Consider the following 229,946-nt stretch of genomic DNA (forward strand, 5'->3'; position numbering starts at 1 on the left):
TCCCCATGAGGCTTCGCCGGTCTCCGCAACAGTTACAATCAGCCTCGGTGTCTGCACGCTGACTGATTGCACGTCCATCAGCCTCGATAACTTCATCACCCGGGCAGATGAAGCCCTCTACCGGGCCAAAGAGAACGGCCGGAATCGAATAGAAGCGCTCTGTGCCTGATTGCCTTCAGGCGAGGGAAACAGAGAGCGCCTCCCCCCCACGCCTTGACAGATAGCGACGAAACGGCATACCATTCTAGTGTTTATTGCCATTGAATGCCGGTGGTGGCAGAGCGGACTCGCCAAACCGGTGATTCAAACCTGACCTGCCTGACAACCGGAGAGAGGCAACATGAAACTGAAAGGAAAGTTACTGGCCATCAGTGCCATCGGCATCGTCATCAGTTTTACCGCCAGCGCGGCAATAACCTTCTACTATTATAATCACGAGAAACAGAAACGGATCACCGAAGCGGTGGCCATGGCCCAGCATAACTTCGACGTGGCCATGGACGCCAAGAAGGATGTCTGGCAGACCAACGCCTTGCAGATTGCCGGCAACCAGCAGATCATTTCGGCGCTGGCCTCCGGCGACCGGGATCAGGCAGACCGAGTGCTCAGTGGATTGGGTGCCGTATTCAAAGAAAATACCACGTTTCGCAACGTGGCGATTCACCTGATCGACAAAGATCTGCACTCTTTTTACAAATCGTGGGACAAAGACCGGTTTGGCGAGCAATTGTCACACTCGCAGGGCTATCCGCTGATCAAGGGCAGCGGCAAATCGCTAGTGGCGATGGAAATATCACCCAAGGGGCTGCGCCTCAAAGGACTATTTCCGATCCGTGACGGGGAAACCTTTCTCGGCATCGCCAACTTCGAGGGCGGGCTCAACTCGATCAAGATGACCCTGAAACCCTATGGCATCGACTTTCTCTATTTCATGGACGCCAAGGATGTCGCCATTGCTCCCGGTCTCAAGGACAAGCAGAAGACCGGCGCCTTCCTGCTCAACCAGGGCAATATCGACGAGGAATTCAACACCTTCATCAATCAGGAGGGCGTGTTGCCACGCATCCTCGACAACGACTACCTGATCACCGACGAATACCTCAGCTTCAAGGGTTCCTTCACCGATTTCTCCGGCCAGCCGGTCGGCCTCTACCTGCTCGGAATGAAGACCGATCTGGTAATGAAGGACATCTACGCGTTGCGCGGTCTGATGGCCAAACTGTTCGCCGGCCTGTTCGGCTGTTTCCTGGCACTGCTGCTGGTTCTCATCTTCTTCATCAACCGAACGGTCATCGCGCCACTCAACGCGATCTCGAAGAACATGGAGGACATCGCCGTCGGCGAGGGTGATCTGACCAAACGAATCCCGGTCCAGAGCAAAGACGAGATCGGTATCCTGGCGGGCTGGTTCAACCAGTTTCTCGACAAGCTCAATGCCATCGTCGTCGATATCAGCAGAAACTCGGAAACTGTTACCACCGCCTCCTACGAACTGCTCTCGGTATCCGGCCAACTGGCCGATACCGCGGAAAACCTGACCGGACGATCGAACACGGTTGCCGTTGCCTCGGAAGAGATGAGTTCCAACATGAACTCAGTGGCCGCCGCCAGCGAGCAGATCGCCACCAATGTCGGCATGGTGACCGGTTCCGCGTCCCTGATGCAAAACAGCCTGGCCGACGTGCGCCGCAATTGCGATCAGGCGAGCACTGTTTCGGATCATGCGGCAACACAGATAAACGAAACCACCCAGCGGGTAGAACTGCTCGGAAAAGCCGCCGAAGAGATCTCGCAGATCACCGAGGCCATCACCGAGATTGCCGACCAGACCAACCTGCTGGCCCTCAACGCTACCATCGAGGCGGCCCGGGCCGGAGATGCGGGGAAAGGGTTTGCCGTGGTAGCCGGGGAGATCAAGGAACTGGCCAGCCAGACGACATCTGCGACCGGCAACATCCGCCAGAAAATCTCAGAGATCCAGTCCCTGACCAATACGACGGTTGACGATGTCGACAAGGTCGCCGAGGTCTTCGGCCAGGTCAAAACCGTCATTGACGAGATCGTCGCGGCCATCGAGCAGCAATCGGCAAGCGCCGAAGAGGTTGCCGGCAATATCGAGCAGGCGGCCAAAGGATTGCAGGAAGTCAACGAAAACGTGTCACAGAGTTCCCAGGTCTCACTGGAGATCGCCAGAGACATCTCCGATGTGCGAACTTATGCCGACGATATGCACCTGAAGAGCCAGACCATGCGCGGCAGCGCCGAAAATCTCACCAGCCTGTCGGCAAAGCTGAAGGAGATGATTTCGGTCTTCAAGATCAAGCAGACCGAGGGGCCCGGCGCGAGCCCGCTCCATCATCGCCAGCGGACGCGGCAGCAGGCGACCTGATGGACTGGCTGCAAAACCACATTTTGAAAATCGACCGACAATACGTACCGCTGCTCAACGATAAAAAAGTGGTCAAATGCCCCGGGCCGGACTGCGTGTTCGCACTTGCCGACGGCCCGGGGCAACCCGCTGCCGTCAGCTGCGGAAGATACTGTTGAACCGCTCCGTCTGCTGCCGGCCGATGATCTTGTTAAAACCCTCGAACCAGCGATTGGCATCGAGTTCGATCCCGCTGGTCACCGACTCGCCCTTGCCGAGGATATTGAAGTAACGCTGCTGCGCGGCCCGCGTGGTCAAGCCGAGCCCGACGCAATAAAGACCGATGCCGAACCCCATTTCATGCAGCTCACGGGGACTTTTGTAGGGGGTCTTCGGACTGCCCTCGATCATATTGGCCACCAGCAGTGCTTCGGAACCCTTGAACGCAGCAGCCGCATCAGCAAGCTGGCGATCGTCGAGCAAGGCCTCGATGAAGATCAGCTCAGCGCCGTGCTCGGCGTAGAGCTGCCCGCGCCGCAGCCCTTCGGCAAAGCCGTCGGCGGCCACCGCGTCGGTCCGGGCCATGACCATCAGATCGTCCTGGCACCGGGCGAAATCGACCGCAGGCCTCAGCCGCAGCTCGATCATCTCTTCGGCGGAAATGGTTTGCTTGCCGCTGCCGCAGGCCCCGTCCATGTGGCCGCAGGTCTTGTTGATCGCGTACTGGTCTTCGATCTGCACGTATTGCCCGCCCATTTTGTGGACCTGGCGACAGGTCAGGACGATCGAAGACGGCTCGTTGCCGTAGCCGGTATCGATATCGACGCCGATCGGCAGGGCCGGTGAGCCGGTATCCAGGGCGGCCAGCCAGGTGGCCTGCTCGATGATATTGGTGTGCTCGACGATCTCGTGGCGCAGGATATAGTCCATGTCCGGCAGGCCGTAATTGGCCGCACAGAGATAGCCGGAGACGAAGGTGATAAAGCCGCCGATATAGTCGGGAACGGCCTTCTGCTCGTAGAGATCGTAGATACAGTGGTGCAGCTGGCGGGCCTCTATGCCGTTGGACACCCCGATGGCCAGCAGGATCCTCTCATCACGCCGGGCCACCATCTGCCGCAGGTTCAACCGCTTCACGTTCCAGTCGACGTAGGTTTTCATGCCCCCTCCCCCTGCAGAACGGCCAACGCCTGGTCGATGTCCCCGACGCGCAGCACCAGGGTCGCTTGCTGACACTGAGGGTGAACGCTGGCGTAGACGTAATTGATATTGATACCGGCCTGTGACAGACGGGTCGCCAAATCGCCGGTGGCACCCGGCTGATTGACAAGTTCGACGAGCAATACCTCCGATTCGATCGACCTGAAGCCGGCCTGATCAAGAAGCCGACCGATTTCCGAGCCCGCTTCCGGAACAATGCGCAGAATCGATTCTTCGATGGTATCGATGGCGCAGATGGCGTGCAGGTTGATCTTCCGGTCGGCAATGATAGTGCATACCTCCGCCAGGGCTCCGACCCGATTTTCCAGAAATACCGAGTATTGTCGGCACCGCTTGATGTTCATCCTGCCCTCCTGTGGCTTCGATCCGCGCCGCGACGCACTATGGGGTGAGAACTGCACACATGGATTGTGCAGAACAAGTCCTGAATATCTTGAATTATAGCAAAGGATATGCAGAATATAATTGCTTTTTATGGCTTATATTGTATATATTGAGCAATATTATTTTATTTTTATTGAAATTTAGCAATAAAATACATTAATGGACCAGACCGACCTGAAGATTCTCGACACACTGCAACACCAGGCCAGGATAACCAACGTCGCCCTGGCGGAAGCGGTCAACCTCTCGCCGGCACCGTGCCTCAGGAGGGTCCGTGAGTTGGAAGAGCGGGGGGTGATCCGCAGCTACAACACCCTGCTCGACGCCGATCAGCTCGGCTGGCCGGTCAGCGTCTTCATCGAGATCAGGCTGGAACGTCAGGTGGTCGGAGATCTGAAGATTTTCGAAGGGCAGATCGAGCGGTTTCCCGAGGTCATGGAGTGTTATCTGATGACCGGCGCGTCCGATTATCTGCTTCGCGTCGTCGCCAAAGACCTCAAATCATTGCAGGCCTTTATTACCGACAAACTGGCGAGCATCCCCAATATCGCCAACATTCAATCGAGCATCGCGCTCAAGCAGGTGAAATACAAGACCGCACTGCCGGCCCTGACCGCCGAGGATCGGGCCGAGGCCTGAGCGCACAGCGACGGCTGAACCGGAGACACGGGCACCGGCCGGCTGGACGGATCAATCGGTAAACAGCGGTACGTGACAAAAACGCGTCACATCAAAGAGACCTTGGTCGGTGAGCTTGAGTTCCGGGATAACCGGCAGAGCCAGGAAAGACAGGGCCATGAACGGATCACCGGGGACGGCACCGATGGTTCGCGCGGCGGCGGTCAGCTCCTCGATCCGTTGCCGCACCTGATCAAGCGGCAGCACCGCCATCAGCCCGGCCAGCGGCAACGCGAGTGAAGCGACCAGCCGACCGCCGGCAACTACCACCTGGCCGCCGCCAAGACCGATTACCGCATCGATGGCCTGGCGCAGATCGCGGTCACTGACGCCGACGGCGACGATATTGTGTGAATCATGGGCGACACTGGAGGCCAGTGCTCCGGTCCGCAGGCCAAAGCCGGAAACGAACCCCTTGCCGACATTGCCGGTGGCCCGGTGCCGTTCGACCACCACCAGCTTGAGCAGGTCGCGCTCCGGGTCGGCCACGGCCAGTCCGTCCCGGCACGTCAGACGGACCGTCCGTCGGCCCGTAACGACTTGGCCCGGAACCAGTTCGATCACCTGGCCGGTCGTCCCGGTTGCACCAATCGCCAGGTCGAGGGAGTCGGTACGCACCCGCATTGTCGGCGGGCACTCCATCACCGGCGGGCTCGGGATCTCCGGACGCATCTTCCCGGCCTGGGCAACCAGACGGCCACCGCTGTAGACAGCGGTCGGCACAAAACTCTCGAGATCCGGCAGCACCAGCAGATCGGCACGGCGGCCCGGCGCGATCGCCCCGAGATGCGTCAATCCGAAACGGCGGGCCGGGTGGATGGTGGCCATGCGGATGGCGGTCAACGGATCGATGCCGCCCTGCACCGCTCGCCGCACCAGGTAATTGATATGCCCCTCGCGGCAGATGTCGCCGGGATGCCGATCATCGGTACACCACATCAGAAACGACTCGGTCTGCGGGGTGATGATCGGCAGCAGATCGGCCAGGTTCTTGGCACCGGTCCCTTCCCGGATCATGATATGCATGCCCATCGCGAGCTTTTCCCGGGCCTCCGCGGCCGAGATGCACTCGTGATCGCTGGAGATACCGGCCGCGACATAGGCGGCCAGCTCCTTGCCGGCCAGTCCGGGACAATGGCCGTCCACCGGTTTGCGCCGCTCGTGGGTCGCCTCGATCTTGGCGAGCACGTCCGGGTCGCAGGCCAGCAGGCCGGGGAAATTCATCATCTCGCCCAGGGCCAGAATCCGCTCGTTGGCCAACAACGGGGCCAGCGTCGCGGCGTCGAGTACCGCACCGGCGGTTTCCATGGCCGTGGCCGGCACACAGGACGGCAGCCCGTAATAGATGTTCATCGGCTGCTGCTCCGCCGCCGCCAGCATCGCCTCAATGCCACCAAGGCCGAGCACATTGGCTATTTCATGGGGATCGGCAACCACCGTCGTCGTGCCGAGCGGTAGCACCGCCCGGACGAATTCCGAGACGGAGGTCATCGCGCTTTCGATATGGACATGGCTGTCGATAAAACCGGGAGCCAGGAACCGGCCCACCAGCGAAACGGTGTGGTGTGCCTGATAGTCACCGATACCGACAACGCACCCGTCGGCAACGGCAACCGAGCCGGCATCGATCGAACCGTTGAAAACATTGACGATCCGGGCATCGGTCAGCAGCAGGTCGACCGGGCGCTGCCCCCGGGCGGCGGTAATCAGATCAGCGATTGCCATCGGCATGTACCCCTATTTCACCAGTCCCCATTTCTGCAGCCGCCCGTAGGCATACTGCGCTGCCTGCCCACGCTGGCCGAGATTGAGATAGGCGGCATAGTGACGGGCGGCGAGCCGTTTGTCACCCGTTCCTTCCGCGGCCACGCCTTTGAGAAAAGCGATACCGGCGTCACCGGGCAGGGTTCGATCGACATCGTCGAAGGCCTGGTAAGCGGCCGCCGGCTCGCGCTGGCTAAGCGCCAGAATACCGGCCAGCTTGTGGCCCTGGGCCTCTTCCGGGTAGATTTTTCGGGCGGCGTCGGCATAACGCAGCGCCAGTTGCCCCTTGCCCTGCGCCTGAAGGCACTGAGCCATGCGAATGGTGGCGGCATAATCTCGCGGGGTTTTCGTCAACGCCGTACGAAACTGTTTTTCCGCCTCCGGTAATTGTTTCTTGGTCATGGCCAACTCGCCGTTCTGACAGGCCTCGATGGTCGGCTTGAGTCGGCGTAGACCGGCGGTTCGGTCGAGGAATCGCTCCCGGTGCGGATCGGCACCCTCGGTGGCGGCGTAGACGGTCTCGGCCCGGTGCCGGGCGATATCACGCCGTTCACTGCTCATCGGGTGCGAAGAGAACATCGTCTCGAGCAGGCCCGGCGCCTGTTTCTCCTGATCGACGAGGAGTTGCTGCAGACCGACCATGGCGTCGGCCGGATAGCCGGCCCGCACCAGATAATCCTGGCCGAGCGCATCGGCCTCCCGCTCGTTGTCCCGCGAATAGCTGGCAAGCAGCGCACTGGCGCCGAGTTGGCTGCCCATACCGAGCAGCGCCCCCCATTGGGAATCGCGGACGGCGACATTGAGGCCGACCACCGCCACCTGTGCCAGCAACGATTGGCCTTGGCGCTGTGCGGCGTGGCGGGCGTTGACATGGCCGGTCTCATGACCGAGCAAGGCTGCCAGCTGGGCCTCGTTGTCCAGTTCCGAGACGATGCCGCGGGTCACCCCCATCGCCCCACCGGGAAAGGTGTAGGCATTGACATAGTTGGCATTGAGCACCCGGTAGGAATACGGCATGTCCGGTCGGTGGCTCACCCGGCTGACGCGCCGGCCGACCTCGGTCACATAATCGTTCAGCCGGCCGTCCTGGACCGCGCCGAGATCCTGGGAGAACTGGTGCGGCGAGACCTGGGCGTCGATCGCCCGCTCCTGGGCCTCGGTCATGCCGACCAGGATACTCTCTCCAGTCACCGGCGAGGTGGCGCAGCCCTGCAGGCTGATCGTCGACGGACAGAGCGTGCCGACGCCGATCAGCCAGAGCGCCTGCCGGCGGCTGATTCGGTTGCGCCGCAGACAGCGCGCCAGATCGATACGAAAGTCGTCAAAAGATCGTGTAGTCATGGTCGGTTCCTCTCTGCTGCGAGGTCATTTGGTCGCCGGCTTCTCATACGATTGGGGGCCATTCTGATACCCCACCGCTTCAAGCCACCAGGCAGGATAGAAGACCGGCTGGGCAATCGTTTCCTTAGTGTTGATGTAGCCGTCGTTGTAGGTGATATAGAGGTGATCGGCAAGCTGCCACCAGGCTGCCAGCAATTCGTCGGCATGGGCCGCGCTGTCCTCGGTCAACAGTCGACGGGCACCCTGTTCATCGCCGCTCTGCCACAGGGCCAGGGCCCGGGCCTCAACCTCGTGCCGGCCGCCGAAGCCCCGGGCCTCAAAACGACCCCGCTCTGCTCGGATATCTTTGATCATATAGGAATACTTGAGCATCGCGTAGTTGGCGACATAGTTGAACGCGGTCCACATGCTGCCCCGGTCGACACGAAGTACATCGGCCACCTCGAGCGAGCGCGGCAGCCCGAGTCCGCCGGCATAAAACGGCAGCAACACCGACGTGGCCGGGCGATCGAGACCGATCCAGCTGACGCCGCCGATCGGGTCGGGCAACCAGGAACGGGACTGATTGACATAGACATAGGCACAGCGATAGATATTGAGCGGTCTCTCAAACGCCCCGTTGAGCGTGGTCATCCGGCCCTGCTTGTCCATCGTCGCTTCGGCGCCGCCCTCGAACCGATTCGGGTTGTCGAACGGTCCGGCGGCCAGTCCGGTGGTCAAGTCGAACTCTGTGCCTTCATAGTTGTCGCGATGAACGGCCATAACATCCTGCACGCTAAGTTTCTGGTCCGGAACCACGGCAAAGGGATAGCTGCGGGTAAACGGCCCATCCACCCAGGCAGGCAGGTCCAAGGACGAGGCGACCAGGGATTGGGCGCGCCAAACGCGGCGAAGCGAGTAATAGGGATGATGAAACTCGCCGTCGCCATAGACCCGCGCCCAGTCCAGCGGACCGTCCTCGGGCCGCCACCAGCCATTGGTCCGGGCAGCATCGAAAATATTGGCCGAGAAGATCATATCGTCGGCGCCTTCACGAATCTCGCGAATGCGAAACTGGTTCGCCGCCACGAAAAAGCCGTTGTCCGGCACCCGCTGGGCCACCCAGACGCCATCCGTACCGTTGAGATCGTAACCGGCCATTTCAAAGACCCACCCTTCGTTCGGATCGGCGACCAGCAGGGTTTCGCCGGTACCGTAATAGCCATAGGTATCGATCAACCTGCCCATCACGGCAATGGCCTCGCGGGCGGTTGTGCTGCGCTCCAGGGCCACACGCGAGAGCTCGGCGGAATAGAAGATTCGCTTGCCAGGCTCCGGCAATGGATGAACCTTGGCCTTGTCCGTGCATTCACCGATGGACACCTGGTGCTCGTTCATGATCCCATAGTTGGCGTCGATATAGGCAAAGGTATGAGACACCTGCGGAATAAAGCCGAGCGGTACGCTGGCCGGCTCATCGGGGTTCCGGTAACCGGGGCCGCGGCCGTCGGTGACCAACCGGTGGGTCTGGCTGCCGCCCCACTCGGGCAAGTAGCCCATGGCGGCGCTCTCGTAAAAGACCGGGCGGAGTGCTCCTTCCGGGTGGTCCATGGCCGGCACGAACACCACCCGGGGATCTCCGAGCCCGTCATCGGTGTGCGACACCATCACCGAGCCGTCGGCCGATGCGTCCTTGCCGGTCAACGTGGTGGTGCAATTGAAGGCGGGCGTGGACAGGGCGAGGGTCAATAGCACCACCGCCGGGAAAACAACATGCTTCTTCATGATGGCTACTCCTGTAAGTATTCGCAACCGACCGGGATGTGAGGAACGCCTCGGTCGGCCCCGTCACGCTGACAACGGGAAAAGCGTTTTTCGGGCAGTTGTAAGATATCCGAAAGAATATCGTTTTCCCGTCGATTCGGCAAGCAGTCCCGTCCTACTCAACAAGGCAGCATTCGCCTCTCATCCTCCGGCTGAACTGGATAAAACATCTTATCTTCCTGGAAAAATGATTTTTTCGGTCAACTTTTTTCTTGCAGCAAGGCGGTCCTAAGGGGTAGCACTGCAGAAAAGGGTTGAGCTACGGAACCAGCGCACCGGCTGCCGTCGATACGCGTCCGGTTGACGATCCGCCGACAGGCAGATCCACGACTGTCTCAACCAGGTGCAAAACGGAAAACCCGTTCAAGGAGAAAGCCGTCAATGATCTGGGGATACAAATGGCTGCTGGTCATGCTCGGCGGCAGTCTCGGCGCCGCCAGCCGTTACGGCATCGGCCTGCTGACCGCGCGCATCTGGGGCGCCCACTTTCCATGGGGTACACTGGTGGTCAACCTGGTCGGCTGTTTTTTCATCGGGCTGCTGTTCGCCCTGGCCGACCGTGCCCGACTGCTTACCCCTGATGTCCGACTGCTGCTGATCACGGGGTATCTCGGGGCATTGACCACGTTTTCCACCTTCTCGCTGGAAACAGTGACCGCCGGTCGCAGCGGCCTCGTCTTCCATTCATTGACCAATATCCTTCTCAACAACCTGGGCGGGCTGTCGTTGACCTATCTGGGACTGCGACTGGGCGGCCTGAGATAGGAGGAAGCCGATGTTGAACTACCGGGCAATCGAGATCTTCACCAGCGAAGAAGCGCGCTCCGATCATCAACCGGTGGCCGACGCCGTCGTGGACTATATCAAGGGCCTGAAAATCGCCGCCCGCTGCAGCGTTTTCCGGGGTATCGCCGGCTGTTACGAAAGCGGCGAGGTCGCCACCGGCCGGCTGGAGGTACTCTCCTACAACCTGCCGATCCGTATCTATATCCTGCTGCCGGCGGCGGCGGTCGATCGGGTGCTGGCCGGCCTGGACGAGTTGGTTGGCGACGGCATCATCGCCTTGCACGAGTTGACCGTCGTCAATCACAAGGCGGCCACCACCTTTTTCCCACGCCAGCTTACCGTCGGTGACGTGATGACCCCCCAGCCGCAGACGATAACTGCCGAAAGTCCGCTGATCGACGCGGCCCGGCTGCTACTCTCTTCGGTTTACACCGGGCTGCCGGTGGTCGACCGGCAGTATCGCCCCATCGGTGTCATCACCCAGGGAGATTTACTGAACCGCGGCGGTCTACCGCTTCGTCTCGGTCTACTGGCCGAATCGGAGACCAAGGTGCTCGACGCGATCACCGACTCGCTGGCCAGCAAACGGGTCGCCGAAGCAATGACCGCCCCTGCCGTCACCGTCGGCGTCGACCGCCAGCTAGGCGAAGCGGTCGACCTGATGCTGGCCAGGCGATTGAAGCGGTTGCCGGTCACCGGGTCAGAAGGAATCCTCGTCGGCATGCTTTCCCGGCTCGACATCTTCCGGACAGTGATGCGTGAGGCGCCCGACTGGCGAGCCTTCCAGGCACAGCAGATCAGTCTCAGCAACCTCCGTACCGTCGCCGACATCACCCGCCGCGACACGCTGACCGTCCGGCCCGACACACCGATCGACCAGGTGATCCGCCTCATCGACAGCAACGATCTGCAGCGGGTGGCGGTGGTCGATGACGACGGCATCCTGCTCGGCCTCATTGCCGACGAGGACCTGCTGCGCTATTTCAAACCGGATCGGGCAGGACTAGGCTACCTCTTTGCGCGGTTTGCCCGTGCGTTCGGCGGTGCTGCACCGGGCGGCGACATCCAGCAGCGTATTGCCTCGACGACTGCCGGCGACGTGATGCACACCGATCCGCCGACAGCAGGTGAAGCCATGCTGATCGAAGATGCCGTCCGGTTGATGACCAAGCAGCGGCTCAAGCGGCTGCCGGTGGTCGATGCTAACAATCGCTTTACCGGGATGATCAGCCGTGAATCCCTGCTGCGTGCCGGCTACCGACGCCTGAGTGTTTCATAACCGCCGGCTGCATCGGTTTACGGAAAATCAAAAGGGTATCCCGGATCAAGTGGAGCCGTCGCCCCTCTTCTTCCTTTCCGACCGTTTGATTCAACCGCGCTGCAGGAAGACATTGCCCGTGTGGTTCGAAACGTGCGGCGATACTGCCATCAACCGATTGCCGCCAGAAACATTGAAAACCTGAGGTCAGGGAAACGCACTGTTACGAAATGAGTGGCCCCTGGCCCACTGACGGTGACTCAATGGCATCATCTTCCAGTTTATGCAGCGGAAAATAGGTGAAAACGGGCCACCAGTCGAGGGGGCGGTGAAATGCGACGGCAATCCCGTGCGGATCTATTCTGTTCACCTTGCCAGGCACCTTGATAACCAGCTCACTCTCCTGGCCCGGGAGGGTAATCCTGACGCTGACCCGTTCGCCGATACGAAATTCCAGCCGGCAATACAGATAGATTGATTCAATGCTGATATCTCGGACAATCGCCTCGACCGTTTTCTCCTTCTTGTCCGATCGAATGATGGCGTGAGCGCCATATTCTACTCTGGTGAGTCGACGTTTCTCCCTTATTCCCAGCGAATACGCCACAACCCATCACATAGTGGGCAGGAGGTTTATCTCGGGTGATCTCATCGGGGACCGTGCGGCTTTCTCCAGCCCCTTCGCTCCACAGCTGTTCTCATTTTTTCAGGCATAACTCCCGATTAAGAAACCGGGGCCATTGTCCCTGGTCGTGGCTATCGCTCAGGGGGGATACCTTGAATCGTTTGACTCCCATCATTATCGCCCATTTTCACCGTATTTCCAAATGCTGCCCAGAAAAAAATGGTGCCTTCACTGTACTCATTTCCCGTCCCCCGCCCACTTCGACATAGTGCTCTACAGAAGTGGATATTCTCTATCCCTTAAAAGGGGAAATACGAGCGCGTCAACGGTTCTTCCTCAATGTGAGGGCCCGGTGCTCGTGTATAGTTCCAGCTCTGTGCCTGCCATCGTGCGGCAGTCAAGGCACGCCGGCTTCGAGGCGACAGCCGAAAGAGCGTGCCTTGTCGCAGTACCTGTTACCGGCGAAACTCGTCTTTCTTGTGACGCTCGACTATCAGGTCCGCCAGCCGGTCGAGTTGCGCCAGATCATCCTGCCTCGGGTGCCCCTTGACCAGGAGCGGATCGAGCACCTCGACCTTGAGGTTGGGAATCATCGCGGCCAGCTGATCGACGGTCTTGCCGCCCCAGCCGTACGAGCCGATGATGGATAGATAGCGCGCTTTGGGTTTGAGGGCATTGGCCAGAAAAGCGGCGTAGGCGGCCATCGGGTGCGGGCCGGTGAGCACAGTCGGCGTGCCGAGCACGATGGTGCCGGCATCGACGAGGCTCATGGCCAGCTTACCGATATCGGTGACCGGCAAGTTGAACAGTTCGACCCGTACCTGCCGCTCCATCAGGGCGGCGGTCAGGTGGTCGACCATGACCCTGGTGCTGCCGTGCATCGACACGAACGGCAGGCAGACCAGGTTGTGCGGCGTGCCAGCCGTCCAGTCGCGATAGGCATCGATGATCCACTCGGGATGATCGTAGACCTGGCCGTGACTCGGGGCGATCATCTCGATGGCCAGCGGTGCCAGCTTCTCGATGTTTTTACCGATCACCGTGCGAAACGGCATCATGATCTCGGCGAAATAGCGCTTCGCCGCTTCGTGAACGCGGCCTTGGTCGGTCACGAAGAGATCGCTGGTGGCGATGTGCGAGCCGAAAAAGTCGCAGGAGAAAAGAATCTTCGCCTCGGCCAGATAGGTGACCATGGTCTCCGGCCAATGCACCCACGGGGTGTGGATAAAGTTCAGGGTCGCACCACCCAGGTCAAGAGAATCGCCGTCGGCTACGGTAATGAAGCGCTGCTCATCGATCTGCAGCAGATCGATGAGAAATGTTTTGGCCTTCGCCGTGGTCACCACCTTGGCGTCCGGATAACGATCGAGCACCAGCGGTATCGTCCCGGAATGATCCTGCTCGGCATGGTGGCAGACCAGGTAATCGATACGCGGCACGTCCGCCAATTGGGCCAGAAACATCTCGGCCATCGCCGGGTCGACGGTATCGAGCAGCGCGGTCTTGTCGCTGCCCTGCACCAGGTATGCGTTATACGAGGTTCCGTCGGGAAGGGGAATCAATGAATCGAAGAGGCGCCGGTCCCAGTCGATGGCGCCCAGCCAGTATACCTTGTCATGCAGTTGTCTCTTGATCATAGCCACTCCTCAATAAAATTGCAGATTGTGGTTCTCCAGCTATCCGAACCGGCCGTGTCGCAGTACTCCGTTACTATCAACGATAGGGTTGCAAATCGACAAAGGCAAGCAAAGCATCACCGGGCGGGAGAACCTATCTATCCATCAGTCGTCTTGCCGACCCGGACAGCCAGCCCCCAGTCATCGAAGAGCACATAGAGGGCTGGGATCACCACCAGCACCAGTACGGTGGAGGTCAGCAGTCCGAATACTACCGAAATAACCACTGGTTGGATCGCCGCAGCCTGGGTGCTCGTCTCCAGCAATATCGGCAGCAGTCCGGCGATGGTGGTGCCGGTGCCGATCAGGATCGCCCGCAGCCGGTCACGGCTGGCCTGGCCGGCGGCGGCCGCCGCGGCAAGGCCCTGCTCCCGGTGCACCTTGATAAACTGGATGAGCAGGATGGCATTGTTGACGACGATGCCGGCCAGCGAGGCGGCACCGATCAGTGACGGCATCGACAGGTAGAAGCCCATCAGCACATGCCCCCAGATGGCGCCGATAAAGGCCAGCGGGATGGATAACATGACGATCAGCGGTTCGATATAACTGCGGAACTGAAATGACAAAATGATAAAAATCCCGAGCAGGCCGACAAGCAGGCCACGGCCGATCGATTTTCCGGTTTCCGCCGAGTTGGCCACCTGCCCTTCGAACACCACCGAGATACCGGGGTGGCTCTTCGAGAACTGAGCCAACCGGGTGGCCTTGATATCCTTGACGACTGCCTGGGCGCTGGTACGGCGGGCATCGACATTGGCGCTGACGACCACGGTACGGCGACCGTCGATCCGGGTGATCCGCGCCCAGTCGCGATCCTCTTCCACCCGAACGAGCACTTCCAACGGGATCTGCCGGCCGTCCGGCAACTGGATGATCTGGTCGGCCAGGTCATCGAGACTCCGGCGGTCCTGATCGGCCTGACTGACGAGAATCTCGATATCCCATTCGCCGATACGCTGGGTGGCGGCGATCTGCCCGAGCATCGCGGCGCGCAGTTGGGCAGCCACTTCCTCGGCACTCACCCCGAGCCCCCGGGCTCCTTCAGCGAGCGAGAAACGGCGCTGGGGCTTGCCGGGCCGCAGATCGTCGATGACATTGTAGACCCCGGTATAGCCGGCCACGTATGTCGCCATATCCACGGCAGCCTGCTTGAGCGCGTCAAGATCCTCGCCCTGCAACCGAATCTCGATCGGGATTCCGGCCGGTCCGAAGCCCGGTTCCTGAATGATCAGGCTGAGGATCCCCGGAATATCGCCGATCTGCTCGCGCCAAGCCGTTATCAGGTCATCCAAGGAAACGGTGCGACGCTCCGCGGTCAGCAGATCGACCATGACCGTAGCCACATGGGCGCCGGACTCCTGGGCGCTGAGATTGTGGTTAAAGCGAACCTGGATGGACTCCACCAGGGCCGCCCCGTCCGGCTGCTGCGGCGTCAATTCGCTGTCCAACCGGCGCATTGCCTCCTCGACCCGGCGGGCCACCGCTTCGGTCCGCACCAGCGGCGTTCCCTGGGGCATCAGAATACGCGCCTCCAGCACGTCTCCGTCGATATCGGGCATCGCCTCGCTGCCGATATGGCCGCCGGCCATGAAGCCGACCGAGCCGAGCAACACCGTGATGACCAGGCCGAGCACCAGGTAGCGCAGGCGAATGGCCGCATCGGCCAGGCGCCCGACCCGTTCCTGAAAAGCGGCAAAGCCCCGCTCGAATGCCGCCCGGAACCGTGATTGCCGATCCTCGGTCAGGCGCGCTACGCTGCCCTTGAGATGGTGCGGCAGGATCAGGAAGGCCTCTATCAGGCTGGCCGCCAGCGCGGCAATCAAGACTACCGGCAACACCTCGAGCACGGCGCCCATGTCACCCGCCAGAAAAGACAGCGGCAGAAAGACCGCGGCCGTGGTCAAAAACGACGACAGCACGCCGGGCAGCACCTGGCGCGTTCCCGCCACCACGGCGGCCAGCGGAGAATCATACTGCCGGGACTGGACGGCAATGTTGTCGGTGATGACGATGGCGTCATCCATGACGATACCGATGGCCATCAACAGCGCAACCAGCGTGATCATGTTGAGCGACAGCCCGGTTGCGGCCATGACCGCAAAGGCGCCCATGAACGCCGCCGGCAACCCGAGCACCGCCCACAACGCCAACCGGAGGCGGAAAAACAAGCTCATCACCAGCACCACCAGCACCAGTCCGGTCAAACCATTGCTCACCAGCATCTGCAGGCGGTCACGAACGATACTGGTCATATCCTGGGTGACGGCAAGGTGTATCCCGTCATCGAGCCGCCGCCGTTCGGCCGTCACCAGCGCTGCCAGTTCAGCCATCACATCCAGCGCGTCACCGCGCAGGGTCTTGCTGACCTCCAGCACCAGGGCTCGCTCGCCGTTGAACCAGATCTGCTCCTCGGGACGCTCACCGACTTCCCGGATCGTCGCCAGCTCGCCGAGGGACAGCTCGCCGCCGCCGGTGCCGGAGATCACCACCAGTGCTGCCAGATCCTGCAGCGTCCGACGCTGGTCGGTGAAGCGCAACAGGATGTCCCGGTCCCGCGTTTCCAGAGTGCCAAGCGGCATATCGACGCTGCCGCTCGCCACCAGCACAGCCAGGTCGCGGGCCGAAATCCCGTACTGGCGCAGGATATCGCGATCCGCCTGAACCTGCCACTGCCGCTGGGAGAGGCCGCGGATGGTAACATCGGCCACATCGGTCAGCCGCAGCACCCGTTCTTCCAGAGCCATGGCGTAGTCTTCCAGCGCGGGCAGCGCCATATCGCCGGTGACGGCAACCGCCGCCACCAGATCGCTGCGATGAAGTTCGTGCACCACCGGAGGTTCGGCCCGGACCGGCAGATCGGTCAACGCGTTTATCTCGGTATCGATATCGTTGATAAAGCGGATCGCGTCACCGCCGGCCGCCATGGTTGCCGTGGCACTGGCCAGATTGTCCTGCGCCACGCAGACCAATTCCTTGAGAAAATCGACGCCCTGGAGGGCTTCCTGGACCCGGCGGCACACGGCATCCTCGACGTCAGTAGCGCTGGCACCGCGATACTCGACCTCGATACGAACCTCGACCGGCCGGTAATCGGGAAAGGTCTCGCGCCGCAGCGACGGCGCGGCAACCAGTCCGGCGGCCAGCAGCAGGAGCAGCAGGAGATTGGCCGCGGTGGGATGGGCGGCGAACCAGCGGATCATCGCGACTCTCCGGCAGCAATGCGCTGCAGAGCTCGCCCCCGTTCCTCATCGAGATGCGGACTCACCTTCATGCTTCCGAGCGGCGGCACCGGGTCATCGACGATCACCCGTTCGCCCGGCGCCAATCCCTCAGTAATCACGGCCAGATCGCGCTGGTCGAAGGCGACCTCGACCCGGCGACGCTGCAGTCGCTGCTGGTCGTCGACGAGATACACTTCGCCGTGGTGCACCGCGGCGGTCGGAACTACCAGCAGCGGCTCCGGGCTGGCGGCCGACAGACGGACACTGACGAACATATCGCGTTGCAGAATCGGGCGCCGTGGCGGGTCCGCACTCCGATAGGGCTGCTCGACGACAATCACCACTCGGACCATGCGGGTCAGGGGATCCAGGCCGCTTGCCACCCGATCGACCCGGCCCGGCCAGGTTGCGCCGTCGACCCCCACCAATGCAACCTCTGCCCGGATCGCCGAAAAATCAAACAGTTCACCGATGTCCAGAGCTTCTTCGAAGCGCTGCGGATGAGGTACGACGCTCATTAGGCGACGCAGCATAGTGAGCGGAATCCGCGCCTCGATTTCAGCGGCCTCGATACTGTCAGCCTGAAACAGGTGCTGCCCGGCAGAGACTTGCCGGTGCAATGCCACCTCTACCTCACCGACCCGCAGGTCGTAGGGCGCTGCAAAGCGGGTATCGGCCAGGTCCCGTCGCGCCTGGCCGAGTTGGGTAGCGGCCCGGTCGATCTGCGCTTCGAGGCGTTGCCTTCGGGACGGGATGAGCCGCTGTTGGTTTTCCAGATTAACCACGGCTTGGCGCTGCACGAGGGCGGCTCGCTGCTGTTCATCAAACTGCGACTGCGACACGGCGCCGCTGCCGGCCAAAGTCTCAATGCGCGTCAGTTCCCGCTCGGCCAGCGACAGTCGTTCCCGCTCCAAGGCCAGCAGCAGCCGGGTGTTCTCTTCCTCGGTGTCGAGTTGCTCCTGTTCGGCGGCCAGGCCGGCGAGTTCGGCCTCGGCGGCGGCGATGGCCAGCTCATAGCGACTGGGATCAAGCGCCAGCAACAGCGTACCGGCCGGCAACAAGGTACCGCTCTCCAACTCCGGATGTCGCTCGATCACCGTGCCGCCGACAGTGGCGACGGCATGCCAGGTCTCGGCGGGACGGGCAACACCGTAGCCGCGGACCTCTATCAGAAACGGTACCGGCCGGGCCTCTATCACCGTCACCGGCGGGACAACCAGACTCGCCTCGTCATGGGTCGGCGTCTGGCGATTGGCCACAAACAGCGCCAATATTCCGATCCCGGCAACCAGACCGGCAAGGATCAGTGCGATGCGGCCGAAGCCGCTCTTTGTCTTCATATAATCTTTCTCCCTCGAGATTTCCTCCGCAACCGTCAGAGCCACTGTGCGCTGGCGTTCACAGCTCAGATCTACCTTAAAAGATGCAACGTTCCATCCAAGACCGAGATGAACGCAGAAATCGCGTGGGAACACCTCCTTTCGAGTAGCCGTGACAGTACGGTACTACGGTATTGTCCGCTCGCAATTGACTCAAGTCAAGGGATTACCGGTTATTAGTTATTGAGACATTCACCTGTCTGCACCGGATACCGCTTGCCAGCGACCGGAAAATCGATTTTCCTGATCTCTGACCGGGCACCGATGTGCGCATGGCCCGATGCACAACACAAGCGATCAATCTGCCCGAGAGCCGCTCTATGGAAACACGATACTCCCTTCGCCTTCTCAAAGGAGATTTTTTCGGCGGCCTGACCGCCGGCGTCGTCGCGCTGCCTCTGGCGCTGGCTTTCGGCGTGGCCAGCGGTCTCGGCGCGGTCAACGGTCTCTACGGCGCCATCGCCCTCGGCCTGCTCGCTGCGCTCTTCGGCGGAACTCCCTCACAGATCTCCGGTCCCACCGGTCCGATGACGGTTATCGTCGCCGCCGCCATCACCTCGTTTGCCGGCGACATCTCGCCCGTTTTTGCCGTTATTTTCCTTGCCGGTATGATGCAGATCGCGCTCGGTTTCCTCAAAGTCGGCGTCTTCGTGCGCTATATCCCGTACCCGGTCATCTCCGGATTTATGAGCGGTATCGGAGTGATCATCATCCTCATTCAACTGCATCCACTGCTCGGCAATCCGGCCGTCGGTTCGCCGCTGACCGCGGTACTCCAGCTACCCGCGGCCATCGCCGCCATCAACCCGGCCAGTCTGCTGCTTGCCCTGATCACCATGATCATCGTCTTTTTCACTCCGGCACCGATCTCCCGCGTCGTCCCCTCACCATTGATTGCGCTGCTAGCCGGCACCGGTCTTGCCCTGATTCTGCCCTGGCCGGTGGCGACCATCGGAGAGATCCCCTCGGGGTTACCCCATTTCGGCCTTCCCCTCGTCCCGCTGGAGCTACTGCCCAAGATCATGCCCCTGGCCGTGGCCTTGGCCATTCTCGGCACCATCGATTCGCTGCTGACCTCGGTGGTCGCCGACTCGATGACCAAGACCAGGCACGATTCCAACCGGGAACTCTTCGGCCAGGGTCTCGGCAACATGGCCGCCGGACTCATCGCCGGCCTGCCCGGGGCGGGAGCGACAATGCGCACCGTGGTCAATATCAAGACTGGGGGAACGACCAGGGTCTCCGGCGTGATTCACGCCGTTTTCCTGCTGGCCGTGCTGCTCGGCCTGGGCCCCTTCGCTTCGCTGATTCCGCTGCCGGTACTGGCCGGCATCCTGATGAAGGTCGGCGTCGACATCCTCGATTACCGGCTGCTGCGGCTGATCAAGCGCATCCCGCGCCAGGACTTGCTGGTCATGCTGACTGTGTTCTTTTTCACGGTCTTCGTCGATCTGATCGTTGCTGTCGGCGTCGGCGTTACACTGGCCTCGCTGATGATCACCTACCGACTCGCCAACCAGGCACGGATCGAGGTGATGGGAGTGCCCCACCACGAGTGGCAACGCGATCTCGAAAAAAGCCTTGAGGAAGAAACCGATTACCAGATCCGCACCATCTCGGTGATGGGCGCCTTTTTCTTCGGTTCCACCGCCAAGATGCAGAAACAGGTCAGCACGCTGATCGGCACCAGGGTGGTCATCATCAATTGTCTCGATGTCCCCTTTTTCGACCTCTCCGGCCTGTTCGCGCTGAGCGAAATGATCGATCGCCTGAAAAGCCAGCAGATCAAACCGATCCTGGTGGTCCGCGAGGCGGTGGGCATCAGGCGGCAGATGCTGGCAATGGGCTATGCCGACCTGCTCGGCACCGACGGCCTGCAGACCGACTACAACGTCGCCCTGCACCTGGCTTGGGACTATATCGACCAATATTGAGACTTGCTGGACACAGATTTCGGAACTGGCGTTTTGGCTTTATGGGTCTGCCGCGTTGGGAATGTCGTGTAGACTCAAATCAGCTACCTGAGCAGGGCGAAGGCGATCCTTCAACCCTACTCAGAGAAAATGGAATGATCAGGCGCCGGCCATCATCGCGGCGATGTCGTCCTGCACCGTGCCGATCGGCTTGATATCGAATTTTTCCACCAGTACCTTGGCCACGGCCGGTGACAGGAATCCCGGCAGTGTCGGGCCGAGCCGGAGACCCTTGACGCCGAGGGCGAGCAGGGCCAACAGCACGGCTACCGCCTTCTGCTCGTACCAGGCGATATCGTAGGATATCGGCAGTTCGTTAATATCACTGAGACCGAATACTTCTTTCAGTTTCAACGCGATCACCGCCAGCGAATAGGAATCGTTGCACTGGCCGGCGTCGAGTATCCGGGGTATGCCGCCGATATCACCGAGATTGAGCTTGTTGTAGCGATACTTGGCGCACCCGGCAGTCAGGATGACGGTGTCTTTTGGCAGATTCTCCGCCACCTCGGTGTAGTAACCACGCGATTTCTGGCGACCGTCGCAACCGGCCATGACCACAAAGCGCTTGATCGCCCCCGACTTGACCGCATCGACTACCTTGTCGGCCAGGGCCAGAACCTGATTATGGGCGAAACCGCCGACGATCTTTCCTGTCTCCAGTTCGGTGGGCGACGCGCAGCTTTTGGCCTGGGCGATCAATGCCGAGAAATCCTTGGCCCTGCCGGCCGGCCGGTCGGCGACATGCTTCGCCCCGGGATAGCTGACGATCCCTGTGGTATAGAGTCGATCCAGGTAGGTGCTGTCTTTACGCAATGGTACCAGGCAGTTGGTGGTCAACAGGATCGGGCCGTTGAACGACTCGAACTCGCTGACCTGACGCCACCAGGAGCCTCCATAGTTGCCGACGAAGTGCGGGTATTTCTTGAAGGCCGGATAGTAGTTGGCCGGTAGCATTTCACCGTGGGTATAGACATCGACGCCGCTACCTTCTGTCTGCTTGAGCAGTTCCTCCATGTCTTTGAGGTCATGCCCGCTGATCAGGATGCCGGGGTTGGTACCGACGTCGATATTGACTTCGCTGATCTCCGGGGCGCCATACGTGCTCGTGTTGGCCTCGTCGAGCAGGGCCATCGTGGTCACCGCTGTTTCTCCGGCTTTCATCACCAGCGCGATCATCTCGTCGACCGACAGATCCTTGGTGGTCGAAGCCAAGGCCTCAAACATGAACTCGTCGATTTCCGGTTTGCGATACCCGAGGACTGATGCATGTTCGGCATAAGCGGCAATACCCTTAAGGCCGATAACCAGCATTTCGCGCAAGGAGCGGACATCGTCATTGACTGTAGAAAGCACACCGACCGATTTCGCTTTTTCGACAAACGAAGAGCTGCCTTCGCTCCATATGGCCGCATCCGGCAACTCACCGGCAAAATCGCTACCATACTTCTCCTTGTAAGCACTCAAAAATGTCTGCCGCAGTTTGTCCCGGCGGCTGAGTGCCTCCTCAATACGGGCGACAAATCGCTCGTCATCCCAGGCAGCGTTGGTAATGGTGGTAAACAGGCTCTGCAGCACAAAGTCGTCATTGCTGTGGTCCGCTTTTCCCATCTCTTTGAGTTTTTCACCGTACACCGCCATGCCGCGCAGAACGAAGAGCAGCAGGTCTTGGAGATTGGCGGTCTCTTCGGGCTTGCCGCAGACGCCCTTAATGGTGCAACCGGTGTTCTTGGCCGTTTCCTGACACTGGAAACAAAACATGATCACTCCTCCTTTTCGGGTTTGTTGGGCTGACAAATACGACTCCCGGAGACCAAGTGCGATGGTCGGCACACATAATCAACGGAGAAACCGGGTCGTTTCTTGAGCCCAGTTACGTGAGCTCTTCTTTCGATGGTAATGGATAATTGTCGAACAATGATTGACGTATGTCAAGATTCCGATTTTTTCCTTTGCCGAATAAAAACCAGACAATAATGGTATTTTTTCGAAAAAAATCGGATCTATCAGAAAGATAGGCAGAGCTGCCTGCGAAATTGATTATTTTTTACAGCTGCCGGAAAGATACTTCCGGCAAAACGACCGCACCTTATCCCGAGAGATTTTGATTCAAGTCAAAGAAAAAGAGATGTTTCGAAGTATCATAGCTACTATCAACCGTCATCGTATCCACCATAACCCGAAACAGAACCAGACGATGATACCCCGTATCCTGACCGTTATCTCCCTGCTTTTGCTTGGTGCCCACGCGTTGCGTACGGGTGATATCAACGACGCCTGCTTCTGGTTGCTCGGGATCGGGCTGGCCGTTTCTCCGTGGCCCTGGACGTATTCCGCACTGGCCGGCCTGCTTGGCTTCGGGACATTTCTCTGGGTCGGCATCACCGTCGAGCTGGCACAACAGCGGCTGGCGCTCGGGCTGCCCTGGCTGCGTCTGGCGATAATCCTCGGTTCGGTAACCCTGATCTGTTTTGTCGCGGGGGGGTGGAACCTGCGCCGGGCGATGCAGCTGAAATCGGCCGACAACCTGGCGCCGGGCGGCGCGTTTCTGTTGACGGTGGGCGGCTTGTCTCTGGCCCGGCAGATGAGCTCGCTCGACATCTTGTTGGTCGACCGTTTTTTGCCGGGAGGCGGCTGGGTCGCGATCTTTCTGCTGGGCGTTTATGCCGCCTTGATCACCACCGTCATGCTCGACACCGCCCAGTCGGCACGCTGGCGTCGCATCATCTGGACCGCTTTTTCCGTGGTCTTCTTTGCCCAGTTGCTGCTCGGCCTGGCCGGCCTGGAGAAATTCCTGATGACCGGCGCCCTGCACCTGCCGGTTCCCGCCCTGATCGCCGCCGGCCCGATCTTTCGCGGCGAGGGGCTCTTTATGATCATCCTCTTCGGTGCAGCCGTCATCCTGGTCGGTCCCGCCTGGTGCAGTTATCTCTGCTATATTGGCTCCTGGGACAACCTGGCCGCCACGGCCAACAGGCGGGCGACACCGCTGCCGAGCTGGACGCGGGCGATGCGCTGGCTGATCTGCATTGCCGTTCTCGGCCTGGCGCTGATCCTTGGTCGAATCGGTATGGCGGCACCCCCTGCGGCAGTGCTGGCGGCTGGGTTCGGTCTGGTCGGTGTGGGCCTGATGGTCCTCTGGTCACGCCGGACCGGCACGATGACCCACTGCCTCACCTATTGTCCGATGGGCCTGCTCGCCGATCTGTTTGGCAGGATCAACCCGTGGCGCATCAAGATCCACGACGGCTGCAATCAATGCGGCCGGTGCTCCCGCGTCTGCCGCTACAACGCACTGACGCCGGCGGATCTTGCCGGAAGGAGGGCGGGCTTCACCTGCTCGCTATGCGGCGATTGCATCTCCGCCTGCCCGGACAACCATCTTCACTACACCTTCCCGGGCCTCGGAGATACGGCGGCCCGGGCCGTCTTTCTGGCCGTAGCGGTCAGCCTGCATGCCCTTTTTCTCGGTGTTGCCCGGCTCTAACCCCCATGATGGGAAGTCACAAAAAGCAATGGAAATCGGCGTCGCGGTTGAAAGGGCTGGCCGGCCCTGCCGCCGGCTGGTGCGCTGCGACCTGATCGGTCACCGATCACCGCCAACTAATTCGTCCGGAAATCATTAACAGACAAGTTGTGTTTGCGCAGCAGCGCGTAAAAATCGGCGCGGTGCTTGCCCGCCTCGCTCGCCGCCCGGCTGACGATGCCCCGGTGGCGTTCGAGGATCTGGATCAGGTAATCTTTCTCGAAGTCCGCCTTGGCGTGACGCAGTGGCGGGGTATCGTTTTCCGCAGACAGCGAACCGCTGACGAGTTCCGGCGTGATCGTGTCACCGTCCGCCAGCGCCACGGCATACTCGATGGTGTTCTCCAACTCTCTGATATTGCCAGGCCAATCCGCGGCCATCAATTTCCGGGCCGCAGCCGGCGCGATATGCTGCACCGATTTCCCGCTGTCCCTGCTGAACTGCTCGAGAAAATAGTGGGCCAGCGGCAGGATGTCCTCTTTTCGCTCCCGCAACGGCGGCAGAGTAATTGGGATGACGCGTACCCGGTAATAGAGATCTTCACGGAAACGCCCCTCTTTCATCTGCTGCTCCAGCCGCCGATTGGAGGCGGCGATAATCCTGACATCGACAGTTACCTTACGGTTGCTGCCGAGCGGATAGAACTCGCGTTCTTCGAGAATGCGGAGCAATTTAGCCTGCATCGACAGCGGTAACTCCGCCAGCTCATCGAGGAAAAAGGTGCCGCCGTGCGCCTGGGCAAACAAACCGTCACGCCGGCCATCGGCACCGGTGAAAGCCCCCTTCTCGTAACCCAGCAACTCGCTTTCCAGCAGGTTCTCGGGTATCGCCGCACAGTTGATGGCGATGAACGGCCCGTCTTTGCGCCGACTGGCCCCGTGGAGGCAGCGCGCCACCAATTCTTTTCCGGTACCGCTCTCCCCTTCGATATAGACATTTGCATCGGATACGGCGACCTGGCCGATCTTGGCCAATACGTCCTTCATAACATCGCTGTGAGCGATAATCCTGGCACAGGAGGGCGCCAACTCAGGCTGCGGGCTCGACGGTTTCGGTCGACCAACCGGTTCCTTTTGCCGTAATCCCAGGCACTGCTCGATCTGCCCGGCCAGCTGCGGACCGTCCACCGGCCCAACGAGGTAGTGGCAGGCACCGTGTTTCATCACCTCGACCGCCCGCTCGATGCTTCCCTGGCCGGCAACGATGATCGTCGGCAGGCCGTGCTGCGTCTCACGCAACTCGTCCATCAGCAGAAAACCGTCTTCGCCGTTGTGCTGATCGTTGATAACGGCCAGATCGAACACCTGCCGCCTGATCAGCGTCAGCGCTTTTTTCCGGTCGGCAGCCGGTACCACTTGATAGCCGGCTGACTGGAGATACTCGGAAATTTTCCGGGACCGGGCCGAATGATCGTCAAGGATCAGGATTACCTTTTCGTCGCGGTTGTGTGTTTTCGTCATCGTTTTCGATGTTGTTCTCATAATGTATCCTCGCTATCCTCGTCGCCAGGCATGGAACCGTTCCACCCAGCGCAGCAGGCCGTGCGGCACATGCTCCCGCTTCCAGGCGCCGGCTGCCATCTTGTTGGCATCGGCAAGGGTCGGGTAGATATGGATCGTCCCGAGGATCTTGTTGAGGCCGATATTATGTTTCATGGCCAGCACGTACTCGGCGATCAGGTCCCCGGCATGGGGACCGACAATGGTCACCCCGAGGATTTTATCCTTGCCCGGCTTGGTCAGGATCTTGATCCAGCCACGCTCCTCCCCGTCGGCAATCGCCCGATCGAGTTCCTCGAAACGGTAACGGATGACCTCGAAAGCGACACCCTGCCGGTGTGCTTCGGTTTCATTCAGGCCGACCCGGGCGACCTCGGGATCGATGAACGTCGACCAGGGAATAGTCCGGTAATCGACCCGAAACGACTTGATACCGGCAAACAGCGCATTAACCGCGGCATACCAGGCCTGATGGCCGGCGGTATGGGTAAACTGGTACGGTCCGGCAACATCCCCGGCACAATAGATGTTCGGGATAGAGGTGCGCAGGAAACCATCGGCCTCGACGGTCCCCGAGGAGCCGATGCGCACGCCGAGCTCTTCCAGACCAAACCCCTTCACGCTCGGTCGACGGCCGACGGCAACCAGAATCTGGTCGAAGGGGATCTCCACGCGCCGGCCCTGATGTTCACAGAGAAGGATCTTGGTGTCATCTGAAACGATAACCTCGGTGGCGGCATGATCGACCAGCACGGTTACCCCTTCGGCCGTGAAGCGCTCACGAACCAATTCGGAGACATCCGGGTCTTCCCGAGGCATAATGCGCGGTCCCTTTTCCACTTGGGTCACCTGGCAGCCGAGCCGGGCGAAGGCCTGGGTCATCTCGGAGCCGATCGGGCCGCCGCCGAGAACGACGAGCCGCTCCGGTTTTTCCCGCAACTCCCAGAGACTGTCGGAGGTCAGATAACCGGCTTCGGCCAGGCCGGGGATCGGCGGCACAAACGGTACGGCCCCGGTAGCGACGATGATCGCTCTGGTCGTCAGCACCCGCCCGTCCACTTCGACGGTATACGGAGAGGTGATCCGCGCCTCGCCGGTGATGACTTCAACGCCGAGACTCGTATAGCGTTCGATCGAATCGTGCGGCTCGACGGTGCCAATGACCTGCTGAATCCGCTGCATCACTGCCGGAAAATCGACATCGAGTTCAGCTGCCCCAAGGCCGAATTCGGTGGAACGACGGCGATAGGCGGCCATCTTCGCTGAACGAATCAGCGCCTTGCTCGGCACACAGCCGGTATTGAGACAGTCACCACCCATTTTGTGTTTTTCGATCAGCGCCACCTTGGCCTTGACGGCCGCGGCGATATAGCTGGAGACGAGGCCGGCACTGCCGGCGCCGATCACCACCAGGTTGTAGTCAAACCGTTCGGGCTTGGGATACTGCTTCAGCACGGCCCGGCTTTTGAAAAAATCCAAAGTTTTTTTGGCGATCAGCGGAAACAGGCCCAGCAGCACGAACGAGAGGAGCACCCCGGGGGACAGGATGCCGGAAAGACTGTCTATCCTGCCAAGTTGGGTACCGGCATTGACATAGACCGCGGTACCGGCCAGCATACCGATCTGGCTGACCCAGTAAAAGGTTCGGGCCGACATCCGCGTCAGGCCAAAGACCAGGTTGATCACGAAAAAGGGAAAGATCGGTACCAATCGCAAAGAGAACAGATAGAGCGCGCCTTCCCGGGCAACCCCTTCATTGACCGCTTTCAACCGATCGCCGAAACGCGCCTGCACCCAGTCCCGCAGCAAAAAGCGGCTGACCAGAAATGCCAGTGTCGCGCCGATGCTGCTGGCAAAGGAGACGATCAGAAGGGCCCACCAAAAGCCGAACAACGCGCCGCCGGCCAGGGTCATCACCGCCGCTCCGGGAAGCGACAGCGCGGCCACGGTAACATAGAGCAGGAAATAGCCGCCGAAGGTCTTCAACCAGTGTTCCATCAGGTACGACTGCAGGAGTTCCTGCTTTTCCTTCAATTCGGCCAGCGTCAGATGACGATGCAGATCGAGAGCGAAAAACAGCCCGACCAGCACGGCGATCCCAACGATAATAAGTAACTTGCTCCAACGAGCTGACATGGTTATCTCCCTCTCGAATGACGGATATCTAGCGGCACTTGGGTACGGGCATCCATGCCTTCCTGAAAATGACAAAGCGGAAGGTGTCTCTCACAATTACTACCATGCACCAGCCGGTCTCCGAGCGCCTGTCGCATGTGCCACCTCATCCTTCTTCCCCGACGGCACGCCTGCGGGCAGACGGCGAATGCCTGATTATTACCGGCGACTCAGCTACCTTCAGATCCAGCATGCGGCGCAGGGTGTCCAAAACGTGGACAAGCGGTTCTTCTCGTTTGTTCAGTCGGGACAACATAATCGCGCCTTCCAGTGCACTGACCACAAAGCCGGCCAGATCCGCCGCCGCCAGATCGCTGCGCACCTCTCCGGAAGCCTGCGCCGCTGCAATAGTTTCCTGCAGGCTTTCAATCCACTCGGTAAAAACATCGGCAACCAACGCAGCGAGCTGCGGAGCATTATCACTGGCTTCAAGCGCTGTATTGCCGAACAGGCAGCCGCCGACAAACCCTTTATCGCGATTCCGCTCGAGGGCCTGGCGAAAGAAATTTTCCAGTCTGGTGCCCGGCGTCGGGCCCTGCAACGAAGTTTCAAGAAAGTGCCTGAACCGCTCGTGGGCTTTCCTCAGCACTTCGGCGGCAACCGCTTCCTTACCCGAAAAATGGAAATAGAGATTGCCCTTGGTGGTTCCCGTCGCCGCCAGCAGATCATTGATCGTCGTCGACAGGAAACCTTTGCGATGAAAGACCTGCGTCGCCTGATCGATAATTTTTGCCCTGGTTAATTCGCCTTTATGTGCCATGATGATCTCCCAATAAACAGACCGTTCGGTTTATTATTACAATCGGCACGCTCTCGCCGGAGTCAAGTCTGTTTTCAACACTGTACCCCTGAAAAATCAAAAAAAGGAACAAGTATGCCAACCTGTTCCCCGAGGTGGGTTCGGAAAACCTCTTGCGAGCAATTAGCCTCAACAATCTCCTATTAACACTATATGTTATAGTATAGACCAGTTCCTGGGGAATATTGCTGGAACACTCTCGGACATGAAGCAAGGTCTGGACAATTTCGCGTTATCTGCTAACAATCAACATACTGCCGGTGGTTATCGCGTCAGGCACCTGTACGTTTGATCATGACATCCTTGCTATCGAGTGAGAAGAATCCTGTCGCCCTGGCGGGACCGGGAAAGCCTGCACCATCGGCTATGGAATCGCTTGCAGGAAAAACAAGGCTCGATCAGGTCCTAGAAAGGTACGCAACAGTCTTGGGGAAAAAACACCGAGGAATAACGATATGAAATCGATTCTGGCCGCCGATATTGGCGGCACCAACAGCCGGTTTGCCGTTTTCCAAAAGTCCGACGGCAAACCCCTGTCCCTGCTAACCAGCCGGTGGTTGCCGACAAAAGATGCCGACTCTTTTGCAAAGCTGCTGACACAACTGGCAGACAGCAACTTCCCGCTGACTCCGGCAACGGCCGATATAACCGTTATCGGGGTTGCCGGGCCGGTCCGGCAGGGAAGGTATTGCAACCCGCCGAATATCGACTGGGATATCGACCTCGCCCGGCCGCAGGATCGCGCCGACGCGCAGCGCGTGGAACTGATCAACGATTTTGTTGCCCAGGCCTATGCCTGCTCCTCGCCTGTTGGCCAAACCGCTCGGGTTATCATACCCGGAGAGCCGGTGAGCGGCGGCACGGTCGGCGTGCTCGGTGCCGGCACCGCACTCGGCAAGGCGATTCTGGTGCCGCAGGAGAATACTACCGCGCTGGCGCTCCCCTCCGAGGGCGGACACGCTTATTTCCCCTTTATCGGGGAACGTGAATGTGCATTTCAGCGCTTTTACCAGCAAAACAGCGGTCAGCACCACATCACCGGCAATCTGGTGGTTTCCGGACGCGGACTGCGCTATCTCCACTGGTTTCTGACGGGTGAAGATCTCTCCCCTGAGCAGGTAACGGTTCGATTTACCGGACCTTCTGAGACATTGGCCTGGGCCGCACGGTTTTATGGTCGCGTCTGTCGGGATTTTGCCCTGGAGGTTCTCGCCCAGGGCGGACTCTACATTGCCGGCGGTGTTGCGGCGAAGTCGCCAACAATCGTTACCCACGAAGAATTCCGTCGGGAATTCACCGATTCACCGACCATGGGCCAGCTGCTATCTCGATTGCCGGTCTATCTGCTGGAAAACGAGGAAAGCGGTCTGTGGGGAGCGGCCTATCTGGGCGAACTATCGCTTCGACACGGATAAAACGATACATCTGCACCTTAACGTACAGACTCATCTACCGCGATTCCTAAGGCCTGCGCTCGTTCCTTCCACAATCGCCTGGCCAGCGTCCGCATATCCTCGACCTTATCGAGCTCATCCGTTATTTCAGCGCCGATCAGCGTCTCCACCAGATCCTCGAGCGTCACGAGCCCTTCGGTCCCTCCGTATTCATTGACGACAATGGCAATATGCTGTCGCTGTTCAAGCAGACAATCAAAGAGCATCGACAGGGGCATTGTATTCGGGACGACATGGATGTTTCGTTTCAACGTTGCAAGCGCCTCATCTCCCTGCCCTTGTGAATTTTTCAGCAGAACATCATCCCGCAGTACAAATCCGGTAATATCGTCAATATCCTCTTTAAACAGCGGGATGCGTGAAAATTGCGTGTGGGTCAAAAATTCGATTGAATCGTTGATCTGCTGACCTTCGGGAAGAGCGGAGATGACGGTGCGTGGCGTCATGATATCACCGGTAAACAATACGTTGAAGCGAAACAGATTTTGAATGATTCGAGACTCTTTCGTATTGATATGGCCCGATTGTTCGCCGATTCGAGCCATGGCCAGCAACTCTTCCCGGCTGAAGATGTGGACGGTTTGGCCGTGTGCAATCACCTTGGTCAACCGCTCGGAGACCCAAACCAGCGGATAAAGAACGGCTATCAGTCCCCTGACAAAATAGGCCACCGGTCCGGCAAGCCGTGCCCAATAAACCGCGCCGATCGTTTTTGGAACGATCTCCGAGAAATATAGAATCAATAGCGTCATGACCACCGAAAACAGGCCGAACCAGGCACTGCCGAAAACCACCGCAGCCTTTGCTCCGGCACCAATCGCCCCGGCAGTATGGGCAATGGTGTTGAGGGTGAGGATCGCTGCCAGCGATTGATCGACATTATCCTGTTTCAATCTCTTGAGCAGGGCGGCGCGGATGGGATGGATGCGTCTCTCACTCTCGATATAGGACGGAGTGACGCTGAGCAACACCGCTTCGGCGATCGAACAGAGAAAAGAGACGATCAAGGCCAGGCAAATGTAAAAAACCAGTAACACGACATCTGTCGTGGCAGGCTGAACGAGTGGTAACGCCGAACCATTTGCCGTGCCGGCATAAGCGGGCACGATAATGCAGGAAGATATGGCAGTGAACATCAGTACTGGAAGAGCCCGGTTTTTCACGTGAAAAACTCCTTTTCAAAAGTCATACGAGTATAGGGCACTCTCCTGACAGGATCACGAATCGCCCTCTCACCCGCCAGTTACAGTCAGTGGGCTTTGCAAACGACTAACCCTGCAGGAGATCGAGCCAGGATAGGGCATGTCCAATCAAGCGCGGAATCCGGCGGTGATTTTATGGCCAGTATGATATTCACCCACGGCGCTTCTCAGCCAATGAAACGCATATCCGGCGAAGATGCAATCAAGATAGACGGGAGGACCGAAACGAGAAACGCTGATGCACCGGGTTTGCTCCCGGTACATCAGCGTTATGTGAATATTTGAGTTATTGAAACGATACTGGAAAGCTATGGCTTTCTATACCCCAAACCCTGAACGTTCAAAGACTGATCACCCTCAAATAGGCAAGTCGGCCTGAATAAGTACCCGGAGAGATACTGTTCCACCGGTTTCCATTCCTTTGTCACTTGGTGTTACGCAGCCTTGCGATAGGAAGGGCCAGGCTTGTTGGCCGGAGTAGTGGGCTGAAAATCGCCGATAACCACCTGGCCGCGTTTCTGCTCGACGTCATACACTGCAAGGCGGTCTTTTATCTTCAAAACTTTGAAAAAAACAACGGTTGCGGCCATCATGACAGCAGCCCCGACGAGATCAATCATGGAAACGGGGTGCAGAAACAGGCCGATGAAGCCGAACGTGAAAAGACCGGTCAACAACAGGCTTAGGGAAACCTCCATGAACTCATGTCGTTTTAAAAAGGTTTGATTCGGATTACGATACTGCAACAAGGTAAGAAAAAGCAAGACCACGGCACCGCAAAGCATAGCAGAACTCAAGAGAAACATAACACCCTCCACTTCCTGTGAGCGGACGTCCCGCTCGAAGACCGAAAGGGTCGGCTCACCCAGCTATGGGGGTGGTTAAGGCTAGCGCCGCGCCATACTTCCCATGGCACATTACAAGAAGATTATATACCACATAAGGAAGATTTCGTCAATCAGCACAATCTTCTTTCAGAACCATAACATCCAAGAATAAGCGTAAAAATGAGTGACTCTCCCGATGGATCACGTTGCGAGAAACAACCCGGAAGAAGCTGCCAGACAATTATGGATTGCCGCTTTCCTGAGGAAGCCCATCCCAGCGTCCCGATCGTCTCTTTGTGCTGGTCGCCAAACGGTTATATATTCGTCCAGGAGAGAGATAGATGGGCGCAGCAGTCAGCAAGCCTTTGTGCAGCAACGATCTGGGGCGCCGACCCTGGAAATCAATCATGAACAGAAGGTATGCTGTTGGCCAATCTTTCCGCCAACTCAAGCAATTCTGAATAGTTCTCAAGCCCACGCAGAAAACGCTTTGGAATGTGTGACAACCCGACCTGGGCACCGACCAGGCTTCCCGTCAAAATTGCTCTCGCCTGGTTTTGACCGCCGCCATTGATGGCATGAAGAACAGCGGACTCAAAATCGTTGTGGAACCGAGCCGCAAGGTAATATGCTGCCGGTAATTGATGATAAATGGCACACGGCATACCGTAGACTATCGAAACTTTCCAGGCCGGCTCTATCCGGATATCGGCATCACGTGCTGCTGCAGCCATATAAGACGGTGTCAGCAATGCGTCCGGCGAGGCAAACCGGCCTGCTCTCGGCGGATCGGGGGAACCCTGTTTGGGTGGCTGAAGGTTGTCACTGGTGACGGCGTGGAACGGTAAATTTCCATTTTTCACCAGTTCCATTAACTCGGTCGACAATGAGGCGTCAAACGGGCGTCCCCGGACAAGCGCACTCAGTACCGCCCCGAAGGCTACCGTCATTGAAAGGACCGTGTCGTCCGTTTGGGTTAGCACGGTGTTACTGACAATAGCTGCGGCCAGGTCTGAAGGGCGGGTTGCATAGCGTACTGCAATGGCCAGCGTACGTTCGATGGCTTCGGTGGTATCTGCGTTGCTGCCGGTATCCTGCCAGTCTATCCCGTGAATGGTCCTCTGCCGCCAGATTTCTCGTATCGATTGGCTGGTATACCCTCCGGGACCGCTCATCGGCGTGCCGTCCAGCTTCGGGAAAAGCTCCTCATCCAACCGTTTACAGAAATCGCTCTCATCATAACCACCACAATCATTCAAAGAGCGAATCATCATGGTCAGGATATACCCCGACTGGGAAAGCTGACCGGCCTTTAATCCATCATGGTATCGCCCCGGCATGGGATCGGCAAAGTCATCGATCCATTCCCCATAATCGGCTCGCAACTCGTCGAGGTCATAGTACCAATGGGGGCCGAGCCCCAAGGCATCACCGATGAATGCTCCAAGTATGGCCCCTTGCGCTCTGTCTTGGATTGTTGTTGTCATGCCATTCTGGTCGGAAAAACCGTCACGCGCTCAATTTTGAGGTGATCTCGGCAACATGCCTGCCTTGAAAACGTGCGCCCTCCAGTTCATTCTCACTGGGCAGTCGTTCACCTGACCCGCCGGCAATAGTCGATGCACCATAGGGAGAACAGCCGGTAATCTCATCAATACGTGTTTGCCCCTGAAACGTATAAGGCAGCCCCACGATCACAAATCCTTGATGCAATAGCGAGATATGAAAGGAGAGGATTGTCGACTCTTGCCCGCCGTGCTGCGTTGCAGTACTGGTGAAAACACTGCCCACCTTACCCACCAGCTTGCCCTGGGCCCAAAGCTGCCCTGTGGCATCCAGAAACTGACGCATCTGGCCACACATGTTGCCGAACCGGGTGGGCGTACCGAAAATCACGGCATCGGCTTCAGCCAATTCCTCAACAGTGCAAATCGGTATGTGAGAAAAAGTCTTTTGGGCCTCTTGAGCCCCCATTTTTTCAAGAACTTCAGAGGGAAGGGTTTCCGGCACCCTGCGCATAACGGCTTCGGCGCCATCGACTTGCCGAACACCTTCTGCCATTGCCTCGGCCATTTGGTGGACATGTCCATAGGTAGAGTAGTATACAATTAACACTTTCATCGCAAATACCTCCATAATTTATGGTTTTATTTCAATAACAAACGACATTTCTGGCAAAACACTAAGCATTGATTGTTAGTTATGCAATCCACCGCTGGTCATACCGGGATCAGCTTGTTTCTCTTTGTTATTGGCTGAAAAGGGGCATGGATCAGTGTTTTATCGGTCAACCGAGAACCGTGCTGATCAGGTAAGCCGTGTACCCCACCCAGCTGACCAGCAGCAAAGAGCCCTCGGTACGATTGATTCGCCCCGGGCCCCGAACCCCATAACCGATCGCGAACAGAGATACGGTGAGCGCGGCCATAAACAGCATGTCCCGGTTAAAAACCTCCGGTTCGACGGCCATCGGGTGGATCATTCCGGCGATTCCGACAACCGCCATGGTGTTGAACAGATTCGAGCCGAGAACGTTACCCAACGCAATGTCGTGCTCTCCTTTACGGGTGGCGATAACCGACGAGGCCAGTTCAGGCAAAGAAGTGCCGACGGCGATGATCGTCAAGCCGATGATCAGATCGCTGACCCCGAATCCATGTGCGATCTCAACCGCTCCCCAAACCAGGATACGTGAACTGACAATCAACAGCACCAACCCCACCACCAGCCAGAAAATTGCCCGCCTCACCGGCATGGCTCGGACAGCCAGCTCCCGTGCCATTTCGTCACCGAGGGAATCGGGCTGTTTCTGCATCCCCTGCCGGATTGTCCAGGCCATCAACCCGCCAAACACGGCAAACAGTACCCCGGCATCAATCCGGGTAACGTTACCATCCCAGATCTGCCATGCCGCCAGAACTGTCACCAGCGTGAGAATGGGCAGCTCCTTACGCAGTACCTGCGAGTGCACGGCGATGGGACTGATAAGCGCCGTGAGTCCCAGGATCAGGCCGATGTTGGCAATGTTCGAACCGTAAGCGTTACCAAGGGCGATACCCGGATTACCCTGCGAAGCAGCCAATGCTGAAACCACCATCTCCGGTGCCGAGGTACCGAAACCGACAATCACCATGCCGATCAAGAGCGGCGGCATGCCAAAGTGACGAGCGGTGGAAGCGGATCCCTCCACAAAACGGCCGGCACTCCAGACCAGGAGTGCTAGACCGAATAACACTGCGATGAATGGTACTGTCATGAATCAATCCCTTCCAGGTATAGAGGTGCCGCGTCAGAAATAAGACTGTTCACTTTAGTAATCACAGTAGCCATTGCTTGCAAACCAACCTGAAAATTCTACGGTAGCCGGCAACCCGGTCACTCCCTAAAGCTCGAGTTTGCTGCAAGGCAAAAATTTCGAACCACCAAAAACCGGTTAACCGTGCCAGCGGTTCCTCGGAAATCAGGCTGACCATGGGCGGCATTCATTGCACCCGCTGCGGGCGCATCTGCATACGCACCGCAGGTGTCCGCCAATCTTTTGTGATTGCCGTCTCCGCCGGATTCCGTCCACGCCATATCCGGCCTAATCCACCATTTGGCCGCCAGCAAAAGATTTTCCATAGCCCTATCCTTTCACTTGTGAATACTTATATTATAAGTTAAAAATATAAGCATGAAGCAGATCGAATGGAAAAATAAAGCCCTCCGGCAACTTCAAAAAATCAACAAAAAACAAGACCTTACCGATATCTATGAAGCTGTCGGCAAACTGGCTCTATTTCCCGATTACGACGACATTAAATTTATCGTGAATTCGGATAGCCTCTACCGTTTACGAGTGAAAAAATGGAGAGTGATTTTCTCCAGCCGGCTTGAAATCATCACTATAGAAGAGGCTAAAAGGCGAAATGAGCGCACATACAGATAAGGTTCAGATCATCAAACAGAACGGCGTCCCGGCCTTTGCCGTCATCCCCTATGCGGACTACCTGGTCCTAACCGGTCAGGGCGGCGCCGGCGAAGCGACAATTCCTCACGAAGTTGTCGGTTTGGCCATCAAGAACGGCTGGAATCTGGTGAAAGCCTGGCGTAAGTACTTGAGCATCAGCCAGAAGGAGCTTGCCGCTAGGGCCGGAGTGAGCCAGCCCGCCCTCTCACAGATGGAGAACAGCGACAACCCGCGCAGCGCCACTCTTGAAAAACTGGCCGAAGCGCTGGGAGTGAGCGTTTATCAACTGACGGATTGAAGCGGAATTCGGCAAAAAGTGATGGCGCTTTTCTCCCGACAAGCTTCGAGATCCTTAACCGACGTTTTTCCGACACTTACCCGACGCCTTGTCGGTTTTTGGTGAACTTTTGGGTGAACTTTCTGGTGAATTTTAAGTGAGCTTTTCGGTGCTGTAGCGCGGCACGTGATCTCAGAATTTTTAGCAAATAATCTAAGAAATTTCTTTTTCGAGGTTGGCAACTCAAAGCGGGAGTTTTTGCCACCACAGCCAGCTCCATCTCAGCCGGTCTTGCACCTCACTCTCCACCCGTTTAAAAACTCGTTTTTAGCCGTTTGAGATCAGCAATTCGGTGCGAGTTTTGCTCCTTCCAGCCGTCGACCTGGTGAGCGAATATTTCAGTTTCACCTCGTCGATCTGAAACTGCCCGAACAGCTCACGAATTTCAGGTGTGTCGTTGAACGACATCAGGAACCTCCCCTTGATGCCGACAAGCAGCTCAGCCAGGTCCTTGAAGTCCTGTTCCTCAAAATTATGGTTGTAGCCGGGTAGATCCCAATACGGCGGGTCCAGGTAAAACAGAGTATGCGGCCGATCGTATCGTTTGATCAGATCCCGAAAATCCATACACTCGATATTGACGTTCGCCAACCGTTGCCAGGCCTGCTCCAGGGAAGTCTGCAAGGTCAGCAGGTTCAGTCGCGGTTTGCCGGTCGTCGCCGTGCCATACGTCCGCCCGGTGATATGCCCACCGAAGGCCATCTTTTGCAGATAGAGATAGCGCGCTGCCCGCTGGATGTCGGTCAACGTGTCGGGGTTGACCTGCGTTTCTCGATTGAACTCGGTCCGGGCCACCAGCGAGAATTTGAACTGCCGATATAATTCTTCCGGGTGATGTTTCACCGCCCTGTACAGGGTGATCAACTCCTTGTCCAGATCGTTGAGCACCTCAGCCGGTGACGGCTCCTTGCTGAAAAAGACCGAAGCCCCGCCGGCGAACACCTCCACATAGCAGGTGTGCTCCGGGAATCGGTCGATGATTTGTTTTGCCAGCCTGGTTTTGCCTCCGAAGTACGGTATTAAGGCTCCCATAAATAACCTTTCAATTTGCAGGGAGACCTGCTAGAAATTGTCCCGTGCCACCACGCACCAGGACTATGGCAGGTGAACCCTGTGGACCGCCGTTCGTGTTTGCGCACGCTCGGCCGGTTCGGGGATGTTCTAGCATCCCCCTGTCCTGACCTCCTATCGCTTGTCGCGGTATTTGCCTTCTCTCGTGTCGATGTGGACGAACGCACCGTACTCGATCAGCCCGAGCCGATCGGGGAAGTTGGTGTCAATCAGGTGGAAGATCTCAGCCGGCTGATACTCATCGACAACGATATCCGCAGCCCGGCCAGTCAAATGTTTTGATCGTTTCGCACCTTTGACACGGATGTTGTACTTCTCGCACCGGCAGCCGGAGCTGATCCGGACCGGCTTGCCTGTTTCCCACCGCAACCACTGCAGCACGGTGAGCAATTCGGCGTCAACGGTATCAAAGCCGCAACCGCAACGGCAGGTGAATTCTTGCCGGTTAAAATGCGTACTCAATCTGGTCATCGTCTCACCTATATAAAATAGAACGCTGTCACGCCGCCCGGCGCAGCGGTTCAACGCCGACCCGCGCCAGCTTCTCCAGTACGATCGGGTCTTCCAGCGGATCTTCGTAGGTGCCGAACTGCCACTTATCGTCCCAGAAATATTTTGCTCCGATGGTATCCACCGCGTTGAAGTAGGTCACCGCCCGGTAGGCCCGCAGCTGTTTGAGCGGAAACCTGGACCGGGCATTGATGATGGCCAGGTTGTTGTGCAGGAACATCGAATTGCCTTGATGAAATCCCGCCCAGGTGGCCTCGACCACCCGCCAGCTGATATCGTGGACAAAGCAGGCCGGCGACAGAGGCAGCCCATAGCAGTTTTCCGGCACCAGCGCATCGCCGAGACCGCCGCCGGCCCCGCAAAAGGACGGAAACCGGTCCAGCGGCAGCTGGTGTGGCCACCACTGGACCAGGAAAACCGGCATAACCAGCTCAATCCCTTCAACGTTGAGCGCCTTGGTTTCCATCAGCTCACTCGCGAAGGGCCGATCGGATCTGTTCGATCTGGATGGCCATCTCCGCTTTCATCTTCTGGATCTTCAGGATCGTCCGTTTGATGCCAAACGCCACCGCCAACACCAGCGGCCCGACGGAAGTTACGTAATCCTGCATCTTGACCACCAGTACCTCGCCATGGGCTTTGACATCGGCCGCCGAGATCCCTTTATGTTCGAGATACATCATGCCCAGTGCAATCAAGGCAAACAGCCAGAATTCGCCGGACAGAAAGGATGTCTTTAACTGCATCTTCCCCTCCTTGTCAGAACAGACTTGAATCGCTCTTCGACGGCGAGTCGGTGCGCGTCTCGGTGCGCGTCCAGTTGTAATCGTAGGTATACGGGCGTGAGGCATCGACGCTGCCGTTGGTGCCCTCACCGGAGACGGTCAGATCGAGCTTCTGGTAGTCGCCCCAATAGGTCTGCTGGTTCGAGCCGTCCCCATAGTCGAATATCGAATCGTAGATGACGATGCCATCCCGGTTCTCAATGTTCGGCGAACCACTGCGCTTTCCGAGGTCGCCGTCGATCGCCTGGTAGGCTTGCAAACCGAGGGAGAGCCAGCCAGTCAGGTTGTTGTTGAAGACATCGGCCATGATGCGCGGAGTCGGCATCAACGAAACTTTTTCGACAAGCATGGCGGTGATGATGCCGCCCATTACCTTTTCGGTGTCGGTCTTGTATTCGTTGCTTTTATGCAGTCCGATCAAGGCGTCAGCCTGGTGCTGGACGGCGTCGTAATGGGCAACCAGGTTCTCCGACTCGAAAAAGCTGCCTTCCTTGATCATTCCGGTAACCCGGTCCGGCTGGTCCTTGTCGTCATAGAGATACGTCACCTTGCCGCCGCAGCCGACGAGGACAAAGGCCACTATCAGAAGCAACAGCACCATCAGAACACCACGGAACCTTGTCTCGAGAAGCATCTTCCAATTCATCCAGTTCATCATTCACCTCCCGGCGCGTCCACGCGCCTCATGATCAAATCAAACACAGCCGAACCGCTGATCCGCACCTCATCGCCCGCCGGCAGCGGGAACTGCGGGCAGAGCGGATAAGCACGACTGTACGGCCCGTTGTGGCCACCACCGAAAAAGGCCGCCATGAAATACGTATCGCAGTGCAACGCATCGGGGTCCGGCAGCTCAACCACAAACGAGCGCTGCGTCGGACCGATATCGTCGAGCACTGTTAACCGTTCATCACCGCGCCGCCGATACAGCGCGAACCCGTCCGGCGGCGCTTCCGGATCGGCCGTATACATGAACGTCACCTCATAGCTCGCCGCCTGCGCATTGACGGCCACCAACAGCACACCGGTCAAGACAAACAGCACGGCGACCGCTGCGATAGCCAGACGTAAGGTCTTTTCCATCTCACACCTCAATTTCATAATGAGTCAGGTTCGGGGCCGCCTCGATGATGGTATTGTCCCGCACGTACGCTTTGCTGCCCGCCGCCACGCCGGTCCCGAACACCCGCATGGCGCCGCCGCCCGCCGTGGTCACCATGCTCGTGCCGGTCGCGGGCTCGACCGATGCGACGGTGACGATGATCAGCGGACTGTCCGGCAACAGCCGCTTGAATTTCGCCCACAGGTTAGTTGCCACGATAGCGCTCCACGTCGATGGTCTGCCGGACCTTGAGCCCGTTTTTGCCCCAATTGGCGGTGACCGAGACCGCCGTCACCAGGCCCTTCCAGGAAATCACTCCGTCATCCACCTGGATCAGCGTGCCGGGCAGCAGTACGCCGGGCAGCAGCGGCGGGGCGAACACCGGCAGCTCAAGGCGGTACTTCTGCCACCGCCCGGAGGCAGCCAGCACGGCAATACCGCGCTGGCGGGCTGCTTCAACCGCCGTGATCAACGGATCGGTGACCATCGGAGCGATCAGGTCGCCGGCGCTGCCCTGACGGATCACCCGCGCCGAGATTGAGCCGGAGAGAAACACCGCATTGAAGAACGGCCGCTCATCCCACTCGCTGTCGAGCTTGTCGATCATCTCGGCGGGAATGACGATCGCCGCCGTCGCCGTCGGCCAGTCCCAGGGCGGCGTCTGGTAGCGCGGCTGGATCAGCAGTACCTGATCGCTCATGTGGCTTTGCACCATGGCCCCGGCCGCATCGGCAATACTCTTGATCACCGCCAGCGGCGTCTGGTCTCGGTAGCTGAGCGCCCCAGCCGGCACCAACCAGTCGGTGGCGTCCATGTCGATGCTCCAGCCGGTGCCCTGCAGCTCTTGCTCCATCAGCTGCACGGCGGTACGCTGCTGATTCTCGGTATAGGTCCTGATCTCGGCCGCCGGTGCGCCGAGCTGAGCCGACACCGAACGCCCCTCGATCGATCGACTTTTCCCGGTAAAGGCCCGGCTGGCAGTGGTCCGATCCACCTGCAGTCGCCAGGTGTGACCGTTGATCTCGGCATCCACCGCAATCGGGCCGGCCACGGTCGGCTCCAGCAGCGCCAGATGCGCATCGCTGCCGATGGCGGCGCGCAGGCTCCAGCACACCGAATCCCAATCGGTGGAGAGCGTCAGGCTGGTGGTGTCGATGGGCGCGCCGTCGGCCACCCTGGTCAGATAAGCGGTATGGATCATGACATAGACCTTTGCCGCCAGCGCCCAGGGCGCTGTCTTGGGCGGTCGATAAAAATAGGCGTCGCGCCAGCCGGACGGCTCTCGCCAGACGCAGCGCCGGTCATACGTGTATTGGTCGAAATAGAGATCGATATGGTCCCGATCGCCAACCTGGGTGATGGACAGGTGGATGTCGTGTCTGATCTGGTCGCCGTCCGGAGGCTCATAATGCCGCCAGCAGATCTCGTAATAGAATTTCGGCCCCCAGGTCGTCCGGTGATCGATATCCTTGACGGGCAGTCTGCCGATCCACGGGGCGCCCTTGATGATGTCGTTGATCGTATCGTCTTCCCAGGCCAACCGGTAGCGCCGGTCCATGGGCGGCGGGTAGGCGTAATAAATCGGTTTGACACGATCGGGACGGTGATCAGTGTCATCCCATAGCTGCCTCGCGCCGTGATCTTTGCGCACCACCCGTCGCCAGCCGTAACGCCCTTCATAGTTGAGCGTGCGCTGGGCTTTCCGCCAGCTTGATCCGGCTGTGCAGTCCTTGCCGCCAATCCGCTCCCAGACGCTATCCAGGCGCCGTTCTTTGGCCGGCAGGTCGCGGTAGATCGGAGAGAATGACCTGGCGACAAAACGCCGTCGCTGCCAGCCGGCTCCCAAGAGCCGGTTAAGCCGCGCCATCTCGTCCCACGGAATAGCCGTGTCGGGCGACAGAGTGCGCGGCTCAGGCTCTTCCGGAGCGCCGCCCAGCACAATCTCGTCTCCCAGCGGCGGCATCCATAGGCCGCTGAGGGCAAGCAGTATCGAATCGCCGGCGACAGGCTCATAGGTCATGACTCAACAGTTGCCACCTGGGTGATATAATCGGCCACTTCGGCGTTGTAGTAGCCGGTGGTGTCAAAAGCGACGACAAGCAAGGTGCGCTCAGGAAATTCATTCAAGTTTGTGATGTCCCACTTACCGGTTTCTGCGTCGCTGATTGTGCTGCCAGCATAATCAAGATTCCTTCTGTCAAAAGCAACTATAGTCCGTCTTGCCGGCAGTCCATCGACGGTCACCGTGCCAGCCAGTTTATGCCGGTGAGCTATTGGTGAACGCTCTCCTATCTGCAACATCATTGGAATTATTGACATGTCTGTTACTCTTCAAACTCAAAGGCGAAATTTATCTGGTTGTAAGTGGTGCGAAAAGAGAAAGGAAAGAGCATGTAAGACTTTTGTCCGTCTTGAATGACCTGCTGCCATGAAAGCGATTCAGGATGATGACAAGGGATATATACGCCTTCAACGCGCCCTCTGAGCTTTTCATAGGTAGGGCTGGCATCAAAAAACCACACTGGACAAAGCAATAAATTGCCATTGTATGGCACTGCGTTCTTTTGCAATTCGTGCCATTTCAAATTTATTGGACCCGCTATCACCGAGTAAATGAGCTGAGGCGTATTGGCCTCAAGTGAATAATTCCTGGGCGTCTGCGCATTGGAATAATTGTAATTTGTGGGCAAAAGACCGTAGGTGTATGCTGAATAAGGATATGACGTGCAAGAAAACGCCGGGAACGGCTCTGCCCTGTAGGAGGCGAAGTCGCCAAACGAATAAATCCTAAAATCGGTTGACAAAGACATATTCGGAATTACGTCAATCCCTGCTGCGGGGAGAATAAAAAGGTGTAGCATTTTGTTGTTTGCGAAAAGATGCCACTGCCTCGAATCGGCGTTACTAAAATTGCTTTTGTTTTGGTAGGTGGATGCTCCGGCTTCGTAAAATAAGCCTGATCCATTGTCTATATCGGTCATTATCTCATAGCCTTTCGCGATATAACTTTTGGCATCTGGCGTGGCCTCATCTATGCGCAGAAACGCCCCCGTCCCGTCAACAGGATCATTCCTAAACACAGCTATGTCTTCGGTGGCGTTGATGAACTCAAGGGTCCACCCTTGGACTGGCGCTACATCGCCATATCCGTCGATCAGGCACGCCCTAAGCAGACTTATCAGCGCCCCCCTGGTGCCACTAAGAACCGGAGCATTGCCGTCGGTGCATTGAAATTTTTTGAAGACAGCCATTATTCAGCATCTCCTCTATTTGTATGGTGAATTGATCGCTCGGCTCCTTGGCCGGTCCTTGCAGGGTGGTGCGGGCGACCCATAACGGGGGATTGGCCCCGTCGGTGTTAAACCTGAGCACGTTGCCGGTCGCCCAGCCGGCGCCAAAGCCGCGCTAGTCGATGAAGAAAAACGGTTGGTTGGTCGCCGGGTTGATCGGGATCATTCGGCATCTCCTCTGATCTGCAGGGTAAACTGATCACTCGGCTCCTCGGCCGGTCCTTGCAGGGTGGTGCGGGCGACCCATAACGGGGGATTGGCCCCGTCGGTGTTAAACCTGAGCACGTTGCCGGTCGCCCAGCCGGCGCCAAAGCCGCGATAGTCGATGAAGAAAAACGGTTGGTTGGTCGCCGGGTTGATCGGGTTGCAGTCGTTGGTGATGTAGCCTTCGCCGACCACGCCGTACTTCTCGCCAATGACCTGGAAGTGATCTTCGGCATCGAACACCAGCGCCCAGCGCTCTTTCACCGCGCCGGCGTTGGTCACCGCAATCGGGTAGTTGATCTCGTTATAGTTGGCGCTCGTGGCGTCGCCGATCAGATCGTCGGACCAAACGCCGCTCCAGGTCTTCTGGTCGAACAGGTTAAAAGCCCGCGCCTGGAGATCTCCGAACAGCAATGCTGAGCTGACATAGGTGCCGGCCACCGGATAGCTGTTTTGCAGACCGGAGGCCACGGTCAGCTGCCCGTTGATCTGCACCCCGGAGACGAGCGCCATATCCTCGATCCGGTGCGAGCAAATGATGGGATAGGTGAACCCGGACAGATCGAGTGGATCGGCCATGGTCAGCAGCTGCGCGTCCTTGTCGAAACTGTATGCTGTGGACGGCACCCGCAGCGGCGGGCTGCTCGAGTCGTACAGCTCGACGCTGGCGACACCGGACCTGCTCAGGATGATCTCCTGGCCGGCGGAAAGCGGGTTGGGCAGCTCGTCGTTCTGCGTGTTGTGCACGACAATCACATCGCCGGCTTTGACGATCGGTACCCGGCCGTCGGACGGCAGCCGAACCGGGTCGACGCCGATCAAATCGGCATCGAGCGGGATATATGAATAGGCAACGCAGGTGTAGCTGATGGAATCGGCGAACACCTCCACCGGCTTGAAGACATAGCCGTCCTCGTCAATATCGTCCGGGTGGTACCATGGCTCCTCGATATAACTGCCGTCATCAAACACGTTGACGCCAAAATCCAGACAGACCACTCCGGTTTCATAATCAACGGCGCCGCGCACAAAGTCGCCGACGATGGTGCCGGAGAACCCGGCGGTGGCGCTCACCGTCTCGCCGTCAATGGTGGCCCCGATCAGACTGACCGATCCGGGCCGCAGCGGCGCACCCGGCGTGCGGAAGGTGACGCTGTTGACCAACTGGTTGCCGAGCCGCCCGGTCAGCGACTGCACTTCAATAGTGTTGTCGCCGCCGTCAAGCACATCCAGCGTGATCAGCCCGGTGGAATAATCCATCTGGCCGGCCAGAGCGCCCAAACCGGTGGCCGGGTCCGGGTTGCGGTAGAGTTTGCCGAGCCGGTCGATGTAGCGGTCGCCGGCCCACTCGAACAACACCGATCCGGGCTGGATGGTGTAGCCGACATCGTTTTGCAGCAGCTTGAGCTGGTACGATTGGGCGGCGATCAGCTCGTTTGCCGTTTCCTGGGCGGACGCGGCGAGCGCATAGGACGCCGCGATGTTGCCCGTTATCGAGCCGGCCAACTCACGAGAGAGCGATCCTTGTTGATACCTGGTGACGGTCGTTGCCGTCCGCTGCACGGTCGGTTGGGCCGTCGTGGCGTTGGCATAACTCCGATACGCCGTGGCGGCGTTGCGCGAAGCACCCCAACTCGCTGCTGTCGTTGTCCTGAAAGATCCTCTGCCCATGCGGTTTGCCTCGTTACGCTGACGGGATAGTGGTGCTGTAGCTTGTCTCGGTGTACGGCCGTGACCAGCTTTCGCTCACCTGCAGGGTCAGGTTGAGACTGCCGTTGCCGGTGACGTAATCGATCGTCCCGGTGACTGCCGCCACCGTCGTACTACCCGGCCATCGGGGATGGCTGGCCGATACCTTCTCCGACCACTCCGGAGCGGAGAGGTTGCCACTGCCGTCGTCAACCACCGTCACCAGTTGGGCCAGGCCGGCGATGGCCAAATTGAAGGTCAGTCTGAGCGAGCCGGGTTTGATCGGCGCCGACGGTAGGGTGAATGGCACGGTGCCGGAGCCGCCGGCAAGGCTTGCATCCACAAAGGGATACTTCTCATAATCGATCTCGTACGAGCCTCCGGAAACGATCAGCTGGGTCGGCCGAAACACCAGCTCACCGGTGGCGTAGTTGATATGCCCGGCCGCATCGCCGGTGATGACGCCGCTGCCGTTATCGGCGGCGGTAGCGGTCGTATCCACACCGACCGGCCAGGAGATGGACACACTGCCCGGCTCGATCGGAGCGTTGGCCAGCTGGTGCACGACCTCCGGGACGTCAATGGTAACAACGCCGCTCAGATCCACCGTTTCGATGGGATTGGCCCAATTGAAAATGATCGGCGTCTCCGCGTCGGGCAGCGCCCCGCAGGTGAGAATGATCGAGCCGGTGGCGTAGTTGACCGTGCCGCTGCCGGTACCGATAATGTCGGGGACCAACTGGCCGGTACCGTTGTCCCGGACCCGATACCATTTGCCCTGGGCCATGAAATCGACCCACACCGAGCCGGGGATCGGCAGCGGATCAAGGATGGCCGTATAGTTATAGCCGGGCTGCACGCCGGTGAGCCGCTCGGTGGTGGTCGGCACCCGCAACACCTCAACACCGACGACGGCGATCATGGTCAGGGTGACGGTTGTCGAGCCGGCTAGCTCCCTGAACGTGACGGTCCCGGTCGAGTAATCGACCAATCCCCGCTGATCCTCGCCTTCGTAGAGCACCCCGTCGCCGTCGTCGGCGAAACTTCTGCCGTTGCTTGTCTGGATGGTCAATGAGCCGGGTTTGATGCCGGCGCCGAAGTACGCCTGCGCATCGGTCTGCAGGGTGAAACCCGAAGCGGTGATGGTCTGCGGCTGCCCGCTGCCGATCACCGGACCGGCCTCGCCGACCGACAGGTCGACCATCGGCGACTCGCCCTGGGCGGACGGCACCAGGTGGGCATAGATCGAATCGACCAGCAGCGAGATCGCGCCCTGGCTGATCTCCTGGGTGGGCAGCATCACCCCGTAATACTTGGCGGCATCCGACACCATGGTGGTATAGACGGTGGTCGCCAGGGCGTCGTTGCGGCTCACCTCGACGCCTTTGAAGGTGTAACGCAGCGGGTCGCCGATCTCCAGCTTGAGCACTTCGCGGTTAAAGCTCAGCGCCTGGGTGTATTCGGAGGTGGAGAACTCGCCGGTGGTCAGCTCCACTTTGGTGATCCGGACGAACTGCGACTGCTCGCCTGCCAGTCCCTTGTCGTTGAACAGCACCAAGACGTCGCCGACACCGGGCGAGCCGGAGCCCTTGATCTGGAACAGCAGCAGCTGCCGCGCGCCCGCCGGCTGATCGCCCCATAGCCAGCCCGGATAGCGCGGACCGATGGTCACATAGGATTCAAGGCGGTCGCGGGCCGCCGTGCGCTCGTCATGCGGGTCGCCGGTGGTGAACAGACAGACCGATACCTTCGGGTCCGCCGCCGGTTTGGACAAAATGACATGGGCGCCGGAGTAGACTTCGGTATCCGGTGTGTTGACGTGCACGAATCCCTTACGCAGGCTGACCCGGCCATAGACCCGGTCGAGGCGGGAGATATCGGGAAAGAGATTGTTGACGTTGCCGTCGACGATCTCAATGCCGGTCATCCGGCCGCCGCCGTCGTCGTTGTCGGTGAGGCGCTGGGAGGCCATCAATTTGACGTCTTCGGTTACAATCGGCATAGCATCATCCTTGCGTCGTTTCCTCTTTTGCCAGCAGCCGCAGCGCGTGCAGCAGGTAGATGTCGGTATCAGCCGGCGGGGTCATCTTAGTCAGCGATTCGGCCTCGATCGGCTTGCCGTCGCCGTGGCGAAACAGCACCGTGAACGTCCTGCCGCGCAGGCTCAAGCTCATTTCCAGCCCCGGATGCGCCGCCTTGGCCTGCAGGGCCAGCACCGTTGCCCGCGTCGTCCAGGCCCAGCCCTCGTCGCCCACCAGGGTGATTGGCCGGCCGGCCAGCTTTGTCGAGATATCGAGCAGCAAGGCCCCGGCGATTGAGAACCCTTCTTCCTGCTGCACCGGCGTCCAGTCCGTTTCGTCCTGCCACCACAGATCATCCGGCAGGGTGATGTCGTCGAGCATGATCATGCCGTAGTCATCCCCGCCTTGGCCAACACCTGGAGCAGCGCCTCCACATCCTGCTCGCCGCCGCGCAGGCTGCCGCCGGCAAAGCGCAGCTCATGCACCTTGGCCGCACCGCCGGTTCCGGTCGTCCCGCCCCCGGCCCCGCCTTGCCCATCGGCGATCGCCGCCAGCCGGCCGCGCACCGTCGCCCCCAGGTCGCCCAGCCCGGCGTCGGCCGGCAGCGCCTGCAGGGCGTTCTTGGCGGCGGTCTGCTGCAGCGCCTTGGAGATCGCCAGTCCCAACTCGCCGGCTGACTTCACTCCCATAAACGCGGCTCGGTCACCCTGAGCGGCGCCGACCTTTCCGGCGCCGCCGGCCAGTCCCCGATAGGCGTCTTTCGCCTGATCGGCCAGCGCCTGGGCCTCTTCCAGATTGCCCGCTTTCATCGCCTCTTCGGCGGCCTTCTGATATTCCTTGGCCGCCTTGGCCTTGGCCCGCCAGCCCTGTTCCTCAGAGCGATGGCGGCCGCCCAACTGGTTCAGTTCGTCGGCCAGGCTTTTTTCCCGGCCGGCAATGTCGTCCTGGATGCGCTTGACGTTATCGGCATAGGTCTGCCAGCCGGTCTTGGATTGATCCAAGGCGTCGGTCTCGGCCGCCGCCCGCGCATCGGCGGTACTGTCGGCCAGCATGGCCTCCTGGCTGTCCCGGTAGGCCCGTTCGGACTGCTCGGCGGCTTGCTCCACCGCCTGACTCGTCTCGTCGGCGGCTTTGCCAATCGGCTCGAACTGCTTTTTCTCAATAGGTTCTTGCGCTGCATCAGCCTTCGGGGCATAACCGTGCCCGGTTTTTTTCTTCCGGGCCGCCCGCTCCTGGGCCGTGGCTTCATCTTCGAGCGCTTCTTTCTCGCGACGTTGTTCCTCTTCACGCTTTTTCTGCTCGGCGAGCCGGTATTTTTCTTCCTCGGCGGCCTTCATGCGCCGTTCCAACTCGGCCTCGTCGTTGGCTGCCTTTTCACTGGCAGCAGCCTTCTTCCGGTCGCTCTCTTCTTTTTTGCGAGCTTTTTCGCGCGCTGCTTCTGCCGCCTCGGCTTCGGCCTGGGCCTTGGTTTCCGGGTCAGCGGCGGCTTTTTCCTCGGCCCGAGAAGGCAGGCCTTGTTTTTTGCGCCAGACGTCGTCGGCCTCCTGTTTCTTCCGGGCTGCCTCCTTGTCGGTCAGGTACGTGGCAAACGGGTCTTTCTTCTTCTCCGCCGCCTCGGTATCGAGCACCGGAGCTTCCGTCACGGGTTCGGTTTCGGGCTTCGCCTCGGCTTCCTTTTTGGCGCGATCGGCCGTCGTCTCTTCCTCTTCTTTGTCCTTCGCTTCCTTTCGCTCCCGGTCCTTGCGGTCGATCTCTTCATACGATTTGTCAAGCGCGTCCTTGGCGATTTCGATCTTGCGGTTAACGGCCTCCACGTCGCCACCGGTAAGGATCGCCCACATTTTCTGGGCAGCCAGGCCGATCCGATCGAGGGAATAAGCCATGCCCACGCCGGCCTTCTGCACAATGGCGAACTCTTTATTGGCCCATGTCCCGACAGCCCAGCCGGCAGTGGCCGCGCCCAGCACGCCGAACGCCTTGGAGAGCAGCCCGACGCTACCGACGGATGAAGTGAGGACGCCCTTGAGCTTGCCGAGCTGGCCCATGGCCGCCGACGCCCAGCCGGACAGCTTCGCTTTAGACAGAAGGTTCGCCTTGCTCGCCAACGCAGCCATATCAACGCCGAGCAATTTCAGCACCGGCGACAGCGCCTTCAGCGGACCTTTGACGCCGCCGATAGCCAGCATCGCCAACCGGGCCGCCAGCGCCGCGCCCTTGAGCGTCACCAGCGCCGCGACCAGCAGGACCACGACCTTGGTGATACCCGGATAAGCGGTGGCCAGATCCGTGATCATGTTGAGCATACCGGTCAGCCCGTCCAACACCCCGGCAAGCACCGGCAGCAGATGGGTGCCGAGGGCGATGGCCAGCCCCGAGACGGCCGACTGAAAATTCAGCCAGGAACCGGTCAGGTTGTCGTTGATCAGCTTAGCCATTTCCCGCGCTTTACCGGCGGCATCCTCGTTGGCCTTGGCGAGCCGCTCGACGCTGTCAATCTGCCGACTCATGACGATCGCCGCCGTGCCCGCCTCGGTGCCGAAGATCTTGTTGGCCTCGGCCAGGCCCATATTGGCGTCGCGCAGCCGCTGCATGGTCGCCACGAAATCGACGCTGCCGTCGTTGTTGCGGGCCACCTGCACCCCCATTCGCCGCAGCGTCTCTTCCGCCTCGCCGGTCTGACTGGCGAGCTTGGCGAGCATGGTCCGCATCGAAGTGCCGGCCATGGTGCCCTTGATGCCGTTGTCGTGCAGCACGCCCATCGCCGCCGCCGCTGTCTCAAGCGGAACGCCCAGCGCCGCCGCGGCCGGGGCGGCGTACTTCATCGCCTCGGCCAGCTCGGTGACGGTGGAGTTGGACCGGGTGCTGGTATTGGCCAGCACATCGGTGATCCGGGACAGATCGCCGATCGAAAGACCCATCCCGCCCATGATATTGGTGATGTAATCGGCCGATGCGCCCAGTTCGATACCGCCGACCAGGGCCAGATCAAGGGCCGGCCCGATGGCAGCGATCGACTGTTCGGCAGTGAGTCCGGCCATGGACAGCATTTTCATGCCCTCGGCCGCCTGGACGGCGGAGAACTCGGTCTGCCGTCCCAACTCCTGCGCCCGCTTGGACATCTTATCCAGCGTATCCGTAGCGGCGCCGGTGATCGCGCCGATCTCGGCCATCTTCCGCTCGAACCCGGCCGCTTCCAGAACCGGTTTGCCGATAGCCGCCAAACCGGCAAGAAACTTGGTTAGCTTGGCGGTCACCGTCTCGGCTGTCCGGCCCAGCACGGAGGTATCGACCTCGGCCTTGCGCGCCTTCTCGCCCAGCTTCTCCACCTTTTTGCCGCCGGTGGCGGCGGAGTCGCCCAGCCGCTTGACGCTTTTTCCCGCCCCTTCCGCACCGCTGCTCATGCCGCCGAGCGCCGTGCCGGCCTTGCCGGACATGGCGCCGACGGCCGCACCGGTGTCACCGAGCGCTTTCTTGAACGCTTCGGTGTTCAGGGTGAGAAACAACTCCAGGTGTTCGTTGGCGTTCATGCGTTACCGGGCGCGCGTGCTCAAGGCGTTGAGGGCGGTGAGGAAACAGCTCCAGCCGTAGTGCCAAGCGCCGACTCCATGACCTGCCTGTATGACTCGGCAAACAGCTTCGGCAAGTTCTGCGTGACCATTGCCGACAGGCCGACGAGCATTCCTTTGAGGCCGAGCTTGTCGGCGATCCCTAAAAAAGCGCTGTTCACCTCGACAAAACTCTCAACGATCTGCTCGATCTCGGACGGCCACAAGTCCTGCAACCGCTTTCCCTCGGGCAGATCCACGCAGTCGGTGAGCAGCGAGATCATTTCGCCCGCCTTGTCGGCTGAGTTCAAGGCCCGGTACAGCGCAAACGGGCTGACCTCCTTGACGGTCACCTCGCCGACGTCCTTGACGGTGATGATCAGTGATTTACGCATGGCGTTACTCCTGATTTAAAGCCCCGTTAACGGCTCTTATTAGCTGAGCCAGATATGCTGCATCGGATGATCCTTGCCGGCCGGCGTCTCCAGCGCCCCCTCGAAGGTGACGTTGACAAAGTCCTCGCCGATCAGGCTGAAGTTGGAGGTCGGGGCCAGACGCATCTGATAGATTTCGGAGATGAAGCTGCGGCCGTCGTCGAAGTTCTGGCCGTCCAGCTTGACCCGGATGCGCACGTTGGCCTTGGTCATCCCCTTCATGATCGTGCCGGATACCGCCGCCTTGGTCAGGGTCACATGCACCGTCTCCCCGGCGGCAATGGCTCCGTCAGACTTGGCCATGATCATGCCCAGACGCGGGTTGATCTCATAGTCGTCGCCGACGGTATAGGTCGTGGTGTCGGTTTCGTCTTTGACCACCACGGCGCTGATCATGTAATGGCCGATATCCACCCACTTGTCGGCGATGGTCACCACCGCAATCGCCTCGGTGACGTCGCCGGCATCCTGTGTCAGCACGCTATTGGTGCCGAAGAAAGCGGCGGCGAACAACGCCTGGTCGAGCTGGGCAAACGTGATGGTCGCCGTCATCGGTTTGGGCAGGGTCACGCTGGCCAATACCTGGCCGTAATTGCTACGTCCGTGCGCCGTCTGCTCCTTACGTTCCGAGTCCGGCTTGGGCGTGAATTCCGAGCAGTCGCCTTTCAGCTCCAGGCCGGTCGCTTCGCCGGTATCACTGAGAATGTCGACGTAGGCGTCGGCCGCGCCGAGAAATGAAAACGGTGTGTTCATGTGCTCCTCCTTAGATGATCGTCATGGTCACGAAACGGACCTCGTAGACGACCCGCGTTTTATCGAATTTATCCACAAACCGGGTGCCGGCCGCCGCCAGGTGTTTCACGCCCCGGCATGGCTGCCAGCCGACCCCGGCGGCGTTCACCTGCTCAACCAGATTGAGCGCCTCGGCAGGCGTTCGGGTCAGCTCCAGGATGACGATCACCGACCAGTAGCGGCTCAGCTTCTGGCCGATATGCTGCTGCAGGCTGCCGGTCGAGCGCTCCGGGTAATCCCCGGAGAAGACCACCACCGCCGCCGGCAGGAGGGCATCGGTGGCCATCGCCTCGTCGAGATCCTCCATGCCGACCACCGAGCGCAGCGCCGGCACCTGCTCCTTGATCTGCTTGATCAACGCGTCGAGCTGCTCGGCCAGGCTCAGCACCGCCGCCATCTAAAAGCCCTCCAGCAGGCCGCCCGGCCCGCCATATACCTTGCCGCTCGAGGCGGCGAGCGTCTGGCCGGGCGGCGACTCTGTTTTCTCGGTCGCCCCGAAGCCGATCTGGCCGGTGCTGATCTTCACCAGCACCGCCAGATCCGCCTGATACTGCTTCTCCCACACCTCCGGCACCTGATTGCGCCGCCGGTAGAGAAAGAAGACGGCCAGGTTGGCGGCAATGGTCCGGATCAAACCCGGTACCGGATCAAGCGGCACCGTGCGTTGCAGGCCGACATAGCCGTCGATCACCCGGCCCGCCTGGTCGATCGCCGCGGCGATGGTAGCATCGTCAACGGCTTCTGCTCCAGCCTGATCGTTGGACAACTTGATCAGGGTCTCTTCCGGCAGCAGGGCCACCAGGTCGGTCAGCTGTGCGTAGGCCATGAGTTCCTCTCAGTTTAGGCCGCGGTCGCCACGCCTTTGCAGATCGCCTTGACCACCGGTACCGGTACCGGCTTGCTCATGCCGATGATCTCGTAGCCGGACGGGTTATCCTTCTTCACCGGCTTGGAGTAGAACGGCATCGGCAGCAGGTTGGCGTCGAGATCGTCCAGGGCGCAGTAGAACAGCCGCCACGGCGCGTCGGCGGCCACCGCCAGCACGTGGTGGTCGGTCACCGCCGGCACCCAGGCGCTGTTGGTCAGGTTGGTGTAGCCGCCCTGGGCCAGCTTGATTTCAAAGCCGGCGATGTTGATCCCCTGCTCGGTGACCTTGGCGGCGACCTTGCTGTCGCCCGGCAGGGCCAGCACCTTGTTGGCCACGGCCACATAGGTCTTCTGTCCGGCCAGATAGTGGATGGTCGACCCGTAGCCGCTGGTCTGCTTGATCTTATTACCTATGTTGATCAGATCGAGCAGGATGTCGGCGACAGTGGTGTCGGCATGATCCCACTTCTTGACGATGGTGAACTCGAGGACCGAGCCGAAATCCACCTCGTAGAGCTTCAGGCCGGTATCGGTCTTCATCGGGTAGCTGATCTTGCCGGTCAGCGATTGGCAGGCCAGGGCCTCGGTGGTGGCCCGCACCACCCGGCGCTGGGCGTCCACCTTGTTGCGCACCCATTGTTCGGTGCCGGTGGTCCCGAGCAGCTTCAGGTTGTTCAGGTCCGCCGCCGTGACAAAGGACGAAATGTCCACCGGCTGCGGCTCCAGATAGGTGATCTTCTGACCCTCGCCGCCGAGCGCATAGGCGGCCGTGCCCCGGCGAACCACCGGCACGTTGCCGTTGATCGCGGTCAGCTCGTCGAAGCCGAGCACCGGGAAGGGGTGCGTCGGCCGGTTCGGGTAGATCAGGTCCATGATAAAGGTCTGCAGCACCGGCAGGGCGAGCAAATGGTTGGCCACCGCCACCGGCGAAAAAAATGATCTCAGGTTGATCTGCATGTCAGCCTCCTTGGCTATGATGATCAGGGGTATGGTTCTCGTTTACGCTCGCCGGCTCAGAGGGGGTAGATGCCGATCCCTTCCAATGCCTCGATGTCCGCTGCCACCGGCGCCGCCCCGGCCACGCTCAGGTTGGCCGCCACCGCCGTGCCGTGCACCAGCACCGCGCCGGCCTGCTCCTCGGCGGTATCGATGCGTTCCGTCAGCACGCCGCCGCCGGCCAAATCGTCCACGCCGAGCAGCCCGGCCTGCTGCCAGACCACGGTGCCGTCGGCAACGTTTGCCGCAGCCGTCTCCGGCCAGGTCGGTTCCGCTGCGGCGGTGGTGCCGCCGCTGGTGGCCCGGTAGTAATGACCGTTGGGGGTGGTTGGCACGGCCAGGGCGCCGGCGGCGACGACCGTTTCAGCCTCCCAGGCGGCCGCGTCGGCCAGCTCCGGTTCATAGGCCGCCATCTCGCTATTCGCGTCCTTGGCGACCACGGCGCCCGCTTCCAATACCCGACCGTCCTGGCGAAAGGCCTTGGCCAGCACCACCGCCGGATGGGTCCGGTCGATGATTTGTTTTTCCGTGAGCTGCTGGCTGCCCAGCACTGCGTTATGTGCCATGTCGTTTCTCCTCGTTTGTGGTTAGCGCGCTCGTCGTCGGCACCCGCCGTTCTTAAACGTGCTTGCTCAGATCGGCCAGCTGCCCCTTGTCGTTTCGGGCAAAGTCCTGGCCGTGCCGGCCCTGTTGGTCCGGACAGTCCGGCAACTGCTGAGTAAACTCGGCTGCCGGCAGCGCCCGGACAAAGCCCTTGAACCAGTCGGCCTGGCTGATGGTACGTTTCGTCCCGTCGGTCTCGAAGCTGAAATCGGCCTGCTCGCCGTCCGGCAACGACTCCATGAAGGCCACCACTTCATCCTTCCGGTCGACGGCGATCTTGCCGGTGGCCACCATCTCGCTGTCGACGAAGCGGGCAAAATCGTCCTTGCGCGCCGCCGCCCTGGTCTTCGCGGAACTCTCCCGGTCGGCCTGGCGGGCCGCTTTCTCGGCGGCCAGATCCGCCTCCAGCTGTTTGATCTTCTCGTCTTTCTCCATCTCGTCTTCCTCCTGATCGGTGTCGCGCCGCCCGTCATCGGCCGGCAGCGCAAATTCATGGTCGGTGCACTCGCCGTCCCCGGCGAACTGCGCCGCTTGTTTGAGGCCCGCCACCTGCGGCAGGGCCGCCCCGAGAAAACCCAGGTGCAGCAGCTTCGCCCCGGCCCCGGTGCGCACGATGCGCACTGACCGGTTCTTGAACTTCTTCTGCGCCAGCGCCTCGGCGAAATCCTTGTGCAGCTCGCCGATCCGGCCGAGCAGCACGCCGCCCTTCCGCTTGACCTCGGCAATCCAGCCCCAGGCCGGACTGTCGGTGGCCGGATGGCCGACCACGATCGGCACCTGGTCCTCGGCGTTGAAGTTGCTCACCATCGCTTCCAGGTCGGCCTCGCTATAGACGCCCTTGTCCCCGTAGTCGCCGGCCTTGAAGATCTCCGTCCATGCTCCGCTTTTCATGATCAGCTCCTCTGCATCAGTCGTTGAAGGTTGGCGCTCACCAGCTCCTCGATATCGCCCCAGTCATCGTCCTGAATCATCATGAACGGCCGGGCCGGCAGTTTCAGGTGCCGCGATCGCTGGTGCGCGCTGACCTGCACCTCGGTGAGCGGGATCGGTTTGCCGAACGCTTGGGTGATACGCCGCACATGCGCCCGCACCTGCTGGCTGATCTGCTTGTCCACCCCGAAATGATGGGCGGCGGCATACTCCACGTTGGTGCCCACCCGGACCGCCTCGCTGCTGCCCATGGAGGTGATCGAGTTCATCAGCCGGCCGGTGTCGATCAGGGTCTGGCCGGAAGCCTGCCCGTAACCGGCCTGGCTGTCGGCCCGGCTGCTCGCCGGCCATTTCTGGGGCCGGCCGCCGACCCGGAAGTTCCAGCGCACCGATTCTTCCAGCAGCAGCCCCAAATCGCCGGCGATCGGCAGCAGGTCATCCACCTCCCGGAGCAGCAGCCGCACGGTCCGGTCGAAACCGGCCCGCTCGAGGCGGTAGGTGAGACCGGAATCGCTCATCGTCTCCCTCCGGGTACCGGTGCCGGGCAGCCGGCAGCGGGATGTATGTTTAAACCCCGTTTAATTTTTCGCCTGCTGGCCGCACCGGGCACCGCCCGAGTGTCGGGGCGGGCACTACCGTGCGTGCGAATTTGGGCCGTTCTGAGCGTTTCTTGCGCTTTCACTGATCGCATGTTATTTTTTCATCATGTCGCAGCGACATGCCCGTCGTGCCGGTCGGGGGGGCCACCCTGCCAGACAGGCCTGCACGAGTCGGTCGGTGGCCCGGCCGATCATCGCGGGTACAGCAGCAAACCCCGCCGCTGCCGCTCCGCGTAGTCAAGATCCGGCTCCCCGCTCTTCAGCGGCAGAAAAGCCGTCACCCCCTGAAACTCTCCGTCGGCCACTTCGAACACCGCCAGCCCGGCAAGCCGCTGCTTATCCTCGGTCTTCCACAGCCCCACATAGCGTTTGGCCAGCCGCACCGCGCCGGACTTCTCGTCTTTCTGCGGGGTCAACCAGATCTCCAGCGGCCGCTCGATCATCTCCGCCAGCAGGCCGATCGACTCGCCGTGTCCGGCCTTGCCGAACTTCCAGCGCGGCTCCGTCCCCGGCGTCTTGTCGATGAGGAAGCTGCGCAGCGACAGCACCACCGGCTCGCCGGCGCCGTCGGTGAGGATGCTCTGCTCGCCGAACCGCTCGATAAACGCCTGCCGGTAAAACTCGTCACCGCGCCCGGCCGGCAGCAGGGCGCTTTCATCCAGATCAGCGATCGCCGCCGGCCGGATGTTGCGCAGCGCCGGGCGGCGAAAATCGTCCGGACCGCGCAGGTCGGGCAGCGGTTCGAATTGTTTCCTGGCGGCGCGGCCGATCCCGCCGAAGGCCGCCTTACCGGGATGGTAGTTAAAGCCGGGATCAGGCAGCAGCTGCTGCATGGCGATCTGTTCACCGGTCGCCGGATGGGGAATGAGCACCGCCGTGTTGGTCGGGTCCTCGGTCTCGACGCTCAGCCCGCGCCGTTTGACCTGGCCGGCGGTGAGCGAAATGGTCGAGCAGCGGCAGCGAAAGCCGTTCGGCGGATACCAGGTGTCCCAGAACGGATGATCGGCCGGGAAGACCTTGCCGTCCATGGCCCGGTGGGTGGGCCGGGTGCGCCGGTCGTTGACCGCGTTGTACATCAGATACGGAAACGTCCCGGTCCGCTCCTTCTGCCGCTGCCAGCGGCCGGCGTTGTAGGCCGTCTGGATGTTGGTGCGAAAGATGTTCTGCACCCGCCATTCCCGCTTGCCGCTCCAGCCGCGCCGGGCAAATATCTCGGCGCACTGCTTCTTGAACTCGCCGTAGCTGATGCCGTCCTCGATCGCCCGCTGCAGCGCCTGATAGACACTGCTCAGCTCGTCACCCTTGGCGATGCCGGAGACGGCAAAAGCCTTGAGCCGGGTCTCGTTGTCCAATTTGGCAAAGGCCGCCGGGCCGAGCTGGATCTTATCCTTCCAGAAGGCGATCGCCTCTTGCATCGGCAGCGCTTCAAGCGTCAGGGTCATCGCCGCCCTCCGCCGTTTCTTGCTTGGCCGTATAGCTGCCGTAGAGCGATGCCGCCGTCAGCGTCCTGGTGAGCAGATCGCCCAGGGCCTCGGTTTCCAGATCCGGATACAATTCGAGCAGGCGCTCCATCGCCTCTTCATAGGACTCGGCCGACTCCACCACACCGAGCAGCTTGGCTTCGTTGGCCGCAAGGATGCCCGTCGCCGTGGCGGCGCTGCGCTCGGCCAGCTCTTCCAGGGCCTGCTGCTCGGCGGTAAACGGCTCGTCGCTGCGGGCAAAGTCGGCGCCGGTCTCACCGCCGCCGGCCGGACGCACCGCCGGAGCGGCCACCATCTCATCGTCATCACGGTACTCCTCGCCGATGCCGAACTTGTCGTAGGCCCAGCGCAGCGGCACCCGGCCGGGCATCGCTTTGATCGCCAGATTGGCCACCGCCGCCCAGCCTTTGGGCGGCTCCTGTTCCTCGAGCCAGACAAACTTCGGCGGCGCCGCCTTGTCGCCCAGGTTCAGCTCGGTGATCCAGGCAAACAGCCGGTTCATCACCCGGCCGACCAGCTTGCCGTCGGCCTCGACGATCTCGTCGCGCAGGCCGCTGTGCGTCTCCGCCGCCGCCCGCGAACCGGAGCTGCCGTCCATCTCGGTGGACAGCGTCTGGCCGACCAGCACCTTGCTGATCTCACCGTTGCAGGTCCGGATCAGCCGCTCGTGGATCTCCGGATTGGCGCCCTCGGTCAGGTGAAAATCCACCTTCGCCCCTTCCGGCACCACCGCTACCGGATCGACGACCATCGCCACCAGCGCGCCGAGCAGCTCGCGCCGTTGAGGCTCTTCAGCCTTGCCGCCGAGCTGGGCGATAATCCACGGCAGGCCGTACTTCTCTGCCAGCGTCACCCACCATTTCCAGCCAGAATGCTTGAACAGGTACGGCCAGTAGCAGCGCGACAGCAGCGCCTCGCCGTAGGGGTTGTCGGTGCTTGCCATGTGGGAGGCAACCAGCGCCTTGTAGGGCGGCAGCTCCATGCCGTAGCTCGGCTCGGTCAGCGTCTGCAGCCGCCACTGCACCCCGGTATGGATCAGCCGCCGGTTGGGGATGTCGCGCAGAAACGCCGGCAGCCAGACCCCACTCTCAAAACGCCACACCACCTCCAGGGCCCGGTGGCCGCGCAGCGCCGCCTCCTGCAGAATGCCGAGGCTGTTCTCCAGCGGATACTCCTCATGCTCTTCGAGCTGTGCCAGCGCCTGCTGGCACAGCTCGGCGGCCCGCACATCGGCGCTCTGTTCGCCGCCGGCCTTGACCTGCCATTCCCGGCGCAGCATGCCGGAGCGGCGGTCGATTACTTTGGCGATGACATGCGAATCGGACATCACCTGGTCGTAAATCTGGTGGCTCAGTCCGGCCTTGCGCAGCACCTCGTCGGGGTTGGGCAGGGCCGACAGCCCGCGCACGAAGCTCGGGTCGCTCGTATGATCGGCGATCTGCCGCAGCAGCTCTTCGTTGTTCATTTCAGAACCCCCTCACCATGCGGGACGCTTGACGCGGAGCGGTCAGCGGAACAAAATATGCCGGCGGCATCTTATTCAGCGCTGCATACTCCGCCAGGGCCAGCGATATGGCAAAGTCGCCATGGCGCACCAGGTCCGGGTCTTTGAAGTCTTTGCGTTCGACCCGCGCCACCATGGGGATACCGTCGATTTCCTCGACCGTCCGCAGATCCTGTTCAAGCGACGCGTCCCGGGGCAGATCGTAGTTGTCATCCTCGAAGCACGTGATCATCTTCGGCATCCACGCCCCGTACCATTTGCGCGACAGGTCGATCTGATGGATACAGTCGCGGCCGAAGTCGGCAGCAAATTCGTCGGCGGTATACTCGGCCATCTGCTGTCCCGGGCCGGTCGCATCCATGGCCGCGCCCGCAAACCTGGGCAACCCCCTGAGCACCGCCCACCAGATCTGCTCCTGCTGCCGGTTCGGGACGTTGTTCAACTCCACGACGAACGGGGCCTTCCGGTCGAGGTTATGCTGGATGGTCAGCGGGGTGATGACCGAAAAATGGCGATGCCTGGCAAAGTCCATCCCCGCCACATGCTCGAGCGATGGATCAAGCGCCACCAACAGCGGGGCGATGGACCGCTTGATGAAATCGTCGGCCCAGGATCTTCGTTCGCTATCAGGCCGACGGACAAAATCATCATCGAGCGTTGCCCGCAGGACGGGCCGTTCTTCTTTCATGGCCCGCTCGATCCAGACACCGGGTATCGAGACGCCGCCACTGTCCCGGGGTATCGCGTCAAGCTCTTCGCGCATGGCCGCCTTGCGCGGGCCGTATGCCGCCCGGATGCGTTTGTACCACTCCTCTTTGCCGGTCGGGGTCGGCGTCCAACCCTTCATCAGGCAGACCCGCTCGTACAGGCCGTTCTCCACCGCCTGATCGAAGGTGACCGCGAAGACTACGGCGTCGCTTTTTTCTCCGTACCGGCCGGCCTCGATATCCTTGATAAGCTGGTTGAAGGGGTTGCCCTTGCCGTTATGCGAGGAGATAATGACAATCTCGCCGCCCCAGATGAGCAGTGCCGTGGCCGCATCGAGCACGCCTTGGACATCGGCATGAAACGCCGCCTCGTCGATGCGGACCTTGCCCTGCAGACCGCGGATGTTGGCGGGGCGGCTGGAGAGCGCCACGATCTGATACCCGGAGGCAAACCGGATGCGATAGGCATTGATATGCCGGGAATACCCCTTGTCGTCCTGGTCATCGAACAGGAATTCTTCAATCCCGGACACGCCCTGGCCCTGGGCCTCGGCGATCACTCGGGCGAACTTGGCGCAGTAGCCGACAAACTCCAGACCTTTTTCTTTGGTGTCGCCGATATAGTAGATATTGTCGCCGCCGGCGCTTTTCCTGCTGCCGGCGGTAATGGTGTCGTCCAGGGCCTGGCAGAAGGTGATGCCGGTCCGCCTTCCCTTCGGGCACACCTTGATCCCGGCCTTGATGGCCAGCCAGGCAGCCTGGTGCGCCATCAGCACACCCTCGGCCAACGGGTCGAACCCTTCGGGGATCTCCCGGGCCTGCGGCGGCAGCTCGTCCCATTCGACCACCCGGATCGTGCTTTTCAGTGGAGTCAAAGCGCCCATCTACGCGACTCCCAGCACTTTGCGCCGCCAGAAATCCGCCTGTTCGGCATCCATACCCTGTGCGCGGGCTTCATCTTCCACGGCCGCGGCCGCCTGTTCGAGGGCCTGTTTGCGGATCTCCGCCTCGCGTTTGACGTTCAGCGTCGCCGAGGCCTCGAGACGCTGCGCAGCCAGCGCCAGGGCCTTGAGGTTGTGAATCACGTCCGGGATCGTCTCTTCGTTTAACTCGGCATCCTGCAGCTTCAGGCTGAGGTCGAAGGCCAGCGTCCGCAGCACCTCGTTGACCAGGTTGCCCACCTGTCCCTGGGGGGCGGCGCCCAGTTTGCCGATCCACATCTTGGCGATCTCTCGGGACTGCTGCAGCTTCTCGCCGGCCTGCCGCATGGACAGGCTGTAGCGGTTGACCGCCGACTTGCTCAGCCGCTCATCGCGGCCGTCCGCCTCGAGGATCTCGTTGATCCTGGCGGTGGCGTCAAGTTGCGTGACGCGCGGATCGCGCAGCAGCTCCTGCAACCGCTCGAGGATATCTTCGGGCAATCTGTCGATGGTCGAGGGTTTGCCCATGTGCTACAGCTCCGGCACCGGGCGCTTGACGCCGGGCACGACGGTGGCGCCGCCGGCGACATCGAGGCCCCGCGTTGTCAGTCGGGCGACCTGTACGCCGATGCTATCGTCGATGGCGATCAGTCCCTGTTCGGCCAGCCAGGCCAGCTCGGTGCGCAGCCGGTCCAGGCTGATATTGTGGCCTACGGCCCCGAGCGCCGCCCGCAACACGTGCTCGTTGTGGCTGTAGTCGGCATCTTCGGCAAGCACCCGCAGCACGACGAGCCGCAGATCTTCCTGTACAAGTTTGGCAAAGCTCATCACGGCTCGATCCTCAAGTGGTGTTGGTTGAGCAGGTCCACAGCTCGGTTGATGCCGCTCAGGCGGCCGTCAAGCGTCCCGAGCTTTTCCGTCAGCGAGCCGATCTGGTCGGAGAGCTTACCGATCTCCGCCCGGCTCGGCAGATGGTGCACGTCCCGCTCGATGTCGGTGATCCGCCGCAACCGTTCGTCGCAGTCGCGGTCGCGCTTTTCACGCGCCGCGGCCAGGCCGGTGATCGACACACCATGATCGTTCACCGTCTCCTCCAGGGCGACGAAGCGCTTGTCGGTGGCCTTCTTCCGCCGGTCCCACCAGACATAGCCGCCGATGGCCATGGTGCCGGCGAGCTGGGCGACGTCGAACCAGAAGCGCCACACCGTGTAGTCCTCAATCACGCGTCCCTCCCGTCCGTTCAAGCCGCTCGGCGCAGTGCACGCAGTGCACGCAGCCGGGCACAGCCAGCCGCCGGGCCTCGGGAATCGGCTCGCCGCACTCGCGGCAGACCAGCGCCGACGGCCCGCGCCGGCGGCGGCAGGCATGCAGCGCCAGGGCCTGGCGGCGGTCGCGTTCCTCGAACTCCTGGGCTCGGTCGAATTGGTCCATGCTCCTCGCTCTCTGTAAACGGTAACGTCCGGGGCAGGGCTGGTAAGACCCTGCCCCGGCGCAGGCCGGTGACCGAAGGCTGGCGGTTTTTCGCTCTGGGGGGGGGGGCGAAGCGGCCTCTGGGGTTACTACTACTCGGATGGGTAGTTGTTTGTTAGCGAAGCGCTTCGGTATGTGGGGAAAAAGGAAGGACCGGGCCGGAGAACATCCGGCCCGGTGTGGCGGTCTCTAGTGCAGCCCGGTAATCGCCAGGTCGATGGTGTTCCGCTCTGGGTTAATGATCGTCTCGTTGCGACGCCCACCAATTACAGCCTCAGTCGTTATCTCGCCTGTCTCGCCATCAATGATCTGTTCCGGCTTATATGATCGGCGCAATGAGCCATAATCGATCAATTTGGATTTTGCGCCAACAACAGCAACGTGGACAACTGAGGCGGCACGGTTTTTTGTGGTCATGTTCAACTCCTGTGGGCCGCTTCGGGCGGCCAGTTATGCTGGTCATTATGATTCACGATCCTTATACCACGAAAGAAAATCGTCAAGAGCGTCAGTAGGGATTATCAACCATCTTCTCTCTGATCACGATTCCTTACCTCAAAGACATTCCCACATTTTGGGCAGATTGCTGTGTCGGTATTAGAGATTTTAACAGAACCGAAAAATAGCAAAACAAAGAGTGCTAAAAGTATGGCGGGTCCGGCGCTTCCATTCACCGCCACCCATGCGCAGAACCCAATAGATGCTAGAAAAGATAAGAAAAATGCAATTCCGACTATCGTGGTATTCATTGCTTTACCTCAAGTTTACCCCAACCAGGCACTACACCGGTCAAGCCGGTGAGCGCCGCTATTAGCGGCCGAGGTGCCGACCGAGGTGCTTATCAATGATGTCCGCCAGGTGCAGATCATCGCTCCAGGAGTTGTCGCCGCAGTCACGGCAGATATCACGTAGGACGCTTATTGCCTCTTCACGCTCGGCAACAAGCTGGACAATTTTTTTCTCCAGTTTCTCAGCATCCGTTTCAATATCAAGTTCGCGCAGGCAGTGGAGCATCATAAATCTGTACGCATTCCTCGACCCTCTGATGTAATCTTGCTCGCCCATTGCAACCTCCAATTAAATGTTTTCGCTAACCAGCCGTTCGAGATGGATTGCGCGAACAGCCGCGCAACCCCTCAACTCAACGATGTCCCCGCTGTGCGGGAACATCGCTCAGGATCAAGAGCACGTAGCAGCTTCATAATCCTGGGTAATCGGCAACGCAAGGACATCAAACGGATTCAGCCAGACGCACAATACGCGCTCCTGATCCTGGGCGTTCAGCGCGTCCGGCTAATACCGCGCCAGCCGGGTGAATGCGCCGTATACCACCAGCCCCACGCCCAGCGCCAGACTGGCCAGGGTGGGGGCGGTGGCGGCGAAAAAACTGCCGCTGAGCATCGCCAGCCACGGCCATGCCCGGTACAACGGCTCGGGTATCCAGATCGTTCTCATGGCGTCACCTCGCTCAAAAGAGTTTCAACTGCCGGTCAGCCGACTCCGCCGGACTCGGCGGTTCGGCCAGAATCTGTTCGATGCGCCGGGTCGAGAGCCGGTTTTTCAACGCCAGCTCCTTGACCCGTGCGCCGGCATCATAATCCCGCCGGATGGCCCGGTCCCTGATTCGCCGGAAAAAATCATCGGCGTTGCGAATATAGACACCGATACCGGCAAAGACCTGGGACAAAAACAGCGCCATCGCCACACCCTGACCCGGCCGGTACGCCTCGATGCCGCGCGCCAGCAGGACCAGATCGCCGGGCAGCTCGTCGATCGACGGCAGGTGCTCCGGCGGGATGTGGATGATCTCACGCTTCATGTTTCACCTCTGTCCGTTTGCACCACTCCACCAGGCTCTGGCAGACCCGGTTGGTCAGCTCGGCATCGCACCACTGGAGCCGGTCGACCCCGGTCATCCGCTTGACGTAACGGTTCAACCCGCGCTCTCCCGGCTCACGCACCACGCCGGCGTCGGCCAAATTGCGCCACAGGGCGGCGATCTTGCGTTTCTGCGCCTCGGTATACGACGGGCGCGCCGCCTTCTTGCCCGGCTTCGGCTGCCACCCGAGCCGTTTCAGATGCGCCAGCAGATCCCACGTCTGCCTCCGGCTCAGGTCTTTCGACGTGGTCAGCCCGTAGCGGTCCAGCAGCAGCTGCTGCTTATCAATCCCCAGCTTCTTGCAGGCGATGTTGATCTTGGCGTACTCGGCCCTGGTCGGCATGTCACCACCCCAGCGTCGCTTTCAAAATCCGTGCGCCGAGCCCGACCACATAGCCGGCCGCGACAAAGCAAAAGATCACGAACATAACCGACGGCAAATGAACATCGAGTCGCCACCCATGGATCATCGCCCACAAAAACGCAACCGCCATCAGACCGATAAACACCCATCCCCAGATATTCATGATTGCCCCTCACCTGAATTGACACCGGCATCGTCCAGCCCTCGCACGATGTCGATCTTCTTGTTTGCCGTAACGCAAATTTGCCTGTACCGTTTCATCAACCGTTGATGTTCCTCTCGGGGAATGCGCTTCCGCTTAAAGCGTTTTTCGAGCGCATCGAGTTGTTTTTCTGCTGCGAGGATCTGTTTGACCAAATCTTGCCGATAAAATCTTTTGACGAGATGATCGGGAATAATCTTTGCCTCCCTGACTGTCTCGACGATAAGGGTCAACGCTTCCTTGGACAGGTCTTTCGTTTTGATCTCCACAGCTGTCACCTCCTGTCAGCAGAAACCAGCCGGTACCGGCTGTAACGTACTTGGTCGCCGAATCGGTTGACTCCCTTGACCAGTGTTGCCTCGATCAGATACTCCTCGGCCAGCTCGGAGATCCGCGCCGCCAGTCGGTAGATCCCGTATTCCCGGATCGCCTCCACCGGTGTGATCGAGCCGAATTGTTGCAGATGCCGCAAAATCTTCTCTCGCTGGGTCATGGCAATCCTCCTCTACTCACGGTCATCGTCGATCTTGCCGATCCGCTCCAGCATGCTTTTGAAGCCGGGGCTGACCTGTCCGCTGGCCACTTTTTCGTCAAACTCCCGCCGGGCTTTTTCCAGCGGGTCATAGGTCTTCACCGCCTGTCGGGGCGGACCCTTGCGGATGGCAGCTTCCTGCCGCCGGTCGACCTCGTCGGCCAGCTCCCAGGCCACCGTACGCAGGTAGTTATGGCTTTTCATCGGCAGGGTGAGCCGGACCCGCTGCTCGACCATCTGCTCCATGGCCCGCGCCCAGACCGCCGGGCCGCAGGTCCGGTCGACCTTGCCTGGCGAAGAGACCCAGCCGGCGCCGATCAGCGTCACCAATTCACCGACGATGCGCTGTGCCTTCGGCCATGACAGGCCGCGCTCGGCCGGTCGAAACAACCCGAGATACCCGAGCGCCGCCTTCGGCAGCGGTGCGGGCAGGGCGGCGATCGCCGCCAAAACATCGCGGCACACCGCATCGTTAAGCCACGTCTCGGCACTGGCAATCGCCCCGCAGGTCGGGCAGATCAGCTTCATTCGGGGTCACTCTCCAGAACGTCTTCCACCTCTTCGCCAAGCTCGCCAGCCAAAGCAAGGCCGCACTGCTGCGCCATGGTCAATCGCTGACCCCTTTCCAATCCGGGCTCAAACGTGATCTTGACCGAAAAACCGCCTTCATCCTTATCGTCTTCAAAGATAACGATCGCTCTGGCCATGCTATCCTCTGTCTTTTGGTTTCTGTCTTCTGTAACTGGCATCGTCAGGCCGGAGGCATCACCCTCCGACGACGCCGGGTCACCCCGGCGTTTCGCCTGTTTTTTTTCAGTTGTTATCGGCTTGTTCGGCCGGTTCCAAGTTCACCAGCGCCCGGACCGCCATCGCCCCGGTGCGGGCCAGCATCCGCCGCAACCGCTCAACGTCGCCGTCAGAGTAGATACAGTCGATGGCAGCCTGGGTGGCTTTGCCGGCCTCCTCGACCATGATTGCGGTGCCGTGGATCGGGTCTGACGGCCAGCCCGGATGCTTTTCCTCGGCCGCCTGTAACTCGTCGACAATAAGCTCCATCGCGCCGTAGGTTGCCTCTGCCATTTTGTCAGCTAAACTCATGATGTTCTCCTTTTTGATAGGTGCAGGTGACGGTCGCCCCGCCCACCTGATCGTAGCGGACCCCGCCATACCAGCCGCAGGAAATCCACCGTTTCATCTGCTCGTCGCGGTAGACGCAGGTGGCCTCGATCGGGCAGTCGGCCTCCAGTGACAGCGTCTTTCTGATCGCCCGGCGTATGGTCTTTCTCATGGTCACCCCGCTCAAACGGTGGAAAAATCTAAGGGAATCTGCCGGTAGTTGCCGCCTTCGTCCCGCTCGTACAGCCTGAAATACGTTCGTGAACCGGTCACGGTCAGGCTGTCGCTGATCGCCTCCATGGCCCGCCGCCACTTCTCGTCGTTGATATTGAGCTTGCGCAGCCCCAGGATGCGCTTGGCGTTGATCTTCCCTTTCTTGTCCACCTGGAAGGCATCCTCTATCAGGGCGCGCACCTCGGGCCGCGAGTCGCTGGTCCATTCCCGCAGGCAGGTGTCGATAAGCGCCTTGGCCGCCTGCAGGGTTTCGTTGAAATCAAGCAGGTCGGAAACCGCCCGCATCAGCTGGTACCTGCCGTCAAAGGAAGTCAGGGTGACATTGCCGCGCGCCCCGCCCAGGGTGGCCCCGTACTTCTCGGCGGCAAGGTCGAGAAACGCCTGCATGTCGTCGGCGAGCTGCAGTTTGAAGGTGGTGACCACGTGGCTGATGTTTCGGGCCTTGGCAACCGCCTCCAGCACAAATTCATCCCGGGCGAGGTCCTCCTCCTTGATGGTCTCGATCGGCACCAGGTGCCCGAGACTGTTTTTCTTATAGCCGTCTGGTATGTTCTCGTTCATGGTGGTGCTCCCGTAGATTTCTTTGACCTTGGCAGCTACCGCGCCGGTGTCGGCCGAGTAGGTGCCGGCCATGATTCTGCTGATGGTCGACGTGGAATAGCCGAGCTTGCGGGCCGCAGCCGCCATGCTGCCCTCGGCCGCCACCGCCTGGTGGAGGAGTCGTGTCCAGCTCATGACGCCTCCACGCCCTGCCCGAAGTCCGGCAGACAGTGCGCCGCTCGCATGTGGTTCCTGATCTTCGCGACGGCAAATTCGAGCGCCGCCAGGGTGCAGGCCAAATCCTTTGGCGTTCGGCGCTCGCCGGCCTCCAACCCGGACACATACGCAACCAGACCGGCAAGCGGACCAGACGCCCGGGACCCGTCGTCGATCGGGGCAAGCAGCTGGCGGGCGCTGCGCTGAATCCTGCAGAGGTGGACATCCGACCGTACATAATCGCTTCGGGTCGCGGCCGTTGTCTGTTGCATGGACACCACGTCGTCAATGATGGCCCGGGCGATCGCCCGCACGCCATCACCGGTCAATGCCTGGTGTTTTCCCGTAACCTGTGCTTTCATTGGTCATCCCCCAAGGTTTGTATGAGTTTTCGAACCGTGCCCAGCCCGTCGCTGATCCGGTCGAGGGCTTGCTGCAGTTCTGTTTTTCGTTTACGGCGCAGGGCCCGAAGGCGTTTTGCCTTGGCCGTGTCGAGAGGCATCTCGACCAGGTCGGACCTGATCAGCCGCCACGAGCACTCCTGATCGCTGCCCGCTGGCTCGGCACGCCGGACAACCCCGCGCCGGGCAAGCATCTGCAGCCATTCCTCGGCATACGACGCGGCCACGCCGGCAAATTCCTGCAGGTCGGCGACGGTGACGCTCTTGCGCATCCGCAGCGTCCGCCACATCACCTCCCGCCGGTCCGGCTCCCGCTCCCGGGAGGCAACCGCGTAGACACCTTGCCGTACCCGGCCGGCCCGGCCGCTCTTGACCAGGTCGGACAGCGCGTTGGTCATCCGTTTGTGCTCCGCCCGGGTCTGCAGCAAGAGCGCGCAGGACAGTTCGTCAACGCTCACCTCGCCGCCCCGTTTGCGGGCCTCTGCGGTCAATGTTTCAAGGACGGTCTTGGCAAAGGATTGCTGCGCCATCGCCTACCCCCTCAGTCCTTGCTTGATCGCCGACCGTGCCATGTCCAGGTCCGGCTCCTGTTTCTGCTTGGCGTTCATGATATTGATCAACGTGACCAGGTCCCGTTTGATCACCCGGAAACAACCGGCCGATTCCCGATGGATGACCTCCGCGACCTCGGCGGGCAGATCGATGCCGGCCGCCTCCCGGGCGAACATCACCACGTCGCCCAGGCCGAGCGGCTCGAACTCCAGCTGCTGGAAGGTGCGGTTCCAGATCCTGGTCACCTGCCGCATGTGATACTGCAGCTCGTCCTCGCCGATCAGCACGAACGGCGCCGCGGACAAATCGGAAAGATCGCGCACCAGTTCGAGGTGCAGCCGCGGCAGCTTCTCGATCTCCTCGACGAACACCGGCCGGCCGCCCTGCATGTTCAAGGCGTCGAGTACCGCCAGAAAGGCGGGGTCTTTGCGGTGCGGTACCGTCTTGACATCCAGCTCCCGGCACAACGCTTGGAGAAAGCCAAGCTCGGTCTGCCGCCAGATGGAGAGGCAACGGACGAAGGCGCAGCGGTTGTTTGCCGCGTACCACTGGGCCGTCCTGGTCTTGCCCCGGCCGGCCGACCCGATCACCGCCGCCAGCCGGCCCTCGCCGGCGGACAGCATCAAGGCGTCGAGCATGGCCTGGAAGTTGCGGACATTCTTTACGTTGACAAACGTTGGTTTGAGCCGTATTTCTTTCATCACACCTCCGGCGGATGTTGAGGTTATCCGGCGGCCGCCTCACCGGCCGTCGGATGTTTTTGTTTATAGAGCACCGCCAGCGCCGCCCGCTGGCCGTCCCAATAGTCCTTGTCCCGCTCGAATTCCGACATCTGCTCGTACACCCGCATGAAACGGCGCCACTGGCTGGTCATCTTATGCCCCTGCATTTCCATTTCCAGCAGCTTGCCGTAACGGTTGAACTCGTCCATCCGCTCAAGCTCCGCGCAGAGTTGCGCCTCTTCAAGTTCCCGTTGGAACTGCTGGGCCTCGTCGGCCTCCTTGATTGCCTGCAGCTGCTCGGCCTTGCTCAGTTTCTTTGGCTTGCTGGGCAACTGCCTGACCGCGCCGTTCCTGCCGCCGCCCAGCCGCTGCCCGCCGTCCTGGGCCTCGGAGCGAAAACCGGTATCATCGATCAGCCGCTGCGCCTCCGGGATGACCACCTGGTCGGCGATCGCTCGGGCGTGCGCGATCGTCTTCTTCCGCAGGTTCCCCTGTAATTCGAGCTGCGCCTCGAGCACGGCTACGTCCTTTTCCGAACCGAGGATGCGCGCGGCCGGATGGGTCTTCTCGATCCGGGATGCCTCGCAGATGAACTCGTCGGTCCGCTGGTCGTAGACCAGCACCGAATTCCGGTGCTGCAGGTCGAAGCGCACGTATACCTTATGGTTCCGGCCATACAGGGCCGGGTGATAATAGTAGTCGCCCTTGTCGAAGACCTTGACGCCGCGCCCGTAGATGGTGCGTTCCTCCCGTTTCATCATCAGGATGCGCAACGCCGTTTCGTCCACGCCGGGGCCGCGGCCGGCGGCGAACACCTCGATAGGCCGCTGCCCCGCCATGTGACTGCTCGGACCCTGGTGGCGCGAGGCGTACAGGTCGAACCAGGCGGCGATCGCCCGGTGACTGTCGATCAGCGTTGGCACATACCCCTGGCAGATCTTGTCGTTGATGCGCCGATGCAGCTTTTCGCCACGGTTCAGGTGGGCCGGCTTGGTGTCGATCGCGGTGCCGACGAAGGAGGGAGACAGGCGTTCAAGCTCGCCGAACGTCTTGAAGAAACGTTCGATCGTTTTCGACTGGCCGTGATACGGCTTGGCGACGATCAACTGAATGCCGAGCCGCTGATAAAGCCCCGGCAGCTCGGTCTGTTCGAAGTCGGTGCCGGTAAAGAACATACCCTTGAACGCCCGGCCGTTATCCAGGTAGACGATCCTCGGGATCTTACCCAGGCTGATGATGGAGCGCCGCAGCGCCGCTGAGATGGAAGCGGTGTTCTCGGTGGGCATGATCTCCCAGCCCAGCGGCATGTTGCTCTTCATGTCGAAGAACAGCACCAGCATCATCCGCTGGTCCTTGCCGGTCCAGGGATTGACGATGCGGAAGTTCAGCACGTGGCCGTCGGCGACAACGATGTCGCCCACCTCGATACGATCGTAATCGCGCTCGACCCAGAACAAACACTTGTCGTTCAGACCCTTGTCGCCTTCGCGCCACCAGACCCATTCGTCGTAATTGATGGCGATCCAGTCATCAAGGAACCGGCGGTAGGTAGCCTCGGACAGACTGTCTATCCCCTTGTGGCGCATGATGTCCCGGGAGATCCTGATGATTTCGCTCTTCGGCCGGCTCTTGCCCTTCGGCTGGCGGACGATGGCCAGGATAATCTGGGCCTGCAGCGGGGTGATGGTCCGCGCCCCCTTCTTCTTGCCCCGGCGGTCGGCCAGGGGCAGGCGGTTGCCGTCGCTCTTCTTCAGCTTGGTTTTCCACCCTTCGATGGTCTTCCAGGAGACCCCACCCAGTTCCTTGTACAGCTCGGGATAGGCGGCCCCGCTGTTGTAGCCGACCATGAAGGTTTCCCGCGCCCGGTCCTTTTTTCCCCAGGGGACGGCCGACAGGGCCTGCAGATAGAGCTTCACCAGGGCCGCCTTGTAGTGCGCCGACCGCTCCCGGGAGGCGTCCACGCCTTCAACAGCGGCCGGCAGCAGACACGCCGGCCCGGCCGGTACCAGGGCCTCGATCTTCTCTTTGTCCAGGATGGCGGTGCGGATCTCGTCCGGCAGCATGTAAGACCGATACATTTTCCGTGATCCGCCGCGCACCGTTTCCCAATAGAAAGACCAGTTCTCGCGGTCGGCTTTTCGTGCTATGCTGCGTTCTGTTTTTGGCAGAACCGGCAGATCAAGGGCCTGTAGCTCTTTGGCTGAATAGGCAGGTTTCATGACCTAGCCTCGCAGGTGCCGATCGTCCAGCAGGAGTTCTTTGAACGCGGCCTCCATCGCCTTGAGCGTGTCGAACGGGCCGATCTCCTTGCTCCACCCGCCGTTCTCGCTGCGCCGCCGGATGGTCATGGTGCCGCGGTCCATGCGGAACAGGGAGAAGCCGGCCGCTTCGAGCTTGTTCATGTCGTCGCTGCCGCCCTGCAGCACCGGGTCTTTGATAACGTCGCCGTCCTTGGCGATATCGGCCCGAAGCTGGTCGAGCGCCTGGACGATCGCGCCCCGGGACGTGTACTTGTAGCCGGAATTGCGTTCCTTGATGATCTGCTGCGAGAGCAGCTCGAAGGCCTGCGCAAAGTCGGCGCTGCATGTCCGCTCGACTTTTCTGAGTGCCACGCGGACGGTGTGCTGAATGTTCTCGCCGAGGTATTCCTTGACCGCCCGCTTGACATGACTGGCGGTCACCTTGCCTCTCGGTGCGCGCTTCCGGGCTTCGTCCCAGACGAGCCTGACCTTCTCCGGGTATTCCTTGAGCCGTGTCAGCGGCCTGACCTGGGCCTCGTTCAGGGGCAAGGCGGTGTCGATCGGATCGTCGGGAGAATGTCTACAATTTGTAGACATTTCTCCTTCGCCCTGGATTTGCAGCTGATCATACACGGCTGACGCGTCGATGAGCTGGTGCGCCCGGCCCTTTGACATATCCCACAGTTCTTTGCAGTACTGCTCGAAGGTGCGCCCGCTTTCGGTTCGGTACAGTCGTAGCCGGTTAATCTCCGCCAGCGCTCGACCGACCCGGTAGAATGCGGCGAAATCCCTGACGATCGTACGCTCGTGTTCGGCCAGCACCATTTGTTCCCTGGCGGTTAATGGTTTCTCGGGCGCTTCACGTGGAATGATGTGGTCTGTCATTGTGCCGTTCTCTCCGTTGGTTGTTTCATGTCTTCAGGCAGATGCAGGTAATCGGCGGGGCAACCCGCGTCGAGCAGATACTGCAGAACCGCCCTGTTGTTCCTGATCCCTCTGAGCGTCTCGGTAACCTGGGTGTCGTGTGTGAAATCGAGCGCTTTCTGGATATCCACCTGGCGTATCCGGTTCAGCACCATCCAAGCCTTAGCCTTTATCCGCTCTCTGGTTTTTCCCGTACCGCTCACAAATCCGCCTCCAGCTTCCGCATCTTCGCTCGTGATTCCCGAATCCGGTGGTACTCTTTGGCCCACAACAGCAGCTTGATATCCTTTTCGTCTATCACCCGGCAGCCGATCGGCGCGGCCAGAACCTGCAGCGGCAGGGACGACGCCCCGATCTCAGAGAAAATCGCAAGGGCGCTGGGCGAAGGGATGTGCTCGTGATCGTTCGGGTTCAGCCACTTTTCAAAGGTCGCCATCCGCAGGTGGTTTCCGTTTCCCTTCACCAACCGGACGCCGAACCGATCGGCCAGCCGGTTCATCAGATCCAGGAACTCCGCCCGCGATCGGCCGCTGTCGGCCACCACTTGGGCCATGCACTCTTTCAGCTCCCGGGTGATGTTGAAGCTCTTTCTGTCAAAAAGGTTGAGCTGCTTAACCATGCGACGCCCTCGTCGGTTTGCGCACCACCCTTTGGTTATGGGAATGGTTTGAAAAGACTGCCTGCCCCCTGTATATTTCGCGAAGGTCAATTGCACGAAACATCAAAGAGAAAACCTCACCAGGGAGCAGGCACATGGACAAAGACAGAATGAGAGAGCTGCTGCAGAAGATCGCCAACAGCCGAGCCGTGCCGATGTTCGACAGGGACTTCGGCGTGCCGGCAGAAGACGAGCAGCAGCTGAGAAACGATCTGTACGAGCTCGAGCAACGAGGATTCATCACAGCCCAGGTGATTTCTTCACGCATGCGCGAGACGTTCGGCCTGCCCTTAGACGTTGGCGAGATAAAGCTATCCAAGGAAGGCTGGGCCTTCCTTGAGGGAAAGCCGGAGAGCCAGACCGGCTCCGTTTCTACGGTGTTTAACATCAACACCAACGGCAACTCGACCCCGGCCTTTTCCTTCTCCAATGTCGGCAACCTCAACAACATAACCAACGCCGACGCCGACAAGATGCTGCAATCGATTCTGTCGGCAATCGCGCAATCGAACCTTCCCGAAAAAGAACAGAACGGCTTGTCCTCTTCGGTGACCGCTCTCTTCAAAGCGGCGGCGCCGAACGTGGTCGCTTCCCTGTTGATAGGTGCGGTGCAGGCCATGGTTGCTTAGCCCCGTGCCGAGCCCTGGGGTTCGTCCGCCCTGGTTGCGAGCAGCTCTCTGACGAGTAGCTGCAGGTTGACGCCGGGAGCAGAGAGCATGTTCTCGGCTTCTCGGAACAGCTGCTCGAAAAAGCCCCAGTTGGGACCGTCCTTCGGCATGAGCGCGCAGCAGAGAATAACGCGCTGATTCCGTTCGATCCTGTCGAGCTGCTTGCGCATGTTGTCCAGGCAGCTCTCCGGCGTGCCGGTGCTCTCGTCGCCGCCGGCCGCCTGCAGGAGATGGTAGACCTGTGCGATATCGAGACCGCGTTGCAGGCCGGTGCGAAACGCAGTGTCGCTTTCGGTTCCCGGAATAAAAGGGGAGGCCAGAAAGGGCGACTCTTTCAGCCCGAACCGAAGTCCGACCATGAGCCCGTCCCAGTAGTGTGCGGTGTTGCCTGAATCCCTGTCGTACACGGCCCTGAACAGCTCACGTGCCGATTTCGTTTTCATCGTCCGAACCTCCTCTCGCTAACCATCCGATTAACGATGTAATTCTCACGTTGTTTTGGCTGCTAATTATTGATATTCTGCAAACAGTCAGCATGTTTGATTTCTGACATTGCGTAAGTATAAGCGTATAATATGGTCTTTGTAAAGCGTGAAGTTGCGTCTAGCTTAACAAAAGCGCATCTTTTTGCTTTCTGTTTTTTATAATACTGTAATTGCAGTACAAATGATCAGTCTTACAAAAAGAAAATAGTGTCCTGCTTAGCGTCCAGCTTCCGGACCGCCAGGATGGACGCAACATGATGCGCACATGGCCATAAATGAAAAGCTAAAAAAAGCGCGCGAGCACTTGGGCAAAAACCAAAAAGAGATGGCTGCGCTTATTGGTGGAGGGTACCGCTCTTGGCAAGGTTACGAGCAGGGGACGAGCATCCCAGGTGGGAAGGTTTTTGAAGCTCTGGCAAAACTGGGATTCAATACTAACTGGTTCTTTATGGATAGCGTCCCAATGCTCCAAGGAACAGAGAACCAAGATGCGCCGGTGTTCATTGAGCAAGTGTTAGTTGACGTCATAGTCGCGGTTGAAACATACTTTACTCAAGAAAAACGCTACCTCCCACCGGAGAAGAAGGCGCAGCTCATATCTGCGCTTTATGAGATGTTTTCACGGTCGGAAGAAAAGAAAGTGAACCGGGCGGTCGTGATCCGCCTTGCAAAGCTTGCGTCATAATGAGGAATGCTCATGACTTCTGATATAAAAGACAAAGTTGTCAGTTTACTGAAGGAATCAAGGTCAGACCGCGAAAAACACAACGATCACCGTATTACTATAAATGGCAATGCGAATGCTGTGGGAAATGGGAATACAATTATCCTAACCGAGAAGCACATCACAAAAACAAAAGCAGAGCCCAAGCCAGGAAAAGAACACATAAACGAATCACAAGTCAGAAAACTACACGACTTAAAAGATAAAATCATAGAGCTTGAGAGAATTACCAAGAAAAATCCAGCGAGCCATCAGAAGGTGTGGTCAGTTTTTAATAAAAAAATGGGCATAGGCAGTATGCGAATGTTGCCATCCGCTAAGTTCAAAGCTGGTGAAAAATTCTTGAATGGATGGATAGGCAGGTTAACCAGTAGTAGAATGGCAGAAAAGAAGGCCCGTGATACTGTTGAAAAGACAAAACTAAAGTATATCAGGACTAACATGCGAAAACTGAACTGTGAGGAGAGGGTCCGTGACTATATGGATAAAAATTTTGGCGTTAGGTCAACCACCGATCTGCCCGACCTCGGAGCAATTAAGCAAGTTTACAGTTTTGTTGCATCAATCAAAGCTTCTTTCGAACAAAGAAAAAAATAATCCTTAACATTATCTCGGACAACAAAGAAGAGTACGAAACCTACCAGGCAAAAAGAAGCGACCTATATATAATAGGCCAGATCATTTTCTTCTCCCGAGATTTGGTTGCCTATTAAGCAGGCTCCGTAAAACAAATCGTGGAATCGACTGTAGCTAAAGAAATCTAAAAAGCAAAGACCTTAACATCAATGAATAATGCGATGGAAAAACAAAAATGGAGGGTATGCGAATGGCCGATACCGATCATGATTACAAAGGCTATATATTAACTGGACTTCCTCCTGGCTTGTTTGGTGAAACATATATCGTGATCGCAATCAGCGACTCCCGCTATAGTCGGGGCTTTTTTGTAGAATATTACATCATTTCGAGTAGGCCGCAGGAATCTTCAAGAAAGGGAGAGTTTCATGTTTTCGCGAATAATTTACCTGAAGAACTTGGCGTAATTAATGCCGATTTTGCTATCAGCGAAGGTTTGCGTCAGGCCCAGGTTGACATCATTCAAATGCAGGAAGAGCGCTCTGTTAAGTTAAATCGACCAGATGTTGCAGTTCTACCATTCGAGATACAAGAATATAATATCCCTTTCTTAGGCTTCAGAATGCGAGGACAATTTCTATCTCAATTGAATGACATGCTAATAAATACGAAGTGCCGTCGTCTAGCAAATTATTTAACTTTACTGCAGCAAGTGAACCCTGTTCCAAAAACACTTTCTTAAAACAACATATCAAGTAACGAGATCTTGCGCCCTAACGATTAAACCAAAACAACGATTAGCCTCGGGGACCACGGAAATGTCCAAAGAAAAAAAGCATGAGAAAGATCGCAACTCAGAGAGTACTATTGTCAGGGATGGTTGTTTTAAAAAATCTGGTAATTTCAATGAAAGTGTAAAAGATACTTCAGTTGTGAATACTGCTCCTCCACCACCGCCGAGGAAACCATCAGATACGCAGAAGCATGATGAGTGAGCAAGCGAAATCTAGTATAGACCAAACAAAGCTGCACGATCTACTTTTTGATGTTCGTCGCTCGGTGAGGTATCACAACCGGCGACGTCTCTTCTATGATCGTATATGCAAAGGATCTGATGCGCTGACTGCTATTTTCGGATCTGCAACTATTATAACCCTGCTTGGCAGCACCAAGGTTGTGCCGCCAGAGACTCCAATGTATATGGCAGGAATAACGGCAATTCTATCTGTGATCAACCTTGTCTTTGACACAAAAGAAAATGCTCGGTTGCATCACGATCTGGCCCGAGACTTCATAACGATTGAAAAAAATCTGATAGCCCCTCATCTCACGCCGGAGAAGTTTGCGGAAGCCGAAGCAAGACGACTTGATATAGAAGCGGAAGAACCTCCAGTCTTAAAGGTTCTCGACCTGACTTGTCACAACGATCTTCTAAAAGCTATGGGGTACGAAGAAGAACATTATTATAAAATCGGATTTTGGAGATCAGCCTTCGCAAACTTTTTCGATCTCTTTCCCGGTTCAATTAAAAAAGCCGGATAACGAAACAACCAATTAATTATTCTGTGTTCATCTGCAAAAATTTACGTTCCCAGGTGGATATGATGTTCTTTTTCTGAGTAATAAAAATACGATCTAACCAAGCAAAAGACCCGTCCAGAAATCCCACAACATATCGTTAATTCCCGGTAATTCCCGTCGTATTCAAACCAAAATTACCTTATAATCTTTTTCTCTGTTCATCTGTCCCTCTATAGGTGCAATAGCTTCCATGGCTTATCCATGCTGGGGCGGTTTTTAAGGCACCCTAACGCAAGAGGGGTGACCAAATCGACCAAAAACGAAAAAGAGACTACAGCGAGAAGCGGTAACCGTATGATATTCATGGCGCGCCCGGCAGGATTCGAACCTGCGGCCTACGGATTAGAAGTCCGTTGCTCTATCCAGCTGAGCTACGGGCGCTGGTGGTGAAATTATAGGAACAGCGTGCGCGAAACGCAATTGCCGGTTTCGGGCGGCGATATATTACTTGACGGCGGATAAAACGCAACCTGATTCTGGCTCAAATTAGCGTGTATCAGTCCTCTTCCGTATCGGTTACCCGTTTCCAAACCGGGCCGTTGGCCGTATCGATCACGGCGATGCCGCGTTCGGCCAACTCGTTGCGGGCGCGGTCGGCCACCTGCCAGTCTTTCTCCACCCGGGCCTTCTCGCGGAGCTGGATCAATGCGTCGATCTCCGGTTCGAGCGGGCAGCCCTTGAGTTTAAAGATTTTGAGGACCTGGTTGAGCCGGTCGAGCTTTTCGATGATGTAGGTCTTCTGGTCCCGGTCGAGGTGGTTGATCTGCAGGATTGGATTGACCTTTTTGATGAAGTTGTAGATCGCCGCCATGGCCAGTGAGACGTTGAGGTCGTCGTCCATGGCCGCAAAAAACTGCTCTTCCATTGCCGACACGTAGGCGGTCACCTCCGGATGCGGACGGCCCGGCGGCAGGCAGAGCAGCTTGCAGGTGAAATCGTCGAGCCGCTTCAGCGCGGTGCGCACGTTTTCCAACCGCTTCAGGGAGAAGTGGATCGGTTTGCGGTAGTGTACCGAGATCAGCATGAAGCGGACTTCCCGGCCGGTGAAGCCGCGAGCCAGCAGGTCCTTGAGGGTGACCACGTTATGGTTTTCCGACGACATCTTTTTGCCGTCCACCAGCAGCAATTCCGAGTGCAGCCAATAGCGGGCCAACGGCTTGTCGGTCAGGGCCTCGGCGATGGCGATCTCGTTCTCGTGATGCGGGAACATCAGATCGCGACTCGAGGTATGGATATCGAGGGTCTCGCCGAGATAGCCGGTGGACATGGCGGAACATTCGATATGCCAGCTCGGCCGGACATTACCCCAGTCGGTCTCGAAGAAGATGCCCTTTTTCAACTCGGACAGGGTCGAGCGCTTGAGCAACGTGAAGTCCCGGGGGTTGTCCTTTTCGTAATTGTCCAGATCGACGGTACGTCCGACCTGGATCTTGGAGAGATCGATACCGGAGAGCCGGCCGTAACGGGGAAACTTGGAGATATCGAAATAAATCGAGCCGTGTTTCTCGTAGGCAAATCCTTTGTGAATCAGCTTGTGGCTGATATCGATCATGTCCTGGACATGCTCGGAGGCCTTCGGATAGCCGGTTGCACGATGCACGCCAAGAGTGTCGATGTCGGAGAGGAACCCATCGATATACTGGCCGGTAAACTCCTTGAGCGGCAGGCCGGCCTTTTCCGCCCCGGCGATGGTGTTGTCGTCGAGGTCGGTGAGGTTCATGTAGGACGACACCGTATGGCCGCGGGCCTCGAGATAGCGAACGATCAGGTCGCTGACCAGGAAGCGGCGGCAGAGTGACAGACTGGCCGGCTCATAAGCAGTCGGGCCGCAGGAATAGAACGTAACCCGGTCTTTGTTTGCCGGTAGAAACGGCTCCTTTTTCTTGCTCATCGTGTTGAAAAAACGCAGGCGCGGCTTCTTGCCCTCGGCCGCGGTCTCTTTCGGGGTGAACAGCGGCGTGCTGAGATAGCGCTCGCCCCCGTCCGGCAGCAGAGCAACAACCAACCCCTCCCGCAGGTTCCCCGCCAACTCCAGGGCCGCATGCATGGCCGCACCGCTGCTCATGCCGACGAACATCCCTTCCTGCCTGGCCAGTTTACGGGCCATTGTAAAGGCATCATCGTCGTCGATGGAGACGATCTCGCTGGGCACGGATTTATCGAAGATACCAGGCCGGTACGACTCCTTCATGTTCTTCAGGCCTTGGATCTTGTGCCCCAGGTGCGGCTCGACGGCGACGACCCGCACATGGGGCTGAAACTCGCCGAACCAGGCGCACAGTCCCATGACCGTGCCCGTGGTACCGAGGGTGGCAACCAGGTGGGTGACCGCGCCGTCAGTCTGTTGCCAGATCTCCGGGGCGGTGCGGTTATAGTGGGAACGCCAGTTGGCCTCGTTGTTATACTGGTCGGTCAGGAAATAGCGCTGGGGAAACTCGCGGGCCAGCGCGTAGGCCTTTTCGATGGCGCCGTCGGTGGCCCGCGCGGCGGGGGTAAGCAGGATCTCAGCGCCGTAGGCCTGCATGATCCGGCGTCGCTCCACTGAGGCCGACTCGGGCATTATCAGCATGCAGCGATATCCCTTTGCGGCGCAGACCATGGCCAGGCCGATACCGGTGTTGCCGCTGGTGGCCTCGAGGACGATCTTGTCTCTGGTCAGATCGCCGCTGAACTCGCCTGCCTCGATCATCGACAGAGAAATTCGTTCTTTGATCGATCCCCCGGGGTTGCGCGACTCAAGTTTGGCGGCGACGGTGACCGCAGTGTTCGGGTTGAGCCGGTTGATCCTGATCAGCGGGGTGTTGCCGATTGATTCGAGAATGGAGTTGTAAATCATTTCCGTACCGCGTTGCCAGTCATCATCTGCAAAATCGGCCGGACATGCCGCCGATCACGCCACGAGCAGAGGTTACTCCCTTTTGCCGGTCGGTCAAGCACTTTCTCGGCAGCAATCCGGCAACCGCGCATCATTCGCGCCGGCAGGCGTGGGCCAGGTACCAGAAGCGCAGCAGTGATTCGCGGGCCGCCTCATCTTCGATAACCTCGATCTGCTTTTTGAAGGCCGCCACCTGCTCGGCGGGCGGCGGTTCGAACCGAACCGAGGCGGGCGGCGGCCGGTTTTGCGGTTCCGGTTCACTGCCGCGCAGGGTGAAACGGATATCGCTGAAGCGGGCGATGCTCAGCCGGCTATTGAGCAGCTCGAGCAGTTGCAATTTCTGGAAACGCAGCTGCTGCATCCAGGCCGAATTATCGACCTCAAGGACGAGAACGTCCTTGACCACTTTCAGGGGGCGGGCATGGGCGGCGGTATCCGGATCTACCAGATCGTGCCAGTCGGGGAAAATCCGGTGCTGGTCGAATTTGTAATCCCATTGACGGTCCCGGATAATGCCGGAGAGCGTGCCACCCAACTGCTCCGATCCCTGATAGCTGCTTTTCCTGCTCATGTTCTCCCCGATCGCACCTCGTTTTATCGCCACATGTCGCCTTCCTTTTACCGTGTCGCTCCGGCTTGATCAAGCGCCAATGAAAAAGGCCCGTATGCCGCAATCGGCATACGGGCCTTTCCGCCGAGAGAGGTCGGCGTGGCAGATGCGGGATCAATAGACGCGCAGGTAGTTATCAAGCTCCCACTCGGAAATGGCGCAGCGGTATTCGTCCCATTCCTTTTCCTTGGCCTCGATATATTTCTCGAAAATATGCGGACCGAGGGTCTCTTTGGCGATGGGATTGTTTTTCAACTCGACGATGGCCTCTTCGAGACTGCCGGGCAGCACGGTGATGCCTTCATCGGTCATCTCCGCCCGGGTCATCTCAAAGATGTCCTTGTTGACCGGGGGCGGCGGGTCGATATTATTTTTGACACCGTCGAGACCGGAGTTGAGCATCATCGCCAGGGCCAGGTAGGGATTGGTGCTCGGATCCGGACAGCGTACCTCGGTCCGCGTCGACATACCGCGAGCCGCCGGTATTCGCACCATAGCCGACCGGTTGGAGGCGGACCAGGCGGCATAAACCGGCGCCTCGTAGCCCGGAACCAGCCGTTTATAGGAATTGACGAGCGGATTGGTAACGCCGACAAAGCCGCGGGCGTTTTTCAGGATGCCGGCGATGTACTGATAAGCGACCTTGGAAAGCTGCAATTTGTCCTTCTCGTCGAAAAAGGCGTTGGTCCCGTCCAGGTTGAACAGCGACTGGTTGGTGTGCATGCCGGAACCGTTGATACCGTAAATCGGTTTCGGCATAAAGGTGGCATGCAAACCGTACCTGGCGGCGATGGTCTTGACCACCCACTTGAAGGTAATGGTATTGTCGGCGCAGGTGAGCGCATCGGCGTACTTGAAGTTGATCTCGTGCTGGCCTTCTGCTACCTCGTGGTGCGATGCCTCGATCTCAAACCCCATGTTTTCCAGCACTTCGATGATCTCGCGGCGGCAGTCGTTGGCCTTGTCCTCCGGATCGAGCGAGAAGTAGCCGGCAACATCCTGACAGACCGTGGTCGGCATGCCGTCCTCGTCATACTCGAACAGGAAAAATTCGCACTCGGTGCCGACGTTCATGGTGAAACCGAGCTCACGGGCTTCGGCGAGCACCCGCTTCAGGTTCACCCGGGGACAACCTTCAAAGGGGGTAACCCCGTCCGATTTGTAGACGTCGCAAATAACCCGGGCCGCGGCCCTTCCTTCCTTGTTTCGCCACGGCAGCACAACGAAGGTATCGTAATCGGGCTTGAGATACATATCGGATTCGTTGATGCGGACGAAACCGTCGATGGACGAGCCATCGAACATCATCTTACCGTCCAGCGCTTTTTCGATCTGGCTGCGCGGGATGGCAACGTTCTTCATGAATCCGAAAATGTCTACGAACTGCAGGCGAAAGAAGTGAATATTCTTTTCCTCGATTACTCTCATTATTTCATCTCTTGTCATCGCTAACGTCTCCTATGGTGTTCAATGTGGAATGGTGAGCTGATGCCGGTGCAATCAGTTATCCGTCGTTTACCAATTTGTTACAATATGCGCAACAGAAAAATTACAAAATAAATATTTATTACATTATTGTAAATATGACTATCCCCGTTCAGGGCCTCCCGAGGGCCTGTAGCACCGTGTCACTCAACGATTCGCGCCGCTGCGGGTCTTCGATCCGGTGACCACGCTTGTCGAGCACATAGAAAACGTCGATCAGCTGCCCGACTTCGGTGGCAATGAAGGCCTTATGGATATTTATGCCCAGGTCGGCGAGGGTCTGGGTGATCCGGTAGAGCTGTCCGGGCAGGTCGGCAGCATGGACTTCGACTATGGTAAAGTCGTCGGAACTTTCGTTTTCCACCTCGACACGGTATTCGTGGCTGCCGGCCAGTTCGAGCCGCCGGCCGGTGGTGGTGCTGAGCTTCTTAGAGAGCCGTCCGCTCAAACCGAGCCGATGATTGACCGCGAGATCAAGTTGCCGATTGATGTCCTGCCAGTCGCATTCGGCAAAGGTGAAATCATCGGTGGGCCGGACATCGATCATATCGACCACCGTGCCATCGGGCCAGGTAAAGATCTGGGCATTGACCACACTGAGATTGTTCAGGGTCATCACCCCGCAGATCTTGGCCAGAAGACCCGGCTGATCAAACGACATGACCAGCACCGACCAGTGATCCCCCGCCTCCTCGGCGAGCAGCAGCGACTTCTGCCTGATAATCTGATAACGGTCACGATGCAGACAGAGGTGGGACAGCACGGTACCCGGCGTAAAGCTGCACAGATAATCGGCCGCCAGATCGCCTACTGCCATCTGCAGCCCTGTTTCGGCGGCGGCCAGCTGGTCGACCTGCTGGCGCAGCCAGACCACGCCTTCCTCATACTGCTGGTCGACCATCGCCGTTACATCAATCTCCTCATCGCTATGGGCCAGGTAGGTTGCCACCTTGCGATACAGATCGTGCATCAGGGTCGCCTTCCAATCACTCCAGGCCGACGGTCCGGTGGCCCGGGAGTCGGCCACCGACAGCAGATACAACATGGCCAGCCGCTCACCATCACGGATGGTCTCGGCGCACCGCTTGATGAAATTTCGGTCTTCCAGATCCCGGCGAAGGGCATTCTCCGGAATGAACAGGTGATATCGGACGAGAAAAACAAGCAGGTCGATCTCCTTGTCAGACAGGCCGAGTCGCCCGCCGATGGTCGCGGCCAGCTCGGCCCCGTATTCCGAATGGTCGCGACCGCTATTCTTGCCGATGTCGTGGAGCAGCGCGGCCAGATAGAAGGGGCTCCGGCAACCGATCAGGGCGGCGATGTCCGGCTGCTCTTCGACCACCCGGTGCAACTCGTCCAGGGCCTGCAACGAGTGGTGATCGACGGTATAGATATGATAGACATCGTGCTGGGCGAGCGAATCGATCCGGGCAAATTCCGGCAGATACATGCCGAGCAGCCCGGTATCGAGCATCACTTCCAGAATCGGCAACGCATCGGGAGTCGACAAGATCGTCAGAAACGGCCGGGCCATTCGTGGCGAGCCGCGCAGTTTCGGGGTAATCAGGCCGAGATGCCGGGTGATCGTCATCTTCGAACGATGATGCAACGGCACCCCGAAACGCGCCGCCGCGAGGAAGACGCGCATCAGCAGGTGGGGCTTGCCGGCCAACTCCGCATCGCGGGCTACCAGGTGAACCCTTTTGCCGCGAATCTCGATACCTTTCTCCACCACTCGGTCGGCGGGGCCGTCATGCCGATCGTCAAGACCGAGGACCTCGCCGACATGGTCGAAAAAACGATCGCTGAAGACGGTGACGACGCGCAGGTGACCGTAGACATCGCGCATGAAGCGCTCTACGCTGACCTTCACCTGGTCTGCCTGGTAGCCAAAGGCGTCGGCCATCGCCTCCTGCTGTTCGAAATAGAGCTGATCGTTCTTGCGGCCGCTGAGATAGTGCAGCCGATTCCTGATCCGCACCAGCATGTCATAGGCCGCCAGGAATCGCTCCGCCTCCGATTGCAGCAGAAAGCCGGCATCGACAATGCCGGCAAAGGAGGTGATGCCGAAAACCACCTTGGCCGCCCAGAGCAGCGACTGGACGTCACGCAGGCCGCCCTTGCTCTCCTTGATATTTGGTTCGAGCAGGTAGCCGTGGCTACCGAAACGACTCCTCCGCTCATCGTTAAAGCGATTGAGGTTGCGAATAAAATCGTGCCTCCGGCCGTCGACGAAGTCGTGCTGGTAGGCCTCGGTCAGCTCACCGAACACTTCCTCGCTGCCGGCGAGCAGGCGGGCATCGAGCAGCGCTACCCGAAAGATGAAATCATCGCCGGCCTGCTGCAGCGACTCTTCGACCGTCCTGACTCCATGGCCGATTTCATAGCCGGTATCCCAAAGCGGGTACAATATAGCGTCGGCGAGCCCGGCAATCCTGTCACGCACGGCCGGACGAAAGAGGATCATCAGATCGATATCGGAAAACGGAAACAACTCCTCCCGCCCGTACCCACCTAGGGCCACCACCGCCACCTGAGAGATCATCTGCCCGTCGGCAAAACCGGTAAAGCAGTCGGCAATGAACCGGTCCGCCAGCCGACTGTGCTGACGCAGCAGCGATGCCCCACTCAACCCTCTCGCCCAGAGCTCATCGAGGGCCTGACGCTGCCTGTTGAGCTGCTGCTCCATGAGACTCATCAAACCGCGTCGTTGTTTTCTTCGCCGGTCCGCACCCTGACGACACGCTCGATCGGCATGACAAAGATCTTGCCGTCACCGATCTTGCCGGTATTGGCCGCCTCGCGGATCTTATCGACCACCTGGTCGGCACTGTCCGCGGGGACAACCACCTCGAGCTTTATCTTCGGTATAAAATCGACGACATACTCGGCACCCCGATAGATCTCGGTATGCCCTTTCTGTCGCCCGTACCCCTTGACCTCGGTAATGGTCATGCCCTTGATACCGATTTCATTCAAGGCGTCCTTAACGTCATCGAGCTTGAACGGTTTGATTATCGCCTCTATCTTTTTCATAGCATTCCCCTCTTCGGCAGTAAACGATTTCGCTTGGCGTGCCAATTCTCACGGCGCGGTCCCAACAATTTCCACCTCCGCCATACCGGCAGTACCCCTGGCAATCGGCGATCGTCAGTTATTATAGGCTGTCTCCGAATGTTCAGTGGAGTCCAGACCGGCCACCTCCGCTTCATCGGTCAAACGCAGGCCGATAGTCGCATCGAGCACTTTGAATATAACCCAACTGATGCCAAAGGCATACCCACTTACCACGACGGCACCGAACACCTGCCGCAAAAACTGCCCCGGGTTGCCGGCCAACAAACCGTCTACACCACCCGGGTTGACCGCGGTACTGGCAAAAATGCCGAGACAGAGGGTGCCGAGCAGGCCGCCGACACCGTGGATGCCGACCACATCGAGCGAATCGTCCAAGTTTAACCGAACCTTGAAATTCACCGCAGCAAAACAGAGCGCGCCACCGAGAAAACCGATCAGGATCGCACTGTTCGGCCCGACAAAACCGGCCGCCGGCGTAACCGTGGCCAACCCGGCGATAGCCCCCGAAGCGGCCCCGAGGGTGGTCGGCTTGCCCCGCGTCAGCCACTCCACTGCAACCCACATGGCCATACCGGCCATACCGGCCAGATGAGTGGCGACAAACGCAGTCCCGGCCACTTCATTGGCGGCCAGGGCCGAACCACCGTTGAAACCGAACCAGCCGAACCAGAGCAGGGCGGTGCCGATAACGGTCATCGGCAGACTGTGCGGCATAAAACTGGTTCTGCCATACCCCTTGCGCGGCCCAATCACCAAGACCCCGGCCAACGCCGCCATGCCACAGGTGGCGTGAACCACCAGCCCGCCGGCAAAATCCATCACCCCCATGGCCCCGAGCCAGCCGCCCGCCCCCCAGATCCAATGGCATACCGGATTATAAACAAACACAGCCCAGAGCAGAGAAAAGGCGATAAACGGGACGAACCGGACCCGCTCGGCAAACGCACCGGTAATCAATGCCGGCGTTATGATGGCGAACATGCATTGATAGATCATGAAAACGATCTGCGGAATCGTGGTTGCGTAATCGGGACTCGGAGCAGTAGAGACGCCCCTGAGACCGAACCAGGACAAATCACCGACAATACCGCCGAGCGTCGGGCCAAAAGACATGGAATACCCAAGATAGACCCATTCGATGGTAATGAGCGAAATCATGAACAGGCTCTGCATAATCGTCCCCAACACGTTCTTGCCCCGAACCATGCCTCCATAAAACAGGGCGAGCCCCGGTGTCATCAACAAAACCAGGCCGGCAGCGGCAAGAATAAAGGCGGTATCCGCGTTATTCATGGAACTCCTCCGTTGGATGTCGTTTGTTTGGTAAAATTACATTTATGTATCGTTTTTGTATTTTCAGAACATTTAAATAACATGTTTGGAATGATTATCAAAACAAAAATTGTACGGGACGGTCAATTAAGCTATCGCCCAGAGAACACCGTCTTATTGACGAACGGGGTCCGTCCGGCTACCATTGTTCATCAACGCATCCAGATCTGAACCCCATGACGGGACGTCACAACGAACAATGAAAATCGGCGTCATGTCGGAAGGACTGACCGGTCCCCATTTCATCCACTGATCATTTATGAATGTCAACGGCACCCATTACCGAACCATCTGGCCCGACCCCGACAACCAGCAATCAATCAAGATCATCGACCAGCGGTATCTGCCGCACCAATTCGTCACCCGGACACTCTCCTCACCGGACGATGCGTTCCGGGCCATTAATCAGATGCTCGTCCGCGGTGCCGGGCTGATCGGGGCGACAGCCGGATACGGCATGTATCTGGCGGCCCTAACCGCAGACCCAAAGCGGATTCATGAGGACCTGCAGGCTGCCGCCGAGCTGCTCATCTCGGCTCGACCCACTGCCGTCAACCTGGCTTGGGCGGTGCACCGGGTGCTCACCGCTGTTAGCAGCCTCGCCTCGGCGACCGAGATCAGGTCTACCGCCCGTTTCGCCGCCGAGGAAATCGCCGACGAAGACGCTCGTTACTGCAGGCAGATCGGGCAGCACGGCAAAGAAGTGATCGATACCATCTGGCACCGGAAGGGGAAACAATGCGTCAACATCCTGACGCATTGTAATGCCGGCTGGCTCGCCTTTGTCGACTACGGCAGTGCCACCGCACCGATCTATGCGGCCCGTGATGACGGTATCAATCTCCATGTCTGGGTCGACGAAACCCGCCCCTGGAACCAGGGCGCCCGGCTCACCTGCTGGGAGTTGGAGCAGGAGGGAATCGCCCATACTCTGATTACCGACAACGCCGGCGGACATCTGATGCAATGCGGTGAAGTGGACCTGATCCTGGTCGGATCCGACCGGACCACGCACACCGGAGATGTGGCCAACAAAATCGGCACCTACCTTAAAGCACTGGCCGCCCGCGATAACGACATTCCGTTTTATGTCGCTCTGCCGAGCTCCACATTCGACTGGACGCTTGACAAAGGTACTGAAATTTCGATAGAACAGAGATCAGGGGAGGAAATCACCCAGATTTCCGGACTGACGGAAGACGGCAGACGCGAAACGATCAGCATAACATCGGCATCCACCAGGGCGAAAAATTACGGTTTCGACATCACCCCGGCACGGCTGGTGACCGGTTTGATTACCGAGCGCGGCGTGGTTCCGGCGGAGCGGTCCGCCATCCATGCTCTGTTTCCCGACCTCTGTTCGTCCCCAGGACACTCCAACAGGTAAGGAGCTTGCATGGCACACGGTGAGAAACGGAAGTTCATCAGATTGGAGTCCCTGCATCTGCTTGACTATACCGTCCTGGACAAGGACCGATCCAAGGGCCGTTATTCGATGGGCAGAACGCTCGACGTCAGTGTCAACGGAATCAAGATGGAGACGACGGAGCTGCTGTCCACCGATGACACACTGGAGATCACGATTGGTATCGAGGAAGACCTGGTCGATCTGGAGGGCCGGATCACCTATTCGAACCCGGAGGGCAAACGGTTTGTCTCCGGCATCGAATTCGTCAAGATGTCAGGCGAGGGACGCCGGGTATTTCGTCGTTATACCGAAGCATTTAAGCAGATGCAGAAGACCGGCGAGTCGGCTCGCTGAGATCCGCCCGCCGCACCCGGCCGGCTGAACCGTTCGCGCCCGGCCCCCCGGAAACGGTTCTGCTGTCGGCACCGTTCAGGAGCCGTGACGCCCATAAATATCGTCGAACCTGACGATATCGTCCTCGCCGAGATAACTGCCGATCTGCACTTCAATCAACTCCAGCGGTATCACGCCCGGGTTTTCCAGCCGATGTCGGTTGCCGGCGGGAATATAAACCGACTGATTTTCATAGAGCAGGATCTCCGCATCCCCGTTGACTACTTTTGCCGTTCCTTTGACCACCACCCAATGTTCATAACGGTGGTGATGCATCTGCAGTGACAATTTCTCCCCGGGATTAACCGTTATCCGCTTGATCTGATAGCGCTGGTCGACCTCCAGGACCGAATAGCTCCCCCAGGGACGATGAACGGTTTGGTGGGTCTTGAACTCGGGGCGCTGTTCTTTTTTCAGCCGGGCGACAATTTTCTTCACGTCCTGGGAGCGGGACAACGGTGCGACCAACACTGCATCGGCGGTCTCGACCACCAGGGTGTCCTCCAGACCGACGGCGGCCACCATCACGTCCTCGGCCCGGATCAGGGAGTTTCTCGTATCTTCGAGTAAGACATCACCCTGGCTGACGTTGCCCTGCTCATCCTTTTCCAGCACGTCATAGAGCGCCTGCCAACTGCCGATGTCACTCCAGCTGAGGTCAGCGGTAACGACTACCGCCCGATCGGTCTTTTCCATCAACGCATAATCGATGGAATCGTCCCGGCACTGCTCCATTTCGGCCAGGTTGAGCCGGAAAAACCGACCGTCACGGGCCCCACCGGCCACCGCTTTGTCCATGCTGACCAGGATATCCGGAGCATGGACATCCAGCTGCTGTCGAAAAGTGGCAATGGAAAAGGCGAACATGCCGCTGTTCCAGTAATAATTGCCCGCAGCCAGGTATTGTTCGGCCACGCTCCGTGTCGGTTTTTCCTTGAAAGAAACAACAGTGTCGTCCGTGCCGCGCTCAATGTAACCGTAACCCGTTTCCGGCCGCTGCGGAGGGATACCGAAGGTGACGATAACGCCGGAGGCCGCTCTTCGTGCCGCCTTTTCCACTGCCTCGGCAAACGCTGTCTCGTCCCGGATCAGGTGATCGGCCGGCAGTACCAGGATGACAACGTCTTCGGCAGCACCCTGGCTGCGGACAAACTCGACGGCGCCGCTGATCGCCGGTGCTGTATTGCGGCCGATCGGCTCAAGCAGAATCGCATAGTCCCCGTTGATGCCGACTTCCTCTGCCTGGCTGCGGGTGACGAAACGATGCTCCTCCCCGACGACGATCACCGGCGCCAGAACGCCGGGCAAGGCCTGAACCCGCTTCAGGGTAGTCTGCAGCAATGAATGCTGACCAGTCAGGCAAAGCAGTTGTTTCGGGTAAATTTCCCGGGACAGCGGCCAGAGCCGGGACCCGGTTCCACCTGCCAGAATAACCGGCTGGATTGCGAGCATGGTTTCTCCTCTTGCGCTGAAACAATCGCGGCATTTCTTTTCCTTCAGCCGCGGATCAGGGTCAACAATTCATTCGTCTTTTCCTCGAGCAGCGCGCGGTCAGCCCGCGTCTCGACGTTGAGCCTGAGCAGCGGCTCGGTATTGGATTTTCTCACATTAAAACGAAAATCAACAAAGGCAACACTCAGGCCATCAATTGTGTCCACCTCGCCGCCGGGGAAATGCTCCCTGATTCGCTCGATGGCCAGATCGGGATCATCGACCAGCGAATTGATCTCACCTGATATCGGGTACCGTTCCATCCGCTCGCCAACCAGCGCGGACAGCGTCTTCCCGGTCCTGCTGAGCAGGGCGCAGACGAGCAGCCAGGGAATCATTCCGGAGTCGCAGCAGCCGAACGAACGGAAATAATGATGGGCCGACATCTCGCCGCCGTAAACGCTGCCCTCCCGCCACATCCGCTCTTTGATCAGGGCGTGCCCGGTCTCGGTGACGAGCGGCCGGCCGCCCGCATCTTCCACCAGTTCCCTGGTATTCCAGACCAGGCGCGGATCGTGCAGGATGGTGCCACCCGGTTCCTGGTGCAGCATCTCCAGGGCCAACAGTCCGACCAGGTAATAGCCGTCAACGAAACGGCCCTTTTCGTCCCAGAAGAAACAGCGGTCGAAATCACCGTCCCAGGCAATGCCAAGATCGGCCCGGTGTTCGCGCACCGCCACCGCCGTTTCCTCGCGATTGTCCGGCAGCAGTGGGTTCGGCACGCCATTGGGGAAACTGCCGTCCGGCTGGTGATGGAGACGGATGAAGGAAAAGGGCAGGTGCGGTTCGAGCAGATCGATGATCGGACCGGCACAGCCATTACCGCTGTTCACCACCAGTTTCAGCGGACGCAACCGGGCCTCCGCGACATAACCGAGCAAATGGTCCAAATAGGCCGTTTTGTCCGGCTGCCGCCGCTGGCCGCCGCGCCGGTCGACCGGTTCGGGGACCCGGTCGCTGCCGATCAGCTGGCCCATCCGGAACAATCCATTGGCACCGGTCACCGGGCGGGCGCCACGGGTTACAAACTTCATACCGTTGTAGTCGGCCGGATTGTGACTGGCCGTCACCATAATACCGCCGTCAATTCCCTGGTCGACCATACTGAAAGCGGCATGATACACCTCTTCGGTGCCGCAGAGTCCAAGGTGCAGGACATCGACCCCCATCTCGCAGAGACCCTGTGCCACCGCGCCGGTCAGTTCCGGACTGGACAGCCGTATGTCATGACCGAGGGCCACCGCCGCGGGACGGTAGGTTTGAGCGAAGACCCGGCCGATCTTCAGGGCCAGGTCAGCAGACAGTTGATCGGGCACCTTGCCCCGGATATCGTACGCCTTGAAACAGGAGGGGATTGTCGAAGCGGCCATTTTTCGTTTTCTTTTTCGTCCAGGCTGTTATATTCGTCAGCGATGTGCTTCCCGCGGGGCGTAATCTACCCCTATCACGACCGATCAGTAAAGCTTTTCCGACAGGTTATCCCATATCATGAAAGGAATCATCCTCGCCGGCGGCTCCGGCACCCGCCTCTATCCATTGACGAAAGTCATCAGCAAGCAGCTCATTCCGGTATACGACAAACCGATGATCTACTATCCGTTATCGGTGTTGATGCTCGCCGGCATCAGGGACATCCTGATCATCTCCACCCCGCACGATTTACCCATTTTCCGCGAACTCTTCGGCGACGGCTCTTATCTCGGCCTGTCGATCAGTTACGAGGTGCAGCCGAGCCCGGACGGACTGGCCCAGGCCTTCCTGATCGGCAAGTCCTTTATCGGTGCCGATTCGGTCTGCCTGATCCTGGGCGACAATATCTTCTTCGGACCCGGCTTTACCGGTCTCGTGCAACAATCAGCGCAATTGAAGAGCGGCGGGCTGATCTTCGGCTACCTGGTCAGGGATCCGGAACGCTACGGGGTGGTCGAGTTCGACGAGCAGAAACGGGTGGTCAGTATCGAGGAAAAACCGGCCCGGCCGAAATCGAAATACGCGGTGCCAGGTCTTTACTTCTACGATAACGACGTCATCAGCATCGCCGAACAGGTCAAACCCTCCCCGCGAGGCGAACTGGAGATCACCGACGTCAACCTGGCCTACCTGCGCCGCGGCGACCTCCATGTCCAACCGCTCGGCCGGGGCTTCTGCTGGCTCGATACCGGCACCCACGAATCCTTGCAGCAGGCCTCGAGCTACGTCCAGGCCGTCCAGGACCGGCAGGGGTTGAAGATCGCCTGTATCGAGGAGATCGCTTACCAGCTCGGTTATATCAGCGTCGACCAACTGGCGGCCCTGGCCCGGGAAACCATGAAAAACCAGTATGGTCGCTATATCATGGACATCATCGGTGAACGCGATGAAACCAACAACAACCACCATCTGAACTGACAATGAAAATACTGATTATCGGCAGCGGCGGCCAACTCGGCACCGACTGCATCTCGGTGCTGCAGGACCGCCATCAGCTGACGGCCGTCGATTACCCGGCGTTCGATATCGGCGACCCCGACAGCCTGAAAACAATTTTTGCCGACAGCCGGCCGGACATCGCCATCAACTGCGCCGCCTTCACCGCAGTGGATCGCTGCGAGAGCGAAGCGCAGGCCGCATGGCGCATCAATGCCGACGGCCCCCGGTTCCTCGCCGACTGCGCGACGCAGGCCGGTTGCCGGCTGGTACACATCTCGACGGACTACGTCTTCGACGGCCGCAAAACGCCACCGGAGCCATACCGGGAAAGCGATCCGGTCAACCCCCTGTCAGAGTACGGGCGGGGTAAGCTGGCCGGCGAACAGGCGGTCCTGGAGCGGGCCCCGGACGCACTGGTGCTGAGGACCGCCTGGCTCTATTCGGCCCACGGACCCAATTTCCTGAAAACCATGCTGCGCCTGGCACTGTCCGACCCGCACCGTGCCTTTACCATCGTCAACGATCAGTTCGGCTCACTGACCTGGTCGCACACGCTGGCCCGCCAGATCGGCGTGCTGCTCGAGACCCCGCTGTCCGGCATCGTCCACGCCACCGCCGACGGCTACAGTACCTGGTACGAAGGGGCCTGTTATTTCCTGGAAAAGATGGCGCTGCCGCACTCCTTTCAACCCTGCACCACCGCCGATTACCCGACCCCTGCCCATCGCCCGGCCAACTCCATCCTGAAAAACGGGGTTCTCGATGAACGGGAGTTGTCGCTGTTCGGGTCCTGGCAACGCGATGTGGACCGATACGTGGAATTGTTCAGGGATTCGCTGATCGCCGAAGCGAGCGCCCAGCTTGCCCGGTAATCCTCAGACCGGTGTGCCGCTCGTGTGGGTCAGGCTGCAGGCCGGACATTCCGAGCCGACAGTCTTCAGGCTCTCCTCGATACTGAACTCGCCGACCAGCTGCCGCAGGTTCTCGCTGATATCATCGGGCACCGCGGCAAGCTTGAAGCCGGCGATATAGAAATCCGGGTTGCTATCCTGGCGGCACCAGCGACAAACCGCGTCAAACAGGATCTCCTGGCGGCCGGCCAGTTCCTTCGGCAGTTTCATGCGCAGCGTCAAGGCCCGCCCCCTTTCGACCGGCTTGTCGCAGACGAGCATCAGCCCGCGACTGGAGATGTCGACCAGGTGCCCGACGATGGTTTGGCTCTGCCCATCGAAGACCCGCAGGTAAAATACAAGGTGCCAGCGCTGCACCTTCCGCTTGTCGGCTTTCTTGGTTTTCTTCGCTTTTCTCATGGTCTCCTGCGCCTCAGCTCAAGGGTACCAGCTCGATCGCACCAACCGCGCCCATCACATCCCCGCAGATCACGAGCACCCCGTCGATCGCCGGCAGCCGATCGGCTGCCGCCAAAACCCGCCTGACCATCTCATGCGGATCGGTGGAAGTACCAGCCTCGTTACCGAGTCGGGTGGCGGCGGCGTCGGCCGTCGTCGCCGAATCGGCGACGACGGTCACCGAATCGGCTCGGCCCAGGCTGAGTGAATGACCGATGGTGCCCGATGACGTGCATACGCCCAGCGGCTGCTGCCGGGCCGAAAGGCGGAGACCGACCCGATTGCTCAGCGGCGACCGGCCGGCAAAAACGGCAATCGTGCAGGGCCGGGAACGCAGCAGAAAAATGTCCCCGCCGTTTTCAACGATAACCTCTTTGCAGCCAGCTGCAACCAGTCCGTTACCTAAGTATTCGGCGACCGCTCCGGCGACGGCCGCCATCGGCCCGACACCGTATTGTTGAGCCGCGGCCAGCATGCGGCGGACGATCGGCGGCGCCAGCTCGTCGTCGGGCAGCGGCGTCAACGAGCCGGCAAAGTCCTCATGGTGCTCGATGTAGCGTTCAAGCTGCAGGCGACAGCCGGCGACGAGCTCCCCAGCCGGCCGCGTCACATCTCGATCAGCCAGGATCTGCAGATCTGTCTCCCGCAGCCGCACCTGGGTGGCAACCAATTCCGCCCGGTCAACCAGACCGCGATACGTCCGTTGGCGGTAGGATTGCGGATCTTTGCTGCTGCGGCCGGAACGGATCTTCATAGTGGTGCTGTCCGCAGACCACAACGGCGCACGGACAGCCGGCATACGCACGACGTTCGAGGATGGCAAACCGTCATGGCCGGAGGTGCTCAGTCGGCCGGGGCGGCTTCCGGACCAGCCTGCCCCGCGGTGACTTCAGGAGCCAGCAGTGAGTTGATATAGTCCATTGAGATCGCCGGGGCATTCTGTCGCAGTGCTTCGCGGATATCCTCATCTCGAATTACCTGCCGGGTCACATCCGCCAAGCGGTTCAGGGTCGGACAACTCTGGCATGAACGCAGCATATCGTTTTCCGGCGCCAACAGCGTTCCCAGCACGATATGGAGCAAAATCACGACAATAAGGGCCTTGGCGCAGCCGAGCACGAGGCCGAGCAGACGATCGAACCAGGGGGTGATGGTTACCTGGATCACCAGTGCCAGGCCCTTACCGAGCAGGGTCGCCAGGAGGAACGTGGCGATAAAAAGAATGGCATAGGCGCTGAGGAAAACCACCCGGGGACTATCCGAGACATCCTGCAAAAATGGCAGCAACTGCTCATGATAGCGGCTGGCGGCAAAATATCCGAGGTAGAGGGCAAGCAACGGCACCACCTGCCCGAGAAAACCAATCCACAACCCTCTGAGTGCCAGCAGCACGACGATGCTGAGAACGACGAAATCATAAGGGCTCAGATGCATACTTTCCATTGTCTCCTCTTGCACAACAGCGCAACAATCCATATCATGTGCTCGACACACGAAGCCTCCCATCTCATTATCAAGACGGTTTGAAATTGCAATCTCTTTTTCCTTCACAGCCATGACCGACACCTCCGCCGAACTGAACGGCAAGCTCCTTTCCGACGACTTCCGCCTATTGCTGAGCTCACGGGCTCCCGGCAACAATCTGGCCACTGTTTTGAGCGACAGCCCGGCGGTAGGCGAACAGCAACTGACGCAACTCGTCGCTGCCTGGTTGACCGATCAAGAGCAGGATTATCTCGATCGTTTTTCCTTTGCCAAGCGCCGCAGCGAATGGCTCGCCGGCCGAATCTGCGCCAAACGCGCCGTCCTCGACCTGCTCGCCCGGCAAGCGACAGATCCGCTCGGCCCTCTGGATATCTCCATCCACAACGGCCCGAAAGGACGACCGTCCGTCGTTCTGGCCGAAACGCCCACCGAGATCGGCAAATTGGATATCTCCATCTCGCACTCTCACGGCAAGGCGATCGGGATCGCCGGTTACGGCCTCTGCGGTGTCGACATCCAACACTTGAGCGACACTCTTTTTCGTGTTAAATCGCGTTTTTGCGACGAGTTCGAGACCGCACTGCTGGAAACCATTCTGGAGAATGATCTCGTGCAACTCGGCCTGCTCTGGGTCAGCAAGGAGGCGATCCGGAAAAGTTTCAGCGATATTGCCCTGCTCGGTTTTCTCGAAATTCATCTGGAACGGATCACTGTCGACCGGGGTTATCGTCTGCTCAACTTCCGCCTCGGCGGACCGATGAGCCGGCTCGGCACCGTTTCGACCACCACCCATGTCCATAGCGCCTATGCCCTGGCAGTCTGCACCGTCGATGCAACGCGCCTGAAACATGCCGGAATTGCCTGAAGTAGAAGTCGTTCGGCGCGGCCTCACACACCACCTGCCCGGTCGCACGATCACCGGATACCAGAGCAGCACCAAACCGCTGCGCCGCAAAAGCCCCGACGAAAAGCTACGGCAGCTGCTGGTCGGGGCGCGTATCGAGGCGATCCGGCGGCGGGCCAAATACCTGCTGATCGATTTCGATAACCGGGCACTGCTCGTTCTGCATCTCGGCATGACCGGCCGACTCGGGATGTTCCCCGCAACCGATCCGGTGCTGCCCCACGATCATCTCCGCTGGCGCCTTGACAACGGTCTGGAACTGCGCTTCAACGACACCCGACGCTTTGGTTCCGTCATGCTCTTCTCCCGGCAGGAAGACGGTGACCCGGAAGATATCCTGTTCGCCGATACCGGACCGGAACCGCTCGGCCCACACTTAACGGTGAGTTACCTGCTGTCCAGAGCACACGGCCGGTCCATGCCGGTCAAACAATTCCTGATGGATGGTCGCATCGTTGCCGGAATCGGCAATATCTACGCCAACGAAAGCTTGTTCGCGGCGGGTATCAGGCCGACCCGGCCGGTTGGCACGATCGGCCGTCGCCGCTGGCAGAGACTGCTCGACCGGATCAGGGCCACTCTCAACCGGGCCATTGCCTGCGGCGGCTCGACAATCAGTGATTTCTTCGGTACGACCGGGGAAGGTGGCTATTTCCAGGTCCATTTTTCCGTGTACGGCAAGGCAGACCAGCCTTGCCCCCGCTGTCAGTCCCCGATTCAATCGCTCAGGCTGGGCGGCAGGTCGACCTTTTTCTGCCGCCACTGTCAGCGCTGAACAAACGACCGCTCTTCGGACCGACCAAGCCTCTTGGCGCCCCGGACTGTTACAGCCGTTCACTTTTGCCTGCTTGCCAGCGGCCGCAATCTTTGGTTTATTGCACTATCATCCGGAGGATGAATACGTCCGGCTCACTTCATTCCCATTTTCAGACAGGTTTCAGGCCACCATACCAAAGGAGGGAGGTCATGAGTTCACGAATCGCCGCCATCGATGCTCTGGAGATTCTCGATTCACGGGGCAACCCCACCGTTCGGGTCTTTGTCGAACTGGAAAACGGCATCCGTTCCTGCGCTTCGGTTCCTTCCGGCGCAAGCACCGGAGAAAACGAGGCCATCGAACTGCGGGACAATAATTCCACCCGTTATAACGGCAAAGGGGTCCGCACCGCCGTCGATAACGTCACCAAGATTATCGCCCCGGAGATTATCGGCATCAAAGCCGAGGACCAGGCCGTGATCGATCGGCTGATGATCGAACTGGACGGCTCGGAAAACAAGGCAAACCTTGGCGCCAACGCCATTCTCGGAGTATCCATGGCCGTTACCCGGGCCGCCGCGGAATCACTTGGCATGCCGCTGTATCGGTATCTCGGGGGCAGCGGTGCCTGTCGCCTGCCGGTACCGATGATGAATATTCTCAACGGCGGTGCCCATGCCGACAACAGCGTCGACTTCCAGGAATACATGGCCGTACCCATCGGTTTCGACACCTTCAGCGAGGGGCTACGCGCCATCGCCGAGACGTTTCATGCACTGAAAAAACTGCTCAACAGTCGAGGCCTGGCGACCGGCGTCGGCGACGAGGGCGGCTTCGCACCCAATCTCGGCAGCAACGAAGAAGCGATGGAAGTGATCCTCGAGGCAATCGCCAAGGCCGGCTATCAACCCGGCAGTGACATCGCGATGTCCCTGGACAGTGCTGCCAGCTCATTTTCTCCCGACCTCAAGTCGACATACGACCTGCAATGGTCCAAAGGCGGCGCCCTGACCAGCCAACAGATGGTCGATCTGGTCTGCAAATGGGTCGCCGACTATCCCATCGTCTCCTGGGAAGACCCGCTGGCCGAGGGGGATTGGGACGGCTTCGCCCAGATCACCGAGCGGATCGGAAATACGGTGCAGATCGTCGGCGATGATATCTTCGTGACCAATCCCCGCTATATCAAACAGGGTGTCGATTGGCTGACCGCCAATTCGGTCCTGATCAAGCTCAACCAGATCGGTACCGTCACCGAGACCATTGAGGCGATCCGGCTCTGCCGCGACGCCGGCTGGACATATGTAATTTCCCATCGCAGCGGAGAGACCGAAGACACTTTCATCGCCGACTTCGCGGTCGCCATGGACGGTGGACAAATCAAGACCGGTTCCGCGTCACGAAGCGATCGGGTCGCCAAATACAATCGTCTGCTGGAGATCGAACACCACCTCGGCCAGGATGCCAGATACTACTGGAAACGCTGATACGCTGTCAGGGAGAATCACCGATGACGAACCAACAGGAAAGACCCCCGCTCGACAAGGACAAAATAATTCCGGAACGCATGGCCGCGCTGCGTTCGCTGCCGGTAGAGATCAAGCAGCAGCTGACCGGCGAGGAGGCCCGGATCTTCCTTTACGGTGAACCGTTGCCGAAGGAACTGGCAAACAAACTCAAGGACTATCTCGAAGAAGCATAACCCGGACACCACTGCCCGAAAGAGCGGCATCTATCACCATGCCGGAGGATCTATGTCACGAGTAATGAGATACATTCTGGTGTTGTCGTGTACGCTGCTGTTTACCGGATGCGGCTACAACACCCTGCAGATGAAGGAAGAACAGGTATTCAAGGCCTGGGCCGATGTCGAATCGACGCTGCAGCGCCGGGCAGATCTGGTACCGAACCTGGTAGCAACGGTGAAAGGGTATGCCGCCCACGAGAAGGAAACCCTCGAAGCGGTCGTCAACGCCCGCGCCCGTGCCACGTCGGTGCAGATCTCTCCGGCCGACCTCAGCAACCCGGCGGCGATGGAACAACTGACCGCCGCCCAGGGCAGCCTGAGCTCGGCATTATCACGACTGTTACTGGTCGTCGAGCAGTATCCTGACCTGAAGGCCAACCAGAACTTTCTCGACCTGCAGAACCAGCTGGAGGGAACCGAGAATCGGATCAACGTCGCCCGGCAGCGCTATAATGCGGCCGTAGAAGACTTCAACGGCTCAATCCGCCGATTTCCGGAACGCTTGACCAATTCTCTTCTGCTCCATCTCGACCGCAAAGAATACTATAAGGCGGACGAAGGCGCCCAGCAGGTGCCGCAGGTCAATTTCAATTGAAGCGGAGTCAGGGCTGGTGCGACTGCGCATGAACACGCCTCGTTGGATCCGGCTGACGACCGCGCTGCTGGTCATCCTGTTCATCCCGCTGACGCTTGGCGCCCGGCCGGTCCCCAAACTGACCGGTCGGGTCAACGATTATGCGGGGATGCTCGCTCCGGCCACGGTCAAACAGCTTGAAACGGTGTTGGTCGACCTGGAAAAGAGCGATTCCACCCAGATCGTCGTACTGACGATCACCTCGCTCGACGGCGACAGCCTGGAAGACTTTTCCCTGCGCGTCGTCGAGGACTGGCAGATCGGCCGGCAAGATCTGGATAATGGCGCCCTGCTGCTGATCGCCCGCGATGATCGCAAGCTGCGCATCGAAGTCGGTTACGGTCTGGAAGGAAGCCTGACTGACCTGGTTGCCGGGCAGATCATTCGCAACGTGATCACGCCGCAGTTTCGTCTCGGCAATTTCGACCAGGGCGTCATCGACGGCGCCGGCGCCATGATCGCCGCAGTGCGCGGCGAATTCCAAGCACCGACCAGTGGGCAGCGCCGCCAGGGGGCCGGACAAGACCCCGGTGGCCTGATCACGGCCCTGCTCTTTCTCTTTTTCATTTTCGGCTCGATGTTTCGCCGCAACAAACCGCTGGCCGCCGGTGCCGGCGCCATTGCCGCGCCACTGATCGCCCTGCTGCTGTTCGGCATCACCGGCCTGCTGCTCCTTCTGCTCATCCCGGCAGGCGCACTCGGGGGGCTGGTCGCCGCCTCGCTCAACGCCGGTTCTCATGTCGTCCGAAGCGGCGGACTCGGGGGCTGGCATCGTTCCGGCGGCGGTCTGGGAGGTGGCGGATTCGGCGGGTTCAGCGGCGGTGGCGGCGGTTTCGGCGGCGGCGGGGCATCGGGCAGCTGGTAGGTACGATGCATACCCTGGCAGAAAAATTCCTTTCTCCCGACGAGCGGCAGCGTATTACGCACTGCGTGCAACAGGCGGAAAAACAGACCTCTGGAGAAATCGTGCCGATGGTCGTCTCAGCCAGTCACGACTACCCGCTGGCACCGGTGACCGGCGCGGCCCTGGTGGCGCTGCCGACAGCCGTGCTGCTCACCCGCCTGATCGGCGACACCTTCTGGGTCGATTTTAACCGGATGTGGCTGTTCATCACCGGTTTCTGCGTCGTTTTTCTGCTCTGTCAGCAGATCATCAAACGATTCCCCGCTCTACTGCGCCTGTTTCTTTCCCAGCGCCAGGCGGAAGAGGAAGTGCGGCGAGCCGCGACGATGGCCTTTTTTACCGAACAGCTCTACAAAACCAAGGCGGATAACGGCATTCTGCTCTACATCTCCGTTCTCGAGCAACGGGTGTGGGTCCTCGGTGACCGCGGCATCAATGAAAAAATCGACCGGCAGCGCTGGCAGGAAATCGTCTCACTGGTCACCGACGGGGTCAAAACCGGGCACCAATGCGAGGCCATCTGCGCAGCCATCGCACGGATCGGTGAGATCCTCGAACAGGAATTCCCGATCGAGGCCGACGATAAGAACGAGTTGCACAACCTGATCGTCCGCTGACCTATCCCGCCATCTGCTTGCCGAAGAAAAAGAAAGAGAGTAAAGTGGCTGAGTTATTGTCTTAACCTGGGCGTTCAGGCGGACGCCCCCGCTCACGAAAAACGAGGAGAGGCGCGGTGCCGCACTCTTTTTTTGCCGGGAAACATATCCTCATCACCGGTGCCACCGGGGGACTCGGTTCGGCCTTGGTGAAACAACTGAGCGAGCCGGCCGGTCTGCTGGTCCTGCACGCTCGATCATCCAGTCGCCTCGAACAATTGGCAGACTCCTTGCCGAACGGCACCAGGGTTATCACCATCACCGCCGATCTCTCGGTACCGGGCGAAGCCGCCAGGCTGGCCGATCAGGCCCTCGTGGAGGCCGGACACCTCGATCTGGTCTTCAATAACGCCGGCCTCGGCTATTTTGCCCTGATCGAAGAAGCCGAAGAGGCGAAAATCCGCTATCTCTTTGAAGTCAATACGTTTGCACCGCTCCTGCTGATGCAGACGCTGCTGCCGACAATGATCATCAGGGGAACGGGACGCATCGTCAATATCGTCTCCAGCGCCGGCCGGGTGCCGATACCGACGGTCGGTGTCTATGGCGGCAGCAAATCGGCGCTGGCTGTCATGGCCAATACCATGCGGTTGGAGCTTGAGCCGAAAGGAATCGAAGTTGTCAATATCTACCCGGGAACGGTCAACAGCTCATTTGAACGGAATGCCATGCGCGAAGCGGCTCGTCCGGGGCTCTGCCCAACGGTCGATTGCGGCGCTGCCGAGGAGGAAATCGCCAACCAAATCATCCATGCCGCCGCCGGCCCGGCCGGTGAGGTGTGGCTGGAGCGCACCGGTCGTCTGCTGGCGCTGGCAGCGATCGCCTGGCCCACGGTCGTGGACAATCGTTTAAAACACCTCCGAGACAAGACGCTCAGCCAGACAAATCGGCTCAAGCCTCAAGAATTCAGACGCTGGCGGCTCTGGCAGCTGGAGTCGACCATTGCCTGCAATCTCAGGTGTATCATGTGTCCCTGGGAAGGTGTGCGCCGGTGCGCTCCAAATGGTGGGCACATGGGCGAGGAAGTCTGGCAGGCGTTGCTGCCGTACCTGGGAGATGTAAAATCAATCGATTTTACCGGCGGCGGCGAACCGCTCCTCCAGCCGAACCTGTTGACCTGGATCAGGCAAGCCAAGGCCGCCGGCTGCGACGCCGGTTTTCTGACCAACGGTCTGCTGCTCAACGACGCGATGATCGACGCCCTGCTCGACACCGGGATGAACTGGATCGGTTTTTCCATCGACGGGGCGGACAAAACCACCTATGAAGCGATCCGGAAAGGCGCAGATTTCGATCGGGTCTGCGCCAACATCAAAACACTCACCTCGCGACGAATCGATCGCCGCCCGCTGGTAATGATCAATTTTGTCATCATGAGTATGAACCAGCACCAGCTGGAAACGATCATCGAATGTGCCGCGCAGCTCGGGGCCGATCAGGTAAACTTTAAACAATGCGACGTTATCCGCGGCGAACATGGCGCCGCATTCGGATTGTTTGCCGACAAGGAGACAAAACAGATTCGGCACCTCGAGAAGGCATTGAAAAAGGCAACACGACTGGCCCGCAAACGCGGTATTCGCACAACCTCCTTTTCATTTACGCCCGAAGAATTACCGGTTTGCGATCAGGATCCACGGGACTCGCTGTTTATTCGGCATGACGGTTCCGTCGCACCGTGCATTAACCTGGCGATCGGCGGTCCCTCTCGATTTTTCGGCAAGAAGATCACCTTCCCCACCGTGCATTACGGCAGACTTCCCGAAACGGATCTGGAATCCTTGTGGCACAGTGAAACCTGCACTTTTTATCGACGCCGGTTCGAGCAGCGAGTCAACGCGCACGACCAGACACTGAGCAACGCCGATATCGGCCGCGACCTGATCAAGATGAAGGAGGCCTTTCAGGCGGCAATCGAGGCAATGCCCCAGGCACCGGAAGGGTGTCGCCACTGTCATTATCTCTATGATGTGTAACCCGCCAGTGTAGAGATGAGCAGATCGAATGGCGGTTACAAAATGATTGCGGCGAACAGCAGCGCAGCCCCGGCCGGTAGAACCGACTGGTCGGCACAACCGGACTTTCAATCATGGCAACCATCTTCCTAATCCGTCATGGGGAAATTCCCCAATCAACACCGCAGCGGTTCATCGGCCAGCGCGACCTGCCGCTGACCGATCGGGGCAAGGAGCAGATCGCCCGGCTGGCGCCGATGCTCGCCGCGCGCTCCGTCGAGCGGGTCTTCTGCAGTCCGCTGACCCGCTGCCTGAACAGCGCTCGCATCATCTGTCTGCGCTTGGGATACCGGCCGGACATTGAGCCGGCCCTGAAGGAAATTAGTCTCGGCAGCTGGGAGGGATTGCGGGTCGGTGATGTCCGGGCCCGGTACCCGGGAGAATATGAGGCTCGCGGACTCGATGTCGCCGGCTTTCGTCCGGCAGGCGGCGAAAGTTTCAGCGATCTGCAGAAGCGGGTCTGGCCGGCTTTCGAAGCTATCGTCGCCAAGACGGATACGGTTTCCGCCGTGGTGGCCCATGCCGGAGTTAACCGGGTGATTCTCTGCACCGCCCTCGGTATGCCGTTGGCCAATCTCTTTCGAATCGAGCAGACCTACGGCTGTCTCAATATCATCGAAACCGGCCGCCAGGGCTTTCGGGTTAAGGGCTTAAACCGCCTGACAATTCCGTGAGCCACCTGCCGCCGTCCGGAACCAGGAACCGCTCAAAAGGACAAGGACAGACCGGAGTGGCCGTGGATCACCTGACAGGTCAGGTGCTGCGCCAGATAATCGACTGCCGATGCCCCTGAACAGTGGCAGGCAACCAATCGCTTGATGTCCAGGCCGTTGAGCGCCTGCACGGTCTGCTGTAGCCGCTCAGGTCCGGCATGCAACAGGTGCAGCCCACCGATAATGGTATCAATGCGCCTCTCACCGGTTATCCTGACAATCTCATTGACGATATTGACAATACCGGCATGGGCGCAGCCGACACAAATCACCAGGCCCGTCTCGGTGCGAAGCCACATTGAGACATCGTCCTCAATCAGGTCCGGCCGCTGTCCCAACTGATCGAAGAAAAACGGTGCACCGGGGTCTTCGTAGCTGGTGAGCCGCGGAATCGGGCCGGTAACACCGATGCGATCGGTGATTTGCGTGGGCCGGGTCAACCAATGGATGGCTTCTCCCGGCAGGTGATCGAGCGCCTGCATTGATCGCTCCGGCATGCGCACCGGCTCGATGGTCGTTCCGTTGCGCAGCACATAACGCGGTTGCAGCGCCGCCTGATGCAGATAGACCTGAGGCCTGCCGGCCTCGGCCAGAACCAGCGCGATACCGCCGGTATGATCATAGTGACCGTGGCTCAGGACCAGATCGGTGACCCGGGAAAGATCCAGACCAAGGGTCCGGCAGTTGGGCTGCAGACATTTACTCTCGGCAGTGTCAAACAGGATTATCCGGTCATCCGCCTCAATCCAGAGCGAATAACCATGCTCGGCAATCAGGCCGTCACCGGCCTGATTATCAACCACCACGGTCAACCGTGTCGTCGTCATTGTACTGTTCCCCTACTATTCATCGGTTTTGTTTCTTCCGGTCAGCCGAACCATTGTCAGCCTCGGCCCTGCGCTGCCGGGCTTGATAGTCGCCCAGCGCCTGCTGCAGTGTCGCCTCGGCGAGTTGGGCGCAGTGGAGATGGGTTTCGGGTACACTGCCGACCTCATCGACGATGTCCATCATCGTCAGCTTCGCAAGTGCCGCCGTGCCCTTTCCGGACGCCAGTCGTGCCGCCGCATCGATACAACTCCTGCTCATCGTGCAGCCATCCGTCCAGGTATGGGTCTCTATCACCTGTCCCTGCCGGATCTTGAAGGCGAGTTCCATCGTATCTCCGCAATTACCTGTCACCTTGGCGTAACCGTCGGGATCCGGCAAATGCGGCGTCCAAAGGTAACTCAAGCCATACCAGGCAGCAACAAAGGCAACCAGGACACCGACCAACAGCAGAAAACCGCTCAACGTCATATGCTGCCGCCCTTTTCTCCGTTAATGGTGTCAGGCAATGGAAGCCGCAGCATAGGCCTCGTCGATGCGCCGCCGGACATAATCGAGAACCGACGGATCGGCTTCATCGATGTCAAAACACAATCCGTCTTCACCCAACAGTCCGCCTGGTACCAGATCACCCCGTTGCTCGGGATCAGTGACATCCTCGCCGTAAAAACAGACCGACAGCCAACGTGGATCGTCATCGATCACGTCAACCATGACGAACAAGGGACGGCTTGCCCGGTCCCGGCAGATGCCGCGCAGAGAATAGCTGACTCCCGGGCGGGCATGAAACTCTAAAGTGGCATCAGAGAGTCCCTGCACTTGCTGCCACAAGGCGATAAAACCCTCCTTACCGGCCGTAGACGAAGCCGGCCAGTCCCGTACAAACGATTCGACCTGTTGCTGCTCCATAATATTCTCCCTGAACCACTTGAAATGATTTTCAATTCACAGATGGTCCCCTTCTGAACATATGCCCATTTGGGCGGCTGCTATAGTACTTCTCACCCTTCTCGCTGTCAACGCCTTATGGGCATCGATCAGGAAAAGCATCCCTCGAGTTTGGGAATGAATATCTTTCGCAAACCTTCATCTTGGTTTGACGATCCGACTCACACGATGTATTCTTGCATATGCACGATTAGCCGTCGGCATGCCGCCCGACTGAGAAGGGATGCACGCACCCTCGCCGGCGCAGGAGCGCAACCGATCCGTCTTGCGCACGTAGGATAACGGCAATCGTGTCGTCCCCCCTCCGCGGGGCAACCATTGTCAAGGAGACATTTATGGCACAAGAAGAACAAGTAGGCTGTGCCCGACCAACCGGAGGTCTGGTCGGCGAAACGGCGCCGGAAGAACCGATGTCGGATACCATTAAACCAGTCAAGGAGAAAACCATGCTTACCGTTGGACAAAAGGTTCCCGATTTTTCCGCCCCCGGCTACCACAAGGGAGCTTTCGTCAATGTCACGCTCTCTGAATATCTGGGTAAATGGGTGGTACTCTGCTTCTACCCGGGCGATTTCACCTTCGTCTGAGCTACCGAGATCTCGGCGGTCGCCGCGAAATATTCTGAATTTCAAAAACTTGGCGTAGAAGTCCTATCGATGTCAATCGATTCGATGTTTGTCCACAAAATGTGGGACGACGACGAGTTGAGCAAGATGGTTGATGGCGGAGTCCCCTTCCCGATGCTCTCCGACGCGGGCGGCAATGTCGGCAAGGCCTACGGCGTTTTCGACGAAGCTGCCGGGGTTGAGACCCGGGGGCGGTTTTTGATCGACCCGGACGGAATCCTTCAGGGTTTTGAGGTCCTGACCCCGCCGGTCGGCCGCAATGTCAGCGAAACCATCCGCCAGATCCAGGCCTTCCAGCTGATCCGCGAGACAAAGGGCGGCGAGGCGACGCCGTCCGGCTGGCGCCCCGGCAAGAAAACGCTGAAGCCGGGTATTGACTTGGTTGGCAAGGTCTGGCAGGAATGGAAAACCGATATGGCCTTTGATTAGCTCTTCCTCCCTGCAACGGCGCGGGGACCGGTCGCCGCACTACGGGCACCGCCCCGCGCCGTTCAGGTTTCCCCTCCGGGCCAGGAGCTCAGTCATCTCCTCTCCATGGGGAACCGCCCCGCGCCGTTCAGGTTTCCCCTCCGGGCCAGGAGCTCAGTCATCTCCTCTCCATGGGGAAGGTGACAAGCTCGGCCAGTGCGTTACCGGTCGACGCGGGACAGGTTCACTGCCTGTCCCGCTGTTGATCGAGATGGTCGAAGATAAAAAAGATCGTGACGCAGCGTTCGCTAAATGTCGGCAAATGCTGCGTCATCGGCACCGCAACGGTTATTGCTGGAGGAGGACGAACCGTCCGTCTTTGACGATCAGCATGGCAAAGGCATCGATCCCGAGCCCGTTGTGGTCATTGGCGGAAAAATTGAACTCGCCGGCAGTGCCGTAATAGCCCTGCAGGTTTTCGATGGCCGTCCGCACCTTTTCCCGGTCGAGCCCGGCTGCAGTAATCGCCTTGGTCAGGATCATCAAGGCGTCGTAGGTATGGCCGCCGAACGTCGATACATCTTCGCCGTAACGCGATTCATAATCATTTTTGAATTTCAGCAAAAAGTCCTTTTGCGGTCCCTCCGGCAGCGACTCCGCGACAATCAGGCGACTCGCCGGAAAGATAATTCCCTCGGCGGCAGCACCGGCCGCTTCGATATACTTGGCGTTGGCAAAACCGTGACTTTGAAAGATCGGCACATCCCAGCCCGCCTGACGGATATTTTTGGCGATGATCGACTGGGCCGGGACAACCGACCAATTGATCACGGCCTGGATCTCGGGTTGTGCTTTGATCTTGGCCACCAGAGCGCTGAGATCGTTGGCCGCCTTGTCATAAACCTCGCTGGCGACGATCTCGATACCGTATTCCGGCGCGATATCGGTCATCTGCATCTTTCCGGCATTACCGAATCCGGTGTTACCGGTCAGGATGGCGATTCGCGTGATCCCCATGGTGTTCATGGTCCTGAAGATCTGGTGCGCAGCAAAGGAGTCACTCGGCGCCGTCTTGAAGACGTAGGGTGCAACCGGGTTGACGATCAGCTCCGCCGACGCACAGGAGATCAGGATCATCTTGGCATCATCGCACATTTTCTTGATTTTCAGCGTCTCGCCGCTCGTCGACGGGCCGATGATGGCAAAGACCTGTTCCTCCTCGATAAGCTGCCTGGCAAAGGAGATGGCTTTTTCCGGACTGCCGCCACTGTCCTTGATGATCAGCTTGATCTGATCGCCGTTGATGCCGCCACGCTCGTTGATCTGCTCGGCCAACATCTGCAGGGAGCGCGTCTCCGGCCCACCGAGAAAGGAAACCGGCCCGGTCTCCGCCAGGATGGCCCCAATTTTGATCTCTGCCGACCAGCCGGGTAACGCCGGACAGATCATCATGGTCAGCATTGCCATCGCTATTATCCAGGTTTTCAATCCGTTGCGTTTCATCACTCCCCTCTCGTCAAAATAGTTCTGCCTGCGGTAAAATTTTCGTGCGCGCCTCGATCTTGAACGAAATTTCGAATTTTTCAAGCTCCCCTAGATATCACCCCGGAAGCGCAGTCGACCGGAGGCTTCCTTCTTGTCGATGTACTTACCGCATCATCGACGCTTGTCAAGCAGATTCACCGATTCCGTCACGCCTCGATGCCCCGTACAGCCTCGGCGTCGCCGCGGAGAAGATTGCAATGATCGGCCGAATACGCTAGGGTGCAATGCGTTTCAGCAGGCGGCGACAACGCCGCCATGCCGTCATCCGGTTCTTTGGTCCGCGTTCACGAAAACCTCAACTCATCGCCGCTGGACTCATGCCGTATCTGCTGCTCACATTAGCCGCCTTGTTCTGGTCCGGAAACTTCGTGATCAGCCGGGGCATGCACACCGATATCCCGCCGCTCGGCCTGTCATTCTGGCGCTGGCTGGTGGCCCTGCTGATCCTGCTGCTGTTCGCCTCTCACCACCTGATCAGACAACACCACCTGGTTCGCCGTCACCTCCGTTTCATCATCGTACAGGGTCTGCTCGGTGTTGCCGGTTTCAACACCATGATCTACCTTGCCATGCAGACGACCACGGCAATCAATGCGGTCCTGGTCAACTCCTGTATTCCGGTGCTGATCGCCGTCTGCTCCTGGATCATGTTCCGCGAGGCCCTGACCGTTCGGCAAGGATGCGGAGTTCTGCTTTCGTTGTGCGGCGTCGTCTCGATCATCGCCAAGGGACGCTGGGAATTTCTGCTCTCGGTCTCCTTCAACCCGGGCGATCTGCTTGTGCTGTTGGCCGCGCTGTTGTGGGCGCTCTACTCAACCAACCTGAAGAACTATCCGCGGGAGCTGCACCCATTCGCCTATCAGTCAGGTATCGTGGTCAGCGGCCTGATCGTCATCTTCCCCTGCTACCTGGTCGAGTTATCAATGGGCAAAACCATGACCATGGGGATACCTACCCTGCTGTCTATCGGCTATGTCGCCGTGTTCGCTTCCATCCTTGCCTTTATCTTCTGGAATAAGGCGGTGCGCACCGTCGGGCCGAATAAATCCGGCCCGTTTATTCACCTGATGCCGGTCTTCAGCACCATCCTTGCGGTCCTCTTTCTCGGCGAGACAATCGAGGCCTACCACCTGCTTGGCATCGCGCTGATCTTCAGCGGCATCATGCTGACCACCTTTCGTGTCAGACCGTCGTCCAAACTCTGAGCGAAAACCACTTTTTGTTGCAATTCCAGTTACATTTTGGTACCGATTGAGCATCATTACGCCATGACTGACCAGCCTGCTCACCCAGCAAATGAGGACACGCCTATGAACTATTGGTATGTAGCCGTTGCCGGCCAGCAACAGGGGCCCTTCGATCAGAACCACATCATCCAGGGGATCGCCTCGGGACAATACAATCAATCCACCATGGTCTGGACGGAAGGATATCAGAACTGGATTCCTATCGCGCAGGCCCGGGAACTGCAACAACCCGTGATCCAACAACCGCCGCCGGCGGTCTATGGACAGAGCGCCCACGAGATCGATTTCGAAATCCACGGCAACGAGATGCAATTCGTGGAGATCGAACTGGATCCCGGGGAAAGTGCGGTGGCGGAAGCGGGCGCGATGATGTACATGACCGACGGTATCGCCATGGAGACCGTTTTCGGCGACGGCAGCCATCAATCTCAACAGGGCGGTTTCTTCGACAAGATGCTCGGGGCCGGCAAGCGCCTGATCACCGGGGAAAGCCTGTTTACCACGGTCTTTACGCACAACGGTTCCGGCAAGGGCCGGGTCGCCTTTGCCTCGCCGTATCCGGGTAAAATCATCCCGCTCGATCTGGCCCAGTACGAAGGCCAGCTGGTCTGCCAGAAAGACGCCTTCCTCTGTGCCGCAAAAGGGGTGGCTATCGGCATCGCCTTCCAGAAAAAGATCGGCGTTGCGTTGTTTGGCGGCGAGGGTTTTATCATGCAAAAACTTGAAGGCGATGGGCTGACCTTCATCCATGCCGGCGGCACCATCGTCGAAAAAGACCTGCAGCCCGGCGAAACACTGCGCGTCGATACCGGGTGTCTCGTCGCTCTGACCAGAACGGTCCAGTACGATATCGAATTCGTCGGCGGCATCAAATCGGCGATCTTCGGCGGTGAAGGCTTCTTTTTTGCGACCCTGCGCGGGCCGGGCCACGTCTGGCTGCAATCACTGCCGTTCTCGCGGCTGGCCGGAAAGATCCATGAAGCAACGCCACAGAACGTCGGCTCCTCCGGGGTCGGAGAAGGCTCGGTTCTCGGCGGGATCGGCAACCTCTTTCAACGCTGACGGCAGAGCCGGTCGACCGGAATTACCTGCCGACCGGCTTTCGCTCAGGCTGCGTCCTGCTCGATAAACTGCTGCATGGCCGGAGACAATGACAGCGCCGCGGCCAGTTGATCAAGCCACTGCCGCTCTTCCGGCGTGTCGACGACAATGGTGGACACGGCCAGGCTGTACATGGTCTGGGCGATCATTGGGCCGTTTATGTCGGCCGTCAATTCGGCAATCTCTTTCGGCCCATGCAGTTCCTGCAGCAGAAACAACCGTTCCTCCCGGCTCAATCCCTGCTCCTGCAGTTTTTCCAGGATCCGTTGCTCTTCCTGCTCGTCCAGTCGCCCGTCGGCATGGGCCGCCGCCACCATGACCCTGATCAGACGCATCGCCAGTTCCTGCTCCCGGTTGTGATGCCCATCGGCCGAATCCGCGGCGGCAACCGGTTCCACCGCAGGAGGGACCGGTGCTCCGTGCTGAGGCGGCAGCGGTGGCGGCACCGGCGCTGCCGGTGGGACGCCCGGGCGAGGCGGCACGGCCGTTGCCGGCCGGGACGTGGTGGCTGCGGCCCCGCTCCCAGCCGACGCCGAGGACTGTCTGAGAATCTCGTAGGCGCCCACACCGAGGCCGATGGCAGTAATCAGCCCTTTGCCTGAAGCAAGGCCGCCGACCAGCGAGCCGACCAGATTATCACTCGAGCGCCTTCTTTTTTTCCCTTTTTTCACCTTGCCCTGCATCGCTCCGGCAAGCACTTTACCGAGCAATTTTTCCGCATCGATCATAGGATTTCCTTTTGTTGGTTTTATGAAAATAAATCTCCCGGGATGGTCGGGTCTAGCAAGGCTTCGCTACCGTTCCGCCGTCAAGGATTTCCCGCACTTTTCCTGCCAGTGTATGCAGATTGTACGGTTTCTGAATAAAACCGTTGCAGCCGCGGTCAAGGATCGCCCGGGCACGTTGATCGGCACTGTAGCCGCTGGCCAACAGCACCTTGACCCGGGGCTCGAGCTGGCGCAGCCGATCGAAGATAGCACTGCCGTCCATATCGGGCAATATCATGTCCAGGATCACCAGGTCGACGACCGAATCCGGCGCGGTGAACTGCTGCAACGCCTGATCGCCGCTGATCGCCGTCAAGACACGATAACCGAGCTCTGTCAGCAGATCCCGGCTGACCGCAAGAATCATCTCCTCGTCGTCAACGACCAGAATGGTCTCCTGCCGGCTCTCCCCAACCATCACCTGTGATGCCTCAGATTCCGTGCCCTCAACCGGCGGGCTGCAGGTCGGCAGGAAAATGATAAAGCTGCTGCCCGCCCCGGGGCGGCTGACCACCTGGATGGCACCACCGTGATTTTTCACGATCCCGTAAGCCGAAGCGAGCCCCAGCCCGGTTCCCTTACCGACCGGCTTGGTAGTAAAAAACGGATCGAAGACCCGCTGCATGGTCTCCGGGTCCATGCCATGCCCGCTATCGGTAATGGTGATCCGGCCATACTGGCCGGGAGCCACTTCTCCGAGAAAACGTTCGCCGGATTTGACGGTCACGGTCTCGGAATATACCTCGAGCCTGCCCCCGCCGGGCATCGCATGGGCGGCATTGATATAGATGTTGAGCAATACCTGATGAATCTGCCCGCGATCGATCTCCACCGTCAACGGTCCGTCGGCAAACTCGGTGGCAATGGAGATCTCCCGATGCGTCCTGCCGAACATGTCGAGACTCTCCCGAAGCAGTGCGTTCAGGTCGACCGGCCGCACTTCATATTTTCCTCCCTTGGCGAAACCGAGCAGTTGTCGGGTCAGGTCGGCACCGCGCTGCACCATCTCCTCGATGATCCGGATCCTCTCCTGCACCGACGGCTCGAGCGTGTGTTTGTGTCGGATCAGGGCGACATTGCCCATGATGGTGGTCAACAGGTTATTAAAATCATGGGCGATACCGCCGGCCAAGGTGCCGATTGCCTCCATCTTCTGCGCCTGCCGCACATGCTCTTCGAGCCGGAGTCGCTCCTCTTCGGCGCGCTGCTGGGCGGTCATATCATGCAACAAAGACAGCATTACCTGGCGGCCGCCGAGGGTGATGATTTCCGCGGACCAGAGGACAAAGCGTATCTCGCCCGTCTTGGTGCGAAATTCAGTTTTCAAATCGCGGAAAGACCCGTGCCGCTTCAACTCGGCAATCGCTCGATCGCGATGATTCGGGTCATTCCAGAGACCGATTTCCCAGGAGGTATGTCCGACGGTTTCCTCGCTGGAATGACCGAGCATGGTCAGCCAGCTCTCATTGGCATCGATGAATCGACCGGTGTCGATATCGGAAATGACCATCGGCCCGGGGTTGGCCCGGAAGGCCTTGGCGAAACGCTCCTCACTGGCACGAAAGGCATCTTCCGCGCGCCTGCGATCGGTAACATCACGACAAATCCCTTCATGATAGATGATGGCACCGCTGGGGTCATAGATATAACGGGCGTTATCCTCAATGTCGATGATCCTTCCGTCTTTGGTCTTCAACCGGTAAGTTTCACCGTGACTCCCCTCCAGGAACTCCCGGTTGTGACGGTTTTTCAGCGTCTTGCCCCGCTCCTCCGGATGAACATAGAGTGCCTCGGCAATATCGACCGCCAATAATTCTTCTCTACTTTCATAACCGAGCATTTTGACATACGCGCTATTGACATCAACAAAGCGGCCGGTCGACGTTGAGCGGTAGTAACCATTGGGCATGGTCTCGAAGAGGTTTTTCAGTCGAGCCTCACTCTCCCGAAGATGCTGTTCCACACGCTTTCGATCGGAAATATCGTGGTAGATCCCGAACGCACCACTTAGTTGACCATCGATCATTATCGGAAAACCGATAACCGTAACCTCGACCAGACTGCCATCTTTTCGTCGCCGCCGGCACTCCAGCTGAACAATCTGCCCATCCTTGATGACCGCCGACGAGATCTGCAGGGCATCTGCACACTCTTCACCAACAGCCACCATTTCGTTGATCGAACGGCCCAGTGCTTCTGAGCGCTGGTAACCGAACACCGCGGTAAACGACGTGTTGATATCGACAACCCGATCATCCCGATCGACGATGACAATCGCTTCCGGCGAGCCGGCAAACAGACTTTCAAACAACGCTTTCTGTCGTTTGATGTCGGTTTCGGCCCGTTTTCGCTCGGTGATATCACGAAAGACCCCTTCGATCCCGAGAACACCACCGGTATCGTCGTAATAGAACCGGCTGCTCGTGGAAACCGGCACGTCGGAGCCATCCCGGCGAACCAAGGTGACCTCGTAGTCATGGACGTGACCGTCGGCATGCAGTTTTTTCAGGAGCGCCGCCCGCTGGGCGGAATCCTTCCAGAACTCGGCATTGGGCCGGCCAAGCATTTCTTCAACGCTGTGATAGCCGAGCATCCGGACGCCGGCCGGACTGAGCATGATCAATCGCCCCTCGACGTCGGAGCGATAAAAAACGTCCTGGATATGCTCCAGCACCGTGAGATACGAGGCCTCGCTCTGCCGCAACGCCTCCTCGGCCTCTTTTCGGGCCGAGATATCCTGGACCACGCCGATACAGAACCGTGGCGGTTCGTCGGCGGCCCACATCGGCGATACGGTAATATTCACCCAGACCGGCTGACCGCCTTTATGGACGTATCGTTTTTCATGGGAAAATTCACCGATAGCACCGGCAATCAATTGGTCGAAGAAGGCACGCTCGCGTATCAAATCATCGGGGTGGGTCAACTCGCCGATGGTCAGTCGCCCGATCTCTTCCGGAAGATACCCGACGATCTGACAGAACCGCCGGTTGGCCTGAACGATGGCGCCACTGATAGTATCCGCCTGGACCACGCCGACCCCGGCTTGTTCGAAAACCGCACGAAACTGCTGCTCGCTCCGGCGCAACGCCTCTTCGTAAGCGACTCGCTCGGAGATATCGCGAGCGGCGGCATAGACTGCCTCCCCCGAGGAGGCCGATCGCCATTCGATCCAGCGATACTCGCCGTCTCTGGTGCGATACCGGTTGACAAAGTTATGGACCTGCCGGCCATCGTAGAGCTGGGACACTGCCGCCACGGTCGACGCCACATCGTCGGGATGAACCAAATCGAGATAGTGCTGGCCGATCAAGTCCCGCACCGGATAACCGAGTACCCGTTCCCACTCCGGATTGAGCCGTACAAACCGGCCATCGGTATCGGCGATGCAGAGCAGATCGAGGCTCTGGCTGAAATAGTTCTGCAACTCCTCCGACGTTTGCCGAAGTTGCCGTTCGATCCGCTTTCTTTCGGTGATATCAATGACGGCTATCATCACCTCGCCGGTGGCTGCATCGGTAGCAATCGAAGCCGAGGTCAGCAGGACGTCGCGCCGCGTTCCGTCATGGCAGACAAGTGTCGTCTCCGTCTCGCTGCCGTCAGCGGCAGCGAGACGGAGACGATGATCGAGAATCCCCTCCAAACGAGCCGCAAAAATCCGCTGGGCGTCGCTGCCGATCAGTTGTTCCCGGCCATAGCCGGTGATCTCGCACATTCGCTCGTTAACCTGCAGGATGGAACCGCGATCGATCACGGCCACTCCGGCAGGAATCGCTCTCAGCAGGCTATCGAGCCAGACCTCGCCGCACCGCCCGTCCACAGGGAAGGCACCGGCACAAGCGATGCCGGTGCCGCTCGCGAAAACGGCGCCGATTGTGTCTGGATTGACCAGCGTTGTTTTCTTTTCCGATGCCATCAGCCCGCCTTCTGTTTATATACCCCCCCAAGACGGGGCGTAATGGGGGTTAGACGTTCAGTTCCGGCCGATACGACGATCAGCTCAAAAAAATCATAGCCCAAGAACACGGCTTGCGCAATGTTCAACGCCGCAGGGAATAACCGGAAACACGAGACCCGACACTGCACCGGAAGATCGATCGGCCAGCGGTGATGCTCGTGGCGATTGCTTACACGAGCGGATCGATGAAAGAAAAACCCCGGCAGTACTGCCGTTTCCGGCAACACTGTCGGGGTTCAAGACAGTCCGTCGGCCCCATTAGCCGGGCTGAACGGACGAGAGGGAAGCGACACTTCGTATCGGGTATCAGACCACGCCCTGATCGATCATCGCATTGACCACTTTGACGAACCCGGCGATATTGGCCCCGGCCACATAATTGCCGGCCATGCCGTATTGCTCCGCGGTATCGGCGCACATCCGGTGAATCCGTTTCATGATCTCCTGCAGACGGCCGTCGACTTCACTGCGGGACCAGTTGAGTCGCATGCTGTTTTGCGCCATCTCCAGGCCGGACACCGACACGCCGCCGGCATTGGCCGCCTTGCCGGGACCATAGAGAATCTTTTTCTCCATGAACAGATCAACGCCTTCCGGCGTCGTCGGCATGTTAGCTCCTTCTGATACTACCGAAACACCGTTATCCAGCAGATTGCGGGCGTCCTGCTCGTTGATCTCGTTCTGCGTGGCACTGGGGAAGGCGCAATCGGCCGGATAGTTCCACAACGGATTATACGACAGGGCCGTGTCGAGCGGAGCATAGATAGCGTCCGGATAGGTCTCGACATATTCCCTGACCCGGCCGCGATTGATGTTTTTGATCTGCATCAACCGCTGCAGTTTTTCCGTATCGATGCCCTGCTCGTCGTAAATACAGCCGGAGGAGTCGGAAAAGCTCACCGGCCGGGCACCAAGTTCGATCAGTTTCTGGATCGTGAATTGAGCGACATTGCCGGATCCGGAGACCAGACACCGTTTGCCCTCCAGACTGTCGCCCCGTGTCTTCAGCATCTCCGCGGCAAAATAGACACTGCCGTAGCCGGTCGCCTCAGGGCGGATCAGGCTACCGCCCCAATTCAGGCTCTTGCCGGTCAGCACGCCGGTAAACTCGTTGGCGAGTTTTTTGTACATGCCGAACAGGTAGCCGATCTCTCTCGCGCCGACGCCGATATCGCCGGCCGGCACGTCGGTATTGGGACCGATATGGCGAAACAGCTCAGCCATGAAACTTTGACAGAAACGCATGACTTCACCGTCCGATTTACCCTTCGGATCGAAATCGGACCCCCCTTTTCCACCGCCCATCGGCAGTGAGGTGAGAGCATTCTTGAAGACCTGCTCAAAAGCGAGAAACTTCAAAATCGACAGGTTGACCGACGGATGAAATCGCAAACCGCCTTTGTACGGGCCGATAGCGCTGTTCATCTCGATACGGTAACCACGGTTCACCCGTACCTGGCCCTGGTCGTCAACCCAAGGAACGCGAAACATGATGATTCGTTCCGGCTCGACAAGCCGTTCCAGGATGCCCTGGCGACGGTATTCCGGATTGCGGTCCAATACCGGACGAATCGAGGCAATCACTTCGGCGACGGCTTGGTGAAATTCAATCTCATGCGGATCTCGTTCCCTGACAAATGGTATCTCGTCCACGTCTCTGCTCCTTGAATGATGGTTGATACGTGTTCCGCCCGGTCGTTATCGCAGTCACTGATCTGCGCGACCTCTAACCGATATTCAGTCCACCGGCGGGGCACCTGCTGTGGACCAGCCCCGACAGTGATAGTAATCGTCGAGCAGCCGGTCCATCTCCGCCGCACTGATCGCACTGCCGTCGGGCAAAGCCTCGCTCGTGAGTCGTCGCGGCAGGCGATCCATATCCGGCAACAATCCTTCCCGGATGTTGAAGCGCCTGGTCATATCGACGATTCGACCGGCAATGGTGCGCAGCCGATCGACAGTCATCTGCCGACCGGTGACCATAGTAACCGTTTTTTCCAATTCTTCCCAGCTATACAGATCACGATAAAAGCGGCAGAGGATCAGCGTATCGAAAATCGTAAGACGATCTTCATAATCAACCAGCAGGGCGGCTTTGTCATCGATTTGCTCGGGGGGAATGACGCCGGACAGTTCCGGTTTATAAAAAGTGGTACGCAGATGGCAAGCGCCGCGCGGCGATGTACCATAGGTCAACCCCATCCCCTTGAGTTTGCGCGGATCGTAACCGGCCGGTTCCAATCCCTTGACGTGCACGGCCAAATCCTCGACTCCCCAGGCCCGGGCCACGGCGACGATACCGTCGGCCAGCAGATCACCGGGGCCCTGACGACCGGCAATCTGACGGAGCAGCGCCGCAGTCCCCTCGACGTCGCCGTAGCTGATATCGATATCGACCAGCCCTCGCTCACGCGCCTCCATGGCCAAGGCACACAAGTTGCCGGCAGTGATGGTGTCTATACCGAGTCGATCGCAGAGATCGTTGAGATGGGCGATCTCCGCGATATCCTCGATCATACACAAGCCGCCGAAGGCATAGATCGTTTCGTACTCCGGTCCCTCGATCTGCAGCCCCTGATGCCGCCCCCGGCTGAGCCGGGTCAGGCGGCCGCAGGCCATGAAGCATTTGGCACAGGCGTGGGCCTTGACCTCGTGCAATTCATGATAGGTTTCACCGCTGATCTGCTGCCAATGCGCGCACGAGCCCTGCCGCCAATACCGGGCCGGAAACGCGCCGACCTTGTTCATCAGCTCAACCATCATCGTTGTGCCCATGGCCCGATAGGCCTTGACTCCGGGATGCTGCATGTTCTCCGTGGAAAAGGCCTTGGCATAGGCGGCAATCCCATCGGGATCGGCAAGGCTGCGGCGCCGATCTCCCTGGAAGACTATTGCCTTGACCCGCTTGGAACCGAGCACCGCACCGACCCCGGTGCGGCCGGCGCAGCGCCAGGTGTCGTTGGCAATCAGAGCGAAACGGACCAGCCGCTCTCCGGCCGGTCCGATGGTCACCGCTCCGGGTCTGCCATAACCATCCCGATTCGGGGCGAAACGGGCTACCGCCGCCGTCTCTGCGGCAAAGGTCTCCATACCCCACAGCTCACCGGCATCATGAAAATCGACACCGTCCGGGTGGATCGCCAGTATACACGGTTGCTCTGATCGTCCATGCAGCACAATGGCATCAAAACCGGCGGCATCGATGGCCTCCGGCACTTTTCCGCCGGAATAGGACTCGGCATAGAGGCCGGTCAACGGGGATTTGGTGTAGACCCCGTAACGGCTGCCGCCCCAGAGACGGCCACCGCAGAATGGACCGGTAGCGATAATCAGGTTGTTTTCCGGAGCCAGCGGGTCGACCCCGACCGGGTTGCGCTTCAGCAACAGGCGGGTCGCCAGACCTCTGCCGCCGAGATAGTCACCGACCACGTCATCATCGAGTTGTTCAACGGTGCCGACTTTTTCAGTCAGATCGACCACCAGGATGCGTTGATAAAAACCGTTCATAGTACCCTCTCCCTGCCGGCCGGTTGCCGGCCGGCATGTCACCGGGTGCTGAGCGCGGCCAGTCCCTTGTCGATGATGGCCAGCCCCTGCTCCACCTGCTCGTCGGTGATCACTAGCGGCATCAAAAAGCGCAGCACATTGCCGTAGGTTCCGCAGGCCAAAACCATGAGCCGGTGCTGGAAACAATAGCCGACCAACTCACGGGTCTCATCCGGTGCCGGCTGCTTGGTCGTCCGATCACGGACCAATTCCATCGCGATCATCGGACCGAGGCCGCGAACATCACCAATCACGTCGTATTTTTCCTGAAAACCGCAAAATGCTTCCTGCAGCCTCTCTCCGAGACGCTTGGCCCGCTTCAGCAGGCCTTCCGTTTCGATCACCTCGAAGACCGCCAGCGCCGCCCGGCAGGCCAGCGGGTTGCCGCCATAAGTACCGCCGATGCCGCCCGGATGAACCGCATCCATGATCTCCTTCTTACCGACTACGGCACTGAGCGGCAGGCCGGCCGCCAGACTCTTGGCAGTTGTGGTGATATCGGCCTCGACGCCGAAATACTCCATCGCAAACAGGTGTCCTGTTCTACCGATACCGGTCTGGATCTCGTCGGCAATCAGCAGAATACCATGCCGGTCGCAGATGCTTTTCAGCCGGGTGAAATACTCCCGGGGCGGGACGATGAAGCCACCCTCGCCCTGGATCGGCTCGAAGATGATCGCCGCAGTCTGGTCGGCCGCCACCTGGTTGATGAAGAAATACTCGAGATGATCGGCGCAATGCAGATCGCACTCGGGATAGGTGCGATTGAACGGACACCGATAGCAATTGGCGTACGGCATCCGGTAGACTTCCGGAGCAAAGGGACCGAGGCCGTACTTGTAGGGCATCATTTTCGAAGTCAACGTCATGCCCATCAGGGTCCGGCCGTGGAAGGCATTGTCAAAGGTGATGATGGCCGGGCGCTTGGTGTGGTAACGGGCGATCTTCACCGCGTTTTCCACCGCTTCGGCGCCGCTGTTGGCAAACATTACCGCCTTCGGGGAATCACCCGGCACCGCCGCGCAGAGGGTGTCGGCCAGCGTAACCGCCGCCTCATACGGGACCACCATGAAGCAGGTGTGCGTGAATTTCTCGGCCTGATCCTTGATGGCCTGGACCACTGTGGGGTGGGAGTGGCCGACATTCATCACGGCGATGCCGCCGGCAAAATCGAGATAATCGTTCCCCTCCACATCGGTAATGACCGCGCCACGGGCGTGATCGACATAGCAGCTGTTGGCACTGCTGGTTCCTTTGGCGATACAGCGGCTGCGCAGGTCTTGCAGCTGTTTGTTGGTGTGTTGTGCTTCCATGATCGTTTCCTAGTTAAGGTGAACAACTATGTTTGCGGTCTGGTTCGCTTAGTTAGCGGAGGACAGGTTGAAACCTGTCCCGCCGTTAGTTTAGATTAACCGCTCGATAATGAGCGCAACACCTTGACCGCCGCCGACGCAGGCGGTGGCGCAGCCGTAACGACCGCCCTGCTCGTCGAGCACCCGGGCCAGCGTCCCGGCCAGCCGTATCCCGGTAGCCCCGAGCGGATGACCGAGCGCGAGCGCGCCGCCGTGGATATTGACCCGCTCGGGATCGATGCCGAAGTGGTTGATGCAGTGCAGCACCACGACACTGAAGGCCTCGTTGATCTCCCAGAAATCTATAGCGTCGGCCGGCAGTCCCGCCTTTTCCAGGGCCATCGTCGTTGCCGGCACCGGGCCGATGCCCATCAGCGTCGGATCGACACCCGCCATGCCGAAGGAACGAACACCAAAGCGCGCTTCGATCCCCCGCCGCTCCGCCTTCTCTCTGGAGAGTAGCAACATCGCCGCCGCACCACTGCTCAGCGGCGATGAATTCCCGGCGGTGATCACTCCGTCGGCGCGAAAGACCGGTTTGAGTTGCGTCGTGCCGGCCGGATCGATATCCGGCCGGACGGCCTGATCGCGATCCACGTCACGCACCGTACCGTCCGCCTGCTCGGCACTGATCGACAGAATCTCGCCGGCAAGAAAGCCATCTGCTTGCGCTGCGGCGGCACGACGATGGGAGCGAACGGCCCAGTCATCCATAGCGCCCCGTGCGATACCACTGTGCGTCGCCAGTTTTTCGGCAGTCAACCCCATATTCATTGTGGTTTCCATATCCCACCGGCGATAGCGCTCATCGCTGTAGAGCGCCGGGTTAATCGACATCGCACCGCTTTTGAACAGGCTCGGCCCGATCGGTACTCGGGTCATGTGCTCCATACCGCAGGCCAGGACGACATCGGCACAACCGGCGGCAATCTGGACATAACCGAGTTGAACGGCGGCCATGCCGGAGCCGCATTGCTGATCGATAAAACGAGCCGGTACCCGGGCGTCCAGATCCGCCAGCAGCACCGGGGTGCGGCCGCCGAATGTCCACTGTTCCGAGACGCCGAGGGCCGAACCGACCAGAAAATCATCGAGTTCACCGGACTCGATCCCGGTCCGGGCAAGCAGCTCCGGAATAAGCCGGGCAAGCAGGTCGTCCGCCCGCAGTTGAGAAAACCAGTCTCGCGATGGGTCGCCGGGCCTGGCCCGGGTCTGGGCGGTTCTCAGATAGCCGCCGATTACCACTTCCTTCATAGCCGACACGCTCCTCAGGGATGTACCAAATTACTCGGCCAACAGGCACCAGCGGGCCAGGAACAGGGCATAGGTCCTGGCCACCTGGATGATGCTGTCGATAGCGACCCGCTCGTCGACGCCGTGGATGTTTTCGGCGACGGGTCCGTAGCAGGTCGGTTGTCCCGTTCCAAAATGATGAAAGGCCCGCAGGTCGGTGGTGCACGTCGAGATATACGACTCCGCCGACCGGCCGGTCAGACTGCGATGACAGCCATCGAGCAGGGAAAAGGCGGGCAGATCCCGTGGCAGACTGTGGCCTTCCGAGCGAAATCCGTAGAACGTCACCACCGGCGGGTTGTCCCGCAACCATTCATCCTCTGCCGCAGCCTGGCGCACCGTCTCTTCGATGCGACGACTGATTCGCTCATACCGGACCCCGGGATAGAACGAGAGCCGGCCGTGGAAGGCCGCCTCGGCCGGAACGGTAGACGGCCAGTCGCCCCCTTCGATAATCCCGACATTGAGATTAATCGGATGAACCAGTCCGGCATAAGCCGGTGGCGGCGCTTCTTCATTGAGCTCCGCCTCGAGTCCGCGCAGCGCAGCGATCAGCGGAAAACATTTCTCGATGGCATTGACACCGCTGCGCGCCTGGAGGACGTGGGTCGATCGGCCGCTCAGGCCGACCTTGAACCAGAGCACACCGAGCTGATCGGTCAGGATGGTCGGCCCGAACGGTTCCGGGATCAGGACAGCCTCACCGTCGTATCCCTCGGCCAGGCAGGCGACGGCGCCGTTGCCGCTGCACTCCTCCTCGATAACCGCCTCGATAGTTACCGGTGCGGCCAGGCCGAAACCGGCCTTATCTACCGCATGGACAGCATAGGTCATCGCCGCCACCCCCGCCTTCATGTCGCCGGCGCCGCGGCCGTAGAGCCAGCCGTCGATGATGGTCGGGACGTATGGGTCCCGAGTCCATCGCTCGGGATTGCCGGCATGCACCACATCGAGGTGGCCGTTGAACAGCGCACTGCGCCCGCCGCACCGGTCAGCTGCGCGGGTGGTGACGACGTTGAACCGGTCATCGAGGGACCACGGGACCGGGGCAAACCCGGGATGGCTACGTGCCGTATCGCCGGCCAGAGGAATCTTCACCACCGAAAAACCGAGCCGTTCCAGTTCCACTGCCATGATCGCAGTGGCTCCGGCCTCGCTGCTCAGCGTGCTCGGCTCGGCGACCAGACGCATGGTAAAATCGACAATCTGATCACCGAGCCGGTCGACGGTGTCGATCAATTTTGTCTCTCGACGATCCATCTCTTCCTCCTCGGCCGGTTGTAACTAGAAGCGCTTGAGGGCCGCCCCGACAACGAGCGGCGCTTCGGTCAGTTGCAGGACGATTTCCAGTTCGGTCTCCGCAGCGATCTCTTCGAGTACCAGGCCGTCGGGTTGCACGCTGATCACCGCCAATTCGGTAATAATCAGATCCACGCAGGCCCGCGCGGTCAACGGCAGCGTGCAGGAGCGCAGAATTTTCGGCTCGCCCTTCCTGGTGGCATGGGTGGTGGTAATGATCAACCGCCGTGCCTTCTGGGCGAGTTCCATGGCACCGCCGATTCCGGGGGCAAATTTCCCGGGAATGATCCAATTGGCCAAATCGCCCTGCTGCGAGACCTCCAGGGCCCCGAGAAAGCTCACGTCCAACCGGCCGCCCCGGACCAGCGAGAAACTGAGCGCCGAATCGCAGAATGACGCGCCCGGCACCACGGTGATGTAGGTGCCGCCGGCATCGATCAGGTTCCGGTCGGCCTTGCCGGGAGCACTGATGGTGCCGGCCCCGACGATGCCATTTTCCGAGTGCATGGTCAACGGCAGATCGGGCGGCAGGAAGGACGGGATCAGGGTCGGAATACCGATACCCAGGTTGATCACCTGGCCGGCCTGGATTTCACGGGCTGCCCGGCGGGCAATTTTCGTTTTGGCGTCAACGGACATGATGGTGCAACACTCCGTAGGCAGGCAGAAGTTCCTCAATGGCAACCACCCGGTCGACAAACGCGCCGGGAGTATGGATCTCGTCAGGCGCCAACTCGCCGATCTCGACCACCTGTTCCGCCTCGGCAATCACCAGATCGGCGGCGGTAGCCATCAACGGGTTGAAGTTGCGGGCGCTCTTCTCGTAGACCAGGTTGCCGGCTCGATCGGCTTTGGCCGCATGGACCAGGGCGATATCGGCACGCAGGGCCGGCTCGACAATTCCGTCTCGATCGCCGCAGCGTAGTAGCTGCTTGTCGTTACGCAAGATGGTATCGATACCGATATCGGAGACGATGGCCAGCAGGCCGGCGCCACCGGCCCTGATCTTTTCGGCCAGGATGCCCTGGGGGAAGAATTCGACACCGATCGCCCCACTGTTCATCAGACCGATGACCGTTGCGTTCAGCCCGAGGTGTGAGGTGATCAACCGTCTGACCCGGCCGGCCTCGATCAGTTTCGAGACGCCGAGCCCAGCCTCGTTGGCCTCGTTCTTGATCAGGGTCAACTCACTCACCCCCTTGGCAAGCAGCGCTTCGATCAGCAAAAACGGTGTGCCGGGCACGCCGAAGCCGCCGACCATGACGCTCTGGCCATCGGTCACCGGCGCGATCGCCTGCTGGGCAGAGATCGTCTTGTCGATCATTTCAGGACCTCGGCAAGAAACTGTCTGGTGCGCGCCTCCTTCGGGGCGCTGAATATCTCCTGGGGTGGCGCATCCTCGACCACCAGTCCGTCGGCCATAAAGATGACTCTGTCACCGACCTTCTCGGCAAACCCCATCTCATGGGTAACCACCAGCATCGTCATGCCGTCACGCGCCAGTCCTTCCATGACCCGCAGCACGTCGCCAACCAGCTCCGGGTCGAGCGCCGAGGTAACCTCGTCAAAGAGCATCACCTTCGGTTTCATGGCCAGGGCCCGGGCTATGGCCACCCGCTGCTGCTGGCCGCCGGAGAGCATGCACGGATAATTATCCATCTTGTCGGCCAACCCGACCCGATCGAGCAAGGAAATGGCAGCCTGGCGAGCCTCTTCGCGCCTTACCCCGAGCACCTGAATCGGTGCCTCCATGATGTTCTCCAGCACGGTCATGTGCGGGAACAGGTTGAATTGCTGGAAGACCATGCCGACTTCGCAGCGAATCCGGTTGAGATGACTCTCGAAGGCCCGGCGGCTCTTGGTGGTGTCATTGATCAACACACCCTCCAGGTAGATTTCGCCGCCGGTTGGTGGTTCCAGGTGATTGACGCAACGGAGCAGCGTCGATTTACCCGACCCGCTCGGCCCGATGATGACCAGCACTTCCTGTTGGGCCACCTCCAGGTTGACACCGTTGAGCACGGCCAGTTCGCCAAAGCTCTTCTGAAGGTTGTTGATATGCAGCATGGTTGACTGGGTCCGGTCCGGTGAATGCGATGTCATGATCTTCGAGCCTCCGTGCGGGTACGCTTCTCCACCCAAGTGAGCAGCAGACTGGCTGAAGAAGTCAAAACGGCATACAGGACCGCCGCCATCACGTACATCTCGAACGGTTTATACGTGGAACCGATGAGACGTTGAGCGGTCAGGGTAAGTTCGACGACGGTGATGGTTGAGACGAGCGAGGTGTCCTTGATCAGGATAACGAAATTGTTGCCCAACGGCGGGATGATGATGCGCAGGGCCTGTGGCAGGATGATCCGGCGCATCGCCAGTGCTCCGTTCATGCCGAGCGACCGGGCCGCCTCCGTCTGGCCGTAGGGCACCGAAATGATGCCGCCGCGGATGGTTTCCGCATTATAGGCACCGACGTTCAAGGCCAGACCGAGAACCCCGGAAAAAAACGGCCCCAGGTCTATCCCGATCTGCGGCAGGCCGAAATAGATGATGAACAACTGCACCAGCAACGGTGTGGAACGAATCAGCCAGACGTAGAAGACCGCCGGCCAACGGAGCAATGGATTGATCGACAGCTTGCACAATGCCGCGATCAGACCGAATATTAGTCCGAATAACAGGGACAAAATGGAGATTTTCAGGGTCAACAGCGCCCCGGTGACAAAAAACGGGAAATAGTGAATGATGATATTCCAATCGAACATACGCGGTTCCTGTTTTAACGGCCTCGTACAAACCGGAACGATCGTTACCTCTAAGGTTCTCGCCACACGAGACAAGACGGTAACGGAACAGCCGGTTCAGAATACTTCCACCTGCGGCCCGGTGCGAGAACCTGTCACCCGGGAAGAACCTGCTCTTCCCGGGTACGCAATCCTCAAGGCGGAGAGACTACCCCGCATCGCACCCTTAACGGACGGCGATCAATGCCGGGCAACGCCGCCGAGATCAGCCGGATCCCGGCGGTCCAGAGCGAATGATCGGGACTTAGCGGACATCGATACCAAGCCATTTCATCGAGATTTCTTTGTAGGTTCCGTCGTCTTTCATGGCCTGCAACGCTTCGTTGATGGCCTGCTTGAGTTCTGGATTGTCCTGGCGCATCGCTATGCCCATTTTTTCTTCATAGAGCAGATCCCCAACCATCTGGATCGGCGCACCTTTGTCCTTGATGGCCAGGGCGCCGACGATCCGGTCGGTGACAAACCCGTCAAGACGACCGTTGGTCACCTCCAAGATAATATCCGGGTCACCCTTGTAGGTGCGGATATCTACATCCTTGATATGTTCCCTGATCCATGTTTCGAAGGTGGTGCCCAACGTCACCCCGATCTTTTTGCCGGCCAGATCGTCCACCGAGGTAATCGGCGACCCCTTCTTGACAAACATCTGCGCGCCGGATCGATAGTAATGGTCGGAAAAATCAATCGACTTGAGCCGCTCTTCGGTGATGGCCATGCTGCCGCAGATCAGATCGTGTTTTTTCGCCAACAGACCGGCAATGATACCGTCCCAGGCAGTGCTGATCGGGACACCGGTCACCCCGATCCGACGGGCAATCTCTTTGCCGATCTCGACATCGAAGCCAGCCAGTTCATTCTTGTCGTTGACGAAATTGAAAGGCGGGTACTGGCCGCTCATGGCCATGGTCAATTCGCCCTTCGCCTTGATTCGCTGAAGGTCATCGGCACAGGCCGGTTGCAGAAACAGAAAAGCGGCCACCAGAAAGGTCATTACAACGGTCATTGTTCGCTTCATGAGACTCTCTCCTCTTGTTGTCGGTTGCACTGTTCACATTGAGTCCGCCCGGCGGATTCAATGCCTTGTGGAACGGCCAGCACCAGAACAGCCTCAGGCACCGGCCAACCGGGTCGATGCCTCATCCAGACTACGACCCAGCCTGTCGAGCAGCTCGTCCACCTCCGTTTCCTTGATGATCAGCGGAGGGGCAACCAGGATGTGGTCGCCGGAAAGCCCGTTGATCGATCGCCGGGGATAGACTATCAACCCGTTGGCAAAGGCCCGGGCGGTGACCAAGTTGCCCACCTGCAGGTGATCGGCAAACGGGGTGCGCGTGTCCCGGTCGCTGACGAACTCCAGGGCCGTCAACAGCCCTTTGCCGCGCACCTCGCCGATAATCGGATATTTGACTGCCAGGCGCCGGAGGCCCTGCAGGAGTCGCTCGCCCATTGCTGCAGCCCGGTCGGCCAGACCGTCATCGACAATCCGCTTGAGCACTGCCCGACCGACCGCACAGGCCATCGGATTGCCGGCATACGTGTGGCCGTGCGGAAAACCGCCGGTCGCCAGGACGCTGTCAACGATATCACCACGGCACATCACCGCTCCGAGCGGGAAATAGCCTGAGGCCATGCCTTTGGACAGGGCCACGATATCGGCCTGAAGATCCCAATGTTGATAAGCAAACAGCTTTCCCGTTCGGCCGAATCCGGTCATAACCTCGTCAAGTATCAGTAAGATCGAGTATTTGTCACATATCTTCCGGATGACCGCAAAGTAATCGTCGGGCGGTGGCAGGGCGCCGGTACTCGCTCCGCCAATCGGCTCGGCCACGAACCCGGCCACATTTTCCGGACCGAGTTGTTTAATCATCGTTTCCAAGGCATGGGCGCAGGACAGTGAACAGGTCGGATACGACTGCCCGTAATGACAGCGATAACAATACGGCGCCGGAATTTTCGGAGCCGATTTGATCATCGGCCGGTAATGGATTTCCAGCGGGGCATAACTGGTGAGCGCCAGTGCCCCGAGCGTCGAACCGTGATAGGAAGGGAACCGGCTGATGAACAGGTATCGGCCGCCGTCACCGCGGCTCAGGTGATAGGTCCGGCATAGCTTGATGGCCGATTCGACGGCCTCTGACCCGCCGGAAACATAAAAAACCCGGCTCAGGCTGGAGGCCGCATGATGTACCAGTTGCTGTGCCAGTTCAACTGCCGGTCCGTTTTCAAACTGGGTGCGATAGGTGAAGAACGTCGATTGGGCCTGCTGCGTGATCGCATCGAGAACCGCCGGATCGCCATGACCGATATTGCAGATGATCGCCCCGGAGCTGCCGTCCATGTAACGCTTACCGTCCTCGTCCCAGATATAGATCCCCTCCGCGCGCGACACGAGCGGAATGTGCGACGAGGTTTGATAGAAAAGAGGGTTTTGTGTCGTTGAAGCGTTCATCGCAAATCACCTCGCATCAGCAATGGAGGAGCGACCGAAGGGAGCTCGATCGCCGGGAAAACTATTAGCCGCGCTGCCGATCATCGAGCGGAATGGCGGCTGACAGCCGGGCCGCCAGATCAATGACCAGAGGGGCGTACTGTTCGACGATCTCGTCGGGACGACGCTGCAGAACCGAAAAATCAAACGACACTCCGCCGACGCCGCGGCCGGTAAAGGGATGAATGAGTGGCGCCGCTATGGCGATCAGACCGGGCAAGTATTCCTCGACGTTCATCGCATACCCGTTACGCTTGGCCTCGAGCAGTTCTTCGAGCAGAGCACTGCGCTCGGTAACCGTGCGGTTCGTCCGGGGAGAAAGATCAAGTGTTGCAACTCTGGCACGCAATTCCGGGTCCGGTAATGAAGCGAGATAGGCTTTCCCGAGGGCGGTCGTATGCAGACAATTTCTCGTAAAGTCGGGCAACGTGTACGTCAGCGTATCCGCCGCTTCCCGGTGGTAAATGCGCATCATGTCGTCATCCACGGAAAGCGCGACATCGATGGTAATATTGAAACGCGCGTGGATATCGTCGACAATGGTCTTGATCAGACGCCGATGGTCTGAAGCCCGCATCAGATTATTGCAGAAAGCCAGGCAAAAGATCGACGGCCTGATCAGTTTGGTCGACTCTTCTTTCTCCAGATAACCCATCTCCACCAGCGTATTGATATAGCGGTAGGTCGAAGTCATATTCAGTCCGAGTTTTTTGGCGATCTCGGTCTGGTTGAGCGCGGGCGTCTCCCGATTGAACAGGGCAAGGATTTTCAGTCCTTTCTCGAGTGACTTGGAAAAATAGGATTCGTTGGCTGGCATCATTTTTTTACTATAATAGTAATTAGGTTCCGATTATAGTTAATTACCGTGCGCCTCCATGCTTGTCAACAAAAAATCAGAGATCTGGTCATTTTATTGCTCCAGAAGCCATCAATCATTTGAATTAAAAAATATTTTAATAGATTTGCGGTTGCCGGCACCCGACAAAAAAAGCCATTGTTCCTCCTGACGAGGAACAATGGCTTGGTTGCTGCAAGTCAGATAGGTATTATTCGGTCTTGTGCTTCAGATCTTCTATCTGTCGATTGATCGTTTGCAGATGTTGCTCGAGCCGCTGCGCTTCCGAAGTCAGATACTCGAGTTCGTCTTCCGGAGCGGCCATCCGTGCCCCGGGGACCGCGACGGGTACGTTTCGGCCGAAGCCGCGGCCGAAACCGCGACCGCGACCAAAGCCGCAACCATAATACATGCCGGCCCGATCTCCGCCGGCACACCTGCCGAATCCGCCGCCGGTCATCGGTCCGCCGCCCATGGGTCCTGTTCTGTCAAATCCTGGCATATCGTACCTCCATTATTGTATATGGCTCTCTTGCGGGCAATCGGGGTCAGCCGTTTTGCCCGCGCCGACCGCCGCGACCGCCACCGCCGCGGCCCTTGCCGCCGCCGGTGCCGTCTCGCCGTCCCTGACCGCCGCCACGGCCAAGACCACGACCGGGGCGCTGCGTTCCGAGATTGTCCGGGCGATCATTCGACCGTTTATCCACCTGATCTCTCTGGTCCGGGTCCAGCGGCCCGTTACCATCTTTTTGCGGCATCATGTCTCCTCCTGTGATGGTGTCCACCGTCTCCGCCGGTCGATTCCGTCTGGAATCGCATCGGCGCGAATCGGTGAACCGGTGATTCGTAAAAACCGAAGCTTCTTATCATCAGTCTACTTCCAGCCCCGGTGCCGGCGACGTTGCCTGCCGTGCCCGGGGGACCCCAGGCAATAGGCACCGCCGTCGATACGCAGCCTCTGCCTCGTTACCAGTGCCGTGGCGACTGCCTGCCGGGCCTGGGCCAAAACTCTGCCATAGGTCTGACGAGAGACGCCCATACGCTGTGCGGCTGTTTCCTGGTCGAGTTTTTCATAATCGGTGAGCCTGATGGCCTCCAACCCTTCCATGGACAAATCGATCACTCCGGTCGGTTCAACATTCTCCGGGATATAACTGCCCACCTCGGTACTGCCGGAGATAAATCTGAGTTTTTTGGGTCGCGGCATCGCTCCTCCGTATTGATCATTTGCTCATAACATAACCACCTCAGAGATTGCCCGCAAGGACTATTGTGAGCGCAAGACCAAAATAATGATCAACCTCGGTGGTGACGATCACCCTGCGACACAACCACTAACCCCGGCCGCCTTTCCGCTAGTTTTTGTTGACAAACGGCCGGCCGGCAGCTATTCCTCAGATATCAGGGTGTCCTTGAGACCGAAGAGGGAATCCCGTGCGAATCGGGAACGGGCCCGCCGCTGTAACCGGGGACGCGCAACGCACATGCCACTGAATATTATCGGGAAGGCGCGGTGCAGCGGACGATCCGAGAGTCAGAAGACCTGCCTTGATGATGATCGGACCAATCCCCGCGGAATAGGGATTACCGGAACGGTATCTGTGGGACAGGGCCCCCGGATCGAAAATCGATCCCGGGGGTTTTTATTTTCCGGGATCTCGCCTGCAACTCTCTACCTTTCCACAGGAGGAAGCCATGCACCGTCACGAGATCGCCTTTGCCAAACAGGGCGCCCTGGCCACCAGCGACTGGGACACCTACCAGACCATTATCAGGACCTGCCTGACTGATCGGCGCCGATCCCTGCCGACCGGAACAGTTCCCCTCACCACGCCACCGGCAACACAAGCGGCGCCGGGCGCCGCCCCGCCGACCAGGATACGCAGGTAGCGAGCCACACGATCCGGAGCAGGCCGCCCGCAAAAGCAACGGAGTGTCATGGAGATTGTCGACGACGCTCCGTCGCCCGGGCGGCAAGCAACTCGATAGCCAATTGTTTTTCTGACGAATATGCTCTAAACTGAAGCAAGTCGTCGGTCTCATCGTCACCGATGGGCCAGGAGCCAACCATCCGGACCGGGCAATGATCACCAAAAAAGACATCATCGACAACGAACTGATCAAGGAAATCATCGCTATCCGCTTTGATACCTTGTGGCGCATGCTGGAACGTGACCGGATGGGTTTTCTTCCCGGCGTCGACGACGAAGGCGCCACCGGCCGCTTCGACAACAAGGGCGCCATCTTCATTCCCGGTGGCCTGATTTACCAGGACGTCGATGAGCGATTTATCCGCTACGAACCGTATGGTTCCATAACCGGAACAGAGTTCCGCCGCAAGATCAGGGATGCGATGCGCAACGACAACGCGACCCTGCTCTACCCGGACGGCATCGCCACCAGCGTCAACCTGGACAGCGGCTTCTTCTCCAAGGCCGCCCGGAGAATATTCACCTATAAAAAAGCCGCTCATCGCCGTTCAAAGAAAGTGGGCACAGGTCCGGTTATCGAAATCAGCTCCGACGACATCATCAAAAGCCATTGTCCGACCTACATGAAACCACCATACGGCGCCCGTACCCGGATCAGTTCATGCATATCGGTAGGCTTGATCGAACCGCCGATGTTTTTTGCTTATTATAAAACCGAACTCAACTTCTCAATCAAACAAACCGAACGTTTCACCGTCGATCTCGACCGAACCCGCGACAGGGTGTTGAGCTCCGACGGCAACGTCCTCTTCCCGCCCTATGTGGTAGTCTGCCACGACACCAGATACAAAGACAATAACTACACCGGTCTGACTCGGATCCTCGGTATCGGCAGGTTTGGTGAATTCGCCACCTTTACGTTCGAATCGGTAACGAAACAACTGCTTGGCGAATTGAAGCGCCGCCACATAACCTTTTCTCCCGACGATATCTTCGCCGAGGTCCAGGATCTGCCGATTATCGGCGTCGTTCGGATTTACAAGCAAACCAATCCGGGCAAACGGCTGCTGAAATATCAATTGTGCATCGTCTCACCCAAAGACGATGTCGGCATCGATGTCCAGCAAGTCGGAACGCTGGCACGCAAACATTATCAGGGAAAGAAAACCGGCAAAAAGACGAAAAGCGGCGATGCGGCGGCAACAACCTGACAAGTCCTGACAGTCAGCAAAGGATCGGCCGAAACCTTTCCCACAACTGGTTGCACTCTCCCACCGGGAACGGCTCGTCTCTAGCTGCGAAGTTTTGCTCTTTGATCGCCTTTTGGCTACTATGAAGTATGACAAGCTCCTGACCCTGGGCGGCTGTCGAACAACTGCCTGGTGGTGAATGATCCCGAACTGAAGAGAAAAGGGAAAAGCATGCGATTAACGAAAAGGTCGACTTTTCTCATCGTGCTTGCCGCGGCGCTGTTCGTACCGGCAGCTGTCTTATTGATCAACCGCCAGCCCGCCCCATTGACGATCGGGTTCATCGGCGGCCTGACCGGCAAAGCGGCCGATCTTGGAGTCGATTGCCGGAGAGGGGCCGAGTTGGCCGTCGCCCGGATCAACGAGCAGGGAGGAATCAACGGCCGTCCTGTCGAGCTGCTGGTCAAGGATGACGGCCATAACGAAGCGCTGGCCAGGGCTGCTGTTGCCGAGCTGCTGGCCGCCGAGGTTCCGGTTATCATCGGGCACACCACCAGTGCCATGACCATGGCTACCCTGCCGATAATCAACAAGAGCTCGACGCTGCTGGTCAGTCCGACCACCTCGACACCGCTGCTCAGCGATATCGACGACAATCTCATTCGCTCCTGCACCGTTTCGACTACCGCCGCAACCACGATGGCCCGCTACCTGAGAGAGCGGACCGATGCCCGGCGGGCCGGGGTCATCTACGATCTCGGCAATCAAGCCTATACCGAACAATGGTATCAATCCTTCCGGGAAACCTTCCTCGGGGCCGGCGGCGACATCATCCAGCCCTTTTCGTTCACCAGCGGTCCTGGAGCGCAATTGCTGCCGCTGGTAGAGCAGATGCGCAGGCGTGATTTCGATGTGCTCGTCGTGGTCGCCAATTCGGTGGATGCAGCCATGATCTGCCAGCAGGTTCACAAAATCGACTGGCACATTCAACTGGCCCTGTCCGACTGGTCGGCCACCGAACAATTGCTCAGCCTGGGCGGTCAATCGGTGGAAGGTGCGGTCATCTCCCAATTCTTCAACCGCAAGAGCAGTTCCGCCTCCTATCGCGACTTCAAGCTCCGCTTTGAACAGGTCTACCAGGGCGATCTGGGGTTCGGCGCCCTGCACGCCTTCAACGCGGTCATGCTCGTCGGAGAATCGATAAACGGTCGCGGGCCGGATGAATCGCTCAAAGAGGCTATCCTGCGCCGTTCCACTTTCCCCGGGCTACAGGGCGACATTGTCATCAACAGATACGGCGACGCGTCACATCCCACCTATATGGGCGTTATCAACAACGGCGATTTTGTCATCCTCGAGGATTTCCGGTGAGCGACAGTAAAACACTCAGGCAGAGCCTGCTGCTCTCGCATATCCTCACCGGTCTGCTGCCTCTTGCTCTCATCGCGCTTTTTACGTTGCTGTTTGTCATCAAGACCGTCAGGGACGATTTCTTCGTGCGCATCGACACACTGTCGCAAGGAACCAGGGGCCAGATTCAGCTCTTTATGGGCCAACCGCTCTCCGTGCTGCGCACCATTGCCAGGATGCTGCCGGACGCCTGGCAGCATGAGGCCGTAGAAGCGATGCTCAACAGCCACCTGCGCGACTCGACGTATTTCGATTCCATTTATCTGCTCAATGATCGGGGACGCATCGTCAGCGCCGGCCTGCCGGCTGACCGTGAATCCCAACGGATCGATCTGCTCGGGATCAACTTGAGTCACAAGCAAGAATTCACCGCCGTCCGGGCCTCCGGCGAACCGCAATGGTCGGACACCTTCTTGTCGCTCTCCAGCGGCAAGACCAGTCTTACCCTCTACGTTCCGGCCGGCGAAGCGGTGCTGGCCGCCGACATCAACCTCAGCCTGCTGGCACAACTCATCACCCGGCTCAGCCGGAACAACGTGGTCACCGCGGTTATCGACCGGAACGGAGCAATCATCATCCATCCTGATCCCTCCCTGATCGGCGACAGTATCATGATGAACAATATCGCCCTCGTGTCATCAGCCCTGGCCGGTGACGAGCGTGCCGGCGAATTTATCTTCCAGGGAAGGCGTTATCTCGGCGCCACCAGCATTATCGAGCCGACCAAATGGGTCTGCCTGTTCGCCGAACCGCTCGATCACCTGGGCAGGCGGCTGCTCATCGTATTGCTCATCTTTGCTGCCGGCATCTGCGGCGCCGCCGCTTTGTCACTCGTCTTCTCACTGTACCGAGCCCGCAGTCTTGCTGCCCCGATCTTCGAAATCACCGATCGTACCGCAATCATCGCCCGGGGAGATTACGGCGACGTTCTGCCGCCCGGATCCTTTGTCGAGCTCGACCAGTTGGCCGAAAACATCAACTCCATGGCCGATGCAATCAGGACACGGGAATCACAATTGAGGGAAAGCGAACTCCATTACCGTGAATTGATCGAGCAGACGAGCAATCTGGTCCTTCGCCTGGAACACGACCTGTCGATTTCCTATGCCAACCATACCATCGTCAGGCTGACCGGCTTCGAGGTCGACGAGGTTATCGGCCGACCGTTACCCGACTTTGTCTATCCCGAGGACCTTCACCTGCTCCAGGATGCCGCCAAGCACTGGCCGCAGGAAGAAACGACGAGCGCCTCCCTGGAAGTTCGCCTCAGGCATCAGGACGACACCATTCGTCATTTACTGATCACCGCCAATATTCACTTCGATGATAACCACCACCTCATCGATATCAGCATCATCGGCCACGACATCACCGCGCGCCTCGAGATGGACCGTCAACGCCGGGAACTGGAGCGGCAACGCCAGCAATCTCAAAGAATGGAAATGCTCGGTCTGATGGCCGGCGGGGTGGCCCACGATTTGAACAATATCCTGGCCGGTATCATCAATTACCCGGAGCTGCTGCTTTTAAAACTCGAGCAAAACGATCCGCTGCGACCGACCATCGAAGCGATCCGGCGATCCGGCGAGCGGGCTGCGGCCGTCGTTGCCGACCTGCTGACGGTGGCCCGGGACTCGGCCGCCGTGCATGAGACCGTCGAAATCAACGATCTGGTCGGTGCCTTTGCTGCCTCTCCCGAACTCAGCACGATCCGCCGCCACCATCCGGACGTCGACTTCCATTATACCCCCTACCCAGAGCCGATTTTTTGCCGCTGTTCGCCGATTCATATAGAAAAAGCGGTGATGAACCTGGTGATCAACGCCTTCGAAGCGGTTGAGCGAGCCGGCCGGGTAGAGATCCGTTGCGATCGGCTCGACGAGACCGACACCCGACTGCCTCACGATCTGGCGCCGGGGTCCTACCTTAGACTTGAGGTCTGCGACACCGGAAAAGGAATCGATGCGGAGCATCTGGGAAAAATCTTCGAGCCATTCTTTTCCAAAAAACGGCTGGGGCGCAGCGGCACCGGACTGGGGCTCACTGTCGCCTGGAGTACGGTCAGGGAGCACGGCGGCACGATCGTGGTGACCAGTTCCGAGAGCGGCTCCGCATTCACCGTCTACCTGCCGGATGCCGAGGCCCCCGCAGCCACCGTCGTCGAGGAGGAGGACATCGTTCACCTGATGGGCCGCGGCGAGAGAGTATTGGTCATCGATGACGAGCAGCACCTGCGGGAAATCGCCGTCCATATGCTCACCACGCTGAACTACCAGGCAACGGCGGTCGACAGCGGCGAGGCAGCGCTCGTTTATCTGGAAAACGCTTCGGCAGACCTGTTGCTGCTCGACATGCAGATGGCCCCCGGCATCAACGGCCGCGAGACCTATGTCCGAATCTGCTCCCGATCCCCGGGCCAGAAGGCGGTGGTTGTCAGCGGCTATTCCACCAACGAGGATGTCGAGGCAACCCTGCGTTGCGGGGCCGGCGCCTTCCTGAAAAAGCCCTATTCATTGCGCGAACTCGGCCGGGCGGTGCAGCGTGTGCTCAACGGCTGACCGGCCGCGTTGCACAGACTGCTTGCCGGCTTGTTCAACCGTGCAGCGGTGCCGGCGGCGGTACCATTTCCCAGAGCAGGCAGGCCCGGACCTCGAAGATATCGGCCCGCCGCGGTTTCAGCGAAATCGTTTCGGTCTCGACCCGGGCCGGGTCGTAGGTGTCGGCAAGAGCAGCAATCGCCTCTTGCTGCTCGGCGTCAAGCTCATTGATCTGCTGCTCGATCAGAGCTGCCGCTTCTTCCGCTCGGCGGACATCCTGTTTCTCCTTGGCCACCCGGCCGACGCTTCTGATGGTGCCGGCAGTCCTGGTCATGGTCGTCGTGGACAATGCCTTGCGGCCCAGAACCGCCCCGAGGATGGCTGTGCCGAAAGAGATCAAGCTGTCCGTCTTGCGAGCACTGACATCGCCGCGCTCTTTGTCCACCTTGAGATACGCCGCTTCCAGACGCTTTGCCAGTTGTTCCCGTTTACGGGCAAAGCCGGTCAGCACCTTCTCCGCCGCCTCATCTTTCTGCTCCCGAAGCACATCACCAATACGCACACGAAAATCGGCCGCGCGCTCACCCGGTCGCGATTCCAGCTTCACCGCCGGCGCCCGGAGCAACTCGAGTCGCTGCATCTGGTAGAGATAATCGGCAAATTCGCGTTCAACTGCCCGCAGGTCCCTCATCGCCGTTATTTCCGCCGGCAGGCCACGAAAAAGACTGTTCGACGGCGGCGCGTCAGCACAGCTGTCGAGATCGATCGCCAGCGGCTCGGCCGCCTGCCAGTCGATCCGGGCAAACGATTCATCGAGCGGCACGCGCAGCGAGCAATGCCTGACCTCGTCGATGGCGCGGCTGGCCTGATAGAACCGCACCGACGCCGCTACCGCCAGCCAAGGCTGGAAGACCGGCTGCTCGACCAGCAGCGGCGGCTGGCAATAGCGCTGGTCGATACCATTGCTGAGCAGCGGAGTCTGGTCGGACAGCTGTCCGGACCAGTGGTCGCGGTCGGCCGGCACCATCGAAGCAGCGCCACCGCTGCCGCGCCGTCCTTTCATCAGTGTGGCGATCTCGGGAAGCCCGATTGGACCTTTCAAATATGACATCACCCAACGGGTCTCAAACAGTAACGGCTCGTCACGATGCGCGGAGGCGAGAATGAACCGGCGCCCCTTCATATCGGCCAGCAGCGTGCGCACCTCATTTCGGGAAAAGCCGCTGCCGGCGCCGACGATACCGTCCAGTACCCGGTCCTGATCCTGGGCCGTCTGCAGCCGGCCGATGAACCAGCTGCCGATATTGGCCAACCCCTTGTAATCGAGATCGACCGGGTTCTGGGTGGCCAACACGACCCCGAGGCCGTAGGCCCGGGCCTGTTTGAGCAGCAGTAACATCGGTCGTTTCGACGGGGGATTGGCAGTCGGCGGGAAATAACCGAAGATCTCATCCATGTAAAACAGTGCCTTGAGCGACGAGGTACCCTGCTGCCGCCGCATCCAGGAGATCACCGCATTGAGGAGCAGGGTCACGAAAAACATCCGTTCCGCCTCGCTCAAGTGAGCGATCGAAAAAATTGCGGTTCGCGGACGCCCCTCATCGCCATAGAGCAGCTGCTGAACATCGAGCGGATCGCCCTGCAGCCAGGAGGCAAATGACGGACTGGCAATGACGTTATTGAGTTTCATTGCCAGCGTCATCCGGTCGTTCTGGGGGAAAAACTGGGCCAGTGAAAAAACACCGACCGTCTCGAACGGCGGGTTGACCAAGGCGCCGATCAGCGACTCCATTGTCAGATCCTGACCGTTGCGCCAGTAATGGAGCAAGATGGAAGATACGAGAATGTGTTCCCGGCTGGTCAGCGGGTCACCTTCGACGCGCACCAGGGACAACAGGCTGGTAACGGTGGATCCGACCAGTGCCTGGAGCCCGTCCTGATCGCGCAACAACTGCTCGTCAGGCGCCGCAAACCCGGACAAGATAGAAACCGGGGCCCCGCTGCCGCTGCCCGGGGTATAGACCGTCATCTCGGTCTTACCATGCAGCGCCTCAATCCGCTCACTGCCCTGATCCCAGGAAGCCAGGCCGTCCCGCCATGTGCGGGCGGTCTGATCGGCCAGTTCGTCGATCGTCATGTTTTTTCGCGAGGCCTCGGCCGGGTCGATCCACTGCGTGAAGTCCTCTCCCTGCAGCTGGGGGAAGGTCAGCAGCAGATTGGCCATATCTCCTTTCGGGTCGACGATGATCGACGGGATATCGTCCATGATCGCCTCTTCGATCAGGCCGACGCCAAGACCGGTCTTGCCGCTGCCGGTCATGCCGATGATCACGCCATGGGTGGTCAGGTCCTTGCTCTTGAGAAGGAACGGCAACTCGGAGGGGGTCCCGTCACCGACCGCAACCTCCCTGCCCAGATAAAACAAGCCCAGTTTCTCATAGACACGGCTGGTATCCATCAAACACCTCGCTTTGCAGTGGCCCCGGTCATCGACCGGATCGCTTGTCTGGTTTCCCTGCCCTCATCTTCCGCTCAGGCGCTCTCTGCGCAGCACCACGCGGGCCTGATCGGTCCCGACGGCGACATCTTAACACACCCGACAGGGGCACTGCCAGCAAACGTTTCTTTTGCCCAGTGGCACCACAGTGGTTATAGTGAGGTGGCTCTTGTGAATCGAACCAGACAACCGACCCAGCAGACGCCGGCACCGACGAAACCGCTGCCGGCCGTCTCAGACGAAGCGCGCCATGACCACGACACCTCCGTCACCAGCAAACAATGCCGCACCAACGGGCTCTCCCGGCCTGACCAGGCGCCGTCTGCTGCAGCTTGGCGCCGTCGCTGGTGTTGTCGGCTCCGTGCTTTACCTCTCCTTCGGCAGGTCTCCCTCGCCGACTGCCGTCCGTTACAGCCAGCCGCTCATGGGTACCACGGTCAACCTGACCGTCTGTGGCGCCGACGACCAATTCTGTCGGACGGCAATCACCGCCTGCATCCACCGGATGGAGACACTATCCTCGATGCTGAGCACCTATGTGACGGATAGTCCGCTGTCGAACTTGAATCGGCGCGGCGTCGTCCACAACGCCCCGCCGGAGCTGCTGGAAGTTCTGAGAATGTCCCGGGAACTGAGTGAATTGACCGGCGGCGCCTTCGACCCCACCGTCCTGCCGCTGCTCGGCCTGTATCGCAGGTTCAAGCAGAGCGGGACACTGCCGGACCAGTCGGTCATCGAAGAGACGTTGCAACTGGTCGATTATCGGTATATCCTCATTGAAGACCCGGCCACGATACGCCTCGCCCGCCATGGTACCGGCATCACGCTGGACGGTATCGCCAAGGGCTATATCGTTGACCAGGGGGTCGCCGCTCTGCAGGCCAGCGGTGTTACCGATGCCTACGTCGAGGCCGGCGGCGATCTGATGGTGATCGGCCGACGTCAGGATGGCCAGGCCTGGCATATCGGCATCAGGAACCCGCGCAGCGACAATCTTCAGCATATGGACGCCATTGATCTGAGCGACCGGGCCATCGCCACCTCCGGTGATTATCTGCAATATTTCACCGACGATCGAACGGTCCATCATATCATCGACCCGCGCACCGGTTTTTCGCCGCTGCAGATCGCCAGCAGTTCGATTCTGGCACCGACGGTGGCCAGAGCCGACGGTCTGGCGACCGCGACCATGGTGCTCGGTGCCGAGCGTTCGCTGGCGCTACTGGCAACACTGCCGGATTGTGAAGGCTATTTTTTTGACAAAGAGCTCAACAAATACTCGACCAAGGGATTTTTCAGCTGACATGAGACAGATACGCATCGCCAAGGGGCTCGACATCCCGATCAGCGGCAGACCCGCCGAAGAGCTTACCCAGGGACCGCCGGTCCGGCAGGTGGCGCTGCTCGGCGACGACTACCCGGGCATGAAGCCGACCATGCTGGTCGAGGTCGGCGACCATGTTCGCTGCGGGCAACCACTCTTTTCAGACAAGAAAAACGACGGAGTGCAGTTCACCGCACCGGGCAGCGGCGAAGTGGTGGCTATCCATCGCGGCGCCAAGCGACGATTCGAATCGCTGATCATCGAGCTGTCTGACAAAGAGGGCTTGTCGTTCTGTAACCCGGACAGCCCCCCCGACACATTTTCCCCGGAGGAGCTGCGCCGGCTGCTGATCGATTCCGGTCTCTGGTGCGCGCTACGCACCCGCCCCTACGGCAAGATTCCGGCCATCGACAGCACCCCCGTATCGTTGTTCGTCACCGCTATCGATACGGCGCCCCTGGCGCCGGCTATGGAGGTCGTCCTGTCCGGCCGCCAGGATGATTTCCTGGCCGGCCTGGCGGCTCTGCAACGATTGCTCGACCGGCCGATTTACCTCTGTCTGCCGGCCGACTGGCGGGTCTTTGCGATCGATCTGCCGGGGGTCGAAACGATCGGTTTCGCTGGCCCGCACCCGGCCGGCCTGCCGTCGACCCATATCCATTTTCTCGACCCGGTCAACGAACACCGCACCGTCTGGCAGATCGGCGGCCAGGATGTGGCTGCGATCGGCGCCCTGCTGCGCACCGGACAGCCGGCCGTCGACCGGATCGTGTCGCTGGCCGGACCGTCGGTCAAGAAACCGCGCCACCTGGCCACCCGGCTCGGTGCCGCGATCGGTGAACTCTGCGCCGGCGAGATTGCCGATGGCGACGCAACCCGCCTGCTGTCCGGCTCGGTACTTGACGGACGCCGGGCCGACGAACGGGTTGCTTTCCTCGGCCGCTATCACCAGCAGATCAGCTGTCTGCCGGAGGGTACCGGCCGGTCCTTCTTCGGCTGGCTGCGACCCGGCGGGGACCGGTTCTCGGTGACCCGGGCCTTCTGGTCGGCCTTTCGCAAGCCGGGATCGCTGCCGCTGGACACCGCGGTCTGGGGTGGACACCGGGCCATTTTCCCGCTTGGCACCTACGAGAAGGTGATGCCGCTGGACATGATCCCGACATACCTGCTCAAAAGTATCGCTTCAGGCAATACCGAGAAGGCCAAGCAACTCGGTTGCCTCGAGTTGATAGAGGAGGATCTGGCACTGTGCTCCTACGTCTGCCCGGGCAAAAACGACTTTGGACCGATGCTGCGTGAAACGCTGACCTCAATCGAAATAGAAGGCTAACCCTTGCCGGTCGATCCCATGAATTATCTGAACAAACGCTTTCTCGAACTCAAGCCGCTCTTCGACAAGGGCGGCAAATTCGAGCGCTGGTACCCCCTCTACGAGGCCACCGACTCTTTTCTCTTCTCGACCACCAAATCTACGACGACAGCCCCGCATATCCGTGATGCCATCGACCTGAAACGCATCATGATCACGGTCATCATCGCGCTGATACCCTGCACCTTCATGGCGCTGTGGAATACCGGCTACCAGGCCAACCTGGTACTGGCCGAGTTGGGCAATCTGCCCGACGGCTGGCGCGGCGGGGTGATGGGATTGGTCGGAATCGACCCGCACTCGCTGCTATCCAACCTGGTACACGGAGCGCTCTACTTCCTGCCGATCTACCTAGTAACGGTGGTTGTCGGCTCGATTTGGGAGGCGTTGTTCAACCTGATCCGCGGTCACGAGTTCTCTGAGGCCTTCCTGGTCACCAGCCTGCTGCTGCCGCTGACCTTGCCACCGACCATCCCGCTCTGGCAGGTCGCTGTCGGCGTCAGCTTCGGCGTCATCTTCGCCAAGGAGGTATTCGGCGGAGTGGGCAAAAATTTTATGAACCCGGCGCTGGCTTCCCGGGCTTTCATCTATTTCGCCTACCCTGCCCAGATGACGGGGGATCAAATCTGGACCGCGGTTGACGGATTGAGCAGCGCCACACCGCTCGCCTCCCTCGCCCAGGCATCCCCGACCGACCCGCTCGCCGCCCTCGACATCACCTGGTTGCAGGCCTTTCTCGGCACCATCCCCGGTTCTCTCGGCGAGACCTCGACTTTGGCCTGTTTGCTCGGCGCCGCGTTGCTGCTCGTCACCGGAATCGGCTCCTGGCGGGTCATGCTGTCGATGCTGATCGGCGCCGTGGTCACCGCCCTGCTCTTCGGTCTGGTCCCGGACCCGAGCAATCCGCTCTATGCCGTGCCGGTCCACTGGCATCTGGTTCTCGGAGGCTTTGCCTTCGGCCTCGTCTTCATGGCGACCGACCCGGTATCCGCCGCTCAAACCCATACCGGCCAATGGTATTATGGGCTCCTCATCGGCTTTTTGTCGATCCTGATCAGGGTGGCCAATCCCGCGTACATTGAGGGCGTTATGCTGGCCATCTTGATGGGCAACGTCTTCGCCCCGCTGATCGACCATATCGTGCTGCGCGCCAACGTTAACAGAAGGATGCTCCGTCATGGCTGAAGAACATCCCCTCAAACCATTCTATTCCGTGCTCGTGCTCGCGTTTGCCTGCTCGACCCTGGTGGCACTGGCAGCCGTCGGCCTGCAGCCCTACCAGCAGATCAACCGTACGCTCGACCAGAAGAAGAATATCCTGGCCGCCGCCGGTATCTATCGCGAAGGCGTGCCGGTACTCGAGCAGTTCGACGTGATCGAAACGCGGGTGATCGATTTGGCCAGCGGCCGTTTTGTCGATGATAGCGATATTGATCCGGAAGTATACGACCAACCGGCAGCGGCCCTGGCGGACGAGACCGGCCGACCGCTGCCGCGAGAGGTGGACGACGCCGGCATCAGGCGGCTGGAAACCTACTCCCTGGTCCACCTGGTCCGGCAGGACGGCGCTGTCAGCCAGGTGGTGCTGCCGGTCCGCGGCAAAGGACTGTGGTCGACCATGTATGCCTATGTTGCCATCGACGCTGACCTGAACACTATCACCGGCGTATCGTTTTACGAGCACGGCGAGACCCCGGGACTCGGCGGTGAGATCGAAAATCCTCGCTGGCAGGCTACCTGGGAGGGGAAAAAACTCTACGACGACGGGGGCGACCTCGCTTTTACCGTGCAGAAACCCGGTAGCCAGGTTGATCCGGAAAAGCAGCGCTTCCGCGTCGACGGACTCTCCGGCGCCACCCTTACGTCGGACGGAGTCGACCGGTTGATGGAATTCTGGTTTGGCGAGCACGGTTTCAAATCGTTTTTCGAACAGATAAGAAAACAGGGAGGCTTCAATGGCTGAAACCCGCAAAGAGCTGCTGCTCCGCTCGATATTCAGACGCAATCCGATTGCCCTGCTGGTTCTCGGCATCTGTTCGGCACTGGCGGTCACCGGCCAGATGTCCACCGCTTTCGTGATGTCGATCTGCGTGATATTGGTCACTGCCTTTTCCAACCTGACCATCTCCATCGTTCGCTTCCAGATCCCCAACACGGTGCGGATCGGGATTCAGATTATGGTTATCGCGACGCTGGTCATTATCGTCGATCAGGTCCTCAAGGCCTTTTTCTTCGAGTTGTCCAAACAGCTGTCCATCTTCGTCGGCCTGATCATCACCAATTGCATCATCATGGGCCGCGCCGAAGGGTTTGCCATGTCCAACCCGCCGATCGCCAGTTTCATAGACGGCATCGGCAACGGACTGGGCTACGGCTTTATCCTAATGAGCGTTGCCTTCGTCCGGGAACTATTCGGTTCCGGTTCACTGTTCGGTTTTGAGATCCTTAAACTGACGACCAACGGCGGCTGGTACGTAGCCAACGGCATGTTGGTCCTGCCGGCCAGCGGTTTTTTCCTGATCGCGCTGATCATCTGGATACTCAGGAGCGTCGATCCAGCCCAGCAGGAGAAGAGCTGATGCATTACGTCGATATTATCTTCCGGGCGATTTTCATCGAGAACCTGCCGCTCAGTTTTTTCCTCGGGATGTGCACTTTTCTGGCCATCTCGAAGCAGGTCAAACCGGCGCTCGGCCTCGGACTCGCCGTGCTAGTCCTAACTGCAATCACTGTACCGCTGAACAACCTGGTGCTCGGTTACCTGCTCAAACCGGGGGCACTGAGCTGGCTCGGCCAACCGGACGTCGATCTGACCTTTCTCGGCCTGCTCATCTACATCGGCATGATCGCAGCGGTGGTCCAGATCCTGGAAATGGTGCTCGACCGTTTCGTGCCAACCCTGTACAACACGCTCGGCATTTTTTTGCCGCTCTTGACGGTGAACTGCGCGATACTCGGAGCATCGCTGTTCATGGTTGAGCGGGACTACAGCTTTGCCGAAAGCGCTGCCTACGGCTTCGGCGCCGGCGCCGGCTTCCTGCTGGCGGTGGTGGCGCTGGCCGGCATTCGCGAAAAATGCGAGTACGCCAATCCACCGGGGGGGCTGCGCGGCCTCGGCATGACTTTTATCACTGCCGGCCTGATGGCGCTCTCCTTTATGGGACTGGCCGGCATGGGAGGATGATGATGACACCGGCACACACTATCTGTCGTCAACTGTATAAACGGGAGGCGCAGCAATGCAGGAAATCCTAGTCGCGGTGGCCGTTTTTGTGACCATCCAGTTCATCCTGGTCAGCCTGATTGTGCTGGCCAAGAAGTCCCTGCTGCCGGGAGGCGACCTGCACATCGTCGTCAACGAGAAAAAAGAGTTGAAAACCAAACCGGGCGGCAAACTGCTCACCGTCCTGGCCGACCAGGGCATTTATCTCTCCTCGGCTTGCGGCGGCGGTGGCAGCTGCGGGCAATGTCGTTGCATCGTCAAGGAAGGAGGCGGTGCCATCCTGCCCACCGAAGAGTCGGCGATCAGTCGTCGTGAAGCCCGCGAGGGCTACCGATTGGCCTGCCAGGTCCCGGTCAAACGCGATCTGGAGATCGAGGTGCCACCGGAGATGCTCGAGACGAAGAAATGGCACTGCGTCGTCAAGTCAAATGAGAATGTGGCCACCTTCATCAAGGAACTGGTGCTCGAACTGCCACCCGACGACCAGGTCGATTTCAAGGCCGGCGGCTTTATCCAGATCGAGATACCGCCCCACGAACTCGAATACCAGAGCTTCGACATCGATGAACGCTTTCTTGCCGACTGGCGTAAATTCAAGATGTTCCAATACAAATCACATGTCTACATCCCGGTTACCCGTGCCTACTCGATGGCCAACTATCCCGGTGAAAAAGGTATCATCAAGCTCAACGTCCGCATTGCCAGTCCGCCTCCAGGTGAACCCGTGGCCCCTCCCGGCCAGGCATCATCGTACATTTTCAACCTCAAGCCCGGTGATGAAGTCACCATCTCCGGACCATACGGCGACTTCCTGATCGAAGACGGCGACGAAGAGATGATCTATATCGGCGGCGGCGCCGGCATGGCCCCGTTGCGCAGCCATATTTTCGAGCTGTTCAAGAAGCGCAAGACCAGCCGGAAGGTCTCGTTCTGGTATGGCGGCCGTTCAATGAAAGAAGTCTTCTACCAGGAAGAGTTCGAAGAACTGGCCCGTGAACATGAGAATTTCTCGTTTCACCTGGCCCTGTCACAACCGCAACCGGAAGACAATTGGGAAGGCCATGTCGGTTTTATCCACCTGGTCCTCTATCATAACTACCTCAAGGACCACCCCGCTCCGGAAGACGTCCATTATTATATCTGCGGACCACCGATGATGCTCTCTTCGGTCCTGGAAATGCTCGACAACCTCGGTGTCGAGCCGGAAAACATTCACTTCGATGACTTCGGGGGATAAGACCATGACCCTGTTTTTTACCACCCTGCTGCTGACGATACCGCTGCTGGTCGGTGCGGCATTGCTGATCAATTTCTGCCGGCGCCGGGTCGGCCGGACCCGGCATGGCCTGACCGGTATGTGCCACCAGAGCGGTGGCCAGATGTGCGGCAGCTGCTCGACCGCACTGCAATCCCGGATCGATCGTCAGAAAACCTGACTGTGTCGAGGCACGAACAGAGAACGAGCCCCGCTTGCGGATTTAGCAATAAACCGCTGCACATTTTCTCTTTTCCGGAGATTATTTTGAAATATTTGACATAATCGTCAGACAGAGGTAGACAAAATTGTCGGTTGCCAACGGACGAAAGTGGCCGGCAAGAAGACCCTTGATGCTACCGGTGGCAGCAGGCCTGTCGTGAAAATCGCGAAATCAAACTCAGTGTGAATAGGCATCGAGGAATATCACCTACGACCAGGTCGCCCAGGCCTTTGGCTTGGCTTCGTGCGATATCGACACGCTGCTCAGCTGACCCCGATGTCCACCTCGCTACTTCCTGCCTGGAACGCGGAGCGGCTGTATCAGTCGCTCCGCGTGACGGCACCCGCCAGTCGCTGTTTCACCAGTTTCGCCAGATGAACAACCGGCACGTCGCTGCCGGCCGCCGCCATCGCAGTCTTTAATTGCATCAGGCACCCCGAGCAGGTGGTGGTGATTACGTCCGGCTGAAGAGCCAGGATCTTGCCACCCAGATCATCCCGAATCGCGGCCGAAAGCTCCGGCGCTCCGAGGTGAAAGAGTCCGCCCTGACCACAGCATTGTGGCCCGTCGGGTAATTCCAGAAGTTCGACTCCGGGCAGGCTGCGCAGAATTGATCGTGGCTCACCGGTAATCCCTGCCCCGTGCCGCAGATGACAGGGATCATGATAAAAGACGCGTAGATTGGTCGCCTCACCGGAGCCGGCAACGGGCCTGCGGGTCAGCAGATCATCAACAAAACGACTGATCTCGACAACCCGTTCGCTGATCGTTTCGGCCCGCTGCCGCCACTCATCATCGTTGGCAAAAAGGTGGCGGTAGGAGGCCAAGTGAGCGTAGCAGGAGCCGCAGGAGACGAGGATCGGACCACCGGTCTGCTCCAGGGCACCAATATTCTTACGGGCCGCCCGGCGCGCTTCATCCGCTTTGCCGGCAGCCTGCATGGCCAGTCCGCAACAGCCCTGACCACCAGGTATACGGAGTCGATAACCGAATCCGGCCAGCACACTCTCGATCTCGGTCACAATTTCCGGATAGAGAAAGCGGGCGGCACAACCGGGGAAATAAGCAAGCTCCGTCAAGTCGCCCGCCTGTGGCGACGCGACTTCCGACGCGGCATGATCACCGGCCAGTCCAGAAGCCTCGTTAAACAGCGCCAACCGCAGACGCAGGCCGCTGTCAGCCGGTAGCCGGCGGCCAAGCAACTCGGCGGCCGGCCGGCCGAGCAGACGCGCCGCACCAAGCAAAACGGGATGGCCGAGCACTTTTCTGGCCAAAAATTTCTGGTAGCCATGCTCGCCGTACAGAGCTGAAAAGGTGCTTCGGGCGGCGGCCACCTCCTCGGGGATATCGAGTTTCCGTGGACAGACCGTTGAACAGGCGCCGCACAACAGACATTTACTGTAGATATCCTCAAAGACGGGACTCGGTTGCCGGTCGGCAAACACTTCGGCCAGATGTTGCTTGCCGCGCGCACTGTAGATTTCGTTGCCGCTCGCCCGGTAAACCGGACAGACGGCGGTACAGGCCCCGCACTTGGCACATTTGTTTTCCTTGAACGGCGGCGGGCCGCCGCCATCGCTGTCACTCATAGCACTCACTTACTTGGCCCAGAGCAGATAGGCCTTGATAAACGAATCGAGACGACCGTCGAGTACCGCGTCAACATTGCCCATCTCATGGTCGGTGCGGTGATCCTTGATCAAGCGATACGGCTGCAGGACATAGGAACGAATCTGGCTGCCCCAGGCAATTTCCTTCTTTTCGCCATGCAGGCTCTGCTGCTCCTCGGCCTGCTTTTCCCGCTCCCGCTCGTAGAGGTGGGCGGTCAGCATCTTCATGGCCATATCCTTGTTGCGATGCTGAGAACGTTCGTTCTGACATTGCACGACGATGCCGGTGGGCAGATGGGTGATGCGGATCGCCGAATCGGTCTTGTTGACATGCTGTCCGCCCGATCCGCTGGAACGATAGGTGTCGATCCGCAGCTCTTTTTCGTCGATATCGACGTGCACCGTGTCGTCAAGCTCCGGCATGACCATGACCGAAGCGAAGGACGTGTGCCGTCTGCCACTCGCATCAAAAGGTGAGATGCGTACCAAACGGTGGATGCCCAGCTCGGAACGCAGATAACCATAGGCGTACTTGCCGTTGAAAAAAATCGACACGCTCTTGACCCCTGCCTCGTCGCCGGCCAGGTAATCGAGAATCGTTGTCTTGAAGCCCTTGTCTTCAGCCCAGCGCAGGTACATGCGCATCAGCATGTCGACCCAGTCCTGGGCCTCGGTGCCGCCGGCGCCGGCATGGATGGAAACGATCGCATTATTGGCGTCATGCTCGCCGCTGAACATGCACTCCAGCTCTGTAGTGTCGATGTCCTTTTCAATCGCGGCAAGACTCCGGGCAACATCTTGTTCGGCTTCCTCGTCGCGCTCCTCCACCGCCATCTCAAGCAGCAGTTCGGCCTCCTCGATCTCCTGCCAGGATCCCTCCCAACTCTTGATGATGTCCTGCATCTGACCGAGCTGTTTCTGGATCCGCTGGGCCCGATCCTTGTCCGACCAGAAACCGGGCGCCAGCGTCTGCCGCTCGAGTTGTTCGACTTCCTCTTTCTTCGCAGCTAAGTCAAAGATGCTCCTTCAGGGCAAGCATTCTCTCTTTCATGTCATTGAGCCGCTGATACGATACTGCCGATCCTGTTTCTTGTGCCATACGTTTACTCACGTCTTCAGGGAACCTTGAAAAATTGTCATTTCGTCCCATCTCATCGTTGCGCAATCAAATTTTATCATCGGAATATCATCTATGCCTGCGGTAAAATTTTCTTGCGCGCCTCGATCTTGGACGAAATTCCGATTTTTTCAAGTTCCCCTTCAATTATGGTTGGTACCGCTCCGCCGCGAACGGGCGAAGCACAAATCATCACGACCGCTGCCGTTCTCTCCCACTATACAACCAATCAATCGCTTCGTTGAGTCCTTTTCACACCAGGCAGGAGAATCAACACTGCCGCCAGCGCACAAAGCGGTGCAAAAAGATAGCCGCCACGAACGAACGGACTGCGCTCCTCGAGCAATGCTACCGGTACGGCGACGGACCAGGGGACAAACAGATCGGATTGGCGCACGACCCGCCCGAGCGGATCGACGATACCGGAAATTCCGGTGTTCGCGGATCGAACCAGGCTGCGCCTGGTCTCGACCGAACGGAAAACCGTCATCGCCCAACTCTGATACGGCGCGCTCGATCGGCCGTACCAGGCGTCATTGGTGACGTTGACCAACACATTGGCACCCGACTCCACCCAGCGCCGACCGAGGTCGCCAAAAATCGATTCGAAGCAGATCAACACCCCGGCCCGGATCGACCCGGTTACCAGCGGCTCCTCGATCCGTCCCGGCGTGAAATGACCGGCCGCCTCGACCAGTGGCTGGATAAACGGCAGGTAACGCCGCAGCGGCACATATTCACCGAACGGTACCAGATGTGATTTAAAATACTTCGCCTCGGCGCGTTCTCCCGGCTGCAGTAGCAACGCGCTATTATAATAGTAAATCAGCCGGCTGCCACGTTCCTCGAAAACCTCGTACCAGGGCGCCCCGGTCAACAACGGCTGCCGGCCCCAGCTGACAAAATCGGTAACAGGCAGCAGCAACTCGCTGTTCCGCGGATAGAAGGGCAGTGCCGTTTCCGGCCAGACGATCAGGTCTGGAGCAGCAGCGGTGCGCAGTGCCTCGCTGAGGTCGAGGTAATTTCGCACGGTCCGCTGGCGTTCGGCCGGCGACCATTTCCGATCCTGTTCAACGTTGCCCTGTACAATGCCGATTACCGGTGTCTCCGCCTGGACCAGCCGTCCCTCGATCCGCTGCCAGCGGATTTGCGCGTAGCCATAGAGCAGCAGACAGACCGCAGCTACGGCAGTCAGTCCGACAGCATTCCGGCGAAGTGAGAAGCGGGTAACAAGCACCTGGTAGAGCGCAATGTTGATAACCACCACGCTAAAGGTATAGCCATAATGCCCGAACAGATCGGCGGCCTGGATGAGGCGAGGAGACGCCCAGAATCCGTAGCCCAGATCCATCCAGGGAAAACCGGAAAACAACCAGGAACGCAGCCAGTCCAAACCGACCCAAAGGGCGGCCGCTCCGAAAAGACAGGACAGGGCACCTCTGCCCTGCGCCAACCGCCGGAAGCCGACACAAAAAACGCCGAGATAGAGCCCCATATAGCCGGCCAGCAACAGCAGCGCCGGCACCGCCAGGTACCAGGGCAGATGACCATAGTCCATCAGGACCGGGACAATCCAATAGATCTGCAGCAGATAAAACAGAATCCCGGCAGCGAGACCGCGCCCAAAGGCCTGCCGGGCGGTTTGGGCCGCACCGACTGAAAGCAGCAGCGGAACCAGACAGATCAACAGCAGCGGCCACCAGGAGAAACGCCCGGGCAGGGCCAGCCAGGTCAGCAGCGGCATCGCCAGGAAACCGGCAACTTGTAGCGACAGCCGGCGCCGATCCATCAGGCGGTGTCCGGTTGACCGGGCAGAACGATCTTGACCTTCTTGATTCGGCGCCGGCCGGCCGACTGAACGATGAGCCGCACTTCGCCGACCGTTACCAGATCGCCTTCGGTGCCGATCCTGCCGAGCAGATGAATGATCAGGCCACCGATCGATTCATAGGGCCCTTCCGGCAGTTTGATCTGCAGTCGTTCCTCGACGTCTTCGATATCGACCCGGGCCCGAACCAGATAGGTATAGTCGTCGATGGTCTCGAAATCGTCATTGTCAACATCGTATTCGTCATCGATTTCCCCGACGATTTCCTCAAGGATATCCTCCAGCGTGACAAGGCCGCGCACCGCGCCGAACTCGTCCATGACGATGGCCATGTGGTTCTTCTTCTTCTGGAATTCCTTGAGCAGATCGACAATCGGCTTACTTTCCGGCACGAAATAAGGCTCGTTGAGAAACGCCTGCAGACCGGCCGGTTGCTGCACTGTTCCGGTACAGAGTTGCAACAGGTCCTTGACATGCAGGATGCCGATAATCTGATCCCCGTTGTCACGATAGATAGGAATCCTCGTGTACCCTTCTTCGATGACCCGCTTGATGATCTCCGACAGCGGGGTCGACGCTTCGAGGCTGAAAATTTCCGCCGCCGGGGTCATCACCTCGGAGGCGCTGGTCTCTCTGAATTCGAAGATCGAGGAAATCATTCGCTCTTCAAGACTGGAAATCAAGCCTTGCTCCTCGCCTTCCTCGAGCAGTTCCTGAATTTCGTGTTCGAGCGCCTCGGTGGTGTCCGGCGATCGGCCAAAGGGAATGAGTTCGCGCAGCCTTCTGATAAGGGAATAAGGCTCCGCCTCCTCCGCAGGGGGGTCAGCGTCTTTGCTCTTGTCCATAGTCCTGGTTTTCTCTGATAGAAATCAGGCGGGCCTCGTCTAAAGACGGGCTTGTCAAAAGGCCTGAAAGTGAGACAATCAGGCTAATCTCTAGGAATTTTTCGGCCAAAAGTCAAGGCGCTCGGCTAAAATTGCCCCGTTGGTCCGCAGCCGCACCTGCCAATCGGCGAACCGCGTTGGCATTTTTGCTTTCAATAATTTCTGATGCAGACTATATTGTATGGTTTATCACTAACGATTCTGCCGCTCCCAGGAGCATAGCCATCACCGCCTCATCGGCTCCTGCACGTATCAAACAGCCAATATTCATCAGCATAAACGAGGATCTGCGTGGAAGGAAAGGTGCTCATCGCCAACCGGGGTGAAATAGCCATCCGCATCATGACGGCCTGTCAGGATCTGGGTCTCGACTATGTCGTGGTTTATACCGATGCCGACAAAGACTCCGAGCATGTCAGGCGCAACCGGACCAACGGACAGGACCAGAACGCCTGGCGTATTACCAGCTATACCGAGCCCAACGACATCCTGGCCGTCGCCGATCATGCCGGCTGTACGGCGATCCATCCCGGCTACGGTTTCTTTTCCGAAGATTTCCGTTTTGCCCGCCGAACGGCAACGCGAAATCGGGCCATCACCTTCATCGGCCCGGACTGGAAAGTCATCAAGCATCTCGGCGACAAGATCAATACCAAACGAGTTGCCAACCAGCTCGGCATCCCGACCATTCCGGGAACCGACGCCCCGATCTACAACGAGATGGAAGCCGAGGAGATCGCCCTCGACCTGTTGGCCGATCAGCGCGATCAGGGAATCGATGACCCGTCCATCCTGGTCAAGGCGGCGGCCGGCGGTGGCGGTATGGGAATCGAGGAGGTCAAAGAGATCGAGCAGTTCCGGCGAATTTATCGACAGCTGCAAAACTATGCCAAGCGCCAGTTCGGCGACGGCGGCGTGCTCATCGAGCAATGTCTGCGCGACTACAATCACCTGGAAGTACAGCTTGTCTGTTCACGTTACAACGAGCGGGTCCATTTCAGCTCACGGAATTGCACCATCCAGTCGACCGGCCGCCAGAAGCGGGTCGAGGCCGCCCCGGGTTTCCATAGCTCCTGCTTCGCCTACGACTTTGACGAGCAGAACGTGCTCGATCAGATCGTTGCCTATTCGCTGAAACTTGCCGATCACGTTAACTATGACAATGTAGGCACCTGGGAGTGGATCGTCTCCAGGAGCGGCCAGCCGTATCTGCTTGAAGTGAACACCAGAATTCAGGTGGAAAATGATGTCTCGGCCCGAATCAGCTATCTCAACGACCGACAACCCAGCCTCATTCGCGAACAGATCCGCCTGGCCCTTGGCGAGCGGATCGGCTTTACGCAAAAAGACATCACGTTTCGGGGCGCGGCTATCGAGCTACGCATCGTCGCCGAGGATACCCGGCGCGGTTTCACGCCCTGGATCGGTACCATCACCGACCTGAGGTTCCCGACCCATGACTGGTCGGCGGTCTATACTCATGTGCCGACGGATCGCCCCTACACCATACCCAGCGACTTCGATCCCAACCTTGCCCTGGCCCTGGTCTGGGGAAATTCCATGGACGAGACCAAACAACGGGCCGCACGCTTTCTCGACGAAACGGTTATCAGGGGCAAAGACTCGGCCGGCAAACCGATCATAACCAATCTCAACTATCTGAAAGACAACCTGGCTCGTCTGTTGACATTCTAGCCAGGTCGTCCGGACCAGTACTCATATATGAAGGAACAGCTCAAACAGCTTCTCAAGATCGAAGAGCGGATCAATTACCTGATCCAGATCAAGGATTACTCGAACTGGGGCAATCTCGACGGTTTCAAGGCCGGCTGCGAACGGCTGAAACAAACCGTTTACGATCTTCCCGACGACCAGTTCTGGGGCGAGGTCAAAAAACTGCATGACTCGATCGCCTTTCTCGAAGAGCGCGCTGAAGAACAGCTCACCCCGATGGAGCGGGTCCGCATCGTCCGCAGCATCCAGCGCTTCAGTCTCAAGGACATTTTGGAAAATGTCTACGACGACTACACCGAACTGGGCGGCCAGGACGATGCCAATATCGACCCGGCAATGATCTGCGCCAAAGCGACGCTGACCCGGAAAAGCAAGAAAAAAACGTATACGGTTACCGTCATGGTCATCGGCCAGGAAAGCGGCCACGGTGAGGAATTCCGCAATGGCGGGTCCTGCCGGCCGGAGGGCAACCAGAAGGCGCAACGCTATATGCGGGTAGCTGAGACAGAAGGCATCCCGATCCATTTCTACATCTTTACGCCCGGCTCGTATCCGGTCGAGGAGTATCCCGGCGCCGCCCAACAGATCGCCCGGAATATCTACACGATGACCAAACTGCAGGTGCCCATCGTCTCTTTTATTTCCGAAGGCGGCTCCGGCGGCGCGGAGGCCATCGGCCTGACCGATTATCGCCTCATGGCCAGCCACGGCTATTACTCGGTCATCTCCCCGGAAGGGGCCGCCGCCATTGAAGGGCGGGTTCGCGAAGGCAACAAGGCGCCCCGGGAACTCATCGAACTCTGTGCTGAGCGCCTACGCCTGACCGCTCTTGATAATCTCAATCACGGCATTATCGATCGGATCGTTCAGGAGCCGCCGTTGGGAGCCCGCCGCGACGACTTCGCTTTTTTTGCCAAACTGCGCTCAGAGATGGTCAGCGCCACCGATCGGGTGATTCTGTCGACCAAGAGTTTCAAATCTTTTCGCACCTGGGAAATTCACCGGAAACGGTTACGGAAGGAGAGCCAGGAGCTGAGCATCGAACTGTCCTGGGATCTGAGTCGTGAAGAGGTGGCGCGCCTGCTGCGACAGCGCTCGAAAAAATATCTCGGCATGGCCACCCACGGCTTCATCGGCCAGCCGGAAGCACAGCAGGGACTGCTTCGTCAGGCCCTGGTGTCCACCGAACATTTCTACTACACGCTGCGCTACGATATTCTCAAAAATCACAAACGGCAGGTTCGTAAGGTCCTCACCGACGTCTCCGGAGAGGGCTCGGTGATGCTCAAACGGATCACGGAACCGCTGCGCAACGCGGTCGCTTTCCTCAGAGAACGCAACCAAAAGAAACCGGCCCGGCTCATCACCTACTCCGGCAATGGACAGAACGGCAGCCCCCGTCCCGACCCGCTGGAACTGACGGATACCTACACCAGCCCGCTGGCCAACGAAGATCGCACCGTCACCTGCCCCAACGCCGCCCGGCACGGCTGCAAGGATCTCTGGATTCCCGACCTGTACGGTGAATTCGCCGGGGTCTGCGAGACGTGCGGACACCATTTCCCGCTCGAATACCGCTGGTACCTGAAAAATATCTTCGATCCCGGCTCGATCCGGTTCTTCAATGCCCATCTCACCGCCCAGAATCCGCTCGGCTACACCGGCTTTTCCGAGCGACTGCAGACCGCCAAGGACAAAACGGGCCGTTCGAGCAGTAATATGACCTTTACCGCCGCCATCGACGGTATCGAAATCGTGGCCACCGTCCTCTATTCCGAATTCAGGAACGGTACGGTCGGTTCCACCGAGGGTGAAAAATTCGTCCAGGCCTGCAAACTGGCACAACGCAAAAAACGCCCGCTGCTCGCCTACGTCCACACTACCGGTGGCATCAGAATCCAGGAAGGCACACTCGGCGTCATTCAGATGCCGAAATGCACGATGGCCATTCGTGAATACATTGACAGCGGCGGGCTTTACATCGTCGTCTACGACAACAACTCCTACGCCGGGCCGGTGGCCTCGTTCCTCGGCTGCAGTCCTTACCAGTTCGCCATCAGATCATCCCGGATCGGTTTTGCCGGTCCCCGGGTAATCAGGGAGACTACCGGTATCAATATCCCGCCCGATTACCATTCGGCCCGCAACGCTCTGAAACGCGGCCACATCCAGGGCATCTGGGATCGCCGGGAATTTCGACGAAATCTCTATAAAGCCCTGTTGACCATGGGTAGTCCAAGCCTCTACTATCGCTGACAACGTCCCCATCTTTCCTGACCACCGACGAGCGGCACTCCGGCGAAAGCCGTGTGCCGACGAACGGCGGGTAGCCGCTACTTCTCATCGGCAACAGGCTGATCCGGGACATCGATCAGATAGCGCCCCCTCATCGGGGCACAGAGCCGGCAAGCTGCGTCATACAAGCACGCGCCTGCCTGGCGGGACCAGCGACCGGTCCGGCTACCGAACAGGTGCGGGACCTAAAATGTAATAAGCTGATACCCTTGGTTGAGATACGCCTCGATCGACGGATGCCCCATCAGATCACCGTGCACCCTGAGCCCCTGGGCCTCGGCATCCTCGAGGCTGCCCAATTTCGCCGAGCAGGCCCGGCAGACGCAGTCGATCAGACCGTTCTGTTTCACTTTTTCGTAGAGAGAATAAAAGGGTGCCTCGGCGTCCTTGAGGACGGACACGAGTTTCACGGCCCCTCCCTCGATGACCACTTTGGTATCGTATCCTTTTTCGTGAAAATCAATGGCGTACAACAAAACGTGGGCAAAGCACATCATTTCCGGGTTATAGGTTACCAGTACCACCTTTTTCATGACTTCCTCCTGTTTCCTGCATATCGGTTCGGTTTCAAGAAGACTGACCAGCATTCCTCAGCTGGTGTCCGCCAGGGCGGTTCGTCGTAGCCTCTCACCGGTCTATTCAACCGCAGATGGTCTCGGCCGGCAACGGCTTTTCAGAATTCGCCGCTTTTCTTCGGTGCCCGGAAAGACGACGGAACTTTTCCCCTTTTTCTTTTGACTCACCGGATCAGTATCGGTATAACCAACCGGTATCTGATTGATCGTCTCAAAACGATAGGGAACCTTGAAAAATTGTCAGTTCGTCCAATCTCATCGTTGCGCAATCAAATTTTATCCTCTGAATATCATGTATATGCCTGCGGTAAAATTTTCTTGCGCGCCTCGATTTTGAACGAAATTCTGAATTTTCCAAGCTCCCCGATACAGGAGCCGCTATGTCAAGTCACTTCGGCACATTATTTCGCATTGCAACGTTTGGCGAATCCCACTGCAAGGCGGTCGGGGTGGTCATCGACGGCTGCCCGCCGGGACTCCACCTGAACGAAGCGGATATTCAGCGCCAACTCGACCGGCGGCGACCGGGACAATCGAAACTGACCACCGATCGGCAGGAAGGCGACCTGGTGACGATCCTGTCGGGCACCGAGAACGGTATTACCCTGGGCAGCCCGATCGCGCTGAAAGTAGACAACCTCGATCAACGGCCCGGCGATTACGGCGACATGACGAGCATCCCGCGCCCTTCCCACGCCGATTACACGTATCTCGCCAAATACGGGATCAAGGCGTCCTCCGGCGGCGGCCGTTCAAGCGCCCGGGAGACCATAGGCACGGTGGCCTCAGGCGCCGTGGCGGCCAAGCTCCTCCGTGAAAAATTCGGAGTCGAGATTATCGCCTGGGTCAGCGGAGTTGGTCCCTATGAGGCCGGTCCGGTCGACCAGGCCACGATCACCAGCGCGCAGGTCGACCAAAACGACCTGCGCTGTCCGGACCCGGCGGTTGCCGAACAGATGCGATCTCTGGTCGTCTCCCTGAAAGAAGCGGGCAATTCCACCGGCGGCGTCGTCTCCTGCATCATCAGAGGGGTTCCCGCCGGGCTGGGCGAGCCGGTCTACGAAAAGCTCGAAGCCAAACTCGCCCAGGCAATGCTGGCCATCCCGGCAACCAAAGGATTCGAAATCGGTTCGGGTTTCGCCGGCGCGAAAATGACGGGCTCCGAACACAACGATCCGTTCGTTATGAAAGACGGCCATCTCGGTACGGCGACCAATCATTCCGGCGGTATTCAGGGCGGCATCTCCAATGGTGAAATAGTTCACTTCCGGGTCGCGTTCAAACCGCCCGCCACCATTTCCCAGCCGCAACAGACCGTGAACTACAAGGGAGACTCGATTACCCTGGAAGCCAAAGGGCGGCATGACCCCTGCGTGGTGCCACGCGCCGTACCGATCGTTGAGGCGATGGCGGCGTTGGTAATCATCGACATGGTCATGCGCCAGGAAGCACGCCGGGCGTTTTGTTCCTGAGCATTTCGGTTTTCTGCAACACGAGTATTCCCGATGGCCCAGACACGCACTCTTTTCAGCACCCTGCTCGATCGCTTTTCTCCGCCGGTCGGATTGCTGCTGCTGGTGCTGTCGGCCATCGTCGGTGCCGGCACCGGCCTGGCTGCAGTGATTTTCATCAAGTTGATCAAGATCATTGAAACCTTTTGCTACATCACCATCCCCGATCTCTTCCCAAGCCTCGGCCTGAGCATCTTCCTGCTGGCGCCGGTCGGCGGCGCGCTCCTCGTCGGCCCGCTGATCATCTTCGCCCGTGAAACGAAAAGCAGCGGCGTTCCGGAAGTCATGCAAGCTCTGATCCTGCACGGTGGCCGAATCAGGGCGCGGGTTGTCGGCACGAAAATCGTCGGCTCCGCCCTCTGCCTGGGTAGCGGCGGTTCAGCCGGTCGCGAGGGACCGATCGTACAGATCGGCGCCTCGCTCGGTTCAGCCTTAGGCCAGCTTTTTCGGCTCTCCGACGACCGTATCAAGAACCTGCTCGGCTGCGGCACGGCGGCCGGGATTGCCGCGGCTTTCAATACCCCGATCGCCGGTGTCGTATTCTCCATCGAAGTGTTGATGGGCAACCTCCAGGTCCGTTCATTCGGCAATGTGGTCGTCGCCGCCGTCGCCGGCTCCATCGTCAGCAGGCATTTTCTCGGTAGCCGGCCGGCCCTTTCTATTCCCATCCACTCCTTCGGCTCGCCATTGTCGGTCTTTTTCTACCTGATCCTCGGTTTGCTATCCGCTCTGGTCGGCATCATGTTCATCAAGATGCTCAGTAAGACAGAGAACCTGTTCGACCGAGTGCAGGCACCGCAAATGCTGAAACCGGCGATGGGTGCCGTGCTGCTTGGCCTGATCGGCGTGCTGTTCATGGTTTTTGTCGGCACAGAAACGGGCCTGAAACCACACATCTACGGCCAGGGCTTTCGCTTCATCGAATCAGTTCTGCACGGCGGCACTCCCTTCTGGCTGCTGCTCCTGCTCGTTTTTCTCAAGCCCCTGGCCACCGCGCTGACCCTTGGTTCGGGCAGTCCCGGCGGGGTCTTCGGCCCGTCACTGTTTATCGGAGCGATGGTCGGTGGCTGTCTCGGCATTATCTTCAAGCATTTCTTCCCGGAGATATCCGGTGAGCCCGGCGCTTACGTGCTGGTCGGCATGGCCGCCATGTTCGCCGCAACCGCCCGGGCGCCACTGACCGGAATGCTCACCGTTTTCGAACTGAGCAACGATTATCTGATGATCCTGCCGATGATGTTTGCGACCATCACCGCCAGTTATTTCGCCCACTGGCTGCACCCGGAATCGATCTTCACGATCAAACTGGCCAAACGCGGCATCCGCTTCTACGAGGGGCGGGACATGGATATCATGCAGGGGGTGACCGTCGAGGAGGTGATGCGCACGCAGGTGGTGACCGTGGACAAAGACCAGCCGCTGCCGGAATTGATGGCCTTGTTCCAGGAAACCAACCTGCTCGGCTTTCCGGTGGTCACGCAGGGGAAGAAACTATGGGGCATCATTACCCTGCAGGATGTCCACCGCATCCAGTCCGATAGCAGCAGCAACCTGCGCGAGATGAAGGTGGCCGACGTCGCCGTGGAAGGCCCGATCGCCGTCTATCCCGACGAACCGATCTGGGTCGCCATCCAGAAGATGTCGCCGCGGGATCTGGCCCGTCTGCCGGTGGTCTCCCGGGACGGTTCATTGCGTCTGGTCGGCTCGATCAGCCGCAGCGACATCCTGCGCGCCTACGATGTCGGCGTCGTCAGGAAACAACGTGGCCAGATCCTGGAACAGCAGACGACGCTGCGCTCCTCGACGGAGACCGGATTCGTCGAATTTGTCCTCAACGAGGACGATACTTGCTGCAACGTCAGCGTCAAGGACCTGCCACTTCCCCAGCATGTCAATCTGGTATCGATCAGACGAGAAGGCAAGACCATCGTACCGCGCGGCAATCATCACCTGCAGGCCGGGGATGTGCTCACCGTTTTCGGCCGACTCGAGGAAATCAACCATTTGAAGGATTTTCTCAATTCCTGCCCGATGCCATCGCCCCGGTAACCGATCCAGACGGAAGCTTTTCGCCTCACCGTCAGGACGGGACCGGATCAGATGTCGAGAAACTCGATGATACCAACGGCGGCCTGCCGGCCCTCGGCAATCGCCGTGACCACCAAGTCGGAGCCACGCACGGCGTCGCCGCCGGCAAAGATCTGGCGGTGATCGGTCTGCCCGGCAAACCTGCCGCCGGTTTTGATTCGTCCCCGCTCGTCAACGCCCACCCCCAGGGTCTCCAGCCAGGGGATCGGCTCCGGGCTGAAGCCGAAGGCAACAATGACCGCGTCGGCCTCGAGCAGCTGCTCGGAACCGGCGAGAGGTACCGGCCGCCGCCGCCCGCTGGCGTCCGGCGGCCCCAGCTCGGTATGGACGACGCGGACGCCGATGACCCGGCCATCACCATCGATCTCGATACCCAGCGGCTGGAGGTTGAAGAGAAATTCGACCCCCTCGTCCCGGGCATTGTTCACTTCCCGCGCCGATCCGGGCATATTGCGCTCGTCCCGGCGATAGGCGCAGCGAACCCTGGTCGCTCCCTGCCGAATCGCCGTGCGCAGACAGTCCATCGCCGTATCGCCACCGCCGAGAACCAGCACCCGCTTGCCTTGCATCGATACGAAACGGGCCTGTTCGTAGGGATACCCGCGTTCATGGCAGATAGAGCCGACCAGGTAAGGCAACGCCTCATGGACCCCGTCCGCACTCTCGTTGGTTAAACCGCCACGAATAGGACGATAGCAGCCGGTTCCGATAAACAGTGCGTCATGCTCGGCCAGCAGATCAGCGATACCGATATCGTGCCCGACTTCGACTCCGAGACGAAACTCAATGCCCATCGCGGTGAAGATCTGTCGCCGCAGCTTCATAATCCCTTTGTCGAGCTTGAAATCGGGGATGCCGAAGGTCAGCAGTCCACCGATCTCCGGATAACGATCGTAGACCACCGGCCGGATCCCGTTGCGCACCAGCACGTCGGCACAGCCAAGACCGGCGGGACCGGCTCCGATCACCGCCACGCTGCGTCCGCTGGTCACCACGCCGGACAGGTCGGGACGCCAGCCCATCGCAAAAGCGGTGTCGACCAGGTATTTTTCCACGGCGCCGATGGTAACCGCGCCGAATTCGTCATGGAGCGTGCATGCCCCTTCGCAAAGCCGGTCCTGGGGACAGACCCGGCCGCACACTTCCGGCAGGCTGTTGGTCAGGTGACAGAGCTCCGCCGCCTCGAAGATCCGGCCCTCTCCAGCCAGCTTCAGCCAGTCCGGGATATAATTGTGCACCGGGCATCGCCATTCGCAATAGGGATTGCCACAGCCCAGGCAGCGATTGGCCTGCATCTGCATCTGCTGGTCTTGAAACGACCGGTAGATTTCGGCAAAGCTGCTGCGTCGCACCTCCAGGGACCGTTTCTGCGGGTCGACGCGCTCTACTTCAAGGAATTGAAAGACATTTTGATCCATGATGTCCGTCCAGCCACGCGCGGGCTCTCTATTGCGTGGTCAGTAGCAACTCGGTGGCCGATCGGCCGCGTTTGCCGAGCAACTCCTCGACCCGCAGCCCTTTCGGTTTGACCAGTTTGAAACGGCTAACAAACCCTTCGAATTCATTGAGAATCTGCTCAGCCCGCCGACTGCCGGTCTCCGACAGGTGAGCACCGATAATGGCGTGCAGGTGTTCGGCAAGATCCAACACTCCATCAAGCGCCAGTACGTCCACCAATTCCCGGTTGACCCGCAGCCCGAATCGGTCGAACTCATCGAGCACGTAGGCAAAACCTCCGGTCATGCCGGCCCCGAAATTGATCCCGGTCTCGCCGAGAATGGTCACCACCCCGCCAGTCATGTATTCGCAGCCGTTGTCACCGATCCCTTCGACCACCGCCCGGGCCCCGGAGTTTCTCACCGCAAACCGCTCGCCGGCCCGGCCGGCTGCAAAGAGACGGCCGCCGGTGGCGCCGTACAGACAGGTATTGCCGATGATGACCGACTCGTGCGACCGGTAGGAAACCCCGGCCGGCGGTTTGATGACCAACAGGCCACCGGCCATCCCCTTACCGACATAATCGTTGGCGTCGCCGGTCAACACCAGGTGCAGGCCACCGGCGTTCCAGACGCCGAAACTCTGGCCGGCCGTGCCGCGCAACTCCACCGTGATCGGATTACCGGTCATCCCCTGGTTGCCATGTCGCTGAGCAATCATCCCGGAGAGACGGGCACCGATGGAGCGATCGGTATTGCGCACCGGGAAAAAACCTCGATCACCGCCGGCAGCCTCTACCGCCGGCGCAAATCGGTCGACCAACTCGAGATTCAGCCGTCCGGGATCGTGCGGCCGATTTTCGTCACGCTGATAGGGTACCGAACCTGGCGGCACCTGCGGCACGGCAAGCAGCTTGTCGAGAAACAGCCGTTTTTGCCGCTCCGTCCGGCCGTCGACGACGGCCAGCAGATCGGTCCGGCCGATCAAATCGATCAGTCGCGGTACCCCGAGCCGGGCCAGCCACTCTCTCGTCTCACGGACGAGAAAGCGAAAATAGTTCATCACCAACTCCGCCGTGCCGCTGAAATGATCACGCCGCAGGGTCTCGTCCTGCGTGGCCACGCCGGTGGCGCAATTATTGAGATGGCAGATGCGCAGATACTTGCAGCCCATCGCGATCAACGGTGCGGTGCCGAAACCGAAACTCTCGGCCCCGAGAATAGCGGCCTTGACGATATCGAGCCCGGTCTTCAAGCCGCCGTCGACCTGCAGCCTGATCTTGGTGCGCAACCCGTTTTCCACCAGTGCGGCATGGGTCTCGACCAGGCCGATCTCCCATGGGCTGCCGGCATACTTGATCGAGGTCAGTGGACTGGCGCCGGTACCGCCGTCATAGCCGGAGATGGTGATCATGTCGGCATAGCCCTTGGCCACGCCGGCGGCAATGGTGCCGACCCCCGGCTCGGAGACCAGCTTCACCGAAACAAGCGCCCGCGGGTTGATCTGCTTGAGATCGAAAATCAACTGGGCCAGGTCTTCGATAGAATAGATGTCGTGATGCGGCGGCGGCGAGATCAGCGTTACCCCGGGCAGTGAGTGGCGCAGCTTGGCGATCATCGCCGTCACCTTGTGACCAGGCAGTTGACCGCCTTCCCCGGGTTTGGCACCCTGGGCGATCTTGATCTGAATGACCTCGGCGCTCATCAGATATTCCGGGGTCACCCCGAAGCGGCCGGAGGCCACCTGCTTGATCCGAGAAACCCGCTCGGTGCCGAACCGCGCGGCATCCTCACCGCCTTCACCGCTGTTCGAAAAACCGCCGAGCCGGTTCATCGCAATCGCCAGGGCCTCGTGGGCCTCGGGACTGAGCGCGCCGATGGACATCGCAGCGGAATCGAATCGGCGGTAGAAGTGCTCTTCCCCCTCCACCTCGTCCACCGCCAGCGGCGACGCTGCGCTGTCCAGTCGGAGCAGGTCGCGCAGGCTGGAAACCGGCCGCTCATTGACCAGCTCGGCATAGCGGCAATAATCCTGCCAGTCGTTGCTGCGCACCGCTTTCTGCAAGGCCTGCACAACGTCGGGATTATAGGCGTGGTACTCGCCGCCGTGCATGTACTTGAAAAATCCGGCCGCCGGTAGCGGCTTGAACGATTTCCAGCCACGTTTCGCCCTCCGGGCGCTGTCCTGCTGGATATCGGAGAAATCGGCACCGCCGATGCGGCTGGCCACCCCGTGAAAACAGCGCTCAACGATCGTCGGACCAAGCCCGACCGCCTCGAAGAGTTGGGCACAGCGGTAGGAGGAGATGGTGGAGATGCCCATCTTGGAGATGATCTTCAGCAGGCCCTTGTTGATTCCCGCCCGATAATTGGTCATTACCGTCCGTAGCGGCAGCCGGATCGTACCGTCAGCCACCAGCCGGGCCAGGGTTTCGTAGGCGAGATAGGGATAAATCGCGGTCGCACCGAATCCGACCAGCACCGCCATGTGATGCGAATCGCGCACCTCCCCGCTCTCGACGATGATATTGGCATCACAGCGCAGGTCGCCCTCGGCCAGTCCCTTCTGCAACGCACCAACCGCCATCGCCGACGGGATCATCAAACGGTCCGGGGCAATCGCTCGATCAGATAGAATGAGCAGCACCGTCCCGGCCCGCGTCTGCTCGAGAGCGTTGTCCACCATCTGCCGCACCGCCTGCTCCAGCCCTTCCTCCGGCCGATAACTCAGATCGATGACAGCATGCCGGTAGAACTGATCATCGAGTCTTTTGAGCTGCTGTAAATCACTGGAGACCAGGACCGGTGAGGCGAATTGATAGCGGTGTGCCTGACCGATCGTCTCGTCGAAGACGTTATGCTCCCGGCCAATGCAAGTGGCAAGTGACATCACATGCTGCTCGCGCAGCGGATCGATCGGTGGATTGGTGACCTGGGCGAACTTTTGCCGAAAATAGTCGAACAGCAGTCGCGGCTGCTCGGACAGTACCGCCATCGGCGCATCGTCGCCCATCGAGGCCACCGCTTCATGCCCGGTTTCCCCAAGAACCCTGATCACCTGATCGATTTCATCGAAAGAATAGCCGAACACTTTCTGGTAGGCAAGCAGCTGCTCTTCCGACAATGACGGCTGTCCGGTCTGGTCGTCATCGAGTTGTTCGGTCGGAATCAGACAGTGACAATTTCGCTGCATCCACTCCCGGTAAGGGTGCCTGGCCTTCAACTCGTTGTCGATGTCCCAGGAACTCCAGATACGCCCGTTCATCGTATCGATGACCAGCAGCTCGCCGGGACCGACCCGTCCTTTTTCGACCACCTCGTCGGCGGTATAGTCCCAAATACCGACCTCCGAAGCGAGCGTGATCAGGCGATCTCTGGTCACCACGTAGCGGGCCGGCCGCAGACCGTTGCGGTCCAGACCGCAGGCGGCAAACCGGCCGTCACTCATGACAATGCCCGCCGGTCCGTCCCACGGTTCCATATGCATCGAGTTGAAATCGTAAAAGGCCCGCAGATCCTCGTCCATTTCAGGATGGTTTTGCCAGGCCGGCGGGACCAGCAGCCGAAAGGCGCGAAACAGATCCATACCGCCGGCCAGCAAGACTTCGAGCATATTGTCCAGCGATGCCGAATCAGATCCGTCGCTGCCGACGAACGGCGCTGCCTCCTGCATGTCCGGCAGCAGCGGCGAGCGCAACTTGTCGGAACGATTCCTGACCCATTGCCGATTACCCGAGATGGTATTGATTTCACCGTTGTGAGCAAGGTACCTGAACGGCTGGGCGAGTTGCCAGCGCGGCAGTGTGTTGGTGGAAAATCGCTGATGGAAGAGACAACTCGCCGCCTGCAGTCGCAGGTCACCGAGATCGGGGTAAAACTGCGGCAAATCGCCGGGGCGGCATAATCCCTTGTAAACGACTACCAGATTGGACAGACTGCAGATATAGAAATCGGGGTCGTCGGTGAGGCGCTTTTCAATGCGCCGACGCACCATGTAGAGCCGCCGTTCGAAATCGCGTGGCCCCCAGCCATACGGTCCATTGACAAAGACCTGGATCATCGCCGGCATCGATTCGCGGGCGATGCTTCCGAGAACTCCCGGATCCCTCGGCACATCCCGCCAGCCCATCAGCGTCAGGGTCTCACGTTCAAGCTCCTCGGCGAAGACCCGCTGGACGGCGGCCAGTCGCTCGGGGCCATGGCCGAAAAACACGACGCCGACACCGTATCGGTTGGCCAGCCGAAAGCCGTGTTCCCGAGCGACGGCCTGGAAAAAAGCATCGGGCTTTTGCAGCAGCAGGCCGCAGCCGTCACCGGTTTTGCCGTCCGCACCGATGGCGCCACGATGATCCATCCGGTCGAGGGCGCCGATAGCAATGCGTACCAGCCGATGACTCGGCTCACCATCGAGATGGGCGATCAGCCCGAACCCGCAATTGTCCCGCTGCTCTTCCCGCTGATAAATCGGCATGATCTTTCTCCTCTGCCTTGCACCCGGCCGCGTCCCAGGCCGGATTGCAGACTCTGAAGATACGGTATTGGCCTGAGAAAATCCAGGAAAACGATTCTCATTCCCGGCTGGACTACTCGTCCTTCGATCAGTCGGTGCGGCCGGTTGTCAGCAGCCACCAACTGTTGCTTGCGTCGAGGAAAAAGATGCGGACTTCTTGCCGGGAAGAAACCCAGATGATAAGATCAAGTATGAAATCGTCACCGATCAACCTGCTTACGATGTCGTTTCTTTTCCTCGCTCTTTCCGGCATCGTCTTGATCAGCCTGAGTTTTTTTTCATCTCTTCAGGCAAGCGGCAGGATCATGCGCGCCGCCGGTTTTGCCGTGCTCTTTTTCGGGATCGGCGAATATCTTAACCACCCTCCTCTCGTCGACACTCGTCCCCCCGGGTCGCAGGAAGCGCCGATCCAGCCGGACGGAAAACGGAAAAGAAATCCCTGCGGTCTCGGAAATTTTTTCGATATTCTGGCGATCATCAGCGTCTTCATCGTCGCTTCATACGTGTTGTTTCCCGAAAAATCATAGCCGCATACCCGTGCCGCTCGCAGCTCCTGCTCTGACGACCGTGGCGGCAGGCTCGATTGACTTCCGCGAATCCATGCGTATAATGGGAGACAGGGCTGTGATCTCTTTTCGAAAGAGGTGACAAAGGGGTGTACCTGCCCAGCCTGACTTCAAAAGGCCCTCAGGGCATACTCTTCAGGTGAGGTTATGGAAAAACGTAAACACCCGCGCATGGTCATGTCCAATCTCGAGGCTGACATCTCCGACGGGAAGGGATTCTTCAGCGGCGTGGTCAACGACATCTCGCGTTTCGGCCTGTCGATAACCGATGTTCCGAAGCGACTGGATCGGTCGGCCGATATCTACTCGATCATCGTCGACGGACCGGGTACCCATTTCAAACTGCTGGCTCGGCCGATCTGGGAAGAAGACGACGGATCCCACAAGGTCATCGGTGCCCAGATAGAGAACAGCCCGTGGACCTGGACCGAATTCGTCATGCGCCATGAACCGGAAGTCGAGGATGATTTCCGCAACAAGGCGAATTAACCCGAATCCCACGAAGTCACTCGGCACCTTGATTTAACTCAACATCGCGGTTCTAGCAGGTTCCAGTTGAGCGAGGGGAACAAAAGGTCGATTCGAGACGGATCACCTCATTGGAGAGTTGCGGGCGTCGCCATCGCATCCGATACTATTGCAGTATCGGCCATCTGTCAGATTCTGCCGAAGGTATACCGAAAATAAGAGGCGCAGATCCCTTCCTGGGCGACCATGCAGGGCCCGATCGGATGTTGCGAGGTACAGGAAATACCAAATGCCGGACACTCATTCGGCGTGCTCCGTCCGGAAATTATTTCCGCACATTGGCATTGAATCTGCTCCTGCCCCTTTTGAAAATGAATGTTGAACCGCTTAACCGCATCATACAGTGACAATTCATCGCGAATCACGAACCCGCTGCCCTCAATACTTCCCAGACCGCGCCAATCCGTCTCCACGGCAAAAAACACTTCCGACAGCATCTTCTGCACCCGGGCAGTCTCTTCACTGGGGGTGATGCCGGCAAACGGATTTTCATTGATCGGCGTGCCGGACTTGACTTGCCTGACAATTGATATAAGCCCCCGGAGGATCTCCCTTGTCCCGAAACCGGCCACGGCACAGGCAAGATGATGCTGCCGGGCCAGGTCTGAATAGGCATTGCTGTCGGTAATCGATTCGATATGGGTGGAAAACAACAGCCCGCGGATGTTCAGCTCCGGATCGCGCAACAGGTTGGCCAGCGACGGCGGGAGCAGGCGGATGGAGGGAATCACACAAAAATTACCGACTCCCTCGGACGCGGCCTCAAGGATGGTTTCCGCCACGTCCGGCGCCGCTCCTTCAAAGCCGACGGCGGTAAAGACGACAATTTTCGACGGAAATTTTCTGGCCAGGTCGAGCGCCTCCATCGGCGAATCGACCACCTCAACCTGAGCTCCTTTGCGCTTGATCGACTCCAGTGATTCCCTGCTGCCGCTGACCCTGAGCAGGTCCTCGCAGGTGGCGGTGACCACATCGGGCTGCACACCGATCTTGATGAAGGCATCGATGTGCCCGGCCGGCATGACGCATACCGAACAACCGGGGCCGGAGACGACATCGAGTTTGTCCGGCAGAACCTCGTCGAGTCCGTATTTCAGCAACGTCCGGTTTTGCGTGCCGCAGACCACCATCACCCGCAGGGGGCGATCCATCTCCGCCTGCAGTTCCTGAACCAGGTCTGCGGGAATATGTAATTCGCTCTGTTCGTCTCGACTATTCATCTCCGCGATGATCTCACTGCCCGCCGCCGGTTATTCGGCTCCTTGCCGAAACCGGGACCGGCATGGTATCTTGTCGTCACTCCGGTCGATCAGTGCTGTTCCGCCTCGTTGACAATGTCGGCATAATAATCGGTATCGCTGATCTTTTCCGCTTCGACGGCCTCTATATCGGCCCGGGTCAGATGAAACATACCGCAGGCGGGACAGCTGCCGTCAAAATTATCGCCGACTGCTCGTGCCTTGAGTTCATCGATCGTCATGTGATCGATATTGCCGCAGGCACCGCTGGGATTTTCAGCTCGAACCTGAATCCGTCCGGTTTTCTGTTCTTGCTCTGGCATCTCAACGCTCCTTGATGGGGGGATACGAAGCCGTTCCCTATGACGAATGAGCTTCGTCATGATGTTTGATAACGAAAATAGACTGTTCCGTCAAGCACATCCGGCAACCGGTGAGGAGACCGGTTGCCGGATGTGGTTAATCCTCGTTCTCGCTCAGTTTTTCAACGTTTCAACCAAGTTGCCGTTGGCATCGACGATGTCCAGGGCCATCGGAATACCGCCATCCAGGCGGTGGGTGGCACAGGACATTCACGGGTCGTAGGCCCTGACGGCCATCTCCACCTTGTTCAGGATGCCCTGGTCGTAATGACCATCTTTGATCAGCGAGGTCGCCGCTTGCTTGACGCTCATGTTCATCGGGCCGATATTGTGCGTCGTGCCGACGATCAGATTGGCCGACGCGATACAACCGTCGGCATCGGTATGGTAATCATGGATCAGGGTGCCGCGCGGCGCCTCGACGATGCCGACCCCGCGGCCAGCCTTGGGCTCCACCTTGGCCCGGACGTCGGTATCGGTGATGCCGTCCCAGTTGAGCAGTTCCATGGTTCGCTCGCAGGCATAGATCAACTCGATCAGTCGGGCATAGTGATAGAGCAACGTCGCCTGAGCCGGCCGCCCGAAGGCGGCCCGGAACTCCTCGAGCGCGGCCTGGGCATGCGGCGTGGAGATCTTGTCGCAGACATTGATCCTGGCCAGGGTGTTGGCGCGATAGATGCCTTTCGGGGCGTCGAGATCGAGTGAAAAGCCTTCGTTCCAGGAGCGGGCATAGGGCATCTTGCCATAGCCCCAGGGCTCCACATGTTCACCGAGATAATCGAGATAGTCCGCACCGTCGAAATCGACGTAGCTGCCGTCAGCTTTCATCAGCCGCTGACGACCGTCAAAGAGCCGCAGAGAACCGTCTGCCGGATCGACGGTACCGAGAAAGCCGGTGGTGATAACGCCCAGCTGGTTGATTGCGCCAAGATATTTGCTGAACACGTTGTTTTTCGCAAAATCAAGTGCATAGAGCGAAAAATCGAGCAGCGTCCGGGTATCCCTGAGCATCGCCTGCCGCTCAGCTTCCGGCAGGGGCTTGGAAAAACCGCCGACCACGGCGGCAACCGGGTGAATCGCCTTGCCGGCGAACCGGTCGATCATCATCTGCCCGAGTTGACGCATCTTGACGACCTGGGTGGCCAGTTCCGGCGCCGCCTTGACCACGCCGATGACATTGCGCACCGAATAATCGGCATCCGGGCCAAGCACGAAATCCGGAGCGGCCAGGAAAAAGAAATGCAGGATCTTGTCATTGATATGGGCCATTACCTGCAACAGTTCACGCAATTTCTGGCCGGTCTCCGTCGGGGTGACGCCGAAGCAGCCGTCAACCGCCTTGTTGCCGGCTGTGTGATGCATCCATGGGCAAATGCCGCAGATCCGGTTGACGATGCGCGGCACTTCTTCGGCCGGCCGTCCCTCGATGAATTTTTCAAACCCGCGCAGGGACATCAAGCTCATATAGGCGTTTTCGACGTTACCGGCATCGTCGAGATGAACGGCAATTCGGGCATGTCCCTCGATGCGGGTAACAGGCTGAATATTTAGTACCTTACCCATGTTATGCTTCCTCCTTCACGGCAGCCTTTTTCTTCGGACGCAGATTCCCATGAGCGCCGCTGAAGCGCAGAATGGAACGACGGTCGACCACCGATTTAGTGTCTATGCCATTGCTGGCCAGCGCATTCATCATGTCGAGCAATTGATTACCGTCCGGACGAACCGGTCCGAAACAGCCGCGGCACGGCACCCGGGCCTCAATGCAACTCGGCGCGCCGTATTTGGCACAGCCGGCGGCAGTCACCGGGCCCATGCACATGAAACCCTGCTCGAGCAGACAGCGCATTTCACTGATCGGCTTGTCCGGGTCAAACTCGACATTTTCCACGTAGCGCTTCACCTTACTGACGCTGCCCTTGCCTTCCCGACGCGTCGGGCAGGTGTCGCAGACGCTCTTGGTGGGCAACACCGGTTCACGGTTCTCGAGCAGCGAGATGATCACCTCGGCGATATGCGCCGGGTTCGGCGGACAGCCCGGTAGCTGCAGGTCGATCTTGACTTTTTCGTCCAAGGCGTAGGTTCGCTCGAGCAGTTTCGGTACACTTTGGTCCGGCCGCGATGCGCCGGGGTCGGTGGACGAGGTGCGATAAATAGCATCGAAACTCTCACCGCTGTCCTGACCGTTCATCAGGGCGGGAATGCCGCCCTGCGTGGCGCAGGAACCAAGGGCAATCAGGATTTTGCATTTTTTGCGCATCTCTTCGAGTACCTCGAGATGCTCCTCGTTGGCCACTCCGCCGGTGACGATACCGACGACGGCCTCGGGAATCTGAAGATGCTCCCCTTCGTCACCGCATTGCCCGTAATATTTATGATCCATGATCACCGGGGCATGCACGATATCGAGATGCTCGGTGAGCAGCGGGACCAAAGCCTCGCCGATGTTCAGGACGGCAATCTCACACCCTGAACACGAGCTCAGCCATTCCAAAGCAGTTGTAACACCCATCGTATCCTCCCTTACGCTGCCTGAGCATCTGTGTTGACGGGCCCCAGCTTTCTGACCCGGGCCGTCATCTCAGTGACCGCCTTGACGAACTTGTCGGGTTCAGCCGAAGATACCCACGTAATCGAAAACCGTTCGGGCTCGTACCCACAGTCGTCAAGAATTTCTGTGATCATATCGGCTCGGGCCATCGTTTTATAATTACCATCCAGGTAATGACATTCACCGAGGTGTCAGCCGAGCACCATCACCCCGTCGGCCCCCTGTCCGAGGGCCTTGGTGATGAATTCTGGATGGACCATGCCCGAACACATGACCCTGATGATCCGGACATTGGCCGGATACTGCATCCTGGCGGTGCCGGCGAGATCAGCCGCTGCATAGGAGCACCAGTTGCAGCAGAATGCTATGATTTTCGGTTCAAAACTCATTGCGCTACTCCTTTGAGATAGTCGTGCATGTATCTGTTCAACCGGCCGATCAGATGGCAAGCGCTGCCTCGATCTGACTGCTGATCTGCTCCATGGTAAAGCCCTGGACGACAACGCCGCGCTTCGGACAGGTGCCCTGGCAGAGACCGCACCCCTTGCACTGTGCCTTGTTTACCTTGATATACCGGTGCGGCTGTCCAGCTTCATCCGCTTCAACTTCCACCAACTCGATGGCGTGATACGGGCAGACATCGATGCACAGGGCACAGCCGTCGCAATAGCGCAGATCGGGCTCGGCCTTCACCGCATCGAGGCTGACCGCCGAGCGTGACAGCAGGGTAGCCGCCCGGCCGGAAGCGGCCAGGGCCTGGGCCACCGATTCCTCGACGGGTTTCGGGTAATGGGCCAGGCCGGCAACGAACAGGCCGTCGGTGGCAAAATCGACCGGCCGCAACTTAGCGTGAGCTTCCTGGAAAAAACCGTCGCCGTCAATCGATACCTTGTAGATCTTGTTGAGTTTCTCGGCATCGGGATTGGCAACGATCGCCGTGGCGAGCACGACCATGTCGGCCTTGATGCGGAGCGGTCGATGGAGGACGTGATCCCAGACGCCGACATTGACCTGCTTATGCTCCACCTCTACCGTCGGCTTGCCGTGCGTCTCGTAATTGATGAAGATAACGCCGAGTTCACGTGCCTTTTTGTAGAGCGTTTCCCGCTGACCATAGGTCCGCATGTCGCGATAGAGAATGTAGACCATTCGCGAGGCATCTTCCTGCTTGAGATCGATGGCCGACTGCACGGAATGGGTGCAGCAGACCTTGGAGCAGTACATCCGGTCACCCTCACGTGATCCGACGCACTGGATGAAAACCACGGTCTTGGCCTTGACCGCGTGCTGCTCCTTGAGCTTGAAGAGCCGGTCAAACTCGAGCGCGGTGAGCACGTTCGGGATCCTGCCATAGCCGTATTCCTTGGGCCGCAGAGCGCGACCGCCGGTGGCCACAACACCGACACCGTGCTCGATGGTCTTGGTCAGACCGTCGCGGGTGGCGATGGTCGTCGAGAAATTGCCGACGAATCCCTCCGCCTGGCGAACTTCAAATCCTTTATGGATGATGATCCGCTCGTTCTTCTGGACCTGGTCAATCAGTTTTTTGGCCCGATCCTGGATCGACTCGCCGGACCAGGTGTGCCCGAGATAGACGGCGTTACCGCCGAGGGATTCTGTCTTCTCTACCAGATGTACCTCGAAGCCCTGTTCGGCCATGTTCAGGGCCGCCGCCATCCCGGCGATACCGCCGCCGATGACCAGCCCTTTCTGGATAATCGGCACCGAGATTGGCTGCAGGGAGATCTGCCGTGCGACCTTGGCAACGGCCATCCGCACCAGGTCCTTGGCCTTGGCGGTAGCGGACTTGGGGTCGGCGGAGTGGACCCAGGAATTCTGATTCCTGATGTTGGCCATTTCCACCAGGTACTCGTTCAAGCCGGCAGCCTTCAGAGTCTCCCGGAACAACGGTTCGTGGGTCCGTGGCGTACAGGCGGCGACCACCACCCGGTTGAGTCCCTTGGACTTGATGGTCTGCACCATCTGCTCCTGGGTGTCCTGGGAGCAACTGAACAGGTTGCGTTCGGTATGAACCACGCCAGGCAGGGTCTGGGCATAGTCGGCAACCGCCTCGACATCGACGACTCCGGCTATATTGGAGCCGCAATGACAGACGAAAACACCGATCTTCTCTTCCTCGTTTACCACGTCCCGTTCCTGTGGGAACGTCTTTTCCTGACTCAGCTGTCCGCGAGCCGGAGCAAGTACGTCGGCAACTGCCGCAGCCGCCGCCGAACCTTCCATCACCGACTGCGGGATATCCTTCGGCCCGGCAAAGGCGCCGCAGGTGAAAATCCCCTTTTTCGAGGTCGAAACCGGCGAAAAATCAGAAGTTGCGGCAAACCGGTCGTTGGTCAGTCTAACCCCGGTCAGATCGGCAAGTGCTTTGATATGATCAGGGATCTGCAGGCCCACGGAGAGTACCACCAGATCGAAATACTCCTCGACCTGCCGTCCTTCCTCGTTGATGTAGTGGAGTCGCAGATCGCCGCTTTCGCCTTCCGGCTCAACCCCATGTACCCGGCAGCGGACAAAACGGACACCCGATTCATCTTTAGCCCGCTGGTAATAGCGATCGAAATCCTTGCCATGGGTCCGCATGTCCATCATAAAGATGGAGGTACGCAGTCCCGGCACGTGATCTTTCGCCATCACCGCTTCCTTGATGGCATACATGCAGCAGACCGACGAACAATAGGCATTCCCGCATTTATTCTCATCGCGACTGCCGACGCATTGCAAAAATGCGACCTTGGTGATCTCTTTGCCGTCCGACGGCCTGACCAGATGCCCTTCGGTCGGCCCGGAGGCAGACAGGTACCGCTCGAACTGCATCGCAGTGACCACATTGGGATATCGGCCATAGCCCCAGACACCGGCTGCCGACGGATCAAAACTCTCGAAACCCGGTGACAGGATGACGGCACCGACATTGATCTGATGGATCTTCTCGGTATCGTCGAAATTTATCGCCCCGGCCGGACAAACCTTCTCACAGAAACCGCAGGCGCCGGCTTTCTTGAAGCGGATACAGTTGTCGGCATCGATCTGGTACTTCAGCGGCACCGCCTGGGCATATTTTACATAGATTGCTTTGCGTTTGCCGGTAGCCGCATCATACTCGCTGTCCACCTTCTTCGGACATTTCGCCGCACATTCGCCGCAGGCGATACACTTGTCCATATCCACGTAGCGTGGATGTTCTTTCACCGTAACCTGAAAGTCACCGACATCGCCTGAAATACCGGCGAGTTCACTGAGCGTCATCAACTTGATATTTAAGTGCCGACCGCACTCAACCAGTTTTGGCGCGATAATTCACATCGAACAGTCGTTGGTCGGGAAGGTCTTGTCCAATTGGGCCATGGCGCCGCCGATGGCGCCGGATCGTTCCACCAGGTAGACGTAGTAACCGGAATCGGCAAGATCCAGTGCTGCCTGCATACCGGTGATTCCGCCACCGACGATCATCACCGAGCCGACTTTTTGCGTGTCCAGCATGATAGATGTCTCCTTTTCAGAAAGTGCATGTGTGCCCTAGGTAATGGACCGCCACATGCGTGTTAAATCAATTTCTCGCGAACGGCCAGATCACTTGTAGCCGTCTACTGCGCCTCGGTTTCAGAGGACTGCTCAGCAGCCTCGGCTCCCTCGCCCGGCTGGACCAGGGAATCGGCAACCAGTTCCCACAGGTACTTGACCTCGATGCCGAGATCGTACTCGTTATTGAGCGACTTGAGCAGCTGGTCGCGGCAGTTATGGCACGGTGCAATAACCAGGTGCGCCTCCGTCTCTCGGATCTGGCGCGCCTTGATGCGGCCGTAGAAGACCCGTTCCGGGGCAAACGGCATGGCCCAGGCGCCGCCGCCGGCACCGCAGCAGTAGTTGGATTCGCGATTGGGCTCCATATCCTTGAAGTCGGGACAACAGAGCTTGGTGATGATGCGGCCTTCCTCGTAATACGCCTTGCCGAAGGCCTTCTCGGATTTTCGCCCGTAATTGCAGGGATCGTGATAAGTCGCCCGCATCGGGTGTTTGCTGTTGTCGAGCTTGATCTTGCCCTCGTTGATATATTCAAGCAGCAGATCGAAGACCGACATGATCTTGAATTCTTTCAGTGCTTCCGGAAACCATTTGTTCAACCCGGACCGGGTTGCAAAGTAGGCGTGGCCTCACTCGGGGAGCAGGAGCACCTCGCATTTGAGGCGCCTCATATTGTCGACGATCCGACCGACAACGGTCTTCATCGCCTCGTCGTCGCCGGAAAAGAGCCCCCAGTTGACCCCCTCCCAGTTTTCCGCCGGAATGGTCCAGGATTCGCCGGCGGCATGGAAAATGCGCCACCAATACTTCATGTCGTCCGGCTCGGCGAAGGGTTCTTTGGAGTTGACGGTGACCATGACCCGGGCCCCGACCACATCGATAGGCGTCTTGAAGCCGGTCAAGCCCTCTTCGTCCAGTTCCTCTCCCAACTCCTCCAAGAGAAAAAGAAAGTCATCCTTCGGGATACCAAGGTTGTTGCCGCGCTCCAAACAGGTAGCCACACCTTTGTGGATCGGGCCGGGAACGAGATTGCGATCGCGCATGGAGCGCAGTCGCCTGATCAAGGATAGGATCTGCACGCCTGCCGGACAGACGTTTTCACACTTGCCGCACATGGTGCATTTCCACGGCCAGTTACTGTCCAGCAGTTCCTTTTCCAGACCAAGTACCGCCATGCGAACGAGCTTTCGTGGATCGAGCCCGTCAACACCGGCGATCGGACAGGCGCTGGCACAGCTGCCACAGGTGAGGCAGATATCAGCCCATTGGGCATCGGCATACACCGCCTTTTCAGCATACCCGATATCGAGGGGCTCCAGTTGTTTCCGACGCCTCTCGTATTTTTGGATCTTCTCCTCGTCGACGTTGCTGGTCGGCTTGATTTGCGGCTTACGACCAAACTTGGCGCACAGGGTCTGGTAGTCCTCGAACTTCATCAGATACTTGCGGCCGGGGCCCTCCTTGGCGCGGAGGGTCCCGGAATTAATCCAGTTCCTGATGGTGTTACGATGAACACCGAACTCCTCCGCCATTTCGCTGACTCTGAATTCATACATCATCTAGGGTCACCTCATTGAGCTGGTTTAATAGAATTCGTTTGAGCATCTCACATGTTTTAACAACGGCACCAGTCATCGTCGGCGACAGTCCCGGTTCTATCTCAGCGGGAATATATTCGGCCTGGGCGGCCACAATCGTGACCGTGATGCCGGTGTGTTCTTCAAGTTCATGCAGGAGGTTGACGGTGGGGAATTGATGCAAGGAGAAATCGTGGATCTTCTTGGCCGGGATCGACCGGGAGTCGATTAAAAAAACGTCGCCGGGCTGCCGATCCGGAAAATCGACAGCGTCGAGGATGATAATGTGCTCCGGCCGCCCTTCCTCAGTGAGCAGATAGTCGAACAAATACTCCCTGATACCGGTCATCGCATCGACGGCTTCCACATTATCCGGCAGGTCACCGCCATCGTTCAGGGCGGCAACAACCGCCGGCCCGAAACCGTCGTCTCCCATCAGGAGGTTGCCACAGCCAAAAATCATTGTAGAAGACATAATTGGTCTCTTTGTGCAAATGTTGCAACAATACTTACCAGCCGGGGAAAATAACCGTGCAAAAAGGATAATTCAAGCAGATTTTAACGAAACTTTCACATTTTCTGATATGGACACCTACAGGCGCCAGAAATCATTGTGCAAACGTTTCATTTGCAAACAACAGATAAGCTGCGAGGAAATGTCAGCGACAACAAAGTCAACAACGAATGGAAGACCGGTGAGCGATGGAGGAGAAACGCCCTGTGCGAGTTGGTCAGGCGGGAGATGGCGGTCAATAGCCGGTCGGGTTCTTCAGCTGCCAGTTCCAGCTGTCCCGGCACATCTCTTTGAGTCCGAGTTGAGCTTGCCAGCCGAGTTCACGGGCGGCCTTGGACGGGTCGGCCCAGCAGGCGGCGATATCGCCGGGACGACGGGGGGCGATACGGTATGAAACCGTTTTACCGCTGACCTCTTCATAGGCCCTGATAACGTCGAGCACCGAATAGCCGCGGCCAGTGCCGAGATTATAGGTCACCAGGCCCGGGTTTTCCTGCAGTTTAGTGAGCGCCTTGACATGCCCCCGGGCCAGATCGATCACATGGATGTAATCGCGCACCCCGGTGCCGTCAGGAGTCGGGTAGTCGTTGCCGAATACCTGGAGTTCAGCCAGCTCGCCGATCAGCACTTTGGTGATATAGGGCGTCAGGTTATTCGGCAGACCGGCCGGATCTTCGCCGATCTGCCCGCTGTGATGGGCGCCCACCGGGTTGAAATAGCGCAGCAGAGCGACCTGGAACGTCGGCTCGGCTCGGTTGATGTCGCGCAGGATGTCCTCGATCATCAGCTTGGTGCGGCCATACGGGTTGGTGCATGACAGCGGGAAGTCCTCGGTGATCGGTACCGTAGCGGGGTCGCCGTAGACCGTGGCCGACGAGCTGAAAATCAGCCGCCGAATACCGAATTCGAGCATCACCTCGCACAGGGTCAGGGTGGAAGTCAGGTTGTTCTGATAGTAGAGCAGCGGTTTTTCCACCGATTCCCCGACCGCCTTGAGTCCGGCAAAATGAATGACGCTGTCGACAGGCTCGGGGCTGTCGGCCAGGAGTTGCCGCACGCCGTCACGGTCTCGCAGATCGACCACGGCCAGGCGGACCGACTGCCCGGCCAGCTGCTCGACGCGCCTGATCGCCTCTTCTTTGGCGTTGACCAGGCTGTCGATCACCGTCACCCGATAGCCCGCGGCAAGCAGTTCCAGGCAGGTGTGACTGCCGATATAACCGGCCCCGCCGGTAACCAAGATATGCATGACACCCTCAATCGCTCAAGCTATTTTCCACTGGTTGTGTCGTACCCTCATTTGCTATAGTAACGGTTTGCAGCATAGACGTAAAAGATATCTGCAGGCAACCAAAAACCTTCATCGAGGAGAGCCGTCATGCCCTATGTCAATATCCGCGTCGCCGGGACACTTACCAAAGAACAAAAAGAGAAAATCAGCAAAGGCGTCACCGACGTGATCTGCAGGGAGGCGGGCAAACCGCCGGAAGCGGTCCTGATCTTTATCGACGAGGTCGAGCGCGACAATATCGCCAAGGCCGGCACATTGCTGAGCAACGGCTGATCGGACATGGAGCAGGCCGCCCGACGCGCCCGGGAATTGCGCGAGGCGATCGACGCACACGCCTACCGCTACTACGTACTCGATGACCCGATCATCTCCGACGGAGAATACGATCGACTTTTCCAGGAACTCATCGATCTGGAAGCGGCCTATCCCGAACTGGCCGACCCCGACTCACCGACCATGCGGGTCGGCGGGCAGCCGCTGGAGCAGTTTTTCCAAGTCCGTCACCGGCTGCCGATGCTCAGCCTGGAAAACGCCTTTTCCGAAGACGATCTCCGCTCTTTTGCCGAACGGCTCGAACGTTTTCTCAACCGGCCGATCGACTCCGGTTATTCCGCCGAACCCAAACTCGACGGACTGGCCGTTGAACTGGTCTACGAAGACGGCAGGCTGGTCCTCGGTTCGACCCGGGGCGACGGCAGCGTCGGCGAGGAGATTACCGCCCAGCTGCGCACCGTCGCCTCGATTCCGCTCCATCTGCTGCAGGTCAAACCAGCACTGCTCGAGGTCCGCGGCGAGGTTTACATGGAAAAAGACGGCCTGGCCCGGCTCAACGAGCGGCAATTGACCCGTGGCCTGTCGCCGTTTGCCAATCCTCGCAACGCCGCCGCCGGCTCCCTGCGCCAACTCGATCCATCGATTACCGCGCAGCGGCCGCTGCGCTTTTTCGCCTACGGGGTGGCCGATCCCGCCCCGACCGGTTGCCGCAGACAGACCGAATTGCTGGACTACCTGCGCCGGGCCGGGTTCCCGGTCAGCCGTCAGGCGGTCTTCTGCCGCGATATCGAGGCGGTCATCGCCCATTATCGGCAGCTCAACGGTGGCCGCCACGATCTGGCTTTCGAGATCGACGGCATGGTCGTCAAGATCGATGAATTCGCATTGCAACAGCGGCTCGGCAGCAAATCGCGGGCACCACGCTGGGCCATCGCCTACAAATTCGCGGCGACCCAGGCGAGCACCAGGCTGCTCAATGTTCAATTCCAGGTCGGTCGGACCGGGGCGGTGACTCCGGTGGCGATTCTGGAGCCGGTGACCATCGATGGCGCTACCGTCAGCCGGGCCACATTGCATAACGAGGATGAACTGCGGCGCAAGGACCTGCGCATCGACGACATGGTACTGGTACAGCGGGCAGGAGACGTAATACCGGAAGTGATCAAGTCGGTTCCCGACCTGCGGGTCGGCAGCGAGACCCCGGTGATCATGCCAACCCACTGCCCGGCCTGCGGCGCCGAACTGGTCAGACCGGGCGGAGAGTCGATCACCCGCTGCATCAACTCGCTCTGCCCGGCCCAACGTCTGCGCAGCCTGGTTCATTACTGCTCCAAGGCCGGTCTCGATATCGAGGGTCTGGGGAAAAAATCCATTCAACAACTGCATCAGGCAGGGCTACTGGACTCGATCGTCGATCTCTACACCCTCGACCGTGAAGCGCTCCGGCAACTGCCCGGCTGGGGAGAAAAGTCAGCCGACAAGGTGCTGGCGGCCGTCGAGGCGGCGAAACACCCGCCGCTCTCACGGTTTCTCGCGGCACTCGGCATCCGTTATATCGGCGAGATCAACGCCGCACTGCTGGAAAGACACTTCCCGTCGCTCGACGACCTGCGCCGGGCGACAAAGGATGAACTACTGGACATCGACGGGATCGGCGAACAGGCGGCCGACAGTCTGATCGCCTACTTCACCACCGAGCAAGTCGGTGAGATGCTCAAACTCCTCGCCGACCGGGGCGTCCATCCGGCAGCGGCAGAGCGCGATCACGAAGAGATGGCGCTTGCCGACCTGGTCTTCGTGTTTACCGGCGGCCTGGAGAAACTCTCACGGGATGAGGCCAAACAACTGGTAAAAGATCGCGGCGGCCAGATTGCCTCGACAGTCACCAAGACGGTCACTCACGTGGTCGCCGGTGAAAAGGCCGGCTCCAAGTTGCGTAAAGCTGAAGAAATGGGAAAAACCGTCCTGACCGAAGAACAGTTTCTCGCGCTGATCGGCGTCTCCGTCTGATCGGCCAGGAGGACATCGCGTCCCCGCAACAGCGGTTGCCGCGGCATGATTCGGCCGATTATCGGTGTGTTTGTTGCCGCAAGTAGTCGACAATATCGTCGCTTTCATACATAGAACGGTCACCGTCGATCAGAAACGGCACCATGGCCTTGCCGCCGATCTCCAGGACCGTCTGCCGGCCCGGGGTATTAGGAGCCGCGTCGATCACCCGGTAATCCTCTCCTTCCTTCAGACCCAGCTCACGGGCTGCATCGAGCACCTTGCGACAAAACGGACAGCCGTCACGGACATAGAGTTCCAGCATTGTTTCTCCTTTTCTGCAGTTCCCCGCGCCGCCGTCAGCTGCGCACCCCCGTCCCTCTGCTCAGTAAATACAGATTGGCAGCAAAGAGCAGCGTCCCGATCAGGAGCAGCATCGAGAGCCCGGTCCAAACCCCGATGTCAGCAACACCGAGAAAACCGTAGCGAAAGCCGTCGATCATGTAAATGATCGGGTTGGCCCGGGAGAGCACCCGCCAGAAATCGGGCAGCAGAGAGATTGAATAAAAAACGCCGCCGAGATACGTCAGCGGCGTAATGACAAAGGTCGGAATGATCGAGATATCGTCGAACTTTTTGGCAAAGATTCCATTGATCAGTCCGGCCAGTGCGAAGACGAAACTGGTCAGCACGGCAAAGGCCAGGATGAAAAACAGGTTGTGCGGCACTATTCGGGAAAAACCGAGGCCGACCGCCGTCACCAGCACGCCGACACTGAGGCCGCGGACCATTGCGCCGGAAACATAGCCGAGCACGATCACCCAGTCCGGTGTCGGGCTGACCAGCAATTCTTCGATATTGCGTTGAAACTTGCTGCTGAAAAAACTCGACACGGCATTGGTATACGAATTGGTAATAATCGACATCATGATCAGACCTGGCGCGATGAAAGACATGTAATCGTAGCCGTGGACATCGCCGAGCTGGGAGCCGATGAACGTACCAAAGATCAGAAAATAGAGGGTGGCGGTCACCACCGGCGGTACCAGAGTCTGAACCCAGATGCGGAAAATACGAGTCGTTTCCCGCCGGGCGATGCTGGCCAGGGATATGAGCTGTTCACCGATCATTGCGTCATCCCCACGAAAATTTCCTCGAGCCGGTTGGCCTTGGGACGCATGGAAGCAACAATCAGTCCCTGCCGGTCGAGATGGGCGAACAGATCGTTGAGCGAGTGGTCCCGCGACAAAGTCACCTCCAGGGTCGACTCATCGACAATGGTGAACCGGTTGGCGTCAAACGGTTCGACCTCGCCGACCGGGCCGTTGAGGTCCAGGATAAATGTCTGCCGATCCAGTTTCTTCAGCAACTCCCGCTTATCGGTATGGGAAATCAGCCGACCGCCAGCGATAATGCCGATACGATTGCAGAGCTGCTCCGCTTCCTCCAGGTAATGGGTGGTCAGGATGATGGTCCGTCCTTCCCGATTCAGGTCCTCCAGAAATTCCCACATACCGCGGCGCAACTCGACATCGACTCCGGCCGTCGGTTCGTCGAGAATCAGCAACTTCGGGTCGTGGACCAGCCCCCGGGCGATCATCAGCCGTCGCTTCATGCCACCCGACAACTCTCGAGCCTGCACGTTCCGTTTTTCCCAGAGTCCCAGCTGACAGAGGTAGTGTTCAGCCCGGTCGGCCGCCCGCCGCCGCGGGATACCGTAATAGCCGGCCTGCTGACAGACAATGTCCTGCACCTTCTCGAAGATCGAGAAATTCATCTCTTGGGGCACCAGGCCGATCAGCCGCTTGGCCGCCGAAAAATCACGATCGATATCGATACCGAAAATCCTGACGGTGCCGGACGTCTTGAAGACCAGTGAGGTTATGACACCGATGGTTGTCGTCTTGCCGGCGCCGTTCGGTCCGAGTAGGCCGAAGAACTCCCCTTCACGGACCTGGAGCGAAATGCCGCTGATCGCCTCGACCCCGCCACGATAGGTCTTGCGTAGGTCGCTGATCTCCAGAGCCGGCACACTCATGAGTCGGCACGTGCACGTGCGCTGAGCACGCTCAGGTAATCGACGATCTCGGCGGCGAGATCGCGGCGATCGAGCCGGCCTATCTGCTTGATACCGGTCGGACAGGTGATGTTGATCTCGGTGAGCCGCTCACCGATAAAATCGAGGCCGGCGAAATGGATGCCGTGGTCGACCAACCAGGGACCGACCCTGTCGACAATCTGTTGCTCCGTCTGCGACAGCCCGCAAGAAATGGCCTCGCTGCGGGCAAAACTGGCATGAAATCCCTGCCGCGGCCGGCGCAGCGCCGCGCCGAGGAATTGATCACCGAGCAGCAGGACTCGTTTATCGCCGTCGTAGACATCTTCGAGGAAGCTCTGCACCATGGCCGGATACTTGCCGTCTCCGGTAAACAGCCGCAACCGATCATTATCTGGCGTCTCGATCCGTTCCACCGATCGGCCTTGGAAACTGTCCAGCGCCTTGAGCACGCAGGCGCCGTGGCCGGCGACAAACTCTGCCAGCAGCGAGGGGTCGCTGGCTACCATTGTCGGTGGCATATACTCGGCAAATCGGAGGGCGATCAGCTTTTCATTGAAATCGCGCAGCGCCGACGGCTCGTTGACGACAGCGGCACTGGTCAGCGAAAGCAACTGGGTGGCATAATGGAAGGCCAGGTCATACGGCGGCTCTTTGCGCATCAGAACCAAGGTGTGATCGTCAAGCGCGGTCCGCTCACGACGGCCATCGGCGCCAAGCGTCCAGGCCATCGCCGCACCATCGAAAAACAGCTCTTCAATGGTAGTGGTGGCAACGACAATGCCGCGCCTACGAGCGGTCTCGATAATCGCCAGCGTCGTATCCGTTTCCGGATTCAATTCCGCCAGCGGATCAAGCACCGCCAGCCACTTTTCTTCCATGTTCACATCCTCGTTGCAATGGCAACCGGCACGTCTTTTTCCCTGCCGATCACCTGATAGACAGCCTGCCTGCCGTGAGTCCCTGCGATACGATAATCAACTTTCAAAAATTTTCCAGTCGCTCGGTTTTATCAAACGTTCGCCGACAACAAAGCTTAACCCACATTTTGTATTTTTGACAAGAGTCCCCTCGGGTTGGCTGGTCCTGCCGGAGACTGCATCGTGAAGGCTCGGCGGTCAGGCCATGGCTGGCCTGTCTGCCGGCCCCGCAGGCCAGCCGATCAGGCCGCAGCGCAGCAGCCGGAGGTAGGACCGGCCAGCCCTCCGCGATGACGCCGATTTAAATTGTTCGTTGTGACGTCTTGTCATGTGGGCTAATAAAAATCATATTTGCGGGCGAGGCCAGCGCAATCGGATTATATTGCTATCCATGTTTCGCTTATCAAAATCACGCCTCTTCATGCTGCTGACCCTCGCGATAGCCCTGCTGCTGACCGTTGGGGCAGTGAGCTATCTGCGCATACTGGACGAGGAGATCCGGAACCGCTTCGAGAACAAGCGCTGGTCCCTGCCGGCAATCGTCTACGCCCGGCCACTTGAACTCTATCCGAGTTTGCAGCTGTCCCCGAAGATGCTCGAAAGCGAACTGCTCCTTGGCGGCTATCGCCGTGAAAACCGGCCGGAAGGCGCCGGCAGTTACACCCGTACCGACAACACCATCGAGTTGACCAGTCGCAGTTTTCACTTTCCTGATGGCCAGGAACCCTCGCACCGGCTGGTCATCACGTTTGCCGGCGATCAGATCGCCGCACTGAACGATGCCGCCACTTCCCAGCCGGTGTTGTCGGCTCGCCTGGATCCGATGCGGATCGGCAGTTTTCACCCGCGTGTCCATGAGGATCGGATCGTCGTCGATCGCGAATCACTGCCTGATCTGCTGGTGGAGACCCTGCTGCTCATCGAGGATCGCTCCTTCTACGACCATCACGGCGTCTCGCCGCTGGCCATCGCCAGGGCATTGGTCGCCAACATCACGGCCGGCGAGATCGTTCAGGGCGGCAGCACCCTGACACAGCAGCTGGTGAAAAACCTCTTCCTTGATCGTGAACGCTCCCTGCTTCGCAAGGCCCGTGAGGCGATCATGGCGGTGCTGCTGGAACGCCGCTACCCGAAAGACGAAATTCTGACCGCCTATGCCAACGAAATCTTCCTCGGCCAGGACGGCAACCGGGCCATTCACGGATTTGCCCTGGCAAGCACCTATTATTTCAAGCGAACGCTCGACGACCTGCGGCCCGACCAGATTGCCACGCTGGTCGGCATGATCAAAGGGCCGTCCTACTATGACCCCTATCGGCATATCGATCGCTGTCGGCAACGACGGGACCTGGTGCTCACCGCCATGGCCGACCACGACCTGATCGACACGGAACACATGGAACGCTCTCTGGCCCAGCCGTTGACCGACGTCGATCTGCAGAGAAGCGGATTGAACCGGTTCCCCGCATTTCTCGGTCTGGTTCGCCAACAACTGGCCGAGGACTACCGGGAAGAAGACCTGACCGGCGACGGTCTGCAGATCCTGACCACCCTGGACCCGCATGTCCAGTTGCAGGTGGAAGAAAACCTGCAGCGCACCATCGATGACCTGAGCACGAAAGAAGATGACGCGCTTGAAGGAGCCGTCGTCGTCACCACCCGGGAAACCGGCGAAGTACTGGCCCTGGCCGGCGGGAAGGTGCCGGCCAGGCACGGTTTCAACCGCGCCCTGCAGGCCCGGCGCCCGATCGGCTCGTTGATCAAGCCGGCAATTTATCTGGCCGCCCTGAATCATGGCTATACCCTGGCCAGCCCGCTGCTCGACGCGACGATCACCGTCAACCCCGGCTCCGCCGACCAATGGCAACCCAAAAACTACGACCACCTGGAACACGGCCGGGTCCCGCTCGTCACCGCACTGGCCAACTCCTATAACCTGGCCACGGTTCGCCTCGGTCTCGACCTCGGACTGGAGCGCGTCATCGAGGCCATTGACGCACTCGGCTACCAGGAATCGTTGCAACCGTTACCCTCGCTGCTCCTCGGTGCTGTCGAGATGACCCCGCTGGATGTCTGCACACTCTACCAGACCATCGGTGCCGGCGGTTTTTCCACAACGTTGCGGGCTATCGACAGCGTTATGACGGCCGACCACCACCTACTCACCCGGTATGGAGTTTCGATTGAACAGCGGATCTCGCCGGAGATAACCTTCCTGCTGACGCACGCCTTGCAGCGGGTCGTCAGAGAGGGCACCGGCGCCGCCCTGCTGCGTTCGCCCCGTCTGCGCGATTACGGCATCGCCGGTAAGACCGGCACCACAGACGGCCTGCGTGACAGCTGGTTCGCCGGTTTCACCGGCGACCACCTGGCCGTGGTCTGGCTCGGCAATGACGACAACACCCCGGCTGGAATTACCGGGTCGGCCGGCGCGATGCGCGTCTGGCAGCACATCATGGAATCGATACCGACAGCGCCGTTGGAACCGGTCGCGCCATCGTCCATCGAATGGCTGCGGATCAACCGGCAGACGCTGCGCCAGGCGCCGTGGTTCGACAACGACACCATGACCCTGCCGTTTATCGCCGGCAGCGGCCCGATACCGGAAAATAACCGCACGCCGGTCGGCGAAACCATCGACCGGACAATCAAAGGACTCTTCGATTCACTCAACGATCTTTTGCGCTGACCAGGCACCTCTTGCCCAACCGATGGAAACCGCCATGTCCTCATTACCGACAACCACCCGCTTTCTCCTCATTGGTGCTCTCCTGCTGCCGCTGACCGCCTGCGTGACGCACTATCCCGAACAACCGCCCTCCGTACCGCCTCGGGGACCCGAGATTCGCACGATTCCCGCACCACCGCCACCACCGAAACCGGCCCCAGTACCGGCGCCGACTCCGGCACCACCGGTTGCCGGACCTGCCGCCCCTCTCTATGCCGAGGCTGAAACCGCCCTGCAGGCCGGCAACTATCAGGCAGCGGAGATGCTGTTGCAACGGGCCCTGCGCATCGAACCGCGCAACCCCCGCTACTGGTACGCCCTGGCCCGCACCACCGCCCAGCAGGGCAACCACCGGCAGACCGTCCAGTTCTGCCTGAAAGCCGCCAGCCTGGCCGGCAACGATAGCCAGCTGACACATCGCATCCGGTCCCTGCAGGAGCGGGCGGAACGGGCGCTACAGCAGTAATCACGGCCGACTCGACAAACTGCAATCAATGATTTCCCGACGTTGCACGTTGCGTAGCAATTTCGTCCTCAGCAAAACAAAAAGCCCTGTAACCGAAAATGGTTACAGGGCTTTTTGTTGAATTTGGTGCCGAAGGCGAGACTCGAACTCGCACGACCGTGGGTCACTACCCCCTCAAGATAGCGTGTCTACCAATTCCACCACTTCGGCAACAATGATCTCTTACTGGGCCGGCGTCTCCCCCTGTTGCTCCGGCTGTGCCGCCTGCGGTTCGGCGGCGGCCGGTGCCGTTTCCGAACCTTCGGGTATAGCCAGTTGCGCTTCCTGCTCGGCGGTGGTCTCGACTGCCGGTTTCTCCAGAACCGCACCGCTCATCACCGAGCCGGTGCTGTTCTGCGAGGAAATATAGGCCAAGGCGACCGAAGTAACCATGAAGATGACCGCCGAAAGGGTGGTAATCTTATTGAGAAGCGGCAGCGGGCCTTCGGTGCCGAACAGCGACTGGCTCGAACCGCCGAAGGTGGCACCGATGTCTGCGCCTTTACCGTGCTGCAGCAGCACGATGCCGATCAAAAACAGGCAGACGACGACGTGAACGATTATCAGCAAGGTTTCCATCTGATTAACTACTCGTAAAATGAATAATCCGCCCGAACGTGTCAACGTCCAAGGCGGCTCCGCCGACCAGGGCGCCGTCGATATCGGGCTGCGCCATCAGTTCATCAATAGTGGTCGGTTTGACCGAGCCACCATACAATATTCTCGTTTGCGCGGCAATATCTTTTTCGAACAGATCGGCCAGCAACGTGCGGATAAAGGCGTGCGCTTCCTGGGCCTGGTCGTTGGAGGCCGTCTTGCCGGTACCGATCGCCCAGACCGGCTCATAGGCAATGGCAACCCGGCCCATCCGATCCGCAGCGATGTCCGCCAGCCCTTTTCTGATCTGCTCCTCCAGGACGGCAAACGTCTGGGACTTTTCCCGCTGGTACAGCGTTTCTCCAATGCAGAGGATGGCCAGCAGGCCGAAATCCAGGGCGCCCTTCAGGCGACGGTTGATCAGCTCATCGGTTTCCCCGAAAATCTGTCGCCGCTCCGAGTGACCGACCAGGGTCGCCGTCGCTCCCGCATCACGCAACATCACCGGGGATATCTCCCCGGTAAAAGCGCCCTTGCCTTCCCAGCAGACATTCTGCCCGGCCAGGATGATCGGTGCATCGCCAATGGTGTGCGCCACCTCGCTGAGCACCGTGAACGGCGGTGCCAGCAGCACGTCCCGATCGCTCACCCCGCGGCAGGCGGCAGCGATACCGGCGGCCAAGTTGCAGGCATCAATCAAGACGCCGTTCATCTTCCAGTTTCCGGCTATCAATGGTTTTCTCGACATAGCGCTCTCCTTAGCTATCTTCACTCAGCACGGCGACTCCGGGCAACTGCTTGCCTTCCATCATTTCCAGGAAAGCACCGCCACCGGTCGACATATAACCGATGTCACCGGCCACCCCTGCCTTTTTGATCGCCGCGTTGGAATCGCCGCCGCCGGTAATCGACAGGGCCGGCGAAGCAGCGATGGCCCGGGCCAGGGCCATGGTGCCGCGGGCAAACGGGTCCATTTCGAAGGCCCCCATCGGCCCGTTCCAGACGATGGTTCCGGCGTCGGCCAGCGCCTCGACAAAATAGGTGACGGTGGCCGGGCCGATATCAAGGGCCAGCCAGTTGTCCGGGATATCGAGACAGGTGACGTTTTTCACCGCCGCATCGGCGGTGAACCGTTCGGCCGCAACGACATCGACCGGCAGGTAGAGGTTGACGCCGGCAGCTTCGGCCTGGGCCATGAAATCTCTGGCCGCATCGAGCAGATCATCTTCGACCAGCGAGACGCCGACGCCAATGCCCCGGCTCTTGAGAAAGGTATTGGCCATCGCCCCGCCGATGATCATCCGGTCGACCCGGGGCAGGATGTTCTGCAGAACACCGAGCTTTGACGACACCTTGGCCCCGCCGATGATGGCGACCAGCGGCCGGATCGGATGTTCCATGGCCTGCTGAAAATAGTCGATTTCCCGGCTCAGCAGAAAACCGGCCGCCCTCTCGGCGACCCGCTGGGCAACGCCGACCACCGAGGCATGTGCTCGGTGAGAGACGGCAAAGGCGTCGTTGACATAGACATCGGCCAAGGCCGCCAGCTGCTCGCAGAATTCCGGCTCGTTTTTCGTCTCCTGCTCATGAAACCGCAGGTTCTCCAGCATCAGCACCGCGCCGGGCTCCAATCGCTCAACCAGGCCGACGACTTCTTCACCGACACAGTCGGGGGCCATTGCCACCGGGCCGTCAAGCAACCGCTCCAGGTGGGCGCCAATCGGCGCCATGCTCAGATCTTCAACCCGTTTTCCCTTCGGCCGGCCGCGATGGGAACAGATGATCAACCGGCCCTGCTGTTCCCGGATATACTGCAAGGTCGGCAGGGCCTCGCGCATGCGGATATCGTCGGTGATTTCACCGCCGTCCATCGGCACGTTGAAATCGACCCGGACAAGGACGCGTTTTCCCTGCAATGTTAGTTCACGAATTGTTTTCATATCGTCTCCCTCCCCTGTCCAATGGCTTTGCGCATCAGCAGCGCATCGTCCTGAGGATCGTGGTAATAACGGGGTCGGCGGCCGACCGACGCAAATCCCTCATGGCGATAAAAGGCAACGGCGCCAGCATTGGCCGCCCGGACTTCCAGCAGCAGCGTCGTCACCCCGCTGCCGCGCAATCGACACTCCAGTTCTGCCAACAGCAGAGCGCCGATCCCCTGGCGACGATGCGACCCGGCCACGGTTATCTTCAACACCTCGGCCTCGGCCCCGCAAAACCGGCTGCAGCACCAGCCGATAACCGCTCCCCGCTCGGCCGCCACCAGGCCGACCTGATTCGCGGCCGCCAGCTCTGCATCGATCTGTCGTTCCGACCAGGGCGAGAGACCCTGCCGTTCAAGCAGAGCAATCGAGGCCAGGTGATGGGCGGCCAGTACACTCAGTTCGATCTTCTTAGACAATCGAATCGGCCACCTTCATGGTCAAGTCACCGAGCATATTGGTATAACTGCCCAACTCGTTGTCATACCAACCGTAGATTACCGCCTGGGTAACCGGGACCTCAAGCAGTGCGTCCTTGCCGCCGGCCGTCCCGGCCTGGGTCTTGGCCAGGTTGACGAAGATGGAAGCGGTCCGGGTATGGGTTTCGGTGCTCTCGATGATGGCGGCCGCCCGCGGCACCCCGATAATGTCAGAGGAAACGTTTTGCTGCTCGCTGTATTCCAGATACGGATTATGGGCGGCGTAATCGCGGTAGAGACCGTTAATGAAATCACGCTGGGTCGGCTTGCCCGGTTCGTCCTGAATATTGATGACCAGAATAATCAACGAGCCCGTCGACGTCGGAATTCGCACCGATTCGGCGATAAAACCGATGTTTTTCATCTCCGGAATGACCAGGGAGAGCGCCTTGGCGGCACCGGTGGTGGTCAGGATGATATTGTTCAGGATGGAGCGGTTTTTCCGCAGATCGGCCGCACCGGAGCCCGGCAGCCGGTCGAGAACCTGCTGGGTCCCAGTAGCCGCATGGACGGTCACCATCGAGGCGCTCATCAGGTTTTCCGCACCGATTTTCTCGAGCAGCGGCTTGATCATATAGGACAGACAGGTCGTCGTGCAGGAGGCGGCGGAGATAACGTTGTGGCTGGCGGCCTGATAGTCGTCATCGTTGATACCCATGACCATAGTAATCGCATCACCCGGCATGTCGAGACCCTTGGCCTTGATCTTGAACGGCGCCGACAGGATCACCTTGGCCGCCCCCGCTTCCAGGTGCCCGCGCAGCGCACCTTTCGCCTCACCGGCGTCGGCGGTCGGGTCCTTGAACACACCGGTAGTGTCGACGACAAGCTTGACTCCGTTTTCTCGCCAGGGGATGTCCTGCGGATTGCGGTCCCGCCGCAGTATGCGGACCGGCACACCGTCGATACGCATCCGACCGGTTTCCTCGCTCAACTCCTCGATCACCCGGCCGGTCTGATGGCCATGGAGATAGGCCCCGAGCCGCCCGTAGGTCGAATCACGCTCGATGGCCGCCGCCAGATCGTCGAGGCTGCTACCGACATCGCGGCCGATGTTGACGACGATTTCCGAGAGCTGTTTCCGGGAGACATGCGTCCATAACGATAGCTTTCCGATACGGCCGAGACCATTTATTCCTAATTTCATGGGAACGCTCCTCCTTTGCTGGTATAAAAAAGGACGGCATCATCCCCGGCCTCTGCCGTTTGTCGATCGGTCGCAACCGACGAAAACCACGGGGACGATGGCAAGAAAAGTGAAACCGAAATGTCGCCGCATCGGCCGTAACCGAGCTGGCAACTCATCTCATTAATAGCACCAGTGATCAGAAAATTCCAGTCAGAATCATGTATTTCCCGGTCCCACTGAAACCGGCGACCCTGATTCGCCGCTACAAACGCTTCCTTGCCGATATCCGTCTCCCCAACGACACGGAACTCACCGTTCACTGTCCGAACTCCGGGTCGATGAAGACCTGCTCGGCACCCGGCAGCCCGGTTTACTATTCAACCTCGGACAACCCGACAAGGAAATATCCGCAGACGCTGGAAATGGTCCACAACGGCAACGTCTGGGTGGGCATCAACACCGCGCGCACCAACGGTATTGTCGCCGAAGGGCTGAAAAACGGGGTGATTGAAGAGCTGTGGCCGGTTGACTCACTAGTCAGGGAAGTCAAGACCTCCCCCGACTGCCGTCTCGATCTGCTGGTGGAGAGCGGCGACCAGCAGATCTTTATCGAGGTAAAAAACTGCACCTATGTCGACAGCGGCTGCGCCCTGTTCCCCGATGCGATCACCGCCCGCGGCACCAAGCACTTGCTGGAACTGGCGCGGCTGGTTCAGGAAGGCCGACGCGGCGTCATTATCTGGCTGGTACAGCGCCGGGATGCGGACCGCTTCGCCCCGGCGGCGGCAATCGATCCGCACTACGCTGACACCCTGGCCACCGTCAGTCGGCAGGGCGTCGAGATGCTTGCCTATCAAGCCGCCGTTACGCCCGAATCGATCGACATCGTCCGTTCCCTGCCGGTCATCTTGAACAACAAGCGAGAACGACAGAACCACCATGGAAAATAGACCACTATCACCCCGGGCGGTCATCCTGCTCAGCGGCGGCCTCGACTCGACCACGGTACTCGCCATCGCGTCGGCACAGGGCTACGATTGCTACTGCCTGAGTTTTCGTTACGGCCAGAAACAAGCCATCGAGCTGCAGCGCGCGGCCCGCATAGCCGAGCACTTCAACGCCCGGCGCCACCTGATCCTGCAGCTCGATCTCGGCCTGATCGGCGGTTCGGCGTTAACCGACAACATAGCTGTCCCCAAAGACCGCGACCTGGAGAGATGCACCGACATTCCGGTCACCTACGTGCCGGCCCGCAACACGATCATGCTTGCCCACGCGCTTGCCTGGGCGGAGGTGATCGGGGCGGCGGAGATTTTTATCGGCGTCAACGCCGTCGACTACTCCGGCTATCCCGACTGCCGCCCGGAATTTCTCGAAGCCTTCACGGTCATGGCCAATCTCGGCACCAAAGCGGGCAGCACCGCCGGCGACCATTTCCAGATTCGCGCGCCGCTGATGACCATGAGCAAGGCCGAAATCATCAGGACCGGCCTGTCTCTGGGGGTTGATTACTCGATGACGCACAGTTGCTACGATCCGGATGCGGACGCCGCCTGTGGTAGATGTGACGCCTGCCTGCTGCGCCTGCGCGGCTTTGCCGAGGTCGGCATCACCGATCCGGCACCGTATAGAGGGACTATCTAGAAGATAACGCTGAGATCAGTTCGGCATCAGCTCGGCATGGGTGATCCGGCCGCCGCAGACGGTCAGCACCGCTTTGCCGGTCAGCTCCCGCCCCAGGAAGGGGCTGTTCCTGCTCTTGCTGACAATCGTCTCTTCGGCAAAGACAAAGCGTTTCCGCGGGTCGATCACGGTCACATCGGCAGGGCTGCCGATTGCCAGAGAGCCGCCGGCAACACCGAGAATCCGGGCTGGATTGACCGAGAGCAGCTCGACCAGCCGGCCAACCGACAGGGAACCGTCACGGACCAGGGCCAGCGCCAGCGGCAGCGCAGTTTCCAGACCGATGATGCCGTTTGCCGCCAGGTCGAACTCGATATCCTTTTCCAGCACGGAATGTGGGGCGTGATCGGTGGCAATGGCATCAAACGTCCCGTCGCCGAGCGCCTCGATAATGACCCGACGATCGATTTCACTGCGCAACGGCGGGTTCATTTTAGCATTGGTGTTGTACCCGCGCACCGCCTCGTCGGTTAACGAAAAATAGTGGGGCGCCGTTTCCGCGGTAACGCCGATGCCGCGATCCTTGGCACGCCGGATCAGGTCGACACTGGCCGCGGTACTGATATGGGCCAGGTGCATCCTGGTGCCGGTCAACTCCGCCAGGGCGATCTCGCGATAGACCATGATCGCCTCGGCGGCGGCGGGAATGCCGCGCAACCCGAGCCGGGTGGAGACAAATCCCTCGTGCATGGAACCGTTGCGGCTCAGCGCGTCGTCTTCCGGGTGGGAAATTATCGGTAGGCCGTGGCTGCCCGCATACTCCAGGGCTCGCCGCATCAACTGGCTGTTCATCACCGGCCGGCCGTCGTCGGAGACCGCCACGATACCGGCCTCCTTCATCTCTGCATATTCGGCCAGTTCGCCGCCTGCACTGCCCTTGCTGACGGCGCCGACCGGGTAGACCCGGGCCGCCCCCTGCTCGGCAGTGCGCAGGATAAAGGTGGTAACCGAGCCGCAATCATTGACCGGCTTGGTATTGGGCATACAGGCCACACCGGTGAAACCGCCCGCAGCTGCGGCCCGGGTACCGGAAACAATGGTTTCCTTGTATTCCTCGCCGGGTTCCCGGAGATGGACATGCATGTCAATGAGGCCCGGCACCACCCAACATCCTTCGGCGTCGAAACGCTGCGCCCCATCGGCCGGCACTGACCCGGCCGCGACGATTCGGCCGTCGCAGATCCACAGTTCACCATGGCTGTCAACCCCATGCAGCGGATCGATGATCCTGCCGTTATCCACGATGATCACTACTGACATCTCATCCCTCCGTATCCTGGCTCTCTTTGACACCGCCGAGCACCAGGTAGAGCAACGCCATCCGCACCGCGACACCGTTGGTCACCTGATCGAGAATGACCGACCAGGGACCGTCGGCCACATCGGGGCTCATCTCCACCCCTCGGTTGATAGGACCGGGGTGCATGATCAACACGTCGTCACGGGCATACTGCAGCACCTCTCGGTTGATGCCATAGCGAATTGCGTATTCCCGCAGGGAGGGGATCAACGGGTCCTGCTGTCGCTCCTTCTGGATACGCAGGGCCATGACCACATCGGCGCCGGTAACCGCTTCCTTGACCGTCGCGGCGACCTCCACTTCTGCCGAGGCGATACCGTACGGGATGAAGGTTGCCGGACCGGCCAGGCAGACCCGTGCCCCGAGACGAGTAAAACCGATGATATCGGAACCGGCCACCCGGCTGTGCGAGATATCGCCGACGATGGCGATTTTCAGTCCGTCAAGACGCTCCTTGTGTTCCAGGATGGTCATGATATCGAGCAGTCCCTGGCTCGGATGTTCATGGGTGCCGTCACCGGCGTTGATCACCGGGCAGTCGACATGGCGGGCCAGCAGGTGCGGGGCCCCGGAGCTTGAATGGCGCAGCACGATGATATCGGGATTCATCGCCTCGATATTGCGCGCCGTATCGATGATCGTCTCACCCTTGGCGGCGGAACTGGTCGATGAGGCGATGTTGAAGGTATCGGCGCTCATCCGTTTGGCGGCAATTTCGAAGGAAAGCCGGGTCCTGGTGGACGGTTCGAGAAAGAGGTTGACGACGGTTTTTCCACGCAGGGTGGGAACTTTCTTGATCGAACGATTGGAGATTTCCTTGAAGGAGTGCGCCGTTGCGATGATATATTCGATATCTTCGCGCGACATCTGCTCGAGCCCGAAGATATGTTTATGCCTGAACACATGAGTCTGCTGCCCGGTCATCATGCCCTCACTGCGTTATGGTTCCCGTGAACGCCGACACCACAGCCGGCGCTCCCATCGATCGCGATACGGAAAAGCAAACGGCATACAGTGCGACAACGGAAGTCTCCGGACCCGGCAACGCGAGTCAACGAATGATATCCCCGAGGCGATCCCACCTGATCGAGGCAAAGCGGTCGACAGACAGGAGCGGCTCGTCGATATCCCAGGACCAGTAGATAATCATTGCCTTCCCGAGGATATCGGCATCGTCGACGAACCCCCAGAAGCGGCTGTCCGAACTGTTGTCCCGATTATCCCCCATGACGAAATATTTGTCGGGCGGCACGACGATCGGCCCGAGATTGTCCTTGGGACTGATGTCTCCCGGCAGCACCTGTGCCGAGGTGAAATGGGCATGCGGATCGTCGATCGGGCTATCGTTAATCAACAGGGTCTTATCCCTGATCTCGAGTTTGTCACCGGGGAGCCCGATCACTCGCTTAATATAATCCGTCGATCGGTCTCGGGGAAAGCGAAAAACGATAATATCACCGCGCTTCGGCTCTTTGATCGGCACCAGCACCGTACCGGCAAACGGCAGGCGGATGCCGTAGATAAACTTATTGACCAGCAGGTGATCGCCGATTTGCAGCGTCGGCAACATCGAACCCGATGGAATTTTAAACGCCTGAACGACAAAGGTCCTGATGAAAAGAGCCAACAGAATAGCGATTCCAATCGCTTCCGCATATTCTCTGACAACCGACTTCTTTTTTTGCTCGGTGCTCACCTGCTATCCCTCACTTTGGGTATCGACCATGCCTGAATTGAGATGATAAATCGTCCCGGCAAAGCTACTTGAAAACGGATCTTTATACAAGAACGATCACCCGATGACCAGAGATATCAAACTCTTTTTCTTTATCGGCAAGGAGTTACGCTGTATACTACATGATGAGTGCGAACGACTTACACCAACCATATATAGTAGTAATCCAGTTTCGAAATGGTTATTAAGTTGAATAACTCCCTGTTTAAAATAGAAAAAGGTTTGCATTTTTTCCTTCCTTTTTCTTGACAAACCTCACTTTTTATGTCCTTAATGTAATTTAAGTTGGAAAGTCTGTAATTTATTGGCTATTCCTTGACTCCAAACATACCAATAGAGCATTCTGCCTGCAGACATGAAACTGCCGTTTATCTCTTCTGAAGAACTCGTGGTCGGTGTCGATATCGGCTCACATGCTGTCAAGGTGTGCCAGCTCAAACGTTCCGACAAGGCCTATTCCGTCGTCTGTCTCGGCACCGCCATCCTGCCGGAAGGCGCAGTCGACGACGGAACCCTGAATGAACCCGAAGTGGTCGGCGCCGTCGTCGCCGACCTGTTCAAGAATTTGAAGATCAAAAAGAAGAAGGTGGGTTTTTCCATCTCCGGTTATTCGGTGATCGTCAAGAAGGTCAATCTGGCGGTGATGAGCGACGATCAGATGGAAGAACACATCATGAGCGAAGCGGAACAATACATCCCGTTCGACATCAAAGATGTCTATCTCGACTTCCAGGACTTGAAGACCGGCACCAACGAAAATGAGCGGACCGATGTCATGCTGGTGGCCGCCAAGAAAGAGATCGTCGACGATTATCTCGATATGCTCGAGAATATCGGCCTGCAGGCGACCGTCGTCGACGTCGACGGGTTCGCGCTGGAAAACACCTACGAATACAACACGCCGAAAACCGGCAATGTCGCCCTGGTCGATATCGGCGCCGCCAAGATGAACATCAATATCATCTCCAGGGGTATTTCCGTCGTTGCCCGTGATATCGTGGTCGGTAGCCGACAGCTGACCGAACAGATCATGAACCAGTTCGATATCGACTTCGACGAGGCGGAAGCCATCAAACTCGGACGCATGTCGGCCGAGGACAAGCAGGAAGAACTCGAGCAGATCTTTACCACGGTCTGTACCCAGTGGGTCCTGGAGATCAAAAAAGCGATCGACCTCTACCATTCGAATTACCCGGACGCCCCGCTTGAACACCTCATCCTGAGCGGCGGCGGCGCCAAGGTTGGCGGCCTGACCGATTACCTGCACAGGGAGACCGGCCTGCCCGTCGAGTTGTTCAACCCCTTTGCCAACATGATTTCCAACGACAAGAAGATCGACCCTGAGTACCTGAAAAGCGTCGGCCCGGAAATGGCCATCGCTTCGGGAATTGCCATCAGGCCATCGGTCGTATAAGGAGCTTCCCGAGCCCAGGTGAGCCATGCTGAAAATCAACCTCCTTCCCATCAGGCAGCTGAAAAAGCGGGCCAAGGCGCGCAACCAGATCCTTGCCGCCCTCGTGATCTTCTGCGGCGTACTGGTCCTGTTGACCTTTGTCGGCATGCTGCAGGCAGCGAGGATTTCTTCGCTCAACGAGGAAATCCAGGCACGAGAAAAGGAAAAAAAATCCTTTGACAAGGTCGTCCAGGAACTTGCCGAGCTCGAACAGAAACGGCTTGAACTCAACGAAAAAATCCGTATTATCAATCAGCTTAAAACCGATAGTTACCTGACGGTTCACGTCCTGGATGAAGTTGCCAAGCTGATCGACAACAACAGAATGTGGCTGACTTCGCTCAACCAGAGCGGTGGGCGACTTTCCCTGTCGGGCTATGCACTGGACAACGAAACGATCGCGCAATTCATGGACGAACTGAGGTTCAAATCACCCTATGTTAATTCGGTCGGCCTGAGCAACAGTTCGCTGGGGTCGGTCAGCGGTAAGGACCTGAAATCCTTCAGTCTGGTCTGCGATGTCAGATCGCCGGCAACGACCACCGAAACGGCCCCTGATGAAGGGAAGCAACAGTAACATATTCAGGAATATCGTCAGCCCATGAGAAAGAAAGACTCAAAATTCACAGCGTTCCTGGACAAGAAATATATCCCGCTGGATAACCGTATCAAACTCGGGATCGCCGCGCTGTTGCTCATCCTGCCCATCGTGGTGTTTTATTTCGTCTTCTATCAAGCAAACCAGGATACGATTGCCGGTCTCGAGAAGAAGAGTGCCACCTTGGCTGACGATATCAGAAAGCTCCAGCAGAAAGAGCGCAACAAACCGCAACTTGTTGCCGAGGTGGCAAAAATCGAGGAGGAATTCGAGCGAGCTGCCCAGATGCTACCGAAAGAGCAAGAGATCCCGTCTCTGCTGAAAGATATCTCTGCCCTTGGCCAGAACGCCGGTCTGGACTTTCTCTCTTTCGTGCCGCGTCCTGAAACACCCCGCGATTATTACAACGAGATTCCCGTGGACATCACCGTTCGCGGGCCTTATCACTCAGTGGGCTACTTCTTCGATCAGATCAGCAAGCTCGACCGTATCGTCAGTGTCTCCAATATCACCATGGGCTCACCACAGAAAGTTACCGGCGAGATGCTGCTGGATTCTCAATGCCAGTTGATGACCTATCGTTTTACCAATGTCAAAATTTCCGAGGACAAGAAAAAGAAATGAGACCCGGTCAACGATAATGCGTTTTAATTTCAGCCCCATGCCATGACCATGATTGCTCGAACCCAGCTCAGCACCCTTTTTCTGCTTTCTGTCGCTTTACTGCTGATTTTGTCGGCTACTGCCACAATCGCGGCAGATGAATCATCGAACGCTCAGGTCGATGAAGCCACGTCGTCGACAGGAGCGGAGCCATTGGCTATCAAATCGAGTACGGAAACCTTCGAATACCGCATTGAAGGTCGCGCTGATCCATTCATGCCTTTTATCACCGAGCGTTCCACCCGCAACGAAAATCCGGATGAAATCATCGAGGAAGACAAAATCCTGACCGGCATGCAACTCTTTGAGCCGTCTCAGTTGACGCTCGTTGCCCTGATGGCCACAGAGAACGACAAATTCGCAATGGTTCAGGATTTCACCGGCAAAGGCTACATCATCAAGGAAGGTACGAAGATCGGCAGGCGGGGCGCGGTTTCAGAAATAGCACCGGGCCGGGTTATCATCGAAGAAACAGCCAGGACCCGAAGCGGGGAAATCCTGACCAACAAAATTGCCATGGTATTAAAGAAAGAGGGAGAAGAATAGACAATGTATACACGGCTTATCAAGACCACACTGGCCATCATCTCCGTTATTTGCCTCTCTCATTCCCTCGCTCAGGTCGCTCCGGCGGCCGACCAGGCGCAAACCGGCAGTGCCTACCAGGTCAGAGCGGTCAAGACGGAGATAGGTTCAGACAACTTGTCTCTGCTGCTGATCGGTGAAAGCGCTCCGGCTTATACGGTTTCCGAACGTTTCGATCCATACCGTCTGGTTGTCGACATCGCCGAGGCGGAATTCAACAGTGAAATCAATCTTGATCAACTCCTCCCGGAAAACGATATCGCCAAGCTCCATCTCTCTATCCTGAAAGACCAAGAGCCGTCTATTGCCCGCCTAGAATTCGCCCTGGGCGAAGACAGCACGTACGATGTCCAGCGGGTGCTCAACAACCTGCGCATCGAGATCACCGCGCAGCCGGCAGTTGCCGAGACAGCCGCGGCGACACCATCGCCCCAGGACGATCCTGTTGCCGACTCCTTGTTCGACACACCGACAACTGACGTCGCTATGGCTGAGCCAGCAGAACGGCAGCAAAGTGAAGCGGAAAAAATGAAAGATAACTTTTCATTTTCCGGCTATAAGAGCGAGCGAATCAGCGTCGATTTTTACAAAATCGATATCCATAATGTCTTCCGTTTGTTCCGGGAAATTTCCGACATAAATATCATCGTTGATGAAGCCGTTAACGGCTCCATCACCATTGCCCTCAACGATGTCCCATGGGAGTTTGCCCTCGATATAGTCCTGAACCTTGCCGACCTGAAGAAAGAAGAGCGGTTCAACACAATTGTCATCTATCCGAAGGATAAACAATTCATCTGGCCGGAACGAGCCATGGACAACCTCAGCTTCGAGGCTGATGTAGAGGTCGTCCAGCAGGAAGCCCTAATCATTCAGGAATCGGCCAGTCAACCGGCTGAAATTATGCAAGCCAAGGAACTGCTCCGCCAAGCTCGCGCCGTGGAGCAAAAGGACGATTTCGAGGAAGCTGCTAAACTGTACGAAAAAGCAGCCGAACTTTGGCCGGACAACGCAAAGATTACTACAAAATTGGCCAATTTGTATCTCGGTCGCCTGAATATGAATGCCAAGGCACTGCACTACGGGAAACTGGCCCTTGAGAAAGCTCCGGACAACACCAAGGCTGCTCTCTATTGCGCCATCAGTTCAGCCAACATGGACCGACTGCCGGAAGCGGTCGATTATTTCACTCAAAGTATCAGTGATGATCCTCCTTTGGAGGAAGCCCTATTCAGCTATGCTGCCTTCAGCGAAAATAACAACCAGGAAAGGATTGCGCTGAAACTGCTCGACACGTACAGCCAGCATTATGGCGACAACCTACATTCCCTGCTGAGCAGAGCCCGTATCTATGACAAACTTGGTGAGTATGAAAAAGCTACCGCAAATTACAAAGCACTGCTCTCGTCCGGGTTTCAGATGCGACTTGACTTGAAAGAATACGTGGAGCAAAGAGTCTCAGCGGCAATCCGCTGAACACATATATTATAAAGGCATCAATCAATAACCAGTTTTGTCACCACTGCCGACGAGGTTCTCAAAGATGAAGGCTATCAAAGGACTACTAGTTTATCTGGCAATCATGCTGTTTCTGCTCGCATCGTGTAGCACTCGCCAAGATACCGTAACTGAAAGCGACGTTGAAGTCACACCACCGGCGACTGAGCAACCAGCTACTCCAGATACCCAAGCTGGGTTGAAAGGACCGGGAAACCTTCCGGTAATGTACCAGACTCCTGCCTATATCGTTGGTATCGAGGGGGATGAAGAACTGGATCTGGGCAACGATGCAACCACCGTCAAAGTCGGGGCCACCATTAAATCCACGAGAGGTCCGCAACCGCTCTGGGACATCCTCAAGCGATTGGCGGCCCTGAAAAACATGAACGTCTCCTGGGCCAGTGATGTCGATCAGCAGGTGCTTGTCGATGTCGATATCAACGCCAATGATGATTTTTATGAAGCAATCGACAACCTTCTGAGGCAAGTTGATTATTTCCACGAAATGCAGGGAAACACGATCGTCGTCAAATACAAAGAGACAAGACAGTTCCGTGTGGCCATGCCGTTCGTGAAATCAGATTACAAGACTGGAGTAGGGGGAAATCTGCTTGGTAGTGATGAACTATCCAACAACGTTGACGGAACTATCGAGCTCAAGGCGGAAGGCAATACGTTCGATATCTGGGAAAACATCCAGACAAATATGGATAAAATTATCGCCCTCTGGAGCACGACGGCAGTAACTCAAGCTGCGGAACCCGAAACCGCAGAAGAAGATGGCGGAAACTCCACTACTGCCGACGAAACGCAAGTTATGGCAACACGCCAAATCTCTTCGGGAGGTGTAACGTATCTTATCGACAAACCGGTCGGGATTGTAACCGTCACCGCTCCCCGACCCTTACTTAACGAGCTGCAAAATTATTTTGACAGTCTTACCACCGAGCTCTACAAGCAAATCGCCATCGAGGCAAAAATCATCGAGGTCAAGCTGACCGATAACTCCTCAATCGGTATCAACTGGAACAAAGTTCTTCAAAATTTCAGCGTTATGGGCACTGTCACCTTCGGTGATCCCAGCAGAGATGGACAGATTTGGCCATATGTCAGTTCAAATAACAGCAGTTTTGATGATGGCTTCGAGCATGGCAAAATCTACGATCCAACCAGATTCGTTTCCAAGCTTGCCCTCAACCCTGCCAATTTCGAAGTGCTTCTCAATGCTCTTGAGACGCAGGGAGACACGCAAGTCCTTTCAAACCCGAAAATCAGTGTCATGAACGGCCAGCCAGCCCTGCTGACGGTGGGACGAAATGTCACTTATATCGACAGCGTCGATGCTGAATACGATTCAGATACCGGGTTCATTACCTATACGACCGAAACAGAGAGAATCCTGTCCGGTCTGGGGCTGGTGCTTACCGCAACTATCCTCGACGACAAAGAGGTAATCATGAACCTGGTACCGATCACCTCCGAACTCGTTGAACCGATTGAATATAAAGAATTTGGAACACTCGGAACGATAGTCGGTCTGCCCATTGTTAATGTTCGGGAAATGAGCACAACTGTGCGCATCAAGGATAATGAGATGCTGGTCATCGGTGGACTTATTAACGAAATTAAAGATACCGACAGCAATTTCTTCCCGATGCTTGGAAAAGTTCCAATACTCCGCTATCTGTTCGGGTTCGAAGAGAAAACCAACGAAAAACGTGAACTCATTATTCTGTTAAAACCGCGGATCCTTTAATTGAAGAAACAACTGTTTCCGATTTACCATTTCATCATTCAGGCAGGGAGATTATCATGAACAGGCTGAAATATCTGATGGTCGGATTTTTGGCATTACTGTTGGCCGGATGTGGCCAGACCGTCGTCGAAACACTTAACGTTCCTCAAGGACCGGGGCTCAATGGACTGGGTCAAGGGAAAACCGCGGTCATTCTGCCATTCGCTGATTATTCCTTTGCAGACAACCTCGCATCCGCCCATCGGCGAAACCTGCAAATCTCAGAATCCTTGACCGACCGGTTGGTAGCCAACGGGTTTCGCTTACCGATTCAGGAGGATGTCTTCCGCTACATGGTCGACCAAAGCCTGATCAACCTCGTTGCCTACGAGGAAAGTCATTCCACTTCGCTGAACAATGAACTAACCGGCGATTGGTCCTCCGTTATGAAAGAGAAGATCCGGGGATATATTTTACAGCAACAGGTTGCCCGCGACAATAAAGCAGTTTCTGCACCGGGAACCCATGGGCTAACCACGGACAATATTCGTAAAATCGGACGACAATTTCAGGCCGACTATATCATTCGTGGCCGCGTCCTGGAATTCAAGACCCGTCAGGAAGCCACGTGGGAGCCATGGAAAAAGGGCGTCCTTCCCTTCGTACTTGGCGGCACCAGCAGGATAGCCTACGGTTTTGCCGGATCCGATCAATATGATCGCTGGGAACAGATGACCGCCGGTGCCGGCTGGGGCGGGCTGATTGGCTCTGAAGCGGAGTGGCCCTATGATCCTGACTCCGGCCGCACCTACTTCGGCGCAAGCAACTCCACGACCAATTCTATTTTCTGGGCCGCAACAGGAGCCGTCTTTGGAGATCAGGCATTCAACAGCGGTCGTGTCGATCAAGCAGTGGTGCAGATGAGAATCTGGGTCCAGGAAGCCGCCACGGGTAATATCGTCTGGACGAACCGCATCCGTGTCCAGGTCTCTCCGGAATCGTTCTTCTCTGACAGTCAATATGATGCGTTGTTCGACAGCGCAATTGAAAAGGCCGTGACCAGCCTCGTTGACGACTTCGTGACCTACGGCCTCTAATCCCCCACTAGCATCCCCCTGCCAAACAACAAACGCCTCTGCAATCTGAATTGACTGCAGAGGCGTTTATATTTGCGGTGCTCAGATCGATTATCGATCAATCAATTCGAGGTTGAATTCTCTTTCTGCGAATTCTGAAAAAGGGCCAGGAAATTGATCGGCTCCATCAGGAACGGCATGAATCCGCCGTCTACCGCGGCCTGACTGACAACTTGCCGGGTAAACGGAAACAGCATGGTCGGGCATTCGACACCGAGCACCATGGCGAGGTGCTTTTCCGGGATGGCTTTCATCAGGAAGATGCCGGCATGCTCCACTTCGAGCATGAATAACACCTTTTCCTCATCGCCCTTGGTCGTCACCTTGGCGGTGATTTCCATGGACACCTCCCAATGTTCGTCACCGATCTTACGGTTATTGAGCTTCAGATTCAACTCGACATTGGGTTCCGCCTTCTGCGTGTTGCGGAAAACCTCAGGCGCGTTGGGGTTCTCGAACGAGAGGTCCTTCACATACATCTTTTGCAAACGGAGGATCGGTTTTTCCGTTGATTCTGTCTCTGCTGCCTTGTCCGTCATGTCATATCCTCGATTGAAATTATCGGTAAATCAGTCGCTTTCAATGTCGCGGCCATTTAACTGTATTATGGCTGCAGGCGCAAGTTTTTTACCTGACCGGCCGGGCTAGCCGGACCGGATCTGACCTTCTCTTGACCCGGTGGAAAAGCTTGATCAGCGGCATCAACACTCATTACCGAGCTCCTCTTCCAGAATTTGCTTGAGAAACCTCCCGGTAAACGAGGCCGGTTCGGCGGCGATCTCCTCCGGTGTGCCGGTGGCAACGATCCGCCCTCCGCTGTCACCACCTTCCGGTCCGATATCGATCAGCCAGTCCGCCGTCTTGATGACATCGAGATTGTGTTCAATCACCACCACGGTGTTGCCCTGGTCGACCAGCCGCGTCAACACGGACAGCAAGTGTTTGATATCGGCGGGATGCAATCCGGTCGTCGGCTCGTCGAGGATGTAGAGTGTCCGCCCGGTGCTACGCGCCGACAGTTCCTTGGCTAGCTTGACGCGCTGCGCCTCCCCACCGGACAGCGTGACCGAAGACTGTCCAAGCTTGATATAGCCGAGGCCCACATCGGCCAGCGTCTGCAGCCGGCTGGCGATGGCCGGCACGTGCTCGAAAAAGAGAAGCGCTTCGGAGACGGTCATCGACAGGATGTCGTGAATGGAACGCTCTTTGTACAGAATTTCCAGCGTCTCCATATTGTAACGCTTGCCGTCACAGCGCTCACAGACGACATAGGCATCGGGGAGAAAGTGCATCGCAATCCGCAGCACTCCCTCTCCATCGCAGGCCTCACAGCGTCCGCCTTTGAGGTTGAAGCTGAAGCGGCCGGGCTGGTAGCCACGGGCCCGCGCTTCCGGCAATTTGGCGAACAATTCCCGAATCGGCGTAAATACACCGGTATAGGTTGCCGGGTTGGAGCGGGGGGTACGACCGATCGGACTCTGGTCGATATCGACCACTTTATCGATCAACTCAAGTCCGGTCAACACGGCGCCGTATCGCTCGATTTTCCGTTTCCTGCGGGACGTTCCCTGCCGGGCCAACGGAAACAAGGATTCCATCACCAAGCTGCTCTTGCCCGACCCCGAAACCCCGGTGACCGCGATCATCACTCCGAGCGGAAAGGAGACGGCAACTGACTTTAGATTGTTGACGCAGGCTCCGGTCAACCGCAATTCTCTGCGCTTGCTGCCCGTATGCCTTGCCTGGCGGCGATTTGCCGGCACGGCAATGCATTTCCGGCCCGCCAGGTATGCCCCGGTCTCCGATTCCGGGCAATCAAGAAGTCCGACGACCGGACCGTTGTAGACGACTGTTCCTCCGCGAACACCGGCCCCCGGTCCCATATCGAGGACATGGTCGGCTGCCAGAATGGTGTCCGTATCGTGCTCAACGACAATCACGGTATTGCCGAGATCCCGAAGTTCAAGCAAGGTATTTATCAGTTTTTGATTATCGCGCTGATGCAACCCGATACTCGGTTCATCCAGGATATAGAGGACACCGGCCAGACGGGAGCCGATCTGCGAGGCCAAGCGAATTCGCTGGGCTTCACCACCGGACAGGGTCCCCGATCGCCGGTCCAGGGTCAGATACCCAAGACCGACATCCTCGAGAAACGAGAGACGATCAACGATCTCCTTCAGGATCGGTTCGCCGATCGTCCGTTCCCGCTCAGAAAACGGTAGCAACGGCAGCTCGTGCAACAACATGCCGATGGACAGCTCCGTCAGCTCATGGATATTGTACGAACCGATCCTGACCGCCAGAGCCTCGGGTTTGAGACGGGCTCCACGGCAGGTCGGGCAGATCTGCTCGTTCATATAACGGCCGAGTTCTTCACGGATCATCGCCGACTGAGTCTCATGAAACCGACGATTTAGTTGCGGGATAACCCCTTCGAATTGCTGCACCGCCGTCATCACCCGACGCCCCTTCTGGTAATGAAACGATATTTCTTCACTGCCTGATCCATAAAGCACCGCTTCTTTCTGTTTCGCCGACAACTCGGCGAACGGTGTATGCAGGGTAAATCCATAATGCGCTGCAACATCGGCCAGCATCTGCCCGGTATAGGTTGCCTCGTTCCGCCAACCCCACGGAGCAATAGCACCAGCAGCGATGGCCAGGGTGTCGTCAGGTACGATCAGCGACTCGTCAAAGAATTGTTTGACGCCAAGGCCGCCGCACTCGGGGCAGGCACCCTGCGGATTATTGAAGGAAAACAATTGGGTGGTCACCCGCGGCAGAGAAATACCGCAGGCATGACAGGCGGCCAGTTCACTGAACAATTGTTCCCGACCGCCATCGGGAAACAAGGCCAGCAGAAAACCGGAACTAATCTTGACCGCCGTAGCAATGGAGTCCGACAAGCGCCGGCGGATCGACTGTTGGACGACGAGGCGATCGACGACGATGTCGATGGAGTGTTTTTTATTCTTCTCCAACTCCTCAACCTCGTCGGCATGGACGATCTCGCCATCGATACGGACTCGGACAAACCCTTCTTTCCTGATCCGGGCCAGCAATTGCTCGTGCCGGCCTTTACGTCCGGTAACCATTGGCGCGAGAAGAATTACTTTGGTGCCGTCGGGTTCGCCGAGAAGCGCATCGACCATATCCTCGACGGACTGGGAACGGATCTCCGAGCCGCACTGCGGACAGCAGGGTTGACCGCAGCGGGCGAAGAGCAGACGAAGGTGATCGTAAATCTCGGTCACCGTGCCGACCGTAGAACGCGGGTTCTTGCTCGTCGTCTTCTGTTCAATCGATACCGCCGGCGAGAGACCCTCCAGGGAGTCGACCTCCGGCTTGTCCATCTGGCCGAGAAATTGCCGAGCATAGGTGGACAGGGATTCGACATAGCGGCGCTGGCCTTCAGCATAGAGTGTATCAAAGGCCAGGGTCGATTTACCGGAACCGGATAACCCGGAAAAGATCACCAGGGCATTGCGCGGCAGGTCGACGTCGATGTTCTTCAGATTGTGCATCCGCGCGCCGCGGATACGGAGGATTTGTGGTTCCATGGACCTTCGAGGACCTGCTTTAACTGAGCCGCCGCGCGCCGAGCAAGCGCTGGTGATCGATCTTGATACAGCGATCCATGATGCAGAAAAGACCTGCCGCTTCCGCCTGAACAGCCGCTTCCTCGTTGACGATTCCCTGCTGTAGCCAGACGGCCCCCGCACCGATGGCCACCGCCTGAGCGACGATCGGCAGCACCTCTGCGGCCTTCCTGAAAACATCGACAATGTCGACCGGCTCGGGTATCTCGTCCAACCTGGGGTAACAGGTTTGCCCGAGAATCGTGTCCTGCCCGGGATTGACGGGAATGACCCGGTAACCCGCCGCCAGCAGGTAGCGGGCGATCTGGTTGCTTGGTCGCTGCTCTTTCGGCGACAGACCGACCACGGCGATAACCCGGGCCGAACGCAACAATGACCTGATCCGCTGGTCGTTATCGTTGACTTTCATGGTATACTCTCAACAAAGATGGCGCCCGATCCGTGCCGGACGGGTCATTATAATGCTGATGCGCTGGACAAAAGTCAAGATTGCAATTATAAACTGGACTGCAATCTGTGCATCACGCCGACGCGGTGCGTCGGCAACAGATCGGGCCCACCCACGGATAGCACAAGGTAGCAGAGACCAACGTCAACAAGGAGCAGCAATGAATTTCCAGGATATCATCTTCGCGCTCGACACGTATTGGGCCGAGCAGGGGTGCATCATTCAACAACCGTACGATATGGAAGTCGGTGCCGGCACTTTTCATCCGGCCACCCTGCTCCGCTCTCTCGGCCCGGAACCGTGGAAGGCCGCCTACCCTCAGCCCTCCCGTCGTCCGACCGACGGCCGTTACGGTGAAAATCCCAACCGCCTGCAACACTATTATCAGTATCAGGTGGTTATCAAGCCCTCACCGCTCGATATTCAGGAGTTGTACCTGGAAAGTCTGAAACGGTTCGGCCTCGATCTGCTCGAACACGATATCCGATTTGTCGAGGACGACTGGGAATCACCGACCCTGGGTGCCTGGGGACTGGGCTGGGAAGTGTGGCTCGACGGCATGGAAATCACCCAGTTTACCTATTTCCAGCAGGCCGGTTCGATCGACCTGCACCCGATCACCGCGGAGATCACCTATGGCCTCGAACGCATCGCCATGTACCTGCAGGGAGTGAACAGCGTCTACGACATCGCCTGGAACGACGAAGTCACCTACGGCGATATCTTCCACCGTGCCGAAGTGGAGTTTTCCACCTTCAACTTCGAAGAGGCTCCGGTCGAGAAAATGATCGGCTTCTTCAACAGTTTCGAGGAGGAAGCACAGAAACTGGTGGAAAAAGGGTTGGTATTACCGGCCTACGACTATTGCCTGAAATGTTCCCACACCTTCAACCTGCTCGACGCCCGCAAAGCGATCAGTGTCGCCGAACGGACCCGCTACATCGGCAGGATCAGAAATATCGCCAGAAAAGTCGCGGAAGGGTATGTGGCACAACGGGAACAGCTGGGCTTTCCACTACTGAAAAAGGCGGTCGCCTGAGAAAATGGCGGAAGTGCATGGGAATCGAATACATGCCATGACACATAGGTATCTGGAAAATCTATGTTTTTCCGTGCCCGATTCACTCCCCGGGAGGGTTTCGGGATGACCACTATGTTCCACTCATGATATACAAACAAAAACCGTCGTCCAGCTTGTGGGCATTGGCAATGCTTTTAAGACTCCCCACCTCTTCTTTTGTCTATTTCATCAAAAACTGCCCCTTGGATTACGTTTAATCTCCTTAAAAAATCTTTCAGATCAGGGACCATACTGATTTCAGTTATCACTTCTTCCAAACTGCCAAGCCGTTTATTCAGAATGTTTGGGTCTTTCCGATCGTCTGTATTATACATGGTAGTACTCTTCATTAAGAAGTTTGAGAAGATATCCAGATTTTCTGCTTACTCTGCACAACTCCTAACTGCCGTCATTGGCTAGACCAGAAGACGTGGCCGGCACATACCTACTTTGCTGCCACCCGTGGTAGAGTTAATGCTATACCTTGCTTAAATTCTTGTATTGCGATAATTTCACACAGTCCGCTATATGTCCGACAGGAAACTGCTTGATAAGCAATTGATACGATTGATTTAGACACAACCCATAGTTGTCTAAAAAATGCCACACCACCAAGCCCATGCAATAAAAAGAAAATCACCTTACACCGATAAAGTCAATGTAAAAGAAACATTTGTCGGCAGGCTATGCTCTGGTAAGACCTTTTTCCAAAAACCGGCTATCAGTGCAACAATAAGGTTTCGTGAAAATGCAAACACGAAAAAATGGCAGGAATTATCAGAATTTTAGGCAAGACGATCGTCAATTTTATTCCCGGACCTTCTTCAGTTTGACAACGTTTCCTTCCATCAACTCACGTCGTCTCGATACTTCTACTTTTGCGTATCGTTTCACAGAATCTAAGCGTGCATGATCGGTGATCAGTTGTAAATCCGAGAGAGCCATATTCTTTTCGTTCACGTATTGGCTGCAGCTCGAATGTTTCAATCCGTCATACATTGAGATTTGTTCATTTGCTTTTTTACACGCTTCCTTCCAGATCCGGTTCATAATCGAGCTGGTGTAGCGCTTTCCCTCTGACCGAGAATTGGAGCATGTGAAGAAATAAGGGCTCAGATCTTTTCTTACTTTCTTGATAAACGGCCTGAACAAACTATGGCAGGGAATGACATGCTCTACGCCGGTTTTCGTTCTGTTGACTAGTGTTCGAGCTGAAATAGAACGGCGAACGATAAACAAATCATTTACTGAATCATAATCAACCCGGTGAAGAGCCATTGCTTCACCTGGTCGACGTAGGTGGTACTTCAGCCAATAGAATATCGGCTGGTGCTCTTTTAGAATTTTCTCGAGGATTGACAATTGTCGGTCTTCCGGCAGCCAGGTGATAGTCTTCTCTTGAATTCGATAATGTTTCTTTTCAGGGAATGGAGGGGTGTCAGGTATTCGTCTTGATCGCCAGGCGTATGTGAGGCACGCATGAAGGCAATACATCACGTTCGCCCTGCCCTTTCCTTCACGGTTGATTGAGTTCAGCAGTTTGCGCAGGACGTCGTATTGGATTTCATGAAGTTGGAAGGGATGTTCCGTGAAAAACGGTTCGAGATGGTTCTTTATGCTGTTCCGGTAATCCTTATAGGTCGCTGGTGACAAATCGTTTTTAACGACATCGAGCCATTCATAGAGATAAGGGACGGTATCGGTCCAGCCATGGCCGGTAAATTTCTCGATCCTGAAAGTGCCGTTTTCGGTGTCTCCCTGCATGACAGCAAGGAGTTTCTGAGCGACGCGCTCACTGTACATGAGCTCGCCCTTATACCGATAGATTTTGTATTCTTTCCTCTCTAGCTTGTGATACCAGAGGACAAACCACACGCCCCGGTCTTTACGGAAATGCACGGAACCTTTCATACAAACACCCCCTGGTTGATTGGGGAAAATCATACTTGTGTTTGGCTGAAGGTTCAAGTTTGACGCTCTTCTTTGTTAGAAATTATATCGCTTGCTGGATAGTGATCTCTTTGCCGTGGGAAAAAAAACCGTTCATGCTGTCGTATTCGCTCGGGCCGGGAATCTCGCCGTATCCATACGGCCAGACTTCGTTGATCTTGGTTTTCATTTTCTCCTGGAGTTCGGAGCGGCCGGTTTTCGGGTTGATTTCCCTGGCCTTCGTTCGGCACCAGGTGTCTACCTCGCCCATCAGGTACATGGTGATCTGGTCGATGTTGTCGTATTTGCAGCCGTCGATCGCAGCCATGTTCATCGCGCAGCCGACCATCATATCGAGAAGCAGGTATTTGTCTTTTTGCGGGAGTGGTTTGCGGCGGGTGGTTGGTGGTGAGGTGCCCCAGCTGACCGATTGGACCAGCTGCCAGAACCCATGGAGTTTGGCCCGGTCCTGGTGGCGGTTCTTGCGGTCGATGGGATCTTTGGATAGTCTAGCCCATTCGTGGGTGCAGTATTTCCACAGGCCGTCTTGTTTATTCTTCAGGTCTTCCAGGGATCTGATCCGGAACTGTTTCAGTACGTTTTTCCTCAGTTGGAATTCAACGCGGGTGACTTGGGTTTGGTTGTATTCGGTCTTATTCCAGACCGAGGCGAACAGCGATTGTTTCGAGCCGTTGCGTTTGATCTCCAGGACCTTGTCGTAGATACGCATCATGATATCGCCTTCTCCGATGCGGATGCCGGTTTCCACTTCTTCCAGGTCATCGTTTTCGATATCAGGGTGGAGGTTCAGGGTGCCTTCGGTTTGGGTCAAGGTGATGCCGGAAAACCGGTTGCGATCACTGAATGAGTGCAGGCGGTTGGCTCTTGTTACCCAGCGGTTCCACGACTGCAGCGGCAGGGTCTCGATGTCCAGGCCGATAAAGTCCGTACATAGGTGGACTTCCGAAACGCTGTTCTTGATGATCTTACCGTCCCAGAGGTTGATCAGCTTGCTGATGAAGTAGATTACTTCGTTGTAGCCGGGACTCCAGCAGGACGCGGAGCCGATGTCTACCCAGACGTTCGGGGTAAGAAGGTAGTCTTTTCTGGTCGAGATGAAGATATCGACGTCGGCCCGGGAAAGGTGGAAGTTGTAACCGCCTTTCCGGCCGTTGCTGTGGCAGTTGTAATCATAGTTGTTATCCGGGCCGAGTCTGATCGGGATCTGGCTGCGCTGATCTTGCGCTTCTTCCTTGGCGTCGGTCAGGATATCGAAAAACCTTGTTGATTCAAATTGGACGTAGAGGCCGAACTTCAGCCGATCAAGACCCTTGGAGAGTTGAACCCCCCTTGTTAATCCGGCTTGGGAATGCGATGAAACGGGTGGATGATTCCGGGTGGTTGGGGTGGTGGTCATTGCGGGCTTACCTGGTGGCTGGGGTTAACGGGGAAGCCGCCCTGCGGGCGGGATGGAAAAGAGCGGTTTGTTTGCTGCGCAAAAGGCAACGTCATAAAGCTCCGGGCTCACACGGGGCGGCCCTTCCAGCTTTATGACGTTCGGATCAAGCAACGCTTCGCCGGAGGCGAAGCTAACAGCGGCTTGATGATTAAAAGAGCGGATGCGGGTCATATCGGGAGGCTCCTGGTTATGAGTTCTTCTCGATGACGTTGACCCGAAGCGAGACGATCAGGTGGCGCTGTTCGTGCTGGTCGGCGTCGTAGGTGAACAGCTGGCCGATGATCGGCAAGGCGCTGAGAAAGGGGATGTGGTCGGTTGCTTTGCCGGTTTCCTCGGTTCTGAGGCCGCCGAGGAAGATGGTGTCGCCGTCGGCGACGAGGACCGTGGAGCTGATTTCCTTCTTATCGAAGATTATGTCCACGGCCTGCTGGCCCAGGGCGGAGTCGCCGGTGACGTTCGATACGACCTGGTCGACGGTGAGGTGGATGAAGTCGCCGTCTGGTTCGATATAGGGTTGCACCCTGAAGGTAATGCCGACGTCCTGGCGCTCGATCGACGTGCCGGTGTCCTGGCCGTCGTTCTGGTTGAAGTTGGCCCTGGAGAGATACGGCACGTTCTGGCCGACGTGGATCCGTGCGGCTTGGCCGTTTAATACGGTGAGCATCGGAGAAGACAGGATCTCGCCGTGGGCGTTGCCGTCCTTGGCGGCAAAGCTCAGGCCGAGCACGTCGTTGAAATAGTCGATGAGCAGGCCGGTGTTGCGGGTGATCAGGGTGTCGAGGATGTTGTTGTTGATCGCGCCGAAAAACGATGAGTTTTCGTAGCTCAGCCGCAGGCCGAGTTCCTTGAACTCGCGATCGGTCAGGTAAGCGATGATCGCTTCCACCTTGACCTGCAGGCCGGTGCCGTCGATTCGGGTCAGGGTGGCCGTGGCTTTGTCGACCTGGTCCGCTGGTCCGGAGATGAGCAGCCGGTTGCTGCCGATGGTGCGGATCTCCAGCTGGTTATAGAGGCCGGTCAGGATCTCGGTTGCCTGGTCGACGCCGGTGGTATGGACAAACGCCACTTGGTCGACCCAGCCTTCTTGTGGTTGGTCGATGGCGTTGAGCGCCAGCCGGGCGACCGATCGCTGGTGAGCGGTGCCGCGTACCAGGATTGAGCTGTTCCAGTGGTCCGGGAAGAATGAGTTTGATTCGAGGACTTGCAGATCGGCAAGGGCTTTGAGGCCGGTGCGGACTGATATGTGTTTGAGCCGGATGACCTCGAGGTCATCGTCCAGGGGCCGGTCGATCTGCTGCAGCAGTTTGCTGAAGTCCTGGACCAGGCCGGTTGATCCTGAGAAGGCCACTGTCTGGTTGCCCTCGAAGAAGCCGACTGAGAGTTTTTGGCCGTAGAGGATTTCGGCGGCGTCCTTGACGGCTTCGGCGCTGATGTTTTGCAGGTGGTAGATGCCGGTGGCATGTTCTGCGCCGCCCTGGGTGAGCTGGGAGTCTTGTTTGATCAAATAGAACGGGTTCGGGCCGTCGATCAGCTGGCAGGTCAGGCCGATCGCGGTGACTGCGGCGGTGAAGGCGGTGATGACGTCGTGTTTATAGATATCCCGCTGCGTCCAGGAAATGAGCAGATCGCCGAGGTCGTTAAAGACAAACGGTGCACCGGCATAGTCGGCGATGGTGAAGATGACTTCTTTCAAGGGGGCGTTGTCGAAGTCGACGCTGATATAGTTGTCCGGGTTATGTCTCGGATCGCCGGTTTGTACGGTCTGCATGGCAGGGGTGCTCGTTGCCGTCAGCAAGAGGAGCAGCGCGGTTATGATGGTGAGCGGCAGCGGTGTTTTATGAGCTGGTTTTTTCATGGCTGGCGGTCCGGTTGGTGAACAGGGTTCTACCCGAGGAATCGGTTTGTCTGGTAATGGTCGGGGCGTGCACGGAGACGGCGTCAGGGAGCGGCGTTGTGGTGGTAGGTGCGGCTTTACTGGTCTGCTGCTGTTGTTTGGCTTGGTAATCGTCGATTATCTTCTTGTTGCCGAACAGATCGCCGGTGGCAAAGCTTGACTTGAAGAAGACGAGATACAGGGTCAGGCCGAGGACGATCGGGATGGCAAAGAAGACCGGATGTTTGAGGACGTTGACGTGTTTTTTGATGTTCATCTCTTCGATGTCATCCGACACGTAGGATTTATAGCAAAGGAAGATTTTCGGGTTGTAGGTTTTGACTTCCTTCTTCAGCGGCATGCCGTGCGCTTCGTCACCGGCAAAGGAATAACAGAGATATTTCCGCTGCACCGCGCCGCCGAAGAAGTTGACCTTGCGAAAGACGTAGTTCCATTCCCACAGTGAGCGCACGGCCGCGTCGACCCGTTCGGCGTTCTGGGTGATCAGCACCACATCGAAGCCGTGGTGGCGGTGGGTGGAGGCCCAATAGCCGAAGCGTTTGTTCTTCTCCATCTGCCAGTCGCGGCTGGAGAAGTATTTCTGCACTTCGTCGATAACGATCATCGCGCCGGGGATGACGTGCATCCAGAAGTCTTCGATTTGATCCGGCTCGAGGATCTGCAGCTGACGGGTGATAGCCAGTTCGGACAGGCCGCAGACGGCTTTGATCGCTTCGCGGCATTCCGGCTTTTCCAGGCCGTTGATGTTGGTGAAGACAACCCGGCCCTTACTCAGGTTCTGCAGGATGAGCACGACGGCTTCATAGGTCTTGCCGCTGCCCGGCGTGCCGGTGTAGCCGAAGATCATCGGATGGTCTCGCTTGGTCTTGTTACGCGGATTTGGCGGCGGGAGTCGAGGAATTCGTTGATCCGTTTACGGAACCGGGCCGGGGTGCCGGGATGGATTTCCAGCGTTTCGATGTCCTCGTTGGTTGCCAGCTGCAGGGTGATGCCCTTGAAGTCTCTGAAGTGTTTGAAGGCTGAAGACGTGCCAACGCTCAGTTTTTTACCGTCGACGATCAGGGTATAGAGTACGAGGCGTTCGGGGTGGTTGGTGTATCTCATGACGCAGTCTCCCGTTTGATCAGGCGGCGTTTGGTTCTCAGCACGCGGTTCAGGGCTGACATGAAGAGTTGTTTCTGGTCGTGGTCGTCGATGTGTCTGAGTTCGCGTTGCAGCCAGCGGTCAAAGGCCAGGGTGCGGAAGATATAGCGGATATGGAGCATGGTCAGACCCTCGTAATGGCTGCCGGCAGCAGGTTCAGCAGCATGCGGATAACGATTGCCCCGCCGAGGTAGGTGAAACCCTGCGGCAGTCCGATTTGGTTGATCAGCCAGATCAATTGGCTCGGCATGCTCGAATATTGGGCGGCGGCGTTGAACATCACGGCGCTGAAATCGATGGCCGCGGCAAAGGAATAAAGGACGGTGAGCAGGCCGTCGTAGATGGTGAAGAAGACCCAGCTGATCAGGTTGCCGACGTTCTCGAAGATCCACAGCACCGCGTCCCAGATCATGCCGGGGATCGATTTGATGAGGTTGATCAGGTTCGACATGGGTTACCTCTTCAAGGTGACGATGCGGATGGCCAGCCACATGAAGGCCAGCTGGATCGCCGCGCGGATCGCGATCAGGCCGGTGGAATAGTCGGCAAACGATAACGAGTGCACGCCGTAGGTCTCGCCGCCGTCGATGACCAGTTCAGGGCTGCCGCCACCAGGGGCGGCGTCGAGAAAATCGGTCGGCACGGCAAACAGGCCGGTGCCGCTCATATCGGTCAGAAACTGGTTGGTGCGCTCGCCCCAGCTGTGTTCACCGACACTGTAGGCGGGCGGGATGTTGTTGGGCAGTTCCTGGGTCGGCTCGTTGGTGCCGGTCAACTCACCGGTCATCGTGTCGAGTTTTTCGCCGAGGGTGGTTTCCATCTGGTTGATATCTTCGCCAAGCTGCTCGCCGACTCCTTCGATATCGTCACCAACGCCGGTGATCTTGTTGCCCAGGCCGCGCACGTCCTGGCCGAGGCCGTCGAGCTTACCGCCGACGCCGTCAATGCTATTTTCGATCTTGGCCGTGTTGTCCGTTGTCGTCTGGCTGTTCTGGCCGATCCAGTCGAGCAGCTGGTTGGTCCGGGCCTGCTCTTCGGCGATCGCTTTGGTGTTCTGTGTGGTGGCGCGGGTGTTCTCGTCGATCGAGTCGAGCAGTTCGTTGTCTCCGGCACCGTCGCCCGGCTGTTCGTTCGGGGAGCCGGTTTCTGGGGTCTCCGGGTCGTCGGTTGGCTGATCGGTGCCTTCGCTCGGGTTCTCGTCGTTGTCCGTCTGGTCGGAGTCGTTGACGCAGATACAGGTATCGGAGCCGGGTACGTACATGAATGCCCTGGGAAAGCATTTTCTCCGGCATTCGTCGGTCTTCTCGTCGGTGTCGGGCTCCGGGGTGTTCGGGTTGAGGTTGATTGTCGCGCTGTCGACCAGGTCGGTCAGCCAGTCTTCTTCGATGTCGCAGACATCGCAGTTGTCTTCCGTGCAGTTGTCGTTGACCTTGTAGGAGATGCAGGGGATCTGCGCCTGCGCCACGGATGCTTCCGAGCAGCTGCCGGGGCTGGTCTCGTAGAACACCGAACTGCTGATGTTGTTGCAGTCGCTTTTCTTATAGACAAAGGACAGGTTGCACAGTGAGCCGTCCGGTTCATATTCCTTCATCCAGATCCAGGCGACGTTGGTGATCTCTGGATCGTTTGCGTCGAGGTCGCAGGCGTTGCAGATGCCGTCGTTATCGTTGTCGTTGCACTTGCAGTCGCCTTCGCAGGTGTCTTCGTCGATATAGTAGTTGCCTACTCCGCATTGTTGTTCCAGTGCAGCACGTTCGTCCTGGCAGGGATCGATTCCACTGCAATAAACATAACCGTCAGGTTTGTTTTCGCTGTCTGCCATCCATGAATCATCCCAATTTGAAATCATTCGTGCGCCTGGCAAATTAGGCGCATTTTTTAGCATTGGCGTATAAGCGACTCGATACCACGATGAGCCTGTCCATACGTTTAGGTAATACTGATAATAATAAACGGGAGTCGTAGGATCATCGCTCTGAATCGGATCAGCAATTTTTGTGAATGATTCGGATTGCCAATCTACAGTTACATTTTCCTCTGTATAGTTATTCAGCGTATAGGCACTACATGGACTACCCATACAACTGTATGACTGACGAGTAACGTAATAGCATGATTCTGGAATCTGTGGTGGTGGAGCACAAAAGAGTTGTTTGGCCAGGCCGATCAGAAAGACGAAGACCAAGGCAATGACGATAATGATCTTCAGCCGGATCTTGAAAAATGATGGGGTCGGGATGGCCATCAGAAGTTGATTGTCTTGAGGATATTGGCGATGAGAAAGCCGCAGGCGACGATAAAGGCGATGGCCACGAACGGAGCGGCCAGCGCGAACAGGTCGGTGATCAGCTGGGCGGTGTCGAAGTCCTGGGGCATGGTGATCATGGCTTACCAGTCATCGTTATCGCTGGAGCCGGAGTCGCCGTGCACCAGTCGCTCACTCTGCTCGATCTGCAGTTCCACGAGGTGTTCGCGTTGCATCTCTTCCTGCGCTTCCCGCTGCTCGCGGGTCAGTCCACAGCTGTCGCGGGTACCGTCGTCGTAGTCGGTGTACCAGCCCATAGTTTCAGCTCCATTTGATAGTAGTGGCAGCGACAAAAGCGATGCCGGTCAGCCCGCCGAGACCAAAGGACATGATATCGGCCAGGCTCAGCGTGATCGCCTCCAGGATCTGGGTCAGTTCGGCGGCGGTCATCGGCTCAGCACGCTGTTGATGATGACAAAGACGGTGTAGATGATCGAGGCGTAGCCGAGCATGAAGATGGTTGCACCGTTCATATTGATCACCCCTTGGTCGGCATTTTGCCGATCGATTTGTTCACCGAGAAGAGGAAGCCGACCACGAGGCCGGCCACCCAGCCGCAGAGCACCAGGCCGAGCCCGGCGCCGTAGAGTGCCAGATTTATCTCCATCCCTTCACCCTGAGGCTCGTGCTTTTATTGAGCAGCTTGCGATAGACCTGGTTCTGCTGGTCCCACTCGAAGCTGCCGCGTGACCAGGTGTCGCGTGCCTGCCGGGCGTTTCTTGCCTGGTCTTCGTAGTAGTCGGCCGAGCGGTTGAAGCGGCTCGATTCCAGGGACGGAAAGAGCATTGCTTTGACCAGGTCGAAGCCGGCGACGAGCAGCATGAAGCCGACCAGGGCGGTGACGATGGTGCCGATGTCCAGTTGGATCTGGCCCACCAGCGGCAGGGCAACTTGAAAGGCTTGGTCCATGGGTTTCTTGTCTTGTTAAGAAAGGAAGGGGAGCTGCCTGCTCCCCTTCCCGGGGCCGGGTGATTAGACCGGCATTTTGGCGGTGCGGCCGATGTAGCGGCGGGCAACGAAGAACAGGCCAACGCCGATGAAGCCGAGCATCAGCGTGGAGACGTTCGTTGACAGGCCGGTGATATCGACGGCGTCAAACAGATCTTGCATGGGATTCCTCCTTATGCAGGGGTTTGGGGGTTATGGTCAGTGGAATACCTTGTAGAGTATGCCCAGGCCGACCACGATGAGAAGGCAACTGACGATGCCGGTGACGGTGGTCAGAAGGTCCGTGCGGATGCCGGTAAAGTAGGTTGCCTCGATGAGCGGTGTCCATTCCATAGCCTTCTCCTCTTGATTTTTTGGTGCGGCGGGGGGTAGAGTGAAAATGATGCGGGAAATCGGGACGATCGACAGCGCACCCGCCCGGCTGTAGCCGGAACGGCTGCGCTGTCGATCTCGTGCGGAGTCGGCTGGTCATATGCTGTTACCGTGCGGGTTGGTCCCAGAGACTGAGTTGATTGAACCAGCGGCCGTTGTTGAAACGACTGCTGGCGGACAAGAAGGCCGTGGTTTCGATTTCGGATTCTTCGCGGCCCATCGGCATGCGTGAGTTGATGACGATCTCGGTGGGCCGGTGCAGCGTATCTTTGGCCGGGATGATGATCCGGTTGGCGTAGAAGTCGCCGCGCTGGCTCTTGATCTGCTCGACGGCTTTGATGACGCCGTGGACGAAGACTTCGAGCCTGCTGTCTTTGAATTTGGTCTCGGTGCTGGGGGCGGTGGTTGTTTGGGCCATGGTCGTGTCTCCTGTCTGTGGTTGTTAGATGGTGCGTGGCTTGATGGTGATGGTCTTACCGTCTATGCGGTATTGGGCCAGTTTCAGGCCGCAGCGCTCCTGGCTGAGCAGTTTCTGGATGGCGCGGTTGGCGGTTACCGGGTTGTCGGTGCCGGTGACTTTGAAGCAGCTGATGTGGATTTCCTTGGTCTGTTTCATGGGCGTGGTCTCGTCTGGTTAGAGGCGGGTGGCGGTCCAGCTGGGCGGTTGGTTCATGAGTTCCGTGGTGCAGGGGGCGCAGAGTGAGTGGTCCGGAGTGATCTGGGTGCCGCAGGCGGCGCATAGGTGATGCGTTGGTGTCGGTGTTTTTGGATCGATGACCCAGGTGGTGCCGGCCAGGACTGCGATTTCCGGTTGCAGTTTTTTGTCAGGATTCATTTGAAATCCCTTGTTTCATAAGGAAATACAGATAAGATTAAACAAGTATTTCGTATTGCAGCGCCGAAGAAACATGTGTTTCTTTGAGCCATTATTAATGAATCTATTGTTTCATGTCAAGAAGAAAACGAAACTAATATTTCATGAATGCTAACTTTAACGACGTCTGGGAAAGACTAGTTGAGGCAACAGATATCCGGTTCAACAAAGATCTGGCTGAAATTGTTGACGTAACACCTCAATATGTCTCTCAAAAGAGAAGGAAAAACGAATTTCCATTTGGGTGGGCTTACCTGGTAGCACAAAAATATAATTTGCTTACAGAGTGGATCATTACTGGCAAGCCTCCGAAAAATATTGAAGGGAAAAAAAAGGATTCACTCCATTTTCAGATACTTAACGATCTTGATGAATGGCTGCAGGAATTAGTAGTAGGCGAACCTTACCGCAAGGAATGGTTCCGTGCGTCTATTGAGGATTCTTTTCCGATGTTTCGAGAGTGGAAGAAAAGAAAAGAGAATGAGGAAGGCAGAAGTGATATCGATCCACAGTCTAATGTAGCGTAGACACGCACAACTGGTAAACAAATATTACCAAAAAGCACCTTTCAAGGAGGTCCTTGAAAACCCTGTACTACTGAGTGTCATATTCTGAATATATGATATGCAGTTTTGCGTATTATACGAAGTTCGCCTAAGCAGTTATTTTGCACTTATTTTTCTTTTCCGCTAACTCTTGATAATATTTCGGTATGATTTGTCGATGTTATTTAACATATAATTACAGGTATTTATCGTTTATACCTATGGACAAAATCATGGTGATCTGAAAAAATGCTAGTCTTCAAATTAGCCGAAGATCTCCTACAAATAAGTACTAACAGCGAATTCGCCTAATTAACGTTATGCAATAATGGAATATTCTAAGTTTCAACAATCTGTTATTGAAGCAATTAAAGATTGCAAAAGTGAAGTAAAAAATTGTTGCGAAAATGCGCTACTCCATCTTGAAAAGGCATGGCTTATCAAAGATATAGATGCAGAGATGGCAGTTTTCAGAGGAATAACAGCAGAAGAGGAAGCCGCAATTGCATTATTTTTTTGTCTCAAGAAGCACCAATACAATAATGCTAATAAATTACCATTCAAACAACATCCTGCAAAGCTAGGTTTGTATCCGTTTCTGAGACATATTGGTAATCATCTAGCTGGCACGTTCTTTTCAGAGTCAAGCCCATTTGAAAATCATCGATTGAAATTAATTGATGTTAACGGCAGAAAAGCATTAGTAATAATATTCAAACTGAAGAATCACAATATAGACATTAGACCACTTCCTCCTCTACACTTCACTATTTCAAATGATGAAACTGGTGAAATCAAAACATTTGATATCGATTTTAAAGAGTTGTACATAGGTGATAATTATAAAAACTCTTTAAAATATATAGAAGATGTTTCAAGTAAAAGAAACAGATTGCTCTATGCAAATAGTGCTGGAAAGCCAGAAGTTAAAGGGGATATGGAGGAATACTTAAACTTCCAAAAAATGAAAGTATTTCTATTTATCTACATTGTACTTCTGATCGACCCTTGGGAAAAAGCGGAAGGTTCTTCAGGGTTTGTTCAGCAAGCCTTAGATTCATATCTGTTATTACTTAATAGAATCCAGAAAGAAGATGTAATACAGGCCCAACAAAGCGTTTGAGGCGATCTCGCTGAAACTCGCCGCTCAACTTCACGTTATATGGTGGAAAGTATAATTAAAATGAAAGACGAAGCGTATATTAAGGCTATTGGCCATATCCTATTCTCTTTTCAAATGCTTGAAGAAGGGCTGAAAATATGTGTAGGCCTTTCTTATGACATAATATCTGCAGTAGTTCCAAGTGAACTTTCATTTAAAGTCAATGCGAAGAAAATTGAAAAATCCTCATTAGGTAGCCTTATAACGTTGTTTTCAGATGTTACTAAAAATCATTCTCTAGTTACAGACTTGAAAAATATTGTCCAATGGAGAAACTTTTGTGCACATAATGCATATTTACATGAATTTCAAAACAGAAATGATCAAAGTAATTTTTCAAACCATTCTATAGAAGATTTAGTTAAAGTACTAAAGCATTTAAATGAATTAGTAAATCGTGTAGGAATAGAAGTGGCTAAGCTGAGAGAAGTTCAAAAGAAACTGGAATAATAAAGACATATAACCAGGCGTTCAAAGGGACTGCATGAGGCTCGGCGTTTAAAAACTCCGTGGCAGGTCAAAACATAAATCATATATATAAAGTAAATACTAGAGGCCCCGCAGCCCCTTAACTTCACGTTAGATTAAAATACTTCATAAAGTGAAATTGGAAGAGATATGAACACCAATATTAACAGAATCGAAAATGAAGATAAAAATGAAATAAAAGATCGAAAACAAAGCGATTGGTCACGCACTAAGTGCTTTGTTATAATCTTATTCTCGTCTGTTGTAGTATATAAAATAGCAATAACACCAGTGGAAATAGTTGTTGATTTTCCCACTTTGTTGTCTCTCTTGTTAGCTTTCTTTTCTGTAGGGTTAGCAGCTTTGTTCTATTTTAAAGCCACTGAAAGCTCTAATGTTTTTTATGATAATACAATCAAATTCACAAATGAAATTGCCTCGTTGCTTGTAAAGATTGAAAGTGGCTTTGGGGAAAAGCTACGACATCTTGATGAAGGTTATACCAGTATGCGAGACAAAATGGATGGCATCCCTCGAAATTATGAAATTGAAGACACAAAAACGGAAATCAAGAAAGGTCAAGAAGAATTACAAAAAAAGTTGGTTGAAAAAGATAAGCTAGTAGAAGAATATGCTGCAAAGGCCCAGCTAGGCGAAGAGGAAAAAAAGGCATTTAAGGATAGACTAGACAAATATATGCAAGAGTATAATTCAGCTATAAAAGAAATATCTTTTCTAAAAAATAAGTTAAAACATGCTGAATATCTTTCTTCGCATTCTGAAATAGACTTAATTGAAAATGACTTGATCGAATTCATAGTTACAAGGTTATTTTCTCTAATATCACCAGCATTAATTTTAGAAGGTAGTAGGGCAGCAATAAACAGAGAATTTCAGCAGATCAAAAATAGGTTACCAAAATCCTTTGTCACTAGCTTACAAAAACATGAGCTATTGACCCCTCAAGGTACTATATCTGGAAAGGGGGCTTTATTACTAAAACAAATTGCAGAGGATTATTCTTTATCTAACCAATCGTTTCACCGGACTCGCTGAAGCTCGCCGGTGAACTTCACGTGAAAACGAGAAACAATTACAATCACAGTGTCCCGTGTGTATCCCGGATCGATCTGTAGATCCTGATTTTACTGCATGGTCCGGGGTTCGACTCCCGCCGCCCTTAAAGATTCAGTGTTCTTCCCAAAAAGTTACCACCTCTCTGTTTTTACGCATGTTTTACATGGCTTGATAAGTATAGCACTAAGTGCTATAGTGTGTTCATGAAAAAACTGATGACGAAGAGATTTGCCAAGTGGTCTGCAAAGCAAAAGATCCATTCCAGAGCTCTGGAAGAAGCTTTGTCAGAGGTTATCAGTGGGAACTACGGGGTCAATCTCGGCGGGAATGTCTACAAGAAAAGAATCAGGTTTGAAGGCCAGGGGAAAAGCGGAAGCGGGAGAACAATAATCTGCTACAAAACGGATGATAGAGCCATTTTCGTCCATGGCTTTACGAAAAAAGAGAAATCAAATCTATCGGATAAGGAACTTGTTGCGTTCAAGGAGCTTGCCAAGATCCTGTTAAACCTATCATCTGAAGATCTGGATATGGCCATCAGCAGTGGAGCACTTAGGGAGGTACGATCATGAGAAAATCAATTTCCAAATCAGTAACGAGCACCGTTGCCGATCTGAACAACTTAGGGTTGGTAGACGATATCACGCTCAGGAATATAGAGAGCCTTTGTCTTCCTGAAATTAAGGATTATAGCCCTGAGCATATCGCAGGGATCAGGAAACGATTCAAGTTGAGCCAGGCGGCCATGGCCAGTCTGTTCAATATCAGCACTTCAACCGTGCAAAAATGGGAACAAGGGAACAAGAAGCCTACAGGGGCATCAAAAAAGCTCTTGGACATTATGGAAAGGAAAGGGTTAAAAGCACTCGTGTGAAAAAAATGTCAGTCGATCTGAAAGGTAAAGACGGTTTCGAATCGTGCCACCTGATTAAAACGAAGACCATGACTGGTGAAATCGAATCCAGCCATGGTCTTCGTTGTTGAATCAATAAGAAATCGTCACTTCTCCTGCAGCTCCTCCAGTTCCAGCAGTTCCAGGGGAATCGGTGCTACCAGGTCCACCCGTTCCGGTGCCGTTGACCCCCTGGTAGCCGTCTCCACCTTCTGCGCCATCACGCCCTTGTGAGCCTAAGCCTCCTGTGCCGCCATTGAGGCCATCAAGGCCAGGATCTCCAATACCAAAAGAATTGCTGAAACCGCCACCACCGCCACCATGTCCTCCGGTCGCAGAGGCTAGGACAACTAGGCCCCGGAGTATTTGCGAACTACCGCCCGAGCCACCACCACCGCCGGCGGCTGCTCCTGCATTATTGCCGTCAACGCCATCATCATAACCGCCATCTCCGCCTGGAATTGATGGTGCAATTGCGCCACCCTGACCGCCAGATCCACCGCCGCCTACTATAATGGTCAGGGCTTCCCCAGAGGTTACGGCAAAGGTTGTTGAGGCTGTTTGTCCTATGCTTCCCGTTCCGCCGTTACCACCCGTGGCTCCGTCCATGCCGAGTGCTCCGCCACCTCCGCCTCCTTGCCCTCCAATCACCATAACACTCAGTTGCGTTACTCCAACCGGGACAAGAAATGTCTGGGAGCCGCCCGTAAACGTGAAGGTTTCACTTCCTGTTGGCGGCGGCTCCGGTGGGTTTTCGTCCGACGAGTCACGTTCACCACTGGTCTGAGCGTGGGCAGGAACCACGATCAGGCTGGTGATCGGTTTAAACCACCTTTCAGGTAAAAACTGGGCGCCAGCAAGGACGCCAGAGGCTACTAATGTTTTCTGAAGAAGTTTTCGTCTGCCCAAATTGCTGATTTGCTTCTGCGTAGCAATAATTGATGTTTCAGCGTCATCTTGTGGTCCATCGCTCATGTTGTTGTGCTCCTTCCAAAGTTTCGAGAAAATACAAACGCATCTGTACGAAGGTGCAAATATTGCCCCCACTGTAGTTCTTTTCCCAAGACAACGGAACAAGGTTTTCCACCTGTTCCGCGAATGTCTGGATCATTACTTGAAGAAAACTGCTAACTATCTGCAATATAATGGGTCTTGTTATAATGAGAAAGGACGGAGTCGGGGATTAAGCACGATTTGACAAGAAAACCTTGTCAAATGGTCTTAGGTCGGATAAATGCCGCCTATTGAAAAACAATCTGTTAAGATTGAATCAGCCAATAAAAATCCGGGAGGGTTTCGGGAGGGAAGGACGCCCTAATAACAGACTGATATCATAGGATAAATGGCGGAAGTGCATGGGAATCGAACCCACCCGACAGGCTGTTAACCCGTCACACCGGATTTGAAGTCCGGGAGGGCCACCAGTGCCCTATCCACTTCCACACGGCTTGAATGATTACCGATAAAGCACACAGATTAATTAATATTGACCGGGAAAGCAACTTATTATAATACATCTTCTATGGGGTCCGGCACGGGCAGCCCGCTGTGGACTCCTGCCAAGAACTGAAGACCTTCCTGTTTTTTCGCTTGTTTCAGGGATTAAGCCGGGACGGACGACCGACCAACAATCAAGCAACCAAAACATCGTATGCAGTGTGAGAGACTGATCAAGCTGGTTAAAACGTGGTATTTGCACGTAAAAGAAGAGACCATGGCCCCGGCCCGGATGGTTCAGTTTATCAAACAGCACGTTGCCACCTGCCCGGTTTGCAAAGAAGACCCGAGCCTCCAGGAAGAAATCGACAGGATCACCGACATCATCCTGCCTGAATCGAAGATTCCCAAAGCGGTTCGCCTGCGCCAGGAACTCGACGAAGAACTCGATGAAGACGACGAGGAAACGGCCGACGACGACACCGACGAAGAAAGCGATGATGACAGCGATGACCTGGAAGAAGACGAATTCGCCGAAGAGGACGACGACGCAGACGACGAGTTCTGATCACCTCATACCGGTATCACCGCTGCCCAGAGCGCGGCTATCGACCATCCTGCGACCGAAACGAGTTGCACCGGCCCGGTGACGGCAGCCGAGACGCCAGCCAAACGGCAGCCAGCGCCAACAGACCGGTCGCGGCAAACCCCAGCGCAAATCCGCCGCTTACCTCGGCAAGTACCCCTGCGCCATATGGGCCGATAATCTGGCCAATACCAAAGACAAAGGTGACAAAACCAAAGATCGAGGCCGTCTTTTCGGGCCCGGCGAAATCGCCGACCAGCGCCGCCACGATCGGAGGAATGCTCCAGGCGACCAAGCCGAAACAAAGAATCGACAGATACAAGAAAGGGAGCGGCAACAGTGTCATTGCCGAAAAATAGGCGGTGGCCTGGATGGCAAAGACAAGCATCAGTCCGGCCCTCCTGCCGAATCGATCCGACAGCCAGCCGAAAATGGGACCGGAACCCAGGCTGAGCAGACCGATGATGGACCACAGCAGACCGGCATACTGTTCCGAAAATCCCCGCTCCTGAACCAGGGAGGTCACCAGAAACGTCACATAGATGACGTACGTACAGCCAAAGAGGAAATAGATGGCTGCGCAATGCAGGGTCATCCGCCGCATCTCTGTTGGCGACAGCGCTATGCCGCCGGTTCGGCCGGTCTGCCTTGCACCTCCCCCGAAACGAGTACGACCGGCAGGCCGGTTCCTGGCGAAGGTCCCGCAGATCATGGCCATGACCAGGGCCAGCCCGCCAAGGACCAGCCAACTCATGCGCCACCCGCCGCCGGTTGCATTGAGTAGCGGTACCAGGTGCCCCGCTACGACAATACCAAAGCCGTTGCCGATCACCACCATTCCCGAGGCCCGGCCTCGAACGGCAGGTTCGAACCAGGCGGCAATCAATGCCATGATCGGCACATTGGCCAGGGCACTGCCGATTCCGGTAAAGCAATAGAGCAACATGATCACGCCGAGATGATCGGTGCAGCCGATCACCACCATCGAGCCGCCAACCAGCATCAGAGCCAAAAAGATGAGCAGACGCGCGCCGAAGAGTCCGGTCAACTTTCCGCAGAACAACACTGCGCCGAGATAGCCGCAGAAGTTCAACGTACCGATGGTTCCCATCTGGGAATAACTGAGGTGCAGCGCCTCCCCCATAGCCGGCAGCATCATGCCCAGCGCGAAGCGACCGATGCCCAGGGCGGCAAACAATCCGCACATCCCGACGACAATGATCACCGGACGATACCGCCGCCAATCGTCGTCCCAGGTCTTGAGCAGTCGATTTCCCATGATTACCGACCAGGTTTGCCTTGCTTTTTTCGGTGAAGGAACGCACTAATGAAACAAAGCGCCGACCGTTTTGTCGCAGGCGCATCACCCCCGTCAACAAGATCCGTCATGGCACACCGATTCAACCCGTTTGAAGATCGGCTGAGCAGGGATATTCGCAATGACCTGTCGGCGTCGCTGCCGCAGGTGCTCGAAAACCGTTGCCTCGATGGCGCTCGCAGCGTCGCCGAGGCCTACCTGCAGAACAACCCGGCAGAGATCTATCGAGATTACATCGAGCGGCGCCTCACCGCCTATCACCTGGTCCTGGAGTCACTTGCACCATCCGGTCCACCGGCACCCCTGATGACGGCGGCAATCCTCTGGGATCTCGGTTTGTTCTTTGAGGTACATGAGGTTCTCGAGTTGCACTGGCTGCAGGCAACCGGTGATCTGAAACAACTTCTGCAGGCGCTGATTCGCGCCGCCGGCGTCTACATCTACCTCGAAGCCGGCTACCCTCAGCGATCCGCCAAGATCGCCGCCAAAGCGGTGCCGGTGCTCAGACGACTGCAAGACATGGCAGCAGAGCAGCTGCAGATCGAAGCGATGATTGCCGCCCTTGAAGAACCGCTCGATACGACACCGCCACGTCTGCGCCGAGAATAAACAGGTCAAGGCCCATTGTCGGCTCAACAGACGAAAAACACTGGGCTCTAGTCTCTCAGCGAGTCATGCCGCCTACAGCAGCTCCTCGACTTTCTGTCGAATGGCGGCGGGATCGCAGCCTTGGTAACCCACCTGCTCGCCGAGCCCACCCTGCCCTTCTCTGGTCGTTCCCAGTCGGGCATAACGCGGCGAGAAGCCGTTTTCCAGTAGCCAGGTACCATAGCGGCTCCCCAGGCCGGTTTTGAGGTTCTGGCTTTCTACGACCAGTACGAACGGGCTGGCTCCGGCCCGGGCAAGCATCTCGGTATCGACGACATTAAGGGTAGACTTGTTGATCAAACCGACCTCGATACCATCCTGGCGCAGCCGTTCAACGGCATCGAGGCAGCGATACAGCATCTCTCCGTACGAGACGATATAGCCGGCCGTGCCGCTTCGAATCAGTTCGTCCTTACCCGGTTCAAAGCGATAACCTTCGCCGAAGAGTTTCGCACCGTTTTCAGCGAGGATGAACGGAGTGGCCGAGCGGGTCGAGAAAATGAACCGCAGGCCCTGATCAGCAAAAATCAGCGGCAGCATCGCCCGCAATTGCAGGGCGTCGGCAGGGAAATAGAGCCGGGTGATGTCTCCTTCGGCCAAGCCGTTATCGGCGAAAAATGCGTTGATCCCAAAATGGCAGGTGTTATCGGCCATGTCGTCGACGCCGATATGGGAGAAATGGGCAAGGACATTGGCCCGATTGAGCCGGGCCATGGTGATTTCCGAAACGACCATCTCGAGAAACGCGGAGAAGGTGCCGAAAATTCCCTGGCGGCCGGACTCGGAGCCGAAACCGGCGGCAACGGAATAGTTGTTGCGCTCCATGATACCGCCGTTCACGTAGACGGCCGGATGGTTCTTGCGGATATGGTGAAGCCCGCAAGAGCCTTCGAGATCGGAATCGATGACGAGCACCTTGTCGGCAAGGTTTTCCATGCTGTCGAGCAGTTCGCTGATGATCTTGCCGAAATCGTCGCGGCACTTGCCAGTCTCTTCGCTGCTGCCGAGATAGACAATCTTTTCCTTGGCGACGTCGGTCTTGCGTAGCACGCTCACCGCTTCGGCCTGTCCCCGGGACTCCAGATAGTCGATGGCATACGGCACCGGGATGACGTCGTGTCCCTTTGGCAGCCCCTCGATACCCGGCACACCCGGGGCCATCTTGCGCTTGCAGATCACCGCGGCCGGCCCGGAACCGGTCAAGGCGGCGCGAACCCGATCAAACAGCGCATCGAGATCTTCGCCATCGACTTCGCAGACCGTCAGTCCGTGACCGGCCAGTGTTTTGCCAACGGAAAAACCCGGCAGATAGGTACTCGGGTGACCGGCGATGGTAACATCGTTATCGTCGATGAACAATTTGACATTGAGCCCCCGGGAGACGGCATAACGGGCTGCCTCGGCATCGTCGCCCTCCTGTTGCGAACCGTCGCTGCCGAACAGGACGACGATCTTTTCCGGGTCGGCTTCAGCCACACCGTTGACATAGCTCCAGAGATGACCGAGCCGGCCCGAGCTGAAATAGACCCCTGCCGCTTCGTCCCGCTCCGGGTGACCGTAGAGTCCTTTACCGAACTCCCGGTAGTGCAACAGATCGTTATAGGATTTCCGGCCGTTAAGGGCCGCCAGCAGATACTGGATGGCCACCCGGTGTCCGGCCTCGTCGAAATGGACAGGAAAGAGACCGTTCTCGCCTTTCATGAAGCCGTCGGTAATCAGTACTTCCGGAACGATGTCGAAAGCACCGCCGGTATGACCGCCCAATCCTTTGACATTGGCCAGTGCGGTAAAGAAAATGAGGCTGTCCCGAACCAGCGAGATATTGGTCCGCAGCTGGTTCCGCTGCTCATCGGTCAACGTGGTCTGCGCGAAACTGAACTGCAGCGGCTGATAACCGCTCATGTCTATCGGAAATGTCATATCGTCCTCCACAACGATAAGGGATGCATCGAAAAAATCAGACTGCCGTGGGTGTTTGAGAAAGAGGTCTACTTTATTCGAGATCCTTTCCAAAAACCACGCTTTTTTCCGTTTATCGAGGACGATCACCCGATCTGCCGCACCAGGTCGGGAATGGTTGCGGGCAGTTACCGCCGCGGCAAAAAATTGGCAGCGGTAACCGCACCCGTTTACGGCTTGCCAAAGCCGCCACCGCCGGGAGTCTCGATAACGAACAGGTCGCCCGGCTGCATATCGATCTCATCATTGCCGCGCAGCTCCACCCGACTGCCGTCTTTCCTGACGACGTAGTTGCGCCCACGGGCACCGTCTTCTCCTCCCGCCAATCCATACGGCGCCGTTTCCCGATGCGAGGAGAGAATCGTTGCGGTCATCGGCTCGAGAAAGCGCATCTCCCTGATCACGCCGTCGCCGCCGCTGTAACGGCCTGCGCCGCCGGAGCCCCGCCTGATGGCAAAAGACTCGAGCCGCACCGGAAACCGCCACTCCACCACCTCCGGATCGGTCATCCGGGTATTGGTCATGTGGCTATGCACCGCACTTGTCCCGGGATGATCCGGACCGGCACCGGTACCACCGCAGATGGTCTCATAGTTCTGGTAGGTTTCATTGCCGTAGACGAAATTGTTCATCGTTCCCTGCGAAGCCGCAAGAATACCGAGCGCACCGTACAGCGTGTCGGTAATCGCCTGGGAAACCTCGGTGTTTCCGGAGATCACCGCGGCCGGATAGCGCGGCGAGATCATCGTCTCCGGCGGCACGACAATCCTGAGCGGCTTAAGGCACCCTTCGTTGAGCGGGATCTCGTCGTTGACCAGGGTGCGAAAGACATAGAGCACGGCTGCCCGGCAGACGGCGGTCGGTGCATTGTAGTTACCCGGGTGCTGGGGTGAGGTACCGGTGAAGTCGATAACCGCCTCACGGCGCTCCCGATCAACCCTGATCTCGACGGCGATCTGCTGGCCGCCGTCGAGATGATTGACGAAACGGCCGTCCTTGAGTACGTCGAGGACCCGCCGCACCGATTCTTCGGCATTGTCCTGAACGTGTTTCATGTAGGCGTGCACCACGTCGAGACCGAATTGGGCGACCATTTTGCGCAACTCGTTGACGCCGGTTTCATTGGCGGCTATCTGCGCGGTCAGATCGGCCATATTCTGGTTAATATTGCGGCAGGGATAGGGACCGGAGGCAAGCAGCCGCCGGGTCTCTTCTTCGCGTAGCCGACCGTCCTCGACAAGCAGGAAATTATCGATCAATACCCCTTCCTCGTCGATATGACGGCTGTCCGGCGGCGACGATCCCGGTGTCCGGCCACCGATATCGGCATGATGGCCGCGCGAACCGACGTAGAACAGAATGTCCCGGCCAGCTTCATCGAATACCGGCGTCACGACGGTCACATCGGGCAGATGGGTGCCGCCGTTGTACGGTGCGTTGAGCATATACACCGAACCGGGCCGCATGGTCGCCTCGTTTTCACGAATAATGGTCTTGACCGAGTCGCTCATCGAACCGAGATGCACCGGTACGTGGGGTGCGTTGGCCACCAGATCGCCGTGCTCGTTGAAAACCGCACAGGAAAAATCGAGCCGCTCCTTGATGTTGACCGAATAGGAGGTATTGGCAAGCGTTGCGCCCATCTGCTCGGCAATCGACATGAAAAGATTGTTGAACACCTCGAGCATCACCGGATCGACATGGGTACCCACCGCCTCCGCGCGTGGACGTTGCAGGTAGCGGGTCAGAATCAGGTGCCGGCGGTTGTTCAGGGCGGCCCGCCAGCCCGGCTCGACGACCACCGTGCCGGTCGGCTCGATGATAATGGCCGGACCTTCGACGGCCTGCCCCGGTTCAAGGACCGCCCGATCGAACAGCGGCGTGGTCTGCCACTGCCCGGCCATGAATACGTCCGCCCGGGCAATCGGCTCAAAGGGCTGATCGTCCGGACCCTCGTCGATCATCTCGTCGTCCTGCATCTCGCCGGCCCCAACCGCCTCGATCGATACCGCCTCAACCATCAGCCTGCGCTCGCGGGCAATAAAGCCGAACCGCTGCCGATGAGCCTGTTCGAACGCCTCGCGCATTGTCTCACACTCTCCGGCTTCAACAATCAGCGACGTGTCGGTGCCGTCATAGCGGATATGGACCCGTCGCAGCACGACGATTTCTTCCGCCGCCACACCCTGACTGACCAACTCCTGCCGGGCCTCTTCTTCCAAGGGCCGGCTTTTCGACTCGATTATCGCCATGACCGGCTCATCAAGGACATGTTCGATCTGAACTTCGCGCATCGCGGTGATATCGGCCAGACCCATGCCATAGGCCGACAGGACGCCGGCAAAGGGATGGAGAAAAATCCGCGTCATGCCGAGGGCGTCGGCAACC

Annotated in this window: 228 protein-coding genes, 3 tRNA genes, 1 other RNA gene and 1 riboswitch (2 of these 233 running past the window's edge); of the genes, 72 read left to right on the plus strand and 160 right to left on the minus strand. The window is 58.2% G+C overall.

Going from position 1 to position 229,946, the window contains the following annotated elements; translation table 11 throughout:
* Positions 1–169, plus strand: the end of a protein-coding gene (locus BUC26_RS00555) for a diguanylate cyclase (RefSeq protein ID WP_073372881.1). It extends 1,565 nt beyond the left edge of the window; only the last 169 of its 1,734 coding nucleotides appear in the window; the start codon falls outside the window, past its left edge; its stop codon occupies positions 167–169.
* Positions 170–340: 171 nt separating this feature from the next.
* Complete coding sequence (locus tag BUC26_RS00560) at positions 341–2,389, plus strand: methyl-accepting chemotaxis protein (RefSeq protein WP_073372882.1); 2,049 nt, start codon at positions 341–343, stop codon at positions 2,387–2,389.
* A gap of 135 nt (positions 2,390–2,524) precedes the next feature.
* Here the strand turns inward: BUC26_RS00560 and BUC26_RS00565 are convergent, their stop codons facing one another.
* Both BUC26_RS00565 and BUC26_RS00570 read right to left on the minus strand, forming a co-directional pair.
* Complete coding sequence (locus tag BUC26_RS00565) at positions 2,525–3,529, minus strand: isocitrate lyase/PEP mutase family protein (RefSeq protein ID WP_073372883.1); 1,005 nt, start codon at positions 3,527–3,529, stop codon at positions 2,525–2,527.
* Positions 3,526–3,933 carry an ACT domain-containing protein gene (locus BUC26_RS00570; protein WP_073372884.1) on the minus strand — a complete coding sequence of 136 codons (408 nt, stop codon included), beginning with the start codon at positions 3,931–3,933 and terminating at the stop codon, positions 3,526–3,528. Before BUC26_RS00570 ends, BUC26_RS00565 begins: the two co-directional genes overlap by 4 nt.
* A gap of 199 nt (positions 3,934–4,132) precedes the next feature.
* Between BUC26_RS00570 and BUC26_RS00575 the strand changes: the two genes are divergently transcribed.
* Positions 4,133–4,612, plus strand: a complete 480-nt coding sequence (locus tag BUC26_RS00575) for an Lrp/AsnC family transcriptional regulator (RefSeq protein WP_073372885.1) — start codon at positions 4,133–4,135, stop codon at positions 4,610–4,612.
* Between the two features lie 51 nt (positions 4,613–4,663).
* Here the strand turns inward: BUC26_RS00575 and ade are convergent, their stop codons facing one another.
* The 3 genes from ade to BUC26_RS00590 are packed head-to-tail and all read right to left on the minus strand — an operon-like array spanning position 4,664 to position 9,520.
* A complete protein-coding gene (ade, locus tag BUC26_RS00580; protein ID WP_143165866.1) occupies positions 4,664–6,376 on the minus strand; it encodes an adenine deaminase in 1,713 nt (570 codons plus the stop codon).
* A 12-nt stretch (positions 6,377–6,388) separates the two neighbouring features.
* A complete protein-coding gene (locus BUC26_RS00585; RefSeq protein WP_073372887.1) occupies positions 6,389–7,756 on the minus strand; it encodes a M48 family metalloprotease in 1,368 nt (455 codons plus the stop codon).
* 24 nt (positions 7,757–7,780) lie between these two features.
* The gene (locus BUC26_RS00590) at positions 7,781–9,520 is read right to left on the minus strand and encodes a dipeptidase (RefSeq protein ID WP_073372888.1); all 1,740 of its coding nucleotides are present in this window, start codon (positions 9,518–9,520) and stop codon (positions 7,781–7,783) included.
* A 420-nt stretch (positions 9,521–9,940) separates the two neighbouring features.
* Here BUC26_RS00590 and crcB point away from each other — a divergent pair, with 420 nt between their 5' ends.
* Both crcB and BUC26_RS00600 read left to right on the plus strand, forming a co-directional pair.
* A complete protein-coding gene (crcB, locus tag BUC26_RS00595; protein WP_073372889.1) occupies positions 9,941–10,324 on the plus strand; it encodes a fluoride efflux transporter CrcB in 384 nt (127 codons plus the stop codon).
* Positions 10,325–10,334: 10 nt separating this feature from the next.
* On the plus strand, positions 10,335–11,624 hold the full coding sequence (locus BUC26_RS00600; protein ID WP_073372890.1) for a DUF190 domain-containing protein: 1,290 nt from the start codon (positions 10,335–10,337) through the stop codon (positions 11,622–11,624).
* A 202-nt stretch (positions 11,625–11,826) separates the two neighbouring features.
* On the opposite strand, the gene BUC26_RS00605 is transcribed toward BUC26_RS00600, so the two are convergent.
* The 4 genes from BUC26_RS00605 to BUC26_RS00620 all read right to left on the minus strand — a co-directional run bounded on the left by BUC26_RS00605 (position 11,827) and on the right by BUC26_RS00620 (position 18,468).
* Complete coding sequence (locus BUC26_RS00605; protein ID WP_073372891.1) at positions 11,827–12,210, minus strand: PilZ domain-containing protein; 384 nt, start codon at positions 12,208–12,210, stop codon at positions 11,827–11,829.
* Positions 12,211–12,683: 473 nt separating this feature from the next.
* Entirely contained in the window at positions 12,684–13,865 is a 1,182-nt protein-coding gene (locus BUC26_RS00610; RefSeq protein WP_073372892.1) for an FprA family A-type flavoprotein, read from the minus strand.
* 137 nt (positions 13,866–14,002) lie between these two features.
* Complete coding sequence (locus BUC26_RS00615; RefSeq protein WP_073372893.1) at positions 14,003–17,107, minus strand: efflux RND transporter permease subunit; 3,105 nt, start codon at positions 17,105–17,107, stop codon at positions 14,003–14,005.
* Entirely contained in the window at positions 17,104–18,468 is a 1,365-nt protein-coding gene (locus BUC26_RS00620; RefSeq protein ID WP_073372894.1) for an efflux RND transporter periplasmic adaptor subunit, read from the minus strand. Before BUC26_RS00620 ends, BUC26_RS00615 begins: the two co-directional genes overlap by 4 nt.
* A 359-nt stretch (positions 18,469–18,827) precedes the next feature.
* Between BUC26_RS00620 and BUC26_RS00625 the strand changes: the two genes are divergently transcribed.
* Positions 18,828–20,441: a SulP family inorganic anion transporter gene (locus BUC26_RS00625; protein ID WP_073372895.1), complete on the plus strand. Its 1,614-nt coding sequence runs from the start codon at positions 18,828–18,830 to the stop codon at positions 20,439–20,441.
* A gap of 138 nt (positions 20,442–20,579) precedes the next feature.
* Here BUC26_RS00625 and hcp read toward each other — a convergent pair whose 3' ends face one another.
* Positions 20,580–22,241, minus strand: coding sequence for a hydroxylamine reductase (gene hcp / locus BUC26_RS00630; protein ID WP_073372896.1), 1,662 nt, complete (start codon positions 22,239–22,241; stop codon positions 20,580–20,582).
* Between the two features lie 367 nt (positions 22,242–22,608).
* Between hcp and BUC26_RS00635 the strand changes: the two genes are divergently transcribed.
* Positions 22,609–23,967 carry a 4Fe-4S binding protein gene (locus tag BUC26_RS00635; RefSeq protein ID WP_208609670.1) on the plus strand — a complete coding sequence of 453 codons (1,359 nt, stop codon included), beginning with the start codon at positions 22,609–22,611 and terminating at the stop codon, positions 23,965–23,967.
* Between the two features lie 116 nt (positions 23,968–24,083).
* On the opposite strand, the gene BUC26_RS00640 is transcribed toward BUC26_RS00635, so the two are convergent.
* From BUC26_RS00640 to BUC26_RS00650, 3 genes are all read right to left on the minus strand, one after another.
* Complete coding sequence (locus BUC26_RS00640) at positions 24,084–25,487, minus strand: sigma-54-dependent transcriptional regulator (RefSeq protein ID WP_084540356.1); 1,404 nt, start codon at positions 25,485–25,487, stop codon at positions 24,084–24,086.
* A 12-nt stretch (positions 25,488–25,499) separates the two neighbouring features.
* Entirely contained in the window at positions 25,500–27,641 is a 2,142-nt protein-coding gene (locus BUC26_RS00645) for an FAD-dependent oxidoreductase (protein ID WP_073372898.1), read from the minus strand.
* 145 nt (positions 27,642–27,786) lie between these two features.
* The gene (locus BUC26_RS00650) at positions 27,787–28,440 is read right to left on the minus strand and encodes a TetR/AcrR family transcriptional regulator (protein ID WP_073372899.1); all 654 of its coding nucleotides are present in this window, start codon (positions 28,438–28,440) and stop codon (positions 27,787–27,789) included.
* Between the two features lie 494 nt (positions 28,441–28,934).
* Between BUC26_RS00650 and BUC26_RS00655 the strand changes: the two genes are divergently transcribed.
* A complete protein-coding gene (locus BUC26_RS00655) occupies positions 28,935–29,894 on the plus strand; it encodes a glucokinase (protein ID WP_073372900.1) in 960 nt (319 codons plus the stop codon).
* A gap of 17 nt (positions 29,895–29,911) precedes the next feature.
* On the opposite strand, the gene BUC26_RS00660 is transcribed toward BUC26_RS00655, so the two are convergent.
* The 6 genes from BUC26_RS00660 to BUC26_RS00685 form a co-directional block, all read right to left on the minus strand.
* Positions 29,912–31,096: a CNNM domain-containing protein gene (locus tag BUC26_RS00660; protein ID WP_244155747.1), complete on the minus strand. Its 1,185-nt coding sequence runs from the start codon at positions 31,094–31,096 to the stop codon at positions 29,912–29,914.
* A 473-nt stretch (positions 31,097–31,569) separates the two neighbouring features.
* The gene (locus tag BUC26_RS00665) at positions 31,570–31,941 is read right to left on the minus strand and encodes a hypothetical protein (protein WP_143165867.1); all 372 of its coding nucleotides are present in this window, start codon (positions 31,939–31,941) and stop codon (positions 31,570–31,572) included.
* Between the two features lie 422 nt (positions 31,942–32,363).
* Complete coding sequence (locus BUC26_RS00670; protein ID WP_073372902.1) at positions 32,364–33,449, minus strand: ADP-ribosylglycohydrolase family protein; 1,086 nt, start codon at positions 33,447–33,449, stop codon at positions 32,364–32,366.
* A gap of 22 nt (positions 33,450–33,471) precedes the next feature.
* Positions 33,472–34,083, minus strand: coding sequence for an NAD(P)H:quinone oxidoreductase (wrbA, locus tag BUC26_RS00675; protein WP_073372903.1), 612 nt, complete (start codon positions 34,081–34,083; stop codon positions 33,472–33,474).
* A gap of 166 nt (positions 34,084–34,249) precedes the next feature.
* Positions 34,250–35,218, minus strand: coding sequence for a calcium/sodium antiporter (locus tag BUC26_RS00680; RefSeq protein ID WP_073372904.1), 969 nt, complete (start codon positions 35,216–35,218; stop codon positions 34,250–34,252).
* Between the two features lie 119 nt (positions 35,219–35,337).
* The gene (locus BUC26_RS00685) at positions 35,338–35,583 is read right to left on the minus strand and encodes a hypothetical protein (protein ID WP_073372905.1); all 246 of its coding nucleotides are present in this window, start codon (positions 35,581–35,583) and stop codon (positions 35,338–35,340) included.
* 52 nt (positions 35,584–35,635) lie between these two features.
* On the opposite strand from BUC26_RS00685, the gene BUC26_RS00690 reads away from it, so the two are divergent.
* Positions 35,636–35,890 carry a type II toxin-antitoxin system RelE family toxin gene (locus BUC26_RS00690; protein WP_073372906.1) on the plus strand — a complete coding sequence of 85 codons (255 nt, stop codon included), beginning with the start codon at positions 35,636–35,638 and terminating at the stop codon, positions 35,888–35,890.
* Positions 35,871–36,209 (plus strand): helix-turn-helix domain-containing protein, encoded by a 339-nt coding sequence (locus BUC26_RS00695; RefSeq protein WP_073372907.1) that lies wholly within the window; start codon positions 35,871–35,873, stop codon positions 36,207–36,209. The genes BUC26_RS00690 and BUC26_RS00695 overlap by 20 nt, the downstream gene beginning before the upstream one ends.
* 306 nt (positions 36,210–36,515) lie before the next feature.
* Here BUC26_RS00695 and BUC26_RS00700 read toward each other — a convergent pair whose 3' ends face one another.
* The 50 genes from BUC26_RS00700 to BUC26_RS00940 all read right to left on the minus strand — a co-directional run bounded on the left by BUC26_RS00700 (position 36,516) and on the right by BUC26_RS00940 (position 72,309).
* Positions 36,516–37,280 carry a DNA adenine methylase gene (locus BUC26_RS00700; RefSeq protein WP_073372908.1) on the minus strand — a complete coding sequence of 255 codons (765 nt, stop codon included), beginning with the start codon at positions 37,278–37,280 and terminating at the stop codon, positions 36,516–36,518.
* Between the two features lie 153 nt (positions 37,281–37,433).
* Positions 37,434–37,790, minus strand: coding sequence for a D-Ala-D-Ala carboxypeptidase family metallohydrolase (locus tag BUC26_RS00705; RefSeq protein WP_073372909.1), 357 nt, complete (start codon positions 37,788–37,790; stop codon positions 37,434–37,436).
* A 28-nt stretch (positions 37,791–37,818) separates the two neighbouring features.
* Positions 37,819–38,295 carry a hypothetical protein gene (locus BUC26_RS00710; RefSeq protein ID WP_073372910.1) on the minus strand — a complete coding sequence of 159 codons (477 nt, stop codon included), beginning with the start codon at positions 38,293–38,295 and terminating at the stop codon, positions 37,819–37,821.
* Between the two features lie 4 nt (positions 38,296–38,299).
* A complete protein-coding gene (locus BUC26_RS00715; RefSeq protein WP_073372911.1) occupies positions 38,300–38,575 on the minus strand; it encodes a hypothetical protein in 276 nt (91 codons plus the stop codon).
* Positions 38,576–38,588: 13 nt separating this feature from the next.
* On the minus strand, positions 38,589–39,272 hold the full coding sequence (locus BUC26_RS00720; RefSeq protein WP_143165868.1) for a hypothetical protein: 684 nt from the start codon (positions 39,270–39,272) through the stop codon (positions 38,589–38,591).
* A complete protein-coding gene (locus BUC26_RS00725) occupies positions 39,269–39,697 on the minus strand; it encodes a hypothetical protein (RefSeq protein WP_073372913.1) in 429 nt (142 codons plus the stop codon). The genes BUC26_RS00720 and BUC26_RS00725 overlap by 4 nt, the downstream gene beginning before the upstream one ends.
* Before the next feature lies 1 nt (position 39,698).
* Entirely contained in the window at positions 39,699–39,932 is a 234-nt protein-coding gene (locus BUC26_RS00730; protein WP_073372914.1) for a hypothetical protein, read from the minus strand.
* Positions 39,922–41,736, minus strand: a complete 1,815-nt coding sequence (locus tag BUC26_RS00735) for a hypothetical protein (RefSeq protein WP_073372915.1) — start codon at positions 41,734–41,736, stop codon at positions 39,922–39,924. The genes BUC26_RS00730 and BUC26_RS00735 overlap by 11 nt, the downstream gene beginning before the upstream one ends.
* Complete coding sequence (locus BUC26_RS00740) at positions 41,733–42,035, minus strand: hypothetical protein (protein WP_073372916.1); 303 nt, start codon at positions 42,033–42,035, stop codon at positions 41,733–41,735. The genes BUC26_RS00735 and BUC26_RS00740 overlap by 4 nt, the downstream gene beginning before the upstream one ends.
* A gap of 5 nt (positions 42,036–42,040) precedes the next feature.
* A complete protein-coding gene (locus BUC26_RS00745) occupies positions 42,041–42,967 on the minus strand; it encodes a hypothetical protein (RefSeq protein ID WP_073372917.1) in 927 nt (308 codons plus the stop codon).
* Between the two features lie 201 nt (positions 42,968–43,168).
* The gene (locus BUC26_RS00750) at positions 43,169–44,881 is read right to left on the minus strand and encodes a hypothetical protein (protein ID WP_143165869.1); all 1,713 of its coding nucleotides are present in this window, start codon (positions 44,879–44,881) and stop codon (positions 43,169–43,171) included.
* Positions 44,882–44,894: 13 nt separating this feature from the next.
* Complete coding sequence (locus BUC26_RS00755; protein WP_073372919.1) at positions 44,895–46,901, minus strand: hypothetical protein; 2,007 nt, start codon at positions 46,899–46,901, stop codon at positions 44,895–44,897.
* Between the two features lie 4 nt (positions 46,902–46,905).
* Positions 46,906–47,307, minus strand: a complete 402-nt coding sequence (locus tag BUC26_RS00760) for a hypothetical protein (protein ID WP_073372920.1) — start codon at positions 47,305–47,307, stop codon at positions 46,906–46,908.
* Positions 47,304–50,447, minus strand: coding sequence for a phage tail tape measure protein (locus BUC26_RS00765; RefSeq protein ID WP_073372921.1), 3,144 nt, complete (start codon positions 50,445–50,447; stop codon positions 47,304–47,306). Before BUC26_RS00765 ends, BUC26_RS00760 begins: the two co-directional genes overlap by 4 nt.
* Positions 50,448–50,467: 20 nt before the next feature.
* Positions 50,468–50,860 carry a hypothetical protein gene (locus tag BUC26_RS00770; protein WP_073372922.1) on the minus strand — a complete coding sequence of 131 codons (393 nt, stop codon included), beginning with the start codon at positions 50,858–50,860 and terminating at the stop codon, positions 50,468–50,470.
* A 39-nt stretch (positions 50,861–50,899) separates the two neighbouring features.
* Positions 50,900–51,652 carry a phage tail tube protein gene (locus tag BUC26_RS00775; protein WP_073372923.1) on the minus strand — a complete coding sequence of 251 codons (753 nt, stop codon included), beginning with the start codon at positions 51,650–51,652 and terminating at the stop codon, positions 50,900–50,902.
* 10 nt (positions 51,653–51,662) lie between these two features.
* Complete coding sequence (locus tag BUC26_RS00780; RefSeq protein WP_073372924.1) at positions 51,663–52,088, minus strand: phage tail terminator protein; 426 nt, start codon at positions 52,086–52,088, stop codon at positions 51,663–51,665.
* Complete coding sequence (locus tag BUC26_RS00785; RefSeq protein WP_073372925.1) at positions 52,089–52,517, minus strand: gp436 family protein; 429 nt, start codon at positions 52,515–52,517, stop codon at positions 52,089–52,091.
* A gap of 14 nt (positions 52,518–52,531) precedes the next feature.
* Entirely contained in the window at positions 52,532–53,515 is a 984-nt protein-coding gene (locus BUC26_RS00790) for a major capsid protein (protein WP_073372926.1), read from the minus strand.
* Positions 53,516–53,571: 56 nt separating this feature from the next.
* The gene (locus BUC26_RS00795; protein WP_073372927.1) at positions 53,572–54,120 is read right to left on the minus strand and encodes a hypothetical protein; all 549 of its coding nucleotides are present in this window, start codon (positions 54,118–54,120) and stop codon (positions 53,572–53,574) included.
* Between the two features lie 52 nt (positions 54,121–54,172).
* On the minus strand, positions 54,173–55,048 hold the full coding sequence (locus tag BUC26_RS00800) for a hypothetical protein (RefSeq protein ID WP_073372928.1): 876 nt from the start codon (positions 55,046–55,048) through the stop codon (positions 54,173–54,175).
* A 2-nt stretch (positions 55,049–55,050) separates the two neighbouring features.
* On the minus strand, positions 55,051–55,605 hold the full coding sequence (locus BUC26_RS00805) for a phage virion morphogenesis family protein (RefSeq protein WP_073372929.1): 555 nt from the start codon (positions 55,603–55,605) through the stop codon (positions 55,051–55,053).
* Between the two features lie 272 nt (positions 55,606–55,877).
* Positions 55,878–57,128 carry a phage minor head protein gene (locus BUC26_RS00810; protein ID WP_073372930.1) on the minus strand — a complete coding sequence of 417 codons (1,251 nt, stop codon included), beginning with the start codon at positions 57,126–57,128 and terminating at the stop codon, positions 55,878–55,880.
* Positions 57,112–58,632 (minus strand): DUF935 domain-containing protein, encoded by a 1,521-nt coding sequence (locus tag BUC26_RS00815; RefSeq protein ID WP_073372931.1) that lies wholly within the window; start codon positions 58,630–58,632, stop codon positions 57,112–57,114. The genes BUC26_RS00810 and BUC26_RS00815 overlap by 17 nt, the downstream gene beginning before the upstream one ends.
* 1 nt (position 58,633) lies before the next feature.
* On the minus strand, positions 58,634–60,262 hold the full coding sequence (locus tag BUC26_RS00820) for a hypothetical protein (RefSeq protein ID WP_073372932.1): 1,629 nt from the start codon (positions 60,260–60,262) through the stop codon (positions 58,634–58,636).
* Positions 60,263–60,826 carry a DUF3486 family protein gene (locus tag BUC26_RS00825; protein WP_073372933.1) on the minus strand — a complete coding sequence of 188 codons (564 nt, stop codon included), beginning with the start codon at positions 60,824–60,826 and terminating at the stop codon, positions 60,263–60,265. It lies immediately after the preceding gene.
* Positions 60,827–60,829: 3 nt separating this feature from the next.
* Entirely contained in the window at positions 60,830–61,126 is a 297-nt protein-coding gene (locus BUC26_RS00830; protein ID WP_073372934.1) for a VpaChn25_0724 family phage protein, read from the minus strand.
* Positions 61,126–61,521, minus strand: a complete 396-nt coding sequence (locus BUC26_RS00835; protein ID WP_073372935.1) for a hypothetical protein — start codon at positions 61,519–61,521, stop codon at positions 61,126–61,128. Before BUC26_RS00835 ends, BUC26_RS00830 begins: the two co-directional genes overlap by 1 nt.
* Entirely contained in the window at positions 61,514–61,729 is a 216-nt protein-coding gene (locus tag BUC26_RS00840; RefSeq protein WP_073372936.1) for a TraR/DksA family transcriptional regulator, read from the minus strand. The genes BUC26_RS00835 and BUC26_RS00840 overlap by 8 nt, the downstream gene beginning before the upstream one ends.
* 228 nt (positions 61,730–61,957) lie before the next feature.
* Positions 61,958–62,185 (minus strand): hypothetical protein, encoded by a 228-nt coding sequence (locus BUC26_RS00845; protein WP_073372937.1) that lies wholly within the window; start codon positions 62,183–62,185, stop codon positions 61,958–61,960.
* 393 nt (positions 62,186–62,578) lie between these two features.
* Entirely contained in the window at positions 62,579–62,833 is a 255-nt protein-coding gene (locus BUC26_RS00850; protein WP_143165870.1) for a hypothetical protein, read from the minus strand.
* Between the two features lie 228 nt (positions 62,834–63,061).
* Positions 63,062–63,223, minus strand: coding sequence for a hypothetical protein (locus BUC26_RS23335; protein WP_153307063.1), 162 nt, complete (start codon positions 63,221–63,223; stop codon positions 63,062–63,064).
* Between the two features lie 13 nt (positions 63,224–63,236).
* Positions 63,237–63,587: a Mor transcription activator family protein gene (locus BUC26_RS00855; protein ID WP_073372939.1), complete on the minus strand. Its 351-nt coding sequence runs from the start codon at positions 63,585–63,587 to the stop codon at positions 63,237–63,239.
* Entirely contained in the window at positions 63,577–63,990 is a 414-nt protein-coding gene (locus BUC26_RS00860; protein WP_073372940.1) for a regulatory protein GemA, read from the minus strand. Before BUC26_RS00860 ends, BUC26_RS00855 begins: the two co-directional genes overlap by 11 nt.
* A 1-nt stretch (position 63,991) precedes the next feature.
* On the minus strand, positions 63,992–64,174 hold the full coding sequence (locus BUC26_RS00865) for a hypothetical protein (RefSeq protein ID WP_073372941.1): 183 nt from the start codon (positions 64,172–64,174) through the stop codon (positions 63,992–63,994).
* On the minus strand, positions 64,171–64,482 hold the full coding sequence (locus BUC26_RS00870; protein ID WP_073372942.1) for a hypothetical protein: 312 nt from the start codon (positions 64,480–64,482) through the stop codon (positions 64,171–64,173). Before BUC26_RS00870 ends, BUC26_RS00865 begins: the two co-directional genes overlap by 4 nt.
* Positions 64,483–64,487: 5 nt before the next feature.
* Positions 64,488–64,706, minus strand: a complete 219-nt coding sequence (locus tag BUC26_RS00875; RefSeq protein ID WP_073372943.1) for a helix-turn-helix domain-containing protein — start codon at positions 64,704–64,706, stop codon at positions 64,488–64,490.
* Positions 64,707–64,718: 12 nt separating this feature from the next.
* Positions 64,719–65,273, minus strand: a complete 555-nt coding sequence (locus BUC26_RS00880) for a hypothetical protein (protein ID WP_073372944.1) — start codon at positions 65,271–65,273, stop codon at positions 64,719–64,721.
* Positions 65,270–65,452, minus strand: a complete 183-nt coding sequence (locus tag BUC26_RS00885) for a hypothetical protein (RefSeq protein ID WP_073372945.1) — start codon at positions 65,450–65,452, stop codon at positions 65,270–65,272. Before BUC26_RS00885 ends, BUC26_RS00880 begins: the two co-directional genes overlap by 4 nt.
* Before the next feature lie 29 nt (positions 65,453–65,481).
* Positions 65,482–65,550, minus strand: an RNA gene (locus BUC26_RS00890) — hammerhead ribozyme type II.
* Positions 65,551–65,558: 8 nt separating this feature from the next.
* On the minus strand, positions 65,559–65,843 hold the full coding sequence (locus tag BUC26_RS00895; RefSeq protein WP_143165871.1) for a hypothetical protein: 285 nt from the start codon (positions 65,841–65,843) through the stop codon (positions 65,559–65,561).
* Positions 65,830–66,033, minus strand: coding sequence for a hypothetical protein (locus BUC26_RS00900; protein WP_073372947.1), 204 nt, complete (start codon positions 66,031–66,033; stop codon positions 65,830–65,832). The genes BUC26_RS00895 and BUC26_RS00900 overlap by 14 nt, the downstream gene beginning before the upstream one ends.
* A gap of 11 nt (positions 66,034–66,044) precedes the next feature.
* Positions 66,045–66,830, minus strand: a complete 786-nt coding sequence (locus BUC26_RS00905) for a DUF3164 family protein (protein WP_084540357.1) — start codon at positions 66,828–66,830, stop codon at positions 66,045–66,047.
* Entirely contained in the window at positions 66,827–67,213 is a 387-nt protein-coding gene (locus tag BUC26_RS00910; RefSeq protein ID WP_073372948.1) for a hypothetical protein, read from the minus strand. The genes BUC26_RS00905 and BUC26_RS00910 overlap by 4 nt, the downstream gene beginning before the upstream one ends.
* On the minus strand, positions 67,210–67,782 hold the full coding sequence (locus BUC26_RS00915) for a hypothetical protein (RefSeq protein WP_073372949.1): 573 nt from the start codon (positions 67,780–67,782) through the stop codon (positions 67,210–67,212). The genes BUC26_RS00910 and BUC26_RS00915 overlap by 4 nt, the downstream gene beginning before the upstream one ends.
* Positions 67,783–67,785: 3 nt before the next feature.
* Positions 67,786–68,505, minus strand: a complete 720-nt coding sequence (locus tag BUC26_RS00920) for an AAA family ATPase (protein ID WP_073372950.1) — start codon at positions 68,503–68,505, stop codon at positions 67,786–67,788.
* Between the two features lie 23 nt (positions 68,506–68,528).
* Positions 68,529–70,745 carry a Mu transposase C-terminal domain-containing protein gene (locus tag BUC26_RS00925; protein ID WP_073372951.1) on the minus strand — a complete coding sequence of 739 codons (2,217 nt, stop codon included), beginning with the start codon at positions 70,743–70,745 and terminating at the stop codon, positions 68,529–68,531.
* Between the two features lie 3 nt (positions 70,746–70,748).
* The gene (locus BUC26_RS00930) at positions 70,749–71,651 is read right to left on the minus strand and encodes a hypothetical protein (protein ID WP_073372952.1); all 903 of its coding nucleotides are present in this window, start codon (positions 71,649–71,651) and stop codon (positions 70,749–70,751) included.
* Positions 71,648–71,893 (minus strand): hypothetical protein, encoded by a 246-nt coding sequence (locus BUC26_RS00935; protein WP_084540358.1) that lies wholly within the window; start codon positions 71,891–71,893, stop codon positions 71,648–71,650. Before BUC26_RS00935 ends, BUC26_RS00930 begins: the two co-directional genes overlap by 4 nt.
* Positions 71,890–72,309 (minus strand): hypothetical protein, encoded by a 420-nt coding sequence (locus BUC26_RS00940; protein WP_073372953.1) that lies wholly within the window; start codon positions 72,307–72,309, stop codon positions 71,890–71,892. The genes BUC26_RS00935 and BUC26_RS00940 overlap by 4 nt, the downstream gene beginning before the upstream one ends.
* A gap of 149 nt (positions 72,310–72,458) precedes the next feature.
* On the opposite strand from BUC26_RS00940, the gene BUC26_RS00945 reads away from it, so the two are divergent.
* Complete coding sequence (locus BUC26_RS00945) at positions 72,459–72,977, plus strand: hypothetical protein (protein ID WP_143165872.1); 519 nt, start codon at positions 72,459–72,461, stop codon at positions 72,975–72,977.
* On the opposite strand, the gene BUC26_RS00950 is transcribed toward BUC26_RS00945, so the two are convergent.
* Entirely contained in the window at positions 72,974–73,459 is a 486-nt protein-coding gene (locus BUC26_RS00950; RefSeq protein ID WP_073372955.1) for a hypothetical protein, read from the minus strand. The genes BUC26_RS00945 and BUC26_RS00950 overlap by 4 nt on opposite strands.
* Before the next feature lie 307 nt (positions 73,460–73,766).
* Here BUC26_RS00950 and BUC26_RS00955 point away from each other — a divergent pair, with 307 nt between their 5' ends.
* From BUC26_RS00955 to BUC26_RS00970, 5 genes are all read left to right on the plus strand, one after another.
* Positions 73,767–74,186 (plus strand): helix-turn-helix domain-containing protein, encoded by a 420-nt coding sequence (locus BUC26_RS00955; protein ID WP_073372956.1) that lies wholly within the window; start codon positions 73,767–73,769, stop codon positions 74,184–74,186.
* A 12-nt stretch (positions 74,187–74,198) separates the two neighbouring features.
* Entirely contained in the window at positions 74,199–74,822 is a 624-nt protein-coding gene (locus tag BUC26_RS00960) for a hypothetical protein (protein WP_073372957.1), read from the plus strand.
* A 229-nt stretch (positions 74,823–75,051) separates the two neighbouring features.
* Positions 75,052–75,543, plus strand: coding sequence for a hypothetical protein (locus tag BUC26_RS00965; RefSeq protein ID WP_143165873.1), 492 nt, complete (start codon positions 75,052–75,054; stop codon positions 75,541–75,543).
* A 76-nt stretch (positions 75,544–75,619) separates the two neighbouring features.
* On the plus strand, positions 75,620–75,796 hold the full coding sequence (locus tag BUC26_RS23340) for a hypothetical protein (RefSeq protein ID WP_153307064.1): 177 nt from the start codon (positions 75,620–75,622) through the stop codon (positions 75,794–75,796).
* Entirely contained in the window at positions 75,786–76,343 is a 558-nt protein-coding gene (locus BUC26_RS00970; RefSeq protein ID WP_084540359.1) for a hypothetical protein, read from the plus strand. The genes BUC26_RS23340 and BUC26_RS00970 overlap by 11 nt, the downstream gene beginning before the upstream one ends.
* A 343-nt stretch (positions 76,344–76,686) precedes the next feature.
* Here the strand turns inward: BUC26_RS00970 and BUC26_RS00975 are convergent.
* The 7 genes from BUC26_RS00975 to BUC26_RS01005 all read right to left on the minus strand — a co-directional run bounded on the left by BUC26_RS00975 (position 76,687) and on the right by BUC26_RS01005 (position 85,723).
* Positions 76,687–76,763 (minus strand) — tRNA-Arg (locus tag BUC26_RS00975).
* Positions 76,764–76,878: 115 nt separating this feature from the next.
* Positions 76,879–79,218, minus strand: coding sequence for a cysteine--tRNA ligase (cysS, locus tag BUC26_RS00980; RefSeq protein WP_073372959.1), 2,340 nt, complete (start codon positions 79,216–79,218; stop codon positions 76,879–76,881).
* A 130-nt stretch (positions 79,219–79,348) separates the two neighbouring features.
* Positions 79,349–79,861 (minus strand): DciA family protein, encoded by a 513-nt coding sequence (locus BUC26_RS00985; protein ID WP_073372960.1) that lies wholly within the window; start codon positions 79,859–79,861, stop codon positions 79,349–79,351.
* Between the two features lie 120 nt (positions 79,862–79,981).
* Positions 79,982–81,313 carry a type I glutamate--ammonia ligase gene (glnA, locus tag BUC26_RS00990; protein ID WP_073372961.1) on the minus strand — a complete coding sequence of 444 codons (1,332 nt, stop codon included), beginning with the start codon at positions 81,311–81,313 and terminating at the stop codon, positions 79,982–79,984.
* A gap of 151 nt (positions 81,314–81,464) precedes the next feature.
* Positions 81,465–84,050 carry a [protein-PII] uridylyltransferase gene (glnD, locus tag BUC26_RS00995; protein WP_244155748.1) on the minus strand — a complete coding sequence of 862 codons (2,586 nt, stop codon included), beginning with the start codon at positions 84,048–84,050 and terminating at the stop codon, positions 81,465–81,467.
* On the minus strand, positions 84,050–84,388 hold the full coding sequence (locus BUC26_RS01000; RefSeq protein WP_073372962.1) for a P-II family nitrogen regulator: 339 nt from the start codon (positions 84,386–84,388) through the stop codon (positions 84,050–84,052). Before BUC26_RS01000 ends, glnD begins: the two co-directional genes overlap by 1 nt.
* A gap of 114 nt (positions 84,389–84,502) precedes the next feature.
* The gene (locus BUC26_RS01005) at positions 84,503–85,723 is read right to left on the minus strand and encodes an ammonium transporter (protein WP_073372963.1); all 1,221 of its coding nucleotides are present in this window, start codon (positions 85,721–85,723) and stop codon (positions 84,503–84,505) included.
* Positions 85,724–86,021: 298 nt separating this feature from the next.
* On the opposite strand from BUC26_RS01005, the gene mtnA reads away from it, so the two are divergent.
* Together mtnA and BUC26_RS01015 are read left to right on the plus strand one after the other, a co-directional pair.
* Positions 86,022–87,149 carry an S-methyl-5-thioribose-1-phosphate isomerase gene (mtnA, locus tag BUC26_RS01010; protein WP_073372964.1) on the plus strand — a complete coding sequence of 376 codons (1,128 nt, stop codon included), beginning with the start codon at positions 86,022–86,024 and terminating at the stop codon, positions 87,147–87,149.
* 9 nt (positions 87,150–87,158) lie between these two features.
* Positions 87,159–87,524, plus strand: a complete 366-nt coding sequence (locus tag BUC26_RS01015) for a PilZ domain-containing protein (RefSeq protein ID WP_073372965.1) — start codon at positions 87,159–87,161, stop codon at positions 87,522–87,524.
* A 75-nt stretch (positions 87,525–87,599) separates the two neighbouring features.
* Here the strand turns inward: BUC26_RS01015 and BUC26_RS01020 are convergent, their stop codons facing one another.
* Together BUC26_RS01020 and BUC26_RS01025 are read right to left on the minus strand one after the other, a co-directional pair.
* Positions 87,600–89,015, minus strand: a complete 1,416-nt coding sequence (locus BUC26_RS01020) for a mannose-1-phosphate guanylyltransferase/mannose-6-phosphate isomerase (RefSeq protein WP_073372966.1) — start codon at positions 89,013–89,015, stop codon at positions 87,600–87,602.
* A gap of 44 nt (positions 89,016–89,059) precedes the next feature.
* Positions 89,060–90,424, minus strand: coding sequence for a phosphohexomutase domain-containing protein (locus BUC26_RS01025; protein WP_073372967.1), 1,365 nt, complete (start codon positions 90,422–90,424; stop codon positions 89,060–89,062).
* A gap of 118 nt (positions 90,425–90,542) precedes the next feature.
* Between BUC26_RS01025 and rfbA the strand changes: the two genes are divergently transcribed.
* Positions 90,543–91,442, plus strand: a complete 900-nt coding sequence (gene rfbA, locus BUC26_RS01030) for a glucose-1-phosphate thymidylyltransferase RfbA (protein ID WP_073372968.1) — start codon at positions 90,543–90,545, stop codon at positions 91,440–91,442.
* A 2-nt stretch (positions 91,443–91,444) separates the two neighbouring features.
* Complete coding sequence (gene rfbD / locus BUC26_RS01035) at positions 91,445–92,335, plus strand: dTDP-4-dehydrorhamnose reductase (RefSeq protein ID WP_073372969.1); 891 nt, start codon at positions 91,445–91,447, stop codon at positions 92,333–92,335.
* 3 nt (positions 92,336–92,338) lie between these two features.
* Here rfbD and BUC26_RS01040 read toward each other — a convergent pair whose 3' ends face one another.
* From BUC26_RS01040 to BUC26_RS01050, 3 genes are all read right to left on the minus strand, one after another.
* Positions 92,339–92,773: a PilZ domain-containing protein gene (locus tag BUC26_RS01040; RefSeq protein WP_073372970.1), complete on the minus strand. Its 435-nt coding sequence runs from the start codon at positions 92,771–92,773 to the stop codon at positions 92,339–92,341.
* Positions 92,774–92,786: 13 nt separating this feature from the next.
* A complete protein-coding gene (locus BUC26_RS01045) occupies positions 92,787–93,566 on the minus strand; it encodes a UPF0280 family protein (RefSeq protein ID WP_073372971.1) in 780 nt (259 codons plus the stop codon).
* A gap of 89 nt (positions 93,567–93,655) precedes the next feature.
* Positions 93,656–94,255 carry a CvpA family protein gene (locus BUC26_RS01050; protein WP_073372972.1) on the minus strand — a complete coding sequence of 200 codons (600 nt, stop codon included), beginning with the start codon at positions 94,253–94,255 and terminating at the stop codon, positions 93,656–93,658.
* Positions 94,256–94,367: 112 nt separating this feature from the next.
* On the opposite strand from BUC26_RS01050, the gene BUC26_RS01055 reads away from it, so the two are divergent.
* From BUC26_RS01055 to BUC26_RS01095, 9 genes are all read left to right on the plus strand, one after another.
* A complete protein-coding gene (locus BUC26_RS01055) occupies positions 94,368–95,162 on the plus strand; it encodes a 4'-phosphopantetheinyl transferase family protein (RefSeq protein WP_073372973.1) in 795 nt (264 codons plus the stop codon).
* A complete protein-coding gene (gene mutM, locus BUC26_RS01060; protein WP_073372974.1) occupies positions 95,146–95,976 on the plus strand; it encodes a bifunctional DNA-formamidopyrimidine glycosylase/DNA-(apurinic or apyrimidinic site) lyase in 831 nt (276 codons plus the stop codon). The genes BUC26_RS01055 and mutM overlap by 17 nt, the downstream gene beginning before the upstream one ends.
* 191 nt (positions 95,977–96,167) lie before the next feature.
* Entirely contained in the window at positions 96,168–97,445 is a 1,278-nt protein-coding gene (eno, locus tag BUC26_RS01065) for a phosphopyruvate hydratase (RefSeq protein ID WP_073372975.1), read from the plus strand.
* A 23-nt stretch (positions 97,446–97,468) separates the two neighbouring features.
* A complete protein-coding gene (locus BUC26_RS01070; protein WP_073372976.1) occupies positions 97,469–97,660 on the plus strand; it encodes a hypothetical protein in 192 nt (63 codons plus the stop codon).
* Between the two features lie 52 nt (positions 97,661–97,712).
* Positions 97,713–98,300 (plus strand): LemA family protein, encoded by a 588-nt coding sequence (locus BUC26_RS01075; protein WP_073372977.1) that lies wholly within the window; start codon positions 97,713–97,715, stop codon positions 98,298–98,300.
* A 28-nt stretch (positions 98,301–98,328) separates the two neighbouring features.
* Positions 98,329–99,204, plus strand: coding sequence for a TPM domain-containing protein (locus BUC26_RS01080; RefSeq protein ID WP_073372978.1), 876 nt, complete (start codon positions 98,329–98,331; stop codon positions 99,202–99,204).
* Between the two features lie 5 nt (positions 99,205–99,209).
* Complete coding sequence (locus BUC26_RS01085; protein WP_073372979.1) at positions 99,210–99,860, plus strand: TPM domain-containing protein; 651 nt, start codon at positions 99,210–99,212, stop codon at positions 99,858–99,860.
* A 116-nt stretch (positions 99,861–99,976) separates the two neighbouring features.
* Positions 99,977–101,875: an SDR family NAD(P)-dependent oxidoreductase gene (locus BUC26_RS01090; RefSeq protein ID WP_073372980.1), complete on the plus strand. Its 1,899-nt coding sequence runs from the start codon at positions 99,977–99,979 to the stop codon at positions 101,873–101,875.
* Between the two features lie 113 nt (positions 101,876–101,988).
* On the plus strand, positions 101,989–102,588 hold the full coding sequence (locus tag BUC26_RS01095) for a histidine phosphatase family protein (protein WP_073372981.1): 600 nt from the start codon (positions 101,989–101,991) through the stop codon (positions 102,586–102,588).
* 32 nt (positions 102,589–102,620) lie between these two features.
* Here BUC26_RS01095 and BUC26_RS01100 read toward each other — a convergent pair whose 3' ends face one another.
* Genes BUC26_RS01100 through BUC26_RS01110 form a run of 3 tightly spaced genes read right to left on the minus strand, consistent with a single transcriptional unit; the run spans position 102,621 to position 104,361 of the window.
* On the minus strand, positions 102,621–103,454 hold the full coding sequence (locus tag BUC26_RS01100; RefSeq protein ID WP_073372982.1) for an MBL fold metallo-hydrolase: 834 nt from the start codon (positions 103,452–103,454) through the stop codon (positions 102,621–102,623).
* 19 nt (positions 103,455–103,473) lie between these two features.
* Complete coding sequence (locus BUC26_RS01105; protein ID WP_073372983.1) at positions 103,474–103,923, minus strand: iron-sulfur cluster assembly scaffold protein; 450 nt, start codon at positions 103,921–103,923, stop codon at positions 103,474–103,476.
* Positions 103,924–103,953: 30 nt separating this feature from the next.
* The gene (locus tag BUC26_RS01110) at positions 103,954–104,361 is read right to left on the minus strand and encodes a hypothetical protein (RefSeq protein ID WP_073372984.1); all 408 of its coding nucleotides are present in this window, start codon (positions 104,359–104,361) and stop codon (positions 103,954–103,956) included.
* 374 nt (positions 104,362–104,735) lie between these two features.
* Here BUC26_RS01110 and prxU point away from each other — a divergent pair, with 374 nt between their 5' ends.
* Positions 104,736–105,455, plus strand: a complete 720-nt coding sequence (gene prxU, locus BUC26_RS24015; protein ID WP_244155749.1) for a thioredoxin-dependent peroxiredoxin — start codon at positions 104,736–104,738, stop codon at positions 105,453–105,455.
* A gap of 327 nt (positions 105,456–105,782) precedes the next feature.
* On the opposite strand, the gene BUC26_RS01125 is transcribed toward prxU, so the two are convergent.
* Positions 105,783–106,937, minus strand: a complete 1,155-nt coding sequence (locus BUC26_RS01125) for an ABC transporter substrate-binding protein (RefSeq protein ID WP_073372987.1) — start codon at positions 106,935–106,937, stop codon at positions 105,783–105,785.
* Between the two features lie 359 nt (positions 106,938–107,296).
* Between BUC26_RS01125 and BUC26_RS01130 the strand changes: the two genes are divergently transcribed.
* Together BUC26_RS01130 and BUC26_RS01135 are read left to right on the plus strand one after the other, a co-directional pair.
* Positions 107,297–108,184 carry a DMT family transporter gene (locus BUC26_RS01130; RefSeq protein WP_073373199.1) on the plus strand — a complete coding sequence of 296 codons (888 nt, stop codon included), beginning with the start codon at positions 107,297–107,299 and terminating at the stop codon, positions 108,182–108,184.
* A 105-nt stretch (positions 108,185–108,289) separates the two neighbouring features.
* On the plus strand, positions 108,290–109,288 hold the full coding sequence (locus tag BUC26_RS01135; protein ID WP_073372988.1) for a TIGR00266 family protein: 999 nt from the start codon (positions 108,290–108,292) through the stop codon (positions 109,286–109,288).
* A gap of 44 nt (positions 109,289–109,332) precedes the next feature.
* On the opposite strand, the gene BUC26_RS01140 is transcribed toward BUC26_RS01135, so the two are convergent.
* The 17 genes from BUC26_RS01140 to BUC26_RS01220 form a co-directional block, all read right to left on the minus strand.
* Entirely contained in the window at positions 109,333–110,055 is a 723-nt protein-coding gene (locus BUC26_RS01140) for a DUF533 domain-containing protein (RefSeq protein WP_073372989.1), read from the minus strand.
* Between the two features lie 52 nt (positions 110,056–110,107).
* Positions 110,108–114,010, minus strand: a complete 3,903-nt coding sequence (locus BUC26_RS01145) for a hybrid sensor histidine kinase/response regulator (RefSeq protein WP_073372990.1) — start codon at positions 114,008–114,010, stop codon at positions 110,108–110,110.
* Between the two features lie 348 nt (positions 114,011–114,358).
* Positions 114,359–115,705, minus strand: a complete 1,347-nt coding sequence (gene gdhA, locus BUC26_RS01150) for an NADP-specific glutamate dehydrogenase (RefSeq protein WP_073372991.1) — start codon at positions 115,703–115,705, stop codon at positions 114,359–114,361.
* An 84-nt stretch (positions 115,706–115,789) separates the two neighbouring features.
* Positions 115,790–117,559 (minus strand): aldehyde ferredoxin oxidoreductase family protein, encoded by a 1,770-nt coding sequence (locus tag BUC26_RS01155; protein WP_073372992.1) that lies wholly within the window; start codon positions 117,557–117,559, stop codon positions 115,790–115,792.
* A 38-nt stretch (positions 117,560–117,597) separates the two neighbouring features.
* A complete protein-coding gene (gabT, locus tag BUC26_RS01160; RefSeq protein ID WP_073372993.1) occupies positions 117,598–118,911 on the minus strand; it encodes a 4-aminobutyrate--2-oxoglutarate transaminase in 1,314 nt (437 codons plus the stop codon).
* Between the two features lie 90 nt (positions 118,912–119,001).
* The gene (locus tag BUC26_RS01165) at positions 119,002–120,204 is read right to left on the minus strand and encodes an acetyl-CoA C-acetyltransferase (RefSeq protein ID WP_073372994.1); all 1,203 of its coding nucleotides are present in this window, start codon (positions 120,202–120,204) and stop codon (positions 119,002–119,004) included.
* 30 nt (positions 120,205–120,234) lie between these two features.
* Entirely contained in the window at positions 120,235–121,503 is a 1,269-nt protein-coding gene (locus BUC26_RS01170; RefSeq protein ID WP_073372995.1) for an ArgE/DapE family deacylase, read from the minus strand.
* 24 nt (positions 121,504–121,527) lie between these two features.
* The gene (locus BUC26_RS01175; RefSeq protein ID WP_073372996.1) at positions 121,528–122,181 is read right to left on the minus strand and encodes a 3-oxoacid CoA-transferase subunit B; all 654 of its coding nucleotides are present in this window, start codon (positions 122,179–122,181) and stop codon (positions 121,528–121,530) included.
* Positions 122,171–122,866, minus strand: coding sequence for a CoA transferase subunit A (locus BUC26_RS01180; protein ID WP_073372997.1), 696 nt, complete (start codon positions 122,864–122,866; stop codon positions 122,171–122,173). Before BUC26_RS01180 ends, BUC26_RS01175 begins: the two co-directional genes overlap by 11 nt.
* The gene (locus BUC26_RS01185) at positions 122,863–123,609 is read right to left on the minus strand and encodes an amino acid ABC transporter ATP-binding protein (RefSeq protein ID WP_073373200.1); all 747 of its coding nucleotides are present in this window, start codon (positions 123,607–123,609) and stop codon (positions 122,863–122,865) included. Before BUC26_RS01185 ends, BUC26_RS01180 begins: the two co-directional genes overlap by 4 nt.
* 32 nt (positions 123,610–123,641) lie before the next feature.
* Entirely contained in the window at positions 123,642–124,304 is a 663-nt protein-coding gene (locus tag BUC26_RS01190) for an amino acid ABC transporter permease (protein WP_073372998.1), read from the minus strand.
* A 283-nt stretch (positions 124,305–124,587) separates the two neighbouring features.
* On the minus strand, positions 124,588–125,358 hold the full coding sequence (locus BUC26_RS01195) for an ABC transporter substrate-binding protein (RefSeq protein ID WP_073372999.1): 771 nt from the start codon (positions 125,356–125,358) through the stop codon (positions 124,588–124,590).
* A 93-nt stretch (positions 125,359–125,451) separates the two neighbouring features.
* Complete coding sequence (locus tag BUC26_RS01200; protein WP_073373000.1) at positions 125,452–126,795, minus strand: aminotransferase family protein; 1,344 nt, start codon at positions 126,793–126,795, stop codon at positions 125,452–125,454.
* Positions 126,796–126,859: 64 nt separating this feature from the next.
* Positions 126,860–127,654: an IclR family transcriptional regulator gene (locus BUC26_RS01205; protein ID WP_073373001.1), complete on the minus strand. Its 795-nt coding sequence runs from the start codon at positions 127,652–127,654 to the stop codon at positions 126,860–126,862.
* A gap of 226 nt (positions 127,655–127,880) precedes the next feature.
* On the minus strand, positions 127,881–128,171 hold the full coding sequence (locus BUC26_RS01210; protein ID WP_073373002.1) for a DUF5320 family protein: 291 nt from the start codon (positions 128,169–128,171) through the stop codon (positions 127,881–127,883).
* Positions 128,172–128,217: 46 nt separating this feature from the next.
* Complete coding sequence (locus BUC26_RS01215; RefSeq protein ID WP_073373003.1) at positions 128,218–128,430, minus strand: hypothetical protein; 213 nt, start codon at positions 128,428–128,430, stop codon at positions 128,218–128,220.
* A 113-nt stretch (positions 128,431–128,543) separates the two neighbouring features.
* Positions 128,544–128,876: a DUF134 domain-containing protein gene (locus BUC26_RS01220; RefSeq protein ID WP_073373004.1), complete on the minus strand. Its 333-nt coding sequence runs from the start codon at positions 128,874–128,876 to the stop codon at positions 128,544–128,546.
* A gap of 180 nt (positions 128,877–129,056) precedes the next feature.
* Positions 129,057–129,234: riboswitch (cobalamin riboswitch) on the plus strand.
* Between the two features lie 130 nt (positions 129,235–129,364).
* Between BUC26_RS01220 and BUC26_RS01225 the strand changes: the two genes are divergently transcribed.
* From BUC26_RS01225 to BUC26_RS01240, 4 genes are all read left to right on the plus strand, one after another.
* Entirely contained in the window at positions 129,365–129,559 is a 195-nt protein-coding gene (locus tag BUC26_RS01225; RefSeq protein ID WP_073373005.1) for a hypothetical protein, read from the plus strand.
* Between the two features lie 193 nt (positions 129,560–129,752).
* Positions 129,753–130,811: a hypothetical protein gene (locus BUC26_RS01230; RefSeq protein ID WP_073373006.1), complete on the plus strand. Its 1,059-nt coding sequence runs from the start codon at positions 129,753–129,755 to the stop codon at positions 130,809–130,811.
* A gap of 210 nt (positions 130,812–131,021) precedes the next feature.
* The gene (locus BUC26_RS01235) at positions 131,022–132,161 is read left to right on the plus strand and encodes an ABC transporter substrate-binding protein (RefSeq protein ID WP_073373007.1); all 1,140 of its coding nucleotides are present in this window, start codon (positions 131,022–131,024) and stop codon (positions 132,159–132,161) included.
* Entirely contained in the window at positions 132,158–134,758 is a 2,601-nt protein-coding gene (locus BUC26_RS01240) for an ATP-binding protein (RefSeq protein ID WP_073373008.1), read from the plus strand. Before BUC26_RS01235 ends, BUC26_RS01240 begins: the two co-directional genes overlap by 4 nt.
* A 34-nt stretch (positions 134,759–134,792) precedes the next feature.
* On the opposite strand, the gene BUC26_RS01245 is transcribed toward BUC26_RS01240, so the two are convergent.
* Entirely contained in the window at positions 134,793–137,195 is a 2,403-nt protein-coding gene (locus tag BUC26_RS01245; RefSeq protein ID WP_073373009.1) for an ATP-binding protein, read from the minus strand.
* A 289-nt stretch (positions 137,196–137,484) separates the two neighbouring features.
* Between BUC26_RS01245 and BUC26_RS01250 the strand changes: the two genes are divergently transcribed.
* Genes BUC26_RS01250 through BUC26_RS01285 form a run of 8 tightly spaced genes read left to right on the plus strand, consistent with a single transcriptional unit; the run spans position 137,485 to position 144,586 of the window.
* Positions 137,485–138,537: an FAD:protein FMN transferase gene (locus BUC26_RS01250; RefSeq protein WP_073373010.1), complete on the plus strand. Its 1,053-nt coding sequence runs from the start codon at positions 137,485–137,487 to the stop codon at positions 138,535–138,537.
* Position 138,538: 1 nt separating this feature from the next.
* Positions 138,539–139,888, plus strand: a complete 1,350-nt coding sequence (locus BUC26_RS01255) for a Na(+)-translocating NADH-quinone reductase subunit A (protein ID WP_073373011.1) — start codon at positions 138,539–138,541, stop codon at positions 139,886–139,888.
* Between the two features lie 18 nt (positions 139,889–139,906).
* The gene (locus BUC26_RS01260) at positions 139,907–141,112 is read left to right on the plus strand and encodes an NADH:ubiquinone reductase (Na(+)-transporting) subunit B (protein ID WP_073373012.1); all 1,206 of its coding nucleotides are present in this window, start codon (positions 139,907–139,909) and stop codon (positions 141,110–141,112) included.
* Positions 141,105–141,890 (plus strand): Na(+)-translocating NADH-quinone reductase subunit C, encoded by a 786-nt coding sequence (locus BUC26_RS01265; protein ID WP_073373013.1) that lies wholly within the window; start codon positions 141,105–141,107, stop codon positions 141,888–141,890. Before BUC26_RS01260 ends, BUC26_RS01265 begins: the two co-directional genes overlap by 8 nt.
* Positions 141,883–142,506: an NADH:ubiquinone reductase (Na(+)-transporting) subunit D gene (locus BUC26_RS01270; protein WP_073373014.1), complete on the plus strand. Its 624-nt coding sequence runs from the start codon at positions 141,883–141,885 to the stop codon at positions 142,504–142,506. Before BUC26_RS01265 ends, BUC26_RS01270 begins: the two co-directional genes overlap by 8 nt.
* Positions 142,506–143,111 (plus strand): NADH:ubiquinone reductase (Na(+)-transporting) subunit E, encoded by a 606-nt coding sequence (gene nqrE / locus BUC26_RS01275; protein WP_244155750.1) that lies wholly within the window; start codon positions 142,506–142,508, stop codon positions 143,109–143,111. The genes BUC26_RS01270 and nqrE overlap by 1 nt, the downstream gene beginning before the upstream one ends.
* A gap of 55 nt (positions 143,112–143,166) precedes the next feature.
* Complete coding sequence (nqrF, locus tag BUC26_RS01280) at positions 143,167–144,387, plus strand: NADH:ubiquinone reductase (Na(+)-transporting) subunit F (protein WP_073373016.1); 1,221 nt, start codon at positions 143,167–143,169, stop codon at positions 144,385–144,387.
* Between the two features lie 4 nt (positions 144,388–144,391).
* A complete protein-coding gene (locus BUC26_RS01285) occupies positions 144,392–144,586 on the plus strand; it encodes a hypothetical protein (RefSeq protein ID WP_073373017.1) in 195 nt (64 codons plus the stop codon).
* Positions 144,587–144,948: 362 nt separating this feature from the next.
* Here the strand turns inward: BUC26_RS01285 and BUC26_RS01290 are convergent, their stop codons facing one another.
* The 4 genes from BUC26_RS01290 to BUC26_RS01305 all read right to left on the minus strand — a co-directional run bounded on the left by BUC26_RS01290 (position 144,949) and on the right by BUC26_RS01305 (position 150,028).
* A complete protein-coding gene (locus BUC26_RS01290; RefSeq protein WP_073373018.1) occupies positions 144,949–146,217 on the minus strand; it encodes a (Fe-S)-binding protein in 1,269 nt (422 codons plus the stop codon).
* 9 nt (positions 146,218–146,226) lie between these two features.
* Positions 146,227–147,337, minus strand: a protein-coding gene (gene prfB, locus BUC26_RS01295; protein ID WP_143165874.1) for a peptide chain release factor 2 whose coding sequence is annotated in 2 segments (ribosomal slippage) — positions 146,227–147,252 and positions 147,254–147,337 — 1,110 coding nt in all. Because the reading frame shifts where the segments join, the coding sequence is not laid out codon by codon here.
* A 247-nt stretch (positions 147,338–147,584) separates the two neighbouring features.
* On the minus strand, positions 147,585–149,144 hold the full coding sequence (lnt, locus tag BUC26_RS01300) for an apolipoprotein N-acyltransferase (RefSeq protein WP_073373019.1): 1,560 nt from the start codon (positions 149,142–149,144) through the stop codon (positions 147,585–147,587).
* Positions 149,144–150,028, minus strand: coding sequence for a hemolysin family protein (locus BUC26_RS01305; protein WP_073373020.1), 885 nt, complete (start codon positions 150,026–150,028; stop codon positions 149,144–149,146). The genes lnt and BUC26_RS01305 overlap by 1 nt, the downstream gene beginning before the upstream one ends.
* Positions 150,029–150,358: 330 nt before the next feature.
* Here BUC26_RS01305 and BUC26_RS01310 point away from each other — a divergent pair, with 330 nt between their 5' ends.
* Together BUC26_RS01310 and BUC26_RS01315 are read left to right on the plus strand one after the other, a co-directional pair.
* Complete coding sequence (locus tag BUC26_RS01310) at positions 150,359–151,762, plus strand: biotin carboxylase N-terminal domain-containing protein (protein WP_073373021.1); 1,404 nt, start codon at positions 150,359–150,361, stop codon at positions 151,760–151,762.
* A gap of 27 nt (positions 151,763–151,789) precedes the next feature.
* On the plus strand, positions 151,790–154,057 hold the full coding sequence (locus BUC26_RS01315) for a carboxyl transferase domain-containing protein (RefSeq protein ID WP_073373022.1): 2,268 nt from the start codon (positions 151,790–151,792) through the stop codon (positions 154,055–154,057).
* 224 nt (positions 154,058–154,281) lie between these two features.
* Here the strand turns inward: BUC26_RS01315 and BUC26_RS01320 are convergent, their stop codons facing one another.
* Positions 154,282–154,629: a DsrE family protein gene (locus BUC26_RS01320; RefSeq protein ID WP_073373023.1), complete on the minus strand. Its 348-nt coding sequence runs from the start codon at positions 154,627–154,629 to the stop codon at positions 154,282–154,284.
* A 422-nt stretch (positions 154,630–155,051) separates the two neighbouring features.
* Between BUC26_RS01320 and aroC the strand changes: the two genes are divergently transcribed.
* Both aroC and BUC26_RS01330 read left to right on the plus strand, forming a co-directional pair.
* Entirely contained in the window at positions 155,052–156,143 is a 1,092-nt protein-coding gene (gene aroC / locus BUC26_RS01325) for a chorismate synthase (protein WP_073373024.1), read from the plus strand.
* Positions 156,144–156,176: 33 nt separating this feature from the next.
* Positions 156,177–158,231, plus strand: coding sequence for a chloride channel protein (locus BUC26_RS01330; RefSeq protein ID WP_073373025.1), 2,055 nt, complete (start codon positions 156,177–156,179; stop codon positions 158,229–158,231).
* A gap of 47 nt (positions 158,232–158,278) precedes the next feature.
* On the opposite strand, the gene BUC26_RS01335 is transcribed toward BUC26_RS01330, so the two are convergent.
* Together BUC26_RS01335 and gltB are read right to left on the minus strand one after the other, a co-directional pair.
* A complete protein-coding gene (locus BUC26_RS01335; RefSeq protein WP_073373026.1) occupies positions 158,279–159,688 on the minus strand; it encodes an FAD-dependent oxidoreductase in 1,410 nt (469 codons plus the stop codon).
* 28 nt (positions 159,689–159,716) lie between these two features.
* Entirely contained in the window at positions 159,717–164,177 is a 4,461-nt protein-coding gene (gltB, locus tag BUC26_RS01340; RefSeq protein WP_073373027.1) for a glutamate synthase large subunit, read from the minus strand.
* 230 nt (positions 164,178–164,407) lie between these two features.
* On the opposite strand from gltB, the gene BUC26_RS22860 reads away from it, so the two are divergent.
* Entirely contained in the window at positions 164,408–164,743 is a 336-nt protein-coding gene (locus tag BUC26_RS22860; protein WP_143165875.1) for a hypothetical protein, read from the plus strand.
* A 186-nt stretch (positions 164,744–164,929) separates the two neighbouring features.
* Complete coding sequence (locus tag BUC26_RS01350; protein WP_073373029.1) at positions 164,930–165,271, plus strand: PilZ domain-containing protein; 342 nt, start codon at positions 164,930–164,932, stop codon at positions 165,269–165,271.
* 167 nt (positions 165,272–165,438) lie between these two features.
* On the opposite strand, the gene hypD is transcribed toward BUC26_RS01350, so the two are convergent.
* From hypD to galE, 9 genes are all read right to left on the minus strand, one after another.
* Positions 165,439–166,530 (minus strand): hydrogenase formation protein HypD, encoded by a 1,092-nt coding sequence (gene hypD / locus BUC26_RS01355; RefSeq protein WP_073373030.1) that lies wholly within the window; start codon positions 166,528–166,530, stop codon positions 165,439–165,441.
* A gap of 89 nt (positions 166,531–166,619) precedes the next feature.
* Positions 166,620–166,871, minus strand: coding sequence for a hypothetical protein (locus BUC26_RS01360; RefSeq protein ID WP_084540362.1), 252 nt, complete (start codon positions 166,869–166,871; stop codon positions 166,620–166,622).
* 249 nt (positions 166,872–167,120) lie between these two features.
* A complete protein-coding gene (locus tag BUC26_RS01365) occupies positions 167,121–168,473 on the minus strand; it encodes a Ni/Fe hydrogenase subunit alpha (RefSeq protein ID WP_073373032.1) in 1,353 nt (450 codons plus the stop codon).
* A gap of 1 nt (position 168,474) precedes the next feature.
* Complete coding sequence (locus BUC26_RS01370; RefSeq protein WP_073373033.1) at positions 168,475–169,422, minus strand: NADH-quinone oxidoreductase subunit B family protein; 948 nt, start codon at positions 169,420–169,422, stop codon at positions 168,475–168,477.
* Positions 169,423–169,433: 11 nt separating this feature from the next.
* Positions 169,434–169,850, minus strand: a complete 417-nt coding sequence (locus BUC26_RS01375) for a hydrogenase iron-sulfur subunit (protein ID WP_153307065.1) — start codon at positions 169,848–169,850, stop codon at positions 169,434–169,436.
* A gap of 49 nt (positions 169,851–169,899) precedes the next feature.
* Complete coding sequence (locus BUC26_RS01380; RefSeq protein WP_153307066.1) at positions 169,900–172,962, minus strand: FAD-dependent oxidoreductase; 3,063 nt, start codon at positions 172,960–172,962, stop codon at positions 169,900–169,902.
* A gap of 104 nt (positions 172,963–173,066) precedes the next feature.
* Positions 173,067–174,560 (minus strand): (Fe-S)-binding protein, encoded by a 1,494-nt coding sequence (locus tag BUC26_RS24335; RefSeq protein ID WP_279626260.1) that lies wholly within the window; start codon positions 174,558–174,560, stop codon positions 173,067–173,069.
* Positions 174,553–175,056: a hydrogenase maturation protease gene (locus tag BUC26_RS01395; RefSeq protein ID WP_073373036.1), complete on the minus strand. Its 504-nt coding sequence runs from the start codon at positions 175,054–175,056 to the stop codon at positions 174,553–174,555. Before BUC26_RS01395 ends, BUC26_RS24335 begins: the two co-directional genes overlap by 8 nt.
* Before the next feature lie 274 nt (positions 175,057–175,330).
* Positions 175,331–176,344, minus strand: a complete 1,014-nt coding sequence (gene galE, locus BUC26_RS01400) for a UDP-glucose 4-epimerase GalE (RefSeq protein ID WP_073373037.1) — start codon at positions 176,342–176,344, stop codon at positions 175,331–175,333.
* 129 nt (positions 176,345–176,473) lie between these two features.
* On the opposite strand from galE, the gene BUC26_RS01405 reads away from it, so the two are divergent.
* Both BUC26_RS01405 and ligA read left to right on the plus strand, forming a co-directional pair.
* The gene (locus tag BUC26_RS01405) at positions 176,474–176,659 is read left to right on the plus strand and encodes a tautomerase family protein (protein ID WP_073373038.1); all 186 of its coding nucleotides are present in this window, start codon (positions 176,474–176,476) and stop codon (positions 176,657–176,659) included.
* A 6-nt stretch (positions 176,660–176,665) separates the two neighbouring features.
* Positions 176,666–178,669 (plus strand): NAD-dependent DNA ligase LigA, encoded by a 2,004-nt coding sequence (gene ligA / locus BUC26_RS01410; protein ID WP_073373039.1) that lies wholly within the window; start codon positions 176,666–176,668, stop codon positions 178,667–178,669.
* Between the two features lie 58 nt (positions 178,670–178,727).
* Here ligA and BUC26_RS01415 read toward each other — a convergent pair whose 3' ends face one another.
* Genes BUC26_RS01415 through BUC26_RS01430 form a run of 4 tightly spaced genes read right to left on the minus strand, consistent with a single transcriptional unit; the run spans position 178,728 to position 181,585 of the window.
* Complete coding sequence (locus BUC26_RS01415; RefSeq protein ID WP_143165883.1) at positions 178,728–178,970, minus strand: glutathione S-transferase N-terminal domain-containing protein; 243 nt, start codon at positions 178,968–178,970, stop codon at positions 178,728–178,730.
* Positions 178,971–179,007: 37 nt separating this feature from the next.
* Positions 179,008–179,778: an ABC transporter permease gene (locus BUC26_RS01420; RefSeq protein ID WP_073373041.1), complete on the minus strand. Its 771-nt coding sequence runs from the start codon at positions 179,776–179,778 to the stop codon at positions 179,008–179,010.
* Positions 179,775–180,686, minus strand: coding sequence for an ABC transporter ATP-binding protein (locus BUC26_RS01425; RefSeq protein WP_073373042.1), 912 nt, complete (start codon positions 180,684–180,686; stop codon positions 179,775–179,777). Before BUC26_RS01425 ends, BUC26_RS01420 begins: the two co-directional genes overlap by 4 nt.
* Complete coding sequence (locus tag BUC26_RS01430; protein WP_073373043.1) at positions 180,683–181,585, minus strand: ATP-grasp domain-containing protein; 903 nt, start codon at positions 181,583–181,585, stop codon at positions 180,683–180,685. The genes BUC26_RS01425 and BUC26_RS01430 overlap by 4 nt, the downstream gene beginning before the upstream one ends.
* 430 nt (positions 181,586–182,015) lie before the next feature.
* Here BUC26_RS01430 and mrcB point away from each other — a divergent pair, with 430 nt between their 5' ends.
* Positions 182,016–184,313 (plus strand): penicillin-binding protein 1B, encoded by a 2,298-nt coding sequence (gene mrcB / locus BUC26_RS01435; RefSeq protein WP_161949784.1) that lies wholly within the window; start codon positions 182,016–182,018, stop codon positions 184,311–184,313.
* A 34-nt stretch (positions 184,314–184,347) separates the two neighbouring features.
* Positions 184,348–184,818 carry a tetratricopeptide repeat protein gene (locus BUC26_RS01440; protein ID WP_073373044.1) on the plus strand — a complete coding sequence of 157 codons (471 nt, stop codon included), beginning with the start codon at positions 184,348–184,350 and terminating at the stop codon, positions 184,816–184,818.
* A gap of 124 nt (positions 184,819–184,942) precedes the next feature.
* On the opposite strand, the gene BUC26_RS01445 is transcribed toward BUC26_RS01440, so the two are convergent.
* The 6 genes from BUC26_RS01445 to BUC26_RS01470 form a co-directional block, all read right to left on the minus strand.
* Positions 184,943–185,028 (minus strand) — tRNA-Leu (locus BUC26_RS01445).
* A gap of 12 nt (positions 185,029–185,040) precedes the next feature.
* A complete protein-coding gene (gene secG, locus BUC26_RS01450) occupies positions 185,041–185,436 on the minus strand; it encodes a preprotein translocase subunit SecG (protein ID WP_073373045.1) in 396 nt (131 codons plus the stop codon).
* 4 nt (positions 185,437–185,440) lie between these two features.
* Complete coding sequence (tpiA, locus tag BUC26_RS01455; RefSeq protein WP_073373046.1) at positions 185,441–186,202, minus strand: triose-phosphate isomerase; 762 nt, start codon at positions 186,200–186,202, stop codon at positions 185,441–185,443.
* 10 nt (positions 186,203–186,212) lie between these two features.
* Positions 186,213–187,394 carry a phosphoglycerate kinase gene (locus BUC26_RS01460; RefSeq protein ID WP_073373047.1) on the minus strand — a complete coding sequence of 394 codons (1,182 nt, stop codon included), beginning with the start codon at positions 187,392–187,394 and terminating at the stop codon, positions 186,213–186,215.
* Positions 187,391–187,855 carry a ribosomal protein S18-alanine N-acetyltransferase gene (gene rimI / locus BUC26_RS01465; RefSeq protein WP_161949785.1) on the minus strand — a complete coding sequence of 155 codons (465 nt, stop codon included), beginning with the start codon at positions 187,853–187,855 and terminating at the stop codon, positions 187,391–187,393. The genes BUC26_RS01460 and rimI overlap by 4 nt, the downstream gene beginning before the upstream one ends.
* A complete protein-coding gene (locus BUC26_RS01470) occupies positions 187,848–189,062 on the minus strand; it encodes a type I glyceraldehyde-3-phosphate dehydrogenase (RefSeq protein WP_073373048.1) in 1,215 nt (404 codons plus the stop codon). The genes rimI and BUC26_RS01470 overlap by 8 nt, the downstream gene beginning before the upstream one ends.
* A gap of 200 nt (positions 189,063–189,262) precedes the next feature.
* Between BUC26_RS01470 and sfsA the strand changes: the two genes are divergently transcribed.
* Both sfsA and queC read left to right on the plus strand, forming a co-directional pair.
* Entirely contained in the window at positions 189,263–189,994 is a 732-nt protein-coding gene (gene sfsA / locus BUC26_RS01475) for a DNA/RNA nuclease SfsA (RefSeq protein ID WP_073373049.1), read from the plus strand.
* Complete coding sequence (gene queC, locus BUC26_RS01480) at positions 189,984–190,688, plus strand: 7-cyano-7-deazaguanine synthase QueC (protein ID WP_073373050.1); 705 nt, start codon at positions 189,984–189,986, stop codon at positions 190,686–190,688. Before sfsA ends, queC begins: the two co-directional genes overlap by 11 nt.
* A gap of 15 nt (positions 190,689–190,703) precedes the next feature.
* On the opposite strand, the gene BUC26_RS01485 is transcribed toward queC, so the two are convergent.
* The 3 genes from BUC26_RS01485 to lepB form a co-directional block, all read right to left on the minus strand.
* Positions 190,704–191,987, minus strand: coding sequence for a dihydroorotase (locus BUC26_RS01485; RefSeq protein WP_073373051.1), 1,284 nt, complete (start codon positions 191,985–191,987; stop codon positions 190,704–190,706).
* A 1-nt stretch (position 191,988) separates the two neighbouring features.
* A complete protein-coding gene (locus tag BUC26_RS01490; protein ID WP_167369251.1) occupies positions 191,989–192,951 on the minus strand; it encodes an aspartate carbamoyltransferase catalytic subunit in 963 nt (320 codons plus the stop codon).
* Positions 192,952–193,078: 127 nt separating this feature from the next.
* A complete protein-coding gene (gene lepB, locus BUC26_RS01495) occupies positions 193,079–193,723 on the minus strand; it encodes a signal peptidase I (protein ID WP_073373053.1) in 645 nt (214 codons plus the stop codon).
* Between the two features lie 394 nt (positions 193,724–194,117).
* Here lepB and pilM point away from each other — a divergent pair, with 394 nt between their 5' ends.
* The 7 genes from pilM (at position 194,118) to BUC26_RS01530 (ending at position 201,393) form a co-directional block, all read left to right on the plus strand.
* Positions 194,118–195,176 carry a type IV pilus assembly protein PilM gene (gene pilM / locus BUC26_RS01500; RefSeq protein WP_073373054.1) on the plus strand — a complete coding sequence of 353 codons (1,059 nt, stop codon included), beginning with the start codon at positions 194,118–194,120 and terminating at the stop codon, positions 195,174–195,176.
* 25 nt (positions 195,177–195,201) lie between these two features.
* Positions 195,202–195,792, plus strand: a complete 591-nt coding sequence (locus tag BUC26_RS01505) for a PilN domain-containing protein (RefSeq protein WP_073373055.1) — start codon at positions 195,202–195,204, stop codon at positions 195,790–195,792.
* 24 nt (positions 195,793–195,816) lie between these two features.
* Complete coding sequence (locus BUC26_RS01510) at positions 195,817–196,437, plus strand: type IV pilus inner membrane component PilO (protein ID WP_073373056.1); 621 nt, start codon at positions 195,817–195,819, stop codon at positions 196,435–196,437.
* 48 nt (positions 196,438–196,485) lie between these two features.
* Positions 196,486–197,022 carry a pilus assembly protein PilP gene (locus BUC26_RS01515; protein ID WP_279626261.1) on the plus strand — a complete coding sequence of 179 codons (537 nt, stop codon included), beginning with the start codon at positions 196,486–196,488 and terminating at the stop codon, positions 197,020–197,022.
* A gap of 3 nt (positions 197,023–197,025) precedes the next feature.
* Complete coding sequence (locus BUC26_RS01520) at positions 197,026–198,537, plus strand: secretin and TonB N-terminal domain-containing protein (protein ID WP_073373058.1); 1,512 nt, start codon at positions 197,026–197,028, stop codon at positions 198,535–198,537.
* A gap of 67 nt (positions 198,538–198,604) precedes the next feature.
* Positions 198,605–200,317: a pilus (MSHA type) biogenesis protein MshL gene (mshL, locus tag BUC26_RS01525; RefSeq protein ID WP_073373059.1), complete on the plus strand. Its 1,713-nt coding sequence runs from the start codon at positions 198,605–198,607 to the stop codon at positions 200,315–200,317.
* 56 nt (positions 200,318–200,373) lie between these two features.
* Complete coding sequence (locus BUC26_RS01530) at positions 200,374–201,393, plus strand: hypothetical protein (protein WP_073373060.1); 1,020 nt, start codon at positions 200,374–200,376, stop codon at positions 201,391–201,393.
* A 101-nt stretch (positions 201,394–201,494) separates the two neighbouring features.
* Here BUC26_RS01530 and secB read toward each other — a convergent pair whose 3' ends face one another.
* The 3 genes from secB to BUC26_RS01545 form a co-directional block, all read right to left on the minus strand.
* A complete protein-coding gene (gene secB, locus BUC26_RS01535) occupies positions 201,495–201,971 on the minus strand; it encodes a protein-export chaperone SecB (protein ID WP_073373061.1) in 477 nt (158 codons plus the stop codon).
* Between the two features lie 162 nt (positions 201,972–202,133).
* A complete protein-coding gene (gene uvrA, locus BUC26_RS01540; protein ID WP_073373062.1) occupies positions 202,134–204,995 on the minus strand; it encodes an excinuclease ABC subunit UvrA in 2,862 nt (953 codons plus the stop codon).
* Between the two features lie 19 nt (positions 204,996–205,014).
* Positions 205,015–205,443, minus strand: a complete 429-nt coding sequence (locus BUC26_RS01545; RefSeq protein WP_073373063.1) for a CoA-binding protein — start codon at positions 205,441–205,443, stop codon at positions 205,015–205,017.
* A gap of 199 nt (positions 205,444–205,642) precedes the next feature.
* Here BUC26_RS01545 and glyQ point away from each other — a divergent pair, with 199 nt between their 5' ends.
* The gene (glyQ, locus tag BUC26_RS01550; RefSeq protein WP_073373064.1) at positions 205,643–206,521 is read left to right on the plus strand and encodes a glycine--tRNA ligase subunit alpha; all 879 of its coding nucleotides are present in this window, start codon (positions 205,643–205,645) and stop codon (positions 206,519–206,521) included.
* Positions 206,522–207,349: 828 nt separating this feature from the next.
* Here glyQ and BUC26_RS01560 read toward each other — a convergent pair.
* From BUC26_RS01560 to BUC26_RS01610, 19 genes are all read right to left on the minus strand, one after another.
* Complete coding sequence (locus BUC26_RS01560; protein WP_073373066.1) at positions 207,350–208,453, minus strand: tyrosine-type recombinase/integrase; 1,104 nt, start codon at positions 208,451–208,453, stop codon at positions 207,350–207,352.
* A gap of 82 nt (positions 208,454–208,535) precedes the next feature.
* Positions 208,536–209,888, minus strand: a complete 1,353-nt coding sequence (locus tag BUC26_RS01565; RefSeq protein ID WP_073373067.1) for a hypothetical protein — start codon at positions 209,886–209,888, stop codon at positions 208,536–208,538.
* 24 nt (positions 209,889–209,912) lie between these two features.
* On the minus strand, positions 209,913–210,101 hold the full coding sequence (locus BUC26_RS01570) for a hypothetical protein (RefSeq protein WP_073373068.1): 189 nt from the start codon (positions 210,099–210,101) through the stop codon (positions 209,913–209,915).
* A gap of 16 nt (positions 210,102–210,117) precedes the next feature.
* The gene (locus BUC26_RS01575; RefSeq protein WP_073373069.1) at positions 210,118–211,785 is read right to left on the minus strand and encodes a type II secretion system protein GspD; all 1,668 of its coding nucleotides are present in this window, start codon (positions 211,783–211,785) and stop codon (positions 210,118–210,120) included.
* Positions 211,766–212,671 (minus strand): zonular occludens toxin domain-containing protein, encoded by a 906-nt coding sequence (locus BUC26_RS01580; RefSeq protein ID WP_073373070.1) that lies wholly within the window; start codon positions 212,669–212,671, stop codon positions 211,766–211,768. Before BUC26_RS01580 ends, BUC26_RS01575 begins: the two co-directional genes overlap by 20 nt.
* Positions 212,668–212,928 (minus strand): hypothetical protein, encoded by a 261-nt coding sequence (locus BUC26_RS01585; protein ID WP_073373071.1) that lies wholly within the window; start codon positions 212,926–212,928, stop codon positions 212,668–212,670. Before BUC26_RS01585 ends, BUC26_RS01580 begins: the two co-directional genes overlap by 4 nt.
* Positions 212,925–213,089 (minus strand): hypothetical protein, encoded by a 165-nt coding sequence (locus BUC26_RS23345; protein WP_153307067.1) that lies wholly within the window; start codon positions 213,087–213,089, stop codon positions 212,925–212,927. Before BUC26_RS23345 ends, BUC26_RS01585 begins: the two co-directional genes overlap by 4 nt.
* Positions 213,090–213,091: 2 nt before the next feature.
* Positions 213,092–213,418 (minus strand): hypothetical protein, encoded by a 327-nt coding sequence (locus tag BUC26_RS01590; protein ID WP_073373072.1) that lies wholly within the window; start codon positions 213,416–213,418, stop codon positions 213,092–213,094.
* 3 nt (positions 213,419–213,421) lie between these two features.
* A complete protein-coding gene (locus tag BUC26_RS01595) occupies positions 213,422–214,789 on the minus strand; it encodes a hypothetical protein (protein WP_143165877.1) in 1,368 nt (455 codons plus the stop codon).
* A gap of 422 nt (positions 214,790–215,211) precedes the next feature.
* Positions 215,212–215,352, minus strand: a complete 141-nt coding sequence (locus tag BUC26_RS23350; RefSeq protein ID WP_153307068.1) for a hypothetical protein — start codon at positions 215,350–215,352, stop codon at positions 215,212–215,214.
* A gap of 3 nt (positions 215,353–215,355) precedes the next feature.
* Positions 215,356–215,529, minus strand: a complete 174-nt coding sequence (locus BUC26_RS23355; protein ID WP_153307069.1) for a hypothetical protein — start codon at positions 215,527–215,529, stop codon at positions 215,356–215,358.
* 4 nt (positions 215,530–215,533) lie between these two features.
* On the minus strand, positions 215,534–215,662 hold the full coding sequence (locus BUC26_RS24340) for a hypothetical protein (RefSeq protein WP_279626252.1): 129 nt from the start codon (positions 215,660–215,662) through the stop codon (positions 215,534–215,536).
* Positions 215,663–215,750: 88 nt separating this feature from the next.
* Complete coding sequence (locus BUC26_RS24345) at positions 215,751–215,879, minus strand: hypothetical protein (protein ID WP_279626253.1); 129 nt, start codon at positions 215,877–215,879, stop codon at positions 215,751–215,753.
* Positions 215,870–216,181: a hypothetical protein gene (locus BUC26_RS01600; protein ID WP_073373074.1), complete on the minus strand. Its 312-nt coding sequence runs from the start codon at positions 216,179–216,181 to the stop codon at positions 215,870–215,872. Before BUC26_RS01600 ends, BUC26_RS24345 begins: the two co-directional genes overlap by 10 nt.
* A gap of 63 nt (positions 216,182–216,244) precedes the next feature.
* Positions 216,245–216,382 (minus strand): hypothetical protein, encoded by a 138-nt coding sequence (locus BUC26_RS23360; RefSeq protein WP_153307070.1) that lies wholly within the window; start codon positions 216,380–216,382, stop codon positions 216,245–216,247.
* Between the two features lie 36 nt (positions 216,383–216,418).
* Positions 216,419–216,553 carry a hypothetical protein gene (locus BUC26_RS24350; RefSeq protein ID WP_279626254.1) on the minus strand — a complete coding sequence of 45 codons (135 nt, stop codon included), beginning with the start codon at positions 216,551–216,553 and terminating at the stop codon, positions 216,419–216,421.
* A gap of 145 nt (positions 216,554–216,698) precedes the next feature.
* Positions 216,699–217,010 carry a hypothetical protein gene (locus BUC26_RS01605; RefSeq protein WP_073373075.1) on the minus strand — a complete coding sequence of 104 codons (312 nt, stop codon included), beginning with the start codon at positions 217,008–217,010 and terminating at the stop codon, positions 216,699–216,701.
* Positions 217,011–217,034: 24 nt separating this feature from the next.
* Positions 217,035–217,208 (minus strand): hypothetical protein, encoded by a 174-nt coding sequence (locus BUC26_RS23365; RefSeq protein WP_153307071.1) that lies wholly within the window; start codon positions 217,206–217,208, stop codon positions 217,035–217,037.
* An 18-nt stretch (positions 217,209–217,226) separates the two neighbouring features.
* Positions 217,227–217,427, minus strand: coding sequence for a hypothetical protein (locus BUC26_RS01610; RefSeq protein WP_073373076.1), 201 nt, complete (start codon positions 217,425–217,427; stop codon positions 217,227–217,229).
* Positions 217,428–217,570: 143 nt separating this feature from the next.
* Here BUC26_RS01610 and BUC26_RS01615 point away from each other — a divergent pair, with 143 nt between their 5' ends.
* The 6 genes from BUC26_RS01615 to BUC26_RS01635 all read left to right on the plus strand — a co-directional run bounded on the left by BUC26_RS01615 (position 217,571) and on the right by BUC26_RS01635 (position 221,592).
* Positions 217,571–217,993, plus strand: coding sequence for a helix-turn-helix domain-containing protein (locus BUC26_RS01615; RefSeq protein ID WP_073373077.1), 423 nt, complete (start codon positions 217,571–217,573; stop codon positions 217,991–217,993).
* Positions 217,994–218,339: 346 nt separating this feature from the next.
* The gene (locus BUC26_RS01620) at positions 218,340–219,134 is read left to right on the plus strand and encodes a hypothetical protein (RefSeq protein WP_073373078.1); all 795 of its coding nucleotides are present in this window, start codon (positions 218,340–218,342) and stop codon (positions 219,132–219,134) included.
* Positions 219,135–219,194: 60 nt separating this feature from the next.
* Entirely contained in the window at positions 219,195–219,623 is a 429-nt protein-coding gene (locus tag BUC26_RS22865) for a hypothetical protein (RefSeq protein ID WP_143165878.1), read from the plus strand.
* 168 nt (positions 219,624–219,791) lie between these two features.
* Complete coding sequence (locus BUC26_RS01625; RefSeq protein WP_084540368.1) at positions 219,792–220,697, plus strand: hypothetical protein; 906 nt, start codon at positions 219,792–219,794, stop codon at positions 220,695–220,697.
* A 224-nt stretch (positions 220,698–220,921) separates the two neighbouring features.
* The gene (locus tag BUC26_RS01630; RefSeq protein WP_073373079.1) at positions 220,922–221,290 is read left to right on the plus strand and encodes a type II toxin-antitoxin system RelE/ParE family toxin; all 369 of its coding nucleotides are present in this window, start codon (positions 220,922–220,924) and stop codon (positions 221,288–221,290) included.
* The gene (locus BUC26_RS01635; RefSeq protein WP_073373080.1) at positions 221,287–221,592 is read left to right on the plus strand and encodes a helix-turn-helix domain-containing protein; all 306 of its coding nucleotides are present in this window, start codon (positions 221,287–221,289) and stop codon (positions 221,590–221,592) included. The genes BUC26_RS01630 and BUC26_RS01635 overlap by 4 nt, the downstream gene beginning before the upstream one ends.
* Positions 221,593–221,960: 368 nt before the next feature.
* Here BUC26_RS01635 and BUC26_RS23370 read toward each other — a convergent pair whose 3' ends face one another.
* Positions 221,961–222,110 (minus strand): hypothetical protein, encoded by a 150-nt coding sequence (locus BUC26_RS23370; protein ID WP_153307072.1) that lies wholly within the window; start codon positions 222,108–222,110, stop codon positions 221,961–221,963.
* Positions 222,111–222,953: 843 nt separating this feature from the next.
* Positions 222,954–223,051, minus strand: a tRNA-Sec gene (locus BUC26_RS01640).
* A gap of 210 nt (positions 223,052–223,261) precedes the next feature.
* Here BUC26_RS01640 and BUC26_RS23820 point away from each other — a divergent pair.
* Positions 223,262–223,615: a hypothetical protein gene (locus BUC26_RS23820; protein WP_153307073.1), complete on the plus strand. Its 354-nt coding sequence runs from the start codon at positions 223,262–223,264 to the stop codon at positions 223,613–223,615.
* A gap of 37 nt (positions 223,616–223,652) precedes the next feature.
* Here the strand turns inward: BUC26_RS23820 and BUC26_RS01650 are convergent, their stop codons facing one another.
* The gene (locus BUC26_RS01650) at positions 223,653–224,912 is read right to left on the minus strand and encodes an MFS transporter (protein WP_073373082.1); all 1,260 of its coding nucleotides are present in this window, start codon (positions 224,910–224,912) and stop codon (positions 223,653–223,655) included.
* Between the two features lie 108 nt (positions 224,913–225,020).
* Here BUC26_RS01650 and BUC26_RS01655 point away from each other — a divergent pair, with 108 nt between their 5' ends.
* Positions 225,021–225,560, plus strand: coding sequence for a DUF309 domain-containing protein (locus BUC26_RS01655; protein ID WP_161949787.1), 540 nt, complete (start codon positions 225,021–225,023; stop codon positions 225,558–225,560).
* A gap of 72 nt (positions 225,561–225,632) precedes the next feature.
* On the opposite strand, the gene BUC26_RS01660 is transcribed toward BUC26_RS01655, so the two are convergent.
* Positions 225,633–227,519, minus strand: a complete 1,887-nt coding sequence (locus BUC26_RS01660) for a transketolase C-terminal domain-containing protein (protein ID WP_073373204.1) — start codon at positions 227,517–227,519, stop codon at positions 225,633–225,635.
* A gap of 209 nt (positions 227,520–227,728) precedes the next feature.
* On the minus strand, positions 227,729–229,946 hold the 3' portion of the coding sequence (locus tag BUC26_RS01665) for a hydantoinase B/oxoprolinase family protein (protein WP_073373084.1). It continues 1,412 nt past the right edge of the window; the window shows 2,218 of its 3,630 coding nt (coding positions 1,413–3,630); its start codon lies beyond the right edge, outside the window; it ends in the stop codon at positions 227,729–227,731.

The sequence above is a fragment of the Desulfofustis glycolicus DSM 9705 genome (assembly GCF_900130015.1).
Lineage (GTDB): Bacteria > Desulfobacterota > Desulfobulbia > Desulfobulbales > Desulfocapsaceae > Desulfofustis > Desulfofustis glycolicus.

Coding starts and splice junctions, on each gene's coding strand:
- BUC26_RS01040 (WP_073372970.1), bottom strand. CDS start 92,773: ATGAGAAAAGCGAAGAAAACCAAGAAAGCCGACAAGCGGAAGGTGCAG.
- BUC26_RS00915 (WP_073372949.1), bottom strand. CDS start 67,782: ATGGCGCAGCAATCCTTTGCCAAGACCGTCCTTGAAACATTGACCGCA.
- ade (WP_143165866.1), bottom strand. CDS start 6,376: ATGGCAATCGCTGATCTGATTACCGCCGCCCGGGGGCAGCGCCCGGTC.
- BUC26_RS00750 (WP_143165869.1), bottom strand. CDS start 44,881: ATGGGCAGAGGATCTTTCAGGACAACGACAGCAGCGAGTTGGGGTGCT.
- BUC26_RS01505 (WP_073373055.1), top strand. CDS start 195,202: ATGCTGAAAATCAACCTCCTTCCCATCAGGCAGCTGAAAAAGCGGGCC.
- BUC26_RS00815 (WP_073372931.1), bottom strand. CDS start 58,632: ATGAACAACGAAGAGCTGCTGCGGCAGATCGCCGATCATACGAGCGAC.
- BUC26_RS01000 (WP_073372962.1), bottom strand. CDS start 84,388: ATGAAAAAGATAGAGGCGATAATCAAACCGTTCAAGCTCGATGACGTT.
- BUC26_RS01055 (WP_073372973.1), top strand. CDS start 94,368: ATGACCGACACCTCCGCCGAACTGAACGGCAAGCTCCTTTCCGACGAC.
- BUC26_RS00705 (WP_073372909.1), bottom strand. CDS start 37,790: ATGACCAGATTGAGTACGCATTTTAACCGGCAAGAATTCACCTGCCGT.
- BUC26_RS01650 (WP_073373082.1), bottom strand. CDS start 224,912: ATGGGAAATCGACTGCTCAAGACCTGGGACGACGATTGGCGGCGGTAT.
- BUC26_RS01605 (WP_073373075.1), bottom strand. CDS start 217,010: ATGGCCCAAACAACCACCGCCCCCAGCACCGAGACCAAATTCAAAGAC.
- BUC26_RS01125 (WP_073372987.1), bottom strand. CDS start 106,937: ATGAAACGCAACGGATTGAAAACCTGGATAATAGCGATGGCAATGCTG.
- BUC26_RS00820 (WP_073372932.1), bottom strand. CDS start 60,262: ATGGGCGCTTTGACTCCACTGAAAAGCACGATCCGGGTGGTCGAATGG.
- BUC26_RS01405 (WP_073373038.1), top strand. CDS start 176,474: ATGCCCTATGTCAATATCCGCGTCGCCGGGACACTTACCAAAGAACAA.
- BUC26_RS00600 (WP_073372890.1), top strand. CDS start 10,335: ATGTTGAACTACCGGGCAATCGAGATCTTCACCAGCGAAGAAGCGCGC.
- pilM (WP_073373054.1), top strand. CDS start 194,118: ATGAAACTGCCGTTTATCTCTTCTGAAGAACTCGTGGTCGGTGTCGAT.
- BUC26_RS00625 (WP_073372895.1), top strand. CDS start 18,828: ATGGAAACACGATACTCCCTTCGCCTTCTCAAAGGAGATTTTTTCGGC.
- BUC26_RS00940 (WP_073372953.1), bottom strand. CDS start 72,309: ATGGTTAAGCAGCTCAACCTTTTTGACAGAAAGAGCTTCAACATCACC.
- hcp (WP_073372896.1), bottom strand. CDS start 22,241: ATGTTTTGTTTCCAGTGTCAGGAAACGGCCAAGAACACCGGTTGCACC.
- BUC26_RS01510 (WP_073373056.1), top strand. CDS start 195,817: ATGAGAAAGAAAGACTCAAAATTCACAGCGTTCCTGGACAAGAAATAT.
- BUC26_RS00880 (WP_073372944.1), bottom strand. CDS start 65,273: ATGAAGCTGATCTGCCCGACCTGCGGGGCGATTGCCAGTGCCGAGACG.
- BUC26_RS00725 (WP_073372913.1), bottom strand. CDS start 39,697: ATGGAAAAGACCTTACGTCTGGCTATCGCAGCGGTCGCCGTGCTGTTT.
- BUC26_RS01205 (WP_073373001.1), bottom strand. CDS start 127,654: ATGATGCCAGCCAACGAATCCTATTTTTCCAAGTCACTCGAGAAAGGA.
- BUC26_RS01635 (WP_073373080.1), top strand. CDS start 221,287: ATGAGAAAATCAATTTCCAAATCAGTAACGAGCACCGTTGCCGATCTG.
- BUC26_RS01190 (WP_073372998.1), bottom strand. CDS start 124,304: ATGTTCGATTGGAATATCATCATTCACTATTTCCCGTTTTTTGTCACC.
- BUC26_RS01560 (WP_073373066.1), bottom strand. CDS start 208,453: ATGAAAGGTTCCGTGCATTTCCGTAAAGACCGGGGCGTGTGGTTTGTC.
- BUC26_RS01225 (WP_073373005.1), top strand. CDS start 129,365: ATGCACCGTCACGAGATCGCCTTTGCCAAACAGGGCGCCCTGGCCACC.
- BUC26_RS01245 (WP_073373009.1), bottom strand. CDS start 137,195: ATGGATACCAGCCGTGTCTATGAGAAACTGGGCTTGTTTTATCTGGGC.
- gltB (WP_073373027.1), bottom strand. CDS start 164,177: ATGCCGATTTATCAGCGGGAAGAGCAGCGGGACAATTGCGGGTTCGGG.
- BUC26_RS01600 (WP_073373074.1), bottom strand. CDS start 216,181: ATGGACCAAGCCTTTCAAGTTGCCCTGCCGCTGGTGGGCCAGATCCAA.
- BUC26_RS22865 (WP_143165878.1), top strand. CDS start 219,195: ATGAAAGACGAAGCGTATATTAAGGCTATTGGCCATATCCTATTCTCT.
- BUC26_RS01490 (WP_167369251.1), bottom strand. CDS start 192,951: ATGACCGGGCAGCAGACTCATGTGTTCAGGCATAAACATATCTTCGGG.
- BUC26_RS01590 (WP_073373072.1), bottom strand. CDS start 213,418: ATGTCGAACCTGATCAACCTCATCAAATCGATCCCCGGCATGATCTGG.
- BUC26_RS01200 (WP_073373000.1), bottom strand. CDS start 126,795: ATGAACGCTTCAACGACACAAAACCCTCTTTTCTATCAAACCTCGTCG.
- BUC26_RS00785 (WP_073372925.1), bottom strand. CDS start 52,517: ATGGCCTACGCACAGCTGACCGACCTGGTGGCCCTGCTGCCGGAAGAG.
- BUC26_RS01595 (WP_143165877.1), bottom strand. CDS start 214,789: ATGGCAGACAGCGAAAACAAACCTGACGGTTATGTTTATTGCAGTGGA.
- BUC26_RS01370 (WP_073373033.1), bottom strand. CDS start 169,422: ATGGGTGTTACAACTGCTTTGGAATGGCTGAGCTCGTGTTCAGGGTGT.
- ligA (WP_073373039.1), top strand. CDS start 176,666: ATGGAGCAGGCCGCCCGACGCGCCCGGGAATTGCGCGAGGCGATCGAC.
- BUC26_RS00650 (WP_073372899.1), bottom strand. CDS start 28,440: ATGGCACATAAAGGCGAATTAACCAGGGCAAAAATTATCGATCAGGCG.
- BUC26_RS01085 (WP_073372979.1), top strand. CDS start 99,210: ATGCATACCCTGGCAGAAAAATTCCTTTCTCCCGACGAGCGGCAGCGT.
- BUC26_RS01165 (WP_073372994.1), bottom strand. CDS start 120,204: ATGAAGGAAGTGGTAATCGGCGGCTATCTGAGAACCGCCCAGACCCGG.
- BUC26_RS00775 (WP_073372923.1), bottom strand. CDS start 51,652: ATGAACACACCGTTTTCATTTCTCGGCGCGGCCGACGCCTACGTCGAC.
- BUC26_RS00590 (WP_073372888.1), bottom strand. CDS start 9,520: ATGAAGAAGCATGTTGTTTTCCCGGCGGTGGTGCTATTGACCCTCGCC.
- BUC26_RS00845 (WP_073372937.1), bottom strand. CDS start 62,185: ATGACCACAAAAAACCGTGCCGCCTCAGTTGTCCACGTTGCTGTTGTT.
- BUC26_RS01140 (WP_073372989.1), bottom strand. CDS start 110,055: ATGATCGATGCGGAAAAATTGCTCGGTAAAGTGCTTGCCGGAGCGATG.
- BUC26_RS24340 (WP_279626252.1), bottom strand. CDS start 215,662: ATGACCGCCGCCGAACTGACCCAGATCCTGGAGGCGATCACGCTGAGC.
- BUC26_RS00810 (WP_073372930.1), bottom strand. CDS start 57,128: ATGACCCTGACGCTTGAAGCGCTGCCGATGCAAGAGGCGATCGCCTTC.
- BUC26_RS01330 (WP_073373025.1), top strand. CDS start 156,177: ATGGCCCAGACACGCACTCTTTTCAGCACCCTGCTCGATCGCTTTTCT.
- BUC26_RS01315 (WP_073373022.1), top strand. CDS start 151,790: ATGAAGGAACAGCTCAAACAGCTTCTCAAGATCGAAGAGCGGATCAAT.
- BUC26_RS00800 (WP_073372928.1), bottom strand. CDS start 55,048: ATGAAAAGCGGAGCATGGACGGAGATCTTCAAGGCCGGCGACTACGGG.
- BUC26_RS01565 (WP_073373067.1), bottom strand. CDS start 209,888: ATGACCACCACCCCAACCACCCGGAATCATCCACCCGTTTCATCGCAT.
- BUC26_RS00885 (WP_073372945.1), bottom strand. CDS start 65,452: ATGGCCAGAGCGATCGTTATCTTTGAAGACGATAAGGATGAAGGCGGT.
- BUC26_RS00645 (WP_073372898.1), bottom strand. CDS start 27,641: ATGTCAGCTCGTTGGAGCAAGTTACTTATTATCGTTGGGATCGCCGTG.
- BUC26_RS00760 (WP_073372920.1), bottom strand. CDS start 47,307: ATGATCATGCTCGACGACATCACCCTGCCGGATGATCTGTGGTGGCAG.
- BUC26_RS00830 (WP_073372934.1), bottom strand. CDS start 61,126: ATGAGCTTTGCCAAACTTGTACAGGAAGATCTGCGGCTCGTCGTGCTG.
- BUC26_RS00780 (WP_073372924.1), bottom strand. CDS start 52,088: ATGGCGGCGGTGCTGAGCCTGGCCGAGCAGCTCGACGCGTTGATCAAG.
- BUC26_RS01625 (WP_084540368.1), top strand. CDS start 219,792: ATGAACACCAATATTAACAGAATCGAAAATGAAGATAAAAATGAAATA.
- BUC26_RS01420 (WP_073373041.1), bottom strand. CDS start 179,778: ATGATCGGTGAACAGCTCATATCCCTGGCCAGCATCGCCCGGCGGGAA.
- BUC26_RS23360 (WP_153307070.1), bottom strand. CDS start 216,382: ATGCAAGATCTGTTTGACGCCGTCGATATCACCGGCCTGTCAACGAAC.
- BUC26_RS00850 (WP_143165870.1), bottom strand. CDS start 62,833: ATGGGCGAGCAAGATTACATCAGAGGGTCGAGGAATGCGTACAGATTT.
- BUC26_RS01135 (WP_073372988.1), top strand. CDS start 108,290: ATGAACTATTGGTATGTAGCCGTTGCCGGCCAGCAACAGGGGCCCTTC.
- glnA (WP_073372961.1), bottom strand. CDS start 81,313: ATGACAAGAGATGAAATAATGAGAGTAATCGAGGAAAAGAATATTCAC.
- glyQ (WP_073373064.1), top strand. CDS start 205,643: ATGAATTTCCAGGATATCATCTTCGCGCTCGACACGTATTGGGCCGAG.
- BUC26_RS00685 (WP_073372905.1), bottom strand. CDS start 35,583: ATGGAAAATCTTTTGCTGGCGGCCAAATGGTGGATTAGGCCGGATATG.
- crcB (WP_073372889.1), top strand. CDS start 9,941: ATGATCTGGGGATACAAATGGCTGCTGGTCATGCTCGGCGGCAGTCTC.
- BUC26_RS00955 (WP_073372956.1), top strand. CDS start 73,767: ATGGCCATAAATGAAAAGCTAAAAAAAGCGCGCGAGCACTTGGGCAAA.
- BUC26_RS00695 (WP_073372907.1), top strand. CDS start 35,871: ATGAGCGCACATACAGATAAGGTTCAGATCATCAAACAGAACGGCGTC.
- BUC26_RS01580 (WP_073373070.1), bottom strand. CDS start 212,671: ATGATCTTCGGCTACACCGGCACGCCGGGCAGCGGCAAGACCTATGAA.
- BUC26_RS00740 (WP_073372916.1), bottom strand. CDS start 42,035: ATGTCAATAATTCCAATGATGTTGCAGATAGGAGAGCGTTCACCAATA.
- BUC26_RS00855 (WP_073372939.1), bottom strand. CDS start 63,587: ATGAAGCGTGAGATCATCCACATCCCGCCGGAGCACCTGCCGTCGATC.
- nqrE (WP_244155750.1), top strand. CDS start 142,506: ATGCATTACGTCGATATTATCTTCCGGGCGATTTTCATCGAGAACCTG.
- BUC26_RS00765 (WP_073372921.1), bottom strand. CDS start 50,447: ATGAACGCCAACGAACACCTGGAGTTGTTTCTCACCCTGAACACCGAA.
- BUC26_RS01655 (WP_161949787.1), top strand. CDS start 225,021: ATGGCACACCGATTCAACCCGTTTGAAGATCGGCTGAGCAGGGATATT.
- wrbA (WP_073372903.1), bottom strand. CDS start 34,083: ATGAAAGTGTTAATTGTATACTACTCTACCTATGGACATGTCCACCAA.
- BUC26_RS01335 (WP_073373026.1), bottom strand. CDS start 159,688: ATGGATCAAAATGTCTTTCAATTCCTTGAAGTAGAGCGCGTCGACCCG.
- BUC26_RS01185 (WP_073373200.1), bottom strand. CDS start 123,609: ATGCTGCATATCAACAACCTTCAGAAGAGCTTTGGCGAACTGGCCGTG.
- tpiA (WP_073373046.1), bottom strand. CDS start 186,202: ATGTCGAGAAAACCATTGATAGCCGGAAACTGGAAGATGAACGGCGTC.
- BUC26_RS00570 (WP_073372884.1), bottom strand. CDS start 3,933: ATGAACATCAAGCGGTGCCGACAATACTCGGTATTTCTGGAAAATCGG.
- BUC26_RS00860 (WP_073372940.1), bottom strand. CDS start 63,990: ATGCCGACCAGGGCCGAGTACGCCAAGATCAACATCGCCTGCAAGAAG.
- BUC26_RS00950 (WP_073372955.1), bottom strand. CDS start 73,459: ATGAAAACGAAATCGGCACGTGAGCTGTTCAGGGCCGTGTACGACAGG.
- mrcB (WP_161949784.1), top strand. CDS start 182,016: ATGTTTCGCTTATCAAAATCACGCCTCTTCATGCTGCTGACCCTCGCG.
- queC (WP_073373050.1), top strand. CDS start 189,984: ATGGAAAATAGACCACTATCACCCCGGGCGGTCATCCTGCTCAGCGGC.
- hypD (WP_073373030.1), bottom strand. CDS start 166,530: ATGAATAGTCGAGACGAACAGAGCGAATTACATATTCCCGCAGACCTG.
- BUC26_RS01610 (WP_073373076.1), bottom strand. CDS start 217,427: ATGAATCCTGACAAAAAACTGCAACCGGAAATCGCAGTCCTGGCCGGC.
- BUC26_RS01075 (WP_073372977.1), top strand. CDS start 97,713: ATGTCACGAGTAATGAGATACATTCTGGTGTTGTCGTGTACGCTGCTG.
- BUC26_RS00875 (WP_073372943.1), bottom strand. CDS start 64,706: ATGACCCAGCGAGAGAAGATTTTGCGGCATCTGCAACAATTCGGCTCG.
- BUC26_RS00565 (WP_073372883.1), bottom strand. CDS start 3,529: ATGAAAACCTACGTCGACTGGAACGTGAAGCGGTTGAACCTGCGGCAG.
- BUC26_RS01440 (WP_073373044.1), top strand. CDS start 184,348: ATGTCCTCATTACCGACAACCACCCGCTTTCTCCTCATTGGTGCTCTC.
- BUC26_RS01235 (WP_073373007.1), top strand. CDS start 131,022: ATGCGATTAACGAAAAGGTCGACTTTTCTCATCGTGCTTGCCGCGGCG.
- BUC26_RS01545 (WP_073373063.1), bottom strand. CDS start 205,443: ATGAAAGTCAACGATAACGACCAGCGGATCAGGTCATTGTTGCGTTCG.
- glnD (WP_244155748.1), bottom strand. CDS start 84,050: ATGAGTCTCATGGAGCAGCAGCTCAACAGGCAGCGTCAGGCCCTCGAT.
- BUC26_RS01220 (WP_073373004.1), bottom strand. CDS start 128,876: ATGCCGCGACCCAAAAAACTCAGATTTATCTCCGGCAGTACCGAGGTG.
- BUC26_RS01365 (WP_073373032.1), bottom strand. CDS start 168,473: ATGGGTAAGGTACTAAATATTCAGCCTGTTACCCGCATCGAGGGACAT.
- BUC26_RS23820 (WP_153307073.1), top strand. CDS start 223,262: ATGCAGTGTGAGAGACTGATCAAGCTGGTTAAAACGTGGTATTTGCAC.
- mutM (WP_073372974.1), top strand. CDS start 95,146: ATGCCGGAATTGCCTGAAGTAGAAGTCGTTCGGCGCGGCCTCACACAC.
- BUC26_RS01155 (WP_073372992.1), bottom strand. CDS start 117,559: ATGAACGGTTTTTATCAACGCATCCTGGTGGTCGATCTGACTGAAAAA.
- BUC26_RS00635 (WP_208609670.1), top strand. CDS start 22,609: ATGTTTCGAAGTATCATAGCTACTATCAACCGTCATCGTATCCACCAT.
- BUC26_RS01575 (WP_073373069.1), bottom strand. CDS start 211,785: ATGAAAAAACCAGCTCATAAAACACCGCTGCCGCTCACCATCATAACC.
- uvrA (WP_073373062.1), bottom strand. CDS start 204,995: ATGGAACCACAAATCCTCCGTATCCGCGGCGCGCGGATGCACAATCTG.
- BUC26_RS01530 (WP_073373060.1), top strand. CDS start 200,374: ATGAACAGGCTGAAATATCTGATGGTCGGATTTTTGGCATTACTGTTG.
- BUC26_RS01110 (WP_073372984.1), bottom strand. CDS start 104,361: ATGGAGCAGCAACAGGTCGAATCGTTTGTACGGGACTGGCCGGCTTCG.
- rfbA (WP_073372968.1), top strand. CDS start 90,543: ATGAAAGGAATCATCCTCGCCGGCGGCTCCGGCACCCGCCTCTATCCA.
- gabT (WP_073372993.1), bottom strand. CDS start 118,911: ATGGAAGCACAACACACCAACAAACAGCTGCAAGACCTGCGCAGCCGC.
- BUC26_RS00770 (WP_073372922.1), bottom strand. CDS start 50,860: ATGCGTAAATCACTGATCATCACCGTCAAGGACGTCGGCGAGGTGACC.
- BUC26_RS01270 (WP_073373014.1), top strand. CDS start 141,883: ATGGCTGAAACCCGCAAAGAGCTGCTGCTCCGCTCGATATTCAGACGC.
- rfbD (WP_073372969.1), top strand. CDS start 91,445: ATGAAAATACTGATTATCGGCAGCGGCGGCCAACTCGGCACCGACTGC.
- BUC26_RS00755 (WP_073372919.1), bottom strand. CDS start 46,901: ATGCCGATTGTAACCGAAGACGTCAAATTGATGGCCTCCCAGCGCCTC.
- BUC26_RS01215 (WP_073373003.1), bottom strand. CDS start 128,430: ATGATGCCGCAAAAAGATGGTAACGGGCCGCTGGACCCGGACCAGAGA.
- BUC26_RS00620 (WP_073372894.1), bottom strand. CDS start 18,468: ATGAAGACAAAGAGCGGCTTCGGCCGCATCGCACTGATCCTTGCCGGT.
- aroC (WP_073373024.1), top strand. CDS start 155,052: ATGTCAAGTCACTTCGGCACATTATTTCGCATTGCAACGTTTGGCGAA.
- BUC26_RS00905 (WP_084540357.1), bottom strand. CDS start 66,830: ATGAGCTGGACACGACTCCTCCACCAGGCGGTGGCGGCCGAGGGCAGC.
- cysS (WP_073372959.1), bottom strand. CDS start 79,218: ATGATTTACAACTCCATTCTCGAATCAATCGGCAACACCCCGCTGATC.
- BUC26_RS00610 (WP_073372892.1), bottom strand. CDS start 13,865: ATGATCAAGAGACAACTGCATGACAAGGTATACTGGCTGGGCGCCATC.
- BUC26_RS00575 (WP_073372885.1), top strand. CDS start 4,133: ATGGACCAGACCGACCTGAAGATTCTCGACACACTGCAACACCAGGCC.
- BUC26_RS00670 (WP_073372902.1), bottom strand. CDS start 33,449: ATGACAACAACAATCCAAGACAGAGCGCAAGGGGCCATACTTGGAGCA.
- BUC26_RS23355 (WP_153307069.1), bottom strand. CDS start 215,529: ATGGGCTGGTACACCGACTACGACGACGGTACCCGCGACAGCTGTGGA.
- galE (WP_073373037.1), bottom strand. CDS start 176,344: ATGCATATCTTGGTTACCGGCGGGGCCGGTTATATCGGCAGTCACACC.
- BUC26_RS00690 (WP_073372906.1), top strand. CDS start 35,636: ATGAAGCAGATCGAATGGAAAAATAAAGCCCTCCGGCAACTTCAAAAA.
- BUC26_RS01620 (WP_073373078.1), top strand. CDS start 218,340: ATGGAATATTCTAAGTTTCAACAATCTGTTATTGAAGCAATTAAAGAT.
- BUC26_RS01425 (WP_073373042.1), bottom strand. CDS start 180,686: ATGAGTGTGCCGGCTCTGGAGATCAGCGACCTACGCAAGACCTATCGT.
- BUC26_RS01045 (WP_073372971.1), bottom strand. CDS start 93,566: ATGAAGATCCGTTCCGGCCGCAGCAGCAAAGATCCGCAATCCTACCGC.
- BUC26_RS00585 (WP_073372887.1), bottom strand. CDS start 7,756: ATGACTACACGATCTTTTGACGACTTTCGTATCGATCTGGCGCGCTGT.
- BUC26_RS00735 (WP_073372915.1), bottom strand. CDS start 41,736: ATGACCTATGAGCCTGTCGCCGGCGATTCGATACTGCTTGCCCTCAGC.
- BUC26_RS23365 (WP_153307071.1), bottom strand. CDS start 217,208: ATGAAACAGACCAAGGAAATCCACATCAGCTGCTTCAAAGTCACCGGC.
- BUC26_RS00655 (WP_073372900.1), top strand. CDS start 28,935: ATGAAATCGATTCTGGCCGCCGATATTGGCGGCACCAACAGCCGGTTT.
- BUC26_RS01350 (WP_073373029.1), top strand. CDS start 164,930: ATGGAAAAACGTAAACACCCGCGCATGGTCATGTCCAATCTCGAGGCT.
- BUC26_RS00615 (WP_073372893.1), bottom strand. CDS start 17,107: ATGATCCGCTGGTTCGCCGCCCATCCCACCGCGGCCAATCTCCTGCTG.
- BUC26_RS22860 (WP_143165875.1), top strand. CDS start 164,408: ATGAAATCGTCACCGATCAACCTGCTTACGATGTCGTTTCTTTTCCTC.
- BUC26_RS01130 (WP_073373199.1), top strand. CDS start 107,297: ATGCCGTATCTGCTGCTCACATTAGCCGCCTTGTTCTGGTCCGGAAAC.
- BUC26_RS24345 (WP_279626253.1), bottom strand. CDS start 215,879: ATGGAGATAAATCTGGCACTCTACGGCGCCGGGCTCGGCCTGGTGCTC.
- BUC26_RS01175 (WP_073372996.1), bottom strand. CDS start 122,181: ATGTCCGTTGACGCCAAAACGAAAATTGCCCGCCGGGCAGCCCGTGAA.
- BUC26_RS00680 (WP_073372904.1), bottom strand. CDS start 35,218: ATGACAGTACCATTCATCGCAGTGTTATTCGGTCTAGCACTCCTGGTC.
- BUC26_RS01395 (WP_073373036.1), bottom strand. CDS start 175,056: ATGTCTTCTACAATGATTTTTGGCTGTGGCAACCTCCTGATGGGAGAC.
- BUC26_RS00805 (WP_073372929.1), bottom strand. CDS start 55,605: ATGAGCGATTCCGGTCTCACCTACCGCCTCGAGCGGGCCGGTTTCGAC.
- BUC26_RS01210 (WP_073373002.1), bottom strand. CDS start 128,171: ATGCCAGGATTTGACAGAACAGGACCCATGGGCGGCGGACCGATGACC.
- BUC26_RS00720 (WP_143165868.1), bottom strand. CDS start 39,272: ATGATGAACTGGATGAATTGGAAGATGCTTCTCGAGACAAGGTTCCGT.
- eno (WP_073372975.1), top strand. CDS start 96,168: ATGAGTTCACGAATCGCCGCCATCGATGCTCTGGAGATTCTCGATTCA.
- BUC26_RS01470 (WP_073373048.1), bottom strand. CDS start 189,062: ATGAAATTAGGAATAAATGGTCTCGGCCGTATCGGAAAGCTATCGTTA.
- BUC26_RS00900 (WP_073372947.1), bottom strand. CDS start 66,033: ATGAGAAAGACCATACGCCGGGCGATCAGAAAGACGCTGTCACTGGAG.
- BUC26_RS01170 (WP_073372995.1), bottom strand. CDS start 121,503: ATGGATCGTCGAGAGACAAAATTGATCGACACCGTCGACCGGCTCGGT.
- BUC26_RS01460 (WP_073373047.1), bottom strand. CDS start 187,394: ATGAAAACAATTCGTGAACTAACATTGCAGGGAAAACGCGTCCTTGTC.
- mshL (WP_073373059.1), top strand. CDS start 198,605: ATGAAGGCTATCAAAGGACTACTAGTTTATCTGGCAATCATGCTGTTT.
- secB (WP_073373061.1), bottom strand. CDS start 201,971: ATGACGGACAAGGCAGCAGAGACAGAATCAACGGAAAAACCGATCCTC.
- BUC26_RS01285 (WP_073373017.1), top strand. CDS start 144,392: ATGACCCTGTTTTTTACCACCCTGCTGCTGACGATACCGCTGCTGGTC.
- BUC26_RS00970 (WP_084540359.1), top strand. CDS start 75,786: ATGATGAGTGAGCAAGCGAAATCTAGTATAGACCAAACAAAGCTGCAC.
- BUC26_RS01015 (WP_073372965.1), top strand. CDS start 87,159: ATGGCACACGGTGAGAAACGGAAGTTCATCAGATTGGAGTCCCTGCAT.
- BUC26_RS01005 (WP_073372963.1), bottom strand. CDS start 85,723: ATGAATAACGCGGATACCGCCTTTATTCTTGCCGCTGCCGGCCTGGTT.
- BUC26_RS01255 (WP_073373011.1), top strand. CDS start 138,539: ATGAGACAGATACGCATCGCCAAGGGGCTCGACATCCCGATCAGCGGC.
- BUC26_RS01630 (WP_073373079.1), top strand. CDS start 220,922: ATGAAAAAACTGATGACGAAGAGATTTGCCAAGTGGTCTGCAAAGCAA.
- BUC26_RS00965 (WP_143165873.1), top strand. CDS start 75,052: ATGGCCGATACCGATCATGATTACAAAGGCTATATATTAACTGGACTT.
- BUC26_RS00790 (WP_073372926.1), bottom strand. CDS start 53,515: ATGCAGATCAACCTGAGATCATTTTTTTCGCCGGTGGCGGTGGCCAAC.
- BUC26_RS00710 (WP_073372910.1), bottom strand. CDS start 38,295: ATGGAAACCAAGGCGCTCAACGTTGAAGGGATTGAGCTGGTTATGCCG.
- BUC26_RS23345 (WP_153307067.1), bottom strand. CDS start 213,089: ATGCTCCATATCCGCTATATCTTCCGCACCCTGGCCTTTGACCGCTGG.
- sfsA (WP_073373049.1), top strand. CDS start 189,263: ATGTATTTCCCGGTCCCACTGAAACCGGCGACCCTGATTCGCCGCTAC.
- BUC26_RS01660 (WP_073373204.1), bottom strand. CDS start 227,519: ATGACATTTCCGATAGACATGAGCGGTTATCAGCCGCTGCAGTTCAGT.
- BUC26_RS00910 (WP_073372948.1), bottom strand. CDS start 67,213: ATGAAAGCACAGGTTACGGGAAAACACCAGGCATTGACCGGTGATGGC.
- BUC26_RS23340 (WP_153307064.1), top strand. CDS start 75,620: ATGTCCAAAGAAAAAAAGCATGAGAAAGATCGCAACTCAGAGAGTACT.
- BUC26_RS01265 (WP_073373013.1), top strand. CDS start 141,105: ATGGCTGAAGAACATCCCCTCAAACCATTCTATTCCGTGCTCGTGCTC.
- BUC26_RS24350 (WP_279626254.1), bottom strand. CDS start 216,553: ATGGAATGGACACCGCTCATCGAGGCAACCTACTTTACCGGCATCCGC.
- BUC26_RS01095 (WP_073372981.1), top strand. CDS start 101,989: ATGGCAACCATCTTCCTAATCCGTCATGGGGAAATTCCCCAATCAACA.
- BUC26_RS01570 (WP_073373068.1), bottom strand. CDS start 210,101: ATGACCCGCATCCGCTCTTTTAATCATCAAGCCGCTGTTAGCTTCGCC.
- BUC26_RS00745 (WP_073372917.1), bottom strand. CDS start 42,967: ATGGCTGTCTTCAAAAAATTTCAATGCACCGACGGCAATGCTCCGGTT.
- BUC26_RS01615 (WP_073373077.1), top strand. CDS start 217,571: ATGAATGCTAACTTTAACGACGTCTGGGAAAGACTAGTTGAGGCAACA.
- BUC26_RS01070 (WP_073372976.1), top strand. CDS start 97,469: ATGACGAACCAACAGGAAAGACCCCCGCTCGACAAGGACAAAATAATT.
- BUC26_RS00640 (WP_084540356.1), bottom strand. CDS start 25,487: ATGAGAACAACATCGAAAACGATGACGAAAACACACAACCGCGACGAA.
- BUC26_RS01430 (WP_073373043.1), bottom strand. CDS start 181,585: ATGGAAGAAAAGTGGCTGGCGGTGCTTGATCCGCTGGCGGAATTGAAT.
- BUC26_RS01320 (WP_073373023.1), bottom strand. CDS start 154,629: ATGAAAAAGGTGGTACTGGTAACCTATAACCCGGAAATGATGTGCTTT.
- mtnA (WP_073372964.1), top strand. CDS start 86,022: ATGAATGTCAACGGCACCCATTACCGAACCATCTGGCCCGACCCCGAC.
- BUC26_RS01360 (WP_084540362.1), bottom strand. CDS start 166,871: ATGCCAGAGCAAGAACAGAAAACCGGACGGATTCAGGTTCGAGCTGAA.
- BUC26_RS00665 (WP_143165867.1), bottom strand. CDS start 31,941: ATGTTTCTCTTGAGTTCTGCTATGCTTTGCGGTGCCGTGGTCTTGCTT.
- BUC26_RS01260 (WP_073373012.1), top strand. CDS start 139,907: ATGAATTATCTGAACAAACGCTTTCTCGAACTCAAGCCGCTCTTCGAC.
- BUC26_RS01485 (WP_073373051.1), bottom strand. CDS start 191,987: ATGTCAGTAGTGATCATCGTGGATAACGGCAGGATCATCGATCCGCTG.
- BUC26_RS00930 (WP_073372952.1), bottom strand. CDS start 71,651: ATGACAGACCACATCATTCCACGTGAAGCGCCCGAGAAACCATTAACC.
- secG (WP_073373045.1), bottom strand. CDS start 185,436: ATGGAAACCTTGCTGATAATCGTTCACGTCGTCGTCTGCCTGTTTTTG.
- BUC26_RS01585 (WP_073373071.1), bottom strand. CDS start 212,928: ATGAGATACACCAACCACCCCGAACGCCTCGTACTCTATACCCTGATC.
- BUC26_RS01290 (WP_073373018.1), bottom strand. CDS start 146,217: ATGAGTGACAGCGATGGCGGCGGCCCGCCGCCGTTCAAGGAAAACAAA.
- nqrF (WP_073373016.1), top strand. CDS start 143,167: ATGCAGGAAATCCTAGTCGCGGTGGCCGTTTTTGTGACCATCCAGTTC.
- BUC26_RS23335 (WP_153307063.1), bottom strand. CDS start 63,223: ATGAGAACGATCTGGATACCCGAGCCGTTGTACCGGGCATGGCCGTGG.
- BUC26_RS01020 (WP_073372966.1), bottom strand. CDS start 89,015: ATGCTCGCAATCCAGCCGGTTATTCTGGCAGGTGGAACCGGGTCCCGG.
- BUC26_RS01520 (WP_073373058.1), top strand. CDS start 197,026: ATGTATACACGGCTTATCAAGACCACACTGGCCATCATCTCCGTTATT.
- BUC26_RS01145 (WP_073372990.1), bottom strand. CDS start 114,010: ATGGCATCGGAAAAGAAAACAACGCTGGTCAATCCAGACACAATCGGC.
- BUC26_RS00825 (WP_073372933.1), bottom strand. CDS start 60,826: ATGGGCAAACCCTCGACCATCGACAGATTGCCCGAAGATATCCTCGAG.
- BUC26_RS01195 (WP_073372999.1), bottom strand. CDS start 125,358: ATGAAGCGAACAATGACCGTTGTAATGACCTTTCTGGTGGCCGCTTTT.
- BUC26_RS00795 (WP_073372927.1), bottom strand. CDS start 54,120: ATGGCACATAACGCAGTGCTGGGCAGCCAGCAGCTCACGGAAAAACAA.
- BUC26_RS00865 (WP_073372941.1), bottom strand. CDS start 64,174: ATGAATATCTGGGGATGGGTGTTTATCGGTCTGATGGCGGTTGCGTTT.
- BUC26_RS01025 (WP_073372967.1), bottom strand. CDS start 90,424: ATGGCCGCTTCGACAATCCCCTCCTGTTTCAAGGCGTACGATATCCGG.
- BUC26_RS01250 (WP_073373010.1), top strand. CDS start 137,485: ATGACCACGACACCTCCGTCACCAGCAAACAATGCCGCACCAACGGGC.
- BUC26_RS01050 (WP_073372972.1), bottom strand. CDS start 94,255: ATGGAAAGTATGCATCTGAGCCCTTATGATTTCGTCGTTCTCAGCATC.
- BUC26_RS01305 (WP_073373020.1), bottom strand. CDS start 150,028: ATGGACAAGAGCAAAGACGCTGACCCCCCTGCGGAGGAGGCGGAGCCT.
- BUC26_RS01180 (WP_073372997.1), bottom strand. CDS start 122,866: ATGATCGACAAGACGATCTCTGCCCAGCAGGCGATCGCGCCGGTGACC.
- BUC26_RS00960 (WP_073372957.1), top strand. CDS start 74,199: ATGACTTCTGATATAAAAGACAAAGTTGTCAGTTTACTGAAGGAATCA.
- BUC26_RS00895 (WP_143165871.1), bottom strand. CDS start 65,843: ATGAGTTTAGCTGACAAAATGGCAGAGGCAACCTACGGCGCGATGGAG.
- BUC26_RS00560 (WP_073372882.1), top strand. CDS start 341: ATGAAACTGAAAGGAAAGTTACTGGCCATCAGTGCCATCGGCATCGTC.
- BUC26_RS01515 (WP_279626261.1), top strand. CDS start 196,486: ATGATTGCTCGAACCCAGCTCAGCACCCTTTTTCTGCTTTCTGTCGCT.
- BUC26_RS01080 (WP_073372978.1), top strand. CDS start 98,329: ATGAACACGCCTCGTTGGATCCGGCTGACGACCGCGCTGCTGGTCATC.
- BUC26_RS00925 (WP_073372951.1), bottom strand. CDS start 70,745: ATGAAACCTGCCTATTCAGCCAAAGAGCTACAGGCCCTTGATCTGCCG.
- BUC26_RS00840 (WP_073372936.1), bottom strand. CDS start 61,729: ATGGACCAATTCGACCGAGCCCAGGAGTTCGAGGAACGCGACCGCCGC.
- BUC26_RS01105 (WP_073372983.1), bottom strand. CDS start 103,923: ATGACGTTGAGCGGTTTTCTGCTGTTGGTCGGTGTCCTGGTTGCCTTT.
- BUC26_RS00700 (WP_073372908.1), bottom strand. CDS start 37,280: ATGGGAGCCTTAATACCGTACTTCGGAGGCAAAACCAGGCTGGCAAAA.
- BUC26_RS01100 (WP_073372982.1), bottom strand. CDS start 103,454: ATGACGACGACACGGTTGACCGTGGTGGTTGATAATCAGGCCGGTGAC.
- BUC26_RS00715 (WP_073372911.1), bottom strand. CDS start 38,575: ATGCAGTTAAAGACATCCTTTCTGTCCGGCGAATTCTGGCTGTTTGCC.
- lnt (WP_073373019.1), bottom strand. CDS start 149,144: ATGGATCGGCGCCGGCTGTCGCTACAAGTTGCCGGTTTCCTGGCGATG.
- BUC26_RS01230 (WP_073373006.1), top strand. CDS start 129,753: ATGATCACCAAAAAAGACATCATCGACAACGAACTGATCAAGGAAATC.
- BUC26_RS00945 (WP_143165872.1), top strand. CDS start 72,459: ATGAGAGAGCTGCTGCAGAAGATCGCCAACAGCCGAGCCGTGCCGATG.
- BUC26_RS00920 (WP_073372950.1), bottom strand. CDS start 68,505: ATGAAAGAAATACGGCTCAAACCAACGTTTGTCAACGTAAAGAATGTC.
- BUC26_RS23350 (WP_153307068.1), bottom strand. CDS start 215,352: ATGATCACCATGCCCCAGGACTTCGACACCGCCCAGCTGATCACCGAC.